This is a genomic window from Pantoea sp. DY-15 (genome assembly GCF_019795935.1).
In the GTDB taxonomy this organism is placed as follows: domain Bacteria; phylum Pseudomonadota; class Gammaproteobacteria; order Enterobacterales; family Enterobacteriaceae; genus Pantoea; species Pantoea leporis.
Genome location: NZ_JAIMIF010000004.1, coordinates 230687 through 460119, shown reverse-complemented (window position 1 = coordinate 460119; position 229433 = coordinate 230687). Strand labels below are relative to the sequence as shown.

The 229433-nt window shown below is 55.5% G+C and carries 205 protein-coding genes, 6 tRNA genes, 1 riboswitch and 1 other annotated feature (1 of these 213 cut by a window edge); of the genes, 99 read left to right on the top strand and 112 right to left on the bottom strand.

Translation table 11 applies throughout. The features are described 5' to 3' along the window. From K5Y32_RS17225 to ilvI, 7 genes are all read right to left on the bottom strand, one after another. A protein-coding gene (locus tag K5Y32_RS17225; RefSeq protein ID WP_222185262.1) for a peptidoglycan glycosyltransferase FtsI crosses the window boundary here: on the bottom strand, nucleotides 1-913 show its 5' portion. Its footprint begins 854 nt before the window's first position; 913 of the gene's 1767 nt are visible here — the first part of the coding sequence; it begins with the start codon at nucleotides 911-913; its stop codon lies off the left edge, out of view. 16 nt (nucleotides 914-929) lie between these two features. Further along, the gene (gene ftsL / locus K5Y32_RS17220) at nucleotides 930-1250 is read right to left on the bottom strand and encodes a cell division protein FtsL (RefSeq protein WP_101762119.1); all 321 of its coding nucleotides are present in this window, start codon (nucleotides 1248-1250) and stop codon (nucleotides 930-932) included. Further along, nucleotides 1247-2188, bottom strand: coding sequence for a 16S rRNA (cytosine(1402)-N(4))-methyltransferase RsmH (rsmH, locus tag K5Y32_RS17215; RefSeq protein WP_222185261.1), 942 nt, complete (start codon nucleotides 2186-2188; stop codon nucleotides 1247-1249). Before rsmH ends, ftsL begins: the two co-directional genes overlap by 4 nt. A 2-nt stretch (nucleotides 2189-2190) precedes the next feature. Then, the gene (mraZ, locus tag K5Y32_RS17210; protein ID WP_007885013.1) at nucleotides 2191-2649 is read right to left on the bottom strand and encodes a division/cell wall cluster transcriptional repressor MraZ; all 459 of its coding nucleotides are present in this window, start codon (nucleotides 2647-2649) and stop codon (nucleotides 2191-2193) included. Nucleotides 2650-3140: 491 nt separating this feature from the next. Then, on the bottom strand, nucleotides 3141-4151 hold the full coding sequence (cra, locus tag K5Y32_RS17205) for a catabolite repressor/activator (protein ID WP_176970712.1): 1011 nt from the start codon (nucleotides 4149-4151) through the stop codon (nucleotides 3141-3143). A 197-nt stretch (nucleotides 4152-4348) separates the two neighbouring features. Then, nucleotides 4349-4840, bottom strand: coding sequence for an acetolactate synthase small subunit (gene ilvN, locus K5Y32_RS17200; protein WP_008108620.1), 492 nt, complete (start codon nucleotides 4838-4840; stop codon nucleotides 4349-4351). A 2-nt stretch (nucleotides 4841-4842) separates the two neighbouring features. Continuing rightward, nucleotides 4843-6567: an acetolactate synthase 3 large subunit gene (ilvI, locus tag K5Y32_RS17195; protein WP_137385150.1), complete on the bottom strand. Its 1725-nt coding sequence runs from the start codon at nucleotides 6565-6567 to the stop codon at nucleotides 4843-4845. 732 nt (nucleotides 6568-7299) lie between these two features. On the opposite strand from ilvI, the gene leuL reads away from it, so the two are divergent. The 5 genes from leuL (at nucleotide 7300) to leuD (ending at nucleotide 12153) form a co-directional block, all read left to right on the top strand. Continuing rightward, nucleotides 7300-7383 (top strand): leu operon leader peptide, encoded by an 84-nt coding sequence (leuL, locus tag K5Y32_RS25065; RefSeq protein ID WP_099686952.1) that lies wholly within the window; start codon nucleotides 7300-7302, stop codon nucleotides 7381-7383. 93 nt (nucleotides 7384-7476) lie between these two features. Beyond that, nucleotides 7477-9039 (top strand): 2-isopropylmalate synthase, encoded by a 1563-nt coding sequence (gene leuA / locus K5Y32_RS17185; RefSeq protein WP_101762123.1) that lies wholly within the window; start codon nucleotides 7477-7479, stop codon nucleotides 9037-9039. Between the two features lie 2 nt (nucleotides 9040-9041). After that, nucleotides 9042-10133, top strand: coding sequence for a 3-isopropylmalate dehydrogenase (gene leuB, locus K5Y32_RS17180; protein WP_101762124.1), 1092 nt, complete (start codon nucleotides 9042-9044; stop codon nucleotides 10131-10133). 4 nt (nucleotides 10134-10137) lie between these two features. Continuing rightward, nucleotides 10138-11544 carry a 3-isopropylmalate dehydratase large subunit gene (leuC, locus tag K5Y32_RS17175; RefSeq protein WP_101762125.1) on the top strand — a complete coding sequence of 469 codons (1407 nt, stop codon included), beginning with the start codon at nucleotides 10138-10140 and terminating at the stop codon, nucleotides 11542-11544. 3 nt (nucleotides 11545-11547) lie between these two features. Continuing rightward, entirely contained in the window at nucleotides 11548-12153 is a 606-nt protein-coding gene (gene leuD / locus K5Y32_RS17170) for a 3-isopropylmalate dehydratase small subunit (RefSeq protein WP_101762126.1), read from the top strand. A gap of 36 nt (nucleotides 12154-12189) precedes the next feature. On the opposite strand, the gene K5Y32_RS17165 is transcribed toward leuD, so the two are convergent. Then, a complete protein-coding gene (locus K5Y32_RS17165) occupies nucleotides 12190-13377 on the bottom strand; it encodes an MFS transporter (RefSeq protein WP_222185259.1) in 1188 nt (395 codons plus the stop codon). A 256-nt stretch (nucleotides 13378-13633) separates the two neighbouring features. Between K5Y32_RS17165 and sgrR the strand changes: the two genes are divergently transcribed. The 4 genes from sgrR (at nucleotide 13634) to thiQ (ending at nucleotide 18730) form a co-directional block, all read left to right on the top strand. Then, nucleotides 13634-15295: an HTH-type transcriptional regulator SgrR gene (gene sgrR / locus K5Y32_RS17160; protein ID WP_222185258.1), complete on the top strand. Its 1662-nt coding sequence runs from the start codon at nucleotides 13634-13636 to the stop codon at nucleotides 15293-15295. Between the two features lie 35 nt (nucleotides 15296-15330). Continuing rightward, nucleotides 15331-15426: riboswitch (TPP riboswitch) on the top strand. Between the two features lie 46 nt (nucleotides 15427-15472). After that, complete coding sequence (gene thiB, locus K5Y32_RS17155) at nucleotides 15473-16459, top strand: thiamine ABC transporter substrate binding subunit (protein ID WP_222185257.1); 987 nt, start codon at nucleotides 15473-15475, stop codon at nucleotides 16457-16459. Beyond that, nucleotides 16459-18045: a thiamine/thiamine pyrophosphate ABC transporter permease ThiP gene (gene thiP / locus K5Y32_RS17150; RefSeq protein ID WP_222185256.1), complete on the top strand. Its 1587-nt coding sequence runs from the start codon at nucleotides 16459-16461 to the stop codon at nucleotides 18043-18045. The genes thiB and thiP overlap by 1 nt, the downstream gene beginning before the upstream one ends. Then, a complete protein-coding gene (thiQ, locus tag K5Y32_RS17145; RefSeq protein WP_222185255.1) occupies nucleotides 18029-18730 on the top strand; it encodes a thiamine ABC transporter ATP-binding protein ThiQ in 702 nt (233 codons plus the stop codon). The genes thiP and thiQ overlap by 17 nt, the downstream gene beginning before the upstream one ends. Here thiQ and K5Y32_RS17140 read toward each other — a convergent pair. After that, nucleotides 18727-19491: a DedA family protein gene (locus tag K5Y32_RS17140; protein ID WP_101762132.1), complete on the bottom strand. Its 765-nt coding sequence runs from the start codon at nucleotides 19489-19491 to the stop codon at nucleotides 18727-18729. The genes thiQ and K5Y32_RS17140 overlap by 4 nt on opposite strands. Before the next feature lie 164 nt (nucleotides 19492-19655). On the opposite strand from K5Y32_RS17140, the gene polB reads away from it, so the two are divergent. The 3 genes from polB to rluA all read left to right on the top strand — a co-directional run bounded on the left by polB (nucleotide 19656) and on the right by rluA (nucleotide 25754). Then, complete coding sequence (gene polB / locus K5Y32_RS17135; RefSeq protein ID WP_222185254.1) at nucleotides 19656-22016, top strand: DNA polymerase II; 2361 nt, start codon at nucleotides 19656-19658, stop codon at nucleotides 22014-22016. 152 nt (nucleotides 22017-22168) lie between these two features. Continuing rightward, entirely contained in the window at nucleotides 22169-25075 is a 2907-nt protein-coding gene (gene rapA / locus K5Y32_RS17130; RefSeq protein WP_222185253.1) for an RNA polymerase-associated protein RapA, read from the top strand. A 19-nt stretch (nucleotides 25076-25094) separates the two neighbouring features. Then, complete coding sequence (rluA, locus tag K5Y32_RS17125) at nucleotides 25095-25754, top strand: bifunctional tRNA pseudouridine(32) synthase/23S rRNA pseudouridine(746) synthase RluA (RefSeq protein ID WP_222185252.1); 660 nt, start codon at nucleotides 25095-25097, stop codon at nucleotides 25752-25754. A gap of 168 nt (nucleotides 25755-25922) precedes the next feature. On the opposite strand, the gene djlA is transcribed toward rluA, so the two are convergent. Then, on the bottom strand, nucleotides 25923-26735 hold the full coding sequence (gene djlA, locus K5Y32_RS17120; protein WP_061718138.1) for a co-chaperone DjlA: 813 nt from the start codon (nucleotides 26733-26735) through the stop codon (nucleotides 25923-25925). Between the two features lie 182 nt (nucleotides 26736-26917). On the opposite strand from djlA, the gene lptD reads away from it, so the two are divergent. Genes lptD through apaH form a run of 6 tightly spaced genes read left to right on the top strand, consistent with a single transcriptional unit; the run spans nucleotide 26918 to nucleotide 33734 of the window. Then, a complete protein-coding gene (gene lptD, locus K5Y32_RS17115) occupies nucleotides 26918-29287 on the top strand; it encodes an LPS assembly protein LptD (protein ID WP_255602681.1) in 2370 nt (789 codons plus the stop codon). Between the two features lie 54 nt (nucleotides 29288-29341). Beyond that, entirely contained in the window at nucleotides 29342-30637 is a 1296-nt protein-coding gene (surA, locus tag K5Y32_RS17110; RefSeq protein ID WP_101762137.1) for a peptidylprolyl isomerase SurA, read from the top strand. After that, on the top strand, nucleotides 30627-31616 hold the full coding sequence (gene pdxA / locus K5Y32_RS17105) for a 4-hydroxythreonine-4-phosphate dehydrogenase PdxA (protein ID WP_176970727.1): 990 nt from the start codon (nucleotides 30627-30629) through the stop codon (nucleotides 31614-31616). Before surA ends, pdxA begins: the two co-directional genes overlap by 11 nt. Next, entirely contained in the window at nucleotides 31609-32433 is an 825-nt protein-coding gene (gene rsmA, locus K5Y32_RS17100) for a 16S rRNA (adenine(1518)-N(6)/adenine(1519)-N(6))-dimethyltransferase RsmA (RefSeq protein ID WP_008108647.1), read from the top strand. The genes pdxA and rsmA overlap by 8 nt, the downstream gene beginning before the upstream one ends. Nucleotides 32434-32437: 4 nt before the next feature. After that, complete coding sequence (gene apaG / locus K5Y32_RS17095) at nucleotides 32438-32815, top strand: Co2+/Mg2+ efflux protein ApaG (RefSeq protein ID WP_101762139.1); 378 nt, start codon at nucleotides 32438-32440, stop codon at nucleotides 32813-32815. A 49-nt stretch (nucleotides 32816-32864) separates the two neighbouring features. After that, entirely contained in the window at nucleotides 32865-33734 is an 870-nt protein-coding gene (gene apaH / locus K5Y32_RS17090) for a bis(5'-nucleosyl)-tetraphosphatase (symmetrical) ApaH (protein ID WP_110867508.1), read from the top strand. A gap of 53 nt (nucleotides 33735-33787) precedes the next feature. Here apaH and folA read toward each other — a convergent pair whose 3' ends face one another. The 10 genes from folA to ribF all read right to left on the bottom strand — a co-directional run bounded on the left by folA (nucleotide 33788) and on the right by ribF (nucleotide 47528). Beyond that, nucleotides 33788-34270: a type 3 dihydrofolate reductase gene (gene folA / locus K5Y32_RS17085; RefSeq protein ID WP_137385137.1), complete on the bottom strand. Its 483-nt coding sequence runs from the start codon at nucleotides 34268-34270 to the stop codon at nucleotides 33788-33790. 285 nt (nucleotides 34271-34555) lie between these two features. Further along, nucleotides 34556-35698, bottom strand: a complete 1143-nt coding sequence (locus tag K5Y32_RS17080; RefSeq protein ID WP_101762142.1) for a porin — start codon at nucleotides 35696-35698, stop codon at nucleotides 34556-34558. Between the two features lie 237 nt (nucleotides 35699-35935). Then, complete coding sequence (carB, locus tag K5Y32_RS17075) at nucleotides 35936-39160, bottom strand: carbamoyl-phosphate synthase large subunit (RefSeq protein WP_101762143.1); 3225 nt, start codon at nucleotides 39158-39160, stop codon at nucleotides 35936-35938. A 13-nt stretch (nucleotides 39161-39173) separates the two neighbouring features. Next, complete coding sequence (gene carA / locus K5Y32_RS17070; RefSeq protein ID WP_222185250.1) at nucleotides 39174-40322, bottom strand: glutamine-hydrolyzing carbamoyl-phosphate synthase small subunit; 1149 nt, start codon at nucleotides 40320-40322, stop codon at nucleotides 39174-39176. A gap of 469 nt (nucleotides 40323-40791) precedes the next feature. Next, nucleotides 40792-41607 (bottom strand): 4-hydroxy-tetrahydrodipicolinate reductase, encoded by an 816-nt coding sequence (gene dapB, locus K5Y32_RS17065; RefSeq protein ID WP_222185249.1) that lies wholly within the window; start codon nucleotides 41605-41607, stop codon nucleotides 40792-40794. Between the two features lie 221 nt (nucleotides 41608-41828). After that, nucleotides 41829-42782: a 4-hydroxy-3-methylbut-2-enyl diphosphate reductase gene (gene ispH, locus K5Y32_RS17060; RefSeq protein WP_222185248.1), complete on the bottom strand. Its 954-nt coding sequence runs from the start codon at nucleotides 42780-42782 to the stop codon at nucleotides 41829-41831. Continuing rightward, a complete protein-coding gene (fkpB, locus tag K5Y32_RS17055) occupies nucleotides 42763-43233 on the bottom strand; it encodes an FKBP-type peptidyl-prolyl cis-trans isomerase (RefSeq protein WP_101762146.1) in 471 nt (156 codons plus the stop codon). Before fkpB ends, ispH begins: the two co-directional genes overlap by 20 nt. A 3-nt stretch (nucleotides 43234-43236) precedes the next feature. After that, entirely contained in the window at nucleotides 43237-43743 is a 507-nt protein-coding gene (lspA, locus tag K5Y32_RS17050) for a signal peptidase II (protein WP_101762147.1), read from the bottom strand. After that, entirely contained in the window at nucleotides 43743-46562 is a 2820-nt protein-coding gene (gene ileS / locus K5Y32_RS17045) for an isoleucine--tRNA ligase (RefSeq protein WP_222185247.1), read from the bottom strand. Before ileS ends, lspA begins: the two co-directional genes overlap by 1 nt. Nucleotides 46563-46589: 27 nt before the next feature. Beyond that, entirely contained in the window at nucleotides 46590-47528 is a 939-nt protein-coding gene (gene ribF / locus K5Y32_RS17040) for a bifunctional riboflavin kinase/FAD synthetase (RefSeq protein WP_101762149.1), read from the bottom strand. Between the two features lie 318 nt (nucleotides 47529-47846). Here ribF and rpsT point away from each other — a divergent pair, with 318 nt between their 5' ends. Then, a complete protein-coding gene (rpsT, locus tag K5Y32_RS17035) occupies nucleotides 47847-48110 on the top strand; it encodes a 30S ribosomal protein S20 (protein WP_036619798.1) in 264 nt (87 codons plus the stop codon). Nucleotides 48111-48163: 53 nt separating this feature from the next. Here rpsT and nhaR read toward each other — a convergent pair whose 3' ends face one another. From nhaR to dnaK, 4 genes are all read right to left on the bottom strand, one after another. Continuing rightward, nucleotides 48164-49066 (bottom strand): transcriptional activator NhaR, encoded by a 903-nt coding sequence (gene nhaR / locus K5Y32_RS17030; RefSeq protein WP_222185246.1) that lies wholly within the window; start codon nucleotides 49064-49066, stop codon nucleotides 48164-48166. 35 nt (nucleotides 49067-49101) lie between these two features. After that, a complete protein-coding gene (nhaA, locus tag K5Y32_RS17025) occupies nucleotides 49102-50280 on the bottom strand; it encodes a Na+/H+ antiporter NhaA (protein ID WP_222185244.1) in 1179 nt (392 codons plus the stop codon). 232 nt (nucleotides 50281-50512) lie between these two features. Then, nucleotides 50513-51646, bottom strand: coding sequence for a molecular chaperone DnaJ (dnaJ, locus tag K5Y32_RS17020; protein WP_222185242.1), 1134 nt, complete (start codon nucleotides 51644-51646; stop codon nucleotides 50513-50515). Between the two features lie 104 nt (nucleotides 51647-51750). Next, nucleotides 51751-53655 (bottom strand): molecular chaperone DnaK, encoded by a 1905-nt coding sequence (dnaK, locus tag K5Y32_RS17015; protein ID WP_101762153.1) that lies wholly within the window; start codon nucleotides 53653-53655, stop codon nucleotides 51751-51753. A 301-nt stretch (nucleotides 53656-53956) separates the two neighbouring features. On the opposite strand from dnaK, the gene satP reads away from it, so the two are divergent. Then, on the top strand, nucleotides 53957-54517 hold the full coding sequence (gene satP, locus K5Y32_RS17010; RefSeq protein ID WP_101762154.1) for an acetate uptake transporter: 561 nt from the start codon (nucleotides 53957-53959) through the stop codon (nucleotides 54515-54517). A gap of 38 nt (nucleotides 54518-54555) precedes the next feature. Here satP and K5Y32_RS17005 read toward each other — a convergent pair whose 3' ends face one another. The 3 genes from K5Y32_RS17005 to tal form a co-directional block, all read right to left on the bottom strand. Continuing rightward, nucleotides 54556-55866, bottom strand: coding sequence for an MFS transporter (locus tag K5Y32_RS17005; RefSeq protein WP_137385130.1), 1311 nt, complete (start codon nucleotides 55864-55866; stop codon nucleotides 54556-54558). A gap of 110 nt (nucleotides 55867-55976) precedes the next feature. Continuing rightward, nucleotides 55977-56564 (bottom strand): molybdopterin adenylyltransferase, encoded by a 588-nt coding sequence (gene mog / locus K5Y32_RS17000; RefSeq protein WP_101762156.1) that lies wholly within the window; start codon nucleotides 56562-56564, stop codon nucleotides 55977-55979. Nucleotides 56565-56683: 119 nt separating this feature from the next. Then, nucleotides 56684-57637, bottom strand: a complete 954-nt coding sequence (gene tal / locus K5Y32_RS16995; RefSeq protein WP_137385129.1) for a transaldolase — start codon at nucleotides 57635-57637, stop codon at nucleotides 56684-56686. Nucleotides 57638-57849: 212 nt separating this feature from the next. Between tal and yaaA the strand changes: the two genes are divergently transcribed. After that, nucleotides 57850-58626, top strand: coding sequence for a peroxide stress protein YaaA (gene yaaA / locus K5Y32_RS16990; RefSeq protein ID WP_137385128.1), 777 nt, complete (start codon nucleotides 57850-57852; stop codon nucleotides 58624-58626). 204 nt (nucleotides 58627-58830) lie between these two features. On the opposite strand, the gene thrC is transcribed toward yaaA, so the two are convergent. The 5 genes from thrC to K5Y32_RS16965 form a co-directional block, all read right to left on the bottom strand. Then, complete coding sequence (thrC, locus tag K5Y32_RS16985; RefSeq protein WP_008108676.1) at nucleotides 58831-60114, bottom strand: threonine synthase; 1284 nt, start codon at nucleotides 60112-60114, stop codon at nucleotides 58831-58833. Between the two features lie 3 nt (nucleotides 60115-60117). Next, nucleotides 60118-61047 (bottom strand): homoserine kinase, encoded by a 930-nt coding sequence (gene thrB, locus K5Y32_RS16980; RefSeq protein ID WP_008108677.1) that lies wholly within the window; start codon nucleotides 61045-61047, stop codon nucleotides 60118-60120. A 2-nt stretch (nucleotides 61048-61049) separates the two neighbouring features. Further along, on the bottom strand, nucleotides 61050-63512 hold the full coding sequence (gene thrA / locus K5Y32_RS16975) for a bifunctional aspartate kinase/homoserine dehydrogenase I (RefSeq protein ID WP_110867500.1): 2463 nt from the start codon (nucleotides 63510-63512) through the stop codon (nucleotides 61050-61052). Between the two features lie 26 nt (nucleotides 63513-63538). Then, nucleotides 63539-63661 (bottom strand) — a sequence feature (Thr leader region). Continuing rightward, nucleotides 63597-63668, bottom strand: coding sequence for a thr operon leader peptide (gene thrL / locus K5Y32_RS25060; RefSeq protein ID WP_071531027.1), 72 nt, complete (start codon nucleotides 63666-63668; stop codon nucleotides 63597-63599). It overlaps the preceding feature by 65 nt. Nucleotides 63669-63857: 189 nt before the next feature. Further along, nucleotides 63858-64562, bottom strand: coding sequence for a tRNA/rRNA methyltransferase (locus tag K5Y32_RS16965; RefSeq protein ID WP_101762160.1), 705 nt, complete (start codon nucleotides 64560-64562; stop codon nucleotides 63858-63860). Between the two features lie 589 nt (nucleotides 64563-65151). On the opposite strand from K5Y32_RS16965, the gene arcA reads away from it, so the two are divergent. Continuing rightward, nucleotides 65152-65868, top strand: a complete 717-nt coding sequence (arcA, locus tag K5Y32_RS16960) for a two-component system response regulator ArcA (protein WP_137385127.1) — start codon at nucleotides 65152-65154, stop codon at nucleotides 65866-65868. 46 nt (nucleotides 65869-65914) lie between these two features. On the opposite strand, the gene creA is transcribed toward arcA, so the two are convergent. Further along, on the bottom strand, nucleotides 65915-66388 hold the full coding sequence (gene creA, locus K5Y32_RS16955; protein ID WP_101762161.1) for a protein CreA: 474 nt from the start codon (nucleotides 66386-66388) through the stop codon (nucleotides 65915-65917). 194 nt (nucleotides 66389-66582) lie between these two features. On the opposite strand from creA, the gene robA reads away from it, so the two are divergent. After that, complete coding sequence (gene robA, locus K5Y32_RS16950; protein WP_110867499.1) at nucleotides 66583-67461, top strand: MDR efflux pump AcrAB transcriptional activator RobA; 879 nt, start codon at nucleotides 66583-66585, stop codon at nucleotides 67459-67461. A 37-nt stretch (nucleotides 67462-67498) separates the two neighbouring features. Here the strand turns inward: robA and gpmB are convergent, their stop codons facing one another. Then, the gene (gene gpmB, locus K5Y32_RS16945) at nucleotides 67499-68146 is read right to left on the bottom strand and encodes a 2,3-diphosphoglycerate-dependent phosphoglycerate mutase GpmB (RefSeq protein WP_222185240.1); all 648 of its coding nucleotides are present in this window, start codon (nucleotides 68144-68146) and stop codon (nucleotides 67499-67501) included. Between the two features lie 51 nt (nucleotides 68147-68197). Between gpmB and yjjX the strand changes: the two genes are divergently transcribed. Next, nucleotides 68198-68719, top strand: a complete 522-nt coding sequence (yjjX, locus tag K5Y32_RS16940; protein WP_217549141.1) for an inosine/xanthosine triphosphatase — start codon at nucleotides 68198-68200, stop codon at nucleotides 68717-68719. On the opposite strand, the gene trpR is transcribed toward yjjX, so the two are convergent. Continuing rightward, a complete protein-coding gene (gene trpR, locus K5Y32_RS16935; protein ID WP_101762165.1) occupies nucleotides 68716-69039 on the bottom strand; it encodes a trp operon repressor in 324 nt (107 codons plus the stop codon). The two genes, yjjX and trpR, sit on opposite strands and share 4 nt — an antisense overlap. 44 nt (nucleotides 69040-69083) lie before the next feature. Further along, the gene (sltY, locus tag K5Y32_RS16930; protein WP_222185238.1) at nucleotides 69084-71003 is read right to left on the bottom strand and encodes a murein transglycosylase; all 1920 of its coding nucleotides are present in this window, start codon (nucleotides 71001-71003) and stop codon (nucleotides 69084-69086) included. 258 nt (nucleotides 71004-71261) lie between these two features. On the opposite strand from sltY, the gene atzF reads away from it, so the two are divergent. From atzF to urtE, 8 genes are all read left to right on the top strand, one after another. Next, entirely contained in the window at nucleotides 71262-73058 is a 1797-nt protein-coding gene (atzF, locus tag K5Y32_RS16925; protein ID WP_222185237.1) for an allophanate hydrolase, read from the top strand. 2 nt (nucleotides 73059-73060) lie between these two features. Next, nucleotides 73061-76678, top strand: coding sequence for an urea carboxylase (gene uca, locus K5Y32_RS16920; RefSeq protein WP_222185235.1), 3618 nt, complete (start codon nucleotides 73061-73063; stop codon nucleotides 76676-76678). A 9-nt stretch (nucleotides 76679-76687) separates the two neighbouring features. After that, nucleotides 76688-77386 carry a GntR family transcriptional regulator gene (locus K5Y32_RS16915; RefSeq protein ID WP_192412422.1) on the top strand — a complete coding sequence of 233 codons (699 nt, stop codon included), beginning with the start codon at nucleotides 76688-76690 and terminating at the stop codon, nucleotides 77384-77386. Between the two features lie 27 nt (nucleotides 77387-77413). Further along, nucleotides 77414-78682, top strand: a complete 1269-nt coding sequence (gene urtA / locus K5Y32_RS16910) for an urea ABC transporter substrate-binding protein (protein WP_110867492.1) — start codon at nucleotides 77414-77416, stop codon at nucleotides 78680-78682. A gap of 185 nt (nucleotides 78683-78867) precedes the next feature. Further along, nucleotides 78868-80433 carry an urea ABC transporter permease subunit UrtB gene (urtB, locus tag K5Y32_RS16905; RefSeq protein WP_222185233.1) on the top strand — a complete coding sequence of 522 codons (1566 nt, stop codon included), beginning with the start codon at nucleotides 78868-78870 and terminating at the stop codon, nucleotides 80431-80433. Further along, nucleotides 80433-81509, top strand: a complete 1077-nt coding sequence (gene urtC, locus K5Y32_RS16900; RefSeq protein ID WP_222185231.1) for an urea ABC transporter permease subunit UrtC — start codon at nucleotides 80433-80435, stop codon at nucleotides 81507-81509. Before urtB ends, urtC begins: the two co-directional genes overlap by 1 nt. After that, nucleotides 81502-82293: an urea ABC transporter ATP-binding protein UrtD gene (urtD, locus tag K5Y32_RS16895; protein WP_101762173.1), complete on the top strand. Its 792-nt coding sequence runs from the start codon at nucleotides 81502-81504 to the stop codon at nucleotides 82291-82293. Before urtC ends, urtD begins: the two co-directional genes overlap by 8 nt. Nucleotide 82294: 1 nt before the next feature. Further along, nucleotides 82295-82993 (top strand): urea ABC transporter ATP-binding subunit UrtE, encoded by a 699-nt coding sequence (gene urtE / locus K5Y32_RS16890; protein WP_101762174.1) that lies wholly within the window; start codon nucleotides 82295-82297, stop codon nucleotides 82991-82993. A 68-nt stretch (nucleotides 82994-83061) separates the two neighbouring features. Here the strand turns inward: urtE and K5Y32_RS16885 are convergent, their stop codons facing one another. From K5Y32_RS16885 to rbsK, 3 genes are read right to left on the bottom strand one after another with little or no spacing between them, the layout of a single operon-like run. After that, a complete protein-coding gene (locus tag K5Y32_RS16885) occupies nucleotides 83062-84075 on the bottom strand; it encodes an aldose 1-epimerase family protein (protein ID WP_222185229.1) in 1014 nt (337 codons plus the stop codon). After that, the gene (fucP, locus tag K5Y32_RS16880) at nucleotides 84072-85397 is read right to left on the bottom strand and encodes an L-fucose:H+ symporter permease (RefSeq protein ID WP_101762178.1); all 1326 of its coding nucleotides are present in this window, start codon (nucleotides 85395-85397) and stop codon (nucleotides 84072-84074) included. The genes K5Y32_RS16885 and fucP overlap by 4 nt, the downstream gene beginning before the upstream one ends. A gap of 9 nt (nucleotides 85398-85406) precedes the next feature. Then, nucleotides 85407-86324, bottom strand: coding sequence for a ribokinase (rbsK, locus tag K5Y32_RS16875; RefSeq protein ID WP_222185227.1), 918 nt, complete (start codon nucleotides 86322-86324; stop codon nucleotides 85407-85409). 360 nt (nucleotides 86325-86684) lie between these two features. On the opposite strand from rbsK, the gene deoR reads away from it, so the two are divergent. Further along, nucleotides 86685-87455 (top strand): DNA-binding transcriptional repressor DeoR, encoded by a 771-nt coding sequence (deoR, locus tag K5Y32_RS16870; RefSeq protein WP_101762370.1) that lies wholly within the window; start codon nucleotides 86685-86687, stop codon nucleotides 87453-87455. A gap of 232 nt (nucleotides 87456-87687) precedes the next feature. Then, a complete protein-coding gene (gene ettA, locus K5Y32_RS16865) occupies nucleotides 87688-89355 on the top strand; it encodes an energy-dependent translational throttle protein EttA (RefSeq protein WP_008101764.1) in 1668 nt (555 codons plus the stop codon). Nucleotides 89356-89404: 49 nt separating this feature from the next. On the opposite strand, the gene nadR is transcribed toward ettA, so the two are convergent. The 3 genes from nadR to serB all read right to left on the bottom strand — a co-directional run bounded on the left by nadR (nucleotide 89405) and on the right by serB (nucleotide 93113). Then, nucleotides 89405-90631 (bottom strand): multifunctional transcriptional regulator/nicotinamide-nucleotide adenylyltransferase/ribosylnicotinamide kinase NadR, encoded by a 1227-nt coding sequence (nadR, locus tag K5Y32_RS16860; RefSeq protein ID WP_110867484.1) that lies wholly within the window; start codon nucleotides 90629-90631, stop codon nucleotides 89405-89407. 105 nt (nucleotides 90632-90736) lie between these two features. Beyond that, nucleotides 90737-92122 carry a DNA repair protein RadA gene (radA, locus tag K5Y32_RS16855; RefSeq protein WP_007886867.1) on the bottom strand — a complete coding sequence of 462 codons (1386 nt, stop codon included), beginning with the start codon at nucleotides 92120-92122 and terminating at the stop codon, nucleotides 90737-90739. Nucleotides 92123-92135: 13 nt separating this feature from the next. Then, a complete protein-coding gene (gene serB, locus K5Y32_RS16850; RefSeq protein WP_217549154.1) occupies nucleotides 92136-93113 on the bottom strand; it encodes a phosphoserine phosphatase in 978 nt (325 codons plus the stop codon). Between the two features lie 107 nt (nucleotides 93114-93220). On the opposite strand from serB, the gene K5Y32_RS16845 reads away from it, so the two are divergent. Next, entirely contained in the window at nucleotides 93221-93901 is a 681-nt protein-coding gene (locus K5Y32_RS16845) for a YtjB family periplasmic protein (protein ID WP_101762182.1), read from the top strand. Here K5Y32_RS16845 and yjjJ read toward each other — a convergent pair. From yjjJ to K5Y32_RS16825, 4 genes are all read right to left on the bottom strand, one after another. Continuing rightward, the gene (gene yjjJ, locus K5Y32_RS16840) at nucleotides 93898-95220 is read right to left on the bottom strand and encodes a type II toxin-antitoxin system HipA family toxin YjjJ (RefSeq protein ID WP_222185225.1); all 1323 of its coding nucleotides are present in this window, start codon (nucleotides 95218-95220) and stop codon (nucleotides 93898-93900) included. The two genes, K5Y32_RS16845 and yjjJ, sit on opposite strands and share 4 nt — an antisense overlap. Before the next feature lie 122 nt (nucleotides 95221-95342). Then, entirely contained in the window at nucleotides 95343-96026 is a 684-nt protein-coding gene (gene yjjG / locus K5Y32_RS16835; protein WP_137385112.1) for a pyrimidine 5'-nucleotidase, read from the bottom strand. 8 nt (nucleotides 96027-96034) lie between these two features. After that, complete coding sequence (rimI, locus tag K5Y32_RS16830; protein WP_192235784.1) at nucleotides 96035-96475, bottom strand: ribosomal protein S18-alanine N-acetyltransferase; 441 nt, start codon at nucleotides 96473-96475, stop codon at nucleotides 96035-96037. Further along, nucleotides 96447-96857, bottom strand: coding sequence for a DNA polymerase III subunit psi (locus K5Y32_RS16825; RefSeq protein ID WP_101762186.1), 411 nt, complete (start codon nucleotides 96855-96857; stop codon nucleotides 96447-96449). The genes rimI and K5Y32_RS16825 overlap by 29 nt, the downstream gene beginning before the upstream one ends. A gap of 106 nt (nucleotides 96858-96963) precedes the next feature. Here K5Y32_RS16825 and rsmC point away from each other — a divergent pair, with 106 nt between their 5' ends. The 4 genes from rsmC to K5Y32_RS16805 all read left to right on the top strand — a co-directional run bounded on the left by rsmC (nucleotide 96964) and on the right by K5Y32_RS16805 (nucleotide 98451). Continuing rightward, a complete protein-coding gene (rsmC, locus tag K5Y32_RS16820; RefSeq protein WP_101762187.1) occupies nucleotides 96964-97995 on the top strand; it encodes a 16S rRNA (guanine(1207)-N(2))-methyltransferase RsmC in 1032 nt (343 codons plus the stop codon). A gap of 132 nt (nucleotides 97996-98127) precedes the next feature. After that, nucleotides 98128-98214: transfer RNA gene (locus K5Y32_RS16815), tRNA-Leu, on the top strand. Nucleotides 98215-98248: 34 nt separating this feature from the next. Beyond that, nucleotides 98249-98335 (top strand) — tRNA-Leu (locus K5Y32_RS16810). A gap of 29 nt (nucleotides 98336-98364) precedes the next feature. Beyond that, nucleotides 98365-98451: transfer RNA gene (locus K5Y32_RS16805), tRNA-Leu, on the top strand. Between the two features lie 93 nt (nucleotides 98452-98544). Here the strand turns inward: K5Y32_RS16805 and K5Y32_RS16800 are convergent. Next, the gene (locus tag K5Y32_RS16800; protein WP_110867479.1) at nucleotides 98545-98829 is read right to left on the bottom strand and encodes a DUF1435 domain-containing protein; all 285 of its coding nucleotides are present in this window, start codon (nucleotides 98827-98829) and stop codon (nucleotides 98545-98547) included. A 227-nt stretch (nucleotides 98830-99056) separates the two neighbouring features. On the opposite strand from K5Y32_RS16800, the gene K5Y32_RS16795 reads away from it, so the two are divergent. From K5Y32_RS16795 to K5Y32_RS16785, 3 genes are all read left to right on the top strand, one after another. Beyond that, complete coding sequence (locus K5Y32_RS16795) at nucleotides 99057-100151, top strand: diguanylate cyclase (RefSeq protein WP_222185223.1); 1095 nt, start codon at nucleotides 99057-99059, stop codon at nucleotides 100149-100151. Between the two features lie 166 nt (nucleotides 100152-100317). Continuing rightward, nucleotides 100318-101112, top strand: coding sequence for a siderophore-iron reductase FhuF (gene fhuF / locus K5Y32_RS16790; protein WP_222185221.1), 795 nt, complete (start codon nucleotides 100318-100320; stop codon nucleotides 101110-101112). 95 nt (nucleotides 101113-101207) lie between these two features. Continuing rightward, entirely contained in the window at nucleotides 101208-101672 is a 465-nt protein-coding gene (locus K5Y32_RS16785; RefSeq protein ID WP_008107722.1) for a YbaK/EbsC family protein, read from the top strand. On the opposite strand, the gene K5Y32_RS16780 is transcribed toward K5Y32_RS16785, so the two are convergent. From K5Y32_RS16780 to K5Y32_RS16765, 4 genes are all read right to left on the bottom strand, one after another. After that, nucleotides 101669-102889 carry an MFS transporter gene (locus K5Y32_RS16780; RefSeq protein ID WP_222185219.1) on the bottom strand — a complete coding sequence of 407 codons (1221 nt, stop codon included), beginning with the start codon at nucleotides 102887-102889 and terminating at the stop codon, nucleotides 101669-101671. The two genes, K5Y32_RS16785 and K5Y32_RS16780, sit on opposite strands and share 4 nt — an antisense overlap. 241 nt (nucleotides 102890-103130) lie before the next feature. Then, complete coding sequence (locus K5Y32_RS16775; RefSeq protein ID WP_222185217.1) at nucleotides 103131-104108, bottom strand: nucleoside hydrolase; 978 nt, start codon at nucleotides 104106-104108, stop codon at nucleotides 103131-103133. 12 nt (nucleotides 104109-104120) lie between these two features. After that, a complete protein-coding gene (locus K5Y32_RS16770) occupies nucleotides 104121-105143 on the bottom strand; it encodes a LacI family DNA-binding transcriptional regulator (RefSeq protein ID WP_222185215.1) in 1023 nt (340 codons plus the stop codon). 75 nt (nucleotides 105144-105218) lie between these two features. Beyond that, complete coding sequence (locus K5Y32_RS16765; protein WP_222185213.1) at nucleotides 105219-106601, bottom strand: MFS transporter; 1383 nt, start codon at nucleotides 106599-106601, stop codon at nucleotides 105219-105221. A gap of 584 nt (nucleotides 106602-107185) precedes the next feature. Between K5Y32_RS16765 and K5Y32_RS16760 the strand changes: the two genes are divergently transcribed. Continuing rightward, nucleotides 107186-107740 carry a histidine phosphatase family protein gene (locus K5Y32_RS16760; protein WP_222185211.1) on the top strand — a complete coding sequence of 185 codons (555 nt, stop codon included), beginning with the start codon at nucleotides 107186-107188 and terminating at the stop codon, nucleotides 107738-107740. On the opposite strand, the gene K5Y32_RS16755 is transcribed toward K5Y32_RS16760, so the two are convergent. Next, nucleotides 107737-108690, bottom strand: a complete 954-nt coding sequence (locus K5Y32_RS16755; RefSeq protein ID WP_210080906.1) for a YncE family protein — start codon at nucleotides 108688-108690, stop codon at nucleotides 107737-107739. The genes K5Y32_RS16760 and K5Y32_RS16755 overlap by 4 nt on opposite strands. 414 nt (nucleotides 108691-109104) lie before the next feature. Between K5Y32_RS16755 and K5Y32_RS16750 the strand changes: the two genes are divergently transcribed. Continuing rightward, nucleotides 109105-110118, top strand: coding sequence for a glycosyltransferase family 32 protein (locus tag K5Y32_RS16750; protein ID WP_222185209.1), 1014 nt, complete (start codon nucleotides 109105-109107; stop codon nucleotides 110116-110118). Here the strand turns inward: K5Y32_RS16750 and K5Y32_RS16745 are convergent. Then, nucleotides 110092-111015, bottom strand: a complete 924-nt coding sequence (locus K5Y32_RS16745; protein WP_101762199.1) for a LysR family transcriptional regulator — start codon at nucleotides 111013-111015, stop codon at nucleotides 110092-110094. The two genes, K5Y32_RS16750 and K5Y32_RS16745, sit on opposite strands and share 27 nt — an antisense overlap. A gap of 120 nt (nucleotides 111016-111135) precedes the next feature. On the opposite strand from K5Y32_RS16745, the gene K5Y32_RS16740 reads away from it, so the two are divergent. Further along, a complete protein-coding gene (locus K5Y32_RS16740) occupies nucleotides 111136-111525 on the top strand; it encodes a tautomerase family protein (protein ID WP_101762200.1) in 390 nt (129 codons plus the stop codon). A gap of 213 nt (nucleotides 111526-111738) precedes the next feature. Further along, nucleotides 111739-114030: a phosphatidylglycerol--membrane-oligosaccharide glycerophosphotransferase gene (gene opgB, locus K5Y32_RS16735; RefSeq protein WP_222185207.1), complete on the top strand. Its 2292-nt coding sequence runs from the start codon at nucleotides 111739-111741 to the stop codon at nucleotides 114028-114030. Nucleotides 114031-114124: 94 nt separating this feature from the next. Here the strand turns inward: opgB and K5Y32_RS16730 are convergent, their stop codons facing one another. After that, the gene (locus tag K5Y32_RS16730) at nucleotides 114125-114832 is read right to left on the bottom strand and encodes a GNAT family N-acetyltransferase (RefSeq protein ID WP_222185205.1); all 708 of its coding nucleotides are present in this window, start codon (nucleotides 114830-114832) and stop codon (nucleotides 114125-114127) included. 107 nt (nucleotides 114833-114939) lie between these two features. Here K5Y32_RS16730 and K5Y32_RS16725 point away from each other — a divergent pair, with 107 nt between their 5' ends. After that, entirely contained in the window at nucleotides 114940-116388 is a 1449-nt protein-coding gene (locus tag K5Y32_RS16725; protein WP_222185203.1) for a PLP-dependent aminotransferase family protein, read from the top strand. Here K5Y32_RS16725 and K5Y32_RS16720 read toward each other — a convergent pair. From K5Y32_RS16720 to K5Y32_RS16705, 4 genes are all read right to left on the bottom strand, one after another. Further along, on the bottom strand, nucleotides 116385-116897 hold the full coding sequence (locus K5Y32_RS16720) for an RcnB family protein (protein WP_101762204.1): 513 nt from the start codon (nucleotides 116895-116897) through the stop codon (nucleotides 116385-116387). The genes K5Y32_RS16725 and K5Y32_RS16720 overlap by 4 nt on opposite strands. Before the next feature lie 156 nt (nucleotides 116898-117053). Next, nucleotides 117054-118199, bottom strand: coding sequence for a serine hydrolase (locus K5Y32_RS16715; RefSeq protein WP_255602680.1), 1146 nt, complete (start codon nucleotides 118197-118199; stop codon nucleotides 117054-117056). Between the two features lie 183 nt (nucleotides 118200-118382). Continuing rightward, entirely contained in the window at nucleotides 118383-119165 is a 783-nt protein-coding gene (locus K5Y32_RS16710) for a MetQ/NlpA family ABC transporter substrate-binding protein (RefSeq protein WP_222185199.1), read from the bottom strand. Between the two features lie 17 nt (nucleotides 119166-119182). Then, on the bottom strand, nucleotides 119183-120199 hold the full coding sequence (locus K5Y32_RS16705; RefSeq protein WP_222185197.1) for an isopenicillin N synthase family oxygenase: 1017 nt from the start codon (nucleotides 120197-120199) through the stop codon (nucleotides 119183-119185). A 215-nt stretch (nucleotides 120200-120414) separates the two neighbouring features. Here K5Y32_RS16705 and K5Y32_RS16700 point away from each other — a divergent pair, with 215 nt between their 5' ends. Next, nucleotides 120415-121092 (top strand): YecA family protein, encoded by a 678-nt coding sequence (locus K5Y32_RS16700; protein ID WP_222185196.1) that lies wholly within the window; start codon nucleotides 120415-120417, stop codon nucleotides 121090-121092. Between the two features lie 64 nt (nucleotides 121093-121156). Here the strand turns inward: K5Y32_RS16700 and K5Y32_RS16695 are convergent, their stop codons facing one another. Beyond that, entirely contained in the window at nucleotides 121157-122212 is a 1056-nt protein-coding gene (locus K5Y32_RS16695; protein ID WP_222185194.1) for a DUF1176 domain-containing protein, read from the bottom strand. Between the two features lie 214 nt (nucleotides 122213-122426). Between K5Y32_RS16695 and K5Y32_RS16690 the strand changes: the two genes are divergently transcribed. Together K5Y32_RS16690 and K5Y32_RS16685 are read left to right on the top strand one after the other, a co-directional pair. Next, nucleotides 122427-123572 (top strand): XRE family transcriptional regulator, encoded by a 1146-nt coding sequence (locus tag K5Y32_RS16690; RefSeq protein ID WP_222185192.1) that lies wholly within the window; start codon nucleotides 122427-122429, stop codon nucleotides 123570-123572. After that, the gene (locus K5Y32_RS16685; RefSeq protein ID WP_137385095.1) at nucleotides 123569-124060 is read left to right on the top strand and encodes a DUF4411 family protein; all 492 of its coding nucleotides are present in this window, start codon (nucleotides 123569-123571) and stop codon (nucleotides 124058-124060) included. The genes K5Y32_RS16690 and K5Y32_RS16685 overlap by 4 nt, the downstream gene beginning before the upstream one ends. A gap of 24 nt (nucleotides 124061-124084) precedes the next feature. Here K5Y32_RS16685 and K5Y32_RS16680 read toward each other — a convergent pair whose 3' ends face one another. After that, nucleotides 124085-124978 (bottom strand): LysR family transcriptional regulator, encoded by an 894-nt coding sequence (locus tag K5Y32_RS16680; protein ID WP_222185313.1) that lies wholly within the window; start codon nucleotides 124976-124978, stop codon nucleotides 124085-124087. 88 nt (nucleotides 124979-125066) lie between these two features. On the opposite strand from K5Y32_RS16680, the gene K5Y32_RS16675 reads away from it, so the two are divergent. Further along, entirely contained in the window at nucleotides 125067-125846 is a 780-nt protein-coding gene (locus K5Y32_RS16675) for an NAD(P)H-dependent oxidoreductase (protein WP_222185190.1), read from the top strand. Nucleotides 125847-125876: 30 nt separating this feature from the next. Here K5Y32_RS16675 and K5Y32_RS16670 read toward each other — a convergent pair whose 3' ends face one another. The 4 genes from K5Y32_RS16670 to K5Y32_RS16655 form a co-directional block, all read right to left on the bottom strand. Continuing rightward, on the bottom strand, nucleotides 125877-126206 hold the full coding sequence (locus K5Y32_RS16670) for a DUF1493 family protein (protein WP_008107769.1): 330 nt from the start codon (nucleotides 126204-126206) through the stop codon (nucleotides 125877-125879). A gap of 127 nt (nucleotides 126207-126333) precedes the next feature. Further along, nucleotides 126334-126720: a DUF1090 domain-containing protein gene (locus tag K5Y32_RS16665; RefSeq protein WP_222185188.1), complete on the bottom strand. Its 387-nt coding sequence runs from the start codon at nucleotides 126718-126720 to the stop codon at nucleotides 126334-126336. Nucleotides 126721-126904: 184 nt separating this feature from the next. Beyond that, entirely contained in the window at nucleotides 126905-130423 is a 3519-nt protein-coding gene (locus tag K5Y32_RS16660; protein ID WP_222185186.1) for an AAA domain-containing protein, read from the bottom strand. 191 nt (nucleotides 130424-130614) lie between these two features. Then, nucleotides 130615-130699: transfer RNA gene (locus tag K5Y32_RS16655), tRNA-Leu, on the bottom strand. Nucleotides 130700-130972: 273 nt separating this feature from the next. Between K5Y32_RS16655 and K5Y32_RS16650 the strand changes: the two genes are divergently transcribed. After that, nucleotides 130973-131482, top strand: a complete 510-nt coding sequence (locus K5Y32_RS16650; protein ID WP_101762213.1) for a DUF2501 domain-containing protein — start codon at nucleotides 130973-130975, stop codon at nucleotides 131480-131482. Between the two features lie 45 nt (nucleotides 131483-131527). On the opposite strand, the gene K5Y32_RS16645 is transcribed toward K5Y32_RS16650, so the two are convergent. After that, nucleotides 131528-132904: a PLP-dependent aminotransferase family protein gene (locus tag K5Y32_RS16645; protein ID WP_222185184.1), complete on the bottom strand. Its 1377-nt coding sequence runs from the start codon at nucleotides 132902-132904 to the stop codon at nucleotides 131528-131530. A gap of 110 nt (nucleotides 132905-133014) precedes the next feature. On the opposite strand from K5Y32_RS16645, the gene K5Y32_RS16640 reads away from it, so the two are divergent. From K5Y32_RS16640 to K5Y32_RS16630, 3 genes are all read left to right on the top strand, one after another. Then, nucleotides 133015-133494: a carboxymuconolactone decarboxylase family protein gene (locus K5Y32_RS16640; protein WP_137385086.1), complete on the top strand. Its 480-nt coding sequence runs from the start codon at nucleotides 133015-133017 to the stop codon at nucleotides 133492-133494. A gap of 95 nt (nucleotides 133495-133589) precedes the next feature. After that, nucleotides 133590-134225, top strand: coding sequence for a hypothetical protein (locus K5Y32_RS16635; protein WP_101762216.1), 636 nt, complete (start codon nucleotides 133590-133592; stop codon nucleotides 134223-134225). A 114-nt stretch (nucleotides 134226-134339) separates the two neighbouring features. Next, a complete protein-coding gene (locus tag K5Y32_RS16630; RefSeq protein WP_110868046.1) occupies nucleotides 134340-135017 on the top strand; it encodes a MarC family NAAT transporter in 678 nt (225 codons plus the stop codon). A gap of 47 nt (nucleotides 135018-135064) precedes the next feature. On the opposite strand, the gene K5Y32_RS16625 is transcribed toward K5Y32_RS16630, so the two are convergent. Genes K5Y32_RS16625 through K5Y32_RS16615 form a run of 3 tightly spaced genes read right to left on the bottom strand, consistent with a single transcriptional unit; the run spans nucleotide 135065 to nucleotide 138858 of the window. Further along, nucleotides 135065-136315 (bottom strand): cytochrome c, encoded by a 1251-nt coding sequence (locus K5Y32_RS16625; protein WP_222185182.1) that lies wholly within the window; start codon nucleotides 136313-136315, stop codon nucleotides 135065-135067. A 4-nt stretch (nucleotides 136316-136319) separates the two neighbouring features. Continuing rightward, nucleotides 136320-138089: a GMC family oxidoreductase gene (locus tag K5Y32_RS16620; protein WP_192235833.1), complete on the bottom strand. Its 1770-nt coding sequence runs from the start codon at nucleotides 138087-138089 to the stop codon at nucleotides 136320-136322. 37 nt (nucleotides 138090-138126) lie between these two features. Beyond that, complete coding sequence (locus K5Y32_RS16615; RefSeq protein ID WP_222185180.1) at nucleotides 138127-138858, bottom strand: gluconate 2-dehydrogenase subunit 3 family protein; 732 nt, start codon at nucleotides 138856-138858, stop codon at nucleotides 138127-138129. Nucleotides 138859-139390: 532 nt separating this feature from the next. Here K5Y32_RS16615 and K5Y32_RS16610 point away from each other — a divergent pair. The 3 genes from K5Y32_RS16610 to K5Y32_RS16600 all read left to right on the top strand — a co-directional run bounded on the left by K5Y32_RS16610 (nucleotide 139391) and on the right by K5Y32_RS16600 (nucleotide 144132). Beyond that, complete coding sequence (locus tag K5Y32_RS16610; protein WP_222185178.1) at nucleotides 139391-140959, top strand: ABC transporter substrate-binding protein; 1569 nt, start codon at nucleotides 139391-139393, stop codon at nucleotides 140957-140959. Between the two features lie 335 nt (nucleotides 140960-141294). Continuing rightward, nucleotides 141295-142797 carry a helicase HerA-like C-terminal domain-containing protein gene (locus tag K5Y32_RS16605; RefSeq protein ID WP_222185176.1) on the top strand — a complete coding sequence of 501 codons (1503 nt, stop codon included), beginning with the start codon at nucleotides 141295-141297 and terminating at the stop codon, nucleotides 142795-142797. A gap of 57 nt (nucleotides 142798-142854) precedes the next feature. After that, nucleotides 142855-144132, top strand: a complete 1278-nt coding sequence (locus K5Y32_RS16600; RefSeq protein ID WP_222185174.1) for a DUF445 domain-containing protein — start codon at nucleotides 142855-142857, stop codon at nucleotides 144130-144132. A gap of 66 nt (nucleotides 144133-144198) precedes the next feature. Here the strand turns inward: K5Y32_RS16600 and lptG are convergent, their stop codons facing one another. Together lptG and lptF are read right to left on the bottom strand one after the other, a co-directional pair. Further along, the gene (gene lptG / locus K5Y32_RS16595; RefSeq protein WP_137385080.1) at nucleotides 144199-145275 is read right to left on the bottom strand and encodes an LPS export ABC transporter permease LptG; all 1077 of its coding nucleotides are present in this window, start codon (nucleotides 145273-145275) and stop codon (nucleotides 144199-144201) included. Further along, nucleotides 145275-146375 carry an LPS export ABC transporter permease LptF gene (gene lptF, locus K5Y32_RS16590; RefSeq protein ID WP_222185172.1) on the bottom strand — a complete coding sequence of 367 codons (1101 nt, stop codon included), beginning with the start codon at nucleotides 146373-146375 and terminating at the stop codon, nucleotides 145275-145277. The genes lptG and lptF overlap by 1 nt, the downstream gene beginning before the upstream one ends. Before the next feature lie 269 nt (nucleotides 146376-146644). On the opposite strand from lptF, the gene pepA reads away from it, so the two are divergent. The 4 genes from pepA (at nucleotide 146645) to K5Y32_RS16570 (ending at nucleotide 152219) form a co-directional block, all read left to right on the top strand. Next, a complete protein-coding gene (gene pepA / locus K5Y32_RS16585; protein ID WP_008104244.1) occupies nucleotides 146645-148156 on the top strand; it encodes a leucyl aminopeptidase in 1512 nt (503 codons plus the stop codon). A gap of 173 nt (nucleotides 148157-148329) precedes the next feature. After that, nucleotides 148330-148791: a DNA polymerase III subunit chi gene (locus K5Y32_RS16580; RefSeq protein WP_061718226.1), complete on the top strand. Its 462-nt coding sequence runs from the start codon at nucleotides 148330-148332 to the stop codon at nucleotides 148789-148791. Nucleotides 148792-148793: 2 nt separating this feature from the next. Beyond that, on the top strand, nucleotides 148794-151649 hold the full coding sequence (locus tag K5Y32_RS16575; RefSeq protein WP_222185170.1) for a valine--tRNA ligase: 2856 nt from the start codon (nucleotides 148794-148796) through the stop codon (nucleotides 151647-151649). 66 nt (nucleotides 151650-151715) lie between these two features. Beyond that, nucleotides 151716-152219, top strand: coding sequence for a GNAT family N-acetyltransferase (locus K5Y32_RS16570; protein ID WP_222185312.1), 504 nt, complete (start codon nucleotides 151716-151718; stop codon nucleotides 152217-152219). A gap of 157 nt (nucleotides 152220-152376) precedes the next feature. Here K5Y32_RS16570 and K5Y32_RS16565 read toward each other — a convergent pair whose 3' ends face one another. Beyond that, complete coding sequence (locus K5Y32_RS16565; protein ID WP_101762230.1) at nucleotides 152377-153138, bottom strand: tRNA-(ms[2]io[6]A)-hydroxylase; 762 nt, start codon at nucleotides 153136-153138, stop codon at nucleotides 152377-152379. 60 nt (nucleotides 153139-153198) lie between these two features. Next, nucleotides 153199-153621 (bottom strand): ribonuclease E inhibitor RraB, encoded by a 423-nt coding sequence (gene rraB, locus K5Y32_RS16560; protein ID WP_008104254.1) that lies wholly within the window; start codon nucleotides 153619-153621, stop codon nucleotides 153199-153201. Nucleotides 153622-153782: 161 nt separating this feature from the next. On the opposite strand from rraB, the gene argF reads away from it, so the two are divergent. The 4 genes from argF to ridA all read left to right on the top strand — a co-directional run bounded on the left by argF (nucleotide 153783) and on the right by ridA (nucleotide 156909). After that, nucleotides 153783-154790 carry an ornithine carbamoyltransferase gene (gene argF / locus K5Y32_RS16555; protein WP_137385078.1) on the top strand — a complete coding sequence of 336 codons (1008 nt, stop codon included), beginning with the start codon at nucleotides 153783-153785 and terminating at the stop codon, nucleotides 154788-154790. A 243-nt stretch (nucleotides 154791-155033) separates the two neighbouring features. Beyond that, nucleotides 155034-155969, top strand: a complete 936-nt coding sequence (pyrB, locus tag K5Y32_RS16550; RefSeq protein WP_101762233.1) for an aspartate carbamoyltransferase — start codon at nucleotides 155034-155036, stop codon at nucleotides 155967-155969. Nucleotides 155970-155979: 10 nt separating this feature from the next. Beyond that, nucleotides 155980-156444, top strand: coding sequence for an aspartate carbamoyltransferase regulatory subunit (gene pyrI / locus K5Y32_RS16545; RefSeq protein ID WP_222185161.1), 465 nt, complete (start codon nucleotides 155980-155982; stop codon nucleotides 156442-156444). A 78-nt stretch (nucleotides 156445-156522) separates the two neighbouring features. After that, a complete protein-coding gene (gene ridA, locus K5Y32_RS16540) occupies nucleotides 156523-156909 on the top strand; it encodes a 2-iminobutanoate/2-iminopropanoate deaminase (RefSeq protein WP_061718232.1) in 387 nt (128 codons plus the stop codon). Nucleotides 156910-157061: 152 nt separating this feature from the next. On the opposite strand, the gene K5Y32_RS16535 is transcribed toward ridA, so the two are convergent. Next, nucleotides 157062-159446, bottom strand: coding sequence for a beta-N-acetylhexosaminidase (locus tag K5Y32_RS16535; protein WP_222185158.1), 2385 nt, complete (start codon nucleotides 159444-159446; stop codon nucleotides 157062-157064). Nucleotides 159447-159714: 268 nt separating this feature from the next. On the opposite strand from K5Y32_RS16535, the gene nrdD reads away from it, so the two are divergent. Further along, nucleotides 159715-161853 (top strand): anaerobic ribonucleoside-triphosphate reductase, encoded by a 2139-nt coding sequence (gene nrdD / locus K5Y32_RS16530; RefSeq protein ID WP_222185156.1) that lies wholly within the window; start codon nucleotides 159715-159717, stop codon nucleotides 161851-161853. Further along, nucleotides 161850-162416 (top strand): anaerobic ribonucleoside-triphosphate reductase-activating protein, encoded by a 567-nt coding sequence (gene nrdG, locus K5Y32_RS16525; protein ID WP_222185155.1) that lies wholly within the window; start codon nucleotides 161850-161852, stop codon nucleotides 162414-162416. Before nrdD ends, nrdG begins: the two co-directional genes overlap by 4 nt. Here nrdG and K5Y32_RS16520 read toward each other — a convergent pair. Next, nucleotides 162309-163343: a permease gene (locus K5Y32_RS16520; RefSeq protein ID WP_222185153.1), complete on the bottom strand. Its 1035-nt coding sequence runs from the start codon at nucleotides 163341-163343 to the stop codon at nucleotides 162309-162311. The two genes, nrdG and K5Y32_RS16520, sit on opposite strands and share 108 nt — an antisense overlap. 239 nt (nucleotides 163344-163582) lie before the next feature. On the opposite strand from K5Y32_RS16520, the gene K5Y32_RS16515 reads away from it, so the two are divergent. Beyond that, nucleotides 163583-164104 carry a type 1 glutamine amidotransferase domain-containing protein gene (locus tag K5Y32_RS16515; protein ID WP_101762238.1) on the top strand — a complete coding sequence of 174 codons (522 nt, stop codon included), beginning with the start codon at nucleotides 163583-163585 and terminating at the stop codon, nucleotides 164102-164104. A gap of 38 nt (nucleotides 164105-164142) precedes the next feature. On the opposite strand, the gene K5Y32_RS16510 is transcribed toward K5Y32_RS16515, so the two are convergent. Then, a complete protein-coding gene (locus tag K5Y32_RS16510) occupies nucleotides 164143-164568 on the bottom strand; it encodes a YhbP family protein (protein WP_222185151.1) in 426 nt (141 codons plus the stop codon). 80 nt (nucleotides 164569-164648) lie between these two features. Here K5Y32_RS16510 and K5Y32_RS16505 point away from each other — a divergent pair, with 80 nt between their 5' ends. Continuing rightward, on the top strand, nucleotides 164649-164936 hold the full coding sequence (locus K5Y32_RS16505; RefSeq protein ID WP_101762240.1) for a GIY-YIG nuclease family protein: 288 nt from the start codon (nucleotides 164649-164651) through the stop codon (nucleotides 164934-164936). On the opposite strand, the gene K5Y32_RS16500 is transcribed toward K5Y32_RS16505, so the two are convergent. Both K5Y32_RS16500 and K5Y32_RS16495 read right to left on the bottom strand, forming a co-directional pair. After that, entirely contained in the window at nucleotides 164920-165426 is a 507-nt protein-coding gene (locus K5Y32_RS16500; protein ID WP_101762241.1) for a GNAT family N-acetyltransferase, read from the bottom strand. The genes K5Y32_RS16505 and K5Y32_RS16500 overlap by 17 nt on opposite strands. Beyond that, entirely contained in the window at nucleotides 165420-165944 is a 525-nt protein-coding gene (locus K5Y32_RS16495) for an SCP2 domain-containing protein (protein ID WP_101762372.1), read from the bottom strand. Before K5Y32_RS16495 ends, K5Y32_RS16500 begins: the two co-directional genes overlap by 7 nt. A 203-nt stretch (nucleotides 165945-166147) precedes the next feature. Between K5Y32_RS16495 and K5Y32_RS16490 the strand changes: the two genes are divergently transcribed. The 3 genes from K5Y32_RS16490 (at nucleotide 166148) to K5Y32_RS16480 (ending at nucleotide 169165) form a co-directional block, all read left to right on the top strand. Beyond that, a complete protein-coding gene (locus K5Y32_RS16490; RefSeq protein WP_137385068.1) occupies nucleotides 166148-167143 on the top strand; it encodes a peptidase U32 family protein in 996 nt (331 codons plus the stop codon). 9 nt (nucleotides 167144-167152) lie between these two features. Next, entirely contained in the window at nucleotides 167153-168037 is an 885-nt protein-coding gene (locus K5Y32_RS16485) for a U32 family peptidase (protein ID WP_222185148.1), read from the top strand. 117 nt (nucleotides 168038-168154) lie between these two features. Then, nucleotides 168155-169165, top strand: coding sequence for a luciferase-like monooxygenase (locus K5Y32_RS16480; protein WP_137385066.1), 1011 nt, complete (start codon nucleotides 168155-168157; stop codon nucleotides 169163-169165). A gap of 3 nt (nucleotides 169166-169168) precedes the next feature. On the opposite strand, the gene K5Y32_RS16475 is transcribed toward K5Y32_RS16480, so the two are convergent. Continuing rightward, nucleotides 169169-170086: an AraC family transcriptional regulator gene (locus K5Y32_RS16475; RefSeq protein WP_222185146.1), complete on the bottom strand. Its 918-nt coding sequence runs from the start codon at nucleotides 170084-170086 to the stop codon at nucleotides 169169-169171. Nucleotides 170087-170269: 183 nt separating this feature from the next. Between K5Y32_RS16475 and K5Y32_RS16470 the strand changes: the two genes are divergently transcribed. Then, complete coding sequence (locus K5Y32_RS16470; protein WP_101762246.1) at nucleotides 170270-171016, top strand: SDR family NAD(P)-dependent oxidoreductase; 747 nt, start codon at nucleotides 170270-170272, stop codon at nucleotides 171014-171016. Nucleotides 171017-171084: 68 nt separating this feature from the next. Here K5Y32_RS16470 and K5Y32_RS16465 read toward each other — a convergent pair whose 3' ends face one another. The 17 genes from K5Y32_RS16465 to rlmE all read right to left on the bottom strand — a co-directional run bounded on the left by K5Y32_RS16465 (nucleotide 171085) and on the right by rlmE (nucleotide 189177). Then, nucleotides 171085-172995: a DEAD/DEAH family ATP-dependent RNA helicase gene (locus K5Y32_RS16465; protein WP_137385063.1), complete on the bottom strand. Its 1911-nt coding sequence runs from the start codon at nucleotides 172993-172995 to the stop codon at nucleotides 171085-171087. A gap of 16 nt (nucleotides 172996-173011) precedes the next feature. Then, entirely contained in the window at nucleotides 173012-173068 is a 57-nt protein-coding gene (gene yrbN, locus K5Y32_RS25055; RefSeq protein WP_098053093.1) for a protein YrbN, read from the bottom strand. 104 nt (nucleotides 173069-173172) lie between these two features. After that, entirely contained in the window at nucleotides 173173-174057 is an 885-nt protein-coding gene (gene nlpI, locus K5Y32_RS16455) for a lipoprotein NlpI (RefSeq protein ID WP_008104288.1), read from the bottom strand. A gap of 129 nt (nucleotides 174058-174186) precedes the next feature. After that, complete coding sequence (gene pnp, locus K5Y32_RS16450; protein WP_101762248.1) at nucleotides 174187-176325, bottom strand: polyribonucleotide nucleotidyltransferase; 2139 nt, start codon at nucleotides 176323-176325, stop codon at nucleotides 174187-174189. A 309-nt stretch (nucleotides 176326-176634) separates the two neighbouring features. Next, nucleotides 176635-176904, bottom strand: a complete 270-nt coding sequence (gene rpsO, locus K5Y32_RS16445) for a 30S ribosomal protein S15 (protein WP_036620269.1) — start codon at nucleotides 176902-176904, stop codon at nucleotides 176635-176637. 133 nt (nucleotides 176905-177037) lie between these two features. After that, entirely contained in the window at nucleotides 177038-177982 is a 945-nt protein-coding gene (gene truB / locus K5Y32_RS16440) for a tRNA pseudouridine(55) synthase TruB (protein WP_222185144.1), read from the bottom strand. Beyond that, on the bottom strand, nucleotides 177982-178389 hold the full coding sequence (rbfA, locus tag K5Y32_RS16435; protein WP_101762250.1) for a 30S ribosome-binding factor RbfA: 408 nt from the start codon (nucleotides 178387-178389) through the stop codon (nucleotides 177982-177984). The genes truB and rbfA overlap by 1 nt, the downstream gene beginning before the upstream one ends. A 65-nt stretch (nucleotides 178390-178454) precedes the next feature. Further along, nucleotides 178455-181145, bottom strand: coding sequence for a translation initiation factor IF-2 (infB, locus tag K5Y32_RS16430; RefSeq protein ID WP_064737725.1), 2691 nt, complete (start codon nucleotides 181143-181145; stop codon nucleotides 178455-178457). A gap of 17 nt (nucleotides 181146-181162) precedes the next feature. Further along, entirely contained in the window at nucleotides 181163-182650 is a 1488-nt protein-coding gene (nusA, locus tag K5Y32_RS16425) for a transcription termination factor NusA (protein ID WP_101762251.1), read from the bottom strand. Nucleotides 182651-182674: 24 nt separating this feature from the next. Continuing rightward, nucleotides 182675-183127 carry a ribosome maturation factor RimP gene (gene rimP, locus K5Y32_RS16420; RefSeq protein WP_137386838.1) on the bottom strand — a complete coding sequence of 151 codons (453 nt, stop codon included), beginning with the start codon at nucleotides 183125-183127 and terminating at the stop codon, nucleotides 182675-182677. 212 nt (nucleotides 183128-183339) lie between these two features. Continuing rightward, nucleotides 183340-183416 (bottom strand) — tRNA-Met (locus K5Y32_RS16415). 59 nt (nucleotides 183417-183475) lie between these two features. After that, a tRNA-Leu gene (locus K5Y32_RS16410) sits at nucleotides 183476-183562 on the bottom strand. Nucleotides 183563-183611: 49 nt separating this feature from the next. Further along, nucleotides 183612-183947 carry a preprotein translocase subunit SecG gene (gene secG, locus K5Y32_RS16405; protein WP_007886689.1) on the bottom strand — a complete coding sequence of 112 codons (336 nt, stop codon included), beginning with the start codon at nucleotides 183945-183947 and terminating at the stop codon, nucleotides 183612-183614. Between the two features lie 215 nt (nucleotides 183948-184162). Beyond that, nucleotides 184163-185497: a phosphoglucosamine mutase gene (gene glmM / locus K5Y32_RS16400; RefSeq protein ID WP_101762253.1), complete on the bottom strand. Its 1335-nt coding sequence runs from the start codon at nucleotides 185495-185497 to the stop codon at nucleotides 184163-184165. 3 nt (nucleotides 185498-185500) lie between these two features. Beyond that, complete coding sequence (folP, locus tag K5Y32_RS16395) at nucleotides 185501-186334, bottom strand: dihydropteroate synthase (RefSeq protein WP_101762254.1); 834 nt, start codon at nucleotides 186332-186334, stop codon at nucleotides 185501-185503. A 130-nt stretch (nucleotides 186335-186464) separates the two neighbouring features. Beyond that, the gene (gene ftsH, locus K5Y32_RS16390) at nucleotides 186465-188372 is read right to left on the bottom strand and encodes an ATP-dependent zinc metalloprotease FtsH (RefSeq protein ID WP_036620266.1); all 1908 of its coding nucleotides are present in this window, start codon (nucleotides 188370-188372) and stop codon (nucleotides 186465-186467) included. Between the two features lie 175 nt (nucleotides 188373-188547). Continuing rightward, nucleotides 188548-189177 carry a 23S rRNA (uridine(2552)-2'-O)-methyltransferase RlmE gene (gene rlmE / locus K5Y32_RS16385; RefSeq protein ID WP_176970223.1) on the bottom strand — a complete coding sequence of 210 codons (630 nt, stop codon included), beginning with the start codon at nucleotides 189175-189177 and terminating at the stop codon, nucleotides 188548-188550. 125 nt (nucleotides 189178-189302) lie between these two features. Here rlmE and yhbY point away from each other — a divergent pair, with 125 nt between their 5' ends. Continuing rightward, nucleotides 189303-189596: a ribosome assembly RNA-binding protein YhbY gene (yhbY, locus tag K5Y32_RS16380; RefSeq protein WP_007886683.1), complete on the top strand. Its 294-nt coding sequence runs from the start codon at nucleotides 189303-189305 to the stop codon at nucleotides 189594-189596. A 126-nt stretch (nucleotides 189597-189722) separates the two neighbouring features. Here yhbY and greA read toward each other — a convergent pair whose 3' ends face one another. Continuing rightward, complete coding sequence (gene greA / locus K5Y32_RS16375; RefSeq protein WP_101762255.1) at nucleotides 189723-190199, bottom strand: transcription elongation factor GreA; 477 nt, start codon at nucleotides 190197-190199, stop codon at nucleotides 189723-189725. A gap of 246 nt (nucleotides 190200-190445) precedes the next feature. Between greA and dacB the strand changes: the two genes are divergently transcribed. The 3 genes from dacB to pmrB are packed head-to-tail and all read left to right on the top strand — an operon-like array spanning nucleotide 190446 to nucleotide 193599. Continuing rightward, a complete protein-coding gene (gene dacB / locus K5Y32_RS16370; RefSeq protein WP_137386837.1) occupies nucleotides 190446-191879 on the top strand; it encodes a serine-type D-Ala-D-Ala carboxypeptidase in 1434 nt (477 codons plus the stop codon). Further along, entirely contained in the window at nucleotides 191879-192541 is a 663-nt protein-coding gene (gene pmrA / locus K5Y32_RS16365; protein WP_101762257.1) for a two-component system response regulator PmrA, read from the top strand. The genes dacB and pmrA overlap by 1 nt, the downstream gene beginning before the upstream one ends. Next, nucleotides 192538-193599 (top strand): two-component system sensor histidine kinase PmrB, encoded by a 1062-nt coding sequence (gene pmrB / locus K5Y32_RS16360; protein WP_101762258.1) that lies wholly within the window; start codon nucleotides 192538-192540, stop codon nucleotides 193597-193599. Before pmrA ends, pmrB begins: the two co-directional genes overlap by 4 nt. Before the next feature lie 6 nt (nucleotides 193600-193605). Here pmrB and K5Y32_RS16355 read toward each other — a convergent pair whose 3' ends face one another. After that, nucleotides 193606-195876: a TonB-dependent siderophore receptor gene (locus K5Y32_RS16355; RefSeq protein ID WP_222185142.1), complete on the bottom strand. Its 2271-nt coding sequence runs from the start codon at nucleotides 195874-195876 to the stop codon at nucleotides 193606-193608. A gap of 259 nt (nucleotides 195877-196135) precedes the next feature. On the opposite strand from K5Y32_RS16355, the gene fes reads away from it, so the two are divergent. Further along, the gene (fes, locus tag K5Y32_RS16350) at nucleotides 196136-197365 is read left to right on the top strand and encodes an enterochelin esterase (protein WP_222185140.1); all 1230 of its coding nucleotides are present in this window, start codon (nucleotides 196136-196138) and stop codon (nucleotides 197363-197365) included. Further along, on the top strand, nucleotides 197350-201261 hold the full coding sequence (locus tag K5Y32_RS16345; RefSeq protein WP_222185138.1) for an enterobactin synthase subunit F: 3912 nt from the start codon (nucleotides 197350-197352) through the stop codon (nucleotides 201259-201261). Before fes ends, K5Y32_RS16345 begins: the two co-directional genes overlap by 16 nt. An 84-nt stretch (nucleotides 201262-201345) precedes the next feature. Here the strand turns inward: K5Y32_RS16345 and K5Y32_RS16340 are convergent, their stop codons facing one another. Genes K5Y32_RS16340 through fepD form a run of 3 tightly spaced genes read right to left on the bottom strand, consistent with a single transcriptional unit; the run spans nucleotide 201346 to nucleotide 204109 of the window. Next, nucleotides 201346-202143, bottom strand: coding sequence for an ATP-binding cassette domain-containing protein (locus tag K5Y32_RS16340; protein WP_110868073.1), 798 nt, complete (start codon nucleotides 202141-202143; stop codon nucleotides 201346-201348). Continuing rightward, entirely contained in the window at nucleotides 202140-203123 is a 984-nt protein-coding gene (gene fepG / locus K5Y32_RS16335) for an iron-enterobactin ABC transporter permease (RefSeq protein ID WP_101762263.1), read from the bottom strand. Before fepG ends, K5Y32_RS16340 begins: the two co-directional genes overlap by 4 nt. After that, nucleotides 203120-204109 carry a Fe(3+)-siderophore ABC transporter permease gene (gene fepD / locus K5Y32_RS16330; RefSeq protein WP_222185136.1) on the bottom strand — a complete coding sequence of 330 codons (990 nt, stop codon included), beginning with the start codon at nucleotides 204107-204109 and terminating at the stop codon, nucleotides 203120-203122. Before fepD ends, fepG begins: the two co-directional genes overlap by 4 nt. Nucleotides 204110-204250: 141 nt before the next feature. Here fepD and entS point away from each other — a divergent pair, with 141 nt between their 5' ends. Continuing rightward, complete coding sequence (gene entS / locus K5Y32_RS16325; protein WP_222185134.1) at nucleotides 204251-205501, top strand: enterobactin transporter EntS; 1251 nt, start codon at nucleotides 204251-204253, stop codon at nucleotides 205499-205501. Here entS and fepB read toward each other — a convergent pair. Further along, nucleotides 205496-206461 carry a Fe2+-enterobactin ABC transporter substrate-binding protein gene (gene fepB, locus K5Y32_RS16320; RefSeq protein ID WP_110868075.1) on the bottom strand — a complete coding sequence of 322 codons (966 nt, stop codon included), beginning with the start codon at nucleotides 206459-206461 and terminating at the stop codon, nucleotides 205496-205498. The two genes, entS and fepB, sit on opposite strands and share 6 nt — an antisense overlap. 176 nt (nucleotides 206462-206637) lie before the next feature. On the opposite strand from fepB, the gene K5Y32_RS16315 reads away from it, so the two are divergent. The 5 genes from K5Y32_RS16315 to K5Y32_RS16295 are packed head-to-tail and all read left to right on the top strand — an operon-like array spanning nucleotide 206638 to nucleotide 211494. After that, nucleotides 206638-207819, top strand: a complete 1182-nt coding sequence (locus K5Y32_RS16315; RefSeq protein WP_137385051.1) for an isochorismate synthase — start codon at nucleotides 206638-206640, stop codon at nucleotides 207817-207819. Nucleotides 207820-207829: 10 nt separating this feature from the next. Continuing rightward, the gene (locus K5Y32_RS16310) at nucleotides 207830-209446 is read left to right on the top strand and encodes a (2,3-dihydroxybenzoyl)adenylate synthase (protein WP_222185132.1); all 1617 of its coding nucleotides are present in this window, start codon (nucleotides 207830-207832) and stop codon (nucleotides 209444-209446) included. An 18-nt stretch (nucleotides 209447-209464) separates the two neighbouring features. Then, nucleotides 209465-210319 carry an isochorismatase gene (locus K5Y32_RS16305; RefSeq protein ID WP_110868078.1) on the top strand — a complete coding sequence of 285 codons (855 nt, stop codon included), beginning with the start codon at nucleotides 209465-209467 and terminating at the stop codon, nucleotides 210317-210319. Further along, nucleotides 210316-211074 (top strand): 2,3-dihydro-2,3-dihydroxybenzoate dehydrogenase, encoded by a 759-nt coding sequence (gene dhbA / locus K5Y32_RS16300; protein WP_222185120.1) that lies wholly within the window; start codon nucleotides 210316-210318, stop codon nucleotides 211072-211074. The genes K5Y32_RS16305 and dhbA overlap by 4 nt, the downstream gene beginning before the upstream one ends. Before the next feature lie 3 nt (nucleotides 211075-211077). Then, nucleotides 211078-211494: a hotdog fold thioesterase gene (locus K5Y32_RS16295; protein ID WP_222185118.1), complete on the top strand. Its 417-nt coding sequence runs from the start codon at nucleotides 211078-211080 to the stop codon at nucleotides 211492-211494. Between the two features lie 40 nt (nucleotides 211495-211534). Here K5Y32_RS16295 and cgtA read toward each other — a convergent pair whose 3' ends face one another. The 3 genes from cgtA to rplU form a co-directional block, all read right to left on the bottom strand. Then, a complete protein-coding gene (cgtA, locus tag K5Y32_RS16290; protein WP_008104343.1) occupies nucleotides 211535-212710 on the bottom strand; it encodes an Obg family GTPase CgtA in 1176 nt (391 codons plus the stop codon). A 249-nt stretch (nucleotides 212711-212959) separates the two neighbouring features. Beyond that, the gene (rpmA, locus tag K5Y32_RS16285; RefSeq protein WP_007886647.1) at nucleotides 212960-213217 is read right to left on the bottom strand and encodes a 50S ribosomal protein L27; all 258 of its coding nucleotides are present in this window, start codon (nucleotides 213215-213217) and stop codon (nucleotides 212960-212962) included. A gap of 15 nt (nucleotides 213218-213232) precedes the next feature. Then, entirely contained in the window at nucleotides 213233-213544 is a 312-nt protein-coding gene (gene rplU / locus K5Y32_RS16280; RefSeq protein ID WP_007886644.1) for a 50S ribosomal protein L21, read from the bottom strand. A 253-nt stretch (nucleotides 213545-213797) separates the two neighbouring features. Here rplU and ispB point away from each other — a divergent pair, with 253 nt between their 5' ends. Continuing rightward, on the top strand, nucleotides 213798-214769 hold the full coding sequence (gene ispB / locus K5Y32_RS16275) for an octaprenyl diphosphate synthase (protein ID WP_222185116.1): 972 nt from the start codon (nucleotides 213798-213800) through the stop codon (nucleotides 214767-214769). A 234-nt stretch (nucleotides 214770-215003) separates the two neighbouring features. Next, nucleotides 215004-215285: a helix-turn-helix transcriptional regulator gene (locus tag K5Y32_RS16270; RefSeq protein WP_222185311.1), complete on the top strand. Its 282-nt coding sequence runs from the start codon at nucleotides 215004-215006 to the stop codon at nucleotides 215283-215285. A 68-nt stretch (nucleotides 215286-215353) separates the two neighbouring features. Here K5Y32_RS16270 and murA read toward each other — a convergent pair whose 3' ends face one another. The 7 genes from murA to mlaF form a co-directional block, all read right to left on the bottom strand. Further along, nucleotides 215354-216613, bottom strand: coding sequence for a UDP-N-acetylglucosamine 1-carboxyvinyltransferase (murA, locus tag K5Y32_RS16265; protein ID WP_222185114.1), 1260 nt, complete (start codon nucleotides 216611-216613; stop codon nucleotides 215354-215356). A gap of 46 nt (nucleotides 216614-216659) precedes the next feature. Beyond that, nucleotides 216660-216917: a BolA family iron metabolism protein IbaG gene (ibaG, locus tag K5Y32_RS16260; protein WP_008104351.1), complete on the bottom strand. Its 258-nt coding sequence runs from the start codon at nucleotides 216915-216917 to the stop codon at nucleotides 216660-216662. A gap of 114 nt (nucleotides 216918-217031) precedes the next feature. After that, on the bottom strand, nucleotides 217032-217337 hold the full coding sequence (gene mlaB, locus K5Y32_RS16255) for a lipid asymmetry maintenance protein MlaB (protein WP_008104353.1): 306 nt from the start codon (nucleotides 217335-217337) through the stop codon (nucleotides 217032-217034). Next, entirely contained in the window at nucleotides 217337-217972 is a 636-nt protein-coding gene (mlaC, locus tag K5Y32_RS16250; RefSeq protein ID WP_222185310.1) for a phospholipid-binding protein MlaC, read from the bottom strand. The genes mlaB and mlaC overlap by 1 nt, the downstream gene beginning before the upstream one ends. An 18-nt stretch (nucleotides 217973-217990) precedes the next feature. Further along, a complete protein-coding gene (gene mlaD / locus K5Y32_RS16245) occupies nucleotides 217991-218527 on the bottom strand; it encodes an outer membrane lipid asymmetry maintenance protein MlaD (protein WP_176970166.1) in 537 nt (178 codons plus the stop codon). A gap of 4 nt (nucleotides 218528-218531) precedes the next feature. Beyond that, complete coding sequence (gene mlaE, locus K5Y32_RS16240) at nucleotides 218532-219314, bottom strand: lipid asymmetry maintenance ABC transporter permease subunit MlaE (protein WP_007886633.1); 783 nt, start codon at nucleotides 219312-219314, stop codon at nucleotides 218532-218534. 4 nt (nucleotides 219315-219318) lie between these two features. Further along, nucleotides 219319-220134: a phospholipid ABC transporter ATP-binding protein MlaF gene (gene mlaF / locus K5Y32_RS16235; protein WP_008104360.1), complete on the bottom strand. Its 816-nt coding sequence runs from the start codon at nucleotides 220132-220134 to the stop codon at nucleotides 219319-219321. Nucleotides 220135-220361: 227 nt separating this feature from the next. Between mlaF and K5Y32_RS16230 the strand changes: the two genes are divergently transcribed. The 11 genes from K5Y32_RS16230 to npr all read left to right on the top strand — a co-directional run bounded on the left by K5Y32_RS16230 (nucleotide 220362) and on the right by npr (nucleotide 228363). Then, entirely contained in the window at nucleotides 220362-221345 is a 984-nt protein-coding gene (locus K5Y32_RS16230) for a calcium/sodium antiporter (protein ID WP_101762278.1), read from the top strand. A gap of 13 nt (nucleotides 221346-221358) precedes the next feature. Next, complete coding sequence (kdsD, locus tag K5Y32_RS16225; RefSeq protein WP_110868082.1) at nucleotides 221359-222339, top strand: arabinose-5-phosphate isomerase KdsD; 981 nt, start codon at nucleotides 221359-221361, stop codon at nucleotides 222337-222339. A 12-nt stretch (nucleotides 222340-222351) separates the two neighbouring features. Further along, complete coding sequence (kdsC, locus tag K5Y32_RS16220) at nucleotides 222352-222918, top strand: 3-deoxy-manno-octulosonate-8-phosphatase KdsC (RefSeq protein WP_222185112.1); 567 nt, start codon at nucleotides 222352-222354, stop codon at nucleotides 222916-222918. After that, complete coding sequence (lptC, locus tag K5Y32_RS16215; RefSeq protein ID WP_101762281.1) at nucleotides 222915-223487, top strand: LPS export ABC transporter periplasmic protein LptC; 573 nt, start codon at nucleotides 222915-222917, stop codon at nucleotides 223485-223487. The genes kdsC and lptC overlap by 4 nt, the downstream gene beginning before the upstream one ends. Further along, the gene (gene lptA, locus K5Y32_RS16210; protein WP_036648348.1) at nucleotides 223462-224016 is read left to right on the top strand and encodes a lipopolysaccharide ABC transporter substrate-binding protein LptA; all 555 of its coding nucleotides are present in this window, start codon (nucleotides 223462-223464) and stop codon (nucleotides 224014-224016) included. Before lptC ends, lptA begins: the two co-directional genes overlap by 26 nt. Nucleotides 224017-224021: 5 nt before the next feature. Further along, nucleotides 224022-224747, top strand: a complete 726-nt coding sequence (lptB, locus tag K5Y32_RS16205) for an LPS export ABC transporter ATP-binding protein (RefSeq protein ID WP_008104371.1) — start codon at nucleotides 224022-224024, stop codon at nucleotides 224745-224747. A 48-nt stretch (nucleotides 224748-224795) separates the two neighbouring features. Continuing rightward, nucleotides 224796-226235, top strand: a complete 1440-nt coding sequence (gene rpoN, locus K5Y32_RS16200) for an RNA polymerase factor sigma-54 (protein ID WP_101762282.1) — start codon at nucleotides 224796-224798, stop codon at nucleotides 226233-226235. A 21-nt stretch (nucleotides 226236-226256) separates the two neighbouring features. After that, nucleotides 226257-226544: a ribosome hibernation promoting factor gene (gene hpf, locus K5Y32_RS16195; protein WP_101762283.1), complete on the top strand. Its 288-nt coding sequence runs from the start codon at nucleotides 226257-226259 to the stop codon at nucleotides 226542-226544. A 160-nt stretch (nucleotides 226545-226704) separates the two neighbouring features. After that, nucleotides 226705-227187: a PTS IIA-like nitrogen regulatory protein PtsN gene (gene ptsN, locus K5Y32_RS16190; RefSeq protein ID WP_176970221.1), complete on the top strand. Its 483-nt coding sequence runs from the start codon at nucleotides 226705-226707 to the stop codon at nucleotides 227185-227187. A 52-nt stretch (nucleotides 227188-227239) separates the two neighbouring features. Then, nucleotides 227240-228094, top strand: a complete 855-nt coding sequence (gene rapZ, locus K5Y32_RS16185) for an RNase adapter RapZ (RefSeq protein ID WP_101762285.1) — start codon at nucleotides 227240-227242, stop codon at nucleotides 228092-228094. Beyond that, complete coding sequence (npr, locus tag K5Y32_RS16180) at nucleotides 228091-228363, top strand: PTS phosphocarrier protein NPr (protein ID WP_008104379.1); 273 nt, start codon at nucleotides 228091-228093, stop codon at nucleotides 228361-228363. Before rapZ ends, npr begins: the two co-directional genes overlap by 4 nt. Before the next feature lie 5 nt (nucleotides 228364-228368). On the opposite strand, the gene mtgA is transcribed toward npr, so the two are convergent. Further along, on the bottom strand, nucleotides 228369-229091 hold the full coding sequence (gene mtgA, locus K5Y32_RS16175) for a monofunctional biosynthetic peptidoglycan transglycosylase (RefSeq protein ID WP_222185110.1): 723 nt from the start codon (nucleotides 229089-229091) through the stop codon (nucleotides 228369-228371). Nucleotides 229092-229433 lie beyond the last annotated feature (342 nt).

Sequence of the window (229433 nt, the reverse complement as noted above, 5' to 3'; positions counted from 1 at the left end):
GCTCGAAGATGTCGGTAATAGCGCGGTTACGCATCACGTCTTTCGGCGTGTTGCTGAGATTATTCGGGTTGTAAGCGGGGCTGTTCGCCATCGCCAGCACTTCGCCGGTGTTTACATCCACCAGCACCGCGGTGCCTGATTCGGCTTTATTAAACGCCACGGCATTATTCAGTTCGCGGTACACCAGCGCCTGCAGACGTTCATCAATGCTTAGCGTCAGGTTATGCGCGGCGCGGCTGTCTACCGAGGAGATATCTTCAATGACGCGGCCGTTGCGGTCTTTACGCACCGTACGTTCACCCGGTGCGCCAGTCAGCCATTTGTCGAAGCTCTTTTCGATGCCTTCAATGCCCTGGCCATCAATGTTGGTGAAACCAATCAGGTGCGCGGTCACCTGGCCCGCCGGATAGTAGCGGCGCGACTCTTCACGCAGATAGATGCCCGGCAGCTTAAGCTTTTTCACATACTCGCCAATCGCTGGATTCACCTGGCGCGCCAGATAGACAAAGCGCCCTTTCGGGTTGGCATTGATACGTGCAGCAAGCTGATCGAGCGGGATCGATAACGCATCCGACAGCGCTTTCCAGCGACTATCCAGCGAGACGCCGCCGTGTTCGGTCAGCTCTTTCGGATCGGCCCAGATCGCATTCACCGGCACGCTCACCGCCAGCGGACGACCGGCACGATCGCTGATCATACCGCGCGAGGTTGGCACCGATTGCACGCGCAGCGAACGCAAATCGCCCTCTTTCACCAGCTTGTCAGGGTTGATCACCTGCAGCCACGCTACGCGCGACAGCAGTCCGCCCAGCGCCAGTAAAATGCACCCGCACAGTAACGCAAAGCGCCAGCTTACAAAGCTGGCCTTATCTTCTTGTTTTTTTAACTTCAGCGTTTTGCCTGCGCCACTCATTGAGTTCTGCGATTCCTTATTTCTGCACCACAATATTTTCCTGCGAAGGATCAACATGCTGCATTTGCAGTTTATCGGTTGCTATACGCTCTACGCGGCTGTGATCGCCAAGTGCGTTCTCTTCAAGAATCAGGTTGCGCCATTCGATATCAAGCGCATCACGCTCCAGCACCAGCTGTTCACGCTGCGCCGTTAACAGGCGCGTCTTATGCGTGGTGGTCACGACCATTACCGAGGACACCAGTACCGCGATCAACAGCAACAGCGGGATCTTGCCAAATCGCAGCAAGTCCCCACCAATGACACCGGGTAAGCTGTGGCGCTCGTTGCCAATCATAAGGCCGTTCGCTCCGCGATACGCAACACCGAACTGCGCGCACGTGGGTTTTCGTTCACTTCGGCTTCACCAGGAATCAGTTTGCCCAGCGTTTTAAGTTCACGGCCGCCTAAGGCTTTAAGCTGCGACTCCGTCATCGGAATGCCTGCTGGCACCTGAGGACCGCGGCTCTGATCGCGCATAAAACGCTTCACTAAGCGATCTTCCAGTGAGTGGAAGCTGATGATCGACAACCTGCCGCCTGGCGCGAGAACCGATAATGCCCCTTTCAGCGCGGTATCGATCTCGTCCAGCTCACTGTTGATCCAGATGCGAATCGCCTGGAAAGTACGCGTTGCCGGATGCTTAAATTTATCTTTGACGGGCATTGCGGCGGCAATCACCGTCGCCAGCTCTTTGGTGCGTGTCATCGGCTGGTCGCGGTTGCGTTCAACGATGGCGCGCGCAATACGTTTACCGAAACGCTCTTCACCGTAGGTCTTGATCACGAAAGCGATATCCGCCTCTTCCGCGCTCATCAGCCATTCGGCGGCCGATTGCCCGCGCGTTGGGTCCATGCGCATATCCAGCGGTCCATCACGCATAAAGGAGAAGCCGCGTTCAGCATCATCCAGTTGCGGAGAAGAGACGCCCAGATCGAGCAGAACGCCATCGATCTTGCCGGTCAGCCCGCGCTCTTCGACGTATTCCGCCAAAGCCGAAAACGGACCGTGGACGATCGAGAAACGTGGATCTTTTATCTCAGCGGCTGCGGCTATCGCTTGCGGATCGCGATCAATCGCTATCAGTTGCCCTTTCTCGCCAAGCTGCGAAAGGATTAAGCGCGAGTGACCGCCGCGACCAAAAGTGCCATCGATATAAATGCCGTCTTCCCTGATATTGAGGCCGTTTACCGCCTCATCCAGCAGCACTGTGGTGTGTTTGAAATTTTCCTGCATAGCTATAGCGACAAGTCCTGCAACCGCTCAGATAAAGGCTCCTGAGCCGACTGTTCTGTGTCAATATCATCCTTAACTTGTTGATACCAGGTCTGTTCATCCCACAGCTCAAACTTGTTGAACTGTCCAACCAGCATCACTTCTTTGGTCAGGCCGGCGTGTTGACGTAACGTGTTCGCCAACAACAAACGACCCGCATTATCCATCTGGCATTCACTGGCATGTCCCAACAGCAGCCGCTGTACGCGACGCTCGGCAGGATTCATGCTGGATAAGCGAGACAGCTTTTTCTCAATGATTTCCCATTCGGGCAGGGTATAAAGCAGCAGGCATGGCTGGTGGAGGTCAATGGTGCATACCATTTGCCCCTGAGACTCTGCGACAAGCAATTCACGATAGCGCGTTGGTACTGCTAATCGTCCTTTGCTGTCGAGATTGACTAACGTTGCTCCACGGAACATGCCAGCCTTATCCCTCACTCACCCGTTTTCACCACTTTATCCCACTTTTTACCACGAAACGAGTTTACGGAGCCGATGAAATCCTTGTCAAGCCGCAACGGCAAGTGAATATCACTATTTACATCGGGTGAAATTAATCAATGAGGGAATTAATCGACATGGATTCGCAAAATAAAAAATTAACCTGATGAATAATTGAATAAAAATTTCCGCACGATGATAAATGGCGAAAAATAAAGCGCTTTGACGCAAAAATATAATTGCCTCGCAATCTGCGACAGCGGCGGCATTTTAGGGGATTTCTGAAAGGAAGCCCAGCATCGTCGCGCCAGCTCAGCTACGCCTCGCTGATGAACATGTAAACAATTAAGAAAAGTCAGCAAGGTTAAATTGTTAGCTGGAGTGGCGATTATTTACGCTTATTTACGCCGGGAAGTTCTCAGGAAATATCTGCAGGTTAATTAATGCTGGGCAGCGAACTGCCCAGCATTTCATTTAGGGCGGCGGCTTAATTGTCCGCGGCGGAATAAATTACGGCGAATACGGGTTAAACCTGGCTTGGGTTTACGCGGTTCATCCAGCGAGGCTAAAACCAGTTCCAGCACGCGCTCAGCCACGTCGCGATGACGTTGCCCCACCGCCAGCACCGGGCACTCGAGGAAATCCAGCAATTCATGGTCGCCAAAAGTGGCGATCGCCAAATCGGTCGGCAGGCGACCATCACGCTTTAGCGTAATGTCCATTACGCCCTGCAGCAGCCCAAACGAAGTGGTGAACAGCGCCTCCGGCATCGGATGATCCTCAAGGTACTTCTCAAACAGCGTGGCAGCGGCGGCACGATCGAAACTGTTGCAGTAGATATAATCAATCGGCCGCTCATCATCTTTCCACGCATCGCGGAAGCCGAGTTCACGCAGGAAGCTGACCGACAACTCAGGCAGCGCGCCGAGGAACAGCACGTTTTTCACTGGTAGCTGACGCAATTCAGCCGCCAACGCTTGTGCGTCGTCCTGATCGGCACCCACTACGCTGGTAAAGTGTTCACGATCCAGCGCACGGTCCAGCGCGATAATCGGTAAAGGATCGTTGATCCAACGCTGATAGAACGGATGCTCTGGCGGCAGTGAAGTCGAAACGATGATGGCATCAACCTGGCGCTGCAATAGATGCTCGATGCAGCGCATTTCGTTGTCCGGCTGATCTTCTGAGCAGGCAATCAGCAGCTGATAGCCGCGCTGACGCGCCTGACGCTCCAGATAGTTCGCAATGCGCGTGTAACTGGTGTTTTCCAGATCGGGGATCACCAAGCCAATTGAACGTGTGCGTCCGGCGCGCAGCCCAGCCGCGACGGCATTGGGGTGATAGTTGTGTTCACGCACCACCGCCATCACTTTTTCGACGGTTTTTTCGCTGACACGATACTGCCGCGCTTTGCCATTAATTACATAGCTGGCGGTGGTGCGCGACACGCCTGCCAGGCGCGCAATTTCATCCAGTTTCACGGTGACACCTTAATTCTGATAAGCCAGCGCTGACGAAAATATCCGCAGAGTAGCTATGGGTAAAACATTTGTAACATCTAACCGCAGAAAACTACGCCGAGCAACCGCTTTTCTCTCGCATCCTGGTTAAGCGCATAAAATAAAAAAACCCGGCATTTCGCCGGGTTAGAATCAGATGAAATCGTTACTTTGGGTGATTAACGCATCACGCGATCGCCGCGCGACACACCCACGATTCCTGAGCGCGCCACTTCGACAATTTCTGCCACGTCACGCACGGTGTTAAGAAACGCATCGAGTTTATCGCTGGTGCCCGCCAGCTGAACCGTGTAAAGCGTTGGCGTCACATCGATAATCTGACCACGGAAAATTTCCGCGCTGCGCTTCACTTCTTCACGGCCGTAACCGCTGGCCTGGATTTTCACCAGCATAATCTCACGCTCAACGTAAGCGCCCTGACCCAGCTCGCTGACACGTAACACGTCCACCAACTTGTGTAGTTGCTTCTCGATCTGTTCCAGCACTTTCTCATCGCCGACCGTTTGAATCGTCATGCGTGACAAAGTCGGATCATCGGTTGGCGCGACAGTAAGGCTTTCGATGTTGTAACCACGTTGAGAGAACAGTCCCACTACGCGGGACAATGCGCCGGATTCGTTTTCCAGCAGAACCGATAAAATACGACGCATAATTAAGTCCTCTCCGTTTTGCTCAACCACATCTCATCCATCGAACCACCACGAATTTGCATCGGGTAAACGTGCTCGCTGCCGTCAATGTTTACATCGACAAACACCAGACGGCCTTTCGCCAGCGTATCCAGTGCTAGCTGCAGCTTCTCTTCCAGCTCCGCCGGATGCGCAATGGAAATGCCCACATGCCCATACGCTTCGGCCAGACGCACGAAGTCAGGCAGCGATTGCATGTAGGACTGCGAGTGGCGGCCCGAGTAAATCATGTCCTGCCACTGCTTAACCATGCCGAGGAAGCCGTTGTTGAGGTTCAATACCAGCACCGGTAAATCGTACTGCAACGCGGTCGACAGCTCCTGAATGTTCATCTGGATACTGCCATCGCCGGTCACGCAGATAACCGTCTCATCCGGCAGCGCCATCTTCACGCCTAACGCTGCAGGCAAGCCGAAGCCCATGGTGCCTAAGCCGCCGGAGTTGATCCAGCGACGCGGCTTGTCGAACTGGTAGTAAAGTGCGGCAAACATCTGATGCTGACCAACGTCAGACGTCACGTAAGCTTCGCCTTTGGTCAAACGACAGATGGTCTCGATGACTGCCTGCGGTTTGATTTTGTCGCTGGTACGATCGAATTCCAGGCACTTGCGACCGCGCCAGCCTTCTATGGTCTGCCACCAGTCGCGCAGGCTATCAAGTTCCTGCTTCGCATCGCTTTGCGCCAGCAGCTCTAACATCTGTGCCAGCGTCTGCTTCGCATCGCCAACGATTGGAATGTCGGCGCTGACCGTTTTGGAGATCGACGTCGGATCGACATCGATATGCATGATGGTGGCGTTCGGGCAGTACTTCGCCAGATTGTTGGTGGTGCGGTCGTCGAAGCGCACGCCAATACCGAAGATCAAATCGGCATTGTGCATGGTCATGTTGGCTTCGTAAGTGCCGTGCATCCCCAGCATGCCGACGCACTGGCGATGCGTGCCAGGGAACACGCCCAGCCCCATCAGCGAAGTCGTCACCGGAATATTCAGTTGCTCTGCCAGCTGCAGCAGTTCAGCTTCGCAGCCCGACATAATCGCCCCGCCGCCGGCGTAAATCACCGGCTTGTGTGCTGCCAGTAATGTTTGCAGCGCGCGCTTGATCTGTCCTTTATGGCCCTGAATGGTCGGATTGTATGAGCGCATGCTCACCGTTTCCGGCCAGACGTAGGGCAGTTTGTTGGCTGGATTGAGGATATCTTTAGGCAGGTCGATAACCACCGGTCCCGGACGACCGCTGGCTGCCAGCCAGAAGGCCTTTTTCAGCACGGTTGGGATCTCTTCGGCGTTTTTCACCAGGAAGCTGTGTTTCACCACCGGACGGGAGATGCCGACCATGTCGCACTCCTGGAACGCATCGTAACCAATCAGTGACGAAGGCACCTGACCCGACAGAATTACCATCGGGATCGAATCCATATAGGCGGTTGCAATACCGGTAATCGCGTTGGTGGCGCCCGGACCGGAAGTCACTAGCACCACGCCCACTTCACCGGTCGCACGCGCAAGGCCATCGGCCATATGCACCGCGCCTTGTTCATGACGGACTAATACGTGGTCAATACCACCTACCGTTTGCAGCGCATCGTAAATATCGAGCACCGCTCCGCCCGGATAACCGAATACCTGCTTAACGCCCTGATCGATTAACGAACGGACGACCATTTCGGCTCCTGACAACATCTCCATTTTCTGCCTCCAGGCTTGAGGGACTGAATCCACTGACGTTCGCGTCTCCCGCACGCCACTGCTATCCGGCCCCCGATCGCCAATTAAGATCAAAACCTTATGTTTATGCTCAGAAGGCGGCGCTCTATCCGCCTTCCAGGTACAGGGAATCTACTTGAGTTAATTATTTGAGAGTAGGTCGATTACCATAACCGCAGACAACCCGCCCTGCAAACGCCAGGACGCCACGTCGCGCCCGATCCGGCAATAAAGGCACTGATGCGTGATTATTGCCTGCGAGGATTAAACTAATGCTTCGTCATAACCACAGAGGAAAATGCTGGTTTAAAGATTATTTGCAGCGTGTTGTAAGAAATATGATTTTCATATTGCCAGACCACTCAGTCCACAATCTTTTGTGATAATTACTTTCTGGCGTGATTATCTATAAAACGGTCCGTTCACATCATATTCTTCTTAACAACAAGCCTAATCTTGTTTTATCAGCAATGCGCATTAGCGACTTAAGATGTTAATTATCAACAATTTAAAATAAATTCTATTTTCTAAACGATTTTTTAAGTGGATGGATTCACTTATTCTGTTGCTAATTAATGTCATTGCTCTGCGCAGCCGAAAAATCACAGCACATCGCCCTTCTTACCTCACAGAAATACCCTTGCACTTAAGGTTGACTTCACACGTCAATTCCAGTACCAATATGTGCAGCACTCAATTTACGAGGTTGGACTCATGTTTCATTCTTTTCGCCTACTCGGTCTACTACTAAACGCATCCAGTTTGCGCGGTAGACTCGTGGGCGGAATCAATAACTGATTCGAACCTGCAGAAGTTTAAGAAACCCGCGCCAATGCGCGGGTTTTTTTATGCTCGTAGCACCGGCAAAGTTAATGCATAAGGAAGATTACGATGAGCCAGCAAGTTATTATTTTCGATACCACTCTGCGTGATGGCGAACAGGCTTTACAGGCCAGCCTGAGTGTTAAAGAAAAACTGCAAATCGCTCTGGCGTTGGAACGTATGGGCGTGGATGTGATGGAAGTGGGCTTCCCCGTTTCCTCTCCAGGCGATTTTGAATCCGTACAAACCATCGCTCGTACCATTAAAAACAGCCGCGTCTGCGGACTGGCACGCTGCGTTGAGAAGGACATTGACGCCGCTTACGAATCACTGCGTGTGGCTGAAGCGTTCCGTATTCACACCTTCATCGCGACTTCGCCGATGCACATCGCCACCAAACTGCGCAGCACGCTGCCAGAAGTGATTGAACGCGCAGTGCACATGATCAAACGCGCCCGCAACTACACCGACGACGTTGAGTTTTCCTGTGAAGATGGCGGGCGTACGCCAATCGACGATTTGTGCCGCATGGTTGAAGCCGCGATCAATGCCGGTGCAACCACCATCAACATTCCGGACACCGTCGGCTACACTTTGCCAGGCGAATACGCCAACATCATTGGCCAACTGGTGGCACGCGTTCCAAATATCGATAAAGCCATCTTGTCGGTTCATACCCACGACGATTTGGGTATGGCGACCGGCAACGCCATCGCTGCGGTATTGGCCGGTGCGCGTCAGGTTGAAGGTACGCTGAACGGTTTAGGCGAGCGCGCCGGTAACTGTGCGCTTGAAGAAGTGATTATGGCGATCAAAACCCGCCAGCAGATCATGAACGTCCACACCAATATCAATCATCAGGAAATCTACCGCACCAGCCAAACCGTGAGCCAAATCTGCAACATGCCGATTCCAGCCAACAAAGCGGTGGTCGGTTCTAACGCCTTCGCCCACTCTTCCGGTATTCACCAGGATGGCGTGCTGAAGAACCGCGAAAACTACGAAATCCTGACGCCAGAATCTATCGGCCTGCACAAAATCCAGCTGAACCTGACTTCCCGTTCTGGCCGCGCTGCGGTGAAACACCGCATGGAAGAGATGGGTTACAAAGAGTCCGATTACAACCTCGACACGTTGTACGACGCCTTCCTGAAGCTGGCCGACAAGAAAGGTCAGGTGTTCGATTACGACCTGGAAGCGTTGGCCTTCATCAACAAGCAGAACGAAGAGCCGGAATATTTCGAGCTCAATGAATTCAACGTGCAGACCGGCTCCAGCGTAACCGCAACGGCCTCCGTGCAGTTGGGCTGCGGTGAAGAGACCAAAGCGGACGCCGCAACCGGTAACGGTCCGGTTGATGCGGTCTATCAGGCGATCAACCGCATCACCGGCTTTGAAGCCGAGCTGATTAACTACAAGCTGACGGCGAAAGGCCACGGCGAGAACGCGCTGGGTCAGGTCGATATCGTGGTCAACTACAACGGTCGTAAATTCCACGGCGTTGGCCTGGCGACCGATATCGTCGAATCATCGGCGAAAGCGATGGTGAACGCGTTGAACAATATTTGGCGTGCTAAGCAGGTGGAAAAAGAACTGCAGCGTAAATTTAAAGATCAGAAGGAAACGGTGTAACTATGTCTAAGTCTTCTCATATCGCGGTATTGCCAGGCGACGGAATTGGTCCGGAAGTGATGGCGCAGGCCATGAAAGTTCTCGATGCAATTCGTACGCGTTTCGACATGCGTATCACCACCAGCGAATATGATGTTGGCGGTATCGCCATCGATCGTCACGGTGAACCGCTGCCACCGGCTACCGTTGCCGGCGCAGAGCAGGCAGATGCAATTCTTTTTGGCTCGGTAGGTGGCCCGAAATGGGAACATCTGCCACCTGCGCAGCAACCTGAGCGCGGTGCGCTGTTGCCGCTGCGTAAGCACTTCAAGCTGTTCAGCAACCTGCGCCCTGCGGCACTGTATAAAGGTCTGGAAGCGTTCTGCCCGCTGCGTAGCGATATCGCCGGACGCGGTTTCGACATCCTGTGCGTGCGTGAACTGACCGGCGGCATCTACTTCGGTCAGCCGAAAGGCCGCGAAGGCAGCGGCCCGCACGAGCGCGCTTTCGATACTGAGGTTTATCATCGTTTCGAAATCGAGCGCATCGCGCGTATCGCGTTTGAATCCGCGCGTAAGCGTCGCAACATCGTCACCTCAATTGACAAAGCCAACGTTTTGCAGACTTCCGTCATGTGGCGCGAAATTGTGAACGAAGTGGCAAAAGATTATCCGGATGTGCAGTTGAGCCACATGTACATCGATAACGCCACCATGCAGCTGATTAAAGATCCATCACAGTTTGACGTGCTGCTGTGTTCTAACCTGTTTGGCGACATCCTGTCAGATGAATGCGCGATGATTACCGGTTCAATGGGCTTGCTGCCTTCCGCCAGCCTGAATGAAGAAGGTTTTGGCCTGTTTGAGCCAGCGGGCGGTTCCGCACCGGATATCGCCGGTCAGAACATCGCTAACCCGATTGCGCAGATTCTGTCGCTGTCACTGCTGTTGCGTTACAGCCTGAATGCGGATGAAGCCGCCGCAAGCATTGAACGCGCCGTGAGCCGTGCGCTGGAAGCAGGTTATCGCACCCGTGATTTGGCCGGTGACGGCAAAGCCGTGAGCACAGATGAGATGGGCAGCATCATTGCCGGTTTCATCGCCGAGGAAAAATAATAAAATGAAAAGCTTATATCAGAAGTTATTTGATGCACATGTCGTTAACGAAACCCCGAACGAAACGCCGTTACTCTATATCGATCGCCATCTGATCCATGAAGTGACGTCGCCGCAGGCCTTTGATGGTCTGCGTGCGCACGGGCGCAAAGTGCGTCAGCCGTCGAAAACCTTCGCCACCATGGATCACAACGTTTCGACGCAGACCAAAGACATCAATGCGTCTGGCGAGATGGCGCGTATTCAGATGCAAGAGCTGATGAAAAACTGTGCTGAGTTCGGCATTCAGCTGTATGACCTGAATCACCCATTCCAGGGCATCGTGCACGTCATTGGGCCAGAGCAAGGTATGACGTTGCCGGGCATGACCATCGTCTGCGGTGATTCCCACACCGCCACGCACGGCGCGTTTGGTTCGCTGGCATTCGGTATCGGTACTTCCGAAGTTGAGCACGTGTTTGCCACGCAAACCCTGAAACAGGGCCGCGCGAAGACCATGAAGATTGAAGTGCTGGGCGAAGCGGCGCCAGGCATTACCGCCAAAGACATTGTGTTGGCCATTATCGGTAAAACCGGCAGCGCTGGCGGTACCGGTCACGTTGTCGAATTCTGTGGCCCAGCGATCGAAGCGCTGAGCATGGAAGGCCGCATGACGCTGTGTAACATGGCGATTGAAATGGGCGCCAAAGCGGGCCTGGTCGCGCCAGACGACACCACTTTCAATTATCTGAAAGACAAGCAGTTCTCGCCGAAGGGCGAGCAGTGGGAACAAGCGGTCGCTTACTGGCGCACGCTGAAGTCTGACAGCGATGCCAAATTCGACAGCATCGTCACGCTGCACGCGGAAGATATCGCTCCGCAAGTGACCTGGGGCACCAATCCAGGCCAGGTAATGGCGGTAGATCAAGCGATTCCGAATCCACAATCCTTTGCCGATCCGGTTGAGCGCGCCTCAGCAGAGAAAGCGCTGGCTTACATGGATCTGCAGCCCGGCATCAAACTGACTGACGTGGCGATCGATAAAGTGTTTATCGGTTCCTGCACCAACTCACGTATTGAAGATTTGCGCGCCGCTGCTGCGATTGCCAAAGGCCGTAAAGTGGCGCCGGGCGTGGTGGCGATGGTGGTGCCAGGTTCGGGTCCGGTAAAAGCACAAGCCGAAGCCGAAGGTCTGGACAAAATCTTCCTCGAAGCCGGTTTTGAATGGCGTTTACCGGGTTGCTCCATGTGTCTGGCCATGAACAACGACCGCCTCAATCCAGGCGAACGTTGCGCATCAACCAGCAACCGTAACTTTGAAGGCCGTCAGGGCCGCGGTGGACGTACTCACCTGGTGAGCCCGGCAATGGCTGCTGCGGCTGCCGTAACCGGTCGCTTTGCCGACATTCGTGAATTGACTCAGGGAGCGTAAGCCATGGCGAACAAATTTACTCAACACACCGGCATTGTGGCGCCATTGGATGCGGCCAACGTCGATACTGATGCCATTATTCCAAAGCAGTTCCTGCAGAAAGTGACGCGCACCGGTTTTGGCGCGCATCTGTTCCACGACTGGCGTTTTGAAGATGATGCGGGCACCGTGCCAACCGCCAGCTTTGTCCTGAACAAACCGGAGTTCAAAGGCACCAGCATTTTGCTGGCGCGTGAGAACTTTGGCTGTGGTTCATCACGTGAGCACGCACCCTGGGCGCTGACCGACTTCGGCTTCCATGTGGTGATTGCGCCAAGCTTCGCCGACATTTTCTACGGCAACAGCTTTAACAACCAGCTGCTGCCGGTGAAGCTGAGCGATGAAGAAGTGGATGAGATGTTCAAACTGGTTGCCGCGCAGCCGGGCATCACCTTCACCGTGGATCTGGAAGCGCAAACTGTAACCGCAGGCGATAAGACTTATAGCTTCGAAATCGACAGCTTCCGCCGTCACTGCATGATCAACGGCCTCGACAGCATTGGCCTGACGCTGCAACACGAAGCGTCTATCTCCAGCTACGAGACCAATCAGCCCGCGTTCTTACGCTGAGGCAACAAGGGCGACATCCTGTCGCCCTTCTCTTTGCTAGCTATCAACCACATCCCGCACGCGCGACGCCAATCCCAACGCCAGCACCGCCAGCCCCAACGCCAGCCAGTAAACCGACTCATGACCAAAGCGTTCACTCATGGTGCCCTGAATGATGCCAGCGATAATCATGCCGGTGGAAATTGAGGTGGTGAACAGCGTCGTCGCCGCACCTGCGCGGCCCGGCATTAAATCCTGGAACCACAACATGCCAATTCCGGCGATGATGCCAACAAACGCGGCATTAAAAAGTTGCAGCACCATCAACGCTGTCCGCGACTGGAACATCACCAATCCGAGATAAAACACAATCGCCGCCACCAGCGCCAGCAGCATCAGGTTGCGTTTGCCGGTGCGCCGCGCGTAATGGCCGGCCAGCAGCATGATCGGAATCTCCAGCCCGGCGGCGGTGCCCATCAGCAATCCCGCCAGCTTCTCCGGCAGGCCAAGCGTGGTACTGATATACAGCGGCATATCAATGATATACATGGTGTTGCACGCCCACATGGTGACGGAGGCGATAAACAGCAACCGCACCTGACTGTCCTTCCACGGGCTCAGCTGCGTCAGCACCTCTTCAGGCGAGGCCACCACGCGCGGCACCGAGGGCAAGGTGCGCCAGATTAGCAGCATGCTTAGCAGGAAAATCCCCGCCGCCACGCAAAACAGCGTCACAAAACCGTAATTGAGCGCCAGCGCAAACGACAGCGGTGGCCCGATCACCCATGCCAACGACAGCTGCGCACGCATCACCGAGCTGAACATCACCACTTCACGCGCCGACTGATCGGCATATTCCCGCGCGAGGGCGAACACCTGCGGAATCGACACGCTGGCCAGCGCCGACAAAAACACGCCCAGCGTCACCAGCGTTAAATAGTGGCGATTGAAGGCAAACAGCAGCGCATTCAGCGTCGCCATCAGGCAGCAAAACAGAATCAGGTTGCGGCGATCGCCCTGATTATCGGAGCGTTTCGCCATCAGCAGGCTGACCACAATCCCCGCGATCGCATTGATGGTAAAGAACAAGCCGACCCAGAACGGACTTACCTGTACTTCGCGCGTCAGAAACAGGCTCAGCGTCGGCGCCTGAAGTGCACCGGCCACGCCGGTCATAAACGACACCGCCATAAACGAGAGGTAGACCGGATTGATGCGACGTTGACGCGTTAACAGCGATTTCATGCAGAAATCCCTTTGCGAATAAAAAATAGGTAGAGAAATGAGGGTAGAAGATTCTACAGCAAAACGAAAAAAGCCAGCAGATAAAGCGCTGCTGGCGGTGAAAATGCACCCTACTCAGAAAGAGGTTCCACGTCGGCGGAACCGCTGGCAGAGCGCCATTCATTGCTGAATGCCTCCCGCTCTTCCATTGCCGGGCAGTATGCCTCTAATATGAGGCAGGAAAAACTGAGCGATTCTGACAAGGAGTTCCCCTTTTATGTCCTCTTCACGTCTGCAACAGCAATTTATCCGCCTATGGCAAAGCTGTCAGGGGCAGGATCAGGAAACCACGCTCAGCGAGCTGGCCGATCTGCTGCACTGCTCGCGTCGCCATATGCGTAACCTGCTCAACGCCATGCAAAGCCAAGGCTGGCTGATTTGGCAGGCAGAAGCGGGACGCGGCAAGCGCTCAATGCTGAGTTTTTGCTACACCGGCCTGGCGCTCCAGCAGCAGCGCGCCGAGGACCTGCTGGAACAAGATCGTATCGAACAGTTAGTGCAGCTGGTGGGCGATAAAAACCAGGTGCGCCAGATGATTGCGGCACATTTAGGCCGCAGCTTCCGCCAGGGTAAACACATCCTGCGCGTGCTCTATTATCGCCCGCTGCCCAATCTGCTACCCGGTTCGCCGCTGCGCCGTTCGGAAACCCATCTGGCGCGACAAATTTTCAACGGCCTGATGCGCATAAATGAGGAAAAGGGGGAAATCGAACCCGATATCGCCCATCACTGGCAGCAAACCTCGCCGCTGCAGTGGCGTTTCTTTCTGCGCCCGGCGATTCGTTTTCATCATGGCCGTGAACTGGAAATGGCGGATGTGATTGCTTCGCTGGAGCGCGTGCGTAGCCAGCCGCTGTTTTCTCACATCAGTAAACTGGATTCGCCCGCGCCCTGGACGTTGGATATTCATCTGAACCAGCCGGACGATTGGTTGCCGTGGCTGCTGGCCAGCGTCAGCGCGATGATCCTGCCGCGCGAATGGCCCACGTTACGCCAGTTTGCCCGCCAGCCGCTTGGCACCGGTCCGTACAGCGTGGTGCGCAACCAGCAAACGCAGCTGAAAATCGCCGCCTTTGATGATTACTTTGGCTATCGCGCGCTGATTGACGATGTGTCGATTTGGGTGCTGCCGGAGATCAGCGACGAGCTGGTGTATGCCGGGGTTAAATTGCAAGGCGAAACCGCCGATGAAAAATCGGAAGAGAGTCGTCTGGAAGAAGGCTGCTACTTCCTGCTGTACGATCAGCGCTCCGAGTTGGGTCGCGATGCGCATTTCCGCCGCTGGGTAAGCTATCTGTTTAATCCCATCGCCTTACTGAATCATGCTGGCGTCGGCTATCAGCGTTACTGGTTCCCGGCTTATGGCTTGCTGCCGCGCTGGCACCATCGCCGCGATCTCACCTCCGCCGATAAACCGGCAGGCTTAACTCAGCTGACGCTGAGCTGGTACAGCCATCACGTTGAGCATGAAGGTATCGCTAACGCGCTGCGACCGCTGCTGGCGCAGCAAGGTGTTGAGCTAATTACTCGTGTCGTGAGCTACGAAGCGTGGTTCGAGGGCGAAGGTGAAAGTGATATCTGGCTTGGCAGCGTCAACTTTACCCTGCCGCTGGAGTACGCGCTTTTTGCGCAACTGTTCGAATTGCCGTTGATGCATCACTGCATACCGATTGACTGGCAAGCCGATGCCGCGCGCTGGCGGCAGAAAGCGTTACCGCTGGCGGAATGGAGCAAACAGCTGATCGACCGCGACTATCTGCATCCGCTGTTCCATCACTGGCTGCTGCTGGAAGGGCAACGCAGTATGCGCGGCGTGCGACTGAATACGCTCGGCTGGTTTGACTTCAAATCAGCCTGGTTTGCACCACCGGAGCTGTGATCCTTTCGCGCTGTCATATAAATGTCTAGAATGAGCCGTTCTCAACGGGGTGCCTTGATATCAGGGCTGAGAGAAACCCGTCGAACCTGATCCGGCTAATACCGGCGTAGGGATTTGAGATGCCTCACTCCTCAGATCCTTTGCGACTCAACATCTCTTCTCCTCAAGGAGCGCAAAGTGTTAAACAAAGTTCTGCCTGTGTTGATGCTGGTTACGGCACCGGCTTTCGCTGCTAAACCGGTTCTGACCGTTTACACCTACGATTCGTTCTCTGCCGATTGGGGCCCCGGCCCGGCGGTCAAAAAAGCCTTTGAAGCGCAGTGCGACTGCGAGCTGAAGTATGTGGCGCTGGAAGATGGCGTATCGCTGCTCAATCGAGTACGCATGGAAGGCAAAAACAGCAAAGCCGATGTGGTGCTCGGGTTAGATAACAATTTGGTTCAGGCGGCGGAGAAAACCGGCCTGTTTGCCAAAAGCAGCGTCGATACCCGCGGCTTAAAACTGCCGGACGGCTGGAACAATCAAACCTTTATCCCTTTCGATTATGGCTACTTCGCTTTCGTCTACGATAAAAACAAGCTGCAGAACCCGCCGAAAAGCCTGAAAGAGCTGGTCGAAAGCCCGGAAAAATGGCGCGTGATTTATGAAGATCCGCGCACCAGCACGCCGGGGCTTGGCCTGCTGCTGTGGATGCAAAAAGTGTATGGCGATAACGCAGCTGACGCGTGGCAGAAGCTGGCGCAAAAAACCGTTACCGTCACCAAAGGCTGGAGCGAAGCTTACGGCTTGTTCCTGAAAGGCGAAGGCGATCTGGTGTTGAGCTACACCACGTCTCCGGCTTATCACATCATCGAAGAGAAGAAAGAGAATTACGCCGCGGCCAAATTCAGCGAAGGCCACTATTTACAGGTGGAAGTCGCCGCGCAGCTCGCCAGCAGCAAACAGCCTAAGTTGGCGCAGCAGTTCATGCAGTTTATGGTTTCTCCGGCCTTCCAGCAGACCATTCCTACCGGCAACTGGATGTATCCGGTGATCAAAAGCGATCTGCCAGCCGGTTATCAAACGTTGCAGGTGCCTACGAAGGCGTTGCAATTCACGCCAGCCGAAGTCGCCGACCATCGCGCCGCGTGGATCAGCGCATGGCAACGCGCCGTTAGCCGTTAATGCCCGGCTGGTTGATTCCCGGTAGCGCCATCGCGCTGTTGCTGTGCGCGGTGGCGCTGCTGGCGTTTGGCGCCTTGGTGGTGGTCGCTCCGGCCACCGACTGGCGCGCGCTGCTCGACGACAGCTATTTGCATCATGTGCTGCTGTTCTCGTTTGAGCAGGCGCTGCTGTCGGCGCTGCTTTCGGTGCTGCCCGCGATCCTGCTGGCGCGCGCGCTCTATCGTCGCCGTTTTCCGGGACGCAATCTGTTGCTACGTCTGTGCGCCATGACGCTGGTGCTGCCGGTGCTGGTGGCGGTGTTTGGCTTGCTCAGCGTGTACGGTCGTAGCGGCTGGCTGGCACAACTGTGCACGACCATCGGCTTTGACTACCACTTTTCGCCGTATGGCCTGCAGGGCATTCTGCTGGCGCACGTCTTCTTTAACCTGCCGCTGGCGACGCGCCTGCTATTACAGGCGCTGGAGAGCATTCCCGGCGAGCAGCGCCAGGTCGCCGCCCAGCTCGGCCTGCGCGGCTGGAATCTGTTTCGCTTGCTGGAGTGGCCGTGGCTGCGCCGTCAGATTCTGCCGACGGCCGCACTGATCTTTATGCTCTGTTTCGCCAGCTTCGCCACGGTGCTGGCGCTGGGGGGCGGACCACAAGCGACCACGCTGGAACTGGCGATCTATCAGGCGCTAAATTTCGATTACGATCCGGGCCGCGCGGCGCTGCTGGCGCTGTTACAGCTCGGCTGCTGTTTGCTGTTGGTGCTATTGAGCCAGCGCTTTAGCAAAGCCATTCCCACTGGCAGCCAGAGCATTCGCGGCTGGCGCGATCCGCAGGATTCATGGCAGGCGCGCATCAGCGATACGTTGCTGATTGGCCTGGCGCTGCTGCTGCTGTTACCGCCATTGGCGGCGGTTATCGTCGATGGTTTGCGCGGCGGCGTCGCCGGTGCGCTACAACAAGCGGCGCTGTGGCAAGCCACCTTTACCTCGCTGCGTATCGCCGTGGGAGCCGGCGTGCTCTGCGTGGTGCTGACCATGATGCTGTTGTGGAGCAGCCGCGAACTGCGGCAGCGCCAGAACAGAGTCGCCGCGCAGGCGATGGAGATGAGCGGCATGCTGATTCTGGCGATGCCGGGCATTGTGCTGGCGAGCGGTTTCTTTCTGCTGTTCAACGCCACCGTTGGGCTGCCGCAGCGCGCCGATGGTTTGGTGATCTTTACTAACGCCCTGATCGCCATTCCTTATGCGATGAAAGTGCTGGAGAATCCGATGCGCGACATCAGCGCCCGTTACAGCCAGCTTTGCGCTTCACTCGGCATCTCCGGCTTCAACCGCTTGCGGCTGATTGAGCTGCGCGCGCTGAAACGCCCGATTGCTCAGGCGCTGGCGTTTGCCTGCGTGCTGTCGATTGGCGATTTCGGCGTCGTCGCGCTGTTTGGCAGCGCCGATTTCCGCACGCTGCCCTTCTATCTGTTCCAGCAGATTGGCGCCTATCGCGGTGCGGACGGTGCCGTCACCGCACTGCTGCTGCTGCTGCTCTGCTTGCTACTCTTTACTCTGATGGAAAAATTACCGGGTCGCCATGCTGACACTGAATAACCTCACTTACCTTTATCAGCATCTGCCGATGCGATTCAGTTTTGCAGCGCAAGCGGGTGAACGTCTGGCGATCCTCGGTCCGAGCGGCGCGGGGAAAAGTACCTTGCTGAGTCTGATTGGCGGCTTTTTGCCGATCAATCAAGGAACGCTGGTGATGAACGGCGTTGATCATACCCACAGCGTGCCGTCGGCGCGCCCGGTTTCCATGCTGTTTCAGGAGAACAATCTTTTTCCGCATCTGACGGTGCAGCAAAACATGGCGTTGGGTTTACATCCGGGCCTGAAACTGACGCGCGAACAGCAGCAGCAAGTGGTGGATATCGCCGAGCAAACTGGCCTGCAGGCAATGCTCACGCGTTTGCCAGGCGAGCTTTCCGGCGGCCAGCGTCAGCGCGTGGCACTGGCGCGTTGCCTGCTGCGCAATCAGCCGATTTTGCTGCTGGATGAACCCTTCTCAGCGCTGGATCCGGCGCTACGCAACGAGATGCTGCAGCTGGTTCGTTCGGTATGCGAAAGCCGCAACATCACCTTGTTGATGGTGTCGCACAGCCTGGAAGATGCTCAGCAGATTGCGCCGCGCAGTTTGGTGATCGTCGACGGGCGCATCTATTGGGATGGCAGTACAGCGAGTTTGGTGCGCGGTGAAAGTGCCGCGGCCGCCATCCTTGGCGTGACAGCGCGTTAAGCGAAGAAAACTTTCCACAGCAAGTGGCGGAAGATTGGCATCATCGGATGGAACTGGATTGCGATAAACGCGCCCAGGCCAATCGCCGCCATCAGCGGTGCCAGCCAGCGCAAACGCGATGCAGGCAGATACTTTGTCGCCCAATCCACCGTTTTACCGCTGCGCGACCAGCGCCACAGCAACCAGCCACCGATCCACAGCAGCAGCGCCACCAGCAACAGCAGCCATTTAAAGCTGCCGCCCTGCGCGGCCTGCGGTACATCAATCGCCACGCCCGCCAGAATGCCCGGCATCAAATACGCGGGCGGCCAGAGGATGCAGCCAATCAGGTTAGGCGGCAGGAATTTGCGCACCGGCAACTCCAGCATGCCCGCTGCCAGCGGAATCAGCGGACGCGTCGGGCCGACAAATCGCCCCACCAGAATGGTGAACATGCTGTGTTGATGCAGCGCATGCTCGGTTTTATCCAGCAAACCCTTGTACTTTTTCAGATATTTCCAGCGATGCAGCGGCCCCTGAAACTTCCAGCCGATGCCGTAGGAAACCCAATCGCCGATTAAACAGCCAACGAATCCGGCCGCCCACGCAGGGTAAAGACCAATTTGTCCGCTTCCGACCAGCGCCCCAAGGCTGGCCATTAATACCGTGCCCGGCAACAGCAATCCCACGAAGGCCAGCGACTCAAGGAAGGTCACCAGCGCCACAGCGATCAGCGCGTACTCCAGCGATTGCGAAAACAGGTGTTGAATCCAGGCTTCCATAAATATCCTCTGCGGAATATAGAGGCTGGATTGTCCAGAGCATACACATGGTCGTCAAGGCAAGAATTGTAGAACGATGTTGACAAAGTGGTGACAATTTCGCCTGCAGGACACTGTATAAACATCCATGTTATACTCAATGCAATTCATTCTCTGGAGTTCACGTGACCGATCCGCGCGCAGGTTTTCTGCTTACCCGACATTGGCGAGATACGCCGACCGGCAGCGAAGTGGTGCTGTGGCTGGCCACCGACAGCGGCCCGCAGCGGCTGGTGCTGCCTGCCCAGGAATCCGTGGCGTTTGTGCCTGAAGAGTTTCGCACGCCAACCGAAGCGCTGATTCGCGACGAACGTCATACGCGCCTGCAAACGCTGGAGCTGAAGGATTTCCGCCGCCGCCCGGTGTTTGGCCTCTATTGCCGCAGCAATCGCCAGCTGCAAAATCTGGAAAAGCGCCTGCGTGAAAACGGCATTCCGGTGTATGAAGCGGATATTCGGCCACCCGAACGCTATTTGATGGAGCGCTTTATCACCGCGCCGGTGTGGTTTAGCGGTGAAACACGTGGTGACAGCGTGGTCAACGCGCGTCTGAAACCGCATCCTGATTACCGTCCGCAGCTGAAATGGGTATCGCTGGATATCGAAACCACGCAGCACGGTGAGCTCTACTGCATCGGGCTGGAAGGCTGCGGTCAGCGCCAGGTTTACATGCTCGGTCCGCCCAACGGCGATGCCAGCACGCTCGATTTTGAACTGATCTATGTTGATAGCCGCCCGCAGCTGCTTGAGCAGCTCAACGCGTGGTTTGAGCGGCATGAACCGGATGTGATTATTGGCTGGAATGTAGTGCAGTTCGATCTGCGCGTACTGCAGAAACACGCCGATCGCTACGGCATTCCGCTGCGTTTAGGGCGTCAGAAGCAGGCGCTGGAGTGGCGCGAGCACGGCTTCAAACCTGGTGTGTTCTTCGCGCAGGCAACGGGCCGCTTGATTATTGATGGTATCGACGCGCTCAAATCCGCGTTTTGGGATTTCCCGTCATTCAGCCTCGAAGCGGTCTCGCGCCAGCTGCTCGGTGAAGGCAAGGCCATCAATAATCCGTGGGATCGCATGGAAGAGATCAACTGGCGCTTTGCCAACGATAAACCGGCGCTGGCGAAATATAATCTCAAGGATTGTGAGCTGGTGACGCGCATTTTCCAGCACACCGCCATCATGCCGTTCCTGCTGGAACGCGCCACGGTAAATGGTTTAGCGGTGGATCGTCACGGCGGTTCGGTGGCGGCCTTTGGTCATCTCTATATCCCGCGCATGCACCGCGCCGGTTTCGTGGCGCCGAATCTCGGCGAAGTGGCACCTGAAGCCAGCCCCGGCGGCTACGTGATGGATTCGCGGCCCGGCCTGTACGATTCGGTGCTGGTGCTGGATTACAAAAGCCTCTATCCCTCAATTATTCGCACTTTCCTCATCGATCCGGTTGGGCTGGTAGAAGGCCTGGCGCATCCGGATGACGCCGATTCCGTTCCCGGCTTCCGCAACGCGCGCTTTTCCCGCGAAACCCACTGTTTACCGGCGATTGTCGAGCAGATTTGGCAAGGGCGTGAAGCCGCCAAGCGCGACAACAACAAACCGCTGTCGCAGGCGCTGAAAATTATCATGAATGCTTTTTATGGCGTGCTCGGCACCAGCGCCTGCCGCTTCTTCGATCCGCGCCTCGCGTCATCCATCACCTTGCGCGGCCACGCCATCATGCAGCAAACGCGCGAGCTGATTGAAGCGGAAGGCTTTGATGTGATTTACGGCGATACCGATTCCACCTTCGTCTGGCTGAAAGGCGCGCACAGTGAAGCGGAGGCGACGGCGATTGGTCGTCATCTCGCTGAACAGGTTAACGGCTGGTGGCGGCAGCATCTGCATTCGACTTATGGACTGGAGAGCGCGCTGGAGCTGGAGTATGAAACGCACTTCAGCCGTTTCCTGATGCCCACCATTCGCGGTGCCGAACAGGGCAGCAAAAAGCGCTATGCCGGCATGATTCGCAGCGAGGGCGGCGAGCGGCTGGTGTTTAAAGGCCTCGAATCAGTGCGCACCGACTGGACGCCGCTGGCGCAGCAGTTCCAGCAAAATCTGTATGGCCGTATTTTCCGTGGCGAGCAGTGGCAGGATTACATTCGCGAAACGGTGGCGCAGCTGCTGAACGGTGAACTCGACGATCAGCTGGTGTATAAAAAACGCCTGCGGCGCGCGCTGAAAGATTACGAGCGCAATGTGCCGCCACATGTGCGCGCTGCGCGTCTCGCCGATGAGCAAAACCGCAAGCTGCAGCGCCCGCTGCAGTATCAAAACGGTGGCTCGATCCGCTATGTGATGGCCACGGCCGGACCGGAACCGCTCGAGGCGCGTAATACGCCCCTCGACTACGATCATTACGTCACCAAACAGCTGCAGCCGGTGGCTGACGGCATTTTGCCGTTCGTCGGTGACGACTTTGCTACACTCATTACTGGGCAGCTGGGGCTTTTTTGACAGGTGACGAATGCCTTGCCATCCAGTACCATAGCGCCCTTCCTGATTCTCACCGCACTCACAATCTGACCAAACACCCGTTTGGCGGTTGGGTATTGCCTGAGTACAGGTGAACTTCTTTATGGCATGTCAGAGAGTCGAGCAAAAAATATATGGTTTTTACACTGGGTCAGCGCTGGATTAGTGATACGGAAAGTGAACTGGGATTGGGCACGGTGGTCGCGCTCGATACGCGCATGATCACCATGCTTTTTCCGGCAACCGGCGAAAACCGCCTGTATGCCCGAAACGATTCTCCGGTCACTCGTGTGATTTTCAATCCGGGTGACACCATCACCAGCCACGAAGGCTGGCAGATGACCGTCGATGAAGTCCGCAACGAAAACGATTTAATGACTTACATCGGCACGCGTCTCGACACCGAAGAGACCGGCGTCGTCATGCGCGAAGTGATGCTGGACAGCAAGCTGGTGTTCAGCAAGCCGCAGGATCGCCTGTTCGCCGGTCAGCTCGACCGCATGGACCGCTTTGCGCTGCGTTTCCGCGCACGCAAATACCACAGCGAGCAATACCGCCTGCCGATCAGCGGCCTGCGCGGTATGCGCACCAACCTGATTCCGCATCAGCTGCACATCGCCCACGATGTCGGCCGTCGCCACGCCCCGCGTGTGCTGCTGGCGGATGAAGTGGGTTTGGGTAAAACCATTGAAGCCGGGATGATCATCCAGCAACAGCTGCTGGCCGGTCGTGCCGAGCGCGTGCTGATTGTGGTGCCGGAAACGCTGCAACATCAGTGGCTGGTGGAAATGCTGCGTCGCTTTAACCTGCGCTTTGCGCTGTTTGATGACGATCGCTACACCGAAGCGCAGCACGACAGCGACAACGCCTTTGAAACCGAGCAGCTGATTATCTGTTCACTCGATTTTGTGCGCCGTAACAAGCAGCGTCTTGAACTGCTGGCCGATGCCGAGTGGGATCTGCTGGTGGTCGATGAAGCGCACCATCTGGCATGGAGCGAAGACGCACCGAGCCGCGAATATCAGGTTATCGAGCAGCTGGCAGAGAAAACCGCTGGCGTACTGTTGCTGACTGCCACGCCAGAACAGCTGGGCTTAGAGAGCCACTTTGCGCGTCTGCGTCTGCTCGACCCAAATCGTTTCCACGATTTCGGCCAGTTTGTCGAAGAGCAGCAGCATTATCGTCCGGTGGCAGATGCGGTGAGCTCGCTGCTGGCCGACCACGCCATCAGCAAAGATGAGATGAACCTGATTAACGATCTGATCGGTGAACAGGATATCGAGCCGCTGCTGCAAGTGGCGAACAGCGATCGCGATGGCAAAGAAGACGCGCGTAAAGAGCTGGTCTCGATGCTGATGGATCGCCACGGCACCAGCCGCGTGCTGTTCCGTAACACCCGTAACGGCGTGAAGGGCTTCCCGAAACGCGAGCTGCACCAGATTCGTCTGCCGCTGCCGGCGCAGTATCAAACCGCGATTAAAGTCTCCGGCATCATGGGCACGCGCAAAAGCGCAGAAGAGCGCGCGCGTGACATGCTGTATCCCGAGCAGATTTATCAGGAATTTGAAGGCGATAGCGGTACATGGTGGAACTTCGATCCGCGCGTTGAGTGGCTGATGGGTTACCTCACCAGCAACCGCAAAGAGAAAGTGCTGGTGATCTGCGCCAAAGCCGCCACCGCGCTGCAGCTGGAGCAGGTGCTGCGTGAGCGCGAAGGCATCCGTGCCGCCGTGTTCCACGAAGGCTTGTCGATTATCGAACGCGACCGCGCAGCAGCCTTCTTCGCCTCCGAAGAGGATGGCGCGCAGGTGTTGCTGTGTTCCGAAATCGGTTCTGAAGGCCGTAACTTCCAGTTCGCCAGCCGTTTGGTGATGTTCGATTTGCCGTTCAACCCGGATCTGCTGGAGCAGCGTATCGGTCGTCTCGATCGTATCGGCCAGATGCATGACATCCAGATTCTGGTGCCGTGGCTGGAAAAAACCGCGCAGGCGGTGCTGCTGCGCTGGTATCACAAAGGGTTGGATGCGTTTGAACACACCTGCCCAACTGGCCGCGCCATTTATGACAACGAGTACAATCAGCTGATTGAATATCTTGCCGCGCCGGAAAATCCGCAGGGACTCGATGAGTTCATCAGCGCAAGCCGCAAGCAGCACGATGCGCTGAAAGCACAGCTGGAACAGGGACGCGATCGCTTACTGGAACTGAACTCCAACGGCGGTGAAGCCGCTCAGGAGCTGGCAAATGCCATCGGCGAGCAGGACAACGATACCGATCTGGTTAACTTTGCGCTGAACCTGTTCGATATCGTCGGCATCAATCAGGAAGACCGCAGCGATAGCCTGATCGTGCTGACGCCGTCCGATCACATGCTGGTGCCTGATTTCCCTGGCCTGCCGGAAGAGGGTTGCACCGTGACCTTTAACCGCAACCAGGCGCTGTCGCGCGAAGATACCCAGTTTATTACCTGGGAACATCCGCTGATCCTCAACGGCCTCGACCTGATCCTTTCGGGCGATACCGGTAGCTGTGCGCTGTCGCTGCTGAAGAACAAGGCGTTGCCGGTCGGGACGCTGCTGGTCGAGATGATCTATGTGGTTGAAGCGCAAGCGCCGAAAAGCCTGCAGCTCACCCGCTTCCTGCCGCCAACGCCGGTGCGTTTGCTGATGGATCGTGCCGGGAACAATCTGGCGGGCAAAGTAGAGTTTGAAAGCTTTAACCGTCAGCTGAATGCGGTGAATCGCCATACCGGCAGCAAGCTGGTGAATGCGGTGCAGCAAGATGTGCACGAGATTCTGACCCAGGCCGAAAAAGCGATCGTTCCGGAAGCGCAGGCGATTATCGCGGCAGCGAAAGTGGAAGCCGAAGAGAAAATCGGTGCTGAGCTGTCACGTCTCGAAGCGCTGCGCGCGGTTAACCCCAACATCCGTGATGACGAGGTTGAAGCGCTGGAAAGCAATCGCGAACAGGTATTGGAAAGCCTGGGCGATGCAGGCTGGCGTCTCGATGCGCTGCGCCTGATCGTCGTTACGCACCAATAATGTTCAGGACCGCGACATCATGCTGATGGAAGCTTACAACCCGCCGCTCGAACCCTGGCTGCATATTCTGTATCAGGACGAGCACATTATGGTGGTGAATAAACCGAGCGGGTTGCTGTCGGTGCCGGGCCGTCTCGAAGAACACAAGGATAGCGTGATGACGCGCATCCAGCGTGATTTCCCACAGGCGGAATCGGTGCACCGTCTCGATATGGCTACCAGCGGCGTGATCGTCGTGGCACTGAATAAAGCGGCTGAGCGTGAGCTCAAGCGCCAGTTCCGTGAGCGCGAGCCTTCCAAATACTATGTGGCGCGCGTGTGGGGCCATCCGGCAGCAGAAGAGGGTTTGATTGATCTGCCGCTGATTTGTGACTGGCCGAATCGGCCGAAGCAGATGGTGTGTTTCGAAAACGGCAAAGCGGCGCAGACCGAATATCATGTGCTGGAGTATGAAGCCACGAACAGTGCGCGCGTCAAGCTTAAGCCAATTACCGGACGCTCACACCAGCTGCGTGTGCATCTGCTGGCGCTGGGGCATCCGATTCTTGGCGACCGCTTTTATGCACATGATGAGGCGCTGGCGATGGCGCCGCGTTTGCAGTTGCATGCGGAGTCGCTGACGATCACCCATCCGGCGTTTGGCAATAGCATGACGTTCAGGCAGCCGGCGGAATTTTAGGGTTGGAGATGCTGCCCCTCCTCGGTCCGTGCTTGCAGTCCCCCACCTCGGTCCTCCCCCATAAATGGGGGAGGAAGATGTTGCTACATGTTAGTGATGAAGCTGCATGGGGCAGTATCTCCTTCCCCCGCTTGCGGGGGAAGGCCGGGATGGGGGACAGCAATAAAATTATTTGAACCCTTTCTCCTTACGAATCAGATCGTAAGCCGCCTGAATCTCCTGCGCTTTCTGCTTCGCCATCTCCATCATCTCCGGCGGTAATCCTTTCGCCACCAGCTTGTCAGGGTGATGCTCGCTCATCAGCTTACGGTAGGCGCGCTTGATGGTGGTGCCATCATCGCTGCTTTTCACGCCCAGCACGCTGCAGGCATCTTCCAGCGTAGGACCGCGTTGCGCCTGCTGATACGCGCCGCCGCGGGAAGAACCGCCGCCACCAAACTGCTGACCGCCTTCCATCATGCGCAGGAACTGATCGAACTGTGCGCGTGAAATACCCAGCTCTTCGGCAATCACATACAGCACCTGACGTTCGTTGGGATGCAGTGAACCATCGGCGAAAGCGGCCTGGATTTGGATTTCCAGAAACATCCGAATCAAATCAAATCGGCCAAAGCAGGCGCTGCGCAGTTCGCGAAGTTTACTACGCAGCGGATAGTCGCTCTGCTTGCCTTCACGGAACGCACGCTGCGCGGCAGTACGTGCATCGCCATGCAGCTGCATGCGATCCATAAATAAGGAAGCAATCTGGATATCCGCTTCGGTGACGCGCCCTTTTGACTTGGTCAAATGGCCCATCACCTGGAATGTAGTACTGAAAAACAGCGTCTGACGCGCCTGGTTATTGGCGAAATAGCCCTGTCCTTTTACGCTGCGCACTTTGTCAAACATGTGACCAATGATCAGACCCAGTACAATGCCCCAAAAGCCTGCCCCGGAAAATATCCCGAGCGCCAGACCAATTACTTTTCCCCAGTAGCGCATAAACTCCTCAATTCGCCATGCTTGCGGCTGAAAATTGCATTATCATACCTGTCATTTATCTCAGCGCCTAACGGCAACGCGGACAGACAAGGATTAACACTGGCGCAACGCCGGGCAGTAAGTTAGTCTCTGACCGGATTGTCGGCATGATGCCAGTTTTCATGGAATTATCGAAACCGCGTATGAAAAAACGTATACCTACCTTGCTGGCTACCATGATTGGTGCAGCGCTTTATAGCCAGTCATCACTCGCCGACGATCTGATGTCGCAGTGCATGCTGGGCGTGCCGAGTTACAACCGCCCGCTGGTCAATGGCGACACCAACTCGCTGCCGGTCACCATCCATTCTGATTCCGCCAAAGGCAACTATCCGGATGATGCGGTGTTCACCGGTAACGTCGATGTACAGCAAGGCAATAGCCGCCTGCGTTCCGACGAAGTGCAGCTGCATCAACGTCAGCAGGAAGGCCAAACCACGCCGGTTCGTACCGTGGATGCGCTGGGTAATGTGCACTATGACGACAATCAGGTCATCCTCAAAGGTCCGAAAGCCTGGTCAAATCTGAACACCAAAGACACCAACGTGTGGAACGGTGATTATCAGATGGTTGGCCGTCAGGGCCGCGGCGATGCCGATCAGATGAAACTGCGCGGTAACAATCGCTATACCATTCTGGAAAACGGCAGCTTTACCTCCTGTTTGCCGGGTTCCAACAGCTGGAGCGTGGTCGGTTCCGAAGTGATCCAGGACCGCGAGGAAGAAGTCGCGGAAATCTGGAACGCCCGCTTTAAGCTCGGCAATGTGCCGGTCTTTTACAGCCCTTATTTACAGCTACCGATTGGCGATCGCCGCCGCTCCGGGTTCCTGATCCCGAATGCGAAATACGGCAGTAATAACGGCTTCGAGTTCATGCTGCCGTATTACTGGAACATCGCGCCGCAGGCCGATGCCACCATCACGCCGCACTATATGGAAAAACGGGGTCTGCAGCTGCAGAACGAATTCCGCTATTTGACAGTGTTTGGTGCTGGCTTGATGGAGCTGGACTATCTGCAGTCAGATAAGCAGTACGACAACGATAAAGCGGTACGCGGTATTGCGCAGGACGATAGCTCCGATCGCTGGCTATTCTACTGGCGCCATTCGGGTGTATACGACCAGCACTGGCGCTTTAGCGCTGACTACACCAAGGTAAGCGATCCCTACTACTTTAACGATCTTGAGTCGAAGTACTACAGCTCCACCGATGGTTACGCCACGCAGAAATTCAGCCTTGGCTACGCAGATACCAACTGGGACGCGACGCTGTCGACCAAAGACTTCCAGGTGTTTGGTAACACCAGCAACAGCAACGTCTATCGTGCGATGCCGCAGCTCGATCTGAACTTCTATCAGAACGATATGGGACCGTTTGATGGTCGAATCTTTGCGCAGGCGGTGAAATTTACCAACGTGAATAGCCAGATGCCTGAAACCACGCGTCTGCATGTTGAGCCAACGTTGAATTTGCCGCTGTCAAACGGCTGGGCGAGTCTCGATACCGAAGCGAAATTCCTGGCAACCCATTACCAGCAGGATGACGTTGAGTATTACAACACCTCGATTAATACCACTCGTGATAATCAGCTGAAAAACTCGGTCAACCGTACGCTGCCACAGTTCAAAGTGGATGGCCGCCTGGTGTTTGATCGCGATATGGACTGGGAACCAGGCTATACGCAGACGCTGGAACCGCGCGTTCAGTACCTTTACGTCCCCTATCGTAACCAGAGCAATATCTATCCGTACGACTCGACGTTGCTGCAAACCGACTACACCGGCCTGTTCCGCGATCGTACTTACAGCGGCCTGGATCGTATCGCTTCAGCTAACGAAGTGGCGACCGGCGTGACCACGCGTATTTATGATAACGATCTGGTTGAACGTTTTAACGTTTCTGTGGGTCAAATCTACTCGTTTACTCCGTCTCGCACCGGCGTAAACCAGACGAACCAGGAAGATGACACCGGCAGCCTGGTTTGGGCCGGCGACACGTACTGGAAAATCAGCGATCGCTGGGGCGCGCGTGGTGGTCTGCAATATGACACCCGCCTCGACAACGTCGCGCAGGGCAATGCAGTAGTTGAGTATCGTCAGGATGCCGATCGTATGGTGCAGCTGAGCTATCGCTACAGCAGCCCGGAATACGTGGCGCAGGCGCTGAATAACTCTAACCTGGTGACTGACCCGATCTACAAAAATGGGATTTCACAGGTGGGCGCCACTGCTAGCTGGCCAATTGCGGATGCCTGGTCACTGGTGGGCGGTTATTACTACGATACGCGCAATAGTCGCCCGGCTGAACAGCTGGTCGGCCTGCAGTACAGCTCGTGCTGCTATGCCATTCGTCTGGGTTACGAACGCAAGATCAACGGTTGGGAAAACAACGACAGTAAGTATGACAACCAAATCTCATTCAACATTGAGCTGCGTGGTCTGAGTTCCAACTATGGCTTAGGCACCAATGAAATGCTGCGTCAGGGCATCATCCCTTACCAGCGCGCTTTCTGATGTTGTGATGTTTGACAGGCTCTCCCGCAGTGCGGAAACAACAATGGATAAAGTATGAAGAACTGGAGAATGCTGATTCTTGGTGTAGCGATTACCGCTAACACTGCGTTCGCAGCCCCACAAGTGGTTGATAAAGTTGCCGCAGTCGTGAACAACGGCGTGGTACTGGAAAGTGACGTTGATAACATGATGCGCACCGTGAAATCACAGGCGCAGCAGGCAAACCAGCAACTCCCTGATGACAAAACCTTGCGTCATCAGATCCTTGAACGCCAGGTCATGGATGCCATCATTCTGCAAATGGGTGAAAGAGCGGGCGTACAGATCACCGATCAGCAGCTGGATCAGGCAATTCAGAACATTGCCGCCCAAAACCGCATGAGCCTCGATCAGCTGCGTAGCCGTCTGGCCTATGACGGTATGAACTACAACGATTACCGTGCGCAGATCCGCAAAGAGATGCTGATTTCAGAAGTGCGTAACAACGAAGTGCGTCGCCGCGTCACTATACTGCCGCAGGAAGTGGATACGCTGGCTACGCAGGTGGGTGCGCAGAACACGCAAGGTACTGAGCTTAACATCAGCCAGATTCTGCTGCCGCTGTCAGAAAATCCGACGCAGCAGCAGGTTGACGACCAGGAAACGCTGGCGCGCCAACTGGTTGCTCAGCTGAAAGGCGGCGCTGACTTCGGCAAGCTGGCCGTAACTTACTCAGCCGATCCGCAGGCGCTGAAAGGCGGCAACATGGGTTGGGGCAAAATTGAAGAGCTGCCAACGCTGTTCTCGCAGGCGCTGAGCACCGCGAAGAAAGGCGATATCGTCGGTCCAATCCGTTCAGGTGTTGGTTTCCACATCCTTAAGGTGAACGACCTGCGTGGCGAAAGCAAAAGCATCTCTGTGACTGAAGTGCATGCGCGTCACATTCTGCTGAAGCCGTCACCGATCCTGACCGACGCTCAGGCGCAGGCCAAAATCGAACAGATCGCAGCGGATATTAAAAGTGGTAAAACCACCTTCGCCGCAGCGGCCAAACAGTTCTCCGACGATCCGGGTTCGGCTAACCAGGGCGGCGATCTCGGCTGGGCATCTCCAGAGATTTACGATCCAGCATTCCGCGATGCATTGCTGAAGTTGCAGAAAGGCCAGGTCAGCCAGCCGGTTCACTCCTCATTTGGCTGGCACTTGATTCAGTTACTGGATACGCGTCAGGTTGATAAGACCGATGCCGCGCAGAAAGAGCGCGCCTATCGCATGCTGTTCAACCGTAAATTCGCGGAAGAGGCGCAAACCTGGATGCAGGAACAGCGCGCCAGTGCTTACGTGAAAATTCTGGATAACAATGGTCAGTAATTATCGTGTGGTGATCACGCCCGGCGAACCCGCCGGGATTGGTCCCGACCTCACCCTGCAACTGGCGCAGCAAAACTGGCCGGTTGAATTGGTGGTCTGCTGCGACGGCGAGCTTTTGCGCCGTCGCGCTGCTTTATTGGGTTTGCCGCTGACGCTACGTGATTATCAACCTGCAGCGGCTCAACCGCAGCAGGCCGGCACGCTAACGTTGCTTCAGGTTGATACCGCTCAACCGGTGACCGCCGGAGAACTCTGCGTCGCCAACAGTCACTACGTACTGGAAACCCTGACGCGCGCCTGTGACGGTTGTCTGAACGGCGAATTTGCCGCGCTGATTACCGGTCCGGTGCACAAAGGCGTGATCAACGATGCGGGCATTCCGTTTACCGGTCATACCGAGTTTTTTGCCGATCGCGCCGGTGGCGATTTAGTGGTGATGATGCTGGCAACGGAAGAGTTGCGCGTGGCATTGGCCACTACACATCTGCCGCTGAAAGATGTTTCTGCCGCGATTACCCGCGACACGCTGCATGAAGTGATCACCATTCTGCATCGCGATCTGCAGCAGAAGTTTGGTTTACCGAATCCCCATATCTTCGTCTGCGGCCTTAATCCGCATGCCGGCGAAAGCGGCCATATGGGCCGCGAAGAGATTGATACCATCATTCCGGCCCTCAACGAACTGCGCCAGCAAGGCATCCAACTTACCGGACCTCTGCCAGCCGATACGCTGTTCCAGCCGAAATACCTGCAACATGCCGATGCAGTTCTGGCGATGTATCACGACCAGGGCTTGCCGGTGCTGAAATTTCAGGGGTTTGGCCGCGCGGTGAATATCACACTTGGCCTGCCCTTTATCCGGACTTCTGTCGATCACGGCACCGCGCTTGAATTAGCCGGTCTCGGTCAGGCAGAACCGGGCAGCTTTATCACGGCGCTTAATCTCGCCATCACTATGATCAAGAGCAGTAATGAATAATCGCGTCCATCAGGGGCATTACGCCCGTAAACGTTTCGGGCAGAACTTCCTGAACGATCAGTACATTATCGATAGCATTGTCTCCGCCATTCACCCGCAAAAAGGTGAAGCTATCGTGGAAATCGGCCCCGGCTTGGGTGCATTAACCGAGCCGGTAGGCGAACGTCTGGATGAGCTGACCGTGGTCGAGCTGGACCGCGACCTTGCTGCGCGTCTGCAAACGCACCCGTTCCTCGGTCCTAAGCTGACCATTTTCCAGCAGGATGCGATGACCTTTGATTTCTCTGCGCTGGCGCAAGAGAAAGGCCAGCCGCTGCGCGTGTTCGGCAACCTACCGTACAACATCTCGACGCCGCTGATGTTCCACCTTTTCAGCTATACTGGTTCGATTAAAGATATGCACTTCATGCTGCAGAAAGAAGTGGTGAATCGTTTAGTCGCCGGTCCGGGCAGCAAAGCTTATGGTCGTTTGAGCGTGATGGCGCAGTACTATTGCCAGGTTATTCCTGTGCTGGAGGTGCCACCAGAATCCTTCACGCCGGCACCGAAAGTGGAATCGGCCGTGGTGCGTTTAGTGCCGTACATGCAGCCACAGTATCCGGTCAGCGATATTCGTCTGCTGAGCCGTATCACCACGGAAGCCTTTGGTAAACGCCGTAAAACGCTGCGCAACAGCCTTGCTCATATGTTTGCGGCTGGTGCGCTGGATCAATTAGAAATCGATGCCTCGCTGCGTGCAGAGAACGTCTCTGTGGCGCAATATTGCCAACTGGCAAACTGGTTGAGCAAGCATCAGGCAGAAACTCCGGAGAGTTGAGTGCATGAGTGATTTGGCCCGCGTCTGTATCCATGTGCATAGTCAGTATGTGGAGTCGCAATCCTTGCCCGACGAGGATCGCTACGTGTTTGCCTACACCATCACCATTCGCAATTTGGGGCGCAGCAACGTCCAGCTGCGTAGCCGCTATTGGCTGATCACCAACGGCAACGGTCGCGAGACTGAAGTGCAAGGTGAAGGCGTGGTCGGCGAACAGCCGCACATTGCGGCCGGCGGCGAGTATCAGTACACCAGCGGCGCGATTCTGGAAACGCCGATGGGCACCATGCAAGGCCACTATGTGATGATCGACGATGCGGGCGAAGAGTTCCACGTCGAGATTCCGGTGTTCCGACTCGCGGTGCAAACCCACATTCACTAATCCTCCTCCGCCCGGCCCGTCCGGGCGGCGCGTTTTAATCGGACTGACAATGAGTACATACCTGATTGGCGATGTTCATGGCTGTTATGACGAGCTTCGTGCGCTGTTGGCGCAGGTTGACTTCGATCCGCAGCAGGACACCTTATGGCTTACCGGCGATTTGGTGGCGCGCGGCCCCGGTTCGCTCGATGTGCTGCGCTATGTAAAATCGCTGGGAAATTGCGTGCGCCTGGTGCTGGGTAATCATGACCTGCATTTGCTGGCGGTGTATGCCGGTATCAGCCGCAACAAGCCGAAAGATCGCCTGACGCCGCTGCTGGAAGCCGATGATGCCGATGAGTTGATCAACTGGTTACGTCGTCAGCCGCTGTTGCAGGTAGATGAAGAGAAGAAGCTGTTGATGGCGCATGCGGGCATTACGCCGCAATGGGATTTAGAGACGGCGCAGCTGTGCGCGCGTGAAGTGGAAGCGGTGCTCTCCAGCGACAGCTATCCGCTGTTTCTGGATGCGATGTATGGCGACATGCCAAACAACTGGACGCCGGAACTCAGCGGTCTGGCGCGACTGCGCTTTAGCACTAATGCGCTGACGCGCATGCGCTTCTGCTTCCCGAACGGCCAGCTGGATATGATCTGCAAAGAGTCGCCTGAATCAGCGCCGCCGCCGCTCAAGCCGTGGTTTAAGGTGCCGGGCAAAATCGACAGCGACTATACGCAGATCTTTGGTCACTGGGCATCGCTGGAAGGTAAAGGCACACCGGAACATGTGATTGGTCTGGATACCGGCTGCTGCTGGGGTGGAACATTGACGCTGCTGCATTGGGAAACCAAACAGTATTACGTACAGGCATCCAATCGCGAACAGGCGATGGCCGAAAGCGCGGTGAGTGCGCATCCACCGTTAAGTGATACGCCGTAAATAAAAAACCCCGCATAAGCGGGGTTTTTTATGGTTCGCCATCACTGGCAACGTTACGTGCGGCGATCAAGGATCTCGAAGCAGTAGCTGTGCGAGTTCTGCTCATCGGCGTCATGAAATTCGCTGAAGGTTGACTGCCACTCGTCCGGTTCGTAATCCGGGAACTGCGTATCCCCTTCCACTTCCGCATCGATATGGGTCAGGTAGAGGCGATCCGCGCGAGCCAGCATCTGCTCGTAAACGCGTCCACCACCAATCACCATCATCTCTTCGACATCACCCGCCGCTTTTACCGCCTCTTCCAGCGATGTCACCCAGGTGACGCCTTCGTGGTTGCCCGGCTGGCTGCTGACCACAATGTTCAGGCGTCCAGGAAGCGGGCGGCCTATCGATTCAAAGGTCAGACGACCCATAATCACCGGCTTATTCAAGGTATTACGTTTAAACCATGCCAAATCTGCTGGCAGGTTCCATGGCATGGCGTTTTCCATACCAATAATGCGATCCGCTGCCAGTGCCGCGATCAGACTAATCATGTTAAAAGACCTACTGGAAAAAATTGGCGCCATCATACGTAAAGGCGAAACTTTCGTCGATAGGCCGCCCCCGCTATTTGCGTAAAGCTCCGATGCCACCGCACTTTTGTTATTGGACAGAGTTTTACACCGACTTTCCCGGCAATTGCGGGGCGAGGAGCCAGAAATTGCTGACGAGGCGGCACAACTCCGCGCGAAACGTCGCGTTATTGGTATCGCAGTGTAAAGAAAAGCGCACTCTGTGCAAAAAAAGAAAACGGCTCCCGCAGGAGCCGTTGAAACGCTTTAGAAATCGTAGCGTAGACGCACCAGATTCACGTTGCCCAGTGACTTGTCGGTGCTGGAGGTGATGACATATTCGTAGTCGACACGGAAGCCGTAATCCAGCTGCGCACTCACGCCAACGCCGTTATCAATGCGCTTGTAGTCACGTCCGTTGACGAATTCCAGACGGTCGCCCATGAAGTAAGGCTGAATAGATTTCACCGCATACTGGCCAATTGGGAATTTGTAGCCGGCAAAGTATTCGATGCCCCACGCGTCATCCGCGAAGTAATTGTTAACGGTATTACGTTTGGTTGGGGAGAAGTTCTCATACCAACCCGCTCCGGCTGACAGCGTCCAGTTATCCGGCGTCCAGCTCAGAGCGGTACCGTAGATATTCTGGTCATAGCGTTTGCTGTCGCCATTGCCTGGATTGCGGATATCGGCGCGGGTGTAGTTCCACGCAGTGCCCCATGCCAGGTCTTTGGTGATGTGATAGTTCACACCCAGCGAGCCGCCGCCTTTACGCTTATAGCGCAGGCCGTTACCTGGCAGGAACTCATTATCTTCAAACAGGTACGACGCATACACATCCGCATCGCCGAAGGTATTTTTGTACTTCAGCATTTTGCGCGAACGGTAAGAACCATCGTAATCACCATTGATGCCATTGCCCGGCGCCTGCGCCAGCATGTCGTAATCCCAGATATCGGTCTTCGCTCCTACGACATCGTAGTAAACGCTGTTCTGCTGACCAAAGTAGAGCTCACCCAAGGTGGCGCTTTTGAAGCCAGTATAAAGTTGGCGGCGCGAGGTGTTATTCGCACCATCTGCATGATGATTGTCCCAACCCCACCAGGCCGGGAAGTTAACGCCCAGCTCGTAGTAACCGACCCAGCTTACGTCGTCGAACAGGTAATAATTGGCGCTGAAGCGGAAGCGTGAGCCGCCGTCGTAGCCATTACGTTTGTACGATTTGTCGTTTACGCCATTCTGATGTTGGAACTGCGGACGAATACTGCCGCCCACTTTGAAGTCGAGACGGCTTAGCGCATCGCCCGCCTGTGGATCCTGCTTGAGTAAAGTAATTTCCGCCTGGCTGGCGAGTGGCGCCGCTGCGAGTAACGCAGCAATAGCGCTGAGAGTGAAAGCACGCATTTGCATTTTTTATATCCCAGTTAAGGTGAGCGCTCTATTAGTGAGCGAGCGAAATAGTACGGTGCGCTAACTGGGATCTTATTTATAATTTTGTGCGGATATTCCGAGGTGTAACGCTTTCCGCATCAACTGATAAAACATATGTCAAATCAATAGGATTTTTACAGATAAGGAAATGCGGGCATTGGTAAAAGGATAAAAAAACGGCCCCCGCAGGAGCCGTTAATGGGTAGCCAATTGGAATCAGCCTTTAATTTGCGCGTGCATTTCCTGCACCGAAATTACCTGCTCCGTTGGATCCGCGTTCAGCGCCATCGCTGTGGCAAAACCGCCGTTCAGCGTGGTGTCGTAATGCACTTTGTACTGTAGCGCGCTACGACGAATCAGCTTGGAGTCTTCAATCGCCTGACGTCCCGCCGTGGTGTTGACGATGTAGGTATATTCGCCATTCTTCAGGCGATCCTGAATGTGCGGACGACCTTCATGCACCTTGTTCACCAGACGTGGATTGATGCCCGCTTCGCCCAGCACCACTGCGGTACCGTGTGTCGCATCCAGCTCGAAACCAAACTTCTGCAGTTTTGCCGCCAGGTCGACGATACGTTTCTTATCGCCTTCACGCACTGACAGCAACGCGCGACCGGTTTTCTTCATGTTGCTCTGCGCACCCAGCATCGCTTTGGCGAAGGCTTCAGCGAAGGTGCGACCGACGCCCATCACTTCACCGGTAGAGCGCATCTCTGGGCCGAGGATTGGGTCAACGCCTGGGAACTTGTTGAACGGCAGCACCACTTCTTTCACCGAGTAATACGGTGGAATTACTTCTTTGGTGACGCCCTGTTCAGCCAGCGTTTTACCTGCCATCACGCGCGCGGCAACCTTCGCCAGCGCCACGCCAGTGGCTTTCGACACGAACGGCACGGTACGCGCGGCACGTGGATTCACCTCAATCAGGTAAACTTCATTGTCCTTCACCGCGAACTGCACGTTCATCAGGCCACGTACGTTCAGCTCGAAGGCCAGTTTTTCCACCTGCTGACGCATCACGTTCTGGATTTCAGTGCTCAGCGTGTAGGCCGGCAGTGAACACGCGGAGTCACCGGAGTGCACGCCCGCCTGCTCGATGTGCTCCATGATGCCGCCAATCAGTACGCGCTCGCCGTCGCAAATCGCATCAACATCCACCTCAACCGCATCATCGAGGAAGCGATCCAGCAGCACTGGCGCATCGTTAGAGACCGACACCGCCGTCTGGAAGTAACGCTTCAGGTCGATTTCGTCGTAAACGATCTCCATCGCGCGGCCGCCCAGCACATAAGAAGGACGCACCACCAGCGGATAACCGATCCCAGCTGCTTTCTCAACGGCCTGTTCCAGCGTGGCAACGGTGGCGTTAGCCGGCTGCTTCAGGCTCAGGCGATCAACCGCCTGCTGGAAACGCTCACGGTCTTCTGCACGGTCAATCGAGTCCGGGCTGGTACCAATCACCGGCACGCCAGCCGCTTCCAGCGCGCGTGCCAGTTTCAGCGGCGTCTGGCCGCCGTACTGTACGATGACGCCTTTCGGCTTCTCGATACGCACGATTTCCAGCACATCTTCCAGCGTGACCGGCTCGAAGTAGAGGCGATCCGAGGTGTCGTAGTCGGTTGAGACGGTTTCCGGGTTACAGTTGACCATGATGGTCTCGTAACCGTCTTCACGCAGCGCCAGCGCCGCATGCACGCAGCAGTAATCAAACTCGATGCCCTGGCCGATACGGTTTGGACCGCCGCCCAGAATCATGATTTTTTCACGATCCTGGTTTGGATTGGCTTCGCACTCTTCCTCGTAGGTTGAGTACATATAGGCGGTGTCGGTGGCGAATTCAGCCGCGCAGGTATCAACGCGTTTATAAACCGGATGCAGGTTAAATTGCTGACGCAGCTTACGGATTTCGCCTTCAGATACGCCCGCCAGCGCGGCCAGACGGACATCAGCAAAGCCTTTACGCTTCAGCGCGCGCAGGAACTCCGCGTTCAGCGAGTTCACACCTTCGCGTTCAACCTGCTCTTCCAGACGCACCAGCTCTTCAATCTGCACCAGGAACCAGCGATCAATGTTGGTGAGGTTGAACACACCATCAACTGACATGCCGGCGCGGAACGCATCGGCGATGTACCAGATACGGTCAGAACCGGCATCTTTCAGTTCGCGGCGAATGCGCGTTAACGCTTCTGGATCGTCGAGGCTGACTTTCGGGTCGAAACCGTTGGCACCGACTTCCAGACCGCGCAGCGCTTTTTGCATCGATTCCTGGAACGTGCGGCCAATCGCCATCACTTCACCGACCGATTTCATCTGCGTGGTCAGACGATCGTTGGCACCGGCGAACTTCTCGAAGTTGAAGCGAGGAATCTTGGTAACGACGTAGTCGATAGAGGGTTCGAACGACGCAGGCGTTAAGCCGCCGGTGATGTCGTTCATCAGCTCATCAAGGGTAAAGCCCACCGCCAGTTTCGCCGCCACTTTGGCAATCGGGAAGCCGGTCGCTTTTGAAGCCAGCGCTGACGAACGCGATACGCGCGGGTTCATTTCGATGACGATCATACGGCCATCTTTCGGGTTCACCGAGAACTGGACGTTCGAACCACCGGTTTCGACACCGATTTCACGCAGTACCGCCAGCGAGGCGTTACGCATGATTTGATACTCTTTGTCGGTCAGAGTTTGCGCGGGCGCCACGGTGATAGAGTCACCGGTGTGGATGCCCATTGCATCGAAGTTTTCGATCGAGCAGACGATGATGCAGTTGTCGTTTTTATCACGTACCACTTCCATCTCGTACTCTTTCCAGCCAATCAGCGACTCATCAATCAGCAGCTCATTGGTTGGCGACAAGTCCAGACCGCGTTCGCAAATCTCTTCGAACTCTTCGCGGTTATAGGCGATACCGCCGCCGGTGCCGCCCATCGTAAAGGAAGGGCGGATGATGCACGGGAAGCCAACGTCTTCGGCCACCGCCAGCGCTTCTTCCATGGTATGCGCGATACCGGAACGAGCGGTGCCCAGACCAATGCTCTTCATCGCCACGTCGAAGCGACGACGATCTTCGGCTTTATCAATGGCATCGGCAGTTGCACCAATCATGGTGACGCCGAACTCAGCCAGCACGCCCTGACGCTCCAGCTCCAGCGCACAGTTCAGCGCTGTCTGGCCGCCCATGGTTGGCAGCACCGCATCCGGACGCTCTTTTTCGATAATCTTGCGTACCACTTCCCAGTGAATCGGCTCGATGTAAGTCGCATCGGCCATTTCCGGGTCGGTCATAATAGTTGCCGGGTTCGAGTTCACCAGAATGACGCGGTAGCCCTCTTCACGCAGCGCTTTACACGCCTGCGCACCGGAGTAGTCAAATTCACATGCCTGGCCGATAACGATCGGGCCAGCACCAAGAATCAGGATGGATTTTATGTCTGTACGTTTTGGCATCGTGGGCTCCTGATTACTTCGCGTTAGAACGGTATGCTTTGATCAATTCGATAAAGTGATCGAACAGTGGCGCCGCATCGTGCGGGCCTGGGCTCGCTTCCGGGTGTCCCTGGAAGCTGAAGGCCGGTTTGTCAGTGCGATGAATGCCCTGCACGGTTTGGTCGAACAGCGACACATGCGTCACGCGCAGATTGGCCGGTAATTGGCTGTCATCAACCGCAAAACCGTGGTTCTGTGCGGTGATCATCACGGTGTTGTTATCAAGATCTTTTACCGGATGGTTGCCGCCGTGGTGGCCGAGTTTCATCTTGATGGTTTTGGCACCGCTCGCCAGCGCTAACAGCTGATGGCCAAGGCAGATACCGAATACCGGAACATCGGTTTTCAGGAACGCCTGAATGGCGTTAATGGCGTAGTCGCATGGCTCCGGGTCGCCAGGACCGTTCGACAGAAAAATACCGTCTGGATTAAGTGCCAGAACCTCTTCCGCCGGAGTTTGCGCCGGCACGACCGTCAGGCGGCAGCCGCGATCCACCAGCATGCGCAGGATGTTGCGCTTGGCGCCGTAATCGTACGCCACCACATGGAACGGCAGCTCTTCCGCCGTTTTCTGCTCCGGCAGGTCACCTTCCAGTGTCCAGCTGCCCTGCTGCCACGCGTAGGTTTCCGCGGTGGTCACCTCTTTCGCCAGATCCATGCCTTTCAAGCCTGGGAACGCCTGCGCTTTCTGCAGCGCCAGTGCGGCATCCGGACTATCACCCGCAATAATGCAGCCGCTCTGTGCACCCTTCTCGCGCAGCAAACGGGTCAGTTTGCGCGTGTCGATATCGGCGATGCCAACGATGTTATTGCGCTGCAGGTAAGCTGCCAGACTTTCTTCACTGCGGAAGTTGCTGGTAATCAGCGGCAGATCGCGAATAACGAGGCCTTGAGCATGGATTTGGCTGGATTCTTCATCGGCGGCGTTAACGCCAACATTGCCGATATGGGGATAAGTGAGGGTAACGATTTGGCGGGAATAGGAAGGATCAGTGAGGATTTCTTGATAACCGGTCATTGAAGTGTTGAAAACAACTTCCCCCACTGCCGACCCCGTAGCCCCGATGGCCCGACCGTGGAATTGGGTTCCGTCTTCCAGAACCAAGAGCGCTGACTTAATCAAAACATCCTCCAGGGAATAAACAGTCACAATATTTGCATATTAATTCAAAAGCAGTACCAGAATCAATGCAAAACCCGCCTGAGTACTCGAATTTTGGCAAATTGCGCGCATTCTAATGATCGCCCCGCACCTTGTCTACAACATGTGGTTATTTTTTTGTATATTTCGGGCAACTGAATGTTAAAAACGGTGAAAGGCGATAAAATAGTGGGATAACTCGGAAAAATAATCGGTTGCCTGACGGCGATAATGGCAAACTGGTGCTGGCACGCATAAATTTTTGACCAAACGGTCAAAATTAGCCATCGCAAGCCTGATAATTATACATTAACTACGATAAATAAGCACTTCGAACCCATAGTATAGCAAAGCTGTCATTTATAGATAAAATAAAGGGCAATGATTACATTGCCCTCGTCAATCAATGTCTTACCGATTGAAATAACCACATCACGATGGTTCACAACACTCACAACATCGATAAATCCAGCACATCACGCATATCATAAAGGCCAGATTTCTTGTTCTTTAACCAGCTTGCCGCTTTAACTGCACCATTTGCAAAGGTCATACGGTTGGAAGCCTTGTGGCTAATCTCTACGCGCTCACCAATATCTGCAAACATAGCGGTGTGTTCACCGACGATATCACCAGCGCGCACGGTAGCAAATCCGATGGTTTGCGCTTTACGCTCACCGGTATGACCTTCACGGGCATACACCGCGTGTTCATCCAGATTCCACTTCATGGCATCGGCAATCGCTTCGCCCATCGCCAGCGCAGTGCCTGATGGTGCATCAACTTTGTGACGATGGTGCGCTTCTACAATTTCAATGTCCGCGTAGTCGCCCATCACCTTCGCCGCCTGTTGCAGCAGATTCAGCACCAGATTGACGCCCACGCTGAAGTTGGCGGCAAACACGATGCCTATCTCTTCGGCGGCCGCGCGAATCGCCGCTTTGCCTGCTTCATCAAAACCGGTGGTACCGATTACCATCGCTTTGTTGTGCTGGCGGCAAAACGCCAGATACTCCAGCGTGCCTTCCGGACGGGTGAAATCGATCAGGACATCGAAGTCGTTAACCACCTTTTGCAGGTCGTCAGAGACGATCACGCCCGTTTTGCCGATGCCCGCCAGTTCGCCAGCATCTACGCCCAGCAATGACGAACCGCTACGCGCCAGTGCTGCGCCAAGCGCAACACCTTCCGCCTGCTGTACGGCCTGAATCAAATTGCGTCCCATGCGACCCGGCGCACCAACGATAGCAATGCAGATTTCACTCATAATTATTCATTCCTGATACAAATCTATGCATGTAAAGCGTAAACAGGTTAACGGTCAGATAACAGTCACGCCACAATAATAAAGGGATATAAGAATTTTATGCCAGCCGCGAAACATTATCAGTAAAAGCAATCCCGCATGCTGGAAGCAGGATTTTCTACAGCGACAGGCAAAGAAAAGGCCGAACAATGTCGGCCTGATTTTACTGCGGTGTAAACCGCTTACTGCACGATTCGCACGTCGACGCGCAGCTCTTTTGGTACTTCAAACACGATGTTCTCTTCACGGCCAATCAGCTCAATCGCCGCTTCACCGCCGAGCTCACGCAGACGTTGAATCACCTGTTGCACCAGAATATCAGGAGCAGAAGCGCCCGCGGTGACGCCGATGACCTGCTTGTCTTTGACCCACTCTTCCTGGATGTCATCAGCCGAATCAATCAGCTTCGCCAGCTTACCAGCACGCTGCGCCAGTTCGGCCAGACGGTTCGAGTTAGAAGAGTTTTTCGATCCCACTACCAGCACCACTTCAGCATCACGCGCTAAGACGCGTACCGCTTCCTGACGGTTGGTGGTGGCGTAGCAGATGTCATCCTTACGTGGACCGATAATCGCCGGGAAGCGCTGACGCAGTGCATCAATCACGTCCGAAGTATCATCGACTGAAAGTGTGGTCTGCGTCATAAAGCACAGGTTGCTCTCATCTTTGACGTTCAGCTTGAACACATCTTCCGGCGATTCCACCAGATACATGCCGCCGTTAGGATTGCTGTACTGGCCCATGGTGCCTTCCACTTCCGGATGCCCCGCGTGACCAATCAGAATCGCTTCAACACCTTTACGGCTAGCGCGCGCCACTTCCATATGCACTTTGGTCACCAGCGGACAGGTCGCATCAAACAGCATGGTGAGGTTACGCGCTTTGGCTTCGGCGCGAACCGCTTGCGATACGCCGTGCGCGGAGAAGATCAGAATGGCGTTATCCGGCACTTCAGCGATCTCTTCAATGAAGATCGCCCCACGTTCGCGCAAGCTGCTCACCACGTAGCGGTTATGCACCACTTCGTGACGCACGTAGATGGGCGCGCCATACATCTCCAGCGCGCGCTCAACGATGCTGATGGCGCGATCAACGCCTGCGCAGAAACCGCGTGGGTTAGCTAACAGGATTTGCATCGTTGGCCTCCAGCGCCGGATCAATCTCCAGCACTTCAATGTCAAACTGAATGCGCTGGCCCGCCAGCGGATGGTTGAAGTCTACGGTGATCGAGTCACCGGACACTTCACGAATCACGCCAGGCATTTCGCTGCCGCCGCGGCCGCTGAACAGCATGATGGCACCCACTTCCGGCTCGCCCGCATCGTTAAAGTCACGACGTGAGAAGTACTGAACCAGATCCGGGCTGGTGCCGCCAAACGCATCTTCCGGCTCCAGCGTAAATGCGTGCTTGTCGCCCACTTTACGTCCGAGTAGCTGCTGTTCCAGCGCGCCCGACAGGCTGCCATCACCCAGACGGAACAGCGCAGGTTTGCCGTTGGCGCGCGTGGATTCGGCCGTCGAGCCATCCTCCAGCTTCAGCGTAAAATGCACCAGCAACGCGCTATCGCGCTGAACTAAGTCTGTCATCAGTTACCCTTTCTGTTTAGCCGGTTTGCCGTTCGGGCTGAGAAAACCTTCCAGCACCACCAGCGCCGCGCCGATGCAGATGGCACAGTCGGCGATGTTAAAGGTCGCGAAGTGCCAGTCACCGACATAAAAGTCGATAAAATCGACCACAAAGCCGTGATATGAACGGTCAAACAGGTTACCCAACGCCCCGCCGATAATCAGCGCGTAGGCAATATTGGTTAATTTGTTGCTGGCAGCGTTGCGATACATCATCACCAACAGCGCCACCACGATAGCAATGGCGATGCCGGCGAAGAACCAGCGCTGCCAGCCGCCTTTGTCGGCCAGGAAGCTGAACGCCGCGCCATAATTATGTGCGTAGAACAGGTTCAGGAACGGCATCAGCGGCTGCGTTTCATGCAGCATCATGTTGTTGATTACCCACATCTTGCTGCCAAAATCGATGGCAATCACCACTAGCACCAGCCAAAGCCAGCGCAAACCGGTTGAAGAGAGCGCTTTACTCATCAGGCAAATTTCCGTTGTTCGCCATTGCCGGCGACGTTGGTGTAGCAACGACCACACACCGCAGCATGCTCCGGATTCTGGCCAACGTCAGTAGTGTAATGCCAGCAGCGCGGACATTTCTCGCCTTCTGCTTTGTGCAGCGCGATTTTCAGACCTTTGAACAGCTCGCTCTGCTGCGCTTCATCGTTGGCAGTGGCGTAATCCGCCACGGTCGCGCCTGAAGTTAACAGCACGAAACGCAGCTCATCGCCCAGCGCCTGCAGCTTGGCTGCCAGCTCGGCATCCGCATACAGCGTCACCGTCGCTTCCAGCGCACCGCCGATGCGTTTGTCGCTACGCGCTTGCTCGATGACCTTGTTTACTTCACCGCGCACTTTCAGCACATCATCCCAATAGGCGTCGTTCAGCGCTTCGTTATCCGCCAGACCAAACAGATCCTGATACCACTCTTCGGTGAACACGTATTTCGCGCGCTCGCCCGGCAGGTAGCCCCAGATTTCGTCTGCGGTGAAGGACATGATTGGCGCCATCCAGCGCACCAGCGCTTCAACGATGTGCCACAACGCGGTTTGGCAGCTGCGACGCGCCAGGCTGTCGCCTTTCGCGGTGTACTGACGATCTTTGATCACATCGAGATAGAACGAGCCCATTTCGATCGAGCAGAAGTGCATCAGACGCTGCACCACTTCGTGGAAATCGTAGTTTTCGTAGGAGTGCACGATATCCTGCTGCGCTGCCAGCGCACGGCCAACTGCCCAGCGATCCACCACCACCATCTCTTCCGGCTTGACGCAATCTGTCGCCGGGTTGAAGCCAGCAAGGTTAGCCAGCAGGAAACGCGCGGTGTTACGGATACGACGATAGCTGTCTGCGGCACGCTTCAGGATTTCGTCGGAGACCGCCATCTCACCGGAATAATCGGTAGAAGCGACCCACAGACGCAAAATATCCGCGCCCAGCTTATCCATGACATCCTGCGGCGCCACGGTGTTGCCGATCGATTTCGACATCTTGCGGCCCTGACCATCCACGGTGAAACCGTGCGTCAGTACCTGACGATAAGGCGCTTTGCCTTTCATCGCGGTGGAGATCATCAGAGAAGACATGAACCAGCCGCGATGCTGATCCGAACCTTCCAGGTACATATCTGGCGTATGGCCGCCGAATTCAGGACGCGCATCCACCACTGAGTAGCTGGTAGATCCAGAGTCGAACCAGACGTCTAAGGTGTCTGGCACTTTGACGTAGTGGTCAGCGTCGTCGCCCATCAGGTCGCGCGGATCGAGATCCCACCACGCCTGGATGCCGTCCTGCTCAACCCGTTTCGCGACTTTCTCCATCAGCTCCAGCGTATCCGGATGCAGCTGCTCGCTCTCTTTATGCACGAACAGCGCCATCGGCACACCCCACGTACGCTGACGTGAGATACACCAGTCCGGGCGGTTCGCTACCATCGCTTCGATACGCGCCTGGCCCCAATCCGGGATCCACTGCACGCCTTTGATCTCTTTCAGCGACTGCGCACGCAGGCCTTTCTGGTCCATGCTAATGAACCATTGTGGCGTGGCACGGAAGATAATTGGCGTTTTGTGACGCCAGCAGTGCGGGTAGCTGTGCAGCAGTTTCTCAACGTGCAGCAGCGCACCCTTCTCTTTCAGCAGCTCAACGATCATGTCGTTGGCTTTAAAGACGTTTACGCCATCAAGCGTAGGGTAGGTGCCTGGCAGATACGCGCCATCCGGCCCCACCGGATTGGCGGTTTCCAGACCGTATTTCTGACCGATAACATAGTCATCCGGGCCGTGGCCCGGCGCGGTGTGTACCGCACCGGTACCGGCTTCCAGCGTCACGTGCTCACCCAGAACCACTTTCGATTGGATCTGCTCGAGGAACGGATGCTGGAACAGCTGCAGCTCCAGCGCCGCGCCGTTGCATTCGCCCAGCACAGTCCAGTCGCTGATGCCCGCGCGCTTCATCACGCTCTCAACCATCTCTTTGGCGAGAATCAGGCTGCGACCGTCGATCTGCAGCAGCTGGTATTCAAATTCCGGATGCAGCGAGATACCGCGGTTGGCTGGCATGGTCCACGGCGTGGTGGTCCAGATCACCAGTGAAACCGGGCCTTCTGACGCGGCGACGCCAAACTTCGCGCGCACCGCATCGGCATCAACGGCATTGAACATCACGTCGATGGATGGCGAGGTTTTGTCGTAATACTCAACTTCCGCTTCAGCCAGCGCCGAGCGGCAATCCATGCACCAGTGCACCGGCTTCGCGCCTTTGTGCAGATGGCCGTTGCCGATGATTTTACCCAGCGCACGAATGATGTTGGCTTCGGTCTGGAAGTTCATCGTCAGATAAGGACGATCCCAGTCACCGAGCACGCCGAGACGGATGAAGTCATTTTTCTGGCCTTCAACCTGCTCCGCCGCGTATTGGCGGCAAGCGGCACGGAATTCAGCCGCGCTCACTTTCTCGCCCGGCTTACCAATCATCTGCTCAACTTTGTGCTCAATCGGCAAGCCGTGGCAGTCCCAACCTGGAACGTACGGCGAGTCGTAGCCCGCCATGCCTTTCGACTTAACGATAATGTCTTTCAGAATCTTGTTAACTGAGTGACCAATATGAATGCTGCCGTTCGCATAAGGAGGGCCATCATGCAAAATAAAGGTTTTTTTCCCTTTTTTGGCTTCGCGGATGATGCCGTACAGGTTGTCATCATACCAACGTTGCAGCATTCCCGGTTCACGCTTGGCCAGATCGCCACGCATCGGGAACCCCGTTTCCGGCAAATTCAGGGTAGATTTATAGTCACTCATCAGATTCTCGATTCCGTATTTCGGTCATTAAACCGGTGTTTTTAGCCCAAAGAATTGGCGGGCTGTCACCACATCTTTCGCAATTTGTTCTTTCAGCGCGTCCAGCGAAGCGAAACGCTGTTCATCGCGAATCTTCTGTTTCAGCACCACTTCAATGTGACGCCCATAGAGATTCATATGTGTGTCGAGCAGATGAACTTCAAGCTGCTGACGTAAACCTTTTACCGTTGGGCGCGTACCAATATTGGCCACGCCGGGCAGCGGCTGATCGCCAAGGCCCAACACTGCCACCGCAAACACGCCTTTAACCGGCGTAACGGTGCGACGCAAAGGGAGATTAGCCGTTGGGAAACCGATAGTGCGCCCGAGTGCATCGCCGTGCACTACGCGGCCTGAGATGCTGAACGGATGGCCAAGCAGCGCTTCGGCTTGCGCAAAATCATCCTGCGCCAGCGCCTGACGAACGGCGGTACTGCTGATGCGCTTGCCGCTGTCACAATAAGTCTGGGTGCTGATAACCTCAAAGCCATACTCCGCACCGGCTTTCTGTAATAACAGGAAATCCCCTTGGCGACCAGCGCCGAAGCGGAAATCATCGCCGACGGCCAGGAACTTGACGTTGAGCTTGTCTACCAGCAATTCGGAAATAAAACTCTGCGCCGAATGCGCAGCGAAGCGACGATCAAAACGTACGCAGAGTACGGCATCAACACCCGCTTGTTCGAGGTACTTCAGCTTTTCACGCAAACGCGTAAGGCGCGCCGGGGCTTTGTCGCCGGCAAACAGCTCAAGCGGTTGTGGCTCAAATACCATCACCACCACCGGCAGATTGCGTTTTCGTCCTTCGGCAATCAGCTGCGCCATCAAAGCCTGGTGGCCGCGATGTACGCCGTCGAAATTGCCAATGGTCAGGACGCAGCCGCGATGCTGCTCTTTCAGATTATAAATACCGCGGATAAACTTCATGGCTGACTCAAACCGGTGGAAATCGGCGGATTATACCCTTGAATGGCGTTTAGGTTAACCCGTATACGTGCCTTTCCTGCTTCTGGAGCGGCTTATTCCACGCGTGGGCAATTGCTTAGCAAGGATCTGAAGATTTTTGCTGCGAAATACTGTATTCAACGCCGCGTTGCTGGTAGAATCCTGCGCCATCAATTACGTAATCGAGTGTTGTTTTTAAAACGACGCTTATTTGCACAAATCCATTGACATAAGAAGGCGCAAAAGGCATAGTCCTCGGCCTTTGATTTGTCCATATAGATCACATTTGGGAGTTGGACCTTGGCTAATATCAAATCAGCTAAGAAACGCGCCGTAACATCTGAGAAACGTCGCAAGCATAACGCAAGCAACCGTTCAATGATGCGTACTTTCATCAAGAAAGTATACGCGGCTATCGCAACAGGCGACAAAGCTGCTGCGCAGAACGCATTCAACGAAATGCAACCACTCGTGGACCGTCAGGCTGCTAAAGGCCTGATCCACAAAAACAAAGCTGCACGTCATAAAGCAAACCTGACTGCTCAGATCAACAAACTGGCTTAATCGCCCGTCTGTTAATCGCTTTGTAAAAAAGAACCGGCGCTTAGCCGGTTTTTTTATGCCTGCAATTCAGGAGTAAACAGCGCACTAAAGTCGCGATGACAGATCCGCTGTACCGCCGGATGCTGAATCATCCGTTCGGCAAAGATCACGTGATACTCCTCCATCACCGCATCCAACCGCCCAATCTCTTTGATGGCGTCATCCCGGTAAATCTCGTCGCCATACAGCGTCGGAGCCACAAATATCGCGTTGTTCAGCGCACCAAAAGCTTTCATTAATGCCGCATCATCAAACTCGCCCAGAATCTCCACCTGCAATCCCTGGCTGTGAATCCAGTTCAGCAGTTTGCGACCCAGCATCGAGCGACGCCCCGGAATCAGCAAACGCCGCTCTTCCAGGCTGGCAGGAAACGGCAGCGTCGGTAACGGTGTGTTGCACCAGAAGCTGATCGGACACTCGCCCAGCTTGACCGAAAACAGCCCTTCCTGCTGAGTCGAATCAATAGGGCAATCGGAAAGAATCATATCCAACTTGTGCTGGCTTAACTGTTCCAGCAGCATCTCGTGCGTTGATTCAAAGCAGCGCAGATGGATTCCCTCTTCAGCCACCACCGCAGCCTGCAGCACCTTGCTCACCAGTTGCTTAGACAAGGCATCCGCTACGCCAACATCAAACAGCAGATGCGACTCTTTGCGGTAGTTAACGATATCGAGCATCTCCTGACTCAGCATGAACATGCGATCGGCATAGCGAAACACCAACTGACCGAGTTCCGTCGGCACCAAACCGCGTCCCTGACGACGAAACAGCACGCCGCCGAGTTGCTCTTCCAGCAATTTAATCTGGCCGGTAACCGTTTGTGGCGCCAGACACAGCACATCCGCCGCGCGCACCACCGAACCGGTTTTACACACCTGCCAGAAATAGTAGAGATGATTAAAGTTGAGCTGATTCATCGGCAAAAAAAGGAGGCTTTCGCCTCCTTCCTCTTTTAACGCAATTTGATGCGCAGCAGCGTGTAACCAATCACCGCTGAGAGCAGCGAGCCACTGAGAATCCCCAGTTTGGAGAAGGTCACCAGTTGCTCATGAGCGGCATCAAACGCCAGCGAACTGATAAAGATCGACATGGTGAAGCCGATACCGCACAGCACACCAATCGCCATGATATCGCGTATCGTGGTGCCCGCCGGCAACACCGCCAGCCGCCACTTCACCGCCAGCCAGCAGAACAGCGTGATGCCTAACGGTTTACCAATCAGCAAGCCGAGAATGATGCCCAGCGGCTCTGGCGACAGCGTATCCATAAAGGTAATACCGCTTAGCGAGATGCCGGCGTTGGCAAAGGCGAACAGCGGCAGAATCAGCCAGTTAACCCACGGCATTAAACCATGCGCCAGATGCTCGGCCGGAGAGTGGCCGTTCTTCTCTTCCAGCGGCACGAAGAAGCCAACAATCACGCCCGCCAGCGTCGCGTGCACGCCCGATTTGAGCACCGCCGTCCACAGCACAATGCCGACTAACATATAGATGGCAATGTTACGCACGCCGCAGCGATTGAGAATCGCCAGTAGCACAATCGCACCCGCCGCCACGCTCAATGACAACACCGAGAGATCGCTGGTGTAGAACAGCGCGATAATCACGATAGCGCCGAGATCATCAATAATCGCCAGCGCCATCAGGAACACTTTCAGCGCGGTTGGCACGCGGCTGCCCAGCAGCGCCAGCACGCCCAAAGCAAAGGCGATATCAGTAGCAGTAGGAATTGCCCAGCCGTTACGCGCAATAGGATCGCCATAATTAAGCAGCAGGAAAATCAGTCCCGGCATAACCATGCCGCCAATTGCCGCAATCACCGGGAAAATGGCGCGATCGCGGCTGGCGAGTTCACCGGTGATCAGTTCACGTTTTACTTCCAAACCAATTAACAGGAAAAACAGCGCCATCATGGCATCGTTGATCCACAGCAGCAGGTTTTTGCTGATGTCTAATGCACCGAAGCGAATCTGCACCGGCTCGGCGAGAAACGATTGATAAGCTTGAGCGGTTTCCGCGCTGTTAGCCAAAATCATTGCCGCGACGGCCGCCAGAATCAGCACCATGCCGTTGCTGGCATCGCTGGCAATAAAGCTTTTCAGTAAGCTTCGAAGAGAACGGGGTTTGTTCACAACTCCTCCTGAGTAGAGACATTTTGGCTGAGAAGTGTAGCGATTCGAACACCTCGTTAAAAGCAGCTTATTTCTCAGTAAACACTCGATAATACCGACGATATTGGTTGGCGTTTTAGCGCAAATCAAATGATGGGCAGAATTGAGCTTATATCAGGAGCGACGCGTTGGCGGGAAAACATAAAAAAAGCGGAGAGTTTCCTCTCCGCTTCATTAGGGATGTCAGACGGGATTAACGTGTTAAATCGTCAAAGAACTTTTTCACGCCGTCGAGGAAGCTTTTAGAGCGCGGGCTGTTTTTCTCGCCGCTCGGGCCACCAAAGCTCTCTTCCAGTTCACGCAGCAGCGCTTTCTGTTTGTCGTTGAGGCTGACTGGCGTTTCCACCACCACACGACACAGCAAATCGCCTACCGCACCGCCACGCACCGATTTCACGCCTTTACCGCGCATGCGGAACAGCTTGCCGGTTTGCGTTTCAGAAGGCACTTTCAGGTTCACACGGCCATCAAGCGTCGGCACTTCAATCTCGCCGCCCAATGCTGCCATCGCGAAGTTAATCGGCACTTCGCAATACAGGTTGTTGTCTTCACGCTCAAAGATCGGGTGTTTTTTCACCGAAACCTGAACGTACAGATCGCCCGCTGGTGCGCCGTGTTCGCCCGCTTCACCTTCGCCGGTCAGACGAATGCGATCGCCGGTATCCACGCCTGCTGGAATTTTCACCGACAGGGTTTTACTGCGCTCAACGCGACCGTGACCATGACAAGCATTGCACGGATCTTTGATCACTGAACCGCGACCGTGACAGGTCGGACACGCCTGCTGCACGGTGAAGAAGCCCTGACGCATCTGCACCTGGCCTGCGCCGTGACAGGTATGACAGGTCTGCGGTTTAGTCCCCGCTTTCGCGCCGCTGCCGTGGCAGACATCGCACTCTTCCAGTGTTGGAATGCGGATCTCTTTGGTCACGCCGCGTACCGCTTCTTCCAGCGTTAGCTCCATGTTGTAGCGTAAATCGGCGCCACGAGCGGCACGCTGACGGCGGCCACCACCAAAGATATCGCCAAATACGTCGCCAAAGATATCGCTGAAGTCAGCACCGCCGCCGCCGAAGCCACCACCGCCGCCCATGCCGCCTTGTTCAAAGGCTGCGTGACCATATTGGTCGTAGGCCGCACGCTTCTGTGCGTCGGTCAGAATTTCGTAGGCTTCCTTAATTTCTTTAAACTTCGCTTCGGCTTCTTTATTGTCCGGATTACGGTCCGGATGGTATTTCATCGCCAGGCGCTTATAAGCCTTTTTGATTTCACGCTCATCTGCGGATTTAGAGACGCCTAAGATCTCGTATAAATCACTCTTAGCCATATTTGTTCTGCCCTTAACATGATCGCACGGGCGTGGAGAGATCTCCTACGCCCGTGCTGGTTTCAACGGCTGTCAGGCCAGCTGTCGCGCCCGGTCAGGGGCAATTATTTTTTGTCTTTAACTTCTTCGAACTCAGCGTCGACAACGTCGTCTTCTTTCTGTGCAGAAGCATCGCCTGCATCAGCTGCCTGACCCTGCTGCTGTGCCAGCTCCATCAGTTTGCTGGACACTTCCATCAATGCCTGCATTTTGGCTTCGATTTCTGCTTTGTCTTCGCCTTTCAGCGCGGTGTTCAGCTCGGTCAACGCAGCTTCGATTGGCGCTTTGTCGTCAGCAGACAGTTTGTCGCCCGCTTCGTCCAGCTGCTTACGGGTGCTGTGCGAAATCTGATCGCCCTGGTTACGGGTCTGAACCAGCTCTTCGAACTTGCGGTCAGACTCGGCGTTCGCTTCCGCGTCACGCACCATTTTTTCGATCTCTTCTTCATTCAGACCAGAAGAGGCCTTGATGGTGATCTTCTGCTCTTTACCGCTGTTTTTGTCTTTCGCAGACACGTGCAGAATACCATCCGCATCGATATCGAAGGTGACTTCGATCTGCGGCATACCGCGCGGTGCAGCCTGGATACCGTCGAGGTTGAACTGGCCCAGGGATTTGTTATCACCTGAACGCTTACGCTCACCCTGCAGCACGTGAATCGTCACGGCAGACTGGTTATCTTCAGCGGTAGAGAACACCTGGCTGTGCTTGGTTGGGATGGTGGTGTTCTTGCTGATCAGCGAAGTCATCACGCCGCCCATGGTTTCGATACCCAGCGACAGCGGAGTCACGTCCAGCAGCAGAACGTCTTTCACTTCACCCGCCAACACGCCGCCCTGAACCGCAGCACCCACGGCTACCGCTTCATCCGGGTTCACATCTTTACGTGGCTCTTTACCAAAGAACTCAGTCACTTTGGCCTGAACCATTGGCATACGCGTTTGACCGCCCACCAGGATCACGTCGTTGATGTCTGAAACAGACAGACCCGCATCCTGCAGAGCTACTTTCAACGGCTCGATAGAGCGAGAAACCAAGTCTTCAACCAGTGATTCCAGTTTCGCACGTGTTACTTTGATGTTCAGGTGCTTAGGACCGGTCGCATCCGCCGTGATGTAAGGCAGGTTAACGTCGGTCTGCTGTGCTGAAGACAGCTCGATCTTGGCTTTCTCTGCCGCTTCTTTCAGACGCTGCATGGCCAGCGGATCGTTGTGCAGATCGATGCCCTGATCTTTCTTAAATTCAGCCACCAGATAGTTAATCAGACGGCTATCGAAGTCTTCACCACCCAGGTGGGTATCACCGTTGGTTGCCAGAACTTCAAAGGTTTTCTCGCCATCAACGTCGTCGATCTCAATGATTGAGATATCGAAAGTACCGCCGCCCAGGTCGTATACCGCGATGGTGCGGTTGCCCTGACCTTTATCCAGGCCGTAAGCCAGTGCAGCTGCGGTTGGTTCGTTGATGATACGTTTTACTTCCAGACCCGCGATACGGCCGGCGTCTTTGGTCGCCTGACGCTGCGCATCGTTGAAGTAAGCTGGAACGGTAATAACCGCTTCGGTGACGGCTTCACCGAGGAAATCTTCCGCGGTTTTCTTCATCTTTTTCAGCACTTCAGCCGAGATCTGCGGCGGTGCCATTTTCTGGCCTTTTACGTCCAGCCATGCGTCGCCGTTATCTGCGCCGATGATTTTGTACGGCATAATTTTAATATCACGCTGTACTTCTTCGTCCTGGAAGCGACGGCCAATCAGGCGCTTGATCGCAAACAGGGTGTTCTGCGGGTTGGTCACAGACTGACGTTTAGCCGGTTGACCCACCAGAGTTTCGCCATCTTGTGCATACGCAATGATCGACGGCGTGGTGCGATCGCCTTCGGCGTTTTCCAGTACGCGTGCTTTACCACCATCCATAACTGCAACACATGAGTTGGTTGTACCCAAGTCAATACCAATAATCTTACCCATCTAAACGTCTCCTACTTAAATTCTTTGCCAATTTGGGTTGTGAAACAGAGATGCGGTCAAACTGACCACTTTCAACTGCTGAAGCAGGCTTTTTTTTGCTGCCTCACAACGCTCGATGACAAGTAAATGGGGCCGGTTCGATGCGCATCAAGGGTTAAAACTAAAAAAAATTTCATTCTCTCGTCGATTCAGATCAAAGTTGGGCAAAAAGAGGCCGCTTATTATGCAGCGCCTCGCGCCCCCAGCGGTTTGCGCGGGTGTAAAACACGAACAACATCTTCAACGCTGCTTCTGAGGAATTATGAGCAATACCACGCTGGCGAATCCCGCCCCGTTGGGCCTGATGGGATTCGGTATGACCACCATCCTGCTCAACTTACACAACACCGGCCTGTTTGCGATGGATGTGATCATCCTGGCGATGGGGATTTTCTACGGCGGCATCGCGCAAATTTTTGCCGGGCTGCTGGAATATAAGAAAGGCAACACCTTCGGGCTGACCGCCTTTACCTCTTACGGCAGCTTCTGGTTAACGTTGGTAGCGATTCTACTGCTGCCAAAACTGGGGCTGGCAGAGGCGGCCGACGGCCACTTCCTTGGCGCGTATCTCGCGCTGTGGGGCGTGTTCACTGCATTCCTATTTTTCGGCACGCTGAAGTCACCGAAAATGCTGCAGTTCATCTTCGCCAGCCTGACGCTGCTGTTTGCGCTGCTGGCTATCGGCCACCTGACCGACAACGCGGGGTTGCTGCGCGTTGCCGGCTGGATTGGCATTATTTGCGGTTCGAGTGCGTTCTATCTGGCGATGGGCGAAGTGCTGAACGAGAAGTTTGGTCGTACGGTATTGCCGATTGGCGAGTGACAAATGAAAAGCGGAGCTGTTTGGCTCCGCTTTTTGCATTATGATGAGTGCAGCGACATATCTAACTGCGCATACTGCTGACGGCTATCGCGCCACAGCCAGATTCCCACCATAAAGCCAATTATCGCCAGCGCCAGCACATACCAGGCAGGCGCCATTGGCGTCAGGCTCATCATCAGCGTTACGCTAATCGGCGTCAGACCACCGAAAATCGCGTAAGCAACATTGTACGAGAATGAGATGCCGGTAAAGCGCACCGCCGCCGGGAATGCGCGCACCATCACAAACGGCACTACACCGACGACCCCCACGCTCAGGCCCGCTAAACCGTACCAAACAAACAGCATTTCCGGCGTGCTACTTAACTGATGGAAGAAGTTCCAGCTGCCGATCGCCAGCAGTATTGAACCGACCATCAGCGAACGCGCCGCGCCGAAGCGATCCACCAGCCATCCGGCGATAACACAACCCAGCAGCAGCATAATGGTGGCGAAGCTGTTGGCCTGCAGACTGAGCGCGGCGGGAATGCCATGCTGTTTTTGCATCAGCGTCGGCGCCATCAAAATCACCACCACAATGCAGGCCGACAGAAGCCAGGTGAGCAGCATCGAAATTACGATGCCGCGCTTATGGCTGGCGAAAATGGTTTGCAGCGGCATTTTTTCTGCCAGCGCTTTACGCTGCTGCATCTGCTGGAACACCGGGGTTTCATGCAGCCAGCGACGCAGATACATCGCCAGCAAGCCAAACACACCGCCGAGGAAGAAAGGAATGCGCCAGCCATGATCGCGCATCGCAGCCGGTGACAGCGTGGTGTTCAGCACCGTTGCCACCAGCGAACCGAGCAGAATCCCTGCGGTTAAGCCTGCGGTCAGCGTGCCGCAGGCAAAACCAATGCGTTTTTCAGGCACATGTTCGGCGACAAACACCCACGCGCCAGGCACTTCACCGCCGATAGCCGCGCCTTGCAGCACGCGCATTAGCAGCATCAATAACGGCGCAGCGATGCCAATGCTGGCATAAGTGGGCAATGCGCCCATCGCCAACGTCGGCAGCGCCATCAGCAGAATACTGAGGCTGAACATCTTCTTACGCCCCACTTTGTCACCAAAGTGCGCCATGATAATGCCGCCTAACGGACGCGCCAGATAACCCGCAGCAAAGATGGCGAAAGTCTGCACCTGACGCAACCATTCAGGAATGTCAGGCGGGAAGAACAGTTCGCCAATCACGGCGGCAAAGAAGACGAAGATAATGAAGTCGTAGAATTCCAGCGCCCCACCAAGGGCCGCCAGCGACAGGGTTTTGTAATCCTGCCCGTTGAGTCGGCGCGTTGCGTGCGTATCCATAATCCAGCGGTATCCAGAGGCAAAAAAACTTATGTAAAGATTGAATTACTATACCGTAAATATTTTGCCACACCAGTGCCGCTGGATTTTATGCCTGAAAATGCCGATTTTTAGTCATTTGTCTCACGACGGGCGCTTTTGGGGCGAAAAGCTGCTACCACATCGGCATGAGTTTCCACATACGGCCCTTCCAGTAGCTGTAAACAATAAGGTACAGCGGCAAAAATCCCCGGCACCTTTACCGTTCCATCTTCCGCTTTCAGCCCTTCCAGCGTCTCTTTAATGGATTTTGGCTGGCCCGGCAGATTGAGGATCAGCGACTGCTTGCGGATCACGCCAACCTGGCGAGACAAAATAGCGGTCGGCACAAATTGCAGGCTAATTTGGCGCATCTGCTCGCCGAAGCCCGGCATTTCACGGTCGGCAACCGCCAATGTGGCATCTGGCGTCACATCACGCCGCGCCGGTCCGGTGCCGCCGGTGGTGAGGACCAAATTGCAGAACAGCTCATCGACCAGCTCGCAAATCGCCTGCTCAATCATTGGCTGCTCATCCGGCACCAGACGCGTTTCAATTTCAAACGGCGTAGCCAGCGCGGCGGTGAGCCAGCTCTCTAACGCCGGAATGCCCTGATCCTGATAGATGCCGTTAGCAGCACGATCGGAAACGGAAATTAATCCAATTCGTAAAGTATCCATAGAGTTATCGCTGTGGTTAGCTGCATGGCAGCAAATGACGTGAGTAGTTAGAAGGATAATACAAGAAGCGGGGGAAAAACGTAAAACCGTGGCAGCGGTTGCCGCCACGGTCAATCACCTTACAGCAGCTCGGCGATCATCTTCTCAAGTTTGCCCTGATCGATGGCAAAGTTGCGGATACCTTCAGCCAGTTTGGTAACGGCCATTGGATCCTGGTTGTGCTGCCAGAAGAACTCCGCTTCGGTCATCTTCGCTGGACGCGCTTTCACTTCGCCGGTGTAGCTCAGTTTACGCTCAACGGTGCCTTCGCTCTCAGCCAGCTCTTTCAGCAGGCCCGGAGAGATGGTCAGACGGTCGCAGCCAGCCAGCTCAATGATTTCACCAACGTTACGGAAGCTTGCGCCCATTACCACGGTTTCATAACCGTGCTGCTTGTAGTAGCTGTAGATTTCAGCCACAGACACCACGCCTGGATCTTCGTGGGCGGCATACTCTTTCTTATCGGTGTTCTGCTTGTACCAGTCGAGGATACGGCCAACGAATGGAGAGATCAGGAACACGCCCGCTTCGGCACAGGCACGCGCCTGCGCGAAGGAGAACAGCAGCGTCAGGTTACAGTTGATACCTTCTTTTTCCAGCTGCTCAGCAGCACGAATGCCCTGCCAGGTTGACGCCAGTTTGATCAGGATACGGTCATTGCTGATGCCCGCATCGTTGTACAGTTTGATCAGGCTACGCGCTTTAGCGATGCTCGCTTCAGTGTCGTAAGAGAGGCGCGCATCGACTTCAGTCGAGATGCGACCAGGGATCAGTTTGAGAATTTCCAGACCAATGTTGACGGCCAGCTTGTCAGAAACCAGCGCCAGCTGATCTTCTTTGTTGCTGCTCTGCTGACGTGCCCAGGTAATGGCTTCGTCAATCAGTTTGCGGTATTCAGGGATTTGAGCGGCGTTGAGAATCAAAGAAGGGTTCGTGGTCGCGTCCTGCGGCTGGTAAAGTTTCATCGCCGCGATATCACCGGTGTCGGCGACCACAGTAGTCAGCTGACGCAAGGAAGTAAGTTTGTCCGTCATGGTTCTCTTTCTCTTAGGTTGACTGTCAGGGTGTAAAAGGCTGTTGCGATAATATCACGCACAAGTGACGGCGCAACACCACGAAGTGCCCTTTACGATAGCGCTAACAAATGGGAGCGATTTGCCGATCCATGCCGCTTTTTTGCTACACTCCTTGCGACATTTTCCCTTCAATTCCCTGATAAACCTGCGGGTCAAAGAGGACGTACACGATGCTGATGGTTATCTCACCAGCGAAGACACTGGACTATGAAAGCCCGCTGGCGACACAACGCTTTACCCAACCGGCGCTGTTAGAAAAATCACACCAATTAATTGACGTTGCGCGCGATCTTTCACCGGCGCAAATCAGCTCACTGATGGGCATTAGCGACAAGCTGGCGCACCTGAATGCCGATCGTTTTAACCAATGGCAGCCGCCCTTCTCGCTGGAGAATGCACGTCAGGCGATTCTGGCGTTCAAAGGTGATGTGTATACCGGTTTGCAGGCCGAAACCTTTAGCGACGACGATTTTGACTTTGCCCAGCAGCACCTGCGCATGTTGTCGGGTCTTTACGGCCTGCTGCGCCCACTCGATTTGATGCAGCCTTATCGCCTGGAGATGGGCATCAAGCTGGCGAATCCGGCCGGGAAAGATCTTTACGGCTTCTGGGGCGATTTGCTGACTGAGAAGTTAAACGAGGCGATTGCTGAGCAAGGCGATGACGTGCTGATCAATCTGGCATCCGATGAGTATTTCAAAGCCATCAAGCCGAAGAAACTCAACGCCGAGTTGATCAAGCCGGTGTTCCTCGATGAGAAGAATGGCAAATTTAAAGTCATCAGCTTTTACGCCAAGAAAGCGCGCGGTTTGATGAGCCGCTATGTGATTCAGAACCGCCTGACCAACCCTGCGCAGCTGAAGAAGTTCGATGTGGATGGATATTTTCTGGACGGTGCAGAAAGCAGCGAGAACGAACTGGTGTTTAAGCGCCGCGAGCAGAAATAGTTCAGCAAGCGCTGCAATGGATTGTGCTCGCTGCCCCCCTCCTCGGTTCGTGCTCGCTGCCCCCCTCCTCGGTCCTCCCCCATAAATGGGGGAGGAAGATGCTGCCATATGTCAGTGATGAAGCTGCATGTGGCAGCGTCTCCTTTCCCCGCTAGCGGGGGAAGGCCGGGATGGGGGACAGCGAGCACTTACCCCAGTCAGCACTTACTTCAACAAAAACGCCCGCAGCTCCGCGAAATCGCCTTTCAGGTTGTGCGACAGCAGCGGCAAATCGGCGCGCTCGGCCAGCTCTTTTGGCAGCGGCAGATCCTGACCCAGAATCTCATCCACGCTCTCTTTGAACTTCGCCGGATGCGCAGTCCCGAGGAACAGGCCATATTCGCCCTCCTGCAGGTTGTCGCGCAGCAAACGGTAAGCAATCGCCGCATGCGGTTCAGAGATGTAGCCAATCTCCGCCAGCTCGCGCATGGTGGATTTGGTGGTTTCATCGGTTACCGCGCCGTACGCCAGATCGGTCAAACGCCAGGTTTTGCGGCGGAACAGCTCTTCCACGCGCGGCCAGTTGTTCGGCTGGCTGACATCCATGGCGTTCGACAGCGTTGCTACCGTGGCGTTTGGCTGCCATGCGCCGTTGCCGAGGAAACGCGGCACGGTATCGTTCGCATTGGTCGCAGCGATAAAGCGCTTGATCGGCAGACCCAATGATTTCGCCAGCAGGCCAGCCGTTAAGTCACCGAAGTTACCGCTCGGCACCGACACCACCAGCTGATTACGCTTCTCTTGTGGCAGCTGCGCTACCGCTTCGAAGTAGTAGCAAATCTGCGCCAGCAGACGGCTGATGTTGATGGAGTTCGCCGAGTTCAGGCCAATCGCCTTTTTCAGCTCTTCATCATCAAACGCCTGTTTCACCAACGCCTGACACGCATCGAAATCGCCTTCAACCGCGATGGTTTCGATGTTGCCGCCCAGCGTACAGAACAGTTTCTCCTGCAGCGGGCTGATTTTACCCTGCGGATAGAGAATCACTACGCGCACGTTTTCCATGCCGTAGAAGGCATGCGCCACGGCGGCACCGGTATCGCCGGACGTGGCGGTCAGAATGGTGATCTGCTCATCCGCACCGCTCACATAGGAAAGCATTTGCGCCATAAAGCGGCCGCCAAAGTCTTTGAACGCCAGCGTTGGACCGTGGAACAGCTCGAGGCAAGCCACATCATCGCTGACCTTCGCCACCGGCGCCGGGAAAGCAAAGGCGTTTTTCACGCGCTCGGCCAGCTGATGCGCCGCAATTTCATCGCCAATGTAGGCAGAGAGAATTTTGCTGCTGCGGCTGACGAAATCCATCTCCAGCATGGCATCGATATCGGTCAGTTCGAATTCCGGCAGTTCGAGCGGGAAAAACAGCCCTTGCTGCGAGCCGAGGCCCTGTTTAACGGCCTGAGCAAAACTAACCTGCTCGTTATGATCCTTAAGGTTGTAGAGTTTCATGCGTTATCCCAATTTACGTGCGCCAGCCGTATCAAGACGGCAGATGTGGACGAAACCTTCTTCATTCTGCAGATAGTGCTGGCTTAGCCAGTCCGCCATCCGCTGTGCCGTTGCCATCTCGTTGCAAACGGCGAAAAGTGTCGGGCCGGAACCCGAAATGCCGCACGCCAGCGCGCCAATATCCTGCGCCGCTTTACGCGCATCGGCGAAGCCTGGCAGCAGTTTGGTGCGATACGGCTCGGCGATAACATCCTGCATAAGTTTAGCCGCCAGCCCAGGCTGCCGCGTATGACAAGCGTGAATAAAGCCTGCCAGCAGGCGACCATGCTTGATGGCATCCTCTTTGCGGTACTGTGCCGGCAGAATGGCGCGCGCTTCGGCGGTGGAGACTTTAATCCCCGGATACGCCATCACCCACAGCCATTCGTCAAAGCACGGCACGTCCTGACTGATGATGCCGTTCTCTTCAATCATCAGTTGCACGCCGCCAAGGAAGCACGGCGCAACGTTATCAAAGTGTACGCTGCCGGAAATACGCCCTTCCAGCTCGCCCATCAGCGCCAGCAGTTCGGTGTCATTGAGCGGTTTGCCGCAGAATTCGTTCATCGCCATCAAACCGGCAACCACCGAACAGGCGCTTGAGCCGAGTCCGGAACCAATCGGCATATTCTTTTCCAGCGTCATCGCCACCGGAACTTGTTTACCAATCGCCTGGCAAAAACGCTCCCAGCACTGATAAACGATGTTCTCCTGCGGATTGGTCGGCAGTTTGCTGACAAAACGCCCGGAGTTCACCAGGCTAAAGCTGTCGGCGGCTTCCACGGAAACGCAGTCACCCAGCAAGGTGCCATCCACCGGTGAAACCGCCGCGCCAAGCACATCAAAGCCGACGCTGACGTTACCTATCGAGGCCGGTGCATAAATTTTTACCATCATCAAACTCCCAACTTCCACGACAGCGTACGCAGCAGGTCAGCAAACACGCCCGCTGCTGTGACATCATTCCCTGCACCATATCCACGCAGAACCAGCGGGATTGGCTGATAGTAGCGGCTGTAGAATGCCAGCGCATTCTCACCGTTCTTCACTTTGTACAGAGGATCGTTGCCGTCCACCGCGTCAATCTTCACTTTGCAGACGCCACCCTCTTCTATCGCGCCGACGAAGCGTAATACTTTACCTTCGTCACGCGCTTTGGCAACGCGCGCGGCAAAGGCGTTATCCAGCTCCGGCAGACGTTGCATAAACTGCTCCACGTCGGCGATCTCCGTCAGGCTGGCGGGCAGCAGCGGTTCGATATCGATATCGCTAAGCTCCAGCTGATGCCCCGCTTCACGCGCCAGAATCAGTAGCTTACGCGCCACATCGGTGCCAGAAAGATCGTCACGTGGATCCGGCTCGGTAAAGCCCATCTCACGCGCCATTTTGGTCGCTTCCGACAGCGAAACGCCCTCATCAAGCTTGCCGAAGATAAAAGAGAGCGAGCCAGAGAGAATACCGGAAAATTTGATCAGTTCATCCCCGGCATTCATCAGGTTTTGCAGGTTTTCGATCACCGGTAAACCGGCACCAACGTTGGTGTCGTACAGGAACTTACGGCGCGATTTTGCTGCCGCTGCACGCATCTGCTGGTAATAATTCCACGACGACGTGTTGGCCTTTTTGTTCGGCGTGACGACATGGAAACCTTCGGCAAGGAAATCGGCATACTGATCGGCAACCGCCTGGCTGGAGGTACAATCGACGATCACCGGGTTTAGCAGATGATACTCTTTCACCAAACGCATCAGTCGACCAAGATTGAACGGCTCTTTGGCTTCGTTCAGTTCTGCCTTCCAGTTGCTGAGATCGATACCGTGTACGTTGGTCAACAGCGCCCGCGAGTTAGCGATGCCGCACACGCGCAGATCGATGTGCTTCTGTTTCAGCCACGTCTGCTGGCGATGCAGCTGATCCAGCAACGCTGCGCCCACACCGCCAACGCCGACCACGAACACTTCAATGACCTGGTCGGTAGCGAACAGCATCTGATGCACCACACGCACGCCGGTGGTGACTTCATCGTTGCTCACTACCACCGAGATGGAACGCTCAGACGAGCCCTGCGCAATCGCCACGATATTGATGTTGGCTCGCGCCAGCGCCGAGAAGAATTTAGCCGAGATGCCGCGCAGCGTACGCATGCCATCACCGACCACCGAGATCACCGCCAGCTGTTCCAGCACGTCCAGCGGATCGAGTAAGCCATCTTTCAACTCCAGATAGAACTCCTCCTCCAGCACGCGACGCGCACGCGCCTGCTCGCTTTGCGGTACGCAGAAGCTGATGCTGTATTCCGAAGAGGATTGGGTGATCAGCACCACGGAGATGCCGGTGCGTGACATCGCGGCGAAAACGCGCGCCGCCATGCCGACCATGCCTTTCATACCCGGACCTGACACGTTGAACATCGCCATGTTATTCAGGTTGGTGATACCTTTCACCGGATTTTCATCCAGCTCGCCTTCGCCACCAATTAAGGTGCCCGGCGCTTGCGGATTAGCGGTATTTTTGATCAGGCAAGGAATCTGGAACTGGGCGATGGGCGCGATGGTACGCGGATGTAAGACTTTGGCGCCGAAGTAGGAAAGCTCCATTGCTTCCTGATACGACATCGATTTCAGTAAGCGCGCATCGGGCACCTGACGCGGGTCGCAGGTATACACACCGTCAACATCGGTCCAGATTTCACAGCAATCAGCGCGCAAACACGCAGCCAACACCGCAGCGGAGTAATCAGAACCGTTGCGGCCCAGCACCACCAGTTCACCTTTCTCGTTCCCGGCGGTGAAACCGGCCATCAGGATAAAGTGATCGGCTGGGATCTGGCTGGCGGCGATGCGACGCGTGGATTCGGCGATATCAACGGTGGATTCAAGGTAATGACCAATCGCCAGCAACTTCTCCACCGGATCGATAACGGTAACTTTGTGGCCGCGCGCCTGCAGCAGCGCTTCCATAATAGCAATCGACAGCTTTTCGCCACGGCAGATGATGGCGGCATTCACAGCGTCCGGACATTGGCCCAGCAAGCTGATGCCGTGCAGCACTTGTTTCAGCTGTGCAAATTCCAGTTCAACGCGGGTTTTCAGTCCGTCATAATCAAAGCCCGGCTGCGCATCACGCAAGCCTTGCAACAGATCGGCAAAAATACGTTCGGCATCGCTGATATTCGGCAACGTGTCCAGGCCGCTGATGGTTTTCTCAATCATCGCCACCAGATGATTGGTAATTTTTGCTGGTGCAGAGAGTACGGTCGCAACCTGTCCCTGTTGTGCATTGCTTTCCAGAATATCCGCCACACGGAGAAAACGTTCCGCATTGGCTACTGAGGTTCCGCCGAATTTCAGCACTCGCATATTTGAAGCTCTCCTGAATTTTTGCCGAAAAAAAAGCCCGCACTGTTTAGGTGCGGGCTTTTTTTTTTGTTTTTCCTGTATGCGTCAGCCCGCACCGTTACCTGTGGTAATGGTGGTGGTAATAATAATTGTGGTGTTCAGGCTGAGTTTACGCATTTAGATTTTTTTCTGTCTGTCTTTGTCTTGTCCGTCTGCCTTCCAGAAGTAAAGCAAAGCGCACGTTAAGTCAACGAATTTGTCTTAGCCGCGCCGTCCCTGGCGTTGCGCAGTGCTGCGCTTGCTGAGGCAAAAATTATCGCGATCGTTCAGGAGATGCGGCGGATTGCCGCATCAGTCACTAGCATCTCAGGATTTATCCGAGCAATTATCTATAAGTTTTTTTTCTACGTCGTGTAACAAACGATGCAGCATGGCGCTGTCACGCTGTTCCAGCAGGCCGATACGCTGATCGATCCAGTCCGCCATTTTAACGTCATCACTCACATCCAGCTTGACCAGTAACTGATGAAAGCGCTGGCGCAATGCCTGCAACTGCTGCTCATTCGCCACTTCTGCGGTCTCAGCCGCAATCTGATTGAGCGCCGACAGCTGATAGCAATACACCATCACCGCCTGACCGAGATTCAGCGACGGATAATCATTGGCCATCGGAATACCGGTTAATAGATCGACCTGCTCCAGCTCTTCATTGGTTAAGCCGCTGTCTTCACGGCCAAACACCAACGCGATGCGGCTCAGCCATTGGCGCTTCTCCTGCAGGATGTTTTCAACCTGGCTGGGCGTAGCGTAATAGCGGAATTTCGCGCGGCTACGTGCGGTGGTCGCTACGGAAAAATCGACATCCTTTAGCGCCTCGCTCAGCGTGGCGTAGGTTTTGACGTTATCGAGGATCTCACCGGCGCCGTGCGCCACTCGACGTGCTGCGGGATCTTGCCAGGCATCGCTGGCGACAATGCGCAGCTCGCTAAATCCCATGGTTTTCATAGCGCGAGCAGCCGCACCGATATTTTCCGGACGAGCGGGAGAGACAAGGATTAAGGGGAAATGCATGATTTTTCCATCGAACTGTTAACAACTCGCATTATGTTGGCATGCAGGAGAGAAAATACCAACTGCGGCTAGAGGAGAAAATAAGATGTTAACGATGTTAAAAGAGGGATAAATCCAGCTGTAGTGGAAATTAGCGGGCATAAGCAAAATTATCGGACCTATTGAATATAAAACCCTTTTCTTTCATATCATTGAAATATAATTTCCTGCGTGTTTTAGTTTTGGTTATATAAGGACGAAATGTAGCAAAAATGCTGCATTTTGTGAGCTAAACTAGCAATCCTGGAGAAGTTTTTCATAAAAGTGTTAACGTGCTACACTTGCATTTGATATAAGTCAACGAAGCGTTGTTTTTATGCTTATCGGTTGTTGTTGGTGCTGTTAGGTTGCTGTTAATACGGTTAGGATGAGCGCCTGTCCGAGATCCTCGGGGCGTGCGAATATCCATCCTGACTGGCTGAGCTAACACTGAAGTTGACGTAGATGGATGGTGTATTCCGAAGATTATTTCGTATACCGGTTGCAGCACATTAGCGTAACCGACGTACGCCCTGTTTTCGATTTGTTGGCAAATTTTAGGTAGCGAAACATGCAGACCCCGCACATTCTTATCGTTGAAGACGAACTGGTCACGCGTAACACCCTCAAAAGTATCTTTGAGGCAGAAGGTTACGTGGTCTATGAAGCCACCGACGGCGCCGAGATGCATCAGGTTTTGACGGACAATGACGTCAATCTGGTGATTATGGATATCAACCTGCCAGGTAAAAACGGTTTGCTGTTGGCGCGCGAATTGCGTGAGCAAGCAAACGTCGCGCTGATGTTCCTTACCGGCCGTGATAATGAAGTGGATAAAATCCTCGGTCTGGAAATCGGTGCCGATGATTACATCACCAAACCGTTCAACCCGCGTGAGTTGACGATTCGTGCACGCAATTTGCTGTCGCGCACCATGAATCTGGCGATGCCAAGTGAAGAACGCCGTACCGTTGAAAGCTATCGCTTCAACGGTTGGGAGCTGGATATCAACAGCCGCTCACTGATCAGTCCGAACGGCGACCAGTACAAGCTGCCGCGCAGTGAATTCCGCGCCATGCTGCACTTCTGTGAAAACCCTGGCAAAATCCAGACGCGTGGTGACTTGCTGAAGAAGATGACCGGCCGCGAGCTGAAGCCGCATGACCGTACCGTGGATGTCACCATCCGCCGCATCCGTAAGCATTTCGAATCCACGCCAGACACGCCAGAAATCATCGCCACCATTCACGGCGAAGGTTACCGCTTCTGCGGCGAACTGCAGGATTAAGCGTTGAAAGAAAAAACGCCCGTGAGGGCGTTTTTTTATGCCTGCATTAATGCCACGGCATAATCGGCACGGCGCTCAGCGCATTCTTCGGCGATCCATCCACCACCTTGTCGGAATAGCTTAGGTACACCAGCGCATGACGTTTCTGGTCAAAGAAGCGCACCACCTGCAGCTTCTTAAACACCAGTGATGTGCGTTTTTTGAACACCACTTCACCTTGCGCCTTGCCTTGTGCGATTTTCTCGCTAAGCTCTACCGGTCCCACCTGTTGACAGGAGATGGCCGCGTCGGACGTGTCTTCCGCCAAACCTAATCCCCCTTTAATACCGCCGGTTTTTGCCCGGCTGATATAACAGGTTACATTTTTTACGTCGGGGTCATCGAAGGCTTCTACCACGATCTTATGATCGGGGCCAAATATCTTGAATACCGTGTCAACTGAGCCGATCTCTTCGGCCTGAACGCCAGCACTGAATACATATGTTGCCAACGTGATTATAAGAATACGAGCTATTGTCATTGAGTTACCATTGCCAATCGAATAGATGAGAATGTAATGTACTGTCAATCGAACAGAGAACCAAACCTAAAAGGGTTTTAACCCGCTTTGACTTAGCACACTCGATTAGCAAACCGCCCCCACGCTTTTGTGCATTTCGTGCTATTATTCGACGACTTCATAGTTGCGCCACCAGAGAGTTATGAGGATGTTTTATGGACCAAGCCGGTATCATTCGCGATTTGCTTGTCTGGCTGGAGAGCCATCTGGATCAACCGCTTTCATTAGATAACGTTGCGCAGAAAGCAGGCTACTCCAAGTGGCATCTACAGCGGATGTTCAAGGAAGTAACCAGCCACGCGATTGGTGCGTACATTCGCGCGCGTCGGCTGTCGAAAGCCGCGGTGGCGCTTCGCCTGACCAGCCGCCCCATCCTCGACATAGCGTTACAATATCGCTTCGATTCGCAGCAGACCTTTACCCGTGCGTTTAAAAAGCAATTCAACCAAACGCCTGCCTGGTATCGTCGCTCATCGGAGTGGAACTCGTTTGGCATTCGCCCGCCAATTCGTCTCGACAATAACAGCATGCCGGAAGCGCAGTTTGTCACGCTGCCAGAAACGGTGCTGGTCGGCCAGACGCAGAGTTACTCCTGTACGCTGGAGCAGATTTCCAGCTATCGCGATGAGATGCGCCTGCATTTCTGGAAGCAGTTCCTGCTGGAAACCGACACGGTGCCGCCGGTGCTGTATGGCTTGCATCAGGTGCGCGCCAGCCATGAAAAAGATGATGAGCAGGAGATTCTCTACACCACTGCGGTGCCTGCCGATCAGCTGGCAAAAAGCATGCAGTCGAATCAGAGCGTGATTGTGGAAGCCGGTGATTACGTACAGTTCACCTACAACGGTGCGCGCAGCGCGCTGGGTGAATTTATCCTGCTGCTGTACGGCACTTGTATGCCAACGCTGGGATTAGTGCGTCGTCAGGGACAGGACATCGAGCGTTTCTACACGCACGGGGGTAAAAAACGTAGCGAGCCGCCAACGGAAATCCGCTGCGAATACCTGATTCCGATTCGCCAACAGAATAACTAATAAAAAATGCCGTCATCGCGACGGCATTTTTTTCTGCTTAGCGTTGAAGCTCGTCTAACGCAGGCGCATCCAGATGCGACACATCGCCCGCCGTCTCAACCACCCAACCGGCCGCCAGCCACGCGCTCTGCTGATGATCCACGCGCGAGATCGAGCAATTCCGCAGACGCAAACGACGCTCCGCATGCGCAGGCAAACCGAGAATGGTGCTAACCAGCACGCCCAACGCCATCCCGTGGCTGACAATCAGCGGACGGCTACCAGCAGGCAGCTCCAGCAGCGCATTCAGCGCTTCGTGCATCCGTGCCGCCATCTCCGCCATCGATTCGCCACCCGGAATACGGCCGGCGGTGGTGCCATCCACCAGCGTTTTCCGCCAGTTTTCCTCTTCTTCGGTTAAGCCATCGAGCGGACGTTGTTCCAGGCAGCCCATGTTGAGCTCGCGCAGACGCGCATCGAGCGTAACGGTGCAGCCACACGCATCGGCGATAATCTCTGCCGTACGCCGCGTCCGTCCCAAATCGCTAGCAATCACGTGGGTAATGCCCAGCGATTTCACCCGCTCGCCCACTTGCTGAGCTTGCAGCTCACCTTTTTCCGTTAACGGGCTGTCAGACTGCCCCTGAATGCGCCGAGCCGCATTCCATACCGTTTCACCGTGACGAACAAGATAGACCTGTAGCATGCTTAATTTCCGTTATACTGCGACAAATTTGCCTCGAGGGTTCAAACAATTATGTACCATGTTGTCGCAGCCACCATCAACCCGGCAAAAATTCGCGCGATTGCTCAGGCGTTCAACGACGTTTTCGGCGAAGGATCCTGCCACATCGAAGGGGTTGAGGTCGAGAGCGGCGTCGCAGCCCAGCCACTTAGTGATGTTGAAACGCGAACTGGCGCACGTCAGCGGGTTGAGAACGCGCGTCAAACGCGTCCACGGGCCGATTACTGGGTGGCGATCGAAGCGGGCATTGAAGGCGATTGCGCCTTTGCGTGGATGGTGGTTGAAAACGCGCAGCAGCGCGGAGAATCACGTTCGGCCAGCTTTACGCTGCCGCCGATTGTCGTGGCAGGCTTGGCTGCCGGGCATGAACTGGGTGATGAGATGGCACGCTTAACCGGCGTGGAGAATATCAAACACAAAGGTGGCGCGATTGGTGCCCTCACCCACGGCCTGCTTAGCCGCTCCAGCGTCTACCATCAGGCGTTGATTCTGGCGCTGTGTCCGTTCACCCATCCGCTCTACAGCCAGCGTTAACCGCGGCCGAGACGCGCTTCCAGCCAGCGTTTTAGCTCTGGCGGCGCCTCTTTCAGACTATTAGACCCGCGCGTAATGGTGGCGATGCCGACGCCCAACTCATTCTTCAGTTCACGCTGGCTCATATCGCCGTTCATCAGCTCTTCAATAATGCGCAAACGCGTCCCGTAGGATTCACGTTCATCCGGCGTCATCATCAGTTGTAATAACGGCAGCGCCACGCCATCGGCAAAGGCATTTTGCATCAGTTCGATAAATCGCAGCCAGTTATCTTCAACAGGCTGAGCCGATTCCGGCTGGGAAGAAAGGGGTTGGCTCATGAAGGGCTTCCGTACTCATTAACGAGTACGGAAGCATAGCACAGTCAATACTGGCGATTCCACTCACTGTCGGCGAGAATCTTGTCCGGTTTGCCCATGAAGTAACGGTAATAGGCATCGTAGGCCAGCACGTTTTTCACGTAGCCACGCGTTTCGGAGAACGGGATGGTTTCGATAAACGCCACCGCATCCAGATTACCACCGCTGGTTTTCTGCCAGCTGCGCACGCGTCCCGGACCGGCGTTATAGGCGGCCGAAGAGAAGATGCGGTTCTGACCAAACTGCTGATAGACATACTCCAGATACTGCGTACCGATCTGAATATTGGTCTGCGGATCCAGCAGCTGGCTGCTGTTCACATAGCCGGGAATGTTATACATCTTCACGGTATGCGTCGCCGTGGCGGGCATCACCTGCATCAATCCGCTGGCGCCCACCGGTGAACGCGCTTTCGGGTTCCACGCGCTCTCCTGCCGCGAAATCGCCATCGCGTAACTCTGTGGAATGCCTTTGTCGCTGGTGTATTGCTGATAGAGGTTTTGCCACGCCAGCGGGAAGCGCTCTTTCAGGCTATCCCACATTTTCGCGGTGATGGTGGCCTGCACGCTGAGATCCCACCAATCCTGCTCGTTGGCGTAACGCGCCAGCATCTGCTGCTGCGAACGGGTTTTGCTGGAGATCAGATTGGCCCATTCACTGCGCGCCAGGTTATCCAGCCCCCAATACATCAGCTCGCGCACGCGTGCCATTTCCGCACCTTGCGTCACGCTGCTGTCGGCGGCCGGAGCCTTATCGACCTGCAACGGATACTCCACGCCCAAGCGCTGCGCCGCGACCATCGGATAGAAGCCGCGCGCCTGCATCAGCTTACGCAGAATATCGTTGGCTTCCTCTTTGCGGCCCTGCGAAATCAGCAAATCCGCCTGCCAGTATTGCCACTCATCTTTCTCTTTGGCTTCCACCGGCAAACGCGCGATCCAGGTATTGAGACCACGACGATCGTTCTGGCTCAGCGCCAAACGTACGCGACGCTCCACCAGCGCGGTAGATTCGCTGTTCATTACTACCGCATCACGCCAACGCGCCTGCTCGCTGGTGAGATCCGCGCCCATCATGCGCCACACCACGGTCTCTTTCAGATCCTGCTCATCGGCCTGGCTCATCTTCTGCGCCTGCACCAGCTGCGGGATCATCATGCGCGCGTTATCCATATCTTCACGCGCCACGCGGGCGAAGGCATAGCTGGTCGCCATGCGGGTGAAATCGGTTGGCCCCATGCTGCTGGCAAAAGTAGTAACGGTTTGCGGATTCTGCTGCAGCGCAATCAGCCCGCTGGCGGTGGTTTGATAATCCGCCGGCAGCATTTTCGCCAGATAATTCACCAGGCTGTCGTTACCGGCTTTCATCGCCAGACGAATGCGCTCGAGAATAGTGATCGGCGAGAGTTGCCCGCTGGCTTGCCACACCGAGAACAGCTTGTCGCAGTCGTTCGGTAACGCGGTGCCGCGCAGCCAAATCTCTTTCGCACCGGCAAACGCCGCCTGCTGCTGGCCGGTCGCCCACTTGGCGTAATACCAGTTACAGCGCGCCTGCACCGGTTTCGGTTCATCCGGGCTGAAGCTGAGCACGCCCTGCCAATCCTGACGGTTCGCCAGCACATTCACAAAGCGCGTTGAGAGCGAGCGCGCCGGTGGTAGCGTGGGATATTGTTGAATAAAGTTCTTCACCGCCAGCGGCGTCTCTTGATCGAGATCCTGCGCCAGCAGGCGATATTGCAGATACGGGTAGAGCGGATAATCCTGCAGCGTCGGCATCAGCTGCGTCACCTGGTCCATCTGTTTGTTATCCCAGGCTTGCTTGATTTGCGCATAGCGCTGTCGCTGCTGATCCAGCGAATCGGCCCATACGCTGCTGGCCGTGCTGACCAGACAGATCCCTAGCATCCAGTAACGCCACTTCTCCATTACGCTCTCCTCTCAGTGCTGCGATCCAGCTCATGCCAGACTTCCTTCATGCTAACCAGGCCAACCGTCTCTTGCCATGTTCTTCACAAAATTTACGCTCGCGCACCGCCATTGCGCAGCGTTTGCGCCGCCGTTGTGCAATTTATCATCAGAAAAACTTATTACACATCAATTAACTACGCGGTTTCATCGGCTTACAAAAATGGCACGCGCTTTGCTCTGTTGAATTCCATCTTGTATACCAGTTGGAATTCACTCATGGCATCGACCTTTGGCTTTACGCTCCAGGATTGGCAACGCAGTTACCAACAGGATCCACAACAAATTACCGCCTTGCTGGCGGCCCATCTCGACGCCATCGACGCGCAGGATAACGCCTGGCTCTATCTCGCCACGCCCGCGCAGCTGCAGGCACAGATCGAACCGCTGCTGGCGAGCTATCAGCGCAACCCGGCGGCGCTGCCGCTGTTTGGCGTACCGTTTGCGGTAAAAGATAATATTGATGTCGCTGGCTGGCCGACCAGCGCCGCCTGCCCGGCTTTCACCTACACCGCCACCGCCGATGCCTTTGTCGTCGCGCAGCTCAAAGCAGCTGGCGCGGTGGTGATTGGCAAAACCAACCTCGACCAATACGCCACCGGCTTAGTCGGCACGCGTTCGCCGTTTGGTGCCGTGAGCAACACCTTCAATCCTGATTACGTCAGCGGCGGCTCGAGCTCCGGTTCTGCATCGGTGCTGGCACGCGGTCTGGTGGGCTTCTCGCTCGGCACCGACACCGCCGGTTCGGGCCGCGTGCCCGCCGGTTTCAACAACATCGTCGGCCTCAAGCCGACCAAAGGCTGGTTCTCTGCCAGCGGCGTGGTGCCGGCTTGCCGCCTCAATGACACCATTTCGGTGTTCGCGTTAACCGTCGAAGATGCCTTCGCGGTGGCTACCGCAGCGGGCGGCTATGACGCGGGCGATGCCTATTCGCGCAGCAATCCGCACACCGCGCCAGCCAGCTTCAAAGCGCAGCCCGATTTCGCCATTCCCGCCACGCCTGAATTCTTCGGCGACAAGCAAGCCGAAGCGGCCTGGCTGGCGGCGCTGGAGCAATTGCAGGCCGGTGGCGCAACGCTGCATCCGATCGATTTTTCCCTGTTCCATCAACTCGCCGAACAGCTCTATTACGGCCCGTGGGTCGCCGAGCGCACCGTGGCGGTGGGCGAGATGATCAACCGCCCGGAAGAGATGGATCCGGTGGTGTACGGCATCGTCAGCAGCGGCCTGAAATACACCGCAGTCGAAGCCTATCAGGCGGAATACCTGCGCGCCGAACTGACGCGCCAGATTCAGCAAACGCTGGCGCAGTTCGATGCGCTGGTGGTGCCCACCTCGCCAACCATCCATACGCTGGACGAAATGCAGCAGGAGCCGGTGCATTACAACTCGCAGTTCGGCACCTACACCAACTTCACCAACCTCGCCGATCTCAGCGCGCTGGCGCTGCCTGCGCCGTTCCGTGCCGATGGATTGCCTGCCGGCATCACGCTGATCGCGCCTGCCTGGCACGATCGCGCGCTGACTGGTTTTGGCCTGCGCTGGCAGCAGCAGATGGCGCTGCCGCTCGGTGCCACTGGCAAAGCAGCGCCCGCACAATCATACGCGCTGCCGATTTCAACCGATCACGTCCGCGTGGCGGTGGTGGGTGCGCATCTCACCGGCATGCCGCTCAACTTCCAGCTCACCACGCGCCAGGCGGTGCTGGTTGAGGAGACGCAAACCGCCAGCAATTACCGTCTGTTCGCTCTGCTCGATGGCCCGATTAAGAAGCCGGGCCTGCTGCGTGGCGAGAGCGGTGCGGCGATCACCGTGGAACTGTGGGATATCCCGCTAGCGCGCTTTGGCGAGTTCGTGGCGGAAATCCCGGCCCCGCTCGGCATTGGCTCGCTGACGCTGGCCGACGGACGCATCGTGAAAGGCTTTATCTGTGAACCGGCAGTGCTGTCGCAGGCGCTGGAAATTACCGAATTTGGCGGCTGGCGCAACTGGCTGGCCTCTCTGGGGAGTAAATAAGCATGTTCAGCACCGTTCTGATTGCTAACCGTGGCGAAATCGCCTGCCGCGCCATTCGCACCTTAAAACGCCTCGGCGTGAAAAGCGTCGCCGTCTATTCCGATGCCGATCGCAACGCGCGCCACGTCAAAGAAGCTGACGTCGCCATCGCCCTTGGCGGTGACAAAGCCAGCGACAGCTATTTACGCATCGATAAAATCCTCGCCGCTGCACAGGAAACCGGCGCAGAAGCCATCTGGCCGGGCTACGGTTTCTTGTCAGAAAGCCTGCCGTTTGCCGACGCCTGTGAAAAAGCCGGCATCGCCTTTGTCGGCCCCACCGCGCAGCAGATTGGCGAGTTTGGCCTGAAACACCGCGCGCGTGAGTTAGCCGCCAGCGCGGGCGTGCCGATGACGCCGGGCACGCCGCTGCTGAGTTCACTGGACGAAGCCTTAAGCGCCGCCGACACCATCGGTTATCCGGTGATGCTGAAGAGCACTGCAGGCGGCGGCGGTATTGGCCTGACGCGCTGCGCCGATGCCGATGCGCTGCGCAATGCGTGGGAGAGCGTGCGCCGTCTTGGCGAGCAGTTCTTCAGCGATGCGGGCGTGTTTTTAGAACGCTGCATTGACCGCGCGCGCCACGTTGAAGTACAGATTTTTGGCGACGGCAGCGGCAAAGTGATCGCGCTTGGCGAACGCGACTGTTCGCTGCAGCGCCGCAACCAGAAAGTGGTGGAAGAGACGCCGGCCCCGAATCTGCCGCAGGCAACGCGTGAAGCGCTACTCTCTTCTGCGGTGCGCCTCGGCGAGCTGGTGAATTATCGCAGCGCAGGTACGGTGGAATACATCTACGACGCCGAACAAGATGCCTTCTACTTCCTCGAAGTGAACACTCGCCTGCAGGTTGAACATCCGGTCACCGAATGCGTCACCGGCCTCGATCTGGTTGAGTGCATGCTGAAAGTGGCGTCTGGCGACGCCCTCGACTGGGCGCGCCTGCAGCAAGCGCCCGCTGGCGCATCGATTGAAGTGCGTATCTACGCCGAAGATCCGCTGAAAAACTTCCAGCCAAGCCCCGGCGTGCTGACCCACGTCAGTTTCCCGGACGATGTGCGCGTCGATGGCTGGATCGCTACCGGCACCGAAGTCTCGGCGTTTTACGATCCGATGGTCGCCAAACTGATCGTGCATGCCGACACGCGCGCAGCGGCGCTGACGAAGATGCAGCAGGCGCTCGACGCCACGCAACTGCACGGCATCGCCAGCAATCTCGATTATCTGCGCCAGATCGTCGCCACCGACGCCTTCCGCAGCGGCAACGTGTGGACGCGCTTCCTCGATAGCTTCACACCAGCCGCCAGCGTGATTGAAGTGCTGCAACCCGGCACCTTCAGCAGCATTCAGGATTTTCCTGGCCGCCTCGGTTATTGGGATATCGGCGTGCCACCGTCCGGCCCAATGGACGATTTCGCCTTCCGCCTCGCCAACCGCATTGTTGGCAACCACGACAGCGCCGCCGGACTGGAATTCACGCTGCAAGGCCCCACGCTGCGCTTCCACAGCGATGCCGTTATCGCCCTGACCGGCGCTGATTGCCCAGCCGACATCGATGGCGAAAACATCGCCTACTGGCAGCCCGTCGGCGTCAAAGCGGGACAAACCCTGACGCTGGGCCGCGCGCAGAGCGGCTGCCGCACCTACTTAGCGGTGCGCAACGGGTTCGACGTGCCGGAATATCTCGGCAGCCGATCCACCTTCTCGCTCGGCCAGTTTGGCGGCCACGCCGGACGCACTCTGCGCGTCGCCGATATGCTGCCAATTTCTCAGCCGCAGCTCGCTGCCTGCACCACGCCCGCGCCGGTCAGCGCCCCGCAGGCGCTCGATCATGCGCTGGTGCCGCACTACGGCACTGAATGGCGCATCGGCGTGCTGTATGGACCGCACGGCGCACCGGATTTCTTCACTCAGGCGGCGATTGATGAGTTCTTTGCCAGCGACTGGCAGGTGCACTACAACTCCAACCGCCTCGGCGTGCGTTTGGTTGGCCCGAAACCGACATGGACGCGCGCCAACGGCGGCGAAGCCGGCCTGCATCCGTCCAACGTGCATGACTGCGAATACGCCATCGGCGCGGTGAACTTCACCGGCGACTTCCCGGTGATCCTGACGCACGACGGCCCTAGCCTCGGCGGCTTCGTCTGCCCGGTGACCATCGCCAAAGCCGAACTGTGGAAAGTCGGCCAGGTGAAACCGGGCGATAAAATTCGCTTCCACCCAATCAGCGCCGACGAAGCGGTGGCGCTGGAAAAAGCCCAGGCGCACAGCGTGGCCACGCTGCGCAGCAGCCACGCGCCGGCCTTTGCGGTGCCCTCTTTAGCAGCCAGCGCTATCGGTTCCGCCACCTTGCTGGCGGCGCTCGCCGCCACGGCAACCACGCCAGCGGCGGTTTATCGCCAGGCTGGCGACAAATATGTGCTGATTGAGTACGGCGATAACGTGCTGGATCTGGCGCTGCGTCTGCGCGTGCATCTGCTGATGAATGCGCTGCGTGAACGCGCGGTGCCGGGCGTAGAAGAGCTGTCGCCGGGCGTGCGCTCTCTGCAGGTGCGCTACGACAGCCTGATTCTCAGCCAGAAACAGCTGATGCAGCTGCTGCTGGAACTGGAAGCCGGGCTCGGCGATGTCAGCCAGCTGAAAGTGCCGTCGCGCATTGTCTGGATGCCGATGGCCTTCGAAGACAGCGCCACACTCGGCGCGGTCGAACGTTATCAGGAAACTGTGCGTGCCAGCGCGCCGTGGCTGCCAAATAACGTCGATTTTATCCAGCGTATTAATGGCCTGGCGAGCCGCGAAGCGGTGCGCGACACCCTTTTTGATGCCAGCTACCTGATTCTCGGCCTCGGCGATGTCTATCTCGGCGCGCCGTGCGCGGTACCGATCGATCCACGCCATCGCCTGCTGAGCTCCAAATACAGCCCGGCGCGCACCTTTACCGCCGAAGGTACGGTTGGCATTGGCGGCATGTACATGTGCATCTACGGCATGGATTCACCTGGCGGCTATCAGCTGGTGGGCCGCACGCTGCCAATCTGGAACAAATTCCTGAAAAACGATCAGTTCGCGGCCGACGAGCCGTGGCTGCTGCACTTCTTCGATCAGGTGCGCTTCTATCCGGTAACGGAAGATGAGCTGACGCAGCTGCGCGATGACTTCCGCGAAGGCCGCGCCACGGTGCGCATCGAAGAAACGGTCTTCGACTTCGCCGCCCATCATCAATTCCTCGCCGAAAACGCCGCGTCGATCAGCGATTTCCGCCAGCGTCAGTCTGCCGCCTTTGAACAGGAAGTGACGCGGTGGGCGCAGGAAGAGCAGAACGCGCCGCTCACCAGCGAGGAAACCTTGGTGGTGGCCGAAGCCGATGACGATGCGCTGGCAGTGTGCGCCGATATGAACGGCAACATCTGGAAAGTGCTGGTGCAGCCAGGCGACGCGGTGGAAGCCGGTCAAACGCTGATCATCGTGGAAGCGATGAAAATGGAACTGGCGATTGTCGCGCCGCAGGCTGGCACGGTGAAACGCATTGCCTGCCTGGCAGGACGTCCGGTGAGTCCGGGCGATGCCCTGCTGTGGCTGGAATAAGGAGTCGGCATGAACACGAGCCCTCGTAGCAAAGGTCGTCCGGAAGCGCTGGCCGAGAAGGTTTATCAGGCGCTGAAACAGGACATTTTTGAGTTCCGACTGATGCCGGGCGATCGTTTTAGCGAAAACGAAATCGCCGATCGGCTGGAAGTGAGCCGCACGCCGGTGCGTCAGGCGCTGTTCTGGCTGGAGCGCGAGGGCTACGTCGAAGTGTGGTTCCGCAGCGGCTGGCAGGTGAAGCCGTTTGACTTTGAATATTTCGAAGAGCTGTACGACTTTCGCACCGTGCTGGAGTGCGAAGCGGTGCGCCGCTTGTGCGCACTGCCCGCACCGCAGTGCATCGACATGCTCACCGCGCTGAAAAGCTTCTGGATGGATGCACCGCCGCTGGCCGATGGCAAAGCGGTTTCGGCGCAGGATGAAGCCTTTCACATGGCGCTGGTGGCCGCCGCTGGCAATCAGGAGATGGCGCGCATCCACGCCGAACTGACCGAAAAAATCCGCATCATTCGCCGTCTCGATTTTACCCGAGACGACCGAATGGAGGCGACATACCGCGAGCACGCTCAGATTTTACGGGCGATTTTCCAGCAACAAACCGAGGAGGCGCAGCGCATTTTAACCGACCACATTGCCGTCAGTAAGGCAGAGGTCAGAAAGATCACATTGCATATGTTACAGCAGGCTCGACTTCAACCCATTGAATAACAATACAAACATCTTGAGGTTTTACTGATGAAAAGACGTTCGTTGCTCAAGGCTTTCGCGCTCTCTGCCTCTGTGGCCAGCATGGGCTTTGCCTTTGCGGCGCAGGCTGCTGACACCATCAAGGTGGGCATTATGTCCTCCCTCTCCGGCACCATGGCGATCTCCGAAACGCCGCTGAAGGATGTGGCGCTGATGACTATCGATGAGATCAACGCCAAAGGCGGCGTGCTGGGCAAAAAGCTGGAACCGGTGGTGGTCGATCCGGCCTCCAACTGGCCGCTTTTCGCTGAGAAAGCGCGCCAGCTGCTGACCCAAGACAAAGTGGCGGCGGTGTTTGGCTGCTGGACTTCGGTATCGCGTAAATCGGTGCTACCGGTGTTTGAGGAGCTGAACGGCCTGCTGTTCTATCCGGTGCAGTACGAAGGCGAAGAGATGTCGCCGAACGTGTTCTACACCGGCGCCGCGCCGAACCAACAGGCGATTCCGGCGGTGGAATACCTGATGAGTGAAGATGGCGGCAGCGCGAAACGCTTCTTCCTGCTGGGCACCGACTACGTCTATCCGCGCACCACCAACAAGATACTGCGCGCCTTCCTGCACACCAAAGGGGTACAGGATAAAGACATCGAAGAGGTCTATACGCCGTTTGGTTACAGCGATTATCAGACCATCGTCTCCAACATTAAGAAGTTCTCTGCCGGTGGCAAAACCGCGGTGATCTCCACCATCAACGGCGACTCCAACGTGCCGTTCTACAAAGAGCTGGCCAATCAGGGCATCAAAGCCACGGATATCCCGGTGATCGCCTTCTCCGTCGGCGAGGAAGAGTTGCGCGGCATTGATACCAAACCGCTGGTCGGTCAGCTAGCGGCGTGGAACTACTTCGAGTCGGTGGATAACCCAACTAACCAGAAGTTCGTCGCGGATTACCGCGCCTACGCTAAGGCGCACAACCTGCCGAACGCCAACACCGTGGTGACGAATGACCCGATGGAAGCGACCTACGTTGGCCTGCACATGTGGGCGCAGGCGGTAGAGAAAGCGGGCACCACCGATGTGGATAAAGTGCGCGCGGCGATGGCGGGACAGACCTTTAAAGCCCCGGACGGTTTCACCCTGACCATGGATAAAACCAACCATCACCTGCATAAGCCAGTGATGATTGGTGAAGTGGAAGAGAACGGTCAGTTCAACGTGGTGTGGCAGACCGAGCAACCGGTACGCGCCCAGCCGTGGAGCCCGTACATCGCGGGTAACGATAAGAAGCCGGACCATCCGGTGAAATCAACGCAGTAGGGGTTGTGCTGGCTGTCCCCCATCCCGGCCTTCCCCCATAAATGGGGGAAGGAGACGCTGCCACATGCATGTTCATTGCTGGCATTGGGCAACGTCTTCCTCCCCCATTTATGGGGGAGGACCGAGGAGGGGGACAGCCACACCAATCCAAACCAAAACAACTTCTCACCATCAGGGCCAGAACCATGACAATCCGCCGTTATCTCTGCTGTCTGCTGTTACTGCTGCCCTGGCTCGCCCAGGCGGGCGATGGCGCAGACTTCGCGGCCGCCAGCCGCGCGCAACAAGCCACGCTGCTCCAGCAGTGGGCCGCCGCACCGCAGGCCAGTCGCTTGCCGCTGCTGCAGGCGCTGCGCAATGAAACCGTGGTCATCGACCAAAAACAGCAGCCGTTCAGCAAACAAGGCGAAGCGTTGCAGCCGCTCGACAGCGCGCAACAGCCCGACGGCGACACCAAAAAGCTGTTCATGAACAACCGCCTGCGCGTATTGATCGCCAGCGCCCTCGCCGCCCATCAGCTGGTGAGCGATGATGCCGCGATCCGTTTACGTGCCGCACAACAACTGCAAAATGATGGCGTCGCCGACATGCTGCCGCTGATTGAGCAGCGTCTGACGCTGGAAAAAGACGCGAAAGTGCACGACGTACTGCTGATGGCAGCGGCCAACCTGCAACTCGCCAGCCCGGATGCGGCGCTGCGCCTGAAGGCTGTCAAACTGCTCGGCGAATCCAGCGATCCCAACATGCAGGCCAGCCTCACGCGCTTAACCCAGTCCAGCAATGAACCCGATGCCAGCGTGCGTGATATCGCCGCCGCCAGCCTGAAGCAGATTAAACAGCGCCTGATGTGGGGCGATCTGCTCGGTCAGGCGTTTACCGGCCTGTCGCTCGGTTCGATTCTGCTGCTGGCCGCGCTCGGTCTGGCGATCACCTACGGCCTGCTGGGCGTAATCAACATGGCGCACGGCGAAATGCTGATGCTGGGTGCCTACGCCACCTGGTTTGTGCAAAGCCTGTTCCAGCAGTTCGCACCGCAGTGGCTGGCCTGGTATCCGCTGCTGGCGCTGCCGGTGGCCTTTCTGGTCACCGCCTGCATGGGCATGCTGCTGGAGCGCACCATCATCCGCCATCTGTACGGACGTCCGCTGGAAACGCTGCTCGCCACCTGGGGTATCAGCCTGATGCTGATTCAACTGGTGCGCATGCTGTTTGGCGCGCAGAACCTGGAAGTGGCTAACCCAGGCTGGCTCTCCGGCGGGCTGCAGCTGTTACCGAATCTGGTGCTGCCGTACAACCGTATCGCGGTGATCCTGTTTGTGTTTGCCGTGCTGGGCCTCACCTGGCTGCTGCTGAATAAAACCCGTCTCGGCCTGAGCGTGCGCGCCGTGACGCAAAACCGCGCAATGGCCGACTGCTGCGGCGTGCCGACCGGACGTATCGATATGCTGGCGTTTGGCCTCGGTTCTGGCATCGCCGGACTCGGCGGCGTGGCGCTGTCGCAGCTCGGCAACGTCGGGCCGGAGCTCGGTCAGGGCTACATCATCGACTCCTTCCTCGTGGTGGTGCTGGGTGGCGTCGGCCAACTGGCGGGCACCGTGGTCGCGGCCTTTGGTCTTGGCATTCTTAACAAAGTGCTGGAGCCGCAGATTGGCGCGGTGCTGGGAAAAATCCTTATCCTCGTGCTGATCGTGCTGTTTATCCAGAAACGTCCGCAGGGCCTGTTTGCCTTCAAAGGGAGGGTGATTGACTGATGAGCCAGCCAATGACGTTAACTATTGCGCGCAAAGCGCCACGCCTGACGCTCAGCCTCGGCGTGGTGATCGCTGTGCTGCTGCTGGCGCTGCCGTTCTGCGCCCTGCTGCCCGCCACCCATCTGCTGGCGATCTCCACCTACACGCTAACGCTGGTCGGCAAGATTCTCTGTTACGCCGTGGTCGCAGTGGCGCTCGATTTGGTGTGGGGTTACGCCGGGCTGCTGTCGCTCGGTCACGGCCTGTTCTTCGCGCTTGGTGGCTATGCGATGGGCATGTATTTGATGCGTCAGGCCTCTGGCGATGGCCTGCCCGCGTTTATGTCCTTCCTTTCGTGGAGTGAGCTGCCGTGGTTCTGGGCGGGCACGCAACATTTTGCCTGGGCGCTGTGCCTGATCATGCTGGTGCCGGGTTTGCTGGCGCTGGTGTTTGGCTTCTTCGCCTTTCGCTCGAAAATCAAAGGCGTTTACTTCTCAATCATGACGCAGGCGCTGACCTACGCTGGCATGCTGCTGTTTTTCCGCAACGAAACTGGCTTCGGCGGTAATAACGGCTTTACCGGCTTCACCACATTGCTCGGCTTTAACGTCACCGCTACCGGCACGCGTATTGGACTGTTTGTCGCCACGGTGCTGCTGCTGCTGGTCAGCCTCGGCATTGGCTTCGCGCTGGCACGCAGCAAGTTTGGCCGCGTGTTGACCGCGGTGCGCGATGCGGAGAACCGCCTGATGTTCATCGGATACGATCCCAAAGGCTTCAAGCTGTTTGTCTGGACGCTGTCGGCGGTGCTGTGCGGGCTGGCGGGCGCGCTCTACGTGCCGCAGGTTGGCATTATCAACCCCAGCGAAATGTCGCCAACCAACTCGATTGAAGCGGCGATATGGGTGGCGCTGGGCGGACGCGGCACGCTGATTGGTCCGCTGCTTGGTGCCGCCATCGTTAACGGAGCCAAAAGCTGGTTCACCGTCGCCTTCCCGGAATATTGGCTGTTTTTCCTTGGCCTGATGTTTATCCTGGTCACGCTGTTCCTGCCGCGTGGCGTGATTGGCCTGCTGCGCCGGAGGCGTGATGACTGAACAACTGTTTACCCAACCTCATCCCTCGGATCGCTATCGTGAACAAAGCGATCCGGTATTGCAGCTGGAGAAGATCAACGTCTCGTTCGACGGCTTTCGCGCGCTCACCGATCTCTCACTGAAGATCGGCGTGGGCGAACTACGCTGTGTGATCGGCCCCAACGGCGCGGGAAAAACCACGCTGATGGATGTGATCACCGGTAAAACCCGGCCGGATAATGGCCAGGTGATCTACGACCAGGATACCGATCTCAGCAAAATGTCGCCGGTGGAGATCGCGCGCGCCGGTATTGGGCGCAAGTTCCAGAAACCCACGGTATTCGAAGCGCTGACGGTGTTTGAGAACCTGGAAATCGCGCTGAAAAACGACAAATCAGTGTGGGCCAGCCTGCGCGCGCGGTTAAACAGCGAGCAGCAGGATCGCATTGATGAGGTGCTAAAACTGTTGCGATTGGGCGGCGAGCGTCAGCGCAAAGCCGGTTTGCTGTCGCACGGTCAGAAGCAGTTTCTGGAAATCGGCATGCTGCTGGTACAGGACCCGCATCTGCTGCTGCTGGATGAACCGGCAGCCGGCATGACCGATGCCGAAACCGAGTACACCGCTGAGCTGTTTCGCAGCCTCGCCGGGAAGCATTCGCTGATGGTGGTCGAGCACGACATGGGCTTTGTTGAAACCATTGCCGATCACGTCACCGTGCTGCATCAGGGCCAGGTTTTGGCCGAGGGATCGTTACGCGAAGTGCAGGCGGACGATCGGGTTATCGACGTTTATCTGGGGCGTTAACATGCTGCAAGTCGCGGAACTGAATCAATATTACGGCGGCAGCCACATTCTGCGCGGCCTGTCGTTTGAAGCGAAGCCGGGTGAAATTACCTGCCTGCTGGGACGTAACGGCGTGGGTAAAACCACGTTGCTGAAATGTTTGATGGGGCTGATTCCGGCTAAATCCGGCGAAATTCGCTGGCAGGATAATGTGATCAACAGCCGCAAGCCGCATCAGCGCGTGCAGGCCGGTATCGCTTATGTGCCGCAGGGGCGCGAAATCTTCCCGCGTCTGACGGTGGAAGAGAATCTGCTGATGGGGCTGGCGCGTTTTTCTGGCGCACAGGCCAAAGCGGTGCCGGAGGAGATCTATCAACTGTTTCCGGTGCTGCGTGAGATGAAAGCGCGCCGCGGCGGCGACCTGTCGGGCGGACAACAGCAGCAATTAGCGATTGGCCGCGCCCTCGCCTGTTCACCAAAGCTGTTGATCCTCGATGAGCCAACCGAAGGGATCCAGCCGTCGGTGATCAAGGAGATCGGGGCGGTGATCCGCCAGCTGGCGCAGCGCGGTGATATGGCGATCCTGCTCGTCGAGCAGTTTTATGATTTCGCCGCCGAACTGGCCGACAGCTATTTGGTGATGTCACGCGGCGAGATCGTGCAGCGCGGCGCCGGATCCGCCATGGAAGCCGAGGGCGTACGCGGATTAGTGGCGATTTAGTTGCACCATTTCTTCGTAGGGTGTGCAGTTATGCGCAGCTGGAAACCAGGTCGCCATAAATGACGACCCTATAAAATCCCGGTCTCAACGCTGAAGTGACGCTGCTCGCCGGGAGCCAGCTCAATCAGCGTGCCGGCGCGCTGTGCGGCTTTGAAACCCTCCGGGCGGCAGGTTGACGGCAGCACATAGGCGGCGACCTGCTGATCGCGGTTATGCAGCATCCAGCGCGTGGCGTGCGGGAATTGCTGGCTGGAGAAGCGCGTCATCAGGGCAAACCCTTGCGGTGAGTGCAGCTCGAACTGCATCTCATCACCGTACTGCTGGAGATCGTCGGCGAAAAACACGATCTCCGGATCGCACATCTGCGGCTGATCCAGCTGCTGAAACGCCTGCGGATCGCGCGCCAGTTGATCGGTATATGCGCGCCACTGCGGGGTAGGTTTGACGTGCGCCGGGATCGAACTGCGCAGCTGGAACGCATCGGTCGGAATTGACTGCTGGAAACGCCCTCGATCCAGCCAGGCGCTGTTCAAATGACACATATACTGCAGCGGCATCGGCGCGCCTGCCAGGTTAGTGACGTTCATCTCAATGTGCAGGCGCGCAGCATTGGCCTCAAGGCGCACCGCCGGTGCGGCAAGATAGTGATGGCCAAAGCCCTTCACATATTCGGTTTCGCCCTCCAGCGACAGGCGATCGTCCTCCAGCACCATCCATGCGCTGTCCATGCGCGCGCAGGCCATTTCGCCATGCAGCGGATGATCGTCATCCTCTGCCGGACAGCCGTTGGCCAGCAGCCCGGAGTGGAAAGCGAAACAGCCGTAGGTATCAATGATCGAACTGCCGGGCAGCGGCTGCTTAAAGCTGTGGCTCATGGTCAGCGAATGGCCGTCAAAGTTAGCGTCCCACACCATCTGACCGTAAAACGGCAGTACGATCACCGTGCCGCGTGGATTGCTGATGCGTACCGCTTCCACGCCTGCGGGATAGCGAAACAGCTCGACGTGGAACGTCTCGTTGCGCAGCAGCGTGGCTGGCGTTTCATGAAAATGCTCACGACGTAACGGTAAACGGGTTTTCATGGCATCTCCTCAACTAAACGACCGGCTGCTTCTGCCTGTTTTTTATGACGCAGCTCGCCCCAGAAGAAGTAACCCACCCAAGCGAAGCACAGCAGCGAAACGCCGAACGCCAGCTGCATCGATCCCAGATGATCGGAGACGAAGCCCTGAATCGCAGGAATAAAGGCAGCACCGACAATCGACATCACGATAAACGCGCCCGCCACTTCGGTGTATTTGTTATCGACGGTCGCCAGCGTTCCAGCGTAGATCGTCGCCCAGCACGGACCAAACAGCGCACTGACCAGGATGGCGGCATACACGGCGGTAAAGTTCGGCACAAACATCACATACGCCAGCGCCAGAACACCCAGCAGCGAGTAGGCAATCAACACTTTTTCCGCACGGAAGCGCGTCATCAGGACGTTGGCGATAAATTTACCGATAAAGAAGCCGATGAAGCTGTAAATCATAAAGTTAGAGGCATGGCGCTCATTGACCGCGCCGAGCGTCAGCGCCAGACGAATTGTGAACGACCATACCGCCACCTGCATGCCGACATACAAGAACTGCGCCAGAATCCCGCGTTTGAAGTGACGATTCGCCGCCAGATAGCGGAAAGTCTCGCCGAGCGACGGTAAAGATTTTTCACTGCTTTCCGGTTTGCAGCGCGGATAGCGGGTGAACAGAAACAGCAGCATCACTACCACCAGCACCATCACCAGATATTTGTAGGGTTCCAGCGTATGCTCCAGCATGGTGAGACGGAACGCATGCGCCTGTTCCGCATTCATGCCGGCCAGCTGACTTTCCAGACTGTCGCCCTCCTGAAACACCAGATATTTGCCCAGCACGATGCCCATCAGTGCGCCCACCGGATAGAAGGTCTGGCTGATATTCAGGCGCAGCGTGGCGTGATCGCGATGACCAATCATCGAGCTGTAGGTGTTGGCGGCGGTTTCGAGGAAGCTCAAACCGATGGCGATGGCGAAAATCGCCGCCAGGAACATGGTGTAGGTTGCCATGTGCGACGCGGGATAGAACAGCACGCAGCCCACGATATACAGCGCCAGTCCCAATAAAATCGCCAGTTTATAGGTGGCTTTGCGGATCACCAGCGAGGCCGGAATAGCGATCAGGAAGTAGCCGCCATAGAACGCGCTCTGCACCAGCGCGCTGGCGAAATCGCTTAACGCGAACACGCTTTTGAACTGGGTGATCAGGATGTCGTTCAGACTCGCCGCACAGCCCCACAACGGGAACAGGCACGAGAGCAAAATGAACTGGAACAGCGGCGTTTTATTCAGATAGCCATCAGATTGCTGAACAATGTTCGGTTGCATAACTCGACCTCAGTGAACGTTGAGAAAACGCTGGAAGGTTTCCGCGTCGGGATAGGAGCGCTGCGTGCCGCGACCGGTCACGCTGCAGGCGGCATAAGCCGAGGCTTGCGCCATCGCGGCCGGGATATCGCCGCTTTTCACCAACTCGTGGGCGAAGCAGCCGATAAAGGCATCGCCCGCGCCGCTGGTATCCACCGCTTTTACCGCGGTGGGGGCAACCTGATGCACGCTGTCGCCAGACATCCACAGCGAACCGCGCCCGCCCAGCGTGATGATCAGGTTTTTCAGCCCGCGTTTGAGCAGCGATTGCCCCGCCAGCTTCACCTCTTCATCCGTGGTGACCGGCATGCCGGTGAGGATCTCCAGCTCGGTTTCATTCGGCATGAAAAAGTCGCATTTGCAGGCGTAGTCGATATTGAGATCCGCCACCGCCGGTGCCGGATTGAGGATCACTTTGATGTCATGCTGACGGGCAAAATCAATGGCGTAATAAACGGTCTCCAGCGGGATCTCCAGCTGCAGGATGATCAACTGGCAGCTTTTCAACGCGTCAGCGGCGGCATCGATATCGGCTGGCTTCAACTGTTGGTTGGCACCTTTGATAATCAGAATGCGGTTCTGCGACTGATCGTCGACGAAGATAGGTGCCACGCCGCTGGAGGTGCCTGGCGCGGTGGTGACGAAGCGGGTATCAACGCCTTGCTGCTGCAGATTGGCCACGGTATTCGGCGCGAACAGATCGTCGCCGACTTTACTCACCATCATCACGCTGCCGCCCATCTTCGCTGCTGCCACAGCCTGATTGGCACCTTTACCCCCGCAGCCGATGGCAAAATCGGGTGCTTCCAGCGTTTCGCCCGCTTTAGGCAGCTGATTGGTATAGGTAATGAGGTCCACCATATTTGACCCAATAACCGCAATATCCATTGTTTTCTCCCGGTGAATTTTTAACTTTATAATGTTATTAAAATAACAATATCAGGTTAATAAAGTTAATTGTGTGATAAATTTCACACCTCGACATCCTGATAAAAAGCCGATAAACAGCCATTAATTGGTAGAAATGAATGTTATTATTCTAACAATGGAACAACATTGAGAATCAGAGCGAAGCGGCTTGAGAGCAACACGTTGGCGGCATTGCATGAGGTTTGCGGGCCGATCTCATTACAGGTAAGATTGAAAACTGGCCTGCTGGATACGTCGCAAATCATTAAAATATGTGAGATTTATCGTGATTTTTGACCAGGCCACTTCGACTTCAGGATTAATTACGCAGAGATGATCATGGAAACCCGGCGCGACGAACGTATTCACAAGTTGGCTCAGGCGCTGAAACGCACCGATAAACTGCATCTGAAAGACGCGGCGCAGCTGCTCGGCGTGTCGGAAATGACCATCCGTCGCGATCTCACCGAACCGGCTTCAACGGTGGTGCTATTGGGCGGCTATATCGTCAGCGACCCGAAAAGCCACGCCGGACACTATTTCATCTCTGATCAGCACGGACAGAACGCCGCACGCAAACAGCGCCTGGCGCAGGCTGCCGCGGACCTGATCAGTGAAAATGACACGGTATTTTTTGATTGCGGCACCACGCTGCCGTACATCGTGGATGCGATCCCCGACACCTTGCCGTTCACCGCCATCTGCTGCGCGATGAACACTTTCCTGGCGTTGAAAGAGAAACCGGCCTGCAACGTGATCCTGAGCGGCGGCGAGTTCCACGCCGATAACGCGCTGTTCACGCCGATTGGCGCGCATTCGATCCTCGACGATCTCTGCCCGACGCTGGCCTTTATTTCGGCGGCAGGCATCGATCAGGAACAGGGCGCAACCTGTTACAACATCAATGAGCTGGCGATGAAGCACCACGCGATGCTGCGCGCACGTCAGCGCGTGCTGGTGGCGGACAGCAGTAAATTTGGCAAAGTGCTGCCCGCGCGTATCGGTGAATTGCGCCGTTTTGATTTGCTGGTCAGCGATAGCGCACCCGAACCGGCGCTGAAGAGCTGGCTGGCACAACAGAATATTCCGCTGCGATTGCCTAAAGCTTAGAATTCCTCTGTTTCTATTACCGGGAAACAAAACCAGACCCTAAATACTTCGTGTTGCAGGAAGGCGGCAAGTGGGTTCATCCCCAGGAGCATACATTAGTATGTGACTGGGGTGGACACACGCAGCCAACGCACCTGCAGCGCGAAGTATGACGGGTATGAATAAAGGGTGAAAACAGCTAAACTTCTGTACCTAAAGTTCATAACTCACAGACCAAAAGGCTCAATACAACGTGGCTCAATTCGTCTATAGCATGCATCGCGTCGGCAAGGTCGTTCCGCCGAAGCGTCACATCCTGAAGAATATTTCTCTTAGCTTCTTCCCTGGAGCAAAAATCGGTGTACTCGGCCTGAACGGCTCGGGTAAATCGACGCTGCTGCGCATCATGGCCGGTATCGATACCGATATCGAAGGGGAAGCACGCCCGCAGCCGGGCATCAATGTGGGTTATCTGCCGCAGGAACCGCAGCTGAACCCGGAGCACACCGTGCGTGAATCCGTTGAAGAAGCGGTTTCAGAAGTAGTTGGCGCGCTGAAGCGCCTCGACGAAGTGTATGCGCTGTATGCCGATCCCGATGCGGATTTCGACAAGCTGGCCGCTGAACAGGGCCGTCTGGAAGAAGTGATCCAGGCGCACGATGGTCACAACCTCGATACCCAGCTGAACCGTGCGGCCGATGCGATGCGTCTGCCTGACTGGGATGCCAAAATCGCTACCCTCTCCGGTGGTGAGCGCCGCCGCGTTGCGCTGTGCCGTCTGCTGCTGGAAAAGCCAGACATGCTGCTGCTCGACGAACCGACCAACCACCTGGATGCCGAATCCGTGGCGTGGCTCGAGCGCTTCCTGCACGACTTCGAAGGCACCGTTGTGGCGATCACGCATGACCGTTACTTCCTGGATAACGTGGCTGGCTGGATTCTGGAACTGGACCGCGGTGAAGGTATTCCGTGGGAAGGTAACTACTCTTCCTGGCTGGAGCAAAAAGATCAGCGTCTGGCGCAGGAAGCTTCTTCTGAAGCGGCGCGTCGCAAATCTATCGAGAAAGAGCTGGAGTGGGTGCGTCAAGGCGCGAAAGGCCGTCAGTCGAAGGGCAAAGCCCGTCTGGCACGCTTTGAAGAGTTGAACAACACCGATTACCAGAAGCGTAACGAAACCAACGAACTCTTCATTCCACCTGGCGCACGCCTCGGCGACAAAGTGCTGGAAGTGACCAACCTGAAGAAATCGTATGGCGATCGCGTGCTGATCGACGATTTGACCTTCTCTGTACCGAAAGGCGCAATTGTTGGCATCATCGGTCCGAACGGCGCGGGTAAATCTACGCTGTTCCGCATGATGTCAGGTCAGGAGCAACCGGATTCCGGCACCATCGAGCTGGGCGAAACCGTCAAGCTGGCGTCAGTTGATCAGTTCCGTGACGCGATGGACAATTCCAAAACCGTGTTTGAAGAAGTGTCTGGCGGTCAGGACATTATGCGCGTTGGCAACACCGAGATGCCAAGCCGTGCTTACGTCGGTCGCTTCAACTTTAAAGGCACCGATCAGGGCAAACGCGTGGGCGAGTTGTCAGGTGGTGAGCGCGGTCGTCTGCACCTTGCCAAGCTGCTGCAAGTCGGCGGTAACCTGCTGCTGCTCGATGAACCTACCAACGACCTCGACATCGAAACTCTGCGCGCGCTGGAAAACGCCCTGCTGGAATTCCCAGGCTGTGCCATGGTGATCTCGCATGACCGTTGGTTCCTGGACCGTATCGCCACCCACATCATCGATTATCAGGATGAAGGCAAGGTGGAGTTCTTCGAAGGTAACTTTACCGAGTACGAAGAGTACAAGAAACGCACCCTCGGCGCCGACGCGCTCGAGCCGAAGCGTATCAAGTACAAGCGTATGACGAAGTAAGTCTGTTGCTGTGAAAAAGGCGCCATTAGGCGCCTTTTTTATGGCTGAATCAGCTGCCCAGCATCTGCTTTACTAACTCGACACAACGCAGGAAGCGCGTGTCATAGTCATCTTCTTTAACGTGCACAAACTCGATATTGTTTTCACGCAGCATGGTGATCAGCATGGTCTGGAACTCGCGACGATCCATTGAGCTGCCGAGGCTGCGCAATCCATCCGCCACCCAGGGCACGTTGTTTTCCAGCAAAATCACCAGGTCGAAACGGTACTCATCAATCAACGCCTGCACAAACGGATGCTCGCGACCTTCGTACTTGAGGCAAAACGCCTGCGTAGTGATGAAATCGGTATCGATAAAGGCGACTTTACTGGCGTACTTCACTGCGAAGTCGATGTACTGGGCCTGACCGAGCGCGATTTTGTCGTAATCGGAATATTGCAGCGCCATTTCGTCGCCACCGAGGTGTGAGAAGACATAATCACGGCCATATTCCCATGCGCTGGTGGTGTTGAAGATGTTCGCCAGCTTGTTCACCAGCGTTGATTTGCCGCTCGACTCGCCGCCCAGCACCGCCACGGTGCGCACGAAGAACGGCTTCACTTCGGTCGGGATGTATTCCCAGTAGCGGAACGGATCCTGACGAATCTGGCCGCCGCTAATGTTCATAAAGGATCGATTGGGATCGATCACCACCGCCGGAATGCCGAGGTGCTGCTCATACATCGCGGCATCCGGTTCTTCACTGGTGTAGATACAATTCGGCTCAATGCCCTGCTCAGCCAGAAAGGTTTTGACGCCGCCGCTCCACACATCCCAGCCGTGCGGATAAGGTTCAATGCCCTCTTCGTCAAACGAATGGATGCGGATATTTTTCTGGTATTTGAAGGTTTGCAGCAACCAGCGTAGTCGATCGCTGATGGTCGGCTGCTGCGACATGGCGCTGTTTTCAAACAGTTCACGATCGCGCGGCTCGTCGTGGCCCATGATGATATGCAGCTCATCCACCTGACTGCAGGCGCGCTGGATTAAATAGATGTGGCCGGTATGCAGCGGATAAAATTTCCCGAACACCACGCCAACGGTTTTATCGCGGCGCGGAAATTCCAGGCCAAGAAAACGGTGCAGCGCTTCCAGCTTCTGCGCACTCGGGCTTTTAATTTTGGCGTTGAGCAGCTGGCTTAAGTAGCCTTTGGTCATTCCGCTGGCGTCGGCAACCTGCTGCAGCGTGTGGCCTTGCTGGCGAATGGCTGTTTTCAGGTAGTCAAACGATGACATTTAGTGCCTCCTGCGTGGAATAAAGGGCGGTGCGGCCTTTAAGACGGTGCGCATAAATGCGCACCCTACAAACGTAGGGTCGGCATTCATGCCGACCGGTAAAACTTACAACTCATCCAGAATCGCTAACGCATCCGCCAGCTTCTTCGCGCTGTACACCTTCATCCCTTCGACCGGTTTCTTAGGTGCATTACCGGCCGGGACGATGGCGCGCTTAAAGCCGTGTTTCGCCGCTTCGGAAATGCGCTCCTGGCCGCTCGGCACCGGGCGAATTTCGCCGGCAAGGCCCACTTCACCAAAGATCACCAGATCCTGCGGCAGCGGACGATCGCGGAAGCTCGATACCATCGCCATCAGCAGCGCCAAATCGACGCTGGTTTCGGTGACTTTTACGCCGCCGACCACGTTAACAAACACATCCTGATCCGCCATCTGCAAGCCGCCGTGGCGATGCAGTACCGCTAACAGGATTGCCAGGCGATTCTGCTCCAGACCCACCGCGACGCGGCGTGGATTGCCCATCATCGAATGGTCCACCAGCGCCTGAATCTCGACCAGCAGCGGACGCGTACCTTCCCATAGCACCATCACCGAACTGCCCGAGGTGATCTCATCACCACGAGACAGGAAAATGGCCGACGGATTGCTGACTTCGCGCATGCCTTGTTCGGTCATGGCGAACACGCCCAGCTCATTCACCGCGCCAAAGCGGTTTTTATGGCTGCGTAAGGTGCGGAAACGGGAATCAGCGTCGCCATCCAGCATCACCGAACAGTCGATACAGTGTTCCAGCACTTTCGGGCCGGCCAGCGAACCGTCTTTGGTGACGTGACCGACCATGATGATCGCCACGCCGCGCGTTTTGGCGAAGCGTGTCAGGTAGGCGGCCGTTTCACGCACCTGCGCTACGCTGCCCGGCGAGGATTGGATCTCCGCCATGTGCATTACCTGAATCGAGTCGATCACCATCAGTTTCGGCTGCTCCTGCTCGGCGATCAGGCAGATCTGCTCGATGCTGGTTTCCGACAACATATTGAGGTTTTCGGTCGGTAATCCCAGACGATGGGCGCGCATCGCCACCTGTTGCAGTGACTCTTCGCCGGTGACATACAGAGTTTTCATCCCTTCTGCCAGCTTGCACATCACCTGCAGCAGCAGCGTCGATTTACCGGCACCCGGATTACCACCAATTAAGATGGCGCTGCCCGGCACCACGCCGCCGCCCAATACGCGATCGAACTCTTTGAAACTGGTTGAGAAACGCGGCAGGGCTTCGAGGCTGATCTCCGACAGCTTCTGCACGCGGCTAACGCCCGCGTTGCCGCCGGCATAACCGCTCAGACGCTCGTTACGCGCCGCCGCAGGCGAGGCGGCAATGCGCACCTCGGTAATGGTGTTCCACGCATGACAGGCGCTGCATTGCCCCTGCCAGCGCGGATAATCAGCGCCGCATTCGTTACAAACGAAGGCGCGTTTTGCCGCTTTGGCCAAATCAAATCCTCAGTTAACGCTCTTCGTGAATCAGGCTGCCGGTCAGGATGCAGAACACACCCATCAGGTCAGCATGACGGATGATGATTTCCGTCTGCTCATTCACTTTAGGTTTAGCATGATAGGCGATACCCAGCGCCGCGGTTTTAATCATCGGCAGATCGTTGGCACCATCACCAATCGCCACGGTTTGTTCCGGCGCAATTTCAAAGCGCTGTGCCAGATCGTTCAGGGTATCGGCTTTAAATTGGGCGTCGACAATTTGTCCCAGCACCTGGCCGGTTAGCTTGCCGTCGCGAATTTCCAGCTCGTTGGCCACCGCCGCGGCTAAATGCAGCGTATGGCGCAAATAGTCGGCGTAGAAGGTAAAGCCGCCCGAGGCGATCGCCACCTGCCAGCCCAGCGCCTGCAGCTTCTGCACCAGCGTGGTTAAGCCTGGCATCAGCGGCAGCGCATCGCGCACTTGCATCAGGATATTGGCATCGGCGCCCGCCAGGGTGCCGACGCGCTCGCGCAGGCTGGCTTTGAAATCCAGCTCGCCGCGCATGGCGCGTTCGGTGACTTCCGCCACCTGCTCGCCGCAGCCCGCCAGTTTGGCGATCTCATCAATGCACTCAATCTGGATCGCGGTGGAATCCATGTCCATCACCAGCAAACCTGGCGTTTTCAGATGCGGAATTTTGCCAAGCGGCGCCACATCAAAACCGGCTTCATGCGCCAGTTTGCTGGCGCGCGGCGTCAGCGAGCCTGCCAGACGTATCACCTGATACTCATCGACATTCCAGGCGCTGACGATCACCATCGCCGCCCCCAGCTTATGCTGATAATCGGTGAGTTTTTGTTTATCGAGCCCGCGCCCATACAGCAACCAGCCAGTCCGACCAGCACGGTAATCCAGCGGCATCACTTCATCACCGCTGAGGGAAAGGGGTAAACCCGGCCAAAGTGAAACATCGGCGGGCAGATCGCACCAGGTAAGACGATTTGGCATTACAGCTCCTGTAGGGACAACAAAACCACGCAAGAGGCTACCTTGTCTGCGCGGGTTCTGGCAACATAATTGCCAGCCTTTCTGCTGTTACATCACACGGGTTTCTGATGGTTAAAACCGCACTGAAATTTCGCCTGCATCGCACGGTGATTGTTCTTATCTCGCTGGCTCTGTTAGTGGTTCTGATGCAAGGCGCATCCTGGTTTAGCCTCGGCCATCAAATGGCTCGCTCTGAACAAGTGGAAGAACTGGCGCGCACGCTGACCAAACAGGTGGCGTTTAGCCTTAAACCGTTGATGGATAACAGCGACGATAACCGCACGCAGATTGCCGCCATCCTCAATCAGATGACCGACAACAGCCGCATTCTTGATGCTTCCGTCTACGCCGATGATGGCAGCCTGGTGGCGCACAGCGGCGAAAGCATAAATGTGCGCGATCGGCTGTCGCTGGATGGCAAACGCGCTGGTAGCTACTTCAACCATCAAATTGTGCAGCCGCTGGAAGGCAAAGATGGCCCGCAAGGTTTCCTGCGCGTCACGCTGGATACTCACGTGCTGGTGACGGAATCACGTCAGGTGGATAACACCACCAACATCCTGCGCCTGATGATGTTACTGGCGCTGGCCATCGGCATTATCCTGACGCGCACCCTGCTGCGCGACCGTCGCACCCGCTGGCAGCAATCGCCGTTCCTGCTAACGGCGAGCCGCACGGTGAAAGAGGATAAAGAGAAAGAGCAAGAAGAGGCAGCGGCAGCAACCACAGAGACTGAAAAAGAGCGTTAAGCCATTTTATGCATTGTTACTTCCATCGCTTCCAGTTGCTGTAATGCCTGCCCGGCAATGCTGCGGAAGTTCGCGCTAAACGCAGCATCCTCTGCAATCGCTTGCCAGTAGATTTTCGCCATAGCGCTGGCAGCGCGCCACACGGCGCCTGGCAGCGCGAAATCCAGCGTCAGTTTGACTTCATCGCGCATGTGCCCCTGAGAATTGGGCGCCAGCGCCATCGGCAGCATGTCGTAAGCCGGTGTCAGGCTGAAACGTTCTTCATCAGTAAAGAAAGACAGATTGCCCGCGTGCATGTCGCTATTGGCAATCAGTCGTCCAAACGCCCACTGCAAAGTCCCGCGTTCAACCGCTACCGCATCAACACGTTGCTGACGCTGCAACTCACGCAGCGCATCCGGCCAGTGTTGTTGATGGCCGATAAACTCTGCGCTTACCGCTTCTAATGAACTCATGCAGCGTCGACCCCGTTGATGAATGCGATCAAAACGCTGCACTTCGAGGAACAATTGTCCTTCACTATCAATCAGCTGGCTATGTGCGGCAGGCAATCCCGCCGCCAGTAAATGTTGCAACGCCAGATGCTCCGCGCGTAACAAATCACGCCAGCGCTCAGCATTATCACTTTGACGGGCGACGGTAAATTTCACCAGACAATGACGATCGCCATTCGCCGTTGCGGCATAGCACAGGAATTTCGGTTGTTCGCCGCCAGCCGATGAGCCCGGTTCATCGCCGCTCAGCGCCTGTTGTGCCATCAGCGGATAACGCGCGATTTTTTGCGCCTCGCTGATGGCTTGCGGTGCGGGCTGTTGCAGCCAACGCTGGTATGTCATGTCGCCAACAATAAAAGCGCCCGGCATATCGATGCCGCCGCTTGCCAGCGCCATCAGGCACTGCTCATCACTCCAGAGACGAATATCATCCGTCAGCCCGAGCTGTGGCGCGTATTCACGGCCCCATTGTCGGCCCAGAAAACCTTGCGGACGCATCTCCTGCAGGAACCACGGTAAGCCGTCATAAAAGCGGCCTTGATCGTGCTGGTCCAGATACAGACAACTGCCCTGCGGCCAGGTTGGCAAAAGGATGCCAGCGGGCGATGCCTGACCTTCAGCAGAAATACGATACAGCGGGAAGCGGCTTTCACCCCGGATGGGCCGCAGCAACGCATAACGCGTCGCGCGCGCTTTGCCCCATTTGATAATCTGCGGCTGCTGACGCAGTTGGCGTGAAAGCGTGGCCTGGCTGATATGCAATCGAGCCAGCAGATCCGCCGCGCTAAGCGGTCCTTCCAGCAGCAAACTTTGTAGCTCAGCCATTGCCGCCACCTTACCTGATGAATAGATTGATGAATAGATTCATGCATAGATAATAACATAAAAAAAAGCCCGCACAGCGGGCTTCTCAGCATCATCACGATGGTAACGATGAATAGATACTTTTAACCTTCAGTCAAAATCGCTTCCAGCTCGGCCAGCGTTTTCACCTGCCAGGTTGGCGTGATGTGATCGGGTAACGGACGCGTGCCGTGATCGATCCAGCAGGTCTTCAGGCCGGCATTCATGCCGCCGAGAATATCTGATTCTGGCGTATCGCCGACCATCAGCACGCGGCTGCGATCCGGGTTGCCCAGCAAGGCCAGCGTGTGATCAAAAATCGCCACGTCAGGTTTCGGTACGCCAACTTCTTCAGAAATCACCAGCGCATCAAACACATCGAGGAATCCGGTACGCTCAAGTCGCGCCTGCTGTAACGCAGTGAAACCGTTGGTGATGATAGCGATTTTCACTTTGCCTTTCAGCGTTGATAAAAGGTGGGCTGCGCCTTCCAGCGGCAGGCAGATATCGGCCATTGCGCTGAGGAAATCACTGTTGAGTACTTCGGGTGCGACGCTCAGCTTTTCGCCCCACAAGGTGAAGCGGCGCGTTTGCAGCTGCAGTGCGGAAATGGTGCCGTTCTGGTAATCGACCCACAGCGGCTTGTTGATCGCCTGATAATCGGTGTAATCCTGCGCAGAAAATTGCACGTCATAGCGGGCAAACATGCGCTGCAAACCGGCGTAAGCATCGAAATGGAAAAGCGTTTCGTCTGCATCAAACAGGATGCAGTCCCAATCGTTTAGCATGGTGCTCCTTAAAGCGTTAGCGCCATAATGATGGCATCTTCTCGTCCGCTGGCAGTGGGATAATAGTTGGGGCGTACGCTCACCTGATGGAAATCCAGCTGCTCATACAACGCAATCGCCGGCATATTTGAGGCGCGCACTTCCAGCCACAGCGTCATCACGTCGCGCTGCTCGAGCTCAGCAATCAGATGCTGCAACAGCTGGCGCGCCAGGCCGCGGCGCTGGAAGTCGGGATCCACCGCAATGTTGAACAGCGACGCTTCATCCAGCACCACTTGGGTGATGGCGAATCCGGCCAGCTTACCTTCAACTTCAATGCGGAAATTGACGAAACGTTCGCCTTGATTGCTGCTAAACGTCTGCTCGCTCCACGGAAAAGCATGTGCGCGGCGCTCAATCGCCAGCAGCTGCGGCTGGTCTTCAGGGGTGACTAAAGAGATGGCTGTCATGGTTACACATCTGTTGCCACAGGGCGCGTTTTGCTGCGCCGCTGCTGATCAGTTCATTGAAAACGGCGGTGTTGAAGGTAATGCCGTTAAAGGGATGTTCGCTCTCAACGCCCAGCAGCCAGCCGGCGCAATCGACCTGCTCCGGCAGCATTTGCAGCTGGTCTGGCGTTAACGCCATGACCTGCGCGGGTTGAATGTTCAGTGCGCGCAGCACGTCGCGAATCAGCGGTTCTTGTAGCGTTGGCGCCTGTTCGGCCACCAAAACCAAACGCGTGTCGGGCAAAAGCGTGACGGCAATTTCCCCTTGCAGCACGCGCGGACGCCGCAGCTGATACTGCGTAATCCCCATTTGCTGTAGAAGCCAGTCGCGCCTTGTGCTCATGCTATTACCCGTTATGCTGCCAGAATGCGACGCTATGCTAGCAAACCCATCGAACATGCGCCAACAAAGCACTATAATCGCGGCTCTGATTTAACAGGAGCGTTCCATGTCTGCTTTTACCCCGGCCAGCGAAGTGATTCTGCGCCACAGTGATGAATTTACCGCCCGCAACGTTCTGTTTGCTGGCGACCTGCAGGATGACCTGCCCGCCCAGCTAGAAACCGCGTCGAGCCGCGTGCATACCCAGCAATATCATCACTGGCAGAACCTTAGCCATCGCCTTGGTGAACGTGCGGTTTACAGCATGGTTGCAACCGCTGCCGATGTTGAAGGCTGCGATACGCTGGTTTATTACTGGTCGAAGAACAAACCCGAAGCGCAGTACCAGCTGCAAAACCTGCTCTCTTTGCTGCCGGTAGGCTGCGATATCTTCGTGGTGGGTGAAAACCGCAGCGGCGTGCGCAGCGCCGAAGGCATGCTGGAAGCGTGGGCGACGCTGGAGAAAGTTGATAGCGCGCGTCGTTGTGGCCTGTATCACGGTCGTCTCGATAAGCAGCCAACCTTTGATGCCAGCAGCTACGGCCATACTTATCAGCTCGAGGATCTCACCATCCATACCTTGCCGGGCGTGTTCAGCCGTGATGGTCTGGATATCGGCAGCGATCTGCTGCTCTCCACGCTGACGCCGCATTTCCGTGGCAAAGTGCTGGATATCGGTTGTGGCAGCGGTGTGCTGGCAACTGTGATGGCGAAAGTGTCGCCGCGCGTGCGTTTGTGGCTGTGCGATGTGCATGCTGCTGCGATTGAAGCGAGTAAAGCCACGCTGGCCGCCAATGAACTGGAGGGTGAAGTGTTTGCCAGTAACGTTTTCTCTGACGTTACCGGCCGTTTCGATATGATCATCTCCAACCCGCCGTTCCACGATGGCCTGCAAACCAGCCTTGAAGCGGCTAACACGCTGATTCGCGGTGCGCTTAAGCATCTGAACAGCGGCGGCGAACTGCGTATCGTGGCTAACGCCTTCCTGCCGTATCCACAGATTCTGGATGAAACCTTCGGCAATCACGAAGTGCTGGCGCAAACCGGACGCTTCAAAGTCTATCGCGCCGTATACGGTCGCGGTGCCAAAACGCGTTAACAGCAGCGCGGCGGCAGAAACGTTGCTTTTTACAGCGATCGTTTTGCCGTCGCGAAATATGTGTTGACGCAATGAGTAAAATCTCTAAAATGCGCCTCCGTGGTTAGCAATACTTTAGGGTGTTGTTAGTTTGCGATGGTGGCGGAATTGGTAGACGCGCTAGCTTCAGGTGTTAGTGTCCTTACGGACGTGAGGGTTCAAGTCCCTCCCTTCGCACCAAACTAAAATCACACAGTTTATATCTGCGCACTGAGCGATGGTGGCGGAATTGGTAGACGCGCTAGCTTCAGGTGTTAGTGTTCTTACGGACGTGAGGGTTCAAGTCCCTCCCTTCGCACCAATGCGACGATATAAACAGACAACTAAGATGCGATGGTGGCGGAATTGGTAGACGCGCTAGCTTCAGGTGTTAGTGTTCTTACGGACGTGAGGGTTCAAGTCCCTCCCTTCGCACCAACAGTTGTCACTCCTTTCGAGCAGTAAATCCCCCGAAAGATTTTTCAACGAACTTCACGCTCTCAGCGTGATGTTGTCGTTTCTGCGATTTGATCAGATAACGTGGAAATTGACCGACACCGCCGCTAAGCCGCCCGCCAATGCCAGGCAAGACGGCAGCAACAGATAGTGACGCAGGCGATGGTGAAACAGCATCACCACGGTCAGCAGCAGTGCCACAATCATCACCACTCGCCATTGACTGAAACTCGGTTCCCATAACGCAAAAATCGGCATCGCCGCGCAGGGTAATAACACGCCCCAACCGCTATCCAGACGTTTACCCATTACCCAGCTCACGCCCCATAGTCCGCAGGCGGCTATTATCGCCATGATCATCGCGCAACCCTCAAATGATAAATATTCGCATTATCATATGACAATATTTCTCATCTTGCAGCGAATTTTTGTCGCAAGCCATGCCGGATGACAGAATTACTGGAAAATGCTAAATTGCCGCCGATAACAATATCGCTAACACAACAATAACGTGCTCTCTATCCGGGTAGGTAAACTATTACTTGCGGGTAGCGCTTTGATATATCAGGGCTGTCACGAGAATAATAATGAAATTACAATCTTATGATGAGTTGAAACAGAGTAAATATCGGCTGTCGCTGATGCTATTTCTGTTTCTTAATGTCGCCGTTTCGCTTTTTTGCCTGCTGCCGATTTTAGGCAGCGATAGCCCAATACGCTCGCTGCCGGTGGACGTTGTAGCGGGCTTCAGCTCCACGCTGCTGGTTATTTGCTTAATGGCGTCAAAACAAAAATTACCGCTATTAAATCCTGTGGCTTTTATTTTGGGTGCGCTATGGGCGTGGCATATTAACCACAGATATCATCTGGTTTACTATTTTGATGGCAGCTTTTTAATTATCAGCCTGTTAAGCGTGTTCTTTATCAGTGCCATTGCGCTGAGTGATTATTTGATTGCATTCTGTTTACACATCACGCCGCCGGTATTAACCGTGCTGTTATTGGATGATGGTCAGCATTTAATGATGATCTTATTCACCATTACGCTGCCATTAATCGGCTTTTCACTGCACCATTTAATGCGTCGTCGCTTTGATACCTTCACCCGTCGGCTGGTGAGCCAGCTGTATGAGGAAAAAGAGAGCTTCAGCGATTTGAGCATGCTCGATCCGCTTACCGGCTTGTACAACCGCCGTGGATTGAAGAATCGCCTTGATACCATTCTGGAAAACCACGCCGGCAGCCACTTTGTGCTGCTGCTGGATATCGACCACTTCAAAGCCTACAACGACAATTACGGCCATGCGATGGGCGATCAGGCGTTGGCGCGCGTGTCCGTGGCGATCCGCGACGCGGTACGCTCGCGCGATGTGGTCACACGCTACGGCGGCGAAGAGTTTCTGGTGCTGATGACCAACGTGAACGCCTCAATAGCAATGAAACTGGCTGAACGCATTCGCCAGTACGTGGTGGATTTGGAAATTCCGCATCGCTTTAATGAGAAAGTCTCGACGCACGTCACCATCAGCGCTGGCATCGCTCCCATCTTTGCTGACGATTTTGACCAGGCGGTGGCCAATGCCGACCGCGCGCTGTATGTGGCGAAAAATCAGGGACGTAACACCATTCTGGCGTGGGATGATTTGCCGAAATTGACGCAGGCGAGTAATGAACTGATATAAAGCCTTGTCATTACCCAACGCACACCTCGTCGCGGCGCAATTTATTGCGCGATAAAACGCGCCGCGACGAAATGTGCGTTAACAGTTGCATGTGCAGAAATGTTGTTCAAAATGCTGGGAACGATTATCATTTGTCTCTCGATTCCCGTTATCACTCAGGACCGGCATGGCCATCATCACGCGTCAGGATCATCGCTTCAGCGAGCATCCACTGATCTTTATGCAGAGCGATCGCAGTTTAGCGAGCGCGCTGGAAGATCTGATGCGCGATCAACGCAGCTACATGCTGGATAACCTCAAGCTTGGCCAGCCGGCACCCGCCGGGACGTTAACCCTGGCTGAATGGTCCAATCCGCTTCACTATCGCCGCCTGACCCAGCGCTACAGCGATTATCTTTATCGCGATCATCCCGATGTGCAGCAGGAAGCCAAGCCGCTACAGTCACTGTGGGCGCAATGGTATTTTGGTCTGCTGCTGCCACCGCTGATGATGGCGTTATTGCAGGAACCGCGCGCGCTGAACTGCTCGCCGCATCTGATTCACGTTGAGTTCCACGAAAATGGCCATCCGTGCGCTTTCTGGCTGGATGTGCAGGAAGACGAGGATGCGCGCTACCTCAATGCCCAGCAGCGTATCGATCGCCTGATTCAGCAATGCCTGATTCCGGCGGTTAACGGCATGACGCAGCACGGCGATATCAATGCGAAGCTCATCTGGAACAACATGGGTTTTTCGTTTTACTGGTTCCTCGGTGAGCTGAAAAACCAGTTGCCGGAACAAACGATTTTGCAGCTGGAACAGGCGCTATTTTTCAGCAAATCCCTGCTCGATGGCAGCGATAATCCGCTATATCGCACCATGATCCCGCGCAATGGCGAAATGGAGCGCCGCAGCTGCTGCCAGCGCTATCGCATCCCCGATGTAGAACGTTGCGGTAACTGCACGTTAAAAGCGGTGTAGCACCTGCGCATTCTGTTACAGATTCTCCTTTTCTCCCGTTTACACTTTTCCAGGCTTATGGCATTTTTTTGGCTCTGTTTTTACCGGAGATAACAATGAGCCTGGAGTCGGTACGGCACTTCTTTGCCGAACATGCACCGGATATCGACATCATCGAGATGCCGGAAAGCACCGCCACCGTTGAGCTGGCCGCACGCGTTCATGGCGTTCAGCCTGGGCAAATCGCCAAAACCCTGTCGCTGAAAGTGAAAGATGCCATCGTGCTGATCGTTACGCGCGGCGATGCGCGTCTCGACAATCGCAAGCTGAAAGCCGCGCTCGGCGCCAAAGCGCGCATGTTAAGCGTGGATGAAGTGGTGAACTGGACCGGGCATCCGGTCGGCGGCGTTTGCCCGTTCGGACTGGAAAATCCGCTTACCGTCTATTGCGATGTGTCGCTGCGCAGCTTTGACGAAGTGCTGCCCGCAGCCGGATCGATTCATAGCGCGGTGCGCATTTCGCCGCAGCGCATGGCAGAACTTACCGCGGCGAAATGGGTTGACGTCTGCGAGGCGCTTTAAGACGACTCGCGCGCGGCAGCACCGGAGATTTCGATGCCGCGCGTCTCCCGACCAAAGGCCACTAACACGCAAATCAGCACCGCCACCGTTCCGGCGACAATCGCCATGCCCAAACCATAATTGCCGCCGTGCGCCTCGGCGATACGCGACTGCAGCGTCGCATTCACTGAGGCGATCAAATTCCCCAGCTGATAAACAAAGCCCGGCAGCACCGCGCGCGCATTGGCGGGCACCAGTTCGGTGAGATAGGTCGGCACCACGCCCCACGCGCCCTGCACCATAAACTGCATCAGAAACGCGCCAATTCCGATCATCCATGAACCGCTGGAGAAGGCCCACAGCGGCAGCACCGGCAGCGCGAGGAATGACGCCAGAATAATCGCGCGCTTGCGGCCAATGCGCTCGGACAATGCACCAAAGGTAATGCCGCCCAGCATCGCCGCGATGTTGTAGCTGATAGCAATGATGCTGACGGTGTGCGGATCAAACTGATGCTGCACTTTCAGGAAGGTGGGATAGAGATCCTGCGTACCGTGGCTGAATAAGTTAAAGCAGGCCATCAGCAGCACCATATAGATACAGATTTTCCAGTGCTGACGGATAATCGGCAGCAGCGCATTGCTCTCTTTCCGCTCGCGCGCCGCCAGCCACACCGGCGATTCCGGCACTTTGAAGTAGATAAACGGCAGCAGCAGAATCGGTAACGCGCCAATCAGGAACATGCCGCGCCAACCGACGGTTTCGAAGAACAAACCAAAAATCACCGACGCCAGCAGATAGCCGCACGGATAACCAGCCTGGAAGATGCCGGACATCAAGCCGCGCGAGCGATCCGGAATGGTTTCCAGCGCCAGCGACGACGCCACGCCCCAAATCCCCCCCATCGCCACGCCGTAAATCACGCGGAAACCGAGGAACGCCGTGAAGGTGGGCGACCACGCCGACAGCAGCTCAAACGCCGAGAACATCACGATATTGAGCATCAAAATCGGTCGGCGGCCATACTTCTCCGCCAGCCGACCAAACAATAGCGCGCCGATCGGACGCACGGCGAGCGTGAGCATGATGGCAAGAGAAACATCGGAGACGCTGGTATGAAAATATTGGGCAAGATCGCTGAGGACAAACACTAAGATGAAGAAGTCGAACGCATCCAGCGTCCAGCTCGCGAAACTGGCAAAAGCCACGTTGCGCTGGGTCGCAGTCCAGTTGAACATGTTGGTATCCTGTCTGATGAGCTTCCGGTTCGTTGGCCGGATTTATAGTAGAAGTTACCGCGCGAATAATTTCACGGGTTACTAATTTGTTAACTATTTGTATATAGCATGTCAGAAAGGCGGGCTGTAGCGGGAATTGTCAGCGAGTGATTCGCGGTGTAAAAAAGCGTGTCATTGATGGAGGCAATATCCTGTAGCGGCGCGTTTTATCGCGCCGTTACGGCAGGTGCAGTCAACGGTTTTATAACTGATTAAATGCTTTTTCGATCATCTCAAGCAGCAGCGCATTATTAACGGTTTGAATCACATGCACCAAGGCGCCGGTCTGCGGTGGCACGCCAATATCCAGGCGCAGCGGCGTGCGATAACGCCAGCTTTTGCCGCGCGTGGCGCCAGGTCGCAGCTCAATATCCACATGATAATCCACGCCATCAGCAACACGCTGATTCAACAACCACGCCACCACCAGCGCATCGTGTATCCAGCAACCAGGCAGATGACGGGTGCGGATCGAATAATCGATCCACGGCCGTAACGTCTCGCGCACAAACTGTGGCAACGGATGATCTTTAGCGGTAATTCGCGTGAGATCCTGCTGCGTCATCAGGGTTTGTGTGGTGGCGTCCATCGGTACCAGCGTGATGGCAGCACCGCTGTGCAGCACCTGATGCGCGGCTTCCGGATCGAGGCCAAAATTGGTGTCTTTGATGTAATCATCCAGCGCGAACACGCCGCCCATAATCACAATCTCTGCCACCGATTCAGCCATCTCTGGATAACGCTGCAGTGCCAGCGCCACGTTGGTCAGTGGGCCGATGGCTACCAGCGTAAACTCGCCGGGATTGTCACAAATCAGTTGGCCCATTACGCCAGCCGCATCATGTCCATCCGCCGGAATACGCTGCGGTTGACGAACACCGCGCCACAGTTCACCGAGCTTTTCATCGGCAACGTGGTCAAGACGCGCACGCCACGGCGCAGGATCTTCGCGCAGCGCCTGCAGCGCGCCCTGCACCACCGGAATGTTACGTCCCAATCGCTGCAGCAGATCTTTCGCGACCTGCGCACCCACCGCGCTCGGCGTGTTGCCGGTCACGGTAGTAATCAGTTCCAGCGACAGAGACTTTGAGGCCAAGGCTAACGCCAGCGCGAGGCCGTCGTCAGTATTGGCGCCCGCTATACCGTTTCCCGGATCACAATCAATAATCAATCTTTTCATAATGTTATAGTTTTATTCTTGTTGAGTAAGCTGGCAGCCACAGGACTCACCGATTTCTAAATGGTGAGGAAATTCCGCCAGCTTCGCATCACCATCCCAATTTTTGAGCATGGCAATCGCACTGCGCGCCATATCGCGCAGCGGCTGACGTACGGTGGTGAGCGTCGGCAAATGAAACGCCGACTGATCGGTACCGTTAAAACACACCAGCGCGACATCCTGCGGCACGCGCAATCCATGCTCCGACAGCGCACGAATGCAGCCAATCGCCTGGCCTTCATTACTGGTAAACAGCGCGCGCGGCACACGACCGCTGGCCACCATGCGCTGCGCGGCGTCGTAACCGCCCTGCCGCGAGTAGCTGGCAGGGAAAATCATCGCCTCATCTGCCAGCAACCCTTTCTGCGCCAGCGCATCGCGCCAGCCGTGAATACGGTCCTGCGCGTTGAGCATGTCCAGTGGACCGCTGATCATGCCCACCTGCTGATAACCATGGCTGAGCAGATGCGCGGTCACCTGGCACGCCGCTTCGCGCTCATTGACGCGCAGCATGCCAACGCCTGGACGCGGCTCAATGCGATCCAGCATCACCAGCGGCGTACCGCTGGCCTGAATCACATCGATGTAGGGATGGCGATCGACGCTGTTGTAAAACAGGCCATCAACCTGACGATTTAACAGGCCCTGAATAATCTCCAGCTCGCGTTTGCGATCGTCGCCGGCATCCCCCAACAGCATGACGTGGCCGTGATTCATCGACTCCTGCAACAGCATGTGCGCCATCGAGGCAACAAAGGGATTGCCGATGTTTGGCACCACTAAACCAAAGGTTTTGGTGCTACCCGAAGCCAGCGCGCGCGCCACCGCATTGGGGCGATAGCCGGTCTGTTTGATCGCCTCCAGCACGCGCTGACGCGTGGCTTCTGCCACCGGACGCGGGCCGTTATTGATTACGTAACTGACCACCGCCACTGAAGTGCCGGCAATTTTTGCCACGTCCGTGCGCGTTACGTTTCCGGTTGGAGATTTCGCCATTCCTTTGCCCCTGCGTAAATGCCATTGGCCGGAATCTCCGGCCAATGGGGGTTGTGATTTACGCGATCCTGCTGGTCAGATGGCATCTTCCGGCAGATTGAGATCGCGTCCGCGCGTTTCCGGCGCCACGAAAGTGGTGAGAAAACCGATGCTGGCCATCGCAGTGAAGTAAACCGCGATCGGCCACCAGTGTCCGGTAAACGACAGCAGCGCCGCCGCCACTAATGGTGCGGTGCCTCCTGAAAGGATAGACCCTAGCTCTTTCGCTACCGCCATCTTGGTGTAACGACGCTTCACGCCAAACATCTCTACGCCCCACGCTGCCTGCACGCCGAAAATACCCAGCGATGCCAGCGCCATGCCGACCACAATCACCGCGATGACAATCGTCGGGTCGCGGCTGTCCATCAGGCTAAAGGCGGGCCAGGCGTAGAACATCAGCAATAAGCAGAAGCAACGATAGGTTATACGGCGACCGAAGCGATCCGACAGCCAACCGGCAAACGGAATAATCACGAAGCCAAGTAACGAGGCGATGAACACCGCGGTGGTGGGCACCGACTTGTCGATCATCAGCACTTTGGCGACGTAACCGACGATAAAGCCCTGCGCCAGATAAGAAGGGCCATTTTCGCCGATGCGTAAACCGACCATGGTCCAGAAGGCGCGAGTGCGACGCCAGAAACTGCGGGTATCCACCTCTTCTTCCGCTTTAGCCAGCGTCGCGCTGCGCTCGGCCTGCAGTTCTGCCTGCTGGCGCTCGAATACCGGCGTTTCACGCAGGTGACGACGAATCCACAACGCCACCACCGCAATCAGCACGCTGCTGAGGAACGGAATACGCCAGCCCCACGCCAGCAAACTCTCTTTGTCCATCTGGATCACCGCCAGCCATACCAGCGAGGCGATCAGCGTGCCGCTGTTTGAGCCCAGCGCAATCACCGACGAGACCAAACCGCGACGTTCAACCGGCGCATATTCGCCTAGCATCACTGTGCCGCCGGATAACTCTGCGCCCGCCCCCAAACCCTGGGTAAAGCGCAGCAGCACCAGACACGCGGGTGCCCAGACGCCAATGCTGGCATAGGAAGGGATTAAACCGATTAATGTCGTGGAGGCGCCCATCAGAATGATGGTCGAGATCATCACCGTTTTACGGCCTTTACGATCGCCGATCCAGCCGAACAGCAAGGCACCAATCGGGCGGGCAATAAAGCCAACCGACCAGGTGGCAAAACTCGAGAGCAAGGCGATAGTCGGCGTAGCTTCGGGGAAGAAGACATCACCAAAGATAATGCCGGCAGCGAGGCCATAAAGCGCAAAATCCGCATATTCCATCGCGGTGCCGAGCCAGCACGAGAAGGTGGCGCGCCAGAAATCTTTGCGGCCGGATGATGTTTCAAGCCGCGCGTCGGCAGCTGAGGAGGATGTCAGTGAGCTTTGTTGCGAAACCGTCATAACCCAATCCCTGAATGAGGTAAAAACAGCAAACGCCCTTCCGTGGGTCAGTTCCCTTGCAACAAGCGGAACTCCCCGGTGGCGACGTTCAGTAGGCAAACCTGGATGAAAAATCAGTAATGAATTCCCTGGTGTTGGAATCCGCTTCTTCGCCTGTTCCCGCCGATGTAATTTTCATCGATCGCATTAGTAAGGCAAATGTAACTGGGTCATCTCAAGGCCAACTTCGTCTCTGGCACCGTGAGTTATCACTATGGGCATAGTCTATCTACGCGCGTAGATAAATCAAGCAAAAATAGTGATATTTATTAGATAAACTTCACTATAACTCATGAGCACAAGATAAAAGAGGCGTTAATTCATGACATTACATCTAATGCGCGTATGCAAGAAATGTCTGATTACAACGTAATTAACGATTATTGCTTACCATTTAACGGCGCAGACTGAATCTTCATCGCGCTGTTTTTCGCACAGTTCAGTTAAGGTTTAATGACACACCCGCAATATTCTTAAATGCCGTTACCGGTGCGCGACTGACTCAGCATCTGCATTACACTGGAGAAGGATCACTCAGGAGCGCTATGACCATTATTCTTATGCGACACGGTAAACCCAATCATCCGGTCACGGGGCGCTTCACGGCTCGGGCGCTGGCCGACTGGTGTGAAGGTTACGATCAGGCTGATATTTGCGACTCCCCGCCGCCGCGCAGTCAGACCATTGCGCGCCTGGCGAGTGTGATCGCCACCAGCCCGCTGCCGCGCGCCCGCTCGTCGTTAACGCGGCTGGGCTTGCAGCCAAACGCGGTGGATGAGGTGTTCAGCGAAGTGGCGATACCGACGTTGCCGTTTGAACGCTTGCATCTGCCGCTCAACATCTGGCTGGCGCTATTACGCTTGTTGTGGCTGTGCGGCTATGCCGGCCATGTCGAATCGGTGCAGCATGCGCGTGAACGTGCCCGTCTGGCGGCGGATAAACTGGTGGTGCTGTCGCAGCAAGGCACGGTGTTATTGGTTGGGCACGGCATCATGAATAAGCTGATTGCGCGCGAGTTACGCAAGCGCGGCTGGCAGGCCGAAAAACATGCCAGCAGCCGCCACTGGAGCAGTGCGATTTATCATCGCCCGTTTATTTAAGGTTTGAGCTGAAAGTAACTCAGCACTTCACAACCGGTACCGGCCTGCGGCGTGGCAATCACTTTCATCTGCTGCAGATCAATCAGGCTGAGCGAACCGTCGCCCTCATTAGCAATCAGCAAGCTGTGATTATCCTCACTGAAGCAGCCATCCATCGGCTTGTTGCCAACATGAATATCGCCGAGCGGATTGAGCAGCTCGTCAAACAGCGTCACCACCGGCTCCTGATCGCCAATCGCCACCAGCCGCTCGCCGTTGGCACTGAAGCGCACCACCTGACACGGTTGCTGGTGGCCCGGCAACGTCAGGCGCTGGCGGATACGATGGCTTTGCCGATCCACCACATACAGCAGCGGCGCATCGGCGGCGCTCGCCACCAGATAAGGATGTTTCGGCGAGGCGGCGATGCCGGAAATCGGGCCGGGCATCAGAATATTGTCAATAATCCGCCCTTCCGCCTCACACAGATCCACCACGGTAATGCTGGCGTCCTCTTCATTCTCGGTGAACAACTTGCGCCCGCTGGGCGATAAAGTGAGCCGGTGCGCATTGTGCGAAGGCAGCTGAATGGTTTTCTCCACGCGATCGCTAACGGGATCAATCACCGCCACCACCGCGCTGTTTTCACAGCAGAGATAAACTTTACCGTCTCGTCCCAGCTGGCCGCTGTGCGGTGCTTTTAACGGCGACAGATCGATAAAACCGCTGATCTGCCGTAGGCGCAGATCGATGATCGCCACTTTGTGGCCGGGATGCGGATTGTCGCCGTGAATGCCGTCGCCGTAGATCGGCACGTAAGCTTTCTCCAGCTGCGGCAGCATCAGAAGCTCGTGTGGACGCGGCGGAAAGGCATTTAACTCTTGTTCAACAGCAAAGGTTTCGGGATTGAGAAACAGCACGCGATTGCCCTGCTTATCGACCGCCAGTAATCCACGGTTGTGTCGCTGCATAGTGTCTCCTTTTGTTCGTCACCTCCTTTAAGCTTAGCCAACCCGCAATCAGGAGGGGATTTTCCCGGCAGACCAGCGAAAAATGTAGCGAGGTTAACACGTGATCTCACACGCAATTTTTAATCCGCCCCGCGACTTACGCCACGCCATTGTTATTTTATTAGGAATAGTCTTAATGAGATGAAATAGAATAATCAACAATCCACGCGGTTATTTATCGTTAATTTAAAGCTTAACGGATCCTTGATTTTCCGGTTTATCTGAAAGGATCAAAAAGTGATAGCCGCGCCGCACAGAATGTTTTATTAAGCATAGGAGAGTACTTTTTACACACAGCCTAAAGGACAATCAAGAGCGCTCAGCGCCGCGATTCAGGGACGCCTTGCCAGCATAATCACAATAATCAGGTGCATCATGAATAAAAAACGCCTTCAGCCAGCGTTAACCCTCTGGCATAACTGGAAAAGACTCGCTTTTACCAGCCAGACTTTCCTGCAGAAAAAACAGCATAATGCGCTCTGTGCGCCGGAATACGATCCCAGCCAGGAGGACAATATCGTGTTACTTTCTGGCGAAAAAGATCTGCCAGAGATTCCAAAGAAAGTCTGGATGTATTGGGATAATGAATATTTACCGAAATCAATGGCGTTAAATATTAAAAAGATTCGTCAGGATAATCCCGATCATGAAATTCATTTATTAAATCGTTTAACGATAAAAGAAGTTTTACCGGATTTTATCTTTACCTCGACCCAATTAACCGCCCAACAACGCAGCGAAGTGATTCGTCTGGAATTACTGTTGCGTTATGGCGGCATTGCCATTGATTGCAGCACTTTATTATTTGAAGATCTCTCCTGGGTACATCGCGCGCATCAGGAACGTCGCATGGATGTGATTGGTTATTATCACGAAAACGCCACCGTCAACTATCTTGCGCCAGTGATTGAGAGCTGGTTCCTGGCGGCAACCGCCAATAATCCCTTTATCCGCGAGTGGCAAAAACATTACGCGCCGATCAAACATCTCGGCGAACAGAATTACTTCAGTGAATTGACCAAGCGCGATGATTATTCCCTGCTGACGCAGAAAATTGCGCAGCCGCAGCAGCAATTAGGTTCCCTGGCGCAGCAGATCGCCATGCGCGAACATCGCCGGGTGAATCTCTATCTGCGTAAATGCGAGGCGAACGCTTATTACTATCAGCGTTTAAGCGGCTGGAAAAGCGAGGCGTTTGCCCACGCGGTGCTGTTTCACCAGCGTCCACTCACGCCGCCACCGGTGATTAAACTCAGCGGCAATGAGCAGTTGCATCTCGACTTCAACCTGCGGCTCGGTAATTACAACCGCAGCAGTTTGTTGGGCCAGATGATGCAAACGCCTGCGCCGATCGCGCTGGCATCACCCATCAACAAAGCGCGCGCGTAACCAGTGAATTAAGGTGGTCACCGCCCGTGGTACCTGTGCGGCATACGGGCGCACCACCCACAACCGGTCGGCGAACGCATCCACCGCTTGCCACTGCGGCAGCACCTGCTGCAGCGTGCCGCTGGCGAGTGCCGCGCTGGCACTGAAATCCGGCAGCATCGCAATGCCCAAACCCTGCAATGCGGCATCGCGGATCGACTCGCTGTTGTTGGTGGCAAAGTTGCCCTGAATCTTCACCTGCACGGTTTCGCTGCCGCCGTCCGCTAATCGAAAGCGCCACTGCGGCGACTCAAGTCCGCGCGGATAATAAAGACAATTGTGCTGCTGCAACGCCTGCGGTGAATCCGGCAGGCCGTTTTGCGCCAGATATGCCGGCGATGCCACCAGCAGCGCGCGGGTTTCACACAGCGGCAGCGCAACATGGGTTTCCGGCAGGCTATCACTGTGGCGAATCGCCAGATCAAAGCCTTCACTGCCGAGCGACACCAGACGATCGGTGACATCCAGCTGCAAGCGCACCTGCGGATAGTCGCGCAGGAAATCGCCAATGATTGGCACCAGCTGCTGACGCGCAAACGCCACTGGCGCTGTGACGCGCACCATGCCACGCACCGGACCGGCTTCATCGCGCACGCTGAAAAAGCTCTGCGCTATACGCGCGAAGGGATCGCGCAGCTCATCCACCAGCTTTTCACCGGCGGAAGTTAGCCGCACGCTGCGCGTGGTGCGCTGCACCAACGCCACGCCCGCCATCTTTTCCAGCTCTTTAATCTTCTGACTCATCGCCGCTTTGCTGACGTCTAATCGTTCCGCCGCGCGCGTAAAACTGCCGAGCTCAGCCAGCACGGTTAACCAGTGCAAATGGACCCAAAGGCTATCGGTTTTAATTTCTTTCATATTGATTGTTCAAAATAATAAATAATCATTTCAACCAGCGCGCTTTTTCTTTCCGGCAGCAAGCGGCAGCATAGAGCCACATCCTACTCTTTTCATGTGAGCAAAAACGAGGTTTTATTTATGCCGTTACTGACATTCGACGTTATTCAGGGCCGTTCAGAATCAGAAATCCGCACATTGCTGGATGCCGCACACCGTGCGGTCTTAACCGCCTTCAAAGTCCCGGCGCGCGATCGTTATCAGATTGTTCACGAAAACAAAGGTTATCAGATGGTCTTTCAGGATACCGGCTTGGGCTTTGCGCGAACCGACAATCTGGTCATGGTGCGCGTGTATACCAGCCCAAGAAGTGAAGAACAGAAGTGCCTGTTTATGGCAGAGTTAGCACGCGAGCTGCTGGAAAATTGTGGCGTACAGGGCACGGATTTGATGATTAGTTTTATCACCAACAGTAAAGGCGACTGGAGCTTTGCCGACGGCGAAGCGCAATACCTCACTGGAAAACTCTGATTCCCTTCTCTGCCCTCACTGGCAGCAATCCGTCCGTTGCTGCCAGGCTAAACCACAGTCAGCCTGAACCCGCCTTAAACGAATCGGAATGCATCGCACAAATCTGGTTGGATGTGTTGCAGCCATGTGACACCCAATATAGATTGTCGCAAAATCCCCGCAGAGGGTCGTTGGCGCAAGGATTGCGTATTCATTCAAAATGAGGATCTGACGTTGTCCGAATTGGTTTCGGTAGTACTCTTTTTGGCTGCGATTGCAGTCTACTCCTTCAAAGCCGGGCGAAATAAATTTTGGTTTAGTCTGATCCTGCTGCTGCTCACGCTGTTTATCGTGCTTAACGTCACGCTGGTCGCCAGCAACTATTTTACCGGCGATGGCATTAATGACGCGGTGCTGTATACCCTGACCAACAGCCTGACCGGCGCGGGCGTGAGCAAATATGTGGTGCCAGCCATCGGACTGATCATCGCGCTGTTCTCGCTATTTTGCCTGCTTTCATGGTTATTGCGCCGCCGTAAGCGGCCGCATCACCTCGGCTGGAGTTTGCTGGCGATTGCCTGTGCTGCGGGTTCGGTTCAAACCACGCCTGCGTTCCGCCAGGTGAAAGAGCTGATCGCCTCACATTCGCGCCTCGCCGATTCGGACTTCGAAACCTATTACAAAACGCCTAATAAGGTGATCGCCGAGCCAAAGCTCAACCTGGTCTACATTTATGGCGAAAGTCTTGAACGCACCTACTTCGATCAGCAGGCATTTCCCGGTCTGGCCCCGGAACTCAGCCGCGAAAAAGACAACAGCATTGATTTCAGCCAAACCGAACAGCTGCCTGGCACTGATTACACCATTGCGGGCATGGTGGCTTCACAGTGCGGCATCCCGCTGTTTGCGCCTTTCGATGGCAATGCCTCGGCCTCGCTCTCCAGCTTCTATCCGCAGAACATTTGTCTGGGCGACATCCTGAAAAACTCTGGCTATGAGAACTGGTTTATTCAGGGCGCCGATTTACGCTTTGCTGGTAAAGACACTTTCCTACTGTCGCATGGCTTTGATGCGGCCAACATGTATGGCTCGCAGGAGCTGAAAAGTCGCGTCGCCGATCCCGGCTATCGTAATAACTGGGGCTACTACGATGACACGGTGATGGACGAGGTGTTTGAGAAATACGAAGAGCTATCGCGCGCGCAAAAACGCTTCGCATTGTTCACGCTGACCGTCGACACCCATCACCCGGATGGTTTTATCTCGCGCAGCTGCCAGCGCAAAAGCTACAGCTATGATGGCAAACCAAACCAATCCTTTAGCGCGGTCGCCTGTTCGCAGGAGCATGTGGCGCGTCTGATTGAACGCATCAAAGCGTCGCCGTGGTTTAAAAACACCATCATCGTGGTGACCTCCGATCATCTGGCGATGAATAACACCGCGCATCAATACCTGATCAAGCAGCCGCGCCGTGACCTGTTTATGGTGATTCGTGGCGATCAGCCACAGGCGGAAGTGCTTGACGCCAAACGCAGCACGCTGGATAACGGCGCCACGGTGCTGGATATTCTCGGCGGGGATAACGCGATTGGACTTGGTCGCAGCGGCCTCTCTTCCACCTCGCTGTCAACCGAGTTTGAAGACATGGCGAAGCGCGTCACGGCGTGGAAAGCGGATATCATTCAGCTGTGGAATTTCCCCAGCAAGATGGACAGCTTCACCGTCGATCAACCGAAAAACACCTTCAGCTTCTCCGGCGCGACCTTCAAATTGCCGATTCTGTTCCGCGTCTCCGATAAGCATGTTGAACCGCTGCCCGAGGGCGAATACGCGGAGCCATTGCGTTATCAGCTGGCTAAATTTGCTGCTGACGACAAATTTGTTTGGGTCGATCGCTGCTTCAAAATGGCGCGCCTGTGGCAGCCAGATTTAGCCCTGTCGAACGATTTGTGTGTTTCGATGGGACAGATGGGCGCCAAACCCAGCGTTACCCGCATTGATAAACCGCAGTGGAAAGCGAAAGTCAGCTTCCCCAAAGCGGAAGTGAGTGCAGCAACCTTCCAGCTCAACGAGCAGCAGATTCGGATTGAAGACAATGCGATTCGCTACAACGCGGACAGCTTCCTGTTATCAGTGCCCGGCGCGCCAACCAGCGTCAAAAGTTTTAGAGGGATATCTCGCCCGGAAGAGTGGGGACGCTGGTCAAATGCCAATCTGGCGCCGGAAGTGAATATTGAGTACACCGATCCGCTGCCAGAACGCTTTGATGTGGTGATTACCGCGCGGGCGTTCGGTCCGAATGCGCACCGTCCGATTCCCGTGCGCGTTGGCGATGAAGAGCAGCAACTGAATTTAGGTGAGGATTTCACCACCACCACGCTACATTTCACCAATCCAACCGGCAGCCGCAATTTGATCATTGCGCCACCGGAGCCGCAGGAGTCGAATGTCGGCAATATTATCGGCCAGGATCCGCGCAAATTGGGGATCGGCATGGTGGATATAAAAATAATTCCGCAAACTTAACGTAGGGTCGCCATTTATGGCGACCTGGTGCGCATAAATGCGCACCCTACGAAAAACCAGTCCGGACACTGTCATCACCGGCGCCATCCGCACCCTACGCGCGCAGCGCCTCCAGCTTTTCGCGTTGCGTCCCTTCTGCCGTAAAGTTCTCTGCCGCCAGCCAGCGTTCGAAGCCCTGTTTCACCTGCGGCCAATCGCTATCAATAATCGAGAACCAGCAGGTATCCCGGCTACGGCCTTTGTAGACAATCGCCTGACGGAAAGTCCCTTCGAACTGAAACCCTAAACGCTGTGCCGCGTTTCGTGATGGCTGGTTACAGCTGTCGCACTTCCACTCATAGCGCCGGTAGCCCAGTTGCTCAAAGGCGTAGCGCATCAGCAGATAGTGCGCTTCAGTGGCCATGCGCGTTTGTTTGAGCAACGGCGAGAAGGCGACGTGGCCAATCTCCACCGATCCGTTTGTCGCATCGATGCGCATTAACGCCAGGCTACCGACCGCGCGGTTGCTAACCGGATCGATCACCGCGAAATGCATCGGATCGCGCCCGTTTTCCAGCTGACGCGCATAGGCAACATAGGCCGCTTCATCGGCAAAAGGTTCGGCGAACATATAGGTCCAGTCACGGCCATCTTCAGCCAGCGCATAGGCAGCATAGAGTTCGCGGCCATGACGCTCAGCACTCAGCGGTTCAAGGCGGCAATAGTCACCGGTGAAGGTTTCATAGCTCGGCCAGGCGCGGGGTTGCCAATCTGGCAGCGGAAATCCTACCGGTTGTCCGTAATCATTCGTGTGTTGCGACATAGCTTAATTCCTTTATCAGTCAGGGCCAGAATCGCAGAGTGTCACTTTGCTGGCGTGTTAAAAAGCGCCACAATGGTTGAAATTGATGGATCCACGGAACCGCGTAAATGAGTGATATTGCACTGCATCGATTATTATTGGCCCCGCTAGAGGCCAACGGCGAGCTGACGCTGCAACAGCAGCTGTTCCAGCGTATCAAGCAGGCGATTCTGACCGGCAAACTCGCTGCCGGTACGCGTTTGCCCGCAACACGCCAGCTGGCGCTGGATCTCGCGGTTTCACGCAATACGGTGATTGCCGTCTGGGCGCAACTGCAGGCTGAAGGATTTTTGCTGAGCGATCGCCAGGGCAGTCGCATCAGCAATCTGGCGCAGCTACCGCAGGAAACTCAGCCGCCCGCCAGCAGCGAAATTGCCTTGTCACCGCGCATCGCTCAGTTGCGATCCAGCCATCGCACATTGAGTCAGGAGATGGCGCTGCGCCCCGGCGTTCCTTCGTTAGCACATTTCCCGCTGGCTCAGTGGCGACGGGTGCTGAACCGCGTGATGCTGCATCAGCCGCAGCAACTGCTGGGCTATGGCGATCCGCTCGGCGAACGCACGCTACGCGCCGCGCTGGCGCAGCATCTGGCCTTAGCACGCGGCGTGCGCTGTACGCTCGAACAAATCGTGATTACCGAAGGCGCGCAACAGGCATTAACGCTGTGCGTGGCGCTGCTCAGCAGCCCAGGCGACATCGGTTGGGTAGAGGAGCCGGGATATCGCGGTGCCAAAGCGGCGATGCGGCTGGGAGATATGCGTATTGAACCGATAGCGGTCGATGCACAAGGTCTGGCGCCGCAGCCGCAGGACTGGCAGCAGCGTCCGCCGCGCCTGATTTACACCACGCCAACGCACCAATATCCCACCGGCGCAATCATGAGCGCACCGCGTCGTCTGGCGCTGCTGGCGGCCGCGCGGCAACAGCAAACGTGGATTATCGAAGATGATTACGACAGCGATTTTCGTTACAGCGGCGAGCCAATCGCCGCCATGCAAGGCATGACGCAGCCAACGCCGGTGATCTACGTCGGCTCGTTCAGCAAAACGCTGTTTCCGGCGCTACGCCTCGGGTTTATGGTGTTGCCGCCGCAGTTGGTCGCGCCGCTGCGCCCTGCGCTGCATGAACTGCTGCGCGGCGGGAATCGTCCTGAGCAGCAGGCGCTGGCGCTGTTTTTACGCAGCGGTGATTTTAGCCGTCATTTGAGCAAAATGCGCCGTCTGTACCGCCAACGGCAGGCGACGTTGCGACAGGCATTACAGCAAACGTTTGGCGCACAGGTTCCGTTGCTGGGCGGCGAATGCGGCATGCATCTGGTGTTATCACTGGCGGCGGATCAAAACGATATGGCATTGGTGGATCGACTGATCCAGAGTGGCTACGCGCCGGGCGCGCTGTCGGGATTTTACCTCGGTGAGCAGAAGCAACAAGGGCTGGTGCTGGGTTACGGTAACACCAGCACCAGCCAGATTACGGCGGGCGTCGCGCAGTTAGCGCGTCTGCTGCGCGGGAATTAACCGCGGAAGAAGATTTCGCCTGATTTGCCCATCACGATCTTACCGGTGTCATCGGTGATCAGGATGTAGTTGGCATTGATGTACGCCCAGTGCGTGCCTGGCTGCGGCGCTGGCAGATGGCGTGGCTTCCACTCAACAATGGTGTACTGCTTTTTACGGTACTCATCTGGCACCACATCGCCCACTTTGTACTCTTTGTAGTCGATGATGATGGTGTTCAGATCATAGTTGTTTGGCGCAGCCGCATTGCCGCTTTGCGGTGGACGAATCGGCGCGACATCGCCGCTGGATTCAGCCGGTTCATTGCTGACAGGCGCATCGGCGGCCGGCGCCTGAGCGGGTGCATCAGCGGCTGGTGCCTGGGTTTGCGCGTCGGGTGCGGTTTGCTGCACTTGTGGCGGCATGGGTACGGCGTCTGTTTGCTCGCCTTCCGCCAACGCGGCCGGAGCAAGGCTTAAAGCGCCCAGAAAAATTCCTGCAGAAAGAAGATTGACGTGTGTCCTGCGCATTGGTGATTTCCACTCTGGTTAATTATTAACTGTCCATTTAACTGACAAGTTAAGCACGCAGAAGGTTCCCCCGGCGCGCTTAGCGCGTCAAATTTCGCTGCTCAGCATACCTCAGCTCACGCGCTTTTTGGCGCAGTAAAATTGCAAGCAACCATGTTAGTTTTTGTCGTGCGCTTTCTGTGCCAGATCCATCAATAACGCGATGCCCAGATAGTTACTCCAGTTAAACGCGTTCTGCAGCACCACAATCGCATTGCCGTTCTGCTTATCAAAGCCAATAAAGCTCGAGTAGCCGCCGATATAGCCAACCTGATAGGTGATCTGCTGATCGCCGTAGGTATCGGTTACCCAGGCGATATTTTGTGACTGATTGCCGTGCTGTTCGTAGCCGTGATTGACCTGCGCAAACGCCGCGTTGAGCGAAGCGCCCGCCCCATCATGCAGATGCGCATCCAGATAGCGAATCAAATCGCGCGCGTTGCTGTAGAGGCTGGCGGCCGCCACCATATTGTTATTAAACGCCCAGTCCGGCGTGATTTGCCCGCGAGGAATCAGCTTAGGCTGATCGCCGGCATGGCCGAGCGCACGCCACGGATAGCCGCGCAGACGCTGTGGCGTGAAGCTGCTGCTGGTCATGCCAAGCGGCTGGAACATATTGCGCTGCGCCAGCGTTTCGATGTCCTGATGGAAGCGATGTTTGAGGATGTAGCCCAACAGCGCATAGCCGAGATTGGAATAGCGCGCGGTGGGATGCGCGGGCGCGTCAAAGTTGGCCAGATAATCCAGCACGGCGTCGCTGTCGAGGTTGCCGTAAAAGTTCTCGCCGCTACGCAAATAGCCCATAAATTTCATGAACATCGGCAAGTCCATATCCTGACGCGGCAAGCCCGACGTGTGCGTCACCAGCTGCAACAGCGTGATGCGTTTGGCATCGGCGCTCAGCGGCACGTTGGGCGGCAAAAGCGTCGCTAACGTGTCGTTCCAGTGCAGTTCACCGCGATCCACCAGCTCAATAATCACCTCAGCGGTGATGCCTTTACTCAGCGAGCCGAGCGCAAATAAGGTGTCTGGCGTGATGGGATAACGGTGCAGCGCATCGGTGACACCAAAACTGTAGAATTCAGGCTGGCTGCGTTGATGGATAATGGCGATGCTGATGCCGGAAACATGCTTTTGCTGCATGTAATGGCGCACGATGTCATCGACGTTTTCATTAAAAGTCGCGTGTGAAAGATAGACTTTATCGCTGACGGGCGCGGAGGTTTGCGACAAGGTGCCGCAGGCGCTGAGCAATACGCTCATGCCCAGCACAATGATGCATATTGTTAAACGATGGCACAGCACCCGTTTATTCCTGGCGAAGGTAATCATGGCAATGGATTGAGCGAATTTTTATGTTTTATAAAGGGTGCGACGGGTGTTGGTGGCGAAATATAGCACAGAAGAAAGTCAGCGCCACCTGCCAAAAACAGGTGGCGGCGGGGATTATTGATTAACGGGAATAACCGATCCTTTATAGTGCTGGTTAATAAATTCAGCAGTTTGCTTTGACTCCAGATCTTTCGCTAGTTCCAGAATACGCGGATCGTGCGCCAGTTTCGGCGTGGTGACCAGCACGTTGGCATACGGATTATCTTTCGCCTGTTCCAGCGCCAGCGCATCCTTCGACGGCACTAAACCGGCCTGCAACGCGTAGTTGCCATTGATGATCGCCAACTGCGCATCATCCAGCGCGCGCGGCAGCTGCGGCGCTTCCACTTCGATAATCTTCAGGTGGTGCGGGTTGTCAGTAATGTCTGCGGAAGTCACCAGCGTGTTGGCGCTGCGGCTCTTCAGTTTGATCAAACCATTGGCCTGCAACAGATAAAGTGCGCGGCTCAGATTGGTGACATTATTCGGTACCGCCACCTGCGCGCCATCAGGCAGATCTTTCAGTGATTTCACTTTGTGCGAGTAGATGCCAAGTGGCTCAATATGCACGGTGGCGACCACAGAAAATTTCTCGCCCAGCGCTTTTTCCTGATCGCGCAGGTAAGGCACATGCTGGAAGTAGTTGGCATCCACGTCACCGCGCGCCAGCAGTTCGTTGGCGTTCAGGTTGCCGTTGAGTTCAATCACTTTGAGATCGAGCTTCTTGTCGGTCTGTTTGATGTGGTTGAGGATTTCGCTGTGCGGTACCGCATCGGCCGCCACGCGCAGTGCGGCCGCCGAGGCGTAAGTGCTGAACACCGAAACCATCGCCAACGCGGCTATCACCTTTTTATTCATCTGCTTCCCTTAGTTTCTTATGATTTAACGCTATTGAGAGTGTCAGCGTAATAACGCTGCGCCACGTCGCGATGCGATCGCAAACGCCCTTTGAGATAGTTCCAGCCCACTTCACGCAGCAGCGGATTGCTGGGATCGCTGGTCGGTCCGCGTGCTTCTGCCGCCAGCTGCGGTGGTAATTGGTACAGCGGCACTTCGGCGTCAAGCTGCGCGCCGAGGAAGAAAGCGATGGAGATGCGCTGTTGTTTTGCCGGCGGCGACACCACACGATGCACGGTGGCGCGCAGATAACCGTTGGTAGCGATCTCCAGCAGTTCGCCAATGTTCACCACAAAAGCGCCCGGTTTCGGCAGCGCATCAATCCACTGATCTGGCGTGACTTCAACCTGCAATCCGGGTTGATCGTCCTGCAACAGAAAGGTCAGAAAGCCGGAATCCTTATGCGCGCCAACACCTTGCTGGCTGGCAGCGGCATCCTGACCCGGATAGCGAATCAGCTTCACATGTTCGTTGGGGTGCGTGCCGTACAGCGCATCGAAAGCGTCCGGCGGCAGCGACAGAGATTTGGCGAAGGCGCGCAGTAAACGCAGCGCCACGTCAGTCATCGCCTGCTGCCACGCGTGGATCACCGGACGCAGCTGCGGCAGCGCTTGCGGCCACAAATTGGGTCCTTGCAGCTGCTTCCACGCCGGATCGTCTGGTTGCAACGTCAGCGCGGCACGTTCTGCACCGATATCAAACTGCTCGCGCTGATCGCGCTGTTCACGGGTATATTCCACGCCCGCGCGGTTGTAGCCGCGAAAATGCGGTGAATGGATCATCGAAACGCGCTGCTTCTCTTCATCCGACAAGGCAAAGAACGCGCGCGTGATGCTTTGCACGTTCTGCAGCAGCTGCGGATTGATGCCATGATTCACCAGATAGAAGAAGCCGACGTCACGCGCGGTTTCGCGCAGCTCGGCGAGGTATTGCGCCTGTTCCGCATCCGGCAGTTCCAGCAGGGCTAAATCCAGTACCGGCAATGTGCTAGCCATACTTTTGCATCCTTCATGCAGAAAAATTCTGCCTTTACGCTGCCATCTGCTGGCAAATGCAGCCAATACTGTTGCGCGATAAGTTATGGCGAATCATTTTTAGGAGAGGTTCAGCAATCGATATGCAAAAAGCGATAAATCGTGCCCGCTTCCCGCTATAATCGCCGCCAATTAACTTTGGGCATTGCCCATCAATGAACAGCAGGAGACGCCGTATGAACCAGGGTCCGTTAACCGAAAAAGAGCTGAACTGGCTTGAAGATATGCTGGAGAAATACGGCAATGAACACTCGGTGGTGGATACCTCTGAGCTGGACGGCATGCTGACGGCGTTGCTCTCTGGCCCGAACGACATCGAACCGAGCGAATGGCTGGTGGCGATGTGGGGCGGCAAAAAGCACATTCCAAAATGGTCGAATGAGCGCGAGATGGATCGCTTTATGACGCTGACGTTCCAGCATCTGAACGACATCGCCGAGCGCTTGGCCGAATTCCCGGAGCAGTTCGATCCGCTGTTTGGCACCCAAGAGATGGAAGGCCAGGAATTCACCGTGGTGGAAGATTGGTGCTACGGCTATCTTCGCGGCGTGGCGCTGGATGCGGATTGGTCGCTGCTGCCAGAATCACTGCAGCCGATGATGGAGGCGATTGCCTTGCACGGCAGCGAAGATCATCTGGCGAAGCGCGAAGCCTTCACGCCGGACGAGTTTGAAGCCAGCATCGAGGCGATTCGCCCCGCAGCGCTGGAACTGCATGAATACTGGCAAGAACAGCGCATGGCGCAGCCCGATCCTGAACCTCAACTGCCGCACTTTGCCGGCGAGAAAACCGGCCGCAACGATCCTTGCCCATGTGGCAGCGGTAAAAAATATAAGCAGTGCTGCGGTAAATAGGAGCACCATTTGTAGGGTCGCCATTTATGGCGACCTACTGACCAGGTGCGCATAAATGCGCACCCTACGGCAGCGATGCCGGTTTCACCTCGGTCACCCAGGTTGGCAACTGCCATGCGCCGCCCGCACGAATCGCGCGGCACATGCCGGTGGTGGCATCGCTGCTCTGCTCAAACGCTTTGCCATCCCACACCCACGCCGCTGTACTCCAGCAATCGCCGATGCCGCGCCCTTTCTGCGCTTCTGAGATCACACCTTCACTGTAATCAGAGCCGGAATCCGTCACCAGCTGCGGCGTGCCCTGCAATGCTTTATCGATCAGCCAATAGCCATAACCTTCGTTATACGCTCCGCGCCAGCACAGCGCGGCGATCAGCACATGCGCATCATCAACCGGCGTTAAGGTCAGCGGCTCCGCGCCCTCTTCCGGCTGATCGTCGGACGGAGCCAGATTGTCGCAGCTGTCGTCGTCGGTGAGTGAGGCAATCAGCTTTGGCTTCAACAGCGCCAGCTCATCGGCCGTCAACGGACGCGCATCGGCCTTCACCACTTTCACCTGCTGAATCACCGGCATCGGCAGCGCTGCCGGTACGCTGCTTTCCGGCTTGTTCCCTTTGCGCACCAACGCGCCCGGCGTACTAAGACGACCTTGCGCATCATCCATCTTCAGCAGCACCGCAAATGCGCCATTGCTGGAGAGATCGAAAGGCTCTTCACCACCGCGAAACTCCACTTTGCCGCTGCCTTTAATGCCGTTAATTAGCGCCTGGGTTTGTTCATCCGTCAGCGTCCATTCGTCGTTATCGGCTTTCGCCACGTCGCCCAGCGCACGATCATCAATCCACAACGCTAAGTTGTTCACCACTTTAGAATCGTCATCGCCGGTATCGGCCAGCACCACGCGACCGTGCGTCACCGCATTCGCTCCGCCCGCGCGCACCAGCAACACCGAGCCGCCCGCGCCCTCTTCGGCGCTGTAACCGGCGGCACGACAGGTCAGCGTGTTATCGCAAGCCAGTTCCCAGTCTTTGTGGCTAAAGGAGACGCCGTCTTGATCTGCCAACAGCGGCGCACTCAGGCTGGCAAGTAGCGACATCGCCAGCAGCAATCGGGTAATCATGCCATCTCTCCATAATGGTAAAGGTGGCTAGTTTGATGATTTTTGTGACGCGGGAGAAGTGAATTTTTTGCGGCGATGCTGATTTCATTATCGCGCTTTGTCGAAACATCAATCATGAAGAAACCTCTTCAGATTTCACGTTAACTGGTCAGCTATTGAACGGTTCAGGGCTTAAGCACATACTTCGGCCAGACCCAATAAAATTAGGTAATCCATGACAACTGCCAATATCAATCCAGCGATGCTCAGATGGTCCCGTGAACGGGCCGGCATCGCTGTGGAAAAATTTGCGCAGAAGTGTAACGTCACATTCGAGCGTCTGCAGGAATGGAAAAATGGGCAACATCCTCTGACATTTAACCAGGCGATGGCCTTTGCTGAAAAAGCACATGTCCCTTTTGGTTATCTTTTTTTGACGACGCCGCCGCAAGAACTGTTGCCCATTCCTGACTTACGCACATTGGATGGAAAAGCACCTCAGCGTCCGAGCGCAGAATTGATCGATTTATTAAAGATCATGCTCATGCGCCAGGAATGGTATCGCGATTATTTACAGCAGCAGATGGTGACGCCACTGGAAATGAGTGGCCGTTTCACCTCGCGGAGCTCAATTGACGCGATTGTGAATGACATGCGCCACAAGCTACATGTGCCTATACATCCGATACGCGGAAGCTGGGAAAATTACTACAGCGATTTGGTAAAACGCATTGAAGACATGGGTATTCTGGTGATGCGCTCTCCTTATCTCCATCACCACACTCGTCCTCTCAACGTCAATGAATTTAGAGGTTTTGCCATTGCGGATGACCTCGCGCCAATCATCTTTGTAAACCATGCAGATGCACCCGGTGCACGATTGTTCACCTTAATTCACGAGCTTTGTCATATCTGGATTGGACAGTCAGGCGTCTCTGACGGCGGTGCAAGTACACATCGCCATGAAGAAGTACTGTGTAATGCGGTTGCCGCTGAGTTTCTGGTACCCGCAGATGAATTTTTACCTTTGTGGGATCGTGATGTTGAGAACTGGCAGGAAAATCTTGCCCCGCTGGAAAGCCATTTTCACGTCAGTAGTTGGGTACTGGCACGTCGCGCTTTAACGATGAGTTTGATCGGCAGAGAAGATTATCAGCATTTTATCCATGAGCAGAAACTCGCTCATCAGCAACGCGCTAAAAAAGAGAGCGGTGGACCAAGCTATTTCAGGACCAGGAAAGCGCAAATCAGCGTTTCTTTCTCTCGTGCCGTATTGAGCCAGGCTCTCAGCGGCCAAATGCTATTACGTGAAGCCAGTGATTTATTGGATGGAATACAGCCATCAAAGTTGTCGAAATTTGCAGAGGAGTTGGGGCTTTGAAATATTTGCTGGATGCAAACACTTATATCATGGCGAAAAATTTCTATTATGGGATGGATATCTGTCCCGGTTATTGGCAATGGCTGGATGTTCAATTCGCATCAAATGTTGTCGGCAGCGTCGACATGATTGCGCGAGAGTTGCGTGCAGGAAATGATGAACTATCCGAGTGGGTCAAAGCGCGGCCCACACATTTCATTGCTAATGACGACCAGGATACGCAGATAATTTTTCAGCAGATTGTTGAGTGCGTAATGATGGCTGATTTCAATGCCGGTTCCCGTGATACTTTTCTGGCAAAAGCCGATCCCTGGATTATTGCTAAGAGTAAGAGCATCGGCGCGACCGTGATTACACATGAACTTCCGCTGCCAGCAAATGCTCGCAAAGTCAAAGTCCCCAATATCTGTCACCAGTTTGATGTGCCATGTATGACGACATTCGAATTTTTAAGAAAGCTGAATGCACGCTTCATTTTGGAGCAATAGCTAAAGAGCCATTCATTCCATTATCTAAAGCGCCGCCACAATCTGCTGCCGCAGCCACTGCTGGGCCGGATCGCGGTGTAGACGTTCATGCCACAGCAGCAAAATATCAAAGCCCGGCACTTCCAGCGGCAGATCTATAACCGCGAGGTGCGAAGCGTGACGCACTAACCGCTCGGGCAGTACCGCCACTAAATCACTGCTCGCCAGCGTTTCCTGCATAAACAAGAAGTGCGGCACCGACAACACCACGCGGCGTGAACGCCCGAGCTTCGAGAGCGCATTATCGGTGGCGGCGCTAAAGCCACCGCCATCAGGCGATACCATGACAAATTCCAGCTGACAGAATTGATCCAGCGTCGGCAGACGTTGCAACTGCGGGTGATCGCACCGTCCCGCCAGCACGTAGCGCTCGCTGAACAGTTTGCGTTGATGCAGCGTCGGCGGCGCGTTATCGCCCGTATGAAACACCACATCCAGCTCGCCTTTTTCCAACTGCTGCGCCACCAGCGGCGGATTCAGCGCCAATATCGCCATACGACTTTGCGGCGCAGCAGCGCGGATCAGGTTGAGCGCAGGCAGCACCAACGCTGACGAGGTGTAATCGGTGGCGGCGATGCGCCAGGTGTTATCGGCATTGGCCGGATTAAAGGCATCGGGCGGCGCGACCGCACGCTCAACCGCTTCCAGCGCCAGACGCAGCGGCTCACGCAGAGCTGCTGCGCGCGCCGTTGGCAGCATGCCACGCGGCCCCGGTAACAATAGCGGATCGTCAAAATGCCTACGCAATCGCGCCAACTGAGCGCTGACGGAAGGCTGCGAGAGATGCAAACGCTGCGCCGCGCGCGTGACGTTGAGTTCGCTTAACAGCACGTTGAGCGTCTGCAGCAGATTCAAATCCAGCGAGTCGATATTCACTATGGCTATACCTGAGATATCAGCAATTGATTTCCACTATAGCCAGCGCCGACTTAATCTGCAGTGGTTTTCATCTCACAGGATTAAGCCCATGAATGTACTGATTGTGTATGCCCATCCGGAACCGCGTTCGCTGAGCGGTTCACTTAAAGACTTTGCCGTGCAGCATCTGCAGCATGCCGGACATCAGGTGCAGGTCTCTGATCTCTATGCGATGCAGTGGAAAGCGCCGCTCGACGCTGCCGACACGCGCGCCCCGTTTGTGGGCGACCACTTCGACGCGACGGTGGATTCCCGCTTCGCCTACGATCATCAGCTGCAGGCCGCCGATATCGCCGCCGAGCAGGAAAAATTGCGCTGGGCCAATACGGTGATTTTCCAGTTTCCGCTGTGGTGGTTTTCGATGCCCGCCATCATGAAAGGCTGGTTTGACCGCGTTTACGCTAACGGTTTTGCCTACGGTGTGGGCGAGCACAACGAACAGCATTGGGGCGATCGTTACGGCGAAGGCAATCTCAGCGGCAAACGCGCGATGCTGGTGGTGACGACCGGCGGATGGGAATCGCATTACAGCCCGCGCGGCATTAACGGCCCGATCAACGATCTGCTGTTTCCGATTCAGCACGGCATGCTGTTTTATCCCGGCTTTAGCGTGCTGCCGCCGCTGGTTTTCTATCGGGTACAAAAGTCAGCAGCAGAACGTTTTGCTGGCTGGTGCGATGCGCTGGCAACAAGGCTGGATACGTTGGAACAGACAGCGCCCATTGCCTATCGTCAGCAGAACGGCGGCGACTATGAGATTCCTGCGCTGACGTTAAAGGCGGAGTTTGTCCCGGAAGAGAGTGGCTTTGGCGTGCATGTGAAGCGGTGAAAAGTGGCAGGCTCGGCGCTGAGCCTGCTGTTACTCGTACAGCCAGCGCCCCGCTTTTGCCGATTCAATCAACATTCCCAGCGTGAAATCGGGTACCACCGGCACTTCACGCTTATTGAATGGATTGAGAATCTGCGCCAGCGAGGGCTCATCGGGATAGTAGGTTTCAATGACGAATCCGCCGCGATCGACGCTGAACTCGCCGAAGAACTCATCCATCAGCGCAGCGGCTTCTTCACGCTCGAAGTTAAGATCGCTATCGATATCAATTTGCGGCGTCAGCGTTTTTTGCTTAAACAGGTAAACGCCATCGTAACGTCGCACCAACTCGTAGATACGCTGCTCAATTTCAACTGTCATCGCTTCTGCACCTCCACTGATTTCACCGGAGCGCCATTCTGCCATGCAATCCCAACAGTTGAATGAAAAAAATCTCTGCGGGAGAATTTTGAGACAAAGAGCCAGTTTTCCAGGCGGGATGCCTGGTTTATTGCGTTAATGCATCCTGCGCTTCTTTCAACTCTTCACGTGCTTCATCCAGTTTACGCTGCTGCTTCTCAATTTTATCGCTGCGGCCTTTGGCCTGCGCTTCCCTTAGATCTTGTTCGCGCTCCTGCACTTTCAATTGCTTCTCGGCCACTTTCTGCTGGCGCGCTTTAAGCAAGCCGCTGTCGGTGCAGTTTGCATTGGTTTCGCGTAACGCTTTTTCCAGACCGGCGATGCGCGCAGCATTGCCATGCTCACGCGCCATCGCCAGCTCTTGCTGAATATCCTGCTTTTTAGCGGCGCAGCCGGTGGCTGGGTTGGCAGCCTGAACAGACGTCACGGTCAAAGCAGAGAAAAGAATCGAAAGGGAAATCAGGGTGTTTTTCATGGTGAGCTCTTGGTTTACGTTGATGGGCGCTATTATACGAAGAGTTCTTAAGAGGATCTTAAAGGTGCAAGCAACTTACTAAGCCGTTTCCATTAAGCTGCCGTTTGACGGTGAAAAAAGGCTTGGCGCTATTAATTTGATACACATAACGCCAAACTCACCTCGGACATGATGTGGCTCCGCCTCACAATTGGCGTTGAATCAAACTCGTGTGAATCGTTTTAATTTCACCTTTTAAGTTATCTCCGCGATACACCATCGACGTATCGTACCGTTGATACTTATCTTCTCGTGTGGCGCTAAACCAATTAAACGAACCAACACACAGTAAACGCTCGTCCCCAATTACGATTTTACTGTGAACGCGATTGACCAGCTTAGTAGTAACACCAAACTCATTCAGTTTTTCCAGTGCGCTGTGAAGCCGCCGCTGTTTTTCTTGACGCTTTTCATAATCACTATGTTCGGTATTGTAATGCTTGTCCGTCACCACAGTAATATCAACACCGCGAGCACGTGCCTGAATCATTGAGTTTAAAAAGCCAGTTTGCTCAAGCATTTGCCAGGTCAACCAAGGAGAGACAATGGTAATGCTCTTCTCGATTGTACCCAATGTCTGATTCAGAAATGCATCATGCTGATCTACCCCATGTAGCGTAGAAACGGGCATCTGGGCTGCGTTCAAGTCTTTACGTACCTGAAATTCAAACGCTAATGCGTTGCTGTCTTGTGCAAACAAGTATTTTGCCAATAATCCTCTTGGCGAAGAGGCAGGTTGGATCTCAAATAAATCCATGTCCCCAAAGACCAGGAAACTATCTTTAGCGCGGGAGACCGCAACGTTCAACATGCTGCTGTCGCTGTCGATAAATCCACCATCCTCATGTTTGGAATAAACTGGGGAGAAGATCACGATTGCTCTTTCTGCACCTTGCAGGGAGTGAACAGTGCCGACGGTCAGTGAATCATCATCTCCACCACAGTTAATACCCAGCTTACTCAATGAGGCTCTAATAGCGTTCACCTGCGCCGAAAATGGCGTTACGATTCCCACCGTTTGATGCAGTGGTTTGTCATAATGATGCTCTATTTCTTCTTTATGGGTCGCCAGCCAAGCCGCTATTGTCTCGGCTTCACAAGTGTTGTATCGGCTGCCACCGTTTGCCCGTTTACCCAACCCATTAATATGCAGATAACCCATCGCTGGAAAAAGTGTCTCTTTTTCACCGCCCCGTTTTGGCTGTAACTTGCCGTGGTAGCAGAGCGCGTTACAGTAACCGATGATGTTATCGAAACAGCGGCGATGCTCATACAGATACATGCCGCGGGCCAGATCCGGGTCATACTGGTAGCGCGAGCTAAATTGGGCGATTTTCATCACGCTGCCCGATGCCGAGCTTTTCCCTGAATCACATATAAGCGCATAAGTCTCCGCTAGCGCTTCCTGTGTACCGACAGGGAGGAGGTTCTCCTCAACCATATTGCCGATATCAATGCCCGGCAAACTGTTCCAGATGGGTGCGATCTGTTCCGTATCGCCAATTACTAACGCTTTTTTTGCTAATGCGAAGGAGGCTGCGGCTACCTCCGGCAATACCTGCCCCGCTTCATCAACAATTAATAAATCGGCAAAATTATAAAAATATCCGGATTCAAATTTCTTAGCGCCGCCAACATGTTCGCTGATGACCATATGACGAGGCAGCATGTAACAGGTCATCACCACACAAGGGGTGAGCTTCATTCTTCGATGCCAGCGAGCCAGGGTAGCTTTCGCCCCCTTACGACCTTTTTCCTTTCGAAGATCGCCAATGGCGGCCATGTCCATCAGCCATCGCCCCTCCCAGTAGTGAGATGCAGTAAGAAATGCCGGGAATCGGATAGCCGTATCGGCGAGCGCATCAGCCACAGCAAGGGTTATCTCATCTTTGCCCGCATGTCCCAGGGAAACCGAGAAACCATGCCAAACTCGCAGAGCTTCGCTTTCACGTCTGGAAACGTCCTGAGCAAAATCAATCTGCTGCTGGTACTTGGCCTGCTCTTTTTGGGCGCGAGCAATAAGCCCGTCGATATAAGCATCAACATCTTCCGGCGCTGAGCCCTTAAACTCGGCCATTCTTGTACCAAACGTAGTGTCGAGTAAGAGGTTAATCTGATAGTGGCGCTTTGTACGAACCGCGGGAATCCAGGAGAAGATCGCATAGAGCATCGACTCGCTGGCACGATACTGTTGCCACTGCTTTTTACCCTGAGTTAACAACGCAATGTCTTTTGTGCTATCGAGCAGTAGCTTACTTTTATCGTGAATATAAAGGTCGAGGTCTTCGCTAAGGTGGATCCGCTCCTCGCGAATGCGGATCAAATTCCCCCAAGCCTGCTCAATATGTTTAAGCTGAGCTAACTGCGTGGTTAATCGCTCATGTAGTAGATTCACAACTTGTTCTGGAGAACGGCATTCCGCAGATGGGAAGGCTACTTTTGCCCTCTCCAGATAAAGTACCAGCGCATCTTCAACGTATTCGGTAGATTCCACACGGTTGAAAAAGTCTTCAGTCTGGTACTTTTTAGCGGCCTCAGCTTCACGCATTTGAGAAGGGAAATAAGCACCATAACTTTTTAGTTCCGGTAGCCAGCGCCCGGCCATAGCCCCTGTTCCAGTGGAAAAGTCTTTACCGAAGGCCTCAATGATATTGGTAACGGCTTGGTTGTTGGTTGAGGTGGCAATCACTACCGGTGGTTCAGATTTGTTAAATGCCGCTTTAACCCATTCAGTAGCAATGATTGAGAGAACAAGTGTAGTTTTTCCAGTTCCCGGCGGACCATTGACGGCAAGGATATCGCCCGACTGCTGCGTGAGATAATGGTTAAGAGCGTCGCGCTGCGCCACAGCAAGCGGGAATTCATCTCCTGAATGGCCTAATCGCTCGCTGAATTTCGCATTAGATGCAAGCAACGGTTCCAGGATCGGCCTGGCAGTCGAAGCAAAGCGTGTTAATAGCGGAACCTCTTTCTTGCACACCCGAAGATGATCATACAGAGGGAGGATATGGCGGCTGGCACCGCCGGGCTGGTTGGCTTTTATAACGTAACCATATTCGGCGAGTTCATATTGCTCGTGGGTGGCGACCCATTGTCCGATTACGTATTCCAGCAAATTGCTTATTTCAGTCTGAAATTTTTGCCACTGCAGCTGATGCTTCTCATACCGCTGGGCTCGCTGCTCGTCATTTTCCTCTTCGTATTGCTGTTCGTAATCCACTTCAAAGGTGGTCGAGTTATGCGTGGTTTTATATCTATCATATTGCGCCATCTCGCCAATTGAGAAGGTGCCTTTTGGGAGAGGCTCTAATAGATCACGGGGGATAGTGGCCGATGAAGTAGGGAACAAAAAACCTTCGCGATTAAGTAGCGCAGATGATACCAGCGGTGTGACTATTCCAGGAGCGCCTGCCGTTCGCTCTTTGCCGTGCTGTAGCAAACGTAACCAGGCTTTAGGTCGTAGCACTACCTCAACGGTTTTTACCGTGTCACCTTCACCCTCAAAAAACGCATTAACAGTCTCTTCATCCAGCCGTCCCGTGCTGATGTCCACCCAACGAGTAAATTTATCCGCATCCTTACGCTCAAATGCCCCTTTCCCTGATTCGGCATCGGCTAAAGAATTACGCCAGTATGATGTGAATCCCAGAGTATTCCTGTCCATTATCCATCCCTTGACATAATAAAATTATTGATTTAATTGATATTAACGCAACCCATGGTTGAACATTGTCCACGATGAGAACGCGATCGCAATAATTTGTTTATGTTGCTAAGGGAGTGAGATTAGGTAAAAAGCCAGATTTCAGATACAAAAAAAGCCGCTCGTAAGCGACTCAATTTTGCATCAATCGATGGTGCCGAAGGTCGGACTCGAACCGACATGTATCTCTACGGTTGATTTTGAATCAACTGCGTCTACCGATTTCGCCACTTCGGCACTGAAGAGGATGCGGAAAACGTTGGGGATTATACCGTTACGAACAGCGTGCGCAACCGGAATCGTTAGGGATGTGCGCTAAGCGTTGAAAAAAACAGCATTTCGCGGATAACTGCTTGTTATACCGTCGATCCTGCCAACCGACGTTCAAAAATTAAAACCCAGAACGGTCCCAATTTTCCCCAATCAGCCCGGTTAACTGGAACTTTCCGAATTCAAACCTCTCTTAACCAAAACTGACGCAGTCAGAACATAAAAGACAACGAGGTTGAGATGAAAGTACAACGCATGATTTGGGGATGGGGCATCGCGGCAGCCATGGTTGCGGGGAGCGCATCGGCAGCAAGCTGGCAGGATCAGCTGAGCAGCGCGGCATCGCAGCTGTCACAGCAAAACAACAGCACCAGCAACACCAGCACCACGCAGAATGGCGGCATGTCGCTCTCATCGCTTACCGGCCTGCTCAACGGCGGCGATAAAGCGGTGAGTTCCAACAGCATGACCAACGCCGCAGGCGTGATGTCCTACTGCGTGCAGCACAACGTGGTGGATAACAACGTGAAGTCGGTAAAAGATCAGGTGCTGAGCAAACTCGGCCTGAACAGCACCACCGCGCAAGAGCAGAAAACCGATTACCAGCAGGGTTTGCAAGGCTTGCTTAACACTGGCAACGGTCAGCAACTGAATTTGCAAAGTCTGAGCAACTCGCCGATGGGTGAGAAGCTGAAAACCAAAGCCTGCGATGTGGTTCTGAAGCAAGGCAAAAAATATATCGGCATGTAAGGACGCGCCGATATCAAGGCGCGAGCTGTCCCTCGCGCCTTTTCTTTAGTCCAGTAACGCTCGCGTCTCCAGCACCGTTCTCTGCAACAACTCCCGCGCCTGGTCCAGCGACCGAATGTTGGTATAGCCAATCACCAGGCCATAGCGTTTCTGCGTCTGCATATACCAGCCGGAAAGCGGCAAGACGCGCAGCTGATGCCGCTGCCAAATCTCCGCCAGCGCCGTATCCTGCGTGCCGCGCGGCAGGAAGGCGACAATGTGCATGCCGCCATCCGTCAGTTCAAAATCAAACACATCCGGGAAACACGCCTGTAAGGCATCCAGCATCATGCGGCGTCGCTGCTGATAAAGAGTGCGCATCTTTTTAATGTGACGATAGAAATGCCCTTCGCTCAGGAACTGCGCCAGAATCTTTTGCGGCAGCAGCGACATGCCGGTTTCAAGGATTTCCCCCAACTCGCTGAAGCGCGCGATGGTCTCTTTCGGCATCACCAGATAACCCACGCGCATCGCCGGCATCATGGTTTTGCTGAAGGTGCCGGTGTAAATCACCCGATCGTGCACATCGAGGCTTTTCAGCGCCGGAATCACTTTGCGCGTGTAGTGAAACTCGCCGTCGTAATCATCTTCAATGATCCAGCTGTCATTGTGCTGTGCCCACTCCAGCAGTTGATGTTTGCGCGGCAGCGATAAGGTTACCGCCAGCGGGCTGTGATGCGTAGGCGTGACGATGGCGAAACGCGCATCGGCGTGATAGCGCAGCAGATAATCCACATCCATGCCTTGCCGATCGACCGGCACGTAATGCAGATTTGGCGCGATCCGCTTCAGCAGTTTTTGCCCGAAGAAATAGCCGGGATCTTCAAACAATACCTTGTCGCTTGGCTGCGCCAGCACCGCCAAAATGAGTCGCAGGTTGGCGCGATAGCCGCTGGTGATGAAAATCTGTTCCGGCTGGCAGTTAAGCCCACGCGAAATATTCAGGTAGCTGGCGATGGCCTCCCGCAGCGGCTGATAGCCCATGACCGGCGGCAAAATCATCTCATCGGCGCGCAGGCTGCGCGCCGCTTTGCCGGAAATCAGCAGCCATTTTTTGTGCGGAAACGCATCCAGCGCCGGAATGCCAAGCCGCAGCTCGCCTTTGCTCTCACGCTGGGTTAACGCGCTCACTGACGGCGCAGGCACTGCCGTTTTCCCGGTTGTTTCCGGCAGAATCAGTTCGGGATTAACGCGCGTGCCCTTCGCGCCCTGACTGACAAAATAGCCTTCGCCGATCAGGATGTCATAAGCGGCTTCCACCGTTTTTCGCGCCACTTGTAACTCACTAGCCAGCGTACGGATCGCCGGTACGCGCTCGCCCGGCTTCAGCTGCCCTGCAAGAATCTGCTGGCGATATCGCGCATAAATCTCTTTATAACCCACGCCATGCCCTACCTGTTTTCACGTTTTTTGACCCTTTTCACTCAGACATGGAAGTTTAAGATGCCCGCATCACCTTCGCATTGAAAAACGACTGACCTGAGGAAAAAAACATGACTGCACGCGTTAACCACTTCAAAACCGTTCCGACACTGGTCAAAGCCATGTCCGATCTCTCCATGAACGTCAGTAATGTTTCATTAGAAACCTCACTGAAGCATCTGGTCGATCTGCGCGCCTCGCAGCTCAATCAATGCGCGTTCTGCGTCGACATGCATGTGAAAGAGGCCAAACTGCACGGCGAGCGCGAGTTACGTCTGCACCATGTGGCGATTTGGCGCGAATCCCCGCTGTTCACCGCCAAAGAGAAAGCGGCGCTGGCGCTGACCGAAGCGCTGACGCGTCTGGGCGATCACGGCATCGACGAAGCGCTGTACAGCGAGGTGCGCGCGCACTTCTCCGAAGTGGAGACCAGCGAGCTGACGTTCTGTATCGCGGTGATCAACACCTGGAATCGCCTGATGGTGCTATCGCAGATGACGCCGGGTGCACTGGACAGCGCTTATGGGTTGGATCGTGCTGATTTACGTTAATTTTTACCGCCAGTCGCTCATGCTGCTGGCGGCACCATGTTCATCTGCGCTGCCTGAGGCTATAGTGAGATTTTGCACCACACAGGACAGCGCACATGAAAGGCATCAACATTGCGATTTACTTCGATCCCGACCAGATTCACATCTGCGTTCACCAGCAGGATGACAGCTATCTCAGCCAACACTTTATTTACGACGACAGCGTAATTGAAGAGATCTATCAGTGGCTGGAGCAGTTCACGCCTAATCGCACCCACATTTGCCTGATTGAGCACGATACCGCCGATATCCTTGCCGATGAGTTGGTGGATAACGGTTATCACGTCCATCAGGTGACGCAGCACGATCTCTTGACCTGGTTCGCCAACGAACCGCCTGCCGAACCCGATGGTTCACCGGTGCGCGCGTTGCTGCGTTATCTGGAGAACGAGCAGCCATCCGAATACCAGTCACGCACGCCGCAGATTGAAGCGTTGATGGATCTGCTGGATGAGCTGGACGATCTCGAAGGTGTGGATGAAGTTGAAGATGAAGACAATCTGCCGGATGACGTGCTGCGCCTGATGAAGCAGAAGAAGATCAGTGCGCAAGACGCCGCCCAACGCCTGCTGCCGGATGTGAATGAGCGCATTCGCGAGCATTTAATCAATTATCCCGAACTGATGACGCCTGAGCTGCTGCAGGATTTCTTCCCTGAGCTGATCGAGGCGCTGGATACGCCGAAGCATTGATGTTTGGGTAGGTGCGGTGCCCACCAAGGTCGCCATAAATGGCGCCCCTACGGAGGGCATTGCGGCTTTGGTAGGGTCGCCATTTATGGCGACCTGGAATTCTGAGGAAATTTCATGCTGGAGTTGTTTAAAGCCATAGGGCTGGGATTGGTGGTGATTTTGCCGCTCGCCAATCCGCTGACCACGGTGGCGCTGTTTCTCGGCCTGGCCGGAGAGATGAATTTCCAGGAGCGTAATCGCCAGGCGATGCAAGCCTCGATCTACGTTTTCCTGATCATGATGGTGGCGTGGTACGCCGGCAGCGCGGTGCTGCACACCTTTGGCATCTCCATTCCCGGCCTGCGTATGGCGGGCGGATTGATTGTGGCGTTTATCGGTTTTCGCATGCTATTTCCGGCGAAACCGGTCGGGCATTCGGTCGAAGCCGAGCACAAGCAGGATGAACTGGACGCGACCGACAGCAACCGTGAAACCGTCAACATCGCATTTGTGCCGCTGGCGATGCCGAGCACCGCGGGACCGGGCACCATTGCGATGATCATCAGTTCCGCGTCGACGGTTAAATCGGGCGTAGATTTCCCGGCGTGGGTAGTTGCCGTTGCGCCAGTGCTGACGTTTTTGGCCGTGTCGGTGATTCTGTGGATTTCGCTGCGCAGTTCCGGCGCCATCATGAAGCTGGTAGGTAAAGGCGGCATCGAAGCGATTTCACGTCTGATGGGCTTTTTGCTGGTGTGTATGGGCGTGCAGTTCGTGATTAACGGCGTGTTAGAAGTGATTCACAATTATCATTGATATCGTGGGATGAAAAAAAGGTCGCCATGAATGACGACCTTAATGTTTTATTTCAACGTCTTACGTACTTCTGCTACCTGATCTTTCGTCACCGCTGGCGCATTGTTGCTCCAGCCCTGACGAATGAAGGTCGCCAGTTTAGCCACTTGATCATCATCCAGACGCTTAGCAAAACCAGGCATTGCCAGCGTTGATGGCGCTTTCTCAGTGGATGGCTGCTGCGCACCGGCCAGAATGGTGTGGATCAAACCACCTGGATCCTTGGCATTGACGATGGTCGCCTGATCCAGCTCCGGGAAGATCCCCGGCGCACCTTTACCGGTGACAAAGTGGCAGGCGCCGCAGTTGTCGATATACAGACGCTCACCTTCCGACAAGCCTTTCGCAGCGGTCAGTTTCGCTTCCGTCGCCTGCTGTTTCTTCACGTCATACGCCTGCAGCGCCGGGTTGCCGCCAAGGAACTTCAGATAGGAGGCAATCGCTTTCAGGTCAGCATCGGTCATGTGCGAGCTCGAGTGCTCAATCACTGACTTCATCTCACCGCCCACTGCAGCCTTATCGTTACGACCGGTTTGCAGGTAATCGACAATCTCCTGCTCGCTCCAGCGCGGCAGACCGCGCAGTGACGGTACATCCCAGCTGTTCAGGCTGCCACCGGCAAGGAACTGATCGTCGCCGCTATCCAGCGCTTTCTCGTTCATGCCGAGGCCACGTGGCGTATGGCAGCTGCCGCAGTGACCCAGGCTTTCGACGATGTAAGCACCGCGATTAACCTCTTCTGACGCGCCGCCAATTGGCTGGAATGGCTTGTCAGAGGTGAACGCCCAGTTCCAGAAGCGCATGCCCCAGCGCTGGCTGAACGGGAAGCTCAGATCGGTTTCCGGCGGCTGCTCGCTGCTTGGCTTCACGCCTTTCATGAAGTAGACGTAAAGCGCGTGCATATCGGCGTCGGAGATTTTGGCGTAATCCGGGTACGGCATCGCCGGATAGAGACGCGACCCATCCGGCAATACGCCTTTGCGCACCGCGTCGGAGAACTGCTGCTCGCTGTAGTTGCCGATGCCGTGCTCTTTGTCCGGCGTGATGTTGGTGGAGTAAATGGTGCCGAGATTCGACTCAATCGCCAAACCACCAGCGTAATCCCCTTTACCGGAAACGGTATGGCACGCCATACAGTCGCCGAGACGCGACAGGTATTCACCCTGCTTGATCAATTGAGCTTCATCTTCTGCGTGTGCCTGCAGTGCAAAGCTGCCCAGCAGCACGGCGTTGGCGATTAACAATGATTTTAATTTCATGCGCTTATGCCTGTACCAGTGGACCGGGATTTTTCAGATAATGTTCTTTAATGGCTTGTGCCGCCATCAAGGTGATCGCGCCGATGGTATCGGTCGGGTTCGCCTGGAAATTTTGCGGGAAGGCGTTGCCGCCCGGCACAAACACGTTATGAACATCCCAGCTCTGCAGGTACTTGTTCAGTGCAGAGGTTTTCGGGTTATCGCCCATCACCGCGCCGCCCACGTTGTGGGTCGAAACGTATTTGGTGAGGTCAAAGTCCGCGCCCATCGGCAGGAAGCTCATGCTCATGCTGTCTGGGTTAAGCTCTTTGGCGATGTTGCCGACGATGCCTTTCAGGTGCTGTTGCAGCTTCAGTTCGTTCTCTTTCCAGTTGAACGTCATACGCAGCAACGGCTGACCGCGATGGTCGGTGTAGTTTGGATCCAGATCCAGATAGATATCGCGGTACGACTGGCAGGTAGTGGTGATGCTGATCTTCATGGAATGGTTGTACCACTCCTCCAGACCTTCCTTGTAACCCATGCCCCAGCTCGGTGTGCCTTTCGGCAACGCCGCCGCCATTGGCGTGCCGGTGGCTTGCGAGCTGTGGATCTTGGCGCCGCCGAGGAAACCGAGGCCCGGACCATCGAAGTTGCCTGGTGAGATGTCGTTGAACATCTGGCCGGTGGCGCCGGCGGTGGCGTAAGAGTTGAAGTTTTTGTCTTTAAAGAACAGGGTTGCGCCGCCGTTTGACAGGAACGCGTAGTTACGCCCCACCACACCTTCTTCGGTGATGGGGTTATACGGCTTGCCGATACCGGAGAGCAGCATCAGGCGTACGTTATAAAGCTGGAAGCTGGAGAGCACCACGATCTTCGCCGGCTGGAACACTTCGTTGCCGTCCACATCGTAGTAAATCACGCCCTTGGCGGTTTTCTGGTCGTCATGCAGTACCACTTTCACCACTTCCGCATGCACTTCGTAAGAGAAGTTCGGCATACGTTTCAATGCATCCATCACCGCCGTTTGTGGTGAGGCTTTAGAGTAGTTGAGGCACGGATATTTCGAGCAGTAGCCGCAGTAGTTACACGGTGCGATCTGGTTGCCGTACGGGTTTTTCCACGCGCGTGATACGCACGCAGATGGGTTCGGGAACGGATGGTAGCCGAGTTTGGTGGCCGCCTCTTTGAACATCACGTTGTTCAGCGTATCTTCCAGTGCAGGCAACGGATAAGGTTCAGAACGCGGACCTTCAAACGGATCGCCGCCCGGCAGAATCTGGCCGCGCAGGTTGCCGGTGGTGCCGGATTGACCGCAGATCAGCTCAAACTTGTAGTAATACGGCTCGATCTCTTCCCAGGTGAACGGGAAGTCCATCACGCGCATATCTTCCTGCAGGATGCCCGGCTTGTAGGCCTCATCGACGTAGGTTTTCAGCTTCAGGTCGGTTGGGGTTGGACGAATCAGCACCGCCGTCCAGTGCATGCCCGCGCCGCCCACGCCGGTTCCCGGCGCAAACGCGCCCCATTTACGGGTCGGCAACGCCGTCTGGCTGCTGTTGTAACGCACAGTGACCGCCACTTCTTTTGGCGTAGCGAACACTTTGTTACGCACGTTGTAGGCGTATTCATCAGCCGGTTTCGGATAAGCGAAATCCGGGTAATCACGCTCGCCGCCACGCTCCAATGCGCGCACTTCGAGTCCCGCCATCGCCAGTTCAATACTCATCAACGAGCCGGCCCAGCCGAGGCCGCAAACGACGACGTCGACTTCTTTCTTTGTAATCTGTGCCATGTTAATCCTGTCTCACATACCAAAAACGGGGGTGTGCTTACGCGCTTTCACCCAGGAGGCTGACCGGTCCCAGCGGGTACGGCACGTTGTGCTGCTTCACCCATTCGGTAAAGCTGGCGCGTGCGCCCGGGAAGCCGATGGCAATCCAGGCTTTCATGCCTTTGTTGCCGCCGTACATCGGGTCAGCGAGGTAGCCGTGTTTGGTATCTGCAAGCAGCTGGCCGAAGAACTGCGAGGCTTTCAGGTTCTCTTCGCCCAAGGCGGCGAAGTCGATGCCGTCGTTTTTGTTCACTTTAGTCAGCACCGCATCTTTCTCTTCCAGTGACAGCTCATGGAACGGTTTCTGGAAGTTGCTTTGCGTCCACTGATTCACCAGCTTGATACCGGTTTGGTACATCTGCTGCGGCGTGAACGGAATTTGATAACCCATGGTGGCAGGCGCATGCACGTCGAAGGGACCTTGCATGTAGATCTCTGCCCCGAACTCCGGGCTGTGCAGCTGCTGATCGATAAAGATCGGCACGTTGGTTTCCAGTGCACCCGGCGCTTTACCTTTGCCGCCGGCTGGAATCAGGCGATCGGCCGCGGCCAGAATAAATTGCCACTCATCGGCACTGAAAAAGATCGGTTTATAGTCGGCGAGCTCGGGTGCTGCCATTTCCGCAGCTTGCGCCGCAGTCAATCCCTTAAATACCAGGTCACTTAATGGCAAAGCCAACAGCGCCCCAAGTAAAAACTTACGTCTGGTGGTCGGTTTATTTAGAAGCATGGCGCGACGACTCTCACTTGCTAAGAAAGATAATTATTTTTGTTAATAGCTTTATAAATCGGTAAATAACCTGGCAATCTTAGGGATATAGGTATTTCAGAATGTAAAAATTCAATTATGGATGTGTTTTGATGAAATTCAGTCATCATGTTGAATTTAGGTTAAGGCTTGGTAAAAGGCTTTCGAGGCGAAAAAACGGGGTTTAACCGTACATTTGATGGGATATTGGCACTAATCAGTGGGCATTTGACCAGGTATTATCGCGCAAAGAAATAATTGCAGAAATGAATCAATGAAAAAAAATCATACTTCCATACCAGAGAATTATTCTCATTTATAACATCTTATTTACTTTATTGACCAGCAGATGAACGATCTATTTCGTGGAAATGACAAGTCGCGCACAAAATAAACGTAATAATACCTCAGAGTAATCAATTGTTATTTTCCGGCACAGCTCAGAACAAACCGGCATTTTGCCAAAGCGACGGCAGAGATAGAGTGAATTTATCTATCACTCAGGACAATAATAATGCGCTCACTGATTTTGCTCGTCGCTTTATGGGGCAGCAGTTTTGCACTGCACGCCGCCACACCGAAAGATACCCTTGTCGTCGCCGTCCCGCTCGACGGCATTATTAGCTTCGACCCCGCTGAAAGCTTCGAAACCGTCAGTAACAGCGTGCAGCGCAACATCTACCAAACATTAGTGGAGGCAGATCGTAATGATCCGCAGAAGCTGGCACCGCTGCTGGCCACCCACTGGCAACAAGGCAGTACGCCACACAGCTTAGTGTTCAACATCAAACCCAACGCACACTTCTCCAGCGGCAATCCGGTGACGGCGCAGGATGTGATCTTCTCACTGACGCGCGCGGTGCAGCTGAACAAAGCGCCCTCTTTCATCCTCGCCGAATTTGGCTGGACCAATGAAAACATCGCCAGCCAGTTTAAAGTGCTGAATGACCATCAGCTGGAGATTCAGTGGCCAGCGCAGATTGGTCAAAACCTGGCGCTGCGCCTGCTGACCGCGCCGGTTGCCTCGGTGGTGGATAGCAAAACCGTGCAGCAACACGTCGCCAATAACGATTTCGGCAACGGCTGGCTGCACACCAACTCCGCCGGTAGCGGCGCATTTATCCTTCAGCAATATGTGCCGCAGCAGGCGCTGGTGCTGAGCGCCAACCAACAAGCTAATCCGCAGCCGAAGCTGAAACGCATTCTGCTTAAAGGCGTGGCGGATGCCGGTGCGCGTCGTCTGCTGATTCAACAAGGCGATGTCGATGTGGCGTATCAGCTTGGCCCGGATCAGATTGATGCGCTGAAGAGCGACAAGAACCTGCGCATTGAAGCCTTCCCATCGAGCCTGGTTTACTACCTCGGTTTCAATACCAAAGACAAAGCGCAACCGGCATTAGGCAATCCGGCGCTGTGGCAAGCCGCGCGCTGGTTGGTAGACTACAACACCATCTCGAAGGATTTGCTGAAAGGTCAGTACCGCATTCATCAGAGCTTCCTGCCGCAGGGCTTTGACGGCGCGCTGGAAGATCAGCCGTTCCACTACGATGTGGCCAAAGCCAAAGAGATTTTAGCCAAAGGCGGCATCAAGCCGGGGACGAAGTTTGCGCTGACGGTGATCAATCAGCCGCCCTACATTGACGTGGCGCAGGCGCTGCAGGCCAGCTTTGCCAAAGCGGATGTGCAGATTGAGTTGCAGCCGGTGGCGGAATCGGAGCTGTGGAGCAAAATGCGCGGTCGCGATTTCCAGTCGATCTTCATTTACTGGGGCGCGGATTATGTCGATCCGAATACCAACGCTAGCGCCTTTGCGTATAACGTGCCAGGCGGTTCCAAAACCCTGGCGTGGCGCGTCGGCTGGGATATTCCGGATCTGAGTGCGAAAACCCGCGAAGCGGCCGGTGAAAGCGATGCGGTTAAGCGCCGTGCGCTCTATACCGATTTGCAGAAAACCGTGCAGCAGAACTCACCGTTCGTAGTGACGCTGCAAGGCGCGCAACAGGTTGCGGTGCGTAATAACGTGAATCATGTGCAGCAAGGGATTGGCGTGAGTTTGCTGTTTTTTGATACGGTGCAGAAATAGTTTTAGATTGTGCTCGCTTTCCCCCTCCTCGGTCCTCCCACCAAAATTGTGCTCGCTTTCCCCCTCCTCGGTCCTCCCCCATAAATGGGGGAGGAAGATGCTGCCATATGTCGGTGCTGAGGCTGCATGTGGCAGCATCTCCTTCCCCCGTTTACGGGGGAAGGTCGGGATGGGGGGCAGCACGCACCTAATCTCCTTCCCCCGTTTACGGGGGAAGGCCGGGATGGGGGGCAGCACGCACCTAATTCCCCCTTTTTCGGCACAATCTTCATCCCTCCTCGCGCGCCGCTTGCTATTCTTTCTGGCATAACCTATTGCCTGAGAGCGAAAAAATCATGACCACTCCGTTACTGATTGCCCAAAAGCCTGACGTTCAACTGCATCTTCTCTCCAACATGGCGAACCGCCACGGTTTGATCACCGGCGCTACCGGCACCGGCAAAACCGTCACGCTGCAAAAGCTGGCGGAATCCTTCTCCGATATCGGCGTGCCGGTGTTTATGGCCGATGTGAAAGGCGATCTCACCGGCATTTCCGCCGCGGGTGAAGGTTCCGAGAAGCTGCTGGCGCGTCTGGCGAAGATTGGCGTCAGCGACTGGCAGGCGCAGAAAAATCCGGTAATGGTGTGGGATATTTTTGGTCAGCAAGGCCATCCGGTGCGCGCCACGGTATCCGATCTCGGCCCGCTGCTGCTGGCGCGGTTGCTTAACCTTAACGACGTGCAATCGGGCGTGCTGCAAATCATCTTCCGCATCGCAGACGATCAGGGCTTGCTGCTGCTGGATTTCAAAGATCTGCGCGCCATGACGCAGTATATCGGCGATAACGCCAAAGCCTTCCAGACGCAATACGGCAACATCAACAGCGCGTCCGTTGGGGCGATTCAGCGTGGATTACTGGCGCTGGAGCAGCAAGGTGCTGAGCACTTCTTTGGCGAGCCGATGCTGGATATCCGCGACTGGATGCGCTGCGATAGCAACGGCAAAGGCTTTATCAACATCCTCTCGGCGGAAAAGCTCTATCAAATGCCGAAACTCTACGCCACCAGCCTGCTGTGGCTGCTGGCCGAGCTGTATGAGCACTTGCCCGAAGCCGGCGATCTCGATAAGCCGAAAATGGTGTTCTTCTTCGACGAAGCGCATCTGCTGTTTACCGACGCGCCACCGGTGCTGCTGGAGAAAGTTGAGCAGGTAATTCGCCTGATCCGTTCGAAAGGCGTTGGCGTCTATTTCGTTACGCAGAATCCCGCTGATATTCCCGACAACGTACTGGGCCAGCTCGGCAACCGCGTGCAGCACGCGCTGCGCGCCTTTACACCGAAAGATCAGAAAGCGGTAAAAAGCGCCGCCCAAACCATGCGCTCCAATCCGGCGTTTAATACCGTCGAGGCGATTCAGGCGCTCGGCACCGGCGAAGCGCTGATCTCCTTCCTTGATGAAAAAGGCAGTCCATCGATGGTGCAGCGGGCGATGGTGATTGCGCCCGGCTCGCGCATGGGACCGGTTACGCAGGATGAAAGAAACGGCCTGATTAACAATTCACCGCTGTACGGTAAATACGATTGCGAAGTCGATCGCGAGTCGGCGTTCGAAATGCTGCAAAAAGGCGTGCAGGCCACCACGCAGCAAGCCAATGCGCCGGAAGCCAAAGGCAACAATGTTGCCGTTGACGACGGTATTCTCGGCGGCCTGAAAGACATTCTGTTCGGCACCACCGGACCGCGCGGCGGCAAGCGCGACGGCGTGGTGCAGAGCGTGGCGAAAAGTGCTGCGCGTCAGGTCACCAATCAGATCATTCGTGGTGTGCTCGGCAGTTTGTTAGGCGGACGTCGCCGCTAAAAACTCTTTGCGACCCTCTAAAATGGGAGGCATGAATGCCTCCCCTACAAAGGATTTATGGATAAATATCAACAACTCAAACGCAGCAAACGTCTGGCGCTGTCGCTGCTGCTGATTGCGGCAGCGACTTTTGTCGTAACGCTTTTTTTGCCCCCCAACTTTTGGGTGCTCGGACTGAAGGCAATCGCGGAAGCGGCGATGGTCGGCGCATTAGCCGACTGGTTCGCCGTGGTGGCGCTGTTCCGGCGCGTGCCGGTGCCGTTTATCTCGCGTCATACGGCGATTATTCCGCGCAACAAAGATCGCATTGGCGAGAATCTGGGTCGCTTCGTGCAGGAGAAATTCCTCGATACCGATTCGCTGCTGGCGCTGATTCGCCGCCACGATCCATCGCAGATGCTGGCGCAGTGGCTCAACACGCCGGGCAACGCCGATCGCATTGGTCGCCATCTGTTGCAGGTGATGCGCGGTTTTCTCGATCTCACCGATGATCAACGCATTCAGCGCTTTCTGCGCCGTGCGGTGCATCGCGCGCTGGATAAGGTCGATCTCACCCAATCCAGCGCGCTGCTGCTGGACAGTCTGACGAAAAATAATCGCCATCAGGAGCTGCTGGATGCGGCGGTAAAACAGCTGCTGCGTTTGCTGCACAAACCCGGAACGCGCGAGTTTATCGCCGCGCAGATTGTGCGCTGGCTGAAGCGCGAACATCCGATCAAAGCCAAAATGCTGCCAACCGAATGGCTTGGCGAGCACAGCGCCGATATGGTGGCGAATGCGGTGGATTCGATACTCGATCAGGTGGCGCTCGATCAGGGACATGAGTTACGTCTGGGCTTTGACCGCGCGGTGCAGCGGCTGATTGAGCGACTGAAAAGCGATCCCGAAATGGCTGAACGTGCTGAAAGCATCAAGAGCTGGCTCAAGGAAGATGAGTCGTTCAATCGCTACATTGGCGAGCTGTGGCAGGATTTACGTGGCTGGCTGAAAGATGATCTGAATAGCGAGGATTCACGGGTGCAGGAGCGCGTCAGATTGGCTGCGCTGTGGCTGGGCGAAACCCTGGCGGCCGATGAAGCGCTGCGCGCCTCGATGAATCAGCATCTGGAGGATGCCGCACGCAGCGTGGTGCCAGAGTTTGCTGCCTTCCTGACGCGCCATATTAGCGATACGGTGAAAAGCTGGGATGCGCGCGATATGTCGCAGCAAATTGAGTTGAATATTGGCCGCGACCTGCAGTTTATCCGCATTAACGGCACGCTGGTTGGCGGGACGATTGGGCTGATTTTGTATGTGTTGTCGCAGGTGCCGGGATGGATCGAGCGTATTCAGTAAAAAGGTCGCCATGAATGGCGACCCTACGGACGGGGAAAGGTCGCCATTTATGGCGACCGCCCAACATTAACGGCGTTTCATCAGCAGGAACAGGCTGATGGCGAAGAACGCGCCGCTTGGCAGAATCGCACCCAGAATCGGCGGCAAACCGTATACCAGACTTAGCGGACCAAAGATCTGGTCCAGCACGTAGAACAGGAAGCCAAAGCTAATCCCCGTCACCACGCGCACGCCCATCGATACGCTACGCAGCGGACCAAAGATAAACGACAGCGCCATCAGCATCATCACCGCCACAGAGAGCGGCTGGAAGATTTTGCTCCACATATTCAGCTGGTAGCGCCCGGCAACCTGGCCGCTCTGCTTGAGGTATTTGCTGTAGTTATACAGGCCGGTGATCGAGAGCGCGTCCGGGTCCAGCGCCACTACGCCGAGCTTGTCAGGTGTCAGGTTGGTTTTCCATTCGCCGCTCAGGCTTTGCGAGCCGGTAATTTGTTTGGCATCTTGCAGATCCGATTCATCGACCTGCGACAGCGCCCAGACCTTTTTATCTGCATTCCAGGCGGCACTCGCCGCATAGCGTACGCTGAGTAAACGGCGCTGATCGCTGAACTTATAGATGCTGACGCCATCAATCTCGTTATCGCCTTTGATGCGCTCGATGTAGATGAAGTCGTTGCCGTCCTTCGCCCACAGGCCGTTTTGCGTTGAAACCAGCGAGCCACCGTACAGCTGCTGCGCACGGTAGTTACGCGCCATCTGCTCACCCTGCGGTGCAACGAATTCGCCCACCGCCATGGTCAACAGCACCAGCGGAATCGCCGTTTTCATCACTGCCAGCGCCACCTGCATGCGGGTAAAGCCCGATGCCTGCATCACCACCAGTTCGCTACGCTGCGCCAGCGTGCCCAAACCGAGCAATGCGCCCAGCAGCGCCGCCATCGGGAAGAAGATTTCGATATCTTTCGGTACGCTGAGCAGCGTGTAGTAACCGGCGTCGAGGGCGGTATAAGCGCCCTGCCCGGTTTTACGCAGCTGATCGACGAACTTGATAATGCCCGACAGCGACACCAGCATGAACAGCGTCAGCATGATGGTGTTGAAGATGGTTTTGCCGATATAGCGGTCAAGAACCTTAAACATCAGACCGATCCTCCACGGCTAAAGCGCGCGCGGATGCGACGCATCGGCACGGTATCCCACATGTTCAGCAGCACCGCCAGCGCCAGATAGGAGAAGTTCACCACCCACATCCAGATGGCCGGATCGAAGCGGCCTTTCGCGGCGTTGGAACGCAGAGAACTTTGCAGTAAGAAGAAGATCAGGTACAGCAGCATGGCTGGCAGCATCGACAGCACGCGGCCCTGACGCGGGTTCACCACGCTAAGCGGCACCACCATCAGCGCCATAATCAGCACCGCAAACACCAGCGTTAAGCGCCAGTGCAGCTCCGCCTGGAACTGCGGGGTTTTGGTCTTGAACAGCGTGCTGATATCCGCCTGATCGGCATCGTTCGGATCGAGCGTGGCTTCTTTGTAGCCTATCACCGCCTGATAGTTGACGAAGTCCGTGATGCGGAAGTCACGCAGCAAGGCGGTGCCTTCAAAACGCGTGCCTTTATCCAGCGTCACCACTTGCGAGCCATCTTTGTGTTGCTCCATGTGGCCGCTATCAGCCAGCACCACTGAGGGACGCGCATTGCCTTTCGGACGCAGCTGCGCCAGGAACACGTTGCCGAAGGTATTGCCCTTCACATCTTCAACAAACAGCACCGCATTGCCGTCGCTGGAGGTCTGGAACTGTCCAGCCGCCAGCGCCGCCGCGCCTGGGTTGGCTTTGGCGTTTTGCGTCACTTCCTGCTGATAACGTGATGACCATGGCCCTAACCAAATGACGTTGACCGCCGCCACAATCGAGGTGAACAGCATCAGGATCATCGCGGCTTTAATCAGCACACTTTTCCCCAGGCCGCAGGCATGCATCACCGTGATTTCACTTTCGGTGTACAGCCGCCCAAGGGTCATTAAAATCGCCAGAAACAGGCTTAGGGGCAGGATAAGTTGTGCCATTTCAGGCACGCCAAGTCCTAACAATGTCAGAACTAAGTTTGTTGGGATTTCGCCATCCACCGCAGCACCCAAAATCCGCACTAACTTCTGACAAAAGAAGATCAGTAGCAGGATGAAGAGGATAGCCAGCTGGCTTTTGAGCGTTTCCCGAACCAGATATCTAATGATGATCACGCTTAGTACGCCTGTGATAACTTGTCTTTTTGCAGGAAAATCGCTAGTTTCAACGCTTATCAGCCATTTTTCTTCATCAATGGCCGTCATCGTAGCTAAAATAGTATGACGAACGCGTTAGCGTGGTGAAAAAACAACATACTTGTCACCACCACTCATTATGACTACCGGCGTTGAATTGTCATGGCGTCGTAACGAATTAATGAGTTACGAGCGCGCTACATTCTAACGACAGCCAAGGCCGTTGTCTTTAAGATTCAGGAGAGTGCATGGAGTTCAGTGTAAAAAGCGGTAGCCCGGAAAAACAGCGTAGCGCCTGCATTGTTGTTGGCGTTTTCGAACCGCGCCGTTTGTCACCCATTGCTGAGCAGCTGGATAAAATCAGCGATGGCTACATCAGCGCCCTGCTGCGCCGCGGTGAACTGGAAGGAAAAGTGGGCCAAACGCTGCTGCTGCACCATGTGCCGAATATCCTCTCCGAACGCATCCTGCTGATCGGCTGCGGTAAAGAGCGCGAGCTTGATGAGCGCCAGTATAAGCAGGTCATTCAGAAGACAATCAATACTTTGAACGACACCGGCTCAATGGAAGCGGTGTGCTTCCTGACTGAACTGCACGTCAAAGGTCGCAATACTTACTGGAAAGTGCGTCAGGCGGTCGAAACCTCTAAAGAAGCGCTCTACAACTTTGATCAGCTGAAAAGCAACAAAGTCGAGCCGCGCCGTCCGCTGCGTAAACTGGTGTTCAACGTGCCGACCCGCCGTGAACTTACCAGCGGCGAGCGTGCCATTCAGCATGGTTTGGCCGTAGCTGCTGGTGTGAAAGCCGCCAAAGATCTCAGCAATATGCCGCCAAATATTTGTAACGCCGCGTATCTGGCGTCACAGGCGCGTCAGCTGGCGGATGCGTACAGCAAAAATGTCACCACCCGCGTCATCGGCGAGCAGCAGATGAAAGAGTTGGGGATGAATGCCTATCTGGCGGTTGGCGCGGGTTCGCACAATGAATCGCTGATGTCGGTGATTGAGTACAAAGGCAATAACGATCCAGAAGCGCGTCCTATCGTGCTGGTCGGCAAAGGCTTAACCTTCGACTCCGGCGGCATCTCGATCAAACCGGCTGAAGCGATGGATGAGATGAAGTACGACATGTGCGGCGCGGCGTCTGTGTATGGCGTGATGCGCATGGTGGCGGAACTGAATCTGCCGCTGAACGTGGTGGGCGTGCTGGTGGGCTGTGAAAACATGCCTGATGGCAAATCGATGCGTCCGGGCGACGTGTTGACCACTATGTCAGGTCAAACCGTTGAAGTGCTGAATACTGATGCGGAAGGCCGTCTGGTGCTATGCGATGCACTGACCTACGTTGAACGCTTCGAGCCAGAAGTGGTGATTGACGTGGCCACGCTGACCGGCGCCTGTGTGATTGCGCTGGGTCATCATGTCAGCGGTTTGATGTCGAACCACAATCCGCTGGCGCACGAGCTGATCAGCGCGTCTGAACAGTCCGGCGACCGCGCCTGGCGTCTGCCTATGGCGGATGAGTATCAGGAGCAGCTGGAATCCAACTTTGCTGATATGGCGAACATTGGCGGCCGTCCTGGCGGTGCGATTACCGCCGCCTGCTTCCTTGCTCGCTTTGCGCGTAAGTTTAACTGGGCGCACCTGGATATCGCCGGTACTGCATGGCGTTCCGGTAAAGCCAAAGGCGCAACCGGCCGTCCGGTACCGCTGCTGTCGCAGTTCCTGCTGAATCGCGCAGGGTTGAACGGCGACGATTGATTTGGTGATGGCTGTCCCCCATCCCGGCCTTCCCCCACAAGTGGGGGGAGGAGACGCTGCTACATGCGAATTCACAACTAACATAGGGCAGCATCTTCCTCCCCCACTTGTGGGGGAGGACCGAGGTGGGGGACAGCAAGCACCAAGCACCCCCCTCTCATCCAAAGGATCCCATGAAAAACGCCACTTTCTATGTGATGGAGTCTGAGAGCGCCGACGACGGCCTAACCGCCATCGAAGCGTTGGTGTGCTCTCTTGCCGAAACACGCTGGCGTGACGGCAAACGCATCCTGATTGCCTGTGAAAACGAAGAACAAGCCAATCGGCTGGATGAAGCGCTCTGGCAACTTCCGGCAAACGCTTTTGTGCCGCACAATCTGGCTGGAGAAGGCCCGCGCTACGGCGCTCCGGTTGAGCTGGCCTGGCCACAGCGTCGCGGTAGTTCACCGCGCGATCTGCTGATCAGCCTTCTGCCACAGTTCGCAGATTTTGCTACTGGTTTCCATGAAGTGATAGACTTCGTTCCTTATGAAGAATCTCTAAAACAACTGGCGCGCGATCGCTACAAAGCCTATCGCAGCGTTGGTTTCCAATTGAATACGGCGACGCCACCCTCGCCGCAAACGACAGTGTAGAAATGGAAAAGACATATAACCCGCAAGATATCGAGCAGCCGCTCTACGAGCACTGGGAACAGCAGGGCTACTTTAAACCGAATGGCGATACCAGCCAGGAAAGCTTTTGCATCATGATCCCGCCGCCGAACGTCACCGGCAGCTTGCATATGGGTCACGCTTTCCAGCAGACCATCATGGATACCATGATTCGCTACCAGCGCATGCAGGGTAAAAATACCTTGTGGCAGGCCGGTACCGATCACGCCGGTATCGCCACGCAGATGGTGGTAGAACGCAAAATCGCCGCTGAAGAGGGCAAAACGCGCCAGGATTATGGCCGCGATGCGTTTATCGACAAAATCTGGCAGTGGAAAGCGGAATCCGGCGGCACCATTACTCGCCAGATGCGTCGTCTCGGCAACTCGGTTGACTGGGATCGCGAGCGCTTCACCATGGACGAAGGTCTGTCCAACGCAGTGCGCGAAGTGTTTGTCCGCCTGTACAAAGAGAACCTGATTTACCGTGGCAAACGCCTGGTAAACTGGGATCCAAAACTACGTACCGCAATCTCCGATCTGGAAGTGGAAAATCGCGAGAGCAAAGGCTCGATGTGGCACATTCGCTATCCGCTGGCTGACGGCGTGAAAACCGCTGAAGGCAAAGATTATCTGGTGGTGGCGACTACGCGTCCGGAAACCCTGCTGGGCGATACCGGCGTCGCGGTTAACCCGGAAGATCCGCGGTATAAAGATCTGATCGGAAAAGAGCTGATCCTGCCGCTGGTGAACCGTCGTATTCCGATCGTTGGCGATGAACACGCTGATATGGAAAAAGGCACCGGCTGCGTGAAGATCACGCCTGCGCATGACTTCAACGACTACGAAGTGGGTCGTCGTCATAAGCTGCCGATGATCAACATTCTGACCTTTGATGGCGACATCCGCGAGCGCGCGGAAGTGTTCGACACCAATGGCGAAGTCAGCGACGCGTGCGCAGACGACATCCCGGCACAGTTCCAGAAAATGGAGCGTTTCGCCGCGCGTAAAGCGATTGTTGCTGCCGTTGATGAGATCGGCCTGCTGGAAGAGATCAAACCACATGACCTGACGGTGCCTTACGGCGATCGCGGCGGCGTAGTCATCGAGCCAATGCTGACCGACCAATGGTATGTGCGCACCGCACCGCTGGCGAAAGTCGCGGTTGAAGCGGTAGAAAACGGCGACATCCAGTTCGTGCCGAAGCAGTACGAAAACATGTACTTCTCATGGATGCGTGACATTCAGGATTGGTGTATTTCACGTCAGCTGTGGTGGGGACACCGCATTCCGGCGTGGTACGACAACGACGGCAACGTCTATGTTGGCCGCACCGAAGACGAAGTGCGTCAGGAAAACAATCTGGCTGCCGACGTGGCGCTGCGCCAGGACGACGACGTGCTGGATACCTGGTTCTCGTCCGGTCTGTGGACCTTCTCAACGCTGGGCTGGCCTGAGAACACCGAAGCGCTGCGTACCTTCCATCCAACCAGCGTGTTGGTGAGCGGCTTCGACATCATCTTCTTCTGGATTGCACGCATGATCATGCTGACCATGCACTTCATCAAAGATGAAAACGGCAAGCCGCAGGTGCCGTTCAAAACCGTTTATATGACCGGTTTGATCCGCGATGAAGAAGGCCAGAAGATGTCCAAGTCGAAAGGCAACGTCATCGATCCGCTGGATATGATTGACGGCATTTCGCTAGAAGACCTGCTGGAGAAACGTACCGGCAACATGATGCAGCCGCAGCTGGCAGAGAAGATCCGCAAACGTACCGAGAAGCAATTCCCGGACGGCATCGTGCCTTCAGGTACCGATGCGCTGCGCTTCACCCTTGCCGCGCTGGCTTCTACCGGTCGTGACATCAACTGGGATATGAAGCGCCTCGAAGGCTACCGCAACTTCTGCAACAAGTTGTGGAACGCCAGCCGCTTCGTGCTGATGAATACCGAAGAGCAGGATTGCGGACAAAACGGCGGCGAAATGAAGCTGTCGCTGGCGGATCGCTGGATTCTGAGCGAATTCAACCGCAGCGTAAAAGCCTACCGTGAAGCGCTGGATAACTATCGCTTTGATATCGCGGCCAACATTCTGTACGACTTCACCTGGAACCAGTTCTGTGACTGGTATCTGGAGCTGACCAAGCCGGTGATGACCAGCGGTAGCGAAGCGGAACTGCGCGGTACGCGTAATACGCTGGTCACCGTGCTGGAAGCGCTGCTGCGTCTGGCGCATCCGATCATTCCTTACATCACCGAAACCATCTGGCAGCGTGTGAAAGGCCTGAAAAACATCGACCACGATACCATCATGCTGCAGCCGTTCCCGCAGTATGACGCGGCGAAAGAGGATGCCGAGGCGCAAGCCGATATCGAGTGGATGAAGCAGGCGATCGTCGCGGTGCGTAATATCCGTGCTGAGATGAACATCGCGCCTAGCAAGCCGCTCGACGTGCTGCTGCGTGATTGCTCTGCCGCCGCGCAACGTCGCGTCGAAGAGAACCGTACCTTCCTGTCGCGTCTGGCGCGTCTGGAAAGCCTGACCATTCTGCCAGCAGGCGAGAAAGGCCCGGTTTCGGTCACCAAGATCGTTGAAGGCGCTGAGTTGCTGATCCCGATGGCGGATCTGGTCAACAAAGAAGCCGAGCTGGAGCGTCTGGCGAAAGAGCTGGTGAAACTTGATGTTGAAATCGAGAAGATCCAGACCAAGCTGGCGAACGAAGGCTTTGTCTCACGTGCGCCGGAAGCGGTTGTCGCCAAAGAGCGTGAGCGCGTGGCTGAGCTTGAGCAATCAAAAGCAAAACTGTTTGAACAGCAGGGCGTGATTGCGGCATTGTAAGCGCTTCAGTCCAACTGCTTAATCGAAGCCGGGCACTGCCCGGCTTTTTTATACCGGAAGATAATGATGACCACCGACGCTCCCATCAATTTAAAGGTGCGCCCCATTTCAGCCGCCGATAACCCGCTGATTGCGCAGGTGATCCGTGATGTGTCAGCCGAATTTGGCCTGACGGCGGATAAAGGCTACACCGTGTCCGATCCCCATCTCGATCGCCTGTTCGAACTCTACAGCGAAGCCAACAGCGCTTACTGGATTGTGGAACATGATGGTGTGGTGGTGGGCGGCGGCGGCGTTGCACCGCTGGCCTGCAGCGCGCCGGATATCTGTGAGCTGCAGAAAATGTATTTCCTGCCGCAGGTGCGCGGCTTAGGTCTGGCGCGCGATCTGGCGCTGCGTGCCATGGAATACGCCCGTCAGCAGGGCTTTCAGCGCTGCTATCTGGAAACCACCGGCAGTTTGACGCGTGCGATTAAGTTGTATGAGTCGCTGGGGTTCGAGCTGATTGAGAGCGCGATGGGTTGTACCGGGCATGTGGATTGTGAAGTGCGGATGCTGAAGGTGTTGTGATTTGCTCGCTGTGTGTGCTCGCTGTCCCCCTCCTCGGTCCTCCCCCATAAATGGGGGAGGAAGATGCTGCCACATGTCAGCGTTGAAGCTGCATGTGGCAGCATCTCCTTCCCCCGCTAGCGGGGGAAGGCCGGGATGGGGGACCGCGGGCACAAACCTAAACCGCCGGCACCCCACTATGAAACCGCAGTTCGCCATCCGGCTCGCTGATTAAGCGCGCTTCTGCCTCGCCAAACACCTGCACGCGCGGCGCAATCTCCTTCGGCGAAATCTGCTGCGCCAGCTTCAGGTAATCCTGATAGTGACGCGCTTCCGAGCGCAGCAGCGAAATATAGAACTTCTCCAATTGCTCATCCAGATACGGCGCCAGGCTGGCGAAACGTTCGCAGGATCGCGCTTCGATGTACGCCCCGCAAATCAGCTTATCCACCAGCGCTTCCGGCTCGTATGTGCGAATCTCGCGAATCAAACCTTTGGCATAGCGGCTGGCAGTGATTTTGCGATACGGCAAACCGCGCGACTGCATGATTTCCCACACCTGATAGAAGTGGTGCAGCTCCTCTTTCACCAGCAGCACCATCATCTCCACCAAATCATCGGCCCACGGCAGCTCATTGCGCACGATAATGCTTTTGGTCAGATTCTTGTGGGCATTGATAAAGTTGCCGTCCTGCTCATCGCGGTAGATAAAATCTTCATACGGCTTGAGCCATGCCAGAATGGCATCACCACTTGGCTTATCCGCCACGTATTTACGGATGATGAACACCGCGGTTTGCGCGGCTTTCAATTCACAAACCATGTGATCGGTGAGCAGCAACGTCAGATTTTCCGGCTTGCGCGCTTCATCAATCCACGCTTGTGGCGTGCGGCAATGCAGGAATTGATAGATCGGTTCTAATAGCGGAGCGTAATTCATGGGCAGTCTTTTGTCTTACGGGGAAACGTGTTCAGGGCGGCGAGTGCCGCCCAGTCATGCTTAGTGACGCACACCGTTGTCTTCTTCGTCGTCGATGAACTCGCCATCGTCGTCTTCATCTTCGGCATCAGGATCTTCAAAGTAGGTGCCCCACCCGTCGTAATCGACGTTGTAGCTGCCCGCCAGATTCACCAGCTGCTCAACCTGCGCATCAATCAGCTCTGGCTTCAACGCGCCTTCGCTCAGGATATCCACACACATTACGGTGGTGCCGTCTTCCAGCTCCAGCTCTTCTGGCTCGCTCACTTCGTAGCCCAGCTTGAAGGCATCAACCGCCACCTTCTCCAGCGAGTCGAAGTTGTTGCAGGAGAGATGATGCTCAATAGTGTAAAGCGCATCTGGATCGCTGCCGTCTTCCAGCAACTCTTCAATGATCAGTCGCGTCTCTTCGCGCTGTTCTTCCAGCAATGCTTCATATGCCATGGGTGTGTCCTCAAATATTCGGCTGAATTCAATTATTTTCCCACACTGCCTCGCGCGCCACTACACAAAACAACAAGTTTCTTAACGCCGGGGTTGAAAATGCATATTCATACGGTTAAATTGAATTTTAATTCATTTAATGTAGTCATCCGGAGCGCTGTATGAGTCAGCTACATCAAAGACATTTCCTGAGATTGCTGGATTTCACCCCAGCCGAAATCGATTCTCTGCTGAGTCTGGCAGGTGAATTAAAACACGCAAAGAAAAATGCCAGCGAAACGCAGTACCTGAAAGGCAAAAACATCGCGCTCATCTTCGAAAAAGACTCGACTCGTACCCGATGCTCTTTCGAAGTTGCCGCTTACGATCAGGGCGCTAACGTCACCTATCTCGGCCCAAGCGGCAGCCAAATTGGCCATAAAGAGTCGATGAAGGACACCGCGCGCGTGCTGGGACGCATGTATGACGGTATTCAGTATCGCGGCTACGGCCAGGAACTGGTGGAAACCTTAGCGGAATTCGCTGGCGTCCCGGTGTGGAACGGTCTGACCACCGAATTCCACCCCACGCAGCTGCTGGCCGATCTGCTGACGATGCAGGAGCATCTGCCGGGTAAATCACTGAATGAAATGACGCTGGTTTACGTCGGCGATGCGCGCAACAACATGGGCAACAGCATGCTGGAAGCCGCTGCGCTGGTCGGTCTGGATCTGCGTCTGGTGGCACCCAAAGGCTGCTGGCCGGAAGCGGAACTGGTGGAGCAATGTCGCGTGGCCGCGCAGCAAACCGGTGGCAAAATCACCCTGACTGAAGATATCGCCGAAGGCGTGCAAGGTGCCGACTTCATCTACACGGATGTGTGGGTATCGATGGGCGAAGCCAAATCGGTGTGGGAAGATCGCATCGCCCTGCTGCGTCCTTATCAGGTTAATAGCGCGATGCTGGCGCTGACCGGCAATCCGCAGGTGAAGTTCCTGCACTGCTTACCGGCCTTCCATGACGACAAAACCACGCTGGGCCGTCAAATGGCCGAGCAGCACGGTTTGCACGATGGCATGGAAGTGAGTAATGAGGTGTTTGAATCCGCACACAGCATCGTGTTCGATCAGGCTGAAAACCGCATGCACACCATTAAAGCGGTGATGGTAGCGACGCTCGGCAAGCTATGATGTGCGGCGCCGCAAACGTTTACCTCGCGCGCGATATTTGCTTGATGCAAATCAGTGAATGCGTATAATGCGGCCCAATTTGCCGGAGGAAACATGCAACAGCGCAGCGCACAATTTGACGCTCAACGACGCCTGACAGCGGGCGGCGCATCTGTTTCTTTCCGTCATCAATCGATCGTAAAAAAAGCCCCTTAAGCAGGGGCTTTTTTTTGTCCGCAATCCGGCAGCGCAGAGGAGAACGCTATGGCCAACCCGCTATATCGCAAGCACATCATTTCCATCAACGATCTCAACCGCGACGAGCTGGAGCTGGTGCTGCATACCGCTGCCCAGCTGAAAGCCAATCCCCAGCCGGAGCTGCTGAAACACAATGTGATCGCCAGCTGCTTCTTTGAGGCTTCAACGCGCACGCGTTTGTCGTTTGAAACCGCGATGCATCGTCTCGGCGCGTCAGTGGTGGGCTTCGCCGACGGTAGCAACACCTCGCTCGGCAAGAAAGGCGAAACCCTCGCCGATACCATTTCGGTGATTGGGACTTACGTTGATGCCATCGTGATGCGTCATCCGCAGGAAGGCGCCGCGCGTCTGGCGACGGAATTCTCCGGCGGCATTCCAATCCTCAACGCCGGTGATGGCGCTAACCAGCATCCAACGCAAACGCTGCTCGATCTCTTCACCATCCGCGAAACGCAAAATCGCCTGGATAACCTGAATGTGGCAATGGTCGGCGACCTGAAATATGGCCGCACCGTGCATTCACTGACGCAGGCGCTGGCGAAGTTTGATGGCAACCGCTTCTTCTTTATCGCGCCGGATGCGCTGGCGATGCCTGCGTACATCACCGATATGCTGGATGAGCAGAACATTGCCTGGTCACGCCACGACACCATCGAAGAAGTGATGCCACAACTCGATATTCTGTATATGACGCGCGTGCAGAAAGAGCGCCTCGATCCGTCGGAATACGCCAACGTTAAAGCACAGTTCATTCTGCGTGCCGCTGATTTAGCCGGTGCGCGCGACAACATGAAAGTGCTGCATCCGCTGCCGCGTATCGACGAGATCACCACCGACGTGGATAGCACGCCGCACGCCTGGTATTTTCAGCAGGCTGGAAATGGCATCTTCGCTCGCCAGGCGCTGCTGGCGCTGGTACTGAATCGCGAACTGGCACTGTAAGGAGAAAGCGATGACTCACGATAATAAATTGCAGGTTGAAGCCATCAAACGCGGCACGGTGATTGACCATATCCCGGCGCAGGTCGGCTTTAAGTTACTTTCGCTGTTTCGTCTGACCGAAACCGATCAGCGCATCACCATCGGCCTCAACTTGCCGTCGGGCGAGATGGGCCGTAAAGATCTGATCAAGATCGAAAATACCTTCCTGACCGACGATCAGATCAATCAGTTGGCGGTGTATGCGCCGCTCGCCACGGTAAACCGCATTGACAAATACGAAGTGGTGGCGAAGATCGCCCCCACCTTGCCGGATCGTATTGACCGCGTGCTGACCTGCCCGAACAGCAACTGTATCAGCCGTAACGAGCCGGTGTTCACCAGTTTTGCGGTGAAAAAGCGTGAAGATGATGTGCATCTGAAGTGCAAATATTGCGAGAAAGAGTTCGCGCGCCACGTGGTGCTCGGTCACTGGTAATCGCCCGCGTCGTCCCTATAATGGGACGATTCATTTCGCGGCGGACATCGGTCGGCCGCGCACTTTCAAGGAGAAACAATGTCTCGCGAAATCAGTACTTCAAACGCACCCGCAGCGATTGGCCCTTACGTGCAGGGCGTGGATCTCGGCAGCATGATCATCACTTCAGGCCAGATCCCGGTTGATCCGGCCACCGGCGCCGTTGCCGACGATGTTTCCGCGCAGGCACGTCAATCACTGGAAAATGTGAAGGCGATTGTCGAAGCCGCCGGCCTGAAAGTGGGCGATATCGTGAAAACCACCGTGTTTGTGAAGGATTTGAATGACTTCGCCACCGTGAACGCGACTTATGAAGCGTTCTTCACCGAGCACAACGCCAGCTTCCCAGCGCGTTCGTGCGTGGAAGTGGCGCGCCTGCCGAAAGATGTGAAGATTGAGATCGAGGCGATTGCGGTACGTCGTTGATTTGGTTAGTGCTGGCTGTCCCCCTCCTCGGTCCTCCCCCATAAATGGGGGAGGAAGATGCTGCCACATGTCAGTATTGAAGCTGCATGTGGCAGCATCTCCTTCCCCCGCTTGCGGGGGAAGGCCGGGATGGGGGACAGCCAGCACAATATTTATTTAAACGATCGCAGCAACTTCTCCAGCGGCCGCACCAGCGCCAGCACTGTTTCGTCCTGCACCTGCGCTGCCGCATCCAGTTGTGAATGCATCTGCGCCACCTCACCTGCGCCATACGCCTGATTACGTTCCAGCGCATTGACCAAATCCAGTCCCATTCGGCTCAACTCTGCTACTTGCTGCACCTGCTGCTGCAGCGGCTTGAGCTGATAGCTGCCCAGAATTAGCGGCATCACCGCATCGCTGTTGTTCTGCCAGCGCTGCAATTGCTGACGGATGGCATGCGCCGCCGCATGATCGGCGCGATTGGCGATCAAGCGATCCACCTGCTTATCCAGCACACGCACCGCGTTGCTCTCGGCAGGCAACACATCCGCCAAACGATTGAGCGGTTCAAAGTAGTCGTAATGTCCCGCCTGAAATTTCAGATGCTGGCGCGTGTAGTACTGTGCTGGCTCCAGCACTTCGGCCAATATGCGCAGCGGCGTGATGTCGCTGCTGTTCGCCAGTCGCATCATCTGCACTTCAGCCTGCTGATGCTGCTGCAAGCCGACTGAAATAGTGCCCCAGCGATCCACCGCGCTCAGGCGCTGATACATGTTATCGCTGTCGGTGACATCCTTTGCCGACCATAACCGCTCCGCCACCACAAAGGCGCGCGGCCACAGGCGTGTATCGATTACCCGGCTGTTAACATTCTCCGCCCACAGCGCCGCTTCGCCGCCAATCAGGTTGTTATGCATCTGTTGCGGCGTCGGCAGCGATGGCGCAATGCCGGCTGGCACCTGCGGCAACTTGCTGCCTTCTGCGGGATAGCGCACGTTGCCCACCAGCATATAACCGGTCAGCTTGTCTTGCGTTAGCGTCAACATCGGCTGGAATGGCCCCATCCACGTATCGACGCTGAACGTCAGCTGTGTGGGCGACAGCCAGCGAATATCACTGACCATGCGACGCGCTTTGCCGCTGAAATCGATAAAGCCGCGCCAGCCGTTTTTCCCTTCTATCAGGGTAAAGCTGCCTTTCAGCGCGCTGCCTTTCAAACGCGGCATGGTGAATTGCCAGCTCTGCGCCTGCTCACCAGCCTGCACCTGATCCGCGCCGTTGAGCCCCTGCGGCCAGGGTTCATTGCGATAGTGGTAAGCGGCGGTTTGCGGCTGATCGAGATAGAAACCGGTGGAGAGGATGCCGCGGAAGTCGTTTTTCGCCACCGTGCCCAACGCATCCTGTCCTTGCCACGATTGAATCAGAATGCTTTTAGGCAGATCAGGATGGTAAACCTCATCCCAGCCGATCATGCGGCGCTGATGCGCTTCAAGGATTTTCTCAACGCGCTGATTAAACCAGGCTTGCAGCGCATGCGTATCCTTTAAACCGTGGTCGCGCATAAACTGCTGAATGCGTGTGGAATCATTCCACTGGGTTGGATCAACCTCATCACCGCCAATGTGGATGTAGGGATCGGGGAAGATCGCCGTCACTTCGCCCATTAAGGTGTCGATAAAGCGGAATACCGCTTCGTTGCTGGGATCCAGTAGCGGCTTAAACACGCCCCAGCCGCGCTCCATCTGATACGGTCCCGGCGCGCTCATTAACTCCGGCATCGCTACTGCTATCGCCGACGCATGACCGGGCAGATCGATTTCCGGTACCACGCGTACGCCGCGCTGCGTGGCGTAGCGCACCACATCGCGCATCTGCTGCTGCGTGTAGTACAAGCCGTCGCTGGCTTTCTCCTGCAGCTGCGGATAGTGGCTGGAGGCAAATCGCCAACCTTGATCGTCGGTTAAGTGCCAGTGAAACACGTTCATACGCGCGGCGGCGATGCCGTCGATTTGTCGTTTCACAGTTTCAATTGGCAGGAAGTGGCGCGCCGAATCGATCAGCACGCCGCGCCATGGAAAGCGCGGTTTGTCGTCAATGGTGACGTAGGGAATTTCGGTGCCATTTTCGGTGTTTTCAATCAGCTGCAGCACAGTTTCCATGCCGCGCATCGCGCCAAAGCGCGTGTTGGCTTTCAGCAAGACGCCATCGCTGTTAACCAGCAGATGATAACTTTCGTCGCTGTCTGGCTGGGGAAGCGGATCAACCGCCTGCGCGATTTGTACCTGAATGCTGGGATGATCGCTGGATGCGCTGGCCGGCAGCAGCGGCCAGCCGGTTTGCCGCGCAATGCGCGCGCGCCAGCGCGATTCAGCACCTTCCAGATGATCGCCCGAGATATGTAACCTGAGCTGCGGTGTTAACACATACGCCCCGCCGCCGCCTGGCTGGACAACGCTTTGTGGCCACGGCATCAGCGGTAAATCTCCAGCCGGTGCGGCGAAGGCGGAAAAAGTCATGGATAAACAACAGGCAAGCAGAGTTCTTTGCAATGGCATCTGGGCATCCTTGTAAATGAAACAACGGACCAAAATGGGCGAAAGGCCCATTAAACCTGTTTCGCATTGCAAAGCAAGTGGCCGCAAACTGAAATCAAGGCGGGTTAATACTTTTGTATTTTAGCCAGATTAACCATTGCGCGGCTTTCATTCCTGGTTGTGGCTTCTTTGTTGTAGGTCAAACCGCCGGCGATTAATCTCAGCGCAAACACCACATATAGCGATTAAACTCCTTAAAATTATCTACATATAGTTTCATGGAGAAGAAATGGCGACGGTGGTGATTAAGCGTGACGGCTGCAGAGTGCCGTTTGATGCGCAGCGGATCGAGGCGGCAGTCAACGCGGCTGCAGCTGCGGCACAAATCGATGATACGGCGTGGTGCGCGCAAGTGGCGGCGCAGGTCAGCCAGCAGCTGGCTGAACAGGCTGAAGTGGATATCCGCGACATTCAGTGTGCGGTGGAAGAGACGCTAATGAGCGGACGCTGGCCGCAGCTGGCGCGTGCCTACATCGAATATCGCCATGACCGCGATTTAGCACGCGAGCAGCGCGGTAAACTGCATCACGCCATTCGCGGTTTAGTGGAGCAAACCAACGCCGCGCTGCTCAATGAAAACGCGAATAAAGACAGCAAAGTGATTCCTACCCAGCGCGATTTGCTGGCTGGCATCGTCGCCAAACATTACGCTCAGCAGCAACTCTTGCCACGCGATGTGGTGCTGGCGCATGAACGCGGCGACATCCATTATCACGATCTCGACTATTCCCCGTTCTTCCCGATGTTTAACTGCATGCTAATCGATCTGCACGGCATGCTGACCCACGGTTTTAAGATGGGCAACGCCGAGATCGAGCCGCCCAAATCAATCGCCACCGCCACGGCGGTGACCGCACAGATCATCGCGCAGGTCGCCAGCCACATTTACGGCGGCACCACCATCAATCGCATTGATGAAGTGCTGGCACCGTTCGTTACGCTCAGTCTGGAAAAACACCGCGCGGTGGCGCTGGAATGGCAGATTCCGGATGCCGAAGCCTATGCGCGCGTTCGCACCGAGAAAGAGTGCTACGACGCGTTTCAGTCGCTGGAATATGAAGTGAATACGCTGCACACCGCCAACGGCCAGACGCCGTTTGTCACCTTTGGCTTTGGCCTCGGCACCGACTGGGCCGCGCGCCTGATCCAGCAATCCATTCTGCGCAACCGCATTGCCGGATTGGGCAAAAATCACAAAACCGCGGTATTCCCGAAACTGGTGTTTGCTATCCGCGAAGGCGTGAATCATCGGCCTGGCGATGTTAATTACGATATCAAGCAGCTGGCGTTAGAGTGCGCCAGCAAGCGCATGTATCCGGATATCCTCAACTACGAAAAAGTGGTGGAAGTGACCGGCTCGTTTAAAACGCCGATGGGCTGCCGTAGCTTCCTTGGCGTCTACGAGGAGAACGGCGAGCAGATTCACGAAGGCCGCAACAATATTGGCGTCATTAGCCTCAATCTACCGCGTATCGCGCTGCAAGCCAAAGGCGATGAAGCGCAGTTCTGGCGCTTGCTGGATGAACGTCTGGCGCTGGCGAAGCGGGCCTTAATGACGCGTATCGCCCGGCTGGAAAAAACCAAAGCGCGCGTAGCGCCGATTCTCTATATGGAAGGCGCCTGCGGCGTGCGCCTGAAAGCGGATGACGAAGTGGGCGCCATTTTCCGCAACGGCCGCGCCTCGATTTCCCTTGGCTACATCGGCCTGCATGAGACGCTGAATGCGCTGAGCGGCAACCAAGTGCATCCGTATGACGCCGATTACCTGCGGGAAAAAGGCGTGGCCATTGTCACGCACCTGCGCCGCGCGGTGGATGCGTGGAAAGCGGAAACCGGCTACGGCTTCAGCTTGTACAGCACGCCGAGCGAGAATCTGTGCGACCGCTTCTGTCGCCTCGATGCCGCCGAATTTGGCGTGGTGGCCGGCGTTACCGACAAAGGGTATTACACCAATAGCTTCCATCTCGACGTGGAGAAGAAGGTCAATCCGTACGACAAGATCGACTTTGAAGCGCCCTATCCCGCCATCGCTAACGGCGGATTCATCTGTTACGGCGAATATCCCAACATCCAGCACAACCTCAAAGCGCTCGAAGATGTCTGGGATTACAGCTATCACCGCGTGCCCTATTACGGCACCAATACGCCGATTGATGAGTGCTACGAATGCGGCTTTAGCGGCGAGTTCAGCTGCACCAGCAAAGGGTTTACCTGCCCATGCTGTGGTAATCACGATCCGGCGCGCGTGTCGGTGACGCGCCGCGTGTGTGGCTATCTCGGCAGCCCGGATGCGCGTCCGTTTAACGCCGGTAAGCAGCAAGAAGTACAGCGGCGCGTTAAACATCTGGAGACAGGAAAACTGGGATGATGCGCATCCACGGCTATTATCCGGTTGATATCGTTAACGGGCCCGGCACGCGCTGCACGCTGTTTGTCGCGGGCTGCGAACATCAATGTCGCGGCTGCTACAACCAAAGCACGTGGCGGCTGGATTCCGGCGTGCCGTTTACGCTGGAGATGGAAGAGCAGCTGATCGCCGATCTTAACGATCGGCGCATTGCGCGTCAGGGCTTGTCGCTGAGCGGCGGCGATCCGCTGCATCCGCACAACGTGCCGCATATACGTCGTCTGGTGAAACGCGTGCGTCGTGAGTGTCCGGATAAGGATATCTGGCTGTGGACTGGATACCAGATGGCAGAACTCAGTGCGGCGCAGCGCGAAGTGGTGGAGGAAATTGATGTGCTGATTGACGGGCGCTTTATCGATGCAGAGAAAGATGCGCGGCTGCTGTGGCGCGGCAGCCGCAATCAGAAGATTTGGTGGTTACGCCAGCCACAAGGCGAGCACGCCGAGCAGCATGCCGCTGCCTGCCACGCCGATCAACGCGATCCACAGCGCCCGTGCCGGAAAGGCGCGATGCAGCATCAATAACGATGGCACACTCACGGCGGGCAGCGTGACTAATAACGCCAGCGCGGGCGCAATGCCCATGCCCGCCAGCATCATGGTCTGCACAATCGGGATTTCCGCGGCGGTGGGGATCACAAACAGGCAGCCGGCAATTGCCATCAACATCACCCAAAACAGTGTATTGCCCACCGCACCATCCGCGTGCGGGAACAGCCAAACGCGCGCGGCGCCGAGCAACAATACCGCGACGATATACAGCGGAATGGTGTTGCAGAACAGTCGCCACATCACACGCAGCCAGCGTGACAGAAACGGGTGTTCATCGCGGGCCGGGATAACGGGCGCGGCAACGGCTTGATCCGGCACGCTGCGCTGCACCAGCCACGCGATGCCCAACACCATCATCAAACCCGCCACCAGCCGAATTGCCGCAAAATTCCAGCCGAGCACAAAACCCATAAAAATCAGCGTGGCAGGATTGAGCAGCGGATTCGCCAGCCAGAACGCCATCGCCGCACCGCTGGAAACCTGCGACTGACGTAAACCAGCGGTCACTGGTGCCGCACAGCAGCTGCACATCATGCCCGGCAAACCTAATCCAGTGCCCATCAACGTCGAACCAAAGCGTGAGCTGCCCATCAGACGCAGCAGCCAGGCGCGCGGAATCAGCACCTGCACCAGCGATCCGAGCATCACGCCAAGCACCGCCGCTTTCCACACGGCGAGGAAATAGACCATGGCGTAATCGAGCGCCGCGCGCCACGGTGAGTCCGCCGCATTGGCCAGAATCGATTTACCGATCGAATGCGTTTCGGCAGCAGTAAAGGCTTTGCCGTAATAAGGCTGCCATTTGACATACCACAGGCCGATTACTACCACGGCGAGGAACAGCAGCGGTTTCCACCAGGCGAAGCGTGTCGCCGGGGCATGAGAAGGGAGTTGGGTCATCACGGAATTCCGTATTCAACTGAATAACGATGCCGCGTTAGGATACGCGGCGGAAAGGCCTTAGTGTCATTCAGGTCATTTCATTGCGCCATGTGGAAATCGCCTAAACTTGATCCGGCACGAAAATTTACCTCCCGGAAGAATTGCCGGCTGGCTTGCTTTTTGCGACATGGCTACCAGACTTGTTGGGTTAGAAGTGCAACGAACATAAGGTTCGTGATCAACAAGGAGGAAAAAAGATGAGCAAGAAAATAGCGGTACTGATTACCGATGAATTTGAAGACTCAGAGTTTACCTCACCGGCGGAGGCTTACACTCAGGCAGGCCATGAAGTGGTTACCATCGAGTTTAAGGCCGGCAACATCGTTAAAGGGAAACAGGGTAAAGCTGAGGTCAACATTGACAAGGCTATTGATGATGTGAATGCAGCCGAGTTCGATGCGCTGCTGCTGCCCGGCGGACACTCTCCCGATGCCCTGCGCGGTGACGATCGCTTCGTCAACTTCACCAGGGAGTTTGTCGCCAGCGGCAAGCCGGTGTTTGCCATTTGCCATGGCCCGCAGCTGCTGATCAGCGCGAACGGCGTGCGCGGCCGCAAAATGACCAGCGTAAAAGCCATCGCCATCGATCTGCGTAATGCCGGTGCGGATTTTTACGATAAAGAAGTGGTGGTGGATGATGACAAGTTAGTTACCAGCCGCACGCCTGAAGACCTGCCCGCGTTTAATCGCGAATCGCTGCGGATTTTGAACGCGGCCTGATAGTTTTTCCTGCATTGGGGTCGCCGTGAATGGCGGCCCTAAGGCCGGGTCCAGATAATCTTTTTGCCAAAGCCCAGCGCATTGTCGGTCATCTTCACTTCGTCGAGCACGATTTCCCACAATGGTGCGGTGACCTTCTTTGCCACTGGAAAACGCTTCTGATAAGCGTGACGCGCCAGCACTTCCCTTTCTCCACTTAGCAGCTGAATCACGCCGCGATACTGCACGCCTTTAATCAACAGCACACTTTTGGGCTGGCCATTCACCGTGCCCGCCACGCGCGGATTTGACTGGATTAATGCGCCATGGCGCGTGTCCGGTTCAGTCATCAGCCAGAACGCCATGTTCGCGGCATCAAATACATAAAAGCAGTTGGCACACCACACATCGTCGCCGTGGCTGGCAGATAACGACAGCACGTGCTGTTTTTTTAAGTAGCGAATCAGATGAGCATGGTCGGACAAAATTGGACTCCGTGCGGCGAATAGCGATGCAGCCTGAAGCGCGCTACACTGCCTGCCAGCTAATTTTCGGGATAAGTATGATGGAACAAGGCTGGCAGCTTTATCTGCTACAAACCGCCGCAGGGATGCTATATACCGGCATCACCACCGATGTTAATCGTCGGCTGCAACAGCATCAGCAGGGACGCGGCGCGCGTTCGCTGCGTGGCAAGGGCCCGCTGACGCTGGTGTTTCACTGCGATGCGGGCGATCGGGCGGCGGCGTCACGCCTGGAATATCAGGTGAAGCAGCTGAGCCGCGCGCAAAAGCTGCTGCTGGTTGCACAGCAGCCGCCCTGCTTAGTGGCCTGGTTTAGTCGAAACGGTTAAACGGCAGCGCGAATTCGATCAGCCCTTCTGCACCGACAAACGCATCGTCGGCCAGTTTGTAGACCTGAAAGGCCGCTTCACTGCCTAACCAGCGACAGTGCAAACCATGACGTGCCGCCGGTTCAAAGCCGAGTGGATTGTAGAACTCAGGATCGCCCAGCACCACCACGGCGCTGTAGCTGAACTCATTCAGTGAATCCAACCCTTCATACACCAGCCGTTTAGCAAGGCCCTGTTTGCGCACCGATTCATCCACGGCGAGCGGCGCCAAAGCGACCCAGTTGCGGTCTTCTCCCTGCAGGGTCACCGGACTGAAAGCGGCATAACCCAGCACCTGACCTTCATCATCCGTGGCAACTACACCGAGAGTCAGCAAGCCATCTTCGCGCAGTTGCTGTATCAGTTCCGCTTCGGCAGCGGTAGCAAAACTGCGCTTTAACAGGCTATCGATGCCTGCTGCATCAACGCCAATTTCAGTACGAATCAACATGAGATCCCCGCGCGCGCCTCAGCGGCCTTCGCGTCCTGTTTCATTCCTGTCTCAATAAAAGCAGCGAGCTGCTGCAATCCCGTGCGTAATGGCGTGGGCATGGCATCCAGTTCAATGGCATCCATTAGGTTTTTCACCTCAAGTCCCAGCTCCGTGTCACCTTCAATCACCAAACGGCGTTGAAAGAACAACATATCGGGATCCGCTTTGCGTGCTGCCACCAGCAACAGATCGTTGGCTTCACCGCGAAACCAGACATCAGCCTCGGTGTCGCGCGAAACGGTCAGGCGCCCTGCTTGCAGGGTGGTGATCCAGCGCAGATTCACATCGGCAACCTCAATCCCCAGATAACGCCCTTCCAGAAAGTCTAACTCACCTTCAGACAAAGCATGACGAAATTGCCAGTTTAGGAGTTGTTGCAGAATAGCTTTTTTTAGCGGGAAAGGGGTAATGGAAACAGGTAAAGCGAGGAATTCTGGCCCTTTTTCAACAATCAGACCGCGTAAGCGCGCAAACATCATCGTCATTCCCTTCAGAAAATTTCATCTATTTTGCCACATCTGACCGGCTTCGCCTCCACTGAGATCAAGGAAATCGCCGCCTGGCTGGACGAAAAACCTTCACTCCCGATCATCAATGCCGCTTTCACTGCCTTAAATCAACATTGCTGTCGGGTCAGTTATTTACACTCTTCGGCTTCAGAATCCGGGGAGGAAAATGTATGGAACTGCTGTGTCCGGCGGGGAATTTGCCTGCGCTGAAATCGGCGGTGGAGCATGGTGCTGACGCGGTGTATGTCGGCCTGAAAGACGATACCAATGCCCGCCACTTTGCTGGCCTCAATTTTACCGATAAGAAACTGGCTGAAGCCGCACGCTATCTGCACCAGCATCGCCGCAAACTGCATGTGGCAATCAACACCTTCGCCCATCCTGATGGCATCAATCGCTGGCAAAGCGCGATTGATGTTGCCGCTCAGAACGGCGCGGATGCGTTGATTCTGGCCGATATTGCCACGCTGGAGTACGCGGCAAAACACTATCCGCAGGTTGAGCGTCACCTTTCGGTACAGGCCTCCGCCACCAATCTGCAGGCCATCCATTTTTACCATCGTCATTTTCAACTCAGCCGCGTGGTGCTGCCGCGCGTGCTGTCGATGCATCAGGTCAAACAGCTGGCGCGTGAAACGCCGGTACCGCTGGAAGTGTTCGCTTTCGGTAGCCTGTGCATTATGGCTGAAGGCCGCTGCTACCTCTCTTCCTGGCTGACCGGCGAGTCGCCTAACAGCGCGGGAGCCTGCTCGCCGGCGAAATTTGTCCGCTGGCAGCAGACGCCAAAAGGCATGGAATCGCGCCTGAATGAGGTGCTGATTGACCGTTATGCGCCCGACGAGAGCGCTGGCTATCCCACCTTGTGCAAAGGCCGTTACGAAGTGGATAACCAGCTCTATCACGTACTGGAAGAACCTACCAGCCTGAACACCTTGTCGCTGCTGCCTGAACTGCTGCGCGCCAACATTGCCTCGGTGAAAATTGAAGGACGCCAGCGCAGCCCGGCCTATGTGGCGCAGGTAGCGAAAGTGTGGCGTCAGGCCATTGATCGCTGCATGGCATCGCCGGAACAGTATGCCGTGCAGGAACCCTGGATGCAGGCGTTGGGCGAATTATCAGAAGGCAGCCAAACCACGCTCGGTGCTTATCACCGTGACTGGCAATAAGGAGATCGCATGAAATACGCCATCGGGCCGGTGCTGTGGTACTGGCCAACCGCAACGCTGGAAACCTTTTATCAACGCGCCGCCGAGAGCAGCGCGGAGATCATTTATCTCGGCGAAGCCGTCTGCAGTAAAAGACGCGCTACCTCGTTCCATCAATGGATGGACATCGCGCGCATGCTGGCGCTGCAGGGCAAGCAAGTGGTGCTGAGTACGTTGGCACTGCTGCAGTCGCCATCGGAAGTCAAAGAGCTGCGCCGCTATGTCGAAAACGGTGAGTTCCTGCTGGAAGCCAATGATATCGGCACAGTGAATATGGCGGCGGAGCGCAAATTGCCGTTTGTCGCCGGCCCAACGCTGAATGTGTATAACGCGCAGACGCTGCAACTGTTGCTGAAAGAAGGCATGACGCGCTGGTGCATTCCGGTGGAGATGTCCCGCGACTGGCTGATTCAGCTGCTGCAACAGTGCGATGCGGCGGGTGTGCGCGATCAATTTGAGGTGGAAGTGCTTGGCTATGGTCATCTGCCGCTGGCGCTGTCAGCACGCTGCTTTACCGCACGCGCCGAGAATCGTGGCAAAGATGATTGCCAAACCTGCTGCATCAATTACCCAACCGGCCGCCGCGTGCTCTCGCAGGAAGGCCAGCAGGTGTTTGTGCTCAACGGCATTCAGACCATGAGCGGCTATTGCTACAACCTCGGCAATGACCTGAGCGGCATGCATAACTGGATCGACATTGTACGTTTGTCGCCCCAGGGCGAAAGTACGCTCGCCGAAGTGGATCGCTTCCGCGCCAACGAAGCCGGTCAGGCACCGCTAATGATGGCGCGCGGCAGTGATTGTAATGGTTATTGGCGTCGCCTGGCGGGAATGGCACTGGAAGGCGGCAGGTAAAGGCACATTCCGGCTATATTCCTGCTGTTAATAGCAGTTTTAATATAGGTAACGATGAGTAATACTCACAAGCGCAGGTCCGACTAAACACCTGCGCCATCCCTATTTGGAGTGCCCATGTCTGAGAAAAAAACTGTTCGCCTGTCCGTGTTGGATCTGGCCCCTATTCCACAAGGTTCCACTGCACGCGACGCGTTCCATAATTCGCTGGCACTGGCCCGTCAATCCGAAGCATTGGGCTTTCACCGCTACTGGCTGGCGGAACACCATAATATGACGGGGATTGCCAGCGCCGCGACGTCAGTGCTGATTGGCTATTTAGCGGCCAATACCGAAACGCTGCGCCTCGGTTCAGGCGGCATTATGCTGCCCAATCACGCGCCGCTGGTGATCGCCGAACAGTTTGGTACCCTCGAGTCACTCTATCCTGGGCGTATCGATTTGGGACTGGGCCGCGCGCCGGGTTCCGACCAACGCACCATGCTGGCGTTGCGTCGTCATCTTTCCAGCGGCCAGGCAGATAGTTTTCCGGAAGATGTCTCTGAACTGATCCGCTGGTTTGACGCCGAAGAGGGAGAACATCCGCCAGTACAACCGGTTCCAGGTTTAGGATTGAAAATTCCGGTGTGGCTGCTCGGTTCCAGCCTGTACAGCGCGCAACTGGCCGCTCAGCTGGGTTTGCCGTTTGCATTTGCCTCGCATTTCGCGCCGGATCTGCTGTTCCAGGCGCTGCATCTCTATCGTGAGAAATTCAAACCTTCCGCGCGTCTGGCGAAGCCGTATGCGATGGTGTGCGTCAACGTCGTCGCAGCCGATAGCGAACGTGACGCCCGCTTCCTGTTCACCTCGATGCAGCAGCAGTTTATTAACCTGCGTCGCGGCAAACCGGGTCCGCTACCTGCGCCGGTGGAGAACATGGATAATCTGTGGTCGCCGTCCGAGCAATATGGCGTGCAGCAGGCACTCAGCATGTCGATTGTCGGCGATAGCGATAAAGTCCGCAGCGGCCTCGCCGCGCTGATGCGTGAAACCCAGGCGGATGAAATTATGGTTAACGGCCAGATTTACGATTCGCAGGCGCGTCTGCGCTCCTTCGCGCTGGCAATGGAAGCAGCGCGCACGCTGTAAACCTCATTGCGGTGGGTTTAACCACTCTGGGCCCACCGCAATGGTTCGCACGTCTCGCGCCGGTGACTGACCGTGAAAACGGCTGTATTCGCGACTGAACTGCGAAGCACTTTGATAACCCACCCGATAACCTGCCGTGCCGGCATCCAGCTTCTCAATCAACATCAAACGCCGCGCCTCGTTGAGCCGCAGCTGCTTTTGATACTGCATCGGCGTCATCGCCGTTACCGCTTTAAAGTGATGATGCAGCGACGAAATACTCATCCCTACGCTGCTCGCCAGAAAATCCATTTTCAACGGCTGATGAAAGTTTTCGCGTAGCCAACGCGCGGCGCGTGCCACTTTGTTGCCTGGCCGTTCCGTCAACGCCATGTTGAGAATGCGCGGCCCTTCGGGTCCAGTCAGCAAACGATAGAAAATCTCCTGCTCAATCAACGGTGCCAGCGCAGCAATGTCCTGCGGGTGATCCAGCAACTCGACCAAACGCATCACCGCACCCACCAACGGTGGCGCGACTTTATGCACGGCGATACCGCGCTCGCTCACCGCCGTGCTGCCGAGTTGATGGTGCGGAAAGTGTTCCAGATAACGCATCAGACGCGTTTCGTTAATGGTGATGCCCACACCAAGATTCGGTTTCTCTGGCGTTGCCATGACCACGCAGGATTGCACCGGCATATCAAGCGTCACCAACAGTAAATCGCCCGGCCCGTAATGCATCACTTCATCACCCATGCGCAGCGCTTTTTGCCCCTGCGCGATCAGGGCAAAGCTCGCCCAGGTCGCCACGTGCGCCAAACTGGTGGGCTGAGAACTGCGGCCGAAAGAGAGAAAGTCGATTGGGCAATAGTGACGACCATCCTGCGGTGCGTGGCGAGCAATAATTGCCACCAACTGCTGCCATTGTTCCTGATGAATCATGCGCTCGGTGCTCCGCGGTAAGAAATCGCTGGTTTGATATTCTCGCTTGTGGTTGGCGCTGCGACTAGTCCTTGAGCAGCAGATTTGCAGGATCGTGCAAGAAGCTTGCAGGATTGCGCTACCACCCGATTGTATGGACAGCGCATGCTTTATTTTCCCCGAAATCTCAGGTGGAGAGACACGATGAAAACACTTGAAGGCAAAATTGCGCTGGTGACGGGCGCTTCGAAAGGCATTGGTGCCGCCATCGCCATGACTTTCGCGGCGGCCGGTGCTCGGGTGGTGGTGAATTATCTTCAGGACGAAGTGGGTGCGGCGGATGTGGTGACCGACATTCAGGCGCTGGGTAGCGACGCCATCGCCGTACAGGCTGATATTTCACGCGAGGCCGATGTGCAGCGCTTGTTCGCTAGCAGCATTGAGCAGTTTGGCGCGCCCGATATTGTGGTGAATAACGCCGGGATTTTTCACCACGGTGACTTTGCCGGGCTTAGCCTCAGCGAGATGCAGCAGCAGCTGAATGTGAATCTGCTGGGCACCTTGCTGGTGTGTCAGCAGGCGGCAAAACATTTCCCCGCACGCGGCGGTTCCATCATCAACCTTAGCGCTTTAAATAGCCAACGCAGCACGCCCGGCTCGGTGCTTTGGGCAGCAACCAAAGGCGCGATCGATACCTTAACGCAGGGCCTCGCACGCGAGCTTGGGCCACGTAATATTCGCGTCAATGCGTTAGCACCCGGCATTATTTTGACTGAAGGTTTGCTGGCGGCGAAGAAGATGCACCCGGAGTTGAAAGCACAGCTGATAGCGGCAACGCCGCTCGGACGCTTTGGCTTGCCGGAAGATGTGGCGCAGGTGGCGCTGTTTCTGGCGTCAGAAGAGTCAGCTTACGTTAGCGGTGAACGCGTGCTGATTGCTGGTGGCGTGTAAAATTTACCTTCCACGCGCATAAAAAAAGGGACGCGTTAGCGTCCCTTTTTACTTTTCGCGTTTATCGCTTATGCGTCACGACGACGTGGTGCAGCAGCGCCTTCTGGACGCGGGCCACGACCACCTTCACGGCTGAAGCGTCCGCCTTCACGGCCACCTTCACGACGTTCGGAGAAGCGACGTGGAGCGCCTTCGCCACGTGGAGCACCATCACCGCGCGGTGCGCCATTGCCACGACGTTCGCCGCCAGCAGATGGACGACGTTCGCTACGCTCGTGCACTGGCGCATCACCCATCAGCTGCATATTCATCGGTTTGTTCAGAATACGCGTACGAGTGAAGTGCTGCAGCACTTCGCCCGGCATGCCTTTCGGCAGCTCGATGGTTGAATGAGTACCAAACAGCTTGATGTTACCGATGTAACGGCTGCTGATGTCGCCTTCGTTAGCGATCGCGCCAACGATGTGACGAACTTCAACACCATCATCACGGCCCACTTCAATGCGATACAGCTGCATTTCGCCAACGTCACGACGTTCACGACGTGGACGATCGCCATCGCGGCTGTCACGGCTTTCGCGTGGACCACGAGAATCACGTGAATCGCGACGCTCACCACGGTCAGGACGATCGCTGAACTCGCGACGCGCTGGACGCGGTGCTTCTGGTGGCAGAATCAGTGGACGTTCGCCCTGAGCCATTTTCAGCAGTGCTGCGGCCAGCGTTTCGATATCCAGATCTTCGCCCGGCTGCATTTTGCTCAGCAGTGCGCGGTACTGGTCCAGATCGCTGCTTTCCAGCTGCTGCTGTACTTTAGCCGCGAACTTAGCCAGACGACGCTCACCCAGCAGTTCTGCGTTCGGCAGCTCAACTTCTGGAATGGTCAGCTTCATGGTGCGTTCGATGTTGCGCAGCAGACGACGCTCGCGGTTCTCAACGAACAGCAACGCACGACCTGCACGACCTGCACGGCCGGTACGGCCGATACGGTGAACGTAAGACTCTGCATCCATTGGGATATCAAAGTTTACAACCAGACTGATACGCTCAACGTCCAGACCACGTGCTGCAACGTCGGTCGCGATCAGGATGTCGAGACGACCATCTTTCAAACGCTCCAGCGTCTGCTCACGCAGTGCCTGATTCATGTCACCGTTCAGTGCTGCACTGTTGTAACCGCTGCGCTCCAGCGCTTCGGCCACTTCCAGCGTGGCATTTTTGGTACGCACGAAGATGATGGCTGCATCGAAATCTTCCGCTTCCAGGAAACGAACCAGCGCATCAGTTTTACGGCCGTATGCGGTCCAGTAAGACTGAGAAATGTCCGGGCGCGTAGTCAGGCTTGACTGGATGCGCACTTCCTGTGGGTCTTTCATGAAACGCTTGGTAATACGGCGAATCGCTTCTGGCATGGTGGCTGAGAACAGCGCGGTCTGATGACCGTCTGGAATCTGCGCCATGATGGTTTCAACGTCTTCGATGAAGCCCATACGCAGCATTTCATCCGCTTCGTCCAGCACCAGACCGCGCAGGTTAGACAGATCTAACGTGCCACGCTTCAGGTGATCCAGCAGACGACCAGGGGTACCGACAACAACTTGTGGTCCCTGACGCAGTGCGCGCAGCTGTACGTCATAACGTTGGCCGCCGTACAGGGCTACCACGTTAATGCCACGCATGTGTTTAGAGAATTCTGTGACGGCTTCAGCAACCTGTACCGCCAATTCGCGGGTAGGTGCCAGCACCAAAATTTGCGGTGCTTTAACAGTAGGATCAATGTTGTTTAGCAGCGGCAGTGAGAAAGCCGCAGTTTTTCCACTACCGGTCTGCGCCATACCCAACACGTCACGGCCAGCCAGCAGGTGAGGAATACACTCAGCCTGGATTGGAGAAGGCTTTACGTAGCCCATACCGTTCAGTGATTCGAGGATGTCGGCGTTCAGGCCAAGGTCAGCAAAAGTGGTTTGAATATCAGTCATGTAGTACACGTGCCTCTTAGATTGCGGCGGCCAGTCTACATAACTCGTCGTGAAAACTTTCAGTCATTTTCATCAAAAAGTGTGAACCGGCTCAAATTAGAAGTTTTGACGAACAGAAAAGCCCTCATCTCTGGAGATGATGACTTTACAGGTATTCAGGCAATAAAAGTTCGTCAGCTATTGCTGGTCAGATTCTGATAAATCGTCTTGTGTCTGGCCGAGTTGCGCCAGTTCCAACAATGCGTATCGGTGCTCAACAAAGTTATTTACGTTGTTGGCCACCGCCAGTTTGAACAACGCTTTCGCGTCGTCCTTCTCCCCCAGACTTAGGTAATACTTACCTAAATAGAAGTTGGTTTCACTGAGATGTTCAGCGAGCGAGGTGTTATCCGTTGCGTCCGCCTTGAGACGTTCCATCAGCGTTTTTTCACTGATGTCGCCAAGGTAGAACTCGACAATATTCCATCCCCATTGATCGCGAACCGCTTTGTCATGACGCTGTCTCAGCGTAACTTTTGCCTTGTCGGCATCCATATCGCTTTCAACGAGATAGAGCCAAAGGCTGCGGAATGGATCGTTAGGATCGTCTTGATAAAACGCCAGCAGATCATCTTGCGCTAACTTGTATCGACCGCCGTAATAGAGGGCGATACCACGGTTTAAATGCGCATAATTGTAAGTTGGATCAAGCTCAAGTACAGAATCAAACGCTTCATAGGCAGCATCAAAGTTGCCTGCCTGCGTTAAGTATATACCGAGATAGTTAAATACCTCAGGCATATCTGGTCTTATAGACAGCGCTTGCGAAAAATCGTTCCGCGCTAATGCCCTCAGACCCAAACTATCATACAACACTCCGCGCTCATATAATAGCTGTGCGCGTTCATCATCGGTAAGGGCACGACTGGCAAGAATTTGTTCCATTCGCGCCAGGATCACCTCTTGCTGCAGTGTGGGCTGCAAAGGTACTGCCAGAACTTCGTTCTTACGCCAATTGGAGTTGCTGCATCCTGCCAGCGTGATAGCTGTCGCAACAAAACACCAGCGCAAAAAAGGCTTCATTTCCCACTCCCGAATACAAACATTGGGACAACCATCCTGTCATCCTCCTGCTGTGCACAAGGATTCCCGCCCTCGCGATGATCTAAACACCTCTCCCCGCAAAGCAGGGAGAGGTAAATCGGTAAACGCTTACTCGGCGTCAGATGCATCAGATGCAGCGGTAGCAACTTCTTCCGCTGGTTTCTGCTCTGTCGCTTCTTTGATGCTCAGGCGTACACGGCCCTGACGGTCCACTTCCATGACTTTCACTGGAACTTCCTGGCCCATCTGCAGGTAATCGGTCACTTTCTCTACGCGCTTATCGGCGATCTGAGAGATGTGCACCAAACCTTCTTTACCGCCGCCGATTGCCACGAAGGCACCGAAATCAACGATACGTGTCACTTTACCAGAGTAAACGCGGCCAACTTCGATCTCAGCAGTGATCTCTTCGATACGACGAATGGCTTCTTTGGCTTTCAGGCCATCAGTAGCAGCAATCTTCACGGTACCGTCATCTTCGATTTCGATGGTGGTGCCGGTTTCTTCGGTCAGCGCACGAATCACTGAGCCGCCTTTACCGATGACATCTTTGATCTTGTCTGAACTGATTTTGATGGTGTAAATGCGCGGCGCGAACTCAGAAATTTCCTGACGCGGCGTGCTGATTGCCTGTTCCATCACGCTCAGAATGTGCAGACGCGCACCCTTCGCTTGGTTCAGAGCAACCTGCATGATTTCGCGGGTGATGCCTTCGATTTTGATATCCATCTGCAGCGCAGTGATACCATCGCGGCTACCCGCTACTTTAAAGTCCATATCGCCGAGGTGATCTTCGTCACCCAGGATGTCAGACAGAACCACAAAGTTGTCGGCTTCTTTAACCAGACCCATCGCAATACCGGCTACGGCAGCTTTGATCGGTACGCCAGCGTCCATCAGTGCCAGAGATGCACCGCACACGGAAGCCATCGAAGAAGAACCGTTAGATTCTGTGATCTCTGAAACCACACGCACGGTGTATGGGAAATCAGCTTGCTTAGGCATTACTGCCAGCACGCCGCGCTTCGCCAGACGACCGTGACCAATTTCACGACGCTTCGGTGAGCCAACCATACCGGTTTCGCCCACGCAGTATGGAGGGAAGTTGTAGTGGAACAGGAAGCTATCGGTACGCTCGCCCATTAACTCATCCAGATTCTGCGCATCACGTGCGGTACCCAATGTTGCGGTAACCAGCGCTTGCGTTTCACCACGGGTAAACAGTGAAGAACCGTGCGTGCGTGGCAGTACGCCAGTGCGCACATCCAGGCCACGAATCATATCTTTCTCACGGCCATCGATACGCGGTTCGCCACGGATGATGCGGCTACGAACAACGCTCTTCTCAAGGTCGTGAACGATGTCAGCGATATCGCCAGCATCCAGCGTTTCATCTTCAGCCTGCAGTGCAGCAATGGTCGCGTCTTTCACTGCGCCAACCTGAGTGTAACGCTCTTGCTTATCAGTGATGCGATAGGCATCGCTGATGCCCGCTTCTGCCAGTGCAGTAACGCGTGCGATCAGTGCATCGTTAGTTGGCAGTGGCTGCCAATCCCAACGTGGTTTACCCGCTTCGGCAACCAGCGCATTGATGTTTTCGATAACGATCTGCTGTTGGTCGTGGCCGTATACCACAGCGCCCAGCATCTGCTCTTCAGTAAGGATGTCAGCTTCTGATTCCACCATCAGCACCGCGTTCTGGGTACCGGCAACAACCAGGTTCAGACGTGATTCGTTGATTTCATCAGCAGTTGGGTTCAGTACGTACTGATCGTTGATATAACCCACGCGCGCTGCGCCGATTGGGCCATTGAACGGCAGACCTGACAGAGCCAGCGCAGCGGATGCACCGATCATCGCAACGATGTCTGGGTTAACCTGTGGGTTAACAGAAACAACGGTTGCAATAACCTGCACTTCGTTAATGAAGCCTTCCGGGAACAGCGGACGAACTGGACGGTCAATCAGGCGTGAGATCAGGGTTTCGCCTTCGCTTGGACGGCCTTCACGACGGAAGAAGCTACCCGGGATACGACCAGCAGCGTAAGTACGCTCCTGATAGTTAACCGTCAGCGGGAAGAAATCCTGACCTGGTTTAGTTTTTTTCTGGCCAACAACGGTAACGAATACAGCAGTGTCATCCATGCTCACCATTACTGCAGCGGTAGCCTGGCGCGCCATCATGCCGGTTTCCAGCGTGACGGTATGCTGACCATATTGGAATTTGCGTACGATCGGGTTCAGCAAAATTTAAGTCCTTAAATTCAGAGGCGCAGCCCATTCTGGCGCGCCGGGGATTACCGATCTTCAGTTGCATCCTCGCGACTAATGACAACCTTAACCGCCCATGCGGTAAAGCCTCTCATTAGCCGCGCGAACCTCTGCAAGCAAAGATCACTCTCTGCAACAATACATGAGTTTGGTCCGGATTGCTGCGGATTGCTCGAAAAAAGGGGCCATAAAGGCCCCCTTTTCGCGAAACTCGCACAAATCTGATCGTCAGATGCGTTTTTTTGCATGGTGCATGCGCTACATCCTTGATCAGATTCTTCAGACTTAGCGACGCAGACCCAGGCTTTCGATCAGACCGGTGTAGCGAGCAACGTCTTTACGCTTCAGGTAGTCCAGCAGCTTACGACGCTGAGATACCATGCGCAGCAGACCGCGACGGCTGTGGTGATCTTTCTTGTGCTCAGAGAAGTGACCCTGCAGGTGGTTAATCTGAGCAGTCAGCAGAGCAACCTGAACTTCAGTTGAACCGCTGTCGTTGGTACCACGACCGTATTTAGCAACGATCTCTGCTTTAGCTTCTACGCTTAGAGACATAATAAACTCCGTTGGATAATGAATGTATGGGTGCCGATCTCTAATTCAGCAGCCCGCTTTTAAAGCCGCGCCATTCTACTCTTCGCCTGATAGCAACGCAAATGCGCCGTTAGGTCAAATGCGGGAGGCTTGATTACGCAGGAAATTCTACCACCAGACGACGCGGCGCCACGCGTCCATCGTCGGCGATTTCGGCCATACCAATGAATTTTTGCTCATCACCTTCCGTCACGCGCACCAATCCCTGTTCCGGCGCATCCGCCACCTGAACCGGCATACCTTGTTTGAAATAAGCCGCCACCGTAGGCAGCAAATTCACTATCGGGAACTCTTCTGCCGGACTATCCATCGGCAGCAATAACGCATCGAGCGCACTGTAATCCGGCGTTTCCGCCATGTTGACGGTGGCCGCCACTTCCTGCAGCTGCTCCAGCGTCACCATTCTTTCGATCGGATAACGCGCCACCTGCAAACGACGCAGCATGATAACGTGCGCACCGCAGCCAAGCCGTTCACCGAGATCGTCGATGATAGTGCGGATGTAAGTGCCTTTAGAGACGTGAATCTCCAGCTCCAGTTCATCACCTTCCCAGCGAATAAACTGCAGCTCAAACACTTTGATCGGGCGCGCTTCACGCGGCACGGTTATGCCTTCACGTGCGTACTCGTACAGCTTGCGTCCCTGATACTTCAGCGCGGAGAACATGGTCGGCACCTGCATGGTGTCGCCACGAAAATAGTCCAGCGCTGCATCCAGTGCAGCCTGATCAAAAGTAATCGCACGCGTCTCAACAATATTACCGTCGGCATCAGACGTATCGGTGCGTTCACCCAGGCGAGCAATGACGCGATAACGCTTGTCCGAATCGAGCAGATACTGCGAAAACTTGGTGGCTTCGCCGAGGCAAACCGGCAGCATGCCGGTCGCCAGAGGATCGAGGGCGCCGGTGTGGCCCGCTTTGTTCGCGTTGAACAGACGTTTTACTTTCTGCAGCACATCATTGGAAGATGCGCCTTGGTGCTTATCCAGCAGAAACACACCGTGGACGTCGCGACCGCGACGACGAGGACGACTCATTAGTCCTCCTTGTCATCTTCCGCCGGGCTATCGCCACGACGCTCAACATCGCTCTTAATAACGTTGCTGACCAGGTTCGACATGCGCATACCTTCGATCAGCGAGTTGTCGTAGAAGAAGGTTAGCTCCGGCACGATGCGCAGGCGCATCGCTTTACCTACCAGCGTGCGGATATAGCCAGAGGCTTCTTTCAGCGCCTTCAGGCCGTTTTGCACTGCTTCTTCATCTTTATCATTCAAAAAGGTCACAAACACCTTGGCATAGGCAAGATCGCGCGACACTTCGACGCCCGAAACCGTCACCATCATACCGAGACGTGGATCTTTAATTTCGCGCTGCAGGATAATTGCGATCTCTTTCTGCAACTCCTGAGAAACGCGCTGTTGGCGGCCAAATTCTTTTGCCATTATTCTTTCTCCCAAATAATTCGGGAGGCCAGAGGCCTCCCAAATTGCAACACATCAAATGATGATCAATCGATGGTGCGTTTAATTTCAATCACTTCGAACACTTCGATCATATCGCCAACGCGAACGTCGTTATAGTTCTTCACGCCAATACCACATTCCATGCCGTTACGAACTTCGTTGACGTCATCTTTGAAGCGACGCAGTGATTCCAGTTCGCCTTCATAGATAACCACGTTGTCACGCAGTACACGGATTGGGTTGTGACGTTTGATGATACCTTCAGTGACCATACAGCCCGCGATGGCACCAAACTTCGGTGATTTGAACACGTCACGTACCGCAGCCAGACCGATAATCTGCTGTTTGAACTCTGGAGCCAGCATACCGCTCATCGCAGCTTTCACTTCGTCGATCAGATTATAGATGACGGAGTAATAACGCAGGTCAACGTTTTCAGCGTCAATCACGCGGCGAGCAGATGCATCAGCACGCACGTTGAAGCCGAGAATGATGGCGTTGGATGCTGCAGCCAGCGTGGCGTCGGTTTCGGTGATACCACCCACGCCTGAACCGATAATGCGTACTTTCACTTCGTCGGTAGAGAGTTTCAGCAGCGAATCAGAGATGGCTTCGACAGAACCCTGTACGTCAGATTTCAGCACGATGTTCAGCTCAGACACTTCGCCTTCAGTCATGTTGGCGAACATGTTCTCCAACTTAGACTTCTGCTGACGCGCCAGCTTAACTTCGCGGAATTTGCCCTGACGATACAGTGCAACTTCACGCGCTTTCTTCTCATCACGTACTACAGTCGCTTCATCACCCGCAGCCGGCACACCGGACAGACCGAGGATTTCGACTGGAATCGATGGACCCGCTTCCAGTACTTCACGACCCAGTTCGTCACGCATCGCACGTACACGGCCATATTCGAAGCCGCACAGTACGATATCGCCTTTATTCAGCGTACCTTCACGTACCAGCACGGTAGCAACCGGGCCACGACCTTTGTCGAGGAACGATTCAATCACCACGCCGCTGGCCATACCTTCACGGATAGCAGACAGTTCCAGAACTTCAGCTTGCAGCAGAATCGCATTCAGCAGGTCGTCGATACCGGTACCGGCTTTCGCAGAGACGTTAACGAACATGTTCTCACCGCCCCACTCTTCCGGAAGAATTCCGTACTGGGTCAGTTCGTTCTTAACGCGGTCTGGATCAGCATCAGGCTTATCAATTTTGTTAACCGCAACAACCACTGGCACACCGGCTGCTTTCGCATGCTGGATAGCTTCAACGGTCTGAGGCATCACGCCATCGTCAGCAGCCACAACCAGGATAACGATATCCGTGGCCTGCGCACCACGAGCACGCATTGCGGTAAACGCGGCGTGTCCCGGGGTATCGAGGAAGGTGATCATACCGTTGTCAGTTTCAACGTGGTAAGCACCAATGTGCTGGGTAATACCGCCCGCTTCGCCTGATGCCACTTTCGTTGAACGAATGTAGTCAAGCAGGGAGGTTTTACCGTGGTCAACGTGACCCATGATGGTGACGACTGGCGCACGGCTTTCCTGCGCAGCATCGGTGTCACGATCGTCCATTACCGCTTCTTCCAGCTCATTCTCACGGCGCAGGATCACTTTGTGACCCATCTCTTCCGCAACCATCTGAGCGGTTTCTTGATCGATAACCTGGTTGATGGTCGCCATGGCGCCCATCTTCATCATCGCTTTAACGACCAGAGAACCTTTGATCGCCATTTTGTTGGCCAGTTCAGCAACGGTGATGGTTTCACCGATGACAACATCGCGGTTAACCGCCTGAGCCGGCTTGTTAAAGCCCTGCTGCAGGGTGCTTGGCTTACGATGCTTACCGCCTTTGCCGCCACGCACCTGAGCACGCGCTTCTTCGCGATCGGTTTTAGCTTCAGAATGCTTGTTGCCTTTCTTAACCGGACGAGCCGCTTTGGTGGTGCGAGCACGTGCACGGCCAGCTTCTACCTGGCGATCGTTCTCGTCTTCTGCCTGACGGGCGTGAGTAGAGGTAGTGACGTGATAATCGCCTTTATCCTCTTCTTCAGGTTTTGCCCATTCAGCGCCTTTCTCTTCAGCCAGGCGGCGGGCTTCTTCAGCCACGCGGCGCGCATCTTCTTCCAGCTTACGGCGTGCTTCTTCTTCTGCTTTACGTTTCAGTTCGGCAGCTTCTGCTTCACGACGGGCTTTATCAGATTGCGCAGCCTTGGCTACTACATCGGTAGGTTGATTAGTCAATTTCTCTTTTTCCGCTGCTTCACGTTTAGCCTTGTCAGCGGCTTCGCGCTTGGCTTTGTCTTCGGCTTCACGTTGCGCTTTCTGTTCAGCTTCGCGACGGGCTTGTTCTTCCGCCTCGCGACGCGCCTGCTCTTCCGCTTCACGCTGCGCCTCGGCTTCTGCTTCTGCCTGAGCTTGCTCAGACTCTGCATCGCCTTTCACGTATGTGCGCTTTTTGCGGACTTCGATTTGTACCGACTTACTTTTACCCCCGGTGACGGGAATATTCAAGGTGCTGCGCGTCTTGCGCTGCAAAGTCAGCTTGCTTGAACCGGTCTGACCGTGCTCACGATTCAGGTGAGACAGTAAGGTTTCTTTCTCTTGCTGGGATACCGCATCGTTTTCAGACTTACGAATCCCTGCATCAGCAAATTGCTGTACCAGGCGATCGACCGGGGTCTGAATTTCGGCGGCCAGCGATTTTACGGTTACATCTGTCATGCTGTTCCTTCCTGTTATTACGCGTCATCGCCGAACCAGCAGATATTACGTGCAGCCATAATCAGCGCACCGGCTTTCTCGTCATCCAGCCCTTCAATATCTGTCAGATCGTCAACACCTTGCTCAGCGAGATCTTCCAGCGTGCAAACGCCTTTCGACGCCAGGCGATACGCCAGCGCACGATCCAAGCCCTCAAGATTCAGAAGATCCTCAGCGGGCTCCTGATTACCAAGGCTCTCTTCTTTCGCTAATGCCAGGGTGGTTAACGCATTTTTTGCTCGTTCACGCAGGGCTTCAATGGTCTCTTCATCGAGGCCGTCGATTTCCAGCAGCTCGTTGATTGGCACATAAGCCAATTCTTCCAGCGAAGAGAAGCCCTCTTCCACCAGAATGGTGGCGAACTCTTCGTCGATGTCGAGATGTTTGGTGAACATATCGATCGCTGCATGGGCTTCAGCTTGGTGCTTAGCCTGCAGATCATCGACGGTCATCACGTTTAGTTCCCAACCGCTCAGTTGGGAAGCCAGACGCACGTTTTGGCCGTTACGGCCGATCGCCTGAGCCAGATTGCCGGCTTCAACAGCGATATCCATGGTGTGATTGTCTTCATCCACCACAATTGACGCCACATCGGCTGGCGCCATGGCGTTGATAACGAACTGCGCCGGGTTGTCGTCCCACAGCACAATGTCGATACGCTCGCCACCCAGCTCGCTCGAAACCGCCTGGACACGCGCACCGCGCATACCGACGCAAGCGCCCACTGGATCAATACGTTTATCGTTGGTCTTCACCGCGATTTTGGCGCGTGAACCCGGATCGCGCGCTGCCGCTTTGATCTCGATAACTTCTTCGCCAATTTCTGGCACCTCAATGCGGAACAACTCGATCAGCATTTCTGGTTTAGAACGGGTGACGAACAGCTGCGCGCCACGCGCTTCAGGGCGAACGGCATACAGCACACCGCGGATACGGTCACCTGGACGGAAGTTTTCACGCGGCAGCATGTCTTCACGCAAAATCACGGCTTCAGCATTGCTGCCGAGGTCCAGTGAAATGTTGTCACGGTTCACTTTCTTCACCACGCCGGTGATGATTTCGCCTTCGTGTTGACGGAACTGATCAACCACCATTGCACGCTCAGCTTCACGTACTTTTTGTACGATAACCTGCTTAGCAGTTTGGGTGGTGATACGGTCGAAGGTGACAGATTCAATCTGATCTTCGACAAATTCGCCCAGATTGAACGCTTCGTCTTCATAACGGGCTGCATCCAGCGTGATCTCGCGAGTCGGCTGCGTGACTTCTTCTACAATCTGCCAGCGACGGAAGGTGTCGAAATCGCCGCTGCGGCGATCTATGCTGACACGCACTTCGATCTCTTGCTCATACTTCTTTTTGGTCGCAGTGGCCAAAGCGCTCTCCAGCGCTTCGAAGATTTTCTCACGCGGCAGGGCTTTTTCGTTAGAAACGGCTTCTACTACAGCTAAGATCTCTTTGTTCATCCTGGTTAGCCTCAATCCGGACTTTTAAAAGTGGGGGACCAGGTTCGCTTTCTGAATGTTGCTCAGCGCGAACACTTCATCGTTACCCTCAACGGTCACCGTGATCATCTCGCCTTCAACAGACTTGATGATACCCTGCCATTTACGGCGGTTTTGTACGGCCATGCGTAGTACCAGGCTCACCTCGTCACCGACAAAACGTGCATAGTGTTCAGCAGTGAAAAGAGGACGTTCGAGACCCGGCGAGGAAACTTCAAGGTTGTAAGCCACGGTAATTGGATCTTCCACATCCATTACTGCGCTAACCTGGTGGCTAACATCGGCGCAATCATCAACATTGATACCCTCTTCACTATCAATATAGATGCGCAGGGTTGATGTGCGACCACGAATAAACTCAATACCGACTAATTCGTAGCCAAGCGCTTCTACTGGAGCAGAGATCAACTCTGTCAATTTTTGCTCTAATGTGGACAAGCCCACCCCCAAGACATAAAAAAAGGGCCTATAGCCCAGTGTTTCGATTTCCTGATAACAAAAAACCCCGAATATTCGGGGCTTTTTGTGACTGGACCCTGTACGCCGCATAGCGGCTTCGGAGCACAATCCAAAAGAATTTTTTTCAAAAATCACTGAGATTGCGTCCGTCGATGCATACAGTATATTTGAAAAAGAACTCTAAGGGAAAGTGGTTGCGGGGGCCGGATTTGAACCGACGACCTTCGGGTTATGAGCCCGACGAGCTACCAGGCTGCTCCACCCCGCGTCCGAAAACGTGGCGAATAATACGCCGACCTTGCAAAAAATGCAAGTTAAACTGAGATTTGGTACCGAGGACGGGACTTGAACCCGTAAGCCCTTTCGAGCACTACCACCTCAAGGTAGCGTGTCTACCAATTTCACCACCTCGGTACATCACTAGACTGCGACGTTGTTTTATCGCACTACAGCGTTGACGATCTTACTGCGGGATATCATTGCCCGGCGTTGCCGGTTTAGCTGGCTGAGTCTGCTGTTCAGACTGCGCCGGCGCAGTGAGGTTATCCCACTCGCTACCTTTGGCTGTTTTATTACTGTTCAGGTTACCCAGAACCAGGCTGATGATGAAGAACAGCGTAGCCAGTACCGCGGTCATACGAGTCATAAAGTTGCCAGACCCATTTGAACCAAACAGTGTACCAGAAGCGCCTGCACCGAATGAGGCTCCCATATCAGCGCCTTTGCCTTGCTGCAGCATGATCAAACCCACGAGGCCAATCGCTACGATAAGGAAAACAACTAACAGAGCTTCGTACATAATCAACCTGTTTCCTTGCGCGTATCTGCACAGTTAAAGCTTCAACCAATATCGATGGGGAGTCTCGTCATCACCCACCAGAAGCGGGTGTGAATACTAACCAAAGGCACATACCTCTGCAAGTGCAATTTTCACCATCGCTATCGATTGCGGAAAAAAGCACCATCCCGGTGATTTTGCAGGCGGAAAGTTTAAAAACTCCCCGCCTGAAAAACTTACACCGCTTTTACTGCATCCGCGATTTTATGCGCCAACGCGCTGACCTGCGCCTCATCTTCACCTTCCACCATCACACGAATCAGGGGTTCAGTGCCGGATTTGCGCAGCAACACACGACCGCGTCCCGCCAGCGTTTTTTCAGCTTCCGCAGTGACAGCTTTCACGCTTTCGCTTTCCAGCGGATCGTGCTCGCCAGCGAAGCGCACATTGACCAAAATCTGTGGCAGCATTTTCATGCCGCTGCACAGGTCATGTAGCGTCATATGGTTGCGTACGATTGCAGTAAGCACTTGCAAACTTGCTACGATGCCGTCGCCGGTGGTGGTTTTGTCCAGCAGAATGACGTGACCGGAGTTTTCCGCTCCTAAACGCCAGCCCTTCTCCTGCATTTTTTCCAGCACATAGCGGTCGCCCACTTTTGCACGGGTAAATGGAATACCCAGCTGTTTCAGCGCCAGTTCCAGACCCATGTTGCTCATCAGCGTGCCTACCACGCCACCACGCAGTTGGCCCTGACGCAGCCCTTCACGCGCAATGATGTAGAGAATTTGATCGCCATCGACTTTGTGACCTAAATGGTCAACCATCATGATGCGGTCGCCATCACCGTCGTACGCCAGTCCGAGATCGGCCTTCTCTTCCAATACGCGATGCTGCAGCAAACGCAGATCGGTCGCACCGCAATCTTTGTTGATGTTCATGCCATCCGGCTGCACGCCGATAGCAATCACATTCGCACCCAGCTCGCGCAGCACGTTAGGCGCAATGTGATACGTCGCGCCATTCGCGCAATCAACCACAATCTTCAGCCCATTCAGGCTCAGCTCGCTTGGGAAAGTCCCTTTGCAGAACTCGATGTAACGACCAGCAGCATCGACAATGCGACTGGCGCGGCCCAGTTCAGCCGACTCCACGCAGGTGATTGGCTTTTCCATCTCCAGTTCGATGGCTTCTTCAACTTCATCCGGTAGCTTGGTACCTTCAGCCGAGAAGAATTTAATGCCATTGTCGTCAAAGGGATTATGAGAAGCTGAAATCACGATGCCCGCTTCAGCGCGGAAAGTGCGAGTCAAATAGGCAATCGCAGGCGTCGGCATCGGGCCGGTGAAGGCTGCAGACAATCCCGCCGCCGCCAGACCCGCTTCCAGCGCCGACTCCAGCATATAGCCTGAAATACGCGTGTCTTTACCAATCAATACCTTGCGGGAACCCTGACGCGCCAGCACCTTACCAGCCGCCCAGCCTAACTTGAGGACAAAATCAGGGGTAATCGGTGCTTCACCGACTTTGCCGCGAATCCCATCTGTACCGAAATATTTACGATTACTCATGCTTTATCCTTTTGCTCTCCGTGTCGCTTCGACGACGCGCATCGCTTCGACAGTCTCTTTCACATCATGCACGCGAATAATTTGCGCCCCTTGCATGGCGGCAATCACCGCACAGCTGAGGCTTCCGGTCAGACGCTGGGCCGGACCGACATTTAGCAACTGCCCAACCATCGACTTGCGTGACATTCCTACCAACAGCGGTAAGCCGTAGTGGTGGAAATGGCTGAGGTTGGCCAGCAGTTCATAGTTGTGGCTGAGATTCTTACCGAAACCGAAGCCAGGATCGAGCATCAGATTATCTTTTTTGATGCCGGCTGCTTCACATCGCGCAATCTGTGCAGCGAAGTAAGCATCCACTTCGCTCACGATGTGGCTATATTCCGGTGCCTGCTGCATGGTGCGCGGTTCTCCTTGCATATGCATCAGACACACCGGCAAGCCTGTTTCTGCCGCCGCCGCCAGCGCGCCCGGTTCGGACAAAGAACGAATGTCATTGATAATGTGAGCACCCACTCGCGCCGCTTCACGGATCACTTCTGGCTTGGAAGTATCGACCGAAATCCACACCTCAAAACGCTGCGCGATGGCTTCCACCACCGGAATAACGCGTGCCAGCTCCTCTTCCACGCTAACTTCATCAGCGCCCGGACGCGTTGATTCACCGCCCACATCAATGATGGTGGCACCGGCATTCACCATTTCATTGGTGTGCGTCAGCGCATCGACCAGCGTGTTGTGACTTCCACCATCAGAGAAAGAGTCCGGCGTGACATTCAAAATACCCATCACATGGGGAAAAGAGAGATCGAGATGGGAATCACGGGCGAACAACTTCATGGCGAGAATCTCCTTGAGGAATCACTGAATCACGGAATGTAAAAAACCCCGGACTGGCCGGGGTTTGCATTGTAACAAGTATTGCGGGAGGGAGAACTGGCGGTGAGGAACGCATCCCGCCAGAATGCCATCACATGATCTTGTCTGAACCCGGCGTTTTCGGGTCATCAACAGGACGTGGAGCCTGCGTAGAGTCGCCGTTACCCACAGCAACTTTCGCCTCTTCCCAACCTGCTGGTGGACGCACTTCGCGGCGTGCCATCAGATCGCTGATCTGCGGTGCATCGATGGTCTCATACTTCATCAGCGCGTCTTTCATCGCGTGAAGGATGTCCATGTTTTCATTCAGAATACGGCGTGCACGCTGGTAGTTGGTATCGATAAGGTGTTTAACTTCCTGATCGATAATGCGCGCCGTTTCATCTGACATGTGTTTTGCTTTCGCCACTGAGCGACCGAGGAACACTTCGCCCTCTTCTTCAGCGTAAAGCAATGGACCCAGCTTCTCAGAGAAGCCCCACTGCGTAACCATGTTGCGTGCTACGCTGGTCGCCATTTTGATGTCAGATGAAGCACCGGTAGAAACATAGTCCGGACCATAAATGATCTCTTCCGCCAGACGTCCGCCGTAAGCCACAGAAATACGGCTTTCCAGCTTCTGACGGTTGGCGCTGATCTCATCGCCTACTGGCAAGAAGAAAGCCACACCCAGAGCACGACCACGCGGAATGATGGTGACCTTGTGCACCGGATCGTAACCCGGAACCAGCGTACCCACGATCGCGTGACCCGCTTCATGATAAGCCGTCGATTCTTTCTGCTCTTCGGTCATCACCATGGATCGACGTTCCGCACCCATCATGATTTTGTCTTTGGCTTTTTCAAACTCAACCATCGAAACAACACGCTTGTTGCCGCGAGCAGCAAACAGCGCAGCTTCGTTGACCAGGTTAGCCAAATCCGCACCGGAGAAACCAGGCGTACCACGTGCGATGACTGATGGATCCATATCGGTTGCCAGCGGCACACGACGCATATGGACTTTCAGAATCTGCTCACGACCACGCACGTCTGGCAGACCAACCACAACCTGACGGTCAAAGCGGCCCGGACGCAGCAGCGCCGGGTCAAGTACGTCTGGACGGTTAGTTGCCGCGATGACGATGATGCCTTCATTACCTTCAAAGCCATCCATCTCAACCAGCATCTGGTTCAGCGTTTGTTCACGTTCATCGTGACCACCGCCTAAACCGGCGCCACGCTGACGGCCAACCGCATCGATTTCATCGATAAAGATGATGCACGGTGCCGCTTTCTTCGCTTGTTCGAACATGTCACGCACACGGGAGGCACCAACACCGACAAACATTTCCACGAAGTCAGAACCGGAAATGGTAAAGAACGGAACTTTGGCTTCGCCAGCAATCGCTTTCGCCAGCAGCGTTTTACCGGTACCCGGAGGGCCGACCATCAGGACGCCTTTCGGAATTTTACCGCCCAGCTTCTGGAAACGGCTCGGCTCACGCAGATACTCAACCAGCTCACCAACTTCTTCTTTGGCCTCATCACAACCGGCCACGTCAGCAAAAGTGGTTTTGATCTGATCTTCGGTCAGCATGCGGGCTTTGCTCTTGCCGAAGGACATCGCGCCCTTGCCGCCGCCGCCCTGCATCTGCCGCATAAAGAAGATCCACACGCCAATCAGCAGCAGCATTGGGAACCATGAGATGAAGATGGAAGCCAACAGGCTTGGTTCTTCGGGCGGTTCGCCAACTACTTTGACGTTTTTGGTCAACAGATTATCGAGTAACTTAGGATCGTTGACGGGGATATAGGTGGTGTATTTATTGCTGTCTTTTTTGACAACGTTAATCTCACGCCCGTTAATTCGTGCCTCGCGGACCTGATCTTGGTTCACTTCCGATAGGAAAGTTGAATAATCAACCCTACGGCCATTCGACTCGCTGGGCCCAAAGCTCTGGAATACAGACATCAGCACGACCGCGATGACTAACCAGAGAATCAGGTTTTTCGCCATGTCACTCAAGGGATTAACCTCATATTACAACGATGTTAACAGACAGCGTAGGGTACTATAGATCCTTCATACCTGGAATCGCAGTGCGGATGATTTTGCTTGTTTACCCTAAAACTCAGAATTACACATCAGAGTAAACGCATTGGTCGTCTTGCTTTGATTCCGGCAATTCGGGCTAAAGTTTGCGCCCCGTCGCCACAATGTACACTTCGCGCGAACGTAATCGCGAAGCGTCCGGCTTACGAATTTTCACTTTCGTAAACAGGGAGCGAATTTCCCGCAGGTATTCATCGAAGCCATCTCCCTGAAACACTTTCACGACAAAACTGCCGCCTGGGGCCAGGATATCCCGACACATTTCCAGCGCCAATTCTACCAAATACATCGAACGTGGAATATCAACCGCAGGTGTACCGCTCATGTTGGGTGCCATATCAGACATCACCACCTGCACCTTTTGGTCGCCTACGCGCTCCAGCAAGGCGCCAAGTACCGCCTCATCGCGAAAATCGCCCTGCAAAAAATCAACGCCGACAATCGGATCCATTGGTAACAGATCGCAGGCGATGATACGACCACTTGATCCGATAAGCTGAACCACGTATTGCGACCAACCACCGGGTGCCGCACCAAGATCAACCACCGTCATCCCGGGTTTGAAAATCTTGTCACCCTGCTGAATTTCTTCAAGTTTAAACCAGGCACGCGAACGTAACCCTTTTTTCTGTGCCTGCAGCACATATTTATCGCTAAAGTGTTCCTGTAGCCAGCGACTGGAACTGGCCGAACGCTTTTTACCCGTCATAATTTTTCCAATTAAATCGTCATCGTAGCGATAAATCAGCACGCAATGGTCGCGTTGATTTGGCGATATACCCGAGATGGCGGTAGAATGAACCGTTTTCAATCCCTGAGTAAGCAAAAAATACGATGAATCTGAGTACCAAACAAAAACAGCACCTGAAAGGCCTTGCCCATCCGCTTAAGCCGGTTGTCATGCTGGGCGGAAATGGCCTGACCGAAGGCGTGCTTGCCGAAATCGAACTGGCGCTCGAGCATCACGAATTGATCAAGGTAAAAATTGCCTCGGAAGATCGTGAAACTAAGCAGCTGATCGTGGACGCTATCGTGCGTGAAACTAAAGCAGGCAACGTACAGGTAATCGGCAACACGCTGGTGCTGTATCGCCCTGCCAAAGAGCGTAAAATTACTCTTCCGCGTTAATCATGCCTTTAAAGGCGGCGACGGGCAAAGAAAGTGCCACGCTCCTGCATGTGATAAAAGGCCGCAATGCGGCCTTTTTCCTTTCTTTACAAAATGCAGCGACATATTGCAAAGCGTAGCAATATCTTAAAGGTATTCCACCTTCAGGACTTCATATTCCACATCCCCGCCTGGGGTTTTCACAATCGCGACATCGTCGGCTGATTTTCCAACCAATCCACGCGCCATCGGCGAATTCACTGAAATCAGGTTCTGCTTGAAGTCAGCTTCATCGTCACCCACGATGCGATAGGTGAACTCTTCTTCCGTATCCACATTGAGGATGGTCACGGTAGCGCCAAAAATTACGCGACCGGTTTTCGGCATGGCAGTCACATCAATGACTTGCGCATTGGAAAGCTTGGCTTCAATCTCCTGAATACGCCCCTCGCAGAAACCCTGTTCTTCGCGAGCCGCATGATATTCGGCATTCTCTTTCAAATCGCCGTGCTCACGGGCTGTGGCGATGGAGGCGATGATGCGCGGACGCTTCACAGTTTTCAGTTCGTTCAGCTCTTCGCGCAGCTTCTCAGCGCCTTTCAACGTCATCGGAATCTGATTCATTTTGGCTCCTCGTCATCTATCCTGGTTAACGGCGTCATCCTGACCGGTGACAGCAGAAAACAGCTTCTGCAGCGCGTTACCTCTTTTCACAAGCAAAAGAAGCCTGACCCGGAAAGCTTTCCGGGTCAGGTTCGGTTTTGCATTTTGATACGTATTTTACCCCAGAGTTCCCTGTGGGTCATCGTTTACTTTGCACCGTCCGGGGACGTAGTATTGACGCCCTCACCCGTCAGTTACCGCGAGATTATGCGATTTTCACGACTTGTTACCGGATTAACCTGTGCGTTTATGCTGCAGGCACAAGCAGCTCCCGTTGAAGAATACATGCAGTATTTGCCAGACGGCGCAAACCTGGCGCTGATGGTACAAAAAGTGGGCGCATCCACCCCGATAATCGATTATCACGGCAAACAGATGGCGTTACCGGCCAGCACCATGAAAGTGGTGACAGCGCTGGCGGCTTTATTAGAGCTCGGGCCCGATTTTCGTTTCCAGACCACCATGGAAACCAAAGGAGCGGTCAATGACGGCACCCTGAATGGCGATTTAGTGGCACGATTTGGCGGCGATCCTACGCTGAGCCGCCAGGATCTGCGCAACATGGTCACAGCGCTGAAAAAGCAGGGCATCACCCATATTAAGGGCAATCTGGTGATCGACACTTCGGTGTTCGCCAGCCATGATATGGCGCCAGGCTGGCCGTGGAACGATTTGACGCAGTGCTTTAGTGCGCCACCGGCAGCTGCCATCGTCGATAAAAACTGTTTCTCAGTGTCGCTGTATAGCGCCAATACGCCGGGCGAAAACGCCTTTGTGCGTATCGCCTCCTATTATCCGGCCCACATGTTTAGTCAGGTGCGCACCATTGGCCGCAACAGCGGTGACGGACAATATTGCGAGCTGGATGTGGTGCCAGGCGAGCTCAATCGTTACACCTTAACCGGCTGCATGCGTCAACGTTCAGAGCCGCTGCCGCTGGCCTTTGCCGTGCAGGATGGTGCTGCGTGGGCCGGTGAGATACTTAAAGCCGAGCTGCGCGCCGCCGATATTGATTACAGCGGTCATCTGGTTCGCCAGGCGCAAGTGACGTCGCCGGGTACCGTGTTGGCTTCAACGCAATCAGCGCCGCTGCACACGCTGCTGCACACCATGCTGAAGAAGTCGGACAACATGATTGCCGACACCGTGTTCCGCACCATCGGCCATCATTACTTCAACGTGCCGGGCACCTTCCGTGCGGGTTCAGATGCGGTACGTCGTATTCTGCGCGAAAAAGCCGGGGTCGATCTGGGCAACAGCATTCAGGTTGATGGTTCCGGGCTGTCGCGTCATGACCTGATCGCGCCAGAGACCATGATGCAAGTGCTGCAATACATTGCGAAAAATGATTCGACGCTGAATTACATTTCGATGTTGCCGCTAGCCGGTTACGACGGCACGCTGCAATATCGCGGCGGTCTGCATGAAGCAGGGCTGGATGGAAAAGTCTCGGCGAAAACCGGTTCGCTGCAGGGCGTCTATAATCTGGCAGGATTCATCACCACCTCCAGCGGCGCGCGCGTCGCCTTTGTCCAGTTCCTGTCCGGTTACGCGGTTCCGCCGGAAAATCAGAAAACGCGCCGCATTCCGCTGGTACGTTTTGAGAGCCGCCTCTATACGGATATCAACAAGAACAACTGATGAAACTGCTAATCGTTGAAGATGATGCGCTGTTGCAATCGGGCCTTGCGCAGGCGTTAAGCTCGCAAGGCTACGCCATCGACTGCGCCAGTACCGCCGCAGAGAGCAACGCGCTGCTGCGTAGCGGTCAGTACAGCCTGATCGTGCTCGATCTCGGCTTGCCGGATCGCGATGGCGCATCACTGCTGCGACAATGGCGACGTGACGGCATTGCGGTGCCGGTACTGATCCTCACGGCGCGCGATGCGCTGGAGGATCGCGTTGATGGTCTGGATGCCGGCGCTGACGATTATCTGGTGAAGCCGTTTGCGTTGGTTGAGCTGCAGGCACGCGTGCGGGCGCTGATCCGCCGTTATCAGGGCCACAGCGACAACCTGCTGCAACAGGGCGATCTGACGCTCAATCTCAGTTCACAACAGGTTTTGCTTGAAGATCAGCCGCTGGAGATCACGCCCAAAGAGTTCGCACTGCTCACCCGCTTACTGATGCGCGTAGGGCAAAACGTACACCGCGAAACGCTGCAACAGGATCTCTACAGCTGGAATGACGATCCCGGCTCCAACACTCTCGAAGTTCACATCCACAATTTGCGTCGCAAGCTCGGAAAAGATCGCATCAAAACCGTGCGCGGCGTCGGTTACCGTCTGGAAATCCGCGAATGAACAGCATGCGTCAGCGGTTATTGATTATGCTGGCGCTGATTCTCCTCACCTGTCAGGTGATGAGCGCCATCTGGCTGTGGCATGAAAGCCGCGAGCAGATCAGTTTTTTAGTCAACGAAACGCTCTCTGCGCAGGCGCGTAACGATCGGGTAGAAAACGAGATCCGTGAAGCCATTGCCTCGTTGCTGCTGCCTTCCTTAGTCATGGTCGCCCTTACCTTGCTGCTGTCGTTTTGGGCGATTAACTGGATTATTCGTCCGCTGAAATCGCTGCAGGACAGCCTTGCGCATCGTTCAGCGGATAATCTGACACCGTTGCCGATCTACTCCGAAATGGATGAGATCGTGGCGGTAACCACCTCGATCAACCAACTCTTTTCACGCCTCGATCACACGTTGCAGCAGGAACGCCTGTTCACTGCCGATGCGGCGCACGAGCTGCGCACGCCGCTGGCCGGATTACGCCTGCATCTCGAGCTGCTCCACCAGCAGAACGTGCCGCAGAGCGAGATGCTAATTGAACGTATCGATCAGTTGATGCACACCGTGGAACAGCTGTTGATGTTATCGCGCGCCGGGCAAGCGCTGGCGGGCGGTCACTATCAGCAGTTGCAGTGGCAACAGGACATCATGCAGCCGCTGGAGCCAGAAATGACCGAGCTGTATCAACAGCGTCAGCAAATCCTGCACTGGCCGCAGAACGACGATGTGCCGCAGCAAGGTGAAGCGGTGCTGCTGCGCCTGATGCTGCGCAATCTGCTGGAAAACGCCTCGCGCTACAGCCCGGAAGGCAGCGAAGTCGCGGTGAAGATGCAGCAGGACCAGCAGCAGGTGATCATTGAAGTGTGGGATCAAGGCCCGGGTATTGAAGCCGCCGCCGCGGAAGAGCTGACGCAGGCGTTTCGTCGTCGCGACCAGCGTTATGGCGGCAGCGGTTTAGGTTTGAATATCGTGCTGCGCATTGTGCAGATGCATCGCGGCAGGCTGGAGCTGGTGAACCGTGAAGATCGCAGCGGGCTGATTGCCCGCTGCTATTTACCGCATCAACTGATTGGCTAAGCGCCGTTAGAAGTGGGTATTCAGGCTCATAAAGTAAGTACGACCAGATTCGTTGTAGGTATTCGCACCCGCTCCATACAGATAAGAGTTGGTGTTGGCGTTACCGGTGGTTTGCGCATTACCTTCGCGATAGTGACGTTTATCGAACAGGTTATCGATGCCCACCGTGACGCTGGCGTACTTGTTGATATCGTAGGTACCGCTCATACCGATAATTGAGTAAGGACTCACTTTATCCGTTGCGCTGCCGGTCGAAAGATTCCCTTTGTAATCATACTTCTTCGGCGTCTGCGTGCCGTACCAGGTCAGCGTGGTTTGCAGCGACAGATCCTGCGTCGCCTGCCAGCTCAGCGTCGAATTCAGCGTGTATTCCGGAATCACCGATAAACGATCGCCGGTCTCTTTGTTCTTACTCTGCAGCATATAGGTGAAGTTGTTATTCCACATCACGCTGTCGGAGAACGGCACGTTGACGGTGCCTTCCAGCCCTTCCACCACCGCTTTCGGTACGTTTTCCCACTTATAAATATCCGTGGTGCCATTGGATGCTTTGCTCACAGGCGAGTAACCGGCTTCGATCTTGTTGCGATAATCGTTGCGGAACCAGGTTAAACCGGCCTGATAACCTTCGTGTTTCCACTCCAGACCAATCTCTTTGTTGATGCTGTTTTCCGCTTTCAGGTCGCTGTTACCCTGCAGATAACAGGCGCCGGTGCTGGCCGCACAACCCTGACCGTTGCTGTACAACAAGTAGTTCGGGTTGGTCTGATACAGGCTCGGCGCTTTATAGGCGCGACCAATCCCCATCTTCAGCGTGAAGTCATCGCCCAAACCTTGTGACAGGTTGAGCGACGGGCTCCAGTTATTGCCAACAATCGAGTGATGATCGAAACGCAGACTTGGCGTCAGCATGGTGCTATCGGTCAGCTCCATGTTGTCTTCCGCAAACAGTGAGAAAATCTCTGCCTGGGAATACGGGCTGCGACCGGTGTTATCGATGCCCGGCACCGCACCGTAGCTCGCCGCCTGCGTGTTGGAAGAGCCATCCTTCATGCGCTGCTGGTTCCATTCGGTACCCAGCGTCGCCGTTTGGTTAAACAGCAGCTCAAACGGAATGCTGACTTCGCTATGCAGCAGCACGTCATCCAGCTGAATGGTGTTGAAACCGCTGTTAGAGAAGATGCCTTCGGTGCCGCCGGCCAAACCTTCATTGATGCGCGAGTTGCGGGTTTTCTCATAGCGCGCGTAGGTATTGGTGCTGACGCCGTTATCCCATGCGCCGGTCCATTTTAATGAGACGTTCTGGCGATACAGGCGGTTGGTTTCATCACCGTACAGACTTTTCACCAGCGCGCTGGTGTTGGTGTTCTGCGTATCACCCGCATACAGGTTGCCCTGACGGCTGTAACCGGCCTGCAGCTCCAGCGTCTGCATCGGTGCAAACGCCCAGCTCAGCAAAGCATTAATATCTTTATTAACCGAACCTTCACGACCGGCCGGATAGCTGCCCGCATAGCTGCCAGTGCGCGCCGCCGCATGCCCTTCGTTGATGTCATAGGCATCGGCCTGGGTTTTGGCTAAACCACCGTACAAACGGAAGTTGAAATCATCGCCCAGCGGCCCTTCCAGACTGAAGTTAGTGCGCTTAGTGGCGCCTTCCGCTTTATGTTCCGGCACGTTGTAATAGGTGTTCCAGGAACCGTGCCACTGCTGATCGGTCTGTTTTTTGGTGATGATATTCACCACACCGCCCGCCGCGCCGTTACCGTAACGCACCGCCGCCGGTCCGCGAATCACGTCGATGTGATCGATCATCTCCGGCGGCACCCAGTTGGTGTCGCCACGCGTATCACGCTCGCCACGCCAGCCAAGGCGCACCGAGTTGCGGCTGGTGATCGGCATGCCGTCCACCATGATCAAGGTGTTTTCCGGGCCCATACCACGAATATCGATCTGGCGATTGTTACCGCGCTGGCCGCTGGTGGAGTTGCCTGTCAGGTTAACGCCTGGCATGGTACGGATAATTTCAGACACATCACGCGCGGGCGGATGTTTTTTGATTTCGTCGGCGGTAATGGTTGAGACGCCCGGCGCTTGCAGGTTCTGCTGCTGCGCGGTAACCATCAAGGTGCCGCCGTCCATTGATTGTGCGTCAGTGCTGCTGGTTGAGGTTTTGCTGGAGGAAGTCTCTGCTGCCCAGGCGCTGCTGGAAAGCAGTGAGGCGCTGAGCCCCAGTTCAATCAGAATGGCTAATGATAACCGTGAGTAATTTTTCATTTTATACGTTCCTGGATGGCCAGCAAAAAGCCGTTGGATGCTTAACTGGCGAGCCGGTGAGAAGATCCCTGTCCATATCGCGCCCAGTTCCAAACCCTTCAAACCATCCGTAGCGCAACCTTACCGAACGGTAAGCATCAGGCGGAACAGGCGTGCTCATTTTTGAGCGCAGTCACCCTATTGCAAATGCAAATTATTATCAATAGTATTATTCATCAAGCTTATGTAAATCTCCGCGTAAACACCGACTGGCAGCCCTATGACCTGGCGAAATGATGTAACCGGTAGTGCAGCCTGGTGGCAGGCGCAACAATCCCAAGGCATTCCCCGCATTGAGTTAGCAGACGATGGCCAATGTCAGGTCACCTTCTTCTGGCGTGACCCGCAAGGCGATGAAACGCAATCGTCGACCCAGCGCGTGTGGATCAACATCACCGGCGTGACCGATCACCACCAGCGCCGCCCGCCGCAATCATTGATGCGCGTGGCCGGCACCAACGTCTGGTATTGGCAGACCTCGCTGCCCGCCAACTGGCGCGGCAGTTACTGTTTGATGCCTGATGATCAAGCCACGGACTTCACCGGCATTGCCGAGATGTCCACGCTGCGCAACTGGTGGCGCGACAAATTCCCAACGGCGCAGGCCGATCCGCTCAATAGCTTACGTGGCTGGTCCGGTGGTCGCGGCATGGGCGTCTCGCCGCTGCATCTGCCCCACGCGCCCGATCAACAGCTGTGGCAAGCGGTGGATAACGGCACAGCGCCAACCATTACACTGCAACAGCAGCAATGGGATAGCGCGCTATTAGGCAACAGCCGCAAGGTGTGGATTTACACCACTGGCGAGGCCAATCCCGCGCAGCGTCCGCTGGCCATCATGCTTGATGGGCAATTCTGGGCGCACAGCATGCCGATTGCCGGACCGCTGCAGCAGCTCACCGATGACGGTTCTTTGCCGCCGGCGGTGTATCTGTTTATCGACATCATTGACCGCGAACACCGCAGCCGCGAGCTGCCGTGTAACGCGCAGTTTTGGCAAGCCATTCAGCAAGAACTGTTACCGCAAATTGCACAATCAACGCCTTATCGCCAGCAGGCGGACAGCACCATCGTCGCCGGACAAAGCTTTGGCGGCCTGGCGTCGGTGTTTGCCACGCTGCACTGGCCGGAAACCTTTGGCAACGCGCTCAGCTTGTCCGGCTCCTTCTGGTGGCCGGAACGCGGCAATCCGCACGGCTGGCTGCTGCAGGCGCTGGATAGCGGTCTCGCGCCGCGCCAACCGCTGCGTTTCTGGCTCGAAGCGGGCAAACGCGAAGGCTTGATTCTGCAAGCTAATCAACAACTTCAACAGCAGCTTAGCGCTGCCGGCTATCAGGTAAATTACCTGCCGGTGGAAGGCGGCCATGACGCGCTCTGTTGGCGCGGCGGCCTGCTGAGTGGCCTGCAAGCGCTGTGGAGCAAACCGGAGCATCCATGTCCGAATCCCTGATGAATAAGCCTATGACCGACCAACAAACCTTGCCGTTAGTCGCGGCACAGCCCGGCATCTGGATTGCCGATCAGCTATCACCGCACCACAACGCTTACGCGGTGGCGCACTTTGTCGAACTGCGCGGTGAGATTGATAGCGCCCTGTTGGCGCAGGCGATTGTTGCGGGCATGCAGGAAGCCGACACGCTGAACATGGCATTTGGTGAGGTGGAAGGCGAAGCGTTGCAGTGGCCGCAGCCACACGCCTTTAGCCTGCCGCAGATTGTCGATTTGCGCGCTGAGGCCGATGCGCCTGCCAAAGCGCGCGCGCTGATGCGTGACGATATGAATGGCGATCTGCGCGTATTGAGTGGCGCAAAGCTGTGGCATCACCGCCTGTTCCGTCTCGACGATCAGCACTGGTTTTGGTATCAGCGCTATCACCATTTGGTGGTGGATGGCTTCAGCTTTACCGCGCTGACGCGCCGCATCGCCAACCTCTACAGCGCGGCTGTACGCCAGCAAGCCGCTGAACCGACGCCATTTATTCCGTTTAGCGAAGTGGTTGAAGAGTATCAGCGCTACCGCGAATCCTCCTCTTTTGCGCGTGACAGCCAGTTCTGGCGCGAAAAAGGTGCGGCGCTGCCCTCACCGGCTTCGCTCTCGCCGCTGCCGCTCGCCGGTCAACACGCCAGCACCGATCTGCTGCGCCACAGCGTGACGCTGGATCGCAGCACCTTCCAGACGCTGGTGCAGCAGCATCCGCACGCCAGCGCGGCCGATCTCGCCTTTGCGCTGGTGGCGCTGTGGCTGGCGCGTCTCAGCGGGCAAAACGACTTTGCCGCAGGCTTCATCTTTATGCGCCGTATCGGCTCGGCCGCCTTGTGTGCCACCGGTCCGGTGATCAACGTATTGCCGATGGCGGTCCATTACGACCCGACGCAGCCGATCAGCGCGCTCGCCGCGCAGCTGGCGGGCGAAGTGAAAAAGATGCGTCGTCATCAGCGCTATGACGCCGAACAGGTGCAGCGCGATCTCGGCCGCCTCGGCGATGGCGATCCGCTGTACGGTCCGGTAATCAACCTGAAGATGTTTGATTACCAGCTCGATTTCGCTGGCGTGGAAGGCATCACCCATCAACTGGCGTCCGGGCCGGTGCGCGATCTGGAGATCGCCATCTATATCAGCGAGCACGGTGAACTGACGCTGGAGCTATTGGCGAATGCCGAACGCTACAGCGAACAAACCTTGCAGCGTCATGCCAGCCGCTTTGCCCTGCTGCTCGATCAGCTGGCGCAACAGCCGCAGCGACCATGCGGCGAACTCGATCTTCTCACTGCCGAAGAGCATGCGCAGATTGCCGGGATCAACCAAACCGCCTATCCGCTGCCGGCAGAAACGCTGGCGTCACTGTTAGCGCAGCAGGCGGCACGCACGCCCGATGCACCGGCGCTGGCCGATGCGCAGCATCAGCTCAGCTACCGCGCGATGCAGCAGCAGGTATTTGCGCTGGCCGCCGATCTCAGCGCCGCCGGGGTGCAGCGTGGCGATATTGTCGCCGTGGCGCTGCCGCGTTCGGTGCAGCTTTCACTGGCGCTACAGGCGATTGTTTCGCTCGGCGCTGCGTATTTGCCGCTCGATATTGGTTATCCGGATGACCGCTTACAGCTGATGCTGGAAGACGCCGCGCCAAAAACGCTGATCACCTGCGCGGCGCTCAGCGCGCGCTTCAGCGCCATCGCGCCGGTCAATCAGCTGCATTTTGATGTGCTGTATCACAATGCCCATGCGCCGCAGCCGGCCAGCGCGCCGACGCCGCAGGATGGCGCCTACATCATTTACACCTCAGGTTCGACCGGTCGCCCTAAAGGCGTGCTGGTGGGGCATGAAGCCATCGTCAATCGCCTGTTGTGGATGCAGGATCGCTATCCGCTGCAAGCCGATGACGTGGTGCTGCAAAAAACGCCGAGCAGCTTCGACGTTTCGGTGTGGGAATTCTTCTGGCCGCTGCTGGTCGGTGCGCAGTTGGTGATGGCACCGCCAGAAGCCCATCGCGACCCGGAAGCGCTGCAGCAGCTGTTTGCCCGCTACCAAGTCACCACCACGCATTTCGTCCCCTCAATGCTGGCGGCCTTTGTCGCGGCGCTGGACGATCAAGCGGCGATTGCCCGCTGCGCCAGCCTGCGTAACGTGTTCTGCAGCGGTGAAGCGCTGCCGACGGATTTATCGCGCGAGTGGGAAAAACTGACGCGCGTGCCGCTGCACAATCTGTATGGCCCAACCGAAGCGGCGGTGGATGTCAGCTGGTATCCGGCGTTTGGTGCTGCCCTGGCCGCCGTCGAAGGTGCCAGCGTGCCGATTGGTTTCCCGGTGTGGAATACCGGCCTGCGCATCCTTGATGCCCGCATGCAGCCGGTGCCGCCGGGCGTGGCGGGCGATCTCTACTTAACCGGCGTGCAGCTGGCGCATGGCTATCTCGGCCGTCCCGATCTTACCGCCAGCCGCTTTATCGCCGATCCTTTCATGCCCGGCGAGCGCATGTATCTTACCGGCGACGTGGCGCGCTGGCTGGATAACGGCGCAGTGGAATATCTCGGTCGCAGCGACGATCAGCTAAAGATTCGCGGCCAGCGTATCGAACTGAATGAGATCGATCATGTGCTCAGCGCGCAGCCCGGCATTGAGCAGGCGGTCACACACGCGGTGGTGCTTGGCGACAAGGCAGCGCATGGTGATGCGCGTCAGCTGGTTGGCTACGTGATTGCCGGGCAGCCGGTTGATCGCGACGCGCTGCGTCAGGCGCTGGCGCAACGCTTGCCCGCGCATATGGTGCCGGTAGCCATTGTGCAGCTCGACGCCTTCCCGCTCAGCAGCAATGGCAAGCTGGATCGCAAAGCGCTGCCGTTGCCCGCATCCGCCAGTGCCCACGCGGGACGGGCACCGCACGCTGGGCTGGAAACCACGCTGGCAAACGCTTTCTGTCAGCTGCTGGCGCGCGAGGAAATCAGCGCGCAGGATGACTTTTTCGCCCTCGGCGGCCATTCGCTGCTGGCGATGCGCTTGGCGGCGCAGCTGCGCCGTGAGCTGCAACAGCCGGTGTCGGTGGGACAAATCATGGTGGCCTCCACGGTGGAGAAGCTGGCAACGCTGCTCAGTGATACGCAGTCACATCAGCAAGCTGGTTTCGAAGCGGTGCTGCCGCTGCGTCAGGGCAACGGACCAACGCTGTTCTGCTTCCATCCGGCGTCAGGGTTTGCCTGGCAATTCAGCATCCTGCAGCGTTATCTCGATGCGCGCTGGTCGCTGGTCGGCATTCAGTCGCCGGATATCAGTAGCCCGCTGAACCAAAGCGCGCATCTGGATGACGTGTGCGACGCCCATCTGCAAACCCTGCGCGACGTGCAGCCGCACGGACCTTACTATTTCCTCGGCTATTCGCTTGGCGGAACCCTGGCGCAAGGCATCGCGGCACGGCTGGAAGCAGCCGGTGAAGAGGTGGCGTTCCTCGGCCTGCTGGATACCTGGCCACCAGAAACGCAAAACTGGGATGAGAAACGCGGCGAGAACGTGCTGGATCCGGCGGTGCTGGAAGAGGTGAACCGCGAGCGCGAGCAGTTTATCGCCGCGCAGCGCCATCAGGCCGGTGAAGAGATGCGCGCGATGTTCGATACCATCGAGGCCAACTACGCCAGTTCGGTGCGCCTGCTGGCGACCGCACGCAGCGCGCGTTTCAACGGTCGCGCCACGCTGTTCCTCGCCGAACAGACGCAGCAGCCAGGACAAGATGCGCGCCGCGCCTGGGCACCCTATGTTGGTGAACTGGAAGTGTGGCCGATGGATTGCGCCCACGTGGAGATCATTTCACCGCAGATGTTTGAGCAGATTGGGCCGTTGTTGCAGCGGTTATTGGGTTAATTTGTAAGAAGGTCGCCATGAATGGCGACCTTACGCAGGGCCGGTACGATGTTGTAGGGTCGCCATTCATGGCGACCTCCTCAATTATCCGCCGCGCCCCAGCGGCACAATCATCGGCGTATGCGCCACCGGATCGTCCACAATCACGCAGCGCAAGCCATACACCTGCTCGATCAACGCGGGCGTCACGATCTCCGACGGCTTCCCTTCGGCGACAATCCTGCCGTCACGCATCGCAATCAAATGCGTGGCATAGCGACAAGCGTGATTAAGATCGTGCAGCACCACCACCAGCGTTCGCCCATGCTGTTGATTCAGCTCCTGCATCAATTCCAGCAGCTCAATTTGATGGGTGATATCCAGCCAGGTGGTCGGTTCGTCCAGCAGCAGCAGCGGCGTTTCCTGCGCCAGCACCATGGCAATCCACACGCGCTGACGCTGACCGCCCGATAACGTATCCACCGACTGCTGGGCCAAATCGGCCACGCCGGTGGCGCGCATCGCGTTCTGCACCGCCGCTTCATCTTCCGCACGCCAGCGACCAAACAGCGCCTGATGCGGATAACGTCCGCGCGCCACCAGCTCGGTGACGCTGATGCCCGCCGGCGCGTTGGAACTTTGCGGCAGCAAACCCAAACGCCTCGCCACTTCTTTGGTGGGATAGCTGGCAATGGCCGCGCCATCCAGCAACACCTCACCTTTTAACGGCGTATGCAGGCGACTCAACGTGCGCAGCAGCGTCGATTTTCCGCAGGCGTTAGGGCCGATAATCACCGTCAGCTCACCTTGCGGAATCGTCACTGACAGATTCTCTGCCACCACCTTTTTGTCATAGCCCAGCGTTAGGCTATCGCCGCGCAGACGTGAAGGGATATCGGTCATTGGCGTCGCGCCTCCCGCACCAGTAAAGCAATCAGATAAAGTCCACCGAGAATGACGGTTATCACGCCAACCGGTAATTGATATGGCAGGAACAGATGCTGTGCGGCGAAGTCTGCAGCAATCAATAACAGCGCACCGCACAGCGCCGCCAGCGGCAAGGCACCTTTAACGCCGCCGCCAAGACGACGGGCAATCTGCGGCGCCAGCAGCGCGACAAACGAAATCGGCCCGACCAGCGCAGTTGACGCCGCCGTGAGCACCACGCCAATCAGCATCAGCCACATGCGGCTGCGCTCCACCGGCACGCCAAGCGCGCAGGCGGTATCGTCGCCCATCTCTAGCAAACGCATCCGCCGCGCCAGCAGCGCCATCAACAGTAACGCCAGCAGCAGTACCGCAATCACCGGCGGCGTTTTTGCCCAGGTAATGCCGTTGAGCGATCCGGCGCTCCACAAGCCTGCACTCAGCGCCGACTCCAGCGAGGCGCTGATAATCAGCCAGGAATTCAACGCCATCAGCAGCGCGCGCACGCTGATGCCGACGATAATCAGCCGGAAGGTCTCTACGCCGTTGCGCCAGGCAAACAGATAGACCAGCGCCGCCGTGGCGATGCCGCCAATCAACGCTGCGCCGGTCATCGCCGTGACGCTTTGATTAAATAGCACCAGCGCCACCAGCACGCCGCTGTAAGCGCCGGTGTTGAAACCGAGAATGTCCGGGCTGCCAAGCGGATTACGCAGCAGCGACTGGAAAATCGCGCCGCTGATGCCTAACGCCGCACCAATCAGCAGCGCCATTAGCACGCGCGGCAAGCGCCATTCCAGCACGATCAGTTTGACGTTGCTGGCGCCCTGCCCGAGCAGAATTTGCCAGATTTGATCACTGCTGATCTGCAATGCACCGCGCGTCATCGCCAGATAAGCCAGCAGAGCGCAGGCGCACAGCAGCCACAGCGTATGTAACCCGACACGACGCGTCATAGTGCACCCCGGCCCAATTTACGGCGCACCAGCACAATCAGCATGGGCGCACCGAGCATCGCCGTGACGATGGAAACCCGCAGCTCACCCGCCACCAGCAGGCGGCCAAGGATATCGGCGGCGAGCAGCAAAATCGGCGTGATCAGCGCCGTCGCAGGCAGCATCCAGCGGTGATCGCTGCCCACCAGCCAGCGGGCAAAGTGCGGCGTCATCAAACCGACAAACGCAATCGGGCCCACCGCCGCCGTGGCTGCGCCGCACAGCAGCGCAATCGCCAGCAGGCCCAGCAGTTGGGTGCGCGCCACCCGCGTACCGAGCGCGGTCGCCATGTCGCCACCCATACTCAAACTGTTCAGCGCCTGCGATAGCGCAATGGCCACCACGCTGCCGATCAGCACCGCCGGGAACAGCGTGCGCAGCGTGGTGAAATTGCGAATATCCAGCGAGCCGCTGTGCCAGAAGCGCAGATGATCGTAGATGTCGGGATTGAGCAGCGACAGGCCAGAGGTTAATCCTTCCAGCACCGCGCCCAGCGCCACGCCGGCCAGCGTCAGACGCACCGGATTGACACGCCCGCCGCCAATCGCGCCGGTCATCGCCACCAGCACGGACGCCAGCAGCGCGCCGCCAAAGGCGAAGCCGAGCCAATCCACCGGCGAGTCAGCACCGAACAGCGCAATGCCAATTACCACCGCGAAACCTGCTCCGGCGTTGACGCCAAGAATGCCGGGATCGGCCAGCGGATTGCGCGTCAGGCTCTGCATCAACGCACCAGCGAGGCCGAGCGCCACGCCCGCCAGCAAACCGGCCAGCGTACGCGGCAGACGCGCGTCACGCACGATGACGCACTCCGCGCTGTGACAGGAGGTGGTAAGCGAATGATAAACATCGGGAAGCGGTATTGATTTTGCCCCCAGCATTAAGCTGAGTGCAATGAGGAGCAAGAGCAGAATCCCTGAGCCTGCTAATGCACGAATCTGGCGCATAGCGTTCTAAACCTTCACTGTTCAACGTCGTCGCATGCGCGATGTAACTTGATAATGGTTATCGTTATTACTCGCGTTTAGCTATGTTACCATGACTCGCCTCGCGGACGATGAGGAAAATTGGTGCAATAAGGCGAACACATGAACAAATCTTCCCACTTTATCGATCTCTCGCTGCTGAAAACTCACCCGGCTTTTCGCGCGGTGTTTATCGCGCGTTTTATCTCGATTGTCGCGCTCGGCATGCTCGCTGTGGCGGTGCCGGTGCAGATTCAGCACATGACCCATTCACCGCTGCTGGTGGGCTTGGCGGTGACGCTGGCCGCTGCCGGCATGTTTATCGGCCTGCTCACCGGCGGCGTTTTGGCGGATCGCCATGAACGCAAAAAGCTGATTTTGTTTGCCCGATCCACCTGCGGCTTAGGTTTTATCGCGCTGGCCATTAACGCCGCGCTGCCAGAACCCTCTCTGATCGCGGTTTATCTGCTGGGTTTCTGGGATGGTTTTTTCGGCGCGATTGGCGTCACCGCGCTGCTGGCGGCGACGCCCGCGCTGGTCGGTAGGGAAAACATTATGCAGGCGGGCGCTATCACCATGTTGACGGTGCGCTTCGGCTCCATTTTATCGCCCGCGATTGCTGGTCTGGTGATTGCTCACGGCGGCGTGACGTGGAACTACGCACTCGCTGCCTTTGGCACCTTACTTACCGTGTTAACGCTGCTGAAATTGCCCACTTTGCCGCCGCCGCCACAACCGCGTGAACATCCGCTGAAATCCCTCGCCGCTGGCGTGCAGTTTCTTTTCGCCAGCCCGATTGTCGGCATGGTGGCGCTGATTGGCGCATTAGTCACGCTGGCCAGCGCGGTGCGCGTGCTCTATCCGTCGCTCGCGCCGCATTGGTCAGTGAGCGCTGACCAGCTTGGCCTGATGTATGCCGCCGTGCCGCTCGGCGCAGCTATCGGCGCGTTCACCAGCGGTAAACTGAAACACGCCGCGCGTCCCGGACAGCTGGTGCTCGGCAGTGCGATTGCAGCGTTTGTCGCGTTGGGTTTGTTTAGCCTGATGCCGAACCTGCCGCTGGCGTTAGGCTGTTTAGTCGCTTTCGGTTACTTCAGCGCCATCAACAGCCTGGTGCAGTACGCGATGATTCAGGCATTAACGCCAGATCATCTGTTAGGCCGCATCAACGGCTTGTGGACCGCGCAGAACGTGACCGGCGATGCGATTGGTGCGGCGGTGATTGGTGCGATGGGTTCATGGTTGCTGCCACCGCAGGCCGCCGCGGTATTTGGCTTTACGGCGGCGCTGCTCGGCATCGTGATGTGGTGGGTTATGGGCCGTTTACGTCGTTACCATCCGCCAGCACCGGAGCTGACGGAACAGGCATCATGATTTAACGAACAGCTTCTCCAGGCGCGCCAGCAGATTGCTGGCGCTGTAGTAATCAAGACGGAAGGAATCGACGCCCAGCTCGTAAACCTGCTTGCCCTGCACCGCCGCGTTTTGTGCAAGGAACGGATTGTTCAACACCGATTGCGTGGTTTTATCGTCAGCGGCGAACAGCAGGAAGGTTTTACCGGTCAGGCCGCTGGCAACGTTTTCGCCCGACAGCTGAATGATGTCTTTGCGCTGTCCCATGCTGTGTCCCTGCTCAACCGTCGCCGGTGGCGTTGCCAGGGTGAAGCCAAGTTGTTCCAGCAGCTTGCCCTGCGCCGAAGCCGCGGTCCACACATTGACTGCGCGTCCGCCGCCGTTCCACACCATGGCGGAGACTGGCTGCGGTGGCAGCGTGATGGCTTTTTTCAGCGCCGCTTCACGATCGTCGAAAGCTTTAATACGTTGCGCCGCCTGCGCTTCATGCCCGGTCGCCTGGCCTAACTGCGTGACGACATCCTGCCAGCTTTTGTCGTCGTAATTGACCACCAGCGTCGGTGCAATAGCCGAAAACTGTTCGGCGAGCTTGATGGCAGAATCGTTGCCGGTGGCGCTGACGATAATCAGGTCCGGCGCTTGCGCGGCAACCGCTTCGGCATTCGGTTCACCGATGTACAGGCGTTGAAGATGTTGCTTTTTAGCAACGTCGCTCCACTGGCGGAAGAAACCCTGATCGTCGGCCAGGCGACTGTTCGGCGCAGTCGCGCCGGAAGCAATCACCGGCGCATCAATGGCCAGCAGCGATCCGGTCAGCGTGACGCTGGTCGAGACAATGCGCTGCGGCGCGTGATTGAGCGTGATCGATCCGTTGGCACCCTGAACGGTACGCGGCCAACCCTGTTCGGCATGAGCGACGCTAGTGAAAATCTGGAAAACACCTATAAGGGCTGCAATGCCCCAAAAACCGCATTTATTCATAAGTTTTGGTCCACTTTTTAGCATATTGCCCTGCTGAGCGTCAGCGCCTGATTACGGCTAAACGCAGCTGAAATCCCGCGAATGGATTGACACTTTTGCCCAATCGACGTAGGTTACAGGCCCATAATAAAAATGATAATCATTCTTAATAATCTTATCATTTATAGGTGAAAATTATGGTGGAATCTTCCACGTTTGAAAATGCCTGGCTGAAGGATTATTCCGCGCTAAGCCGTGGTTTCCTCTTTACCTCGCCGTGGCGTAGTTTGGCAACGCAAGGATGCTATACCACCGTTACCGCGCCGGTAGATGACGCCGCGTCGCTGGACGGTGATTTCCAACAACAGTTACGTCAGCATTTTGCCGCGGCGAAAAAACAGGGCATCGACAATCCGATTCTGGTCGGGGCGATCCCGTTTGACGTTAGCCAGCCCGCCGCGCTGTTTATTCCTGAATCCTATCAGACGTTTAATCGCGCTGACCTGCAAAACGCGTTGCCGGAAAACGTCAGCGATCTGCCGCAGGTGCGACGTCGCACCGCAGTGCCGGATCACGATGTGTTTACCACGATGGTGGCAGATGCGGTGGCGGCCACGCAGCGCGGCGATCTGGATAAAGTGGTGCTGTCGCGTCTGATGGATATCGTTACCGAACAGCCGGTTGATACCGCAGCGCTGATGCAGCGCGTGATTGCGCAGAACCCCAATAGCTACCATTTCCATCTGCCGCTGCCGCAAGGCGGTGCGCTGATTGGTGCCAGTCCGGAGCTGATGCTGCGCAAACAGGGGCGCGATTTTAGCTCTTGTCCGCTGGCGGGCTCAGCGCGCCGCAATCACGACGATGCCCAGCAGGATCGTGCCGCTGGCGATACGCTTATGGATTCCGGCAAAGATCGTCATGAGCACAAACTGGTGACCGACGCGATGCGCGACACCTTGCAGCCGCGCAGCCGTTTGCTGTCGGTGCCGACCATTCCGTCGCTGATTACCACCGCCACGCTGTGGCATCTCGCCACGCAAATCGACGGCGAAGTGCAGGATGAGCGCGAAAATGCGCTGTCGCTGGCCTGCCTGCTGCACCCGACGCCTGCGTTGAGCGGTTTCCCCCATCAGCGCGCGCAGCAGCTTATTCAGCAGCTGGAACCTTTTGATCGCCAACTATTTGGCGGCATCGTCGGCTGGTGCGATAGCCAGGGCAATGGCGAATGGGTGGTCACCATCCGCTGCGGCACCGTGCATGGCACGCGGGTGCGCCTGTTTGCCGGTGCGGGCATCGTGGCCGACTCACAACCCGAATCAGAATGGCGTGAAACCGGCGTGAAGCTGGACACCATGTTGCGCGCCTTTGGACTGCAATAAAGGAAAGAACATGAGCATTCCCTATACTCGCTGGCCGGACGACCTGGCTGCGCGCTATCGCGAAAAAGGTTACTGGCTGGATGTGCCGATGACCGACATTCTGGCGCGTCATCAGCATAATGATGCCATCGCGGTGATTGATGGCGATCGCCAGATCAGCTATCGCGAAATGGACGTGCTGAGCAGCAACCTGGCCGCCGCGCTGCAGCGTCGTGGCCTGCAAAATGGCGATACTGCGCTGGTGCAGCTTGGCAACGTGGCCGATTTTTATGTCACGGTATTTGCGCTGTTTAAGCTCGGCGTAGCGTCAGTATTTGCGCTGTTCAGCCATCAGCGCACCGAACTAAGCGCCTATGCAGCGCAGATCGAACCTAAACTGCTGATTGCCGATCGCACTCACGCGCTGTTTGCTGATGATAGCTTTATCAACGCGCTGTGCGCCGCGCAGCCTTCGCTGCAGCAGGTGATTCTGCGTAATGACACCCAGCCGGAAAACACGCTGGAAGCGCTGATGGCGGAAGTCGCGGGTGATTACGTCGCCACACCAACCGCCGCTGATGAAGTGGCGTTTTTCCAGCTCTCCGGTGGCAGCACCGGCACGCCGAAGCTGATTCCGCGCACCCATAACGATTATTACTACAGCATTCGCGCCAGCGACGAGATCTGCGCAGTGACCGCCGATACGCGCTATCTTATCGCCCTGCCCGCGCCGCATAACTTTGCCATGAGCTCCCCGGGTTCGCTCGGCGTGTTTTATGCCGGTGGTCAGGTGATTCTGGCTGCCGATCCCAGCGCCACGCTCTGCTTCCCGCTGATTGAGAAGCATCAGGTCACCGATACCGGTTTGGTGCCGCCGGCGGTGAGTTTGTGGCTACAGGCGATTCAGGAATGGGGCAGCAATAAACAGCTGGCTTCGCTGCAGCGCATTCAGGTGGGCGGCGCCAAGCTGGGCGAAACCCTCGCGGCACGTATTCAGCGTGAAATTGACTGTCAGCTGCAGCAGGTTTTCGGCATGGCCGAAGGTCTGGTGAACTACACGCGCTTTGGCGACGATGAGAACATCATTCTCACCACGCAAGGCCGCCCGATCTCTGAAGATGACGAAGTGTGGGTCGCTGACGAGCACGGCAACGCGCTGCCAACCGGCACCATCGGTCGCCTGATGACGCGCGGCCCCTACACCTTCCGTGGCTATTACAAGAGCCCGGAACATAACGCCGCCAGCTTCGACGCCAACGGGTTTTACTGTTCGGGCGATCTGATTGAGATCGACGCGCAGGGCTACATCACCGTGCAAGGGCGCGAAAAGGATCAGATCAATCGCGGTGGCGAGAAGATCGCCGCGGAAGAGATCGAAAACTTGCTGCAACGCCATCCGGATGTGATCCACGCCGCGCTGGTGTCGATGAACGACGAATTGATGGGTGAAAAGAGCTGCGCCTTTATCGTTGCCAGCCAACCGATCAAAGCGGTGGCGTTGCGTCGTCACCTGCGAGAACTGGGCGTGGCCGAGTTCAAATTACCTGACCGTATTACCTGCGTCGATGCCCTGCCGCTGACGCCTGTCGGCAAGGTGGATAAAAAACGTTTACGCCAACAGCTTGCCGACCAACAAGCGCAAGCCTGACCTGTTCCGGAGATTGTAATGGCTATTCCAAAACTGAACGCTTACGCGCTGCCCGCAGCGACTGAACTGCCTACCAACAAAGTGAAGTGGGCGCTTGAGCCTCAGCGTGCCGCGCTGCTGATTCACGATATGCAGGCTTACTTCCTTAATTTCTGGGGCGAAAACAGCCCGCTGGTTAATCAGGTGGTGGAAAACATCGCTCGTCTGCGTGCTTACTGCAAAGCGCAGGGCATACCGGTGTTCTATACCGCTCAGCCGAACGAACAGAGCGATGCCGATCGCGCACTCCTCAACGACATGTGGGGACCGGGCCTGAATAAACATCCGGATCAGCAGAAGATCGTGGATGCGCTGGCGCCGGATCAGGACGATCAGGTACTGACCAAATGGCGATACAGCGCCTTCGTGCGCTCACCGCTGGAATCGATCCTGCAGGAGATGGGCCGCGATCAGTTGATCATCACCGGCGTGTACGCGCATATCGGTTGCCTGACCACCGCGACTGACGCCTTTATGCGTAATATCCAGCCGTTTATGGTGGCGGATGCGCTGGCCGACTTCACGCGCGAAGAGCACATGATGGCGCTGACTTACACCGCAGGTCGCAGCGGTAAAGTGGTGATGACCGCCGACCTGATGCCGCTGCCGTTGAGCAAAGACGATCTGCGTGCGCTCATTCTGCCGCTGCTGGAAGATGACGATGTGCCTGCAGATGACGAGAACCTAATCGATTACGGTCTGGATTCAGTTCGCGTGATGGCGCTGGCGGCGCGCTGGCGTCAGGTGCACAGCGACATCGATTTCGTCAGCCTGGCAAAAAATCCGACCATCGATGGCTGGTGGGCGCTGTTATCACGGGTGCCAGCAAAATGAGTGCGACTTTCGATTTCTGTGGAAAAATCGTCTGGGTAACCGGCGCAGGCAAAGGGATTGGTTATCACACCGCGCTGAGTTTCCATCAGGCGGGCGCGCAGGTTATCGGCTTCGATTTGCGTTTCGATCAGGCCGACTATCCCTTCGCCACGCAGGTGCTGGATGTGGCGAATGCTGCCGAGGTGAAGGCGGTTTGTCAGCGTTTGCTGGCAGATCAGCCACGTATCGATGTGCTGGTGAACGGTGCCGGCATCCTGCGTATTGGCAGCACCGATGAACTGTCGTTCGACGATTGGCAGGCGTGTCTGGCGGTGAATGCTGGGGGCGCGTTCAACATGTTCCAGCAAACCTTGCCGGTGTTTCGCCAGCAGCGTGCGGGCGCAATTGTGACCATCGCCTCCAATGCGGCACATGCGCCGCGCCTTGGCATGTCCGCTTATGGCGCTTCCAAAGCGGCGTTGCGCAGCTTGTGTCTGACCGTGGGTTTAGAGATGGCGCCTTACGGCGTGCGCTGCAATATCGTTTCTCCGGGTTCCACCGATACCGATATGCAACGCAGCCTGTGGCATACGCCAGAAGCCGAGCAGGAGATGATCAATGGTTTCCCGGATCAGTACAAGCTGGGGATCCCGCTGCGTAAGATTGCTAAACCGCAGGAGATCGTTGCTAACGTGATGTTCCTCGCGTCGGATCTTGCCAGCCATGTGGTACTGCAGGATATTGTGGTCGACGGTGGCGCAACGCTGGGATCCTAAGTTATGGCAATCTGGAAACGTTCGGTCGATGTTGAAACGTTGAATAAGATGGGTGAAAACTCGCTGGTGGCACACGTTGGCATTGTGTTTACCACCATCGGTGAAGATTATCTCGAAGCCACCATGCCGGTGGATGCCCGCACGCATCAGCCGTTTGGCCTGCTGCACGGCGGCGCTTCTGTGGTGCTGGCGGAGTCGATGGGATCGATTGCCGGTTATCTCAGCATCGAAGAAGGTAAAAGCGTGGTGGGGATTGAGGTGAGCGCCAGCCACCATCGTGCAGTAAGCAGCGGTGAAGTGCGCGGTATTTGCCGCCCGTTACACCTTGGTGCGCGTAATCAAAGCTGGCAGATTGAGATTCGTAACACCCGCGACCAACTGTGCTGCACCTCGAGATTGACGGTGGCGGTGCTGGGTTAAGACATAAAAAAAGCGGCCTTCGGGCCGCTTTTTTGTACGATTAACGCTGGTAAATGATTTCGACGCCTTCGTCGTCCTCTTCGTCCCAGTCGTCATCCCAATCGTCGTCTTCTTCCACTTCCTGCGCCGTTTCCATGGCTTCACGGTGATAATCATCCCACATGAAGGCCACTTTCTCTGGCTCTTTAGCTTCTTCTTCGGCTTCTTTTGGATTTTCGATGATAAAGCTCATCACATCCCAGCAAAGATCTTTCACGCCATCATGGCTAGCCGCAGAGATTAGGTAATATTTTTCTTCCCAGCCTAATGCTTCCACTACCGCTTTGGCACGGCTTTCCGCTTCTTCGCGGCTTAGCAGGTCACATTTGTTGAACACTAACCAGCGCGGCTTCTGGAACAGTTTATCGCTGTATTTTTCCAGTTCGCCGAGAATGATGCGGGCATTTTCTACCGGATCAGATTCATCGATAGGGGCAAGATCGATCAGGTGCAACAGCACGCGACAACGCTCAAGGTGCTTCAGGAAGCGAATACCCAAACCTGCGCCATCCGCTGCGCCTTCAATCAGGCCAGGAATGTCGGCGACAACAAAGCTTTTTTCGTTGTCCATACGCACCACGCCAAGGCTTGGTACCAGCGTAGTAAACGGATAATCCGCGACTTTGGGTTTCGCTGCGGATACCGAGCGAATAAAGGTCGATTTACCGGCATTCGGCAGACCCAACATACCAACGTCAGCCAGCAGCATCAGTTCCAGTTGCAGGTCACGCTTCTCGCCCGGTGTTCCCATAGTTTTTTGACGCGGGGAACGGTTAACTGAGGATTTAAAGCGCGTGTTACCAAGGCCATGCCAGCCGCCTTTCGCCACCATCAGCTTCTGCTCATGACGCGTCATGTCGCCCAGCGTTTCACCGGTACCCTGGTCAATGACGCGGGTACCAACGGGCACTTTAACGATGATGTCTTTACCACGTTTACCGGTGCAATCACGGCTTTGGCCATTCTGGCCACGTTCGGCACGGAAAGACTTTTCAAAGCGATAATCGATCAGGGTGTTGAGGTTTTCATCCGCCAACAGATATACGTCGCCGCCGTCACCGCCGTCGCCGCCATCCGGGCCGCCTCTTGGAATATATTTTTCACGGCGGAAGCTTACGCAACCGTTGCCGCCATCACCCGCGACCGCAAGGATCGTCGCTTCATCTACAAACTTCATTTTATTTCTCCGTCACGCTGTCGTTCACGGCAGCTTGCAGGCCGCAAACGGGTCCGCCAGGGTCTTCTGCGCTGACCGACGGCGGATAATACAAGATTGGCAAAGCCAAGAGTACATAAATTGTACAACAACTGTGCTAAAGCGTAACTGTTATCCAGCAACCTCAGTAGCAGAATGTAAAAAGCCCCGCAAAGCTGCGGGGCCTTTCATTCGTGTATTCAGACGTTAAACGTCTGCAGCACGACAACCTTACTCAGCAACGATGCTGATGTATTTACGGTTGTTCGGGCCTTTAATCTCGAATTTTACTTTGCCGTCTGCGGTTGCAAACAGGGTGTGGTCACGACCACAACCTACGTTGCTACCTGCGTGGAATTTGGTGCCACGCTGACGAACGATGATGCTACCTGCCAGAACAGATTCGCCACCGAAACGTTTTACACCCAGACGTTTTGCGTTGGAGTCGCGACCGTTACGGGTCGAGCCACCAGCCTTCTTATGTGCCATTTGTCAGATCTCCTCTTACGCGCCGATCACAGTGATTTTCACATCTGTGAACCACTGACGGTGACCAGCTTGCTTACGGTAGTGTTTACGACGACGAAACTTAACGATCTTAATTTTCTCGCCACGACCGTGAGCAACAACTTCTGCCTTGATCACACCGCCTGAAACCAGTGGCGCGCCGATTTTCACGTCTTCGCCATTTGCGATCATCAGAACCTGGTCAAACTCAATGGTTTCACCGGTTGCGATGTCCAGCTTTTCCAGGCGAACGGTCTGACCTTCGCTTACTCGGTGTTGTTTACCACCACTTTGGAAAACCGCGTACATATAAAACTCCGCTTCTGCGCGTGCCTTTCTTGTTCATCAGGCGGCGCGATAAATATTCACAATAGGGCGCGAATTCTACGCAATACTCCAGCAGAAGACAAGAGCACTTTGCACTCTCTTGCAGAAAAAAAGCGCAAGGCGAATGCAAACGTTTCGCAACCCGATTTTTCAAGTACAATCAGTAACAGATTACCTGAACTCACGCTGTTTAAAGCGCTTACCATGCAAAAAACGAGTAAAGCTGAAAAGACGAATGAACTTAGAACAGATTAATGAATTAACCGCGCAGGACATGGCGGCCGTCAACCAGACCATCCTCGAGCAGCTGAATTCAGAAGTCTCACTGATTAACCAGTTGGGCTATTACATTATCAGCGGCGGGGGCAAACGCATCCGCCCGATGATCGCTGTGCTGTCGGCACGCGCGCTGAATTATCAGGGATCGTTGCACATCACCAATGCGGCGCTGATCGAATTTATCCATACGGCGACGCTGCTGCATGATGATGTGGTGGATGAATCCGATATGCGCCGTGGCAAAGCCACCGCGAACGCCGCGTTTGGTAATGCGGCTAGCGTGCTGGTGGGCGATTTTATCTATACGCGCTCTTTCCAGATGATGACTAGCATGGGATCCTTGAAGATCCTTGCGCTGATGTCGGAAGCGGTCAACGTGATCGCCGAAGGAGAAGTGCTGCAGTTAATGAACTGCAACGATCCCGATATCACGGAAGAGAGTTACATGCGGGTGATCTACAGCAAAACCGCCCGCCTGTTCGAAGCTGCCTCGCAAGCGTCGGCGATTTTAGCTGAGGCGACGCCCGCGCAGGAAAAGGCGTTACAGGATTATGGTCGCTACCTTGGCACCGCTTTCCAGTTAATTGATGATTTGCTGGATTACAGCGCAGATGGTGAAACGCTGGGCAAAAATACCGGTGATGACCTGAGCGAAGGTAAACCGACGCTGCCGCTGCTGCACGCGATGCACAACGGAACGCCTGAGCAGGCGCAAATGATCCGTAAAGCCATTGAAGAAGGTAACGGTCGTCACCTGCTGGAACCGGTGCTGGCAGCAATGCAGCAGACTGGCTCGCTGGAGTGGACGCGCAAACGCGCTGAAGAAGAAGCGGATAAAGCCATCGCAGCACTTCAGATATTACCCGAAAGCCCTTGGCGCAGCGCACTCGAAGCGCTGGCTCATATGTCAGTACAGCGCGACTTCTGATTTCAACGGGGCCTTCTCTGGCTCCGTTTCCTTCCTCACTCTTCTCCTTTTTACTTACATCTCTTGCATCGCTTTTGCGAAAAGCGACGCAGTTTCGTGCGTCGGCCAAACATTTACTGGAAAATTACTGGAAACATTTGATATAAAAATGCGGATTTTTTCCAGATCTCTCTGCGACGGGAAAGCTTTTTTCAGCGGAGATGAAGTAATAACACGGACATGGAGAAGAAAGTTATGTACCCAAGGAAAGCGGATTGGCACCCGGCAGATATCATTGCTGCATTACGTAAGAAAGGCACGTCACTGGCAGCGCTGTCCCGCGAATCAGGGCTTAGCTCCTCAACACTGGCCAATGCGCTGTCGCGTCCCTGGCCCAAAGGGGAGTGGCTAATCGCCAATGCGATCAAGGTTCATCCGGCCGATATATGGCCGAGCCGTTATTATGATCCTGTTACCGGCATGCTGATGGATCGAAAGCAGCGCATACGAACGCCGAAGGATCGTAAAAAGATCTGACTGTAATACCAATGAAAAAAAACCAGCCGCGTTGCCGTGACTGGTTTTTTTGATCTACGAAGCAGAAATTATTCGCCGCTTACGCGCTCGATATCTGCACCCATCGCTTTCAACTTATCTTCGATGTGCTCGTAGCCACGGTCGATGTGATAGATACGATCCACTATCGTGGTGCCTTCCGCGATACAACCCGCCAGCACCAGACTCGCTGATGCACGCAGATCGGTGGCCATCACCTGCGCGCCCGACAAGGTTTCTACGCCATGACAAATCGCTGTATTGCTCTCAATTTCCGCGTGCGCGCCCATACGAATCAGCTCAGGGATATGCATAAAGCGGTTTTCGAAGATGGTTTCGGTAATCACACCGGTTCCTTCTGCCACCAGGTTCAACAGTGTGAACTGCGCTTGCATGTCAGTAGGGAAGCCAGGATGCGGCGCGGTACGGATATTCACCGCTTTTGGACGCTTACCGTGCATATCCAGGCTGATCCAATCTTCGCCCACTTCGATCTCTGCACCAGCCTCACGCAATTTAGACAACACGGCATCCAGCGTATCTGGCTTCGTGTTGTGGCAAACAACTTTGCCCCGTGAAATCGCTGCTGCGACCAGGAAAGTACCGGTTTCGATACGATCTGGCAGCACACGATAAACGCCGCCGCCCAGACGCTCAACACCTTCAATGGTGATTTTGTCTGTGCCCGCGCCGGTGATTTTCGCACCCAGCGTGTTGAGGAAGTTTGCCGTATCGACAATCTCCGGCTCACGCGCGGCGTTCTCAATGATGGTGATGCCGGTGGCCAGCGTGGCCGCGCTCATGATGGTAACGGTAGCGCCGACAGACACTTTATCCATCACGATATGCGCGCCCTTCAGACGGCCATTGACAGAAGCTTTAACGTAACCCTCTTCCAGCTTAATTTCCGCACCAAGCTGTTCCAGACCAGTAATGTGCAGATCGACTGGGCGTGCACCGATAGCGCAGCCGCCCGGCAGTGAAACCTGGCCCTGACCAAAACGCGCCACCAGCGGACCCAGCGCCCAAATCGAAGCACGCATGGTTTTCACTAAATCGTATGGCGCACTGAAAACATTAACTTCGCGAGCATCAACGTGGACCGAACCATTGCGCTCAACGCGCGCACCCAGCAGATTCAGCAGCTTCATGGTGGTATCGATATCACGCAGCTTCGGTACGTTCTGAATCTCTACCGGCTCTTCAGCCAGCAGCGCAGCAAACAGAATCGGCAACGCAGCATTCTTCGCCCCGGAAATGGTCACTTCACCACTTAAACGGGTGGGGCCTTGCACACGAAATTTGTCCATTAACACCGCTCTCAATTATCTATCAATAAAACAACCGGTGAGGCACTTAGAAACCGTTGAGTTTACGGTCGCGCGCCCACTCGGCTGGGGTATAAGTTTTGATGGAAACCGCATGAATACGGTTATCCGCAATATATTCCATCAGCGGCGCGTACACAGCCTGCTGCTTCTTCACGCGGCTCAGTTCGCCGAACATTTCGCCCACCGCGATGACCTGAAAATGGCTGCCATCGTTGCTGAGTACGTGTACTTCTTCTAATGCCAGCGCCTGCATCAGCACGGCCTGAACTTCACTATTTTCCATCGCTCGTTACTTCGCTTAATAATAATAAGGCAGACATCTTAGAGGAAAGCGCCTGACTCTTAAATACGCAAAAGCCCCTGAAAAAATCAGGGGCTTAGCATCGACATCATTCGATCAGGCGATTTTTTCCGCAGAAACAATAATCTGCTGCAGGTTATACAGCGTGATCAGTGACTGGAGTTTATCGGAGATCCCAGAGAAAAGTGGTGCGCTGCCTTGAGCACGCGCAATTTCACGCAGATGCACCAATAGCGCTAAACCCGCTGAATCCACCCTTTCCAGCCCGGCGACATCAATGGTGGTGATATCAGCCACCGCAGTGTCACGTTCCTGCCACAAAGTCAGCAAAGTATCACGATCTAATTTGCCGCTTAAGGCCAGCGTGCTGGCAGTGCGCTGCCAGCGTAACGGTTCACTCATTATTGCTTTTTATCCAGGGTGATCGGCTGTGCGGCATAGGTTTTCAGCTGAGCCGTCAAGCCATCAATGCCTTTGGTACGCAGCAGATCGCCCCACTCATTCTGTTTCGTGGTGATCATGCTGATGCCTTCGGCCACCATATCATACGCCTGCCAGTTGCCAGTTTGGCTGTTCTTACGCCACTGGAAATCGAGACGCACAGGCGGACGCCCATTAGGATCGATGATGGTGACGCGAATCGCCACGATATTGGCATCGCCAATCGGCTGCTCCGGCTGAATCTGGTAGGTTTGACCGTTGTAGAGCGCCAGCGCCTGGCCGTAAGCCTGCGCCAGATAATCGCCGAACGCGGCAAAGTAGGCATCACGTTGCGCCGGTGTCGCATCGCGATAATAGCGACCAAGAACCAACGCACCGGCATATTTTACCTGCACGTACGGCATCAGTTCCTGACGTACCACTTCACGCAGATAGTTCGGATCCTGCTTAATCTTCGGCTGTTCGTTTTTCAAACGGGTAAAGGTCTTGTCCGCCGCTTCGTTCATCAGCTTGTAAGGATTAGTTTGATCCGCTGCAGCGTTGGCTGCCAGCGGTGCGATTGCCAACACGGCAATCATCAGTAAACGTTTAAACATCATGTTTTACCTCGTAGGTTATTCCGTTGTTGCTGGTGCTGCTGGTGCGCTCTCCGCACCCTGTGATTTATCGTCAGATTTGTTATCGCCGCTTTTATAGAGGAATTGACCGATCAGGTCTTCCAGCACCAGCGCCGACTTGGTGTCACGCAGCGTGCCGCCATCTTTCAGCATAGAAGAGCCAAGCTCGGGATCGTCAAAACCTAAATTCAGCGCCAGGAACTGCTCACCGAGCAGGCCTTGAGTGCGGATGGCTAATGAGCTGGTGTCGGGAATCTTATCAGCGTATTTATCGCTAATATCCATGGTCACACGCGGTGAGAGGGTTTTCTCATCCAGCGCAATATCTGACACCCGGCCAATCAACACGCCGCCAATTTTCACCGGAGAACTGACTTTTAGTCCGCCGATATTATCGAAGGTGGCATACATCTTCCACGTTGGTTCGGTGCCGATAGTTTTGAGATCGGCAACGCGCAGGCCGAGGAATAACAGCGCCAGCAGCGCAGCCAGCATGAAGACGCCAACCCAGATTTCGTTTTTCTTGCTTTGCATTGCATCAATTCCCAAACATCAGTGCTGTCAGCACAAAATCTAAACCGAGTACCGCCAGTGAAGCGTGCACCACGGTACGCGTTGTCGCACGGCTGATCCCTTCCGAGGTCGGGATGGCATCATAACCATTAAACAGCGCAATCCAGGTTACCGTGACGGCAAAGACTGCGCTTTTGATCATGCAGTTAACGACATCAGTGCGGAAATCTACCGCGTTCTGCATCGCCGACCAGAAGAAACCGGGATCGATCCCTTTCCAGCTCACGCCAACCAGCGCGCCACCGGCAATACCAACGGCGGTAAAGATCAACGCCAGCAACGGCATGCTGATAAATCCGGCCCAGAAGCGCGGTGAGACCACGCGTCGTAGCGGATCGACGGCCATCATCTCCATGCTGGAGAGCTGTTCGGTGGCTTTCATCAGCCCGATTTCAGCGGTTAACGCTGAACCCGCACGGCCTGCAAACAGCAACGCCGTGACGACCGGACCGAGCTCACGCAGCAGCGAGAGCGCCACCAGCATGCCAAGGCTGGTTTCCGCATTGTAAGTGGTGAGCACCAGATAGCCTTGCAGCCCCAGCACCATGCCAATAAACAAGCCAGATACCACGATGATCAGTAACGATAACACGCCCACGCTATATAGCTGTTTCACCAGCAGCGGCGCATGGCGACGAAACGCCGGCTTACCGACTAACGCATGAAATAACATGAGGCCTGCGCGGCCAAAAGCGGCACAGGTATTGATTCCCTGACGTCCAAATGACGCTAGCGCCTGTAACAACATCAGTTTACGTTCTCCCTGAGCGGGTCAAGTCGCTGAGATAATCGCCAGCGGCAAAGCGGAAAGGCACCGGACCATCCGCATGACCCTCGATAAACTGGCGCACACGCGGATCGGGATTTTCCCGCAGTTCCGGCGCGCTACCCTGAGCAATGATTTTTTGTCCGGCAACAATATAGGCATGATCGGCAATGCTCAAGACCTCAGGCACATCGTGTGAAACCACGATGCAGGTCAGGCCCAGAGCATGATTCAGTTCATCAATTAACTTCACCAGCACGCCCATGGTAATTGGATCCTGGCCGACAAAAGGCTCATCAAACATGATCAATTCGGGTTCCAGCGCGATAGCACGCGCCAGCGCCGCACGGCGTGCCATACCGCCAGAGAGTTCGGCAGGCATTAGTTTAGCGGCTCCGCGCAAACCCACCGCTTCCAGCTTCATCAATACGGTGCTGTGCAACAGCTCTGGCGGCAGCTGCGTATGTTCACGCAACGGCCAGGCAACGTTTTCATACACGTTGAGATCGGTAAACAGCGCGCCGGACTGAAACAGCATGCTCATTTTTTTACGCGCTTCGTACAATTTGGTGCGGGAAAGCGTCGGGATATTTTGATCGCGGAACCAAATCTCGCCTTTATCGGGCTGTAATTGCCCACCGATCAGACGCAATAATGTGGTTTTGCCAATTCCGGACGGGCCCATAATCGCGGTGACTTTACCGGCAGGTACCGTTAACGAGATGTCGTCGAAGATAGTACGATCTCCGCGCGTGAAACTGACGCCACGAACCTCAACCAGATTCGTTTGCTGCTGGATCATCTTTACCTCTTTATGCGGATCGGGCGCTATCAAAGCTGTGGATGGTAGCCTGGTAGCCTCGAATGCACGATAGTTTTACAGAAACTTACCCACTTAGTGTGGCGAAAACGGCCTTAAAATTTACTTTTGCCTCTCAGACAGTCAAAATCAGCGCCTGTTAGTGCGTGCAGAATGTTTTTACCCGTCGGACAAGGTTCGCCGACACCTCCATCCATCAAGGATTTTTAATGTTCGTAGCCTCTGCCTTGCTGTTTATCGGATTGATATTACTGGTTTACGGTGCCGACCGTTTGGTATTTAGCGCCGCGATCCTCTGTCGATCCTTTGGCATCCCACCGCTGATCATTGGTATGACGGTGGTAAGCATTGGCACATCATTACCGGAATTGATCGTCTCGTTTTCGGCCGCACAGCATGGGCAGATGGATTTAGCGGTTGGCACCGCGCTGGGCTCGAACATTACCAATATTCTATTAATTCTGGGCGGCGCGGCGTTGCTCCACCCATTGACAGTACACTCCAATCTGATTCGGCGCGAATTGCCATTAATGCTGCTAGTCTCACTGCTCAGCGGCATCATGCTGTTTGATAACTATTTAAGTCGACTCGACGGCATAGCGTTACTGCTGATTGCATTGGGTTATCTGCTGGTGGTGATTCGCATTGCTCGCCGTGCTGAACGCGACAATAACGACACGCTAACCCGCGAACAGCTGGCGGAGCTGCCGCGCGATGAAGCCGGCAACACCGTGGCCTTTCTGTGGCTGGCGGTTGCACTGATTATTTTGCCGATGTCGACGCGTATGGTGATCGACAACGCCACCGTCTTTGCCGACTACTTTGGTGTGAGCGAACTGGTGATGGGCCTGACGCTAATCGCCGTCGGCACCAGTTTGCCCGAACTGGCCACCGTGGTGGCTGGCGCGCTGAAAGGTGAGGACGATATCGCGATCGGTAACCTGATCGGCGCCAATATTTTCAATCTGGCGATTGTACTCGGCCTGCCGGCGCTGATTCATCCCGGCAGCGTTGATGCGCATGCCTTCGCACGTGATTACTGGGTGATGCTGGCAGTGAGCGTACTGTTCGCCTTGCTCTGCCTGCTGCGCAAACGCCGTATTGGTCGTATCGCAGGCACACTATTATTAGGTGGTTTTATCGCGTGGGTGCTGTGGCTATGGCTGAGCCCCATGCTTATCACAAGCTATTAAGGACGGACTGACCATGTCACATCAGCAACCGGATTTCGATTTTCAGCAAGCAGGCAAAGCGGTGCTGCGCATCGAACGCGAAGGGCTGGAGCAGCTTGATCAATATATCAATGATGATTTCGATCGCGCCTGCGCGATGATCTTTGCCTGCCGCGGCAAAGTGGTGGTGATGGGCATGGGCAAATCCGGGCATATCGGTAAAAAAATGGCCGCGACTTTTGCCAGCACCGGTACACCTTCGTTCTTTGTGCATCCCGGCGAAGCCAGCCACGGCGATCTCGGCATGGTCAGCACCAATGATGTGGTGATCGCGATTTCTAACAGTGGTGAATCCGGCGAAATCCTTGCGTTGGTGCCGGTGTTAAAGCGCCAGAAAGTGCAGCTGATTTGTATCACCGGCCGTCCTGAGAGCGCGATGGGCCGCGCTGCAGATGTGCATCTGTGTGTGAAAGTGCCGCAGGAAGCTTGTCCGCTCGGCCTGGCACCAACCACCAGCACCACCGCGACTTTAGTGATGGGCGATGCGCTAGCCGTGGCGTTATTGGAAGCGCGCGGATTTACCCAGGAAGATTTTGCGCTGTCGCATCCCGGCGGTGCGCTGGGCCGCAAACTGCTGCTACACGTCAGCGATATCATGCACAGCGGCGATGAAATTCCTCACGTTAGCCGTGATGCGTCGATGCGTGATGCGCTGCTGGAAATTACCCGTAAGAATCTCGGTTTGACGGTGATCGTCGATGACCTAATGAAAATCGAAGGCATCTTCACCGATGGTGACTTGCGTCGCGTGTTCGATATGGGCATCGATTTCCAGAAAGCCACCATTCAGGAAGTGATGACCAGCGGCGGCATTCGCGTGCGCCCCAATATGCTGGCCGTTGACGCCCTTAATTTGATGCAAAACAAAAACATCACCGCCCTGCTGGTGGCCGATGACGATCGCCTGCTCGGTGTGGTACATATGCATGACATGCTGCGCGCTGGCGTGGTCTAACAGGAAGAAATAATGAGTGCTGAAACGGCGATGGTCGAGACTTGCTACGGTCCGGTGAGCGCGGACGTCATGGCGCGTGCTGCGAAGATTCGCCTGCTGATTTGTGACGTTGATGGCGTGATGTCCGATGGCGTCATTTATATGGGCAACAGCGGTGAAGAGCTGAAAGCTTTTAACGTGCGTGATGGTTATGGCGTGCGTTGCCTGCTGACCTCCGGCGTCGAAGTGGCTATTATTACCGGCCGCAAAGCAAAACTGCTGGAAGATCGCTGTAAGACGCTCGGCATTACGCATCTTTACCAGGGACAATCGGATAAGCTTTTGGCCTGGCGGGAACTCCTGGATAAACTGTCATTAACGGCCGATCAGGTCGCCTACATTGGCGATGACCTGATCGACTGGCCGGTAATGGCGCAGGCGGGGTTGGGCGTTGCCGTTGCTGATGCTCACCCGATTTTACTGCCGCGCGCGCATTATGTGACCCGCATTGCCGGTGGTCGCGGCGCGGTACGTGAGTTGTGCGATCTGATTTTGATGGCGCAGAACAAATTTGAGGATGCCAAAGGGCAATCAATATGAGTAAGAGCAGGCGTTGGATGACGCTGATCCTGGCCTTGATCGCCTTAGTGCTGATCGGCTGGAATCTCACCAACCAGGATGACGACAGAACGCCGGTGGCAACCAACGATCAAGCGCCAACCTACACCAGCGAGAAATCGAACACGGTGGTGTATAACCCCACAGGCGCGCTGGGCTATAAGCTGGTCTCCGATAAAGTGACCTACTTTGCTGCCGATGAGATAAGTTGGTTCGATAATCCGGTGATGACCACCTATGACGTAAATAAAGTGGCGACATGGTCGGTACGCGCCGATAAGGCAAAGCTGACCAAAGATCGTATGCTTTATCTTTACGGCAACGTTGTTGTCAATTCTTTGACTCAGGATTCACAGCTTGAGCGCATCCTTACCGATAACGCTCAGGTTAATTTGGTCACCCAGGATGTGACATCTGACGATCAAGTCACCCTTTTTGGCCGCAGTTTTAATTCCACTGGCATGAAAATGCGCGGCAATTTACGGACGAAACATGCTGAGCTGCTTGAAAAGGTCAAAACTTCCTATGAAATTCAAAATGAACAAAAATAGCCTTAAGTTATTGCTGGTGAGTACGCTGCTGGCAACGAGCCTGCCTGCGCTGGCATTAACCGGCGACTCAGACAAACCGGTAAATATCGACTCCGTTAACCAGGCGCTGGATCTGCAGGGCAACGTTGCGACCTTTACCGGCAACGTAATTGTGACGCAGGGTTCCATCAAGATTACCGCCGATAAAGTGGTGGTCACTCGTCCGGGCGGCGATAGCAAAAAAACCATTGTTGATGCTTACGGCACGCCAGCCACCTTCTATCAGATGCAGGATAACGGTAAGCCGGTGCAAGGCCACGCCAGTAAACTGCACTATGAATTGGCGAACGATTTTGTTGAGCTGACCGGCAATGCCTTCATTCAGCAGCAGGACAGCAACATCAAAGGCGACCGCATCACTTACCTGGTGAAAGAGCAGAAGATGCAGGCGTTCAGCCAGGGCGACAGCAAGCGCGTGACTACCGTTTTGGTACCGTCGCAGCTGCAGGACAAAAACGGTTCGTCCGCGAGCCCTAAAAAGAGTAACTGATTGCTATGGCTACACTAATCGCTGAAAACCTGGCGAAAGCCTACAAAGGCCGCCGCGTGGTGGAAGATGTTAGCCTGCAGGTAAAATCCGGCGAGATTGTCGGCCTGCTGGGCCCAAACGGTGCCGGTAAAACCACCACCTTCTACATGGTGGTGGGCATTGTGCCGCGCGATGCCGGCCGCATCGTGATTGATGATGAAGACATCAGCATTCTGCCGCTGCATGCGCGCGCCCGTCGCGGCATCGGCTATCTGCCGCAGGAAGCTTCGATCTTCCGTCGCCTGAGCGTGTACGACAACCTGATGGCTGTGCTGCAGATCCGTGATGATTTAACCGAAGAACAGCGTCAGGATCGGGCCAACGAGCTGATGGAAGAGTTCCATATTGGCCATCTGCGCGACAGCATGGGCCAGGCGCTGTCGGGTGGTGAACGCCGTCGTGTGGAAATTGCCCGCGCGCTGGCGGCTAATCCGAAATTCATCCTGCTGGATGAGCCTTTTGCCGGTGTTGACCCGATCTCGGTTATCGACATCAAGAAAATCATCGAGCATCTGCGTGACAGCGGCCTTGGCGTGCTGATTACCGACCACAACGTGCGTGAAACCCTCGCGGTGTGTGAACGCGCTTATATCGTCAGCCAGGGACATTTAATTGCCCATGGCACGCCTGATGAAATTCTTGTAGATGAGCAAGTTAAGCGTGTTTATTTGGGCGAAGAGTTCAGACTCTGATAAGGTGTTGTAACACCCTACGTTTGCTTAGGAAATTCTTACCGAATTATGAAGCAAGGTTTGCAACTCAGGCTCAGCCAACAGCTGGCGATGACTCCACAGTTGCAGCAAGCCATTCGCTTGCTGCAACTCTCTACGCTTGAACTCCAGCAAGAACTGCAACTGGCGCTGGAAAGCAATCCGCTGCTTGAACAAACCGAACTGCACGAAGAAGTTGACGCACGTGAATTTCAGGATCAGGAAAGTGATTCGTTAGACACGCGCGAAGCGCTTGAGCAGAAAGATATGCCTGAAGAGCTTCCGCTCGACGCTACCTGGGACGAAATCTACACCGCAGGCACACCGTCAGGCACCGGCACCGATTACCAGGATGACGAACTGCCGATCTACCAAGGCGAAACCACCCAATCGCTGCAGGATTACCTGATGTGGCAGGTTGAGTTAACGCCGTTCACTGATACCGATCGCGCGATTGCCACGTCAATTGTTGATGCCATTGATGACACCGGCTACCTCACCGTCAGCTTACAAGACATTTATGACAGTATTGGTGATGAAGAGCTGGCGCTGGAAGAAGTCGAAGCCGTGCTCAAGCGCGTGCAGCGTTTTGATCCAATCGGCGTCGGTGCACGTGATTTGCGTGATTGCCTGTTAGTCCAGCTGTCGCAATATGCTGCCGACACGCCCATGCTGGCGGAAGCACGCCTGATTGTTAGCGAACATCTCGATCTGCTGGCCAACCATGATTTCCGCAGCCTAATGCGCGTAACCCGTCTGAAGGAAGAAGTGCTGAAAGAGGCGATGCTGCTGATTCAGTCACTCGATCCGCGCCCAGGCCAGTCGATCAACACCAGCGAACCGGAATATGTCATTCCCGATGTGCTGGTGCGCAAAATCAGCAAGCGCTGGACGGTTGAACTCAATTCCGACAGCATGCCGCGCCTGAAAATCAATCAGCAGTACGCTGCGATGGGCGGAGCTGGCCGTAATGAAAGCGATAACCAGTTCATTCGCAGCAACTTACAGGAAGCCAAGTGGCTGATTAAGAGCCTGGAGAGCCGCAACGACACGCTGCTGAAAGTGACACGCTGTATCGTTGAGCAGCAGCAGGCGTTTTTTGAGCAGGGTGAGGAGTACATGCGTCCGATGGTGTTGGCGGATATCGCTCAAGCTGTTGATATGCATGAATCCACCATTTCCCGCGTGACCACGCAAAAGTATTTACACAGCCCGCGTGGCATCTTTGAACTGAAGTATTTTTTCTCCAGTCACGTCAACACCGAAGGCGGCGGCGAAGCCTCTTCCACGGCGATTCGTGCATTAGTGAAAAAATTAATCTCGGCGGAAAACCCCGCAAAACCCTTGAGCGACAGCAAACTGACCTCCATGTTATCCGAACAGGGCATCATGGTTGCGCGACGTACGGTTGCTAAATATCGCGAGTCTTTATCGATACCGCCATCAAACCAGCGCAAGCAATTGGTTTGACCGAACGAAGAAGGAAGACCTATGCAGCTAAACCTTACCGGACTTAATGTTGAAATTACCGAACCTCTGCGTGAATTTGTAAATACCAAATTTGCCAAACTGGAACACTATTTTGATCGTATCAATCAGGTTTATATTGTTCTGAAGGTAGAGAAGGTGACGCAGGTTGCGGATGCAACACTGCACGTTAACGGCGGAGAGCTGCACGCCACATCGGAAGCGGAAGACATGTACGCGGCCATCGACGGGTTAATCGATAAGCTTTCCCGTCAGCTGACCAAACACAAAGACAAACTGAAAAAACACTAACCTTCACGCTTGCAGAGTGCTGACTGATTCGGCACTTAGAGCATAAATGGGGCGGAACTTACCGCCCCGTTTTGTCATCTGCGCAAGCGCCAGCGGGCGAACGGCAATGAAATCAATTGCCTGAAACTCGTGGCTATGTGAACTCGCAAGTGAAACGATGATGAACAACGATCTAACACTGGAATTGAGCTCGGTCCTTTCACTGGACTGTACCCGTAGCGGCGTACACTGCCAGAGTAAAAAACGCGCGCTGGAAATTATCAGCGAGCTGGCAGCGAAGCAGCTCAATCTGCCGCACCAGACGCTTTTCGAAGCCATCCTGACCCGCGAACGTATGGGCAGTACCGGTATTGGCAACGGCATCGCCATTCCACATGGCAAGCTGGAAGAGGACACCTTACGCGCTGTCGGCGTGTTTATTAGCCTCGATCAGCCTATCGCTTTTGATGCGGTAGATAATCAGCCGGTTGACCTGCTGTTTGCCCTGCTGGTACCCGCGGACCAGTGTAAAACCCACTTGCACACGCTTTCGCTGGTTGCCAAACGCCTGGCGGATAAAACCGTCTGTCGTCGTTTGCGCGCGGCACAGAGCGACCAAGAGCTCTACGCCATTATCACAGAAGCTCAGGAAGCACACTCTTAAGCGAGAAACACTTTTACCGGCGTATTCGCCGGTTTAAAACGGGAGAAATGTGATGGTGCTGATGATCGTTAGCGGTCGGTCAGGCTCAGGAAAATCAGTCGCGCTGCGTGCCCTCGAAGATATGGGCTTTTACTGTGTCGACAACTTGCCGGTGGTATTGCTACCGGAGCTGGCGAATACCTTAACCGAACGCAATATCTCTGCCGCGGTCAGCATTGACGTGCGTAACATGCCGGAATCACCGGAAGTCTTTGAAGCGGCGCTCAACAATCTGCCCGATGCCTTTTCGCCGCAGCTGCTGTTTCTTGATACCGATCGCAACACGCTGATTCGCCGCTACAGCGATACGCGTCGCCTGCATCCGCTCTCCAGCAAAAACCTGTCGCTGGAAAGTGCTATCGATGAAGAGAACGATCTGCTGGAGCCACTGCGCTCACGCGCCGATCTGATTATCGATACGTCTGAGATGTCGGTTCATGAATTGGCAGAGATGCTGCGTACCCGCTTGCTGGGCAAGCGCGAGCGTGAACTGACCATGGTGTTTGAGTCATTCGGCTTCAAACACGGCATTCCGATCGACGCCGATTATGTTTTCGATGTGCGCTTCCTGCCGAACCCGCACTGGGATCCCAAGCTGCGTCCGATGACCGGTCTGGATCGCCCGGTGGCCGCCTTCCTCGATCGTCACACCGAAGTGCACAACTTTATCTATCAAACGCGCAGCTATCTGGAACTGTGGCTGCCGATGCTGGAAACCAATAACCGCAGCTATCTTACCGTCGCCATTGGCTGTACCGGCGGTAAGCATCGTTCGGTGTATATCGCGGAACAACTGGCGGATTATTTCCGTTCACGCGGTAAAAACGTGCAGTCTCGTCATCGCACTCTGGAAAAACGCAAATCATGACCGTGAAGCAAACCGTTGAGATTCGTAACAAGCTGGGCATGCACGCGCGCCCAGCGATGAAGCTGTTCGAGCTGGTGCAGAGTTTTGATGCTGAAGTGTTGCTGCGTAACGAATCGGGCACCGAAGCCGAAGCCAGCAGCGTAATTGCGTTGCTGATGCTCGACTCAGCGAAAGGCGGTCACATTGAAATCGAAGCCAGCGGCCCGCAGGAAGAGCAGGCGCTGGCAGCGGTTATCGAACTGTTTGAAGCGGGCTTTGACGAAGATTAAGCCTTTCAGTGCAGCTTGTAGCGATTCAGGAAACCCTCGCCGCCTAACTGGCGCATCTGCCGCATAATCCACTGCTGACGCTGTCGCGTGTAGCCTGAAGGCGCATTGGCGCGGAAACGGATCGGATTGGGCAGAACCGCAGCCAGTAACGCCGCTTCAGACATTGTCAGGCGGCTGGCGGGTTTATGGAAGTAGCGCTGTGAGGCCTCTTCCACGCCAAATACGCCGTCGCCAAATTCTGCGATATTGAGATAAACCGTCAGGATGCGCCGCTTAGTCCACACGGTTTCGATTCCCACCGTGAGTCCCGCTTCCAGCCCTTTACGCACCCAGCTGCGGCCATCCCAAAGAAACAGGTTTTTTGCCGTCTGCTGCGACAAGGTTGAAGCCCCGCGCATACGTTCATTGCCATCGTTATCCAGCACTGATTGAATGGCATCAACATCAAAGCCCCAATGCTCGGGAAACTTTTGATCTTCCGACGCGATAACAGCCAAAGCCATCCACGGCGAGATCTCGTCCATGCCGACCCAATCCGAGTGCGCCACATAATCAAAACGCCCTGTAAACCAGGCACCGATTTGCCGCTCCATCATTACCGCCGAAAACGGTACCGGTAAAAAAGCAAACAGCAGAATGCCCGCTAACCAGATGCCGAGCCAGGTCAGCAGCACTTTAGCAATCAGTACTTTAATACGTTTTCCCAGCGTCCCTTTACTCTTGCTCATGCAATTTTCTCTTACCTGTTCCCTGTATTAATCAATCACCCAAGTCACAATAGCTAACACCAACGATTAACCACTAAATTTTATCCTCTGATTGGCAAAAACGTCAGTGAAATTGTTGCCTGCGCAATCAACGTTCCTCTATTAGAGCCAATCACATCAAGCACTTCCGCCAAAAAGGAATCGGTTCCATGATGTTAAATGCACCAGGCGCTGCGTGCATGAACACTTAACTGAATGTGATATCGCTCACGCAAAAGCTTTCATGAAGCTTAACTATAATTTTTTATGATGTTCGAACTTGTTCATTGATTACAGAGACCAATCTGAAAAATGCGACCAAAT

What these genes read in the sequence shown, in the direction of transcription:
- ftsL (WP_101762119.1), bottom strand. Translation starts at nt 1,250, where the DNA reads ATGATTGGCAACGAGCGCCACAGCTTACCCGGTGTCATTGGTGGGGAC.
- rsmH (WP_222185261.1), bottom strand. Translation starts at nt 2,188, where the DNA reads ATGCAGGAAAATTTCAAACACACCACAGTGCTGCTGGATGAGGCGGTA.
- mraZ (WP_007885013.1), bottom strand. Translation starts at nt 2,649, where the DNA reads ATGTTCCGTGGAGCAACGTTAGTCAATCTCGACAGCAAAGGACGATTA.
- ilvN (WP_008108620.1), bottom strand. Translation starts at nt 4,840, where the DNA reads ATGCGTCGTATTTTATCGGTTCTGCTGGAAAACGAATCCGGCGCATTG.
- ilvI (WP_137385150.1), bottom strand. Translation starts at nt 6,567, where the DNA reads ATGGAGATGTTGTCAGGAGCCGAAATGGTCGTCCGTTCGTTAATCGAT.
- leuL (WP_099686952.1), top strand. Translation starts at nt 7,300, where the DNA reads ATGTTTCATTCTTTTCGCCTACTCGGTCTACTACTAAACGCATCCAGT.
- leuA (WP_101762123.1), top strand. Translation starts at nt 7,477, where the DNA reads ATGAGCCAGCAAGTTATTATTTTCGATACCACTCTGCGTGATGGCGAA.
- leuB (WP_101762124.1), top strand. Translation starts at nt 9,042, where the DNA reads ATGTCTAAGTCTTCTCATATCGCGGTATTGCCAGGCGACGGAATTGGT.
- leuC (WP_101762125.1), top strand. Translation starts at nt 10,138, where the DNA reads ATGAAAAGCTTATATCAGAAGTTATTTGATGCACATGTCGTTAACGAA.
- leuD (WP_101762126.1), top strand. Translation starts at nt 11,548, where the DNA reads ATGGCGAACAAATTTACTCAACACACCGGCATTGTGGCGCCATTGGAT.
- K5Y32_RS17165 (WP_222185259.1), bottom strand. Translation starts at nt 13,377, where the DNA reads ATGAAATCGCTGTTAACGCGTCAACGTCGCATCAATCCGGTCTACCTC.
- sgrR (WP_222185258.1), top strand. Translation starts at nt 13,634, where the DNA reads ATGTCCTCTTCACGTCTGCAACAGCAATTTATCCGCCTATGGCAAAGC.
- thiP (WP_222185256.1), top strand. Translation starts at nt 16,459, where the DNA reads ATGCCCGGCTGGTTGATTCCCGGTAGCGCCATCGCGCTGTTGCTGTGC.
- thiQ (WP_222185255.1), top strand. Translation starts at nt 18,029, where the DNA reads ATGCTGACACTGAATAACCTCACTTACCTTTATCAGCATCTGCCGATG.
- K5Y32_RS17140 (WP_101762132.1), bottom strand. Translation starts at nt 19,491, where the DNA reads ATGGAAGCCTGGATTCAACACCTGTTTTCGCAATCGCTGGAGTACGCG.
- rapA (WP_222185253.1), top strand. Translation starts at nt 22,169, where the DNA reads ATGGTTTTTACACTGGGTCAGCGCTGGATTAGTGATACGGAAAGTGAA.
- rluA (WP_222185252.1), top strand. Translation starts at nt 25,095, where the DNA reads ATGCTGATGGAAGCTTACAACCCGCCGCTCGAACCCTGGCTGCATATT.
- djlA (WP_061718138.1), bottom strand. Translation starts at nt 26,735, where the DNA reads ATGCGCTACTGGGGAAAAGTAATTGGTCTGGCGCTCGGGATATTTTCC.
- lptD (WP_255602681.1), top strand. Translation starts at nt 26,918, where the DNA reads ATGAAAAAACGTATACCTACCTTGCTGGCTACCATGATTGGTGCAGCG.
- surA (WP_101762137.1), top strand. Translation starts at nt 29,342, where the DNA reads ATGAAGAACTGGAGAATGCTGATTCTTGGTGTAGCGATTACCGCTAAC.
- pdxA (WP_176970727.1), top strand. Translation starts at nt 30,627, where the DNA reads ATGGTCAGTAATTATCGTGTGGTGATCACGCCCGGCGAACCCGCCGGG.
- rsmA (WP_008108647.1), top strand. Translation starts at nt 31,609, where the DNA reads ATGAATAATCGCGTCCATCAGGGGCATTACGCCCGTAAACGTTTCGGG.
- apaG (WP_101762139.1), top strand. Translation starts at nt 32,438, where the DNA reads ATGAGTGATTTGGCCCGCGTCTGTATCCATGTGCATAGTCAGTATGTG.
- apaH (WP_110867508.1), top strand. Translation starts at nt 32,865, where the DNA reads ATGAGTACATACCTGATTGGCGATGTTCATGGCTGTTATGACGAGCTT.
- folA (WP_137385137.1), bottom strand. Translation starts at nt 34,270, where the DNA reads ATGATTAGTCTGATCGCGGCACTGGCAGCGGATCGCATTATTGGTATG.
- K5Y32_RS17080 (WP_101762142.1), bottom strand. Translation starts at nt 35,698, where the DNA reads ATGCAAATGCGTGCTTTCACTCTCAGCGCTATTGCTGCGTTACTCGCA.
- carB (WP_101762143.1), bottom strand. Translation starts at nt 39,160, where the DNA reads ATGCCAAAACGTACAGACATAAAATCCATCCTGATTCTTGGTGCTGGC.
- dapB (WP_222185249.1), bottom strand. Translation starts at nt 41,607, where the DNA reads ATGAGTGAAATCTGCATTGCTATCGTTGGTGCGCCGGGTCGCATGGGA.
- ispH (WP_222185248.1), bottom strand. Translation starts at nt 42,782, where the DNA reads ATGCAAATCCTGTTAGCTAACCCACGCGGTTTCTGCGCAGGCGTTGAT.
- fkpB (WP_101762146.1), bottom strand. Translation starts at nt 43,233, where the DNA reads ATGACAGACTTAGTTCAGCGCGATAGCGCGTTGCTGGTGCATTTTACG.
- lspA (WP_101762147.1), bottom strand. Translation starts at nt 43,743, where the DNA reads ATGAGTAAAGCGCTCTCTTCAACCGGTTTGCGCTGGCTTTGGCTGGTG.
- ileS (WP_222185247.1), bottom strand. Translation starts at nt 46,562, where the DNA reads ATGAGTGACTATAAATCTACCCTGAATTTGCCGGAAACGGGGTTCCCG.
- ribF (WP_101762149.1), bottom strand. Translation starts at nt 47,528, where the DNA reads ATGAAGTTTATCCGCGGTATTTATAATCTGAAAGAGCAGCATCGCGGC.
- nhaR (WP_222185246.1), bottom strand. Translation starts at nt 49,066, where the DNA reads ATGAATCAGCTCAACTTTAATCATCTCTACTATTTCTGGCAGGTGTGT.
- dnaJ (WP_222185242.1), bottom strand. Translation starts at nt 51,646, where the DNA reads ATGGCTAAGAGTGATTTATACGAGATCTTAGGCGTCTCTAAATCCGCA.
- dnaK (WP_101762153.1), bottom strand. Translation starts at nt 53,655, where the DNA reads ATGGGTAAGATTATTGGTATTGACTTGGGTACAACCAACTCATGTGTT.
- satP (WP_101762154.1), top strand. Translation starts at nt 53,957, where the DNA reads ATGAGCAATACCACGCTGGCGAATCCCGCCCCGTTGGGCCTGATGGGA.
- K5Y32_RS17005 (WP_137385130.1), bottom strand. Translation starts at nt 55,866, where the DNA reads ATGGATACGCACGCAACGCGCCGACTCAACGGGCAGGATTACAAAACC.
- mog (WP_101762156.1), bottom strand. Translation starts at nt 56,564, where the DNA reads ATGGATACTTTACGAATTGGATTAATTTCCGTTTCCGATCGTGCTGCT.
- tal (WP_137385129.1), bottom strand. Translation starts at nt 57,637, where the DNA reads ATGACGGACAAACTTACTTCCTTGCGTCAGCTGACTACTGTGGTCGCC.
- yaaA (WP_137385128.1), top strand. Translation starts at nt 57,850, where the DNA reads ATGCTGATGGTTATCTCACCAGCGAAGACACTGGACTATGAAAGCCCG.
- thrC (WP_008108676.1), bottom strand. Translation starts at nt 60,114, where the DNA reads ATGAAACTCTACAACCTTAAGGATCATAACGAGCAGGTTAGTTTTGCT.
- thrB (WP_008108677.1), bottom strand. Translation starts at nt 61,047, where the DNA reads ATGGTAAAAATTTATGCACCGGCCTCGATAGGTAACGTCAGCGTCGGC.
- thrA (WP_110867500.1), bottom strand. Translation starts at nt 63,512, where the DNA reads ATGCGAGTGCTGAAATTCGGCGGAACCTCAGTAGCCAATGCGGAACGT.
- K5Y32_RS16965 (WP_101762160.1), bottom strand. Translation starts at nt 64,562, where the DNA reads ATGCATTTCCCCTTAATCCTTGTCTCTCCCGCTCGTCCGGAAAATATC.
- arcA (WP_137385127.1), top strand. Translation starts at nt 65,152, where the DNA reads ATGCAGACCCCGCACATTCTTATCGTTGAAGACGAACTGGTCACGCGT.
- creA (WP_101762161.1), bottom strand. Translation starts at nt 66,388, where the DNA reads ATGACAATAGCTCGTATTCTTATAATCACGTTGGCAACATATGTATTC.
- robA (WP_110867499.1), top strand. Translation starts at nt 66,583, where the DNA reads ATGGACCAAGCCGGTATCATTCGCGATTTGCTTGTCTGGCTGGAGAGC.
- gpmB (WP_222185240.1), bottom strand. Translation starts at nt 68,146, where the DNA reads ATGCTACAGGTCTATCTTGTTCGTCACGGTGAAACGGTATGGAATGCG.
- yjjX (WP_217549141.1), top strand. Translation starts at nt 68,198, where the DNA reads ATGTACCATGTTGTCGCAGCCACCATCAACCCGGCAAAAATTCGCGCG.
- trpR (WP_101762165.1), bottom strand. Translation starts at nt 69,039, where the DNA reads ATGAGCCAACCCCTTTCTTCCCAGCCGGAATCGGCTCAGCCTGTTGAA.
- sltY (WP_222185238.1), bottom strand. Translation starts at nt 71,003, where the DNA reads ATGGAGAAGTGGCGTTACTGGATGCTAGGGATCTGTCTGGTCAGCACG.
- atzF (WP_222185237.1), top strand. Translation starts at nt 71,262, where the DNA reads ATGGCATCGACCTTTGGCTTTACGCTCCAGGATTGGCAACGCAGTTAC.
- uca (WP_222185235.1), top strand. Translation starts at nt 73,061, where the DNA reads ATGTTCAGCACCGTTCTGATTGCTAACCGTGGCGAAATCGCCTGCCGC.
- K5Y32_RS16915 (WP_192412422.1), top strand. Translation starts at nt 76,688, where the DNA reads ATGAACACGAGCCCTCGTAGCAAAGGTCGTCCGGAAGCGCTGGCCGAG.
- urtA (WP_110867492.1), top strand. Translation starts at nt 77,414, where the DNA reads ATGAAAAGACGTTCGTTGCTCAAGGCTTTCGCGCTCTCTGCCTCTGTG.
- urtB (WP_222185233.1), top strand. Translation starts at nt 78,868, where the DNA reads ATGACAATCCGCCGTTATCTCTGCTGTCTGCTGTTACTGCTGCCCTGG.
- urtC (WP_222185231.1), top strand. Translation starts at nt 80,433, where the DNA reads ATGAGCCAGCCAATGACGTTAACTATTGCGCGCAAAGCGCCACGCCTG.
- urtD (WP_101762173.1), top strand. Translation starts at nt 81,502, where the DNA reads ATGACTGAACAACTGTTTACCCAACCTCATCCCTCGGATCGCTATCGT.
- urtE (WP_101762174.1), top strand. Translation starts at nt 82,295, where the DNA reads ATGCTGCAAGTCGCGGAACTGAATCAATATTACGGCGGCAGCCACATT.
- K5Y32_RS16885 (WP_222185229.1), bottom strand. Translation starts at nt 84,075, where the DNA reads ATGAAAACCCGTTTACCGTTACGTCGTGAGCATTTTCATGAAACGCCA.
- fucP (WP_101762178.1), bottom strand. Translation starts at nt 85,397, where the DNA reads ATGCAACCGAACATTGTTCAGCAATCTGATGGCTATCTGAATAAAACG.
- rbsK (WP_222185227.1), bottom strand. Translation starts at nt 86,324, where the DNA reads ATGGATATTGCGGTTATTGGGTCAAATATGGTGGACCTCATTACCTAT.
- deoR (WP_101762370.1), top strand. Translation starts at nt 86,685, where the DNA reads ATGGAAACCCGGCGCGACGAACGTATTCACAAGTTGGCTCAGGCGCTG.
- nadR (WP_110867484.1), bottom strand. Translation starts at nt 90,631, where the DNA reads ATGTCATCGTTTGACTACCTGAAAACAGCCATTCGCCAGCAAGGCCAC.
- serB (WP_217549154.1), bottom strand. Translation starts at nt 93,113, where the DNA reads ATGCCAAATCGTCTTACCTGGTGCGATCTGCCCGCCGATGTTTCACTT.
- K5Y32_RS16845 (WP_101762182.1), top strand. Translation starts at nt 93,221, where the DNA reads ATGGTTAAAACCGCACTGAAATTTCGCCTGCATCGCACGGTGATTGTT.
- yjjJ (WP_222185225.1), bottom strand. Translation starts at nt 95,220, where the DNA reads ATGGCTGAGCTACAAAGTTTGCTGCTGGAAGGACCGCTTAGCGCGGCG.
- yjjG (WP_137385112.1), bottom strand. Translation starts at nt 96,026, where the DNA reads ATGCTAAACGATTGGGACTGCATCCTGTTTGATGCAGACGAAACGCTT.
- rimI (WP_192235784.1), bottom strand. Translation starts at nt 96,475, where the DNA reads ATGACAGCCATCTCTTTAGTCACCCCTGAAGACCAGCCGCAGCTGCTG.
- K5Y32_RS16825 (WP_101762186.1), bottom strand. Translation starts at nt 96,857, where the DNA reads ATGAGCACAAGGCGCGACTGGCTTCTACAGCAAATGGGGATTACGCAG.
- rsmC (WP_101762187.1), top strand. Translation starts at nt 96,964, where the DNA reads ATGTCTGCTTTTACCCCGGCCAGCGAAGTGATTCTGCGCCACAGTGAT.
- K5Y32_RS16800 (WP_110867479.1), bottom strand. Translation starts at nt 98,829, where the DNA reads ATGATCATGGCGATAATAGCCGCCTGCGGACTATGGGGCGTGAGCTGG.
- K5Y32_RS16795 (WP_222185223.1), top strand. Translation starts at nt 99,057, where the DNA reads ATGAAATTACAATCTTATGATGAGTTGAAACAGAGTAAATATCGGCTG.
- fhuF (WP_222185221.1), top strand. Translation starts at nt 100,318, where the DNA reads ATGGCCATCATCACGCGTCAGGATCATCGCTTCAGCGAGCATCCACTG.
- K5Y32_RS16785 (WP_008107722.1), top strand. Translation starts at nt 101,208, where the DNA reads ATGAGCCTGGAGTCGGTACGGCACTTCTTTGCCGAACATGCACCGGAT.
- K5Y32_RS16780 (WP_222185219.1), bottom strand. Translation starts at nt 102,889, where the DNA reads ATGTTCAACTGGACTGCGACCCAGCGCAACGTGGCTTTTGCCAGTTTC.
- K5Y32_RS16775 (WP_222185217.1), bottom strand. Translation starts at nt 104,108, where the DNA reads ATGAAAAGATTGATTATTGATTGTGATCCGGGAAACGGTATAGCGGGC.
- K5Y32_RS16770 (WP_222185215.1), bottom strand. Translation starts at nt 105,143, where the DNA reads ATGGCGAAATCTCCAACCGGAAACGTAACGCGCACGGACGTGGCAAAA.
- K5Y32_RS16765 (WP_222185213.1), bottom strand. Translation starts at nt 106,601, where the DNA reads ATGACGGTTTCGCAACAAAGCTCACTGACATCCTCCTCAGCTGCCGAC.
- K5Y32_RS16760 (WP_222185211.1), top strand. Translation starts at nt 107,186, where the DNA reads ATGACCATTATTCTTATGCGACACGGTAAACCCAATCATCCGGTCACG.
- K5Y32_RS16755 (WP_210080906.1), bottom strand. Translation starts at nt 108,690, where the DNA reads ATGCAGCGACACAACCGTGGATTACTGGCGGTCGATAAGCAGGGCAAT.
- K5Y32_RS16750 (WP_222185209.1), top strand. Translation starts at nt 109,105, where the DNA reads ATGAATAAAAAACGCCTTCAGCCAGCGTTAACCCTCTGGCATAACTGG.
- K5Y32_RS16745 (WP_101762199.1), bottom strand. Translation starts at nt 111,015, where the DNA reads ATGAAAGAAATTAAAACCGATAGCCTTTGGGTCCATTTGCACTGGTTA.
- K5Y32_RS16740 (WP_101762200.1), top strand. Translation starts at nt 111,136, where the DNA reads ATGCCGTTACTGACATTCGACGTTATTCAGGGCCGTTCAGAATCAGAA.
- K5Y32_RS16730 (WP_222185205.1), bottom strand. Translation starts at nt 114,832, where the DNA reads ATGTCGCAACACACGAATGATTACGGACAACCGGTAGGATTTCCGCTG.
- K5Y32_RS16725 (WP_222185203.1), top strand. Translation starts at nt 114,940, where the DNA reads ATGAGTGATATTGCACTGCATCGATTATTATTGGCCCCGCTAGAGGCC.
- K5Y32_RS16720 (WP_101762204.1), bottom strand. Translation starts at nt 116,897, where the DNA reads ATGCGCAGGACACACGTCAATCTTCTTTCTGCAGGAATTTTTCTGGGC.
- K5Y32_RS16715 (WP_255602680.1), bottom strand. Translation starts at nt 118,199, where the DNA reads ATGAGCGTATTGCTCAGCGCCTGCGGCACCTTGTCGCAAACCTCCGCG.
- K5Y32_RS16710 (WP_222185199.1), bottom strand. Translation starts at nt 119,165, where the DNA reads ATGAATAAAAAGGTGATAGCCGCGTTGGCGATGGTTTCGGTGTTCAGC.
- K5Y32_RS16705 (WP_222185197.1), bottom strand. Translation starts at nt 120,199, where the DNA reads ATGGCTAGCACATTGCCGGTACTGGATTTAGCCCTGCTGGAACTGCCG.
- K5Y32_RS16700 (WP_222185196.1), top strand. Translation starts at nt 120,415, where the DNA reads ATGAACCAGGGTCCGTTAACCGAAAAAGAGCTGAACTGGCTTGAAGAT.
- K5Y32_RS16695 (WP_222185194.1), bottom strand. Translation starts at nt 122,212, where the DNA reads ATGATTACCCGATTGCTGCTGGCGATGTCGCTACTTGCCAGCCTGAGT.
- K5Y32_RS16690 (WP_222185192.1), top strand. Translation starts at nt 122,427, where the DNA reads ATGACAACTGCCAATATCAATCCAGCGATGCTCAGATGGTCCCGTGAA.
- K5Y32_RS16675 (WP_222185190.1), top strand. Translation starts at nt 125,067, where the DNA reads ATGAATGTACTGATTGTGTATGCCCATCCGGAACCGCGTTCGCTGAGC.
- K5Y32_RS16670 (WP_008107769.1), bottom strand. Translation starts at nt 126,206, where the DNA reads ATGACAGTTGAAATTGAGCAGCGTATCTACGAGTTGGTGCGACGTTAC.
- K5Y32_RS16665 (WP_222185188.1), bottom strand. Translation starts at nt 126,720, where the DNA reads ATGAAAAACACCCTGATTTCCCTTTCGATTCTTTTCTCTGCTTTGACC.
- K5Y32_RS16660 (WP_222185186.1), bottom strand. Translation starts at nt 130,423, where the DNA reads ATGGACAGGAATACTCTGGGATTCACATCATACTGGCGTAATTCTTTA.
- K5Y32_RS16650 (WP_101762213.1), top strand. Translation starts at nt 130,973, where the DNA reads ATGAAAGTACAACGCATGATTTGGGGATGGGGCATCGCGGCAGCCATG.
- K5Y32_RS16640 (WP_137385086.1), top strand. Translation starts at nt 133,015, where the DNA reads ATGACTGCACGCGTTAACCACTTCAAAACCGTTCCGACACTGGTCAAA.
- K5Y32_RS16635 (WP_101762216.1), top strand. Translation starts at nt 133,590, where the DNA reads ATGAAAGGCATCAACATTGCGATTTACTTCGATCCCGACCAGATTCAC.
- K5Y32_RS16630 (WP_110868046.1), top strand. Translation starts at nt 134,340, where the DNA reads ATGCTGGAGTTGTTTAAAGCCATAGGGCTGGGATTGGTGGTGATTTTG.
- K5Y32_RS16625 (WP_222185182.1), bottom strand. Translation starts at nt 136,315, where the DNA reads ATGAAATTAAAATCATTGTTAATCGCCAACGCCGTGCTGCTGGGCAGC.
- K5Y32_RS16620 (WP_192235833.1), bottom strand. Translation starts at nt 138,089, where the DNA reads ATGGCACAGATTACAAAGAAAGAAGTCGACGTCGTCGTTTGCGGCCTC.
- K5Y32_RS16615 (WP_222185180.1), bottom strand. Translation starts at nt 138,858, where the DNA reads ATGCTTCTAAATAAACCGACCACCAGACGTAAGTTTTTACTTGGGGCG.
- K5Y32_RS16610 (WP_222185178.1), top strand. Translation starts at nt 139,391, where the DNA reads ATGCGCTCACTGATTTTGCTCGTCGCTTTATGGGGCAGCAGTTTTGCA.
- K5Y32_RS16605 (WP_222185176.1), top strand. Translation starts at nt 141,295, where the DNA reads ATGACCACTCCGTTACTGATTGCCCAAAAGCCTGACGTTCAACTGCAT.
- K5Y32_RS16600 (WP_222185174.1), top strand. Translation starts at nt 142,855, where the DNA reads ATGGATAAATATCAACAACTCAAACGCAGCAAACGTCTGGCGCTGTCG.
- lptG (WP_137385080.1), bottom strand. Translation starts at nt 145,275, where the DNA reads ATGTTTAAGGTTCTTGACCGCTATATCGGCAAAACCATCTTCAACACC.
- pepA (WP_008104244.1), top strand. Translation starts at nt 146,645, where the DNA reads ATGGAGTTCAGTGTAAAAAGCGGTAGCCCGGAAAAACAGCGTAGCGCC.
- K5Y32_RS16580 (WP_061718226.1), top strand. Translation starts at nt 148,330, where the DNA reads ATGAAAAACGCCACTTTCTATGTGATGGAGTCTGAGAGCGCCGACGAC.
- K5Y32_RS16575 (WP_222185170.1), top strand. Translation starts at nt 148,794, where the DNA reads ATGGAAAAGACATATAACCCGCAAGATATCGAGCAGCCGCTCTACGAG.
- K5Y32_RS16570 (WP_222185312.1), top strand. Translation starts at nt 151,716, where the DNA reads ATGACCACCGACGCTCCCATCAATTTAAAGGTGCGCCCCATTTCAGCC.
- K5Y32_RS16565 (WP_101762230.1), bottom strand. Translation starts at nt 153,138, where the DNA reads ATGAATTACGCTCCGCTATTAGAACCGATCTATCAATTCCTGCATTGC.
- rraB (WP_008104254.1), bottom strand. Translation starts at nt 153,621, where the DNA reads ATGGCATATGAAGCATTGCTGGAAGAACAGCGCGAAGAGACGCGACTG.
- argF (WP_137385078.1), top strand. Translation starts at nt 153,783, where the DNA reads ATGAGTCAGCTACATCAAAGACATTTCCTGAGATTGCTGGATTTCACC.
- pyrB (WP_101762233.1), top strand. Translation starts at nt 155,034, where the DNA reads ATGGCCAACCCGCTATATCGCAAGCACATCATTTCCATCAACGATCTC.
- pyrI (WP_222185161.1), top strand. Translation starts at nt 155,980, where the DNA reads ATGACTCACGATAATAAATTGCAGGTTGAAGCCATCAAACGCGGCACG.
- ridA (WP_061718232.1), top strand. Translation starts at nt 156,523, where the DNA reads ATGTCTCGCGAAATCAGTACTTCAAACGCACCCGCAGCGATTGGCCCT.
- K5Y32_RS16535 (WP_222185158.1), bottom strand. Translation starts at nt 159,446, where the DNA reads ATGCCATTGCAAAGAACTCTGCTTGCCTGTTGTTTATCCATGACTTTT.
- nrdD (WP_222185156.1), top strand. Translation starts at nt 159,715, where the DNA reads ATGGCGACGGTGGTGATTAAGCGTGACGGCTGCAGAGTGCCGTTTGAT.
- nrdG (WP_222185155.1), top strand. Translation starts at nt 161,850, where the DNA reads ATGATGCGCATCCACGGCTATTATCCGGTTGATATCGTTAACGGGCCC.
- K5Y32_RS16520 (WP_222185153.1), bottom strand. Translation starts at nt 163,343, where the DNA reads ATGACCCAACTCCCTTCTCATGCCCCGGCGACACGCTTCGCCTGGTGG.
- K5Y32_RS16515 (WP_101762238.1), top strand. Translation starts at nt 163,583, where the DNA reads ATGAGCAAGAAAATAGCGGTACTGATTACCGATGAATTTGAAGACTCA.
- K5Y32_RS16505 (WP_101762240.1), top strand. Translation starts at nt 164,649, where the DNA reads ATGGAACAAGGCTGGCAGCTTTATCTGCTACAAACCGCCGCAGGGATG.
- K5Y32_RS16500 (WP_101762241.1), bottom strand. Translation starts at nt 165,426, where the DNA reads ATGTTGATTCGTACTGAAATTGGCGTTGATGCAGCAGGCATCGATAGC.
- K5Y32_RS16495 (WP_101762372.1), bottom strand. Translation starts at nt 165,944, where the DNA reads ATGTTTGCGCGCTTACGCGGTCTGATTGTTGAAAAAGGGCCAGAATTC.
- K5Y32_RS16490 (WP_137385068.1), top strand. Translation starts at nt 166,148, where the DNA reads ATGGAACTGCTGTGTCCGGCGGGGAATTTGCCTGCGCTGAAATCGGCG.
- K5Y32_RS16485 (WP_222185148.1), top strand. Translation starts at nt 167,153, where the DNA reads ATGAAATACGCCATCGGGCCGGTGCTGTGGTACTGGCCAACCGCAACG.
- K5Y32_RS16480 (WP_137385066.1), top strand. Translation starts at nt 168,155, where the DNA reads ATGTCTGAGAAAAAAACTGTTCGCCTGTCCGTGTTGGATCTGGCCCCT.
- K5Y32_RS16475 (WP_222185146.1), bottom strand. Translation starts at nt 170,086, where the DNA reads ATGATTCATCAGGAACAATGGCAGCAGTTGGTGGCAATTATTGCTCGC.
- K5Y32_RS16470 (WP_101762246.1), top strand. Translation starts at nt 170,270, where the DNA reads ATGAAAACACTTGAAGGCAAAATTGCGCTGGTGACGGGCGCTTCGAAA.
- K5Y32_RS16465 (WP_137385063.1), bottom strand. Translation starts at nt 172,995, where the DNA reads ATGACTGATATTCAAACCACTTTTGCTGACCTTGGCCTGAACGCCGAC.
- nlpI (WP_008104288.1), bottom strand. Translation starts at nt 174,057, where the DNA reads ATGAAGCCTTTTTTGCGCTGGTGTTTTGTTGCGACAGCTATCACGCTG.
- rpsO (WP_036620269.1), bottom strand. Translation starts at nt 176,904, where the DNA reads ATGTCTCTAAGCGTAGAAGCTAAAGCAGAGATCGTTGCTAAATACGGT.
- truB (WP_222185144.1), bottom strand. Translation starts at nt 177,982, where the DNA reads ATGAGTCGTCCTCGTCGTCGCGGTCGCGACGTCCACGGTGTGTTTCTG.
- rbfA (WP_101762250.1), bottom strand. Translation starts at nt 178,389, where the DNA reads ATGGCAAAAGAATTTGGCCGCCAACAGCGCGTTTCTCAGGAGTTGCAG.
- infB (WP_064737725.1), bottom strand. Translation starts at nt 181,145, where the DNA reads ATGACAGATGTAACCGTAAAATCGCTGGCCGCCGAAATTCAGACCCCG.
- nusA (WP_101762251.1), bottom strand. Translation starts at nt 182,650, where the DNA reads ATGAACAAAGAGATCTTAGCTGTAGTAGAAGCCGTTTCTAACGAAAAA.
- secG (WP_007886689.1), bottom strand. Translation starts at nt 183,947, where the DNA reads ATGTACGAAGCTCTGTTAGTTGTTTTCCTTATCGTAGCGATTGGCCTC.
- glmM (WP_101762253.1), bottom strand. Translation starts at nt 185,497, where the DNA reads ATGAGTAATCGTAAATATTTCGGTACAGATGGGATTCGCGGCAAAGTC.
- folP (WP_101762254.1), bottom strand. Translation starts at nt 186,334, where the DNA reads ATGAAGTTGTTCGCCCGTGATTCCCATCTCGATCTCTCTTTTCCCCAT.
- ftsH (WP_036620266.1), bottom strand. Translation starts at nt 188,372, where the DNA reads ATGGCGAAAAACCTGATTCTCTGGTTAGTCATCGCGGTCGTGCTGATG.
- rlmE (WP_176970223.1), bottom strand. Translation starts at nt 189,177, where the DNA reads ATGACGGGTAAAAAGCGTTCGGCCAGTTCCAGTCGCTGGCTACAGGAA.
- yhbY (WP_007886683.1), top strand. Translation starts at nt 189,303, where the DNA reads ATGAATCTGAGTACCAAACAAAAACAGCACCTGAAAGGCCTTGCCCAT.
- greA (WP_101762255.1), bottom strand. Translation starts at nt 190,199, where the DNA reads ATGAATCAGATTCCGATGACGTTGAAAGGCGCTGAGAAGCTGCGCGAA.
- dacB (WP_137386837.1), top strand. Translation starts at nt 190,446, where the DNA reads ATGCGATTTTCACGACTTGTTACCGGATTAACCTGTGCGTTTATGCTG.
- pmrA (WP_101762257.1), top strand. Translation starts at nt 191,879, where the DNA reads ATGAAACTGCTAATCGTTGAAGATGATGCGCTGTTGCAATCGGGCCTT.
- pmrB (WP_101762258.1), top strand. Translation starts at nt 192,538, where the DNA reads ATGAACAGCATGCGTCAGCGGTTATTGATTATGCTGGCGCTGATTCTC.
- K5Y32_RS16355 (WP_222185142.1), bottom strand. Translation starts at nt 195,876, where the DNA reads ATGAAAAATTACTCACGGTTATCATTAGCCATTCTGATTGAACTGGGG.
- fes (WP_222185140.1), top strand. Translation starts at nt 196,136, where the DNA reads ATGACCTGGCGAAATGATGTAACCGGTAGTGCAGCCTGGTGGCAGGCG.
- K5Y32_RS16345 (WP_222185138.1), top strand. Translation starts at nt 197,350, where the DNA reads ATGTCCGAATCCCTGATGAATAAGCCTATGACCGACCAACAAACCTTG.
- K5Y32_RS16340 (WP_110868073.1), bottom strand. Translation starts at nt 202,143, where the DNA reads ATGACCGATATCCCTTCACGTCTGCGCGGCGATAGCCTAACGCTGGGC.
- fepG (WP_101762263.1), bottom strand. Translation starts at nt 203,123, where the DNA reads ATGACGCGTCGTGTCGGGTTACATACGCTGTGGCTGCTGTGCGCCTGC.
- fepD (WP_222185136.1), bottom strand. Translation starts at nt 204,109, where the DNA reads ATGCGCCAGATTCGTGCATTAGCAGGCTCAGGGATTCTGCTCTTGCTC.
- entS (WP_222185134.1), top strand. Translation starts at nt 204,251, where the DNA reads ATGAACAAATCTTCCCACTTTATCGATCTCTCGCTGCTGAAAACTCAC.
- fepB (WP_110868075.1), bottom strand. Translation starts at nt 206,461, where the DNA reads ATGAATAAATGCGGTTTTTGGGGCATTGCAGCCCTTATAGGTGTTTTC.
- K5Y32_RS16315 (WP_137385051.1), top strand. Translation starts at nt 206,638, where the DNA reads ATGGTGGAATCTTCCACGTTTGAAAATGCCTGGCTGAAGGATTATTCC.
- K5Y32_RS16310 (WP_222185132.1), top strand. Translation starts at nt 207,830, where the DNA reads ATGAGCATTCCCTATACTCGCTGGCCGGACGACCTGGCTGCGCGCTAT.
- K5Y32_RS16305 (WP_110868078.1), top strand. Translation starts at nt 209,465, where the DNA reads ATGGCTATTCCAAAACTGAACGCTTACGCGCTGCCCGCAGCGACTGAA.
- dhbA (WP_222185120.1), top strand. Translation starts at nt 210,316, where the DNA reads ATGAGTGCGACTTTCGATTTCTGTGGAAAAATCGTCTGGGTAACCGGC.
- K5Y32_RS16295 (WP_222185118.1), top strand. Translation starts at nt 211,078, where the DNA reads ATGGCAATCTGGAAACGTTCGGTCGATGTTGAAACGTTGAATAAGATG.
- cgtA (WP_008104343.1), bottom strand. Translation starts at nt 212,710, where the DNA reads ATGAAGTTTGTAGATGAAGCGACGATCCTTGCGGTCGCGGGTGATGGC.
- rpmA (WP_007886647.1), bottom strand. Translation starts at nt 213,217, where the DNA reads ATGGCACATAAGAAGGCTGGTGGCTCGACCCGTAACGGTCGCGACTCC.
- rplU (WP_007886644.1), bottom strand. Translation starts at nt 213,544, where the DNA reads ATGTACGCGGTTTTCCAAAGTGGTGGTAAACAACACCGAGTAAGCGAA.
- ispB (WP_222185116.1), top strand. Translation starts at nt 213,798, where the DNA reads ATGAACTTAGAACAGATTAATGAATTAACCGCGCAGGACATGGCGGCC.
- K5Y32_RS16270 (WP_222185311.1), top strand. Translation starts at nt 215,004, where the DNA reads ATGTACCCAAGGAAAGCGGATTGGCACCCGGCAGATATCATTGCTGCA.
- murA (WP_222185114.1), bottom strand. Translation starts at nt 216,613, where the DNA reads ATGGACAAATTTCGTGTGCAAGGCCCCACCCGTTTAAGTGGTGAAGTG.
- ibaG (WP_008104351.1), bottom strand. Translation starts at nt 216,917, where the DNA reads ATGGAAAATAGTGAAGTTCAGGCCGTGCTGATGCAGGCGCTGGCATTA.
- mlaB (WP_008104353.1), bottom strand. Translation starts at nt 217,337, where the DNA reads ATGAGTGAACCGTTACGCTGGCAGCGCACTGCCAGCACGCTGGCCTTA.
- mlaC (WP_222185310.1), bottom strand. Translation starts at nt 217,972, where the DNA reads ATGTTTAAACGTTTACTGATGATTGCCGTGTTGGCAATCGCACCGCTG.
- mlaD (WP_176970166.1), bottom strand. Translation starts at nt 218,527, where the DNA reads ATGCAAAGCAAGAAAAACGAAATCTGGGTTGGCGTCTTCATGCTGGCT.
- mlaE (WP_007886633.1), bottom strand. Translation starts at nt 219,314, where the DNA reads ATGTTGTTACAGGCGCTAGCGTCATTTGGACGTCAGGGAATCAATACC.
- mlaF (WP_008104360.1), bottom strand. Translation starts at nt 220,134, where the DNA reads ATGATCCAGCAGCAAACGAATCTGGTTGAGGTTCGTGGCGTCAGTTTC.
- K5Y32_RS16230 (WP_101762278.1), top strand. Translation starts at nt 220,362, where the DNA reads ATGTTCGTAGCCTCTGCCTTGCTGTTTATCGGATTGATATTACTGGTT.
- kdsD (WP_110868082.1), top strand. Translation starts at nt 221,359, where the DNA reads ATGTCACATCAGCAACCGGATTTCGATTTTCAGCAAGCAGGCAAAGCG.
- kdsC (WP_222185112.1), top strand. Translation starts at nt 222,352, where the DNA reads ATGAGTGCTGAAACGGCGATGGTCGAGACTTGCTACGGTCCGGTGAGC.
- lptC (WP_101762281.1), top strand. Translation starts at nt 222,915, where the DNA reads ATGAGTAAGAGCAGGCGTTGGATGACGCTGATCCTGGCCTTGATCGCC.
- lptA (WP_036648348.1), top strand. Translation starts at nt 223,462, where the DNA reads ATGAAATTCAAAATGAACAAAAATAGCCTTAAGTTATTGCTGGTGAGT.
- lptB (WP_008104371.1), top strand. Translation starts at nt 224,022, where the DNA reads ATGGCTACACTAATCGCTGAAAACCTGGCGAAAGCCTACAAAGGCCGC.
- rpoN (WP_101762282.1), top strand. Translation starts at nt 224,796, where the DNA reads ATGAAGCAAGGTTTGCAACTCAGGCTCAGCCAACAGCTGGCGATGACT.
- hpf (WP_101762283.1), top strand. Translation starts at nt 226,257, where the DNA reads ATGCAGCTAAACCTTACCGGACTTAATGTTGAAATTACCGAACCTCTG.
- ptsN (WP_176970221.1), top strand. Translation starts at nt 226,705, where the DNA reads ATGAACAACGATCTAACACTGGAATTGAGCTCGGTCCTTTCACTGGAC.
- rapZ (WP_101762285.1), top strand. Translation starts at nt 227,240, where the DNA reads ATGGTGCTGATGATCGTTAGCGGTCGGTCAGGCTCAGGAAAATCAGTC.
- npr (WP_008104379.1), top strand. Translation starts at nt 228,091, where the DNA reads ATGACCGTGAAGCAAACCGTTGAGATTCGTAACAAGCTGGGCATGCAC.
- mtgA (WP_222185110.1), bottom strand. Translation starts at nt 229,091, where the DNA reads ATGAGCAAGAGTAAAGGGACGCTGGGAAAACGTATTAAAGTACTGATT.